Origin of the sequence: Gimesia sp., assembly GCF_048262075.1 — a bacterium.
Lineage (GTDB): Bacteria > Planctomycetota > Planctomycetia > Planctomycetales > Planctomycetaceae > Gimesia.
In genome coordinates this window covers 1-230,686 of sequence record NZ_JBLXFK010000004.1, presented here as the reverse complement: position 1 = coordinate 230,686, position 230,686 = coordinate 1, and the positions used below count along the sequence as shown (strand labels likewise).

The 230,686-nt window shown below is 47.0% G+C and carries 202 protein-coding genes, 1 tRNA gene, 1 other RNA gene and 3 pseudogenes (1 of these 207 cut by a window edge); 103 read left to right on the top strand and 104 right to left on the bottom strand.

Going from position 1 to position 230,686, the window contains the following annotated elements:
* The 6 genes from ACN0YH_RS10660 to ACN0YH_RS10635 all read left to right on the top strand — a co-directional run.
* Positions 1–439, top strand: the 3' portion of a protein-coding gene (locus ACN0YH_RS10660) for a DUF1559 domain-containing protein (protein WP_417379557.1). The gene continues 548 nt to the left of window position 1, outside the view; the window shows 439 of its 987 coding nt (coding positions 549–987); its start codon lies beyond the left edge, outside the window; the stop codon is at positions 437–439.
* Positions 440–634: 195 nt separating this feature from the next.
* A complete protein-coding gene (locus tag ACN0YH_RS10655) occupies positions 635–1,045 on the top strand; it encodes a hypothetical protein (RefSeq protein ID WP_417379556.1) in 411 nt (136 codons plus the stop codon).
* Positions 1,046–1,356: 311 nt separating this feature from the next.
* Positions 1,357–2,427, top strand: coding sequence for an Ldh family oxidoreductase (locus ACN0YH_RS10650; RefSeq protein ID WP_417379555.1), 1,071 nt, complete (start codon positions 1,357–1,359; stop codon positions 2,425–2,427).
* 44 nt (positions 2,428–2,471) lie between these two features.
* The gene (locus tag ACN0YH_RS10645) at positions 2,472–3,113 is read left to right on the top strand and encodes a thioredoxin family protein (RefSeq protein ID WP_417379554.1); all 642 of its coding nucleotides are present in this window, start codon (positions 2,472–2,474) and stop codon (positions 3,111–3,113) included.
* A gap of 34 nt (positions 3,114–3,147) precedes the next feature.
* Positions 3,148–4,068 carry a DNA-methyltransferase gene (locus ACN0YH_RS10640; RefSeq protein WP_417379553.1) on the top strand — a complete coding sequence of 307 codons (921 nt, stop codon included), beginning with the start codon at positions 3,148–3,150 and terminating at the stop codon, positions 4,066–4,068.
* A gap of 382 nt (positions 4,069–4,450) precedes the next feature.
* Entirely contained in the window at positions 4,451–6,409 is a 1,959-nt protein-coding gene (locus tag ACN0YH_RS10635; RefSeq protein ID WP_417379552.1) for a preprotein translocase subunit SecA, read from the top strand.
* Positions 6,410–6,425: 16 nt separating this feature from the next.
* Here the strand turns inward: ACN0YH_RS10635 and ACN0YH_RS10630 are convergent, their stop codons facing one another.
* The 5 genes from ACN0YH_RS10630 to ACN0YH_RS10610 all read right to left on the bottom strand — a co-directional run bounded on the left by ACN0YH_RS10630 (position 6,426) and on the right by ACN0YH_RS10610 (position 14,363).
* Positions 6,426–8,765: an efflux RND transporter permease subunit gene (locus ACN0YH_RS10630; protein WP_417379551.1), complete on the bottom strand. Its 2,340-nt coding sequence runs from the start codon at positions 8,763–8,765 to the stop codon at positions 6,426–6,428.
* A gap of 180 nt (positions 8,766–8,945) precedes the next feature.
* Complete coding sequence (locus tag ACN0YH_RS10625) at positions 8,946–9,905, bottom strand: ABC transporter permease (protein ID WP_417379550.1); 960 nt, start codon at positions 9,903–9,905, stop codon at positions 8,946–8,948.
* Entirely contained in the window at positions 9,902–11,407 is a 1,506-nt protein-coding gene (locus tag ACN0YH_RS10620) for a sugar ABC transporter ATP-binding protein (RefSeq protein ID WP_417379549.1), read from the bottom strand. Before ACN0YH_RS10620 ends, ACN0YH_RS10625 begins: the two co-directional genes overlap by 4 nt.
* Positions 11,408–11,410: 3 nt before the next feature.
* Positions 11,411–12,376, bottom strand: coding sequence for a sugar ABC transporter substrate-binding protein (locus tag ACN0YH_RS10615; RefSeq protein ID WP_417379548.1), 966 nt, complete (start codon positions 12,374–12,376; stop codon positions 11,411–11,413).
* A 148-nt stretch (positions 12,377–12,524) separates the two neighbouring features.
* Positions 12,525–14,363 (bottom strand): polysaccharide biosynthesis protein, encoded by a 1,839-nt coding sequence (locus ACN0YH_RS10610; protein WP_417379547.1) that lies wholly within the window; start codon positions 14,361–14,363, stop codon positions 12,525–12,527.
* Positions 14,364–14,831: 468 nt separating this feature from the next.
* On the opposite strand from ACN0YH_RS10610, the gene ACN0YH_RS10605 reads away from it, so the two are divergent.
* The 7 genes from ACN0YH_RS10605 to ACN0YH_RS10575 all read left to right on the top strand — a co-directional run bounded on the left by ACN0YH_RS10605 (position 14,832) and on the right by ACN0YH_RS10575 (position 22,860).
* Positions 14,832–15,437, top strand: a complete 606-nt coding sequence (locus ACN0YH_RS10605) for an anthranilate synthase component II (RefSeq protein ID WP_417379546.1) — start codon at positions 14,832–14,834, stop codon at positions 15,435–15,437.
* Between the two features lie 22 nt (positions 15,438–15,459).
* Positions 15,460–16,674, top strand: a complete 1,215-nt coding sequence (gene glp / locus ACN0YH_RS10600) for a gephyrin-like molybdotransferase Glp (protein ID WP_417379545.1) — start codon at positions 15,460–15,462, stop codon at positions 16,672–16,674.
* 246 nt (positions 16,675–16,920) lie between these two features.
* Entirely contained in the window at positions 16,921–18,813 is a 1,893-nt protein-coding gene (gene lnt / locus ACN0YH_RS10595; protein ID WP_417379544.1) for an apolipoprotein N-acyltransferase, read from the top strand.
* Between the two features lie 299 nt (positions 18,814–19,112).
* Positions 19,113–20,609 carry a DUF4339 domain-containing protein gene (locus ACN0YH_RS10590; protein ID WP_417379543.1) on the top strand — a complete coding sequence of 499 codons (1,497 nt, stop codon included), beginning with the start codon at positions 19,113–19,115 and terminating at the stop codon, positions 20,607–20,609.
* 80 nt (positions 20,610–20,689) lie between these two features.
* The gene (locus ACN0YH_RS10585; protein ID WP_417379542.1) at positions 20,690–21,094 is read left to right on the top strand and encodes a hypothetical protein; all 405 of its coding nucleotides are present in this window, start codon (positions 20,690–20,692) and stop codon (positions 21,092–21,094) included.
* Between the two features lie 254 nt (positions 21,095–21,348).
* Positions 21,349–22,428 (top strand): DUF1559 domain-containing protein, encoded by a 1,080-nt coding sequence (locus tag ACN0YH_RS10580; protein WP_417379541.1) that lies wholly within the window; start codon positions 21,349–21,351, stop codon positions 22,426–22,428.
* 114 nt (positions 22,429–22,542) lie between these two features.
* Positions 22,543–22,860 carry a hypothetical protein gene (locus ACN0YH_RS10575; RefSeq protein WP_417379540.1) on the top strand — a complete coding sequence of 106 codons (318 nt, stop codon included), beginning with the start codon at positions 22,543–22,545 and terminating at the stop codon, positions 22,858–22,860.
* Between the two features lie 15 nt (positions 22,861–22,875).
* Here ACN0YH_RS10575 and ACN0YH_RS10570 read toward each other — a convergent pair whose 3' ends face one another.
* Entirely contained in the window at positions 22,876–23,331 is a 456-nt protein-coding gene (locus ACN0YH_RS10570; protein ID WP_417379539.1) for a hypothetical protein, read from the bottom strand.
* 36 nt (positions 23,332–23,367) lie between these two features.
* A complete protein-coding gene (locus tag ACN0YH_RS10565) occupies positions 23,368–24,555 on the bottom strand; it encodes a ribonuclease D (RefSeq protein ID WP_417379538.1) in 1,188 nt (395 codons plus the stop codon).
* A 345-nt stretch (positions 24,556–24,900) separates the two neighbouring features.
* Between ACN0YH_RS10565 and ACN0YH_RS10560 the strand changes: the two genes are divergently transcribed.
* Positions 24,901–25,617 carry an OmpA/MotB family protein gene (locus ACN0YH_RS10560; protein WP_417379537.1) on the top strand — a complete coding sequence of 239 codons (717 nt, stop codon included), beginning with the start codon at positions 24,901–24,903 and terminating at the stop codon, positions 25,615–25,617.
* Positions 25,618–25,654: 37 nt separating this feature from the next.
* On the opposite strand, the gene ACN0YH_RS10555 is transcribed toward ACN0YH_RS10560, so the two are convergent.
* From ACN0YH_RS10555 to eno, 3 genes are all read right to left on the bottom strand, one after another.
* Positions 25,655–25,987, bottom strand: coding sequence for a hypothetical protein (locus ACN0YH_RS10555; RefSeq protein ID WP_417379536.1), 333 nt, complete (start codon positions 25,985–25,987; stop codon positions 25,655–25,657).
* A 346-nt stretch (positions 25,988–26,333) separates the two neighbouring features.
* A complete protein-coding gene (locus tag ACN0YH_RS10550) occupies positions 26,334–26,927 on the bottom strand; it encodes a hypothetical protein (protein ID WP_417379535.1) in 594 nt (197 codons plus the stop codon).
* 235 nt (positions 26,928–27,162) lie between these two features.
* Entirely contained in the window at positions 27,163–28,437 is a 1,275-nt protein-coding gene (eno, locus tag ACN0YH_RS10545; protein WP_417379534.1) for a phosphopyruvate hydratase, read from the bottom strand.
* Between the two features lie 481 nt (positions 28,438–28,918).
* On the opposite strand from eno, the gene ACN0YH_RS10540 reads away from it, so the two are divergent.
* From ACN0YH_RS10540 to ACN0YH_RS10510, 7 genes are all read left to right on the top strand, one after another.
* Positions 28,919–29,992 (top strand): phosphatidylserine decarboxylase, encoded by a 1,074-nt coding sequence (locus ACN0YH_RS10540; protein ID WP_417379533.1) that lies wholly within the window; start codon positions 28,919–28,921, stop codon positions 29,990–29,992.
* On the top strand, positions 29,973–30,863 hold the full coding sequence (gene pssA, locus ACN0YH_RS10535) for a CDP-diacylglycerol--serine O-phosphatidyltransferase (RefSeq protein ID WP_417379532.1): 891 nt from the start codon (positions 29,973–29,975) through the stop codon (positions 30,861–30,863). Before ACN0YH_RS10540 ends, pssA begins: the two co-directional genes overlap by 20 nt.
* Positions 30,864–30,917: 54 nt before the next feature.
* On the top strand, positions 30,918–31,535 hold the full coding sequence (locus tag ACN0YH_RS10530; RefSeq protein ID WP_417379531.1) for a riboflavin synthase: 618 nt from the start codon (positions 30,918–30,920) through the stop codon (positions 31,533–31,535).
* Positions 31,522–32,442 carry a 16S rRNA (adenine(1518)-N(6)/adenine(1519)-N(6))-dimethyltransferase RsmA gene (rsmA, locus tag ACN0YH_RS10525; RefSeq protein WP_417379530.1) on the top strand — a complete coding sequence of 307 codons (921 nt, stop codon included), beginning with the start codon at positions 31,522–31,524 and terminating at the stop codon, positions 32,440–32,442. The genes ACN0YH_RS10530 and rsmA overlap by 14 nt, the downstream gene beginning before the upstream one ends.
* A 112-nt stretch (positions 32,443–32,554) precedes the next feature.
* Positions 32,555–34,039, top strand: a complete 1,485-nt coding sequence (gene guaB, locus ACN0YH_RS10520) for an IMP dehydrogenase (RefSeq protein ID WP_417379529.1) — start codon at positions 32,555–32,557, stop codon at positions 34,037–34,039.
* Entirely contained in the window at positions 33,978–35,177 is a 1,200-nt protein-coding gene (locus tag ACN0YH_RS10515; protein WP_417379528.1) for a hypothetical protein, read from the top strand. Before guaB ends, ACN0YH_RS10515 begins: the two co-directional genes overlap by 62 nt.
* A gap of 147 nt (positions 35,178–35,324) precedes the next feature.
* Positions 35,325–35,729 carry a hypothetical protein gene (locus tag ACN0YH_RS10510; protein WP_417379527.1) on the top strand — a complete coding sequence of 135 codons (405 nt, stop codon included), beginning with the start codon at positions 35,325–35,327 and terminating at the stop codon, positions 35,727–35,729.
* A gap of 16 nt (positions 35,730–35,745) precedes the next feature.
* Here ACN0YH_RS10510 and ACN0YH_RS10505 read toward each other — a convergent pair whose 3' ends face one another.
* The 3 genes from ACN0YH_RS10505 to ACN0YH_RS10495 form a co-directional block, all read right to left on the bottom strand.
* Positions 35,746–36,867: a glycosyltransferase family 4 protein gene (locus ACN0YH_RS10505; RefSeq protein ID WP_417379526.1), complete on the bottom strand. Its 1,122-nt coding sequence runs from the start codon at positions 36,865–36,867 to the stop codon at positions 35,746–35,748.
* 3 nt (positions 36,868–36,870) lie between these two features.
* Positions 36,871–37,845, bottom strand: coding sequence for a sugar phosphate isomerase/epimerase family protein (locus tag ACN0YH_RS10500; protein ID WP_417379525.1), 975 nt, complete (start codon positions 37,843–37,845; stop codon positions 36,871–36,873).
* Between the two features lie 69 nt (positions 37,846–37,914).
* Positions 37,915–39,411: a hypothetical protein gene (locus ACN0YH_RS10495; protein WP_417379524.1), complete on the bottom strand. Its 1,497-nt coding sequence runs from the start codon at positions 39,409–39,411 to the stop codon at positions 37,915–37,917.
* 362 nt (positions 39,412–39,773) lie between these two features.
* Here ACN0YH_RS10495 and ACN0YH_RS10490 point away from each other — a divergent pair, with 362 nt between their 5' ends.
* From ACN0YH_RS10490 to ACN0YH_RS10475, 4 genes are all read left to right on the top strand, one after another.
* Complete coding sequence (locus tag ACN0YH_RS10490; protein ID WP_417379523.1) at positions 39,774–40,781, top strand: CNNM domain-containing protein; 1,008 nt, start codon at positions 39,774–39,776, stop codon at positions 40,779–40,781.
* Between the two features lie 219 nt (positions 40,782–41,000).
* A complete protein-coding gene (gene metG / locus ACN0YH_RS10485; RefSeq protein ID WP_417379522.1) occupies positions 41,001–43,046 on the top strand; it encodes a methionine--tRNA ligase in 2,046 nt (681 codons plus the stop codon).
* Positions 43,047–43,572: 526 nt separating this feature from the next.
* Positions 43,573–44,094, top strand: coding sequence for a type II secretion system protein (locus tag ACN0YH_RS10480; protein ID WP_417379521.1), 522 nt, complete (start codon positions 43,573–43,575; stop codon positions 44,092–44,094).
* A gap of 236 nt (positions 44,095–44,330) precedes the next feature.
* The gene (locus ACN0YH_RS10475; protein WP_417379520.1) at positions 44,331–45,842 is read left to right on the top strand and encodes a sulfatase-like hydrolase/transferase; all 1,512 of its coding nucleotides are present in this window, start codon (positions 44,331–44,333) and stop codon (positions 45,840–45,842) included.
* An 88-nt stretch (positions 45,843–45,930) separates the two neighbouring features.
* On the opposite strand, the gene ACN0YH_RS10470 is transcribed toward ACN0YH_RS10475, so the two are convergent.
* On the bottom strand, positions 45,931–48,465 hold the full coding sequence (locus tag ACN0YH_RS10470) for a DUF1549 and DUF1553 domain-containing protein (protein ID WP_417379519.1): 2,535 nt from the start codon (positions 48,463–48,465) through the stop codon (positions 45,931–45,933).
* Between the two features lie 493 nt (positions 48,466–48,958).
* Between ACN0YH_RS10470 and ACN0YH_RS10465 the strand changes: the two genes are divergently transcribed.
* The 4 genes from ACN0YH_RS10465 (at position 48,959) to ACN0YH_RS10450 (ending at position 55,243) form a co-directional block, all read left to right on the top strand.
* Positions 48,959–50,305 (top strand): DUF1501 domain-containing protein, encoded by a 1,347-nt coding sequence (locus ACN0YH_RS10465; RefSeq protein ID WP_417379518.1) that lies wholly within the window; start codon positions 48,959–48,961, stop codon positions 50,303–50,305.
* Between the two features lie 115 nt (positions 50,306–50,420).
* The gene (locus ACN0YH_RS10460) at positions 50,421–52,604 is read left to right on the top strand and encodes a hypothetical protein (protein ID WP_417379517.1); all 2,184 of its coding nucleotides are present in this window, start codon (positions 50,421–50,423) and stop codon (positions 52,602–52,604) included.
* 69 nt (positions 52,605–52,673) lie between these two features.
* Positions 52,674–53,897 (top strand): DUF1570 domain-containing protein, encoded by a 1,224-nt coding sequence (locus ACN0YH_RS10455; protein ID WP_417379516.1) that lies wholly within the window; start codon positions 52,674–52,676, stop codon positions 53,895–53,897.
* A 134-nt stretch (positions 53,898–54,031) separates the two neighbouring features.
* The gene (locus ACN0YH_RS10450; RefSeq protein WP_417379515.1) at positions 54,032–55,243 is read left to right on the top strand and encodes an AI-2E family transporter; all 1,212 of its coding nucleotides are present in this window, start codon (positions 54,032–54,034) and stop codon (positions 55,241–55,243) included.
* A gap of 257 nt (positions 55,244–55,500) precedes the next feature.
* Here ACN0YH_RS10450 and ACN0YH_RS10445 read toward each other — a convergent pair whose 3' ends face one another.
* The 3 genes from ACN0YH_RS10445 to ACN0YH_RS10435 all read right to left on the bottom strand — a co-directional run bounded on the left by ACN0YH_RS10445 (position 55,501) and on the right by ACN0YH_RS10435 (position 58,819).
* Positions 55,501–56,943, bottom strand: a complete 1,443-nt coding sequence (locus ACN0YH_RS10445; RefSeq protein ID WP_417379514.1) for a right-handed parallel beta-helix repeat-containing protein — start codon at positions 56,941–56,943, stop codon at positions 55,501–55,503.
* Between the two features lie 180 nt (positions 56,944–57,123).
* Positions 57,124–58,278: a ribosome small subunit-dependent GTPase A gene (gene rsgA / locus ACN0YH_RS10440; protein WP_417379513.1), complete on the bottom strand. Its 1,155-nt coding sequence runs from the start codon at positions 58,276–58,278 to the stop codon at positions 57,124–57,126.
* Between the two features lie 34 nt (positions 58,279–58,312).
* The gene (locus tag ACN0YH_RS10435) at positions 58,313–58,819 is read right to left on the bottom strand and encodes an FHA domain-containing protein (RefSeq protein WP_417379512.1); all 507 of its coding nucleotides are present in this window, start codon (positions 58,817–58,819) and stop codon (positions 58,313–58,315) included.
* A 173-nt stretch (positions 58,820–58,992) separates the two neighbouring features.
* Here ACN0YH_RS10435 and rnpB point away from each other — a divergent pair.
* The 3 genes from rnpB to ACN0YH_RS10420 all read left to right on the top strand — a co-directional run bounded on the left by rnpB (position 58,993) and on the right by ACN0YH_RS10420 (position 60,471).
* Positions 58,993–59,370, top strand: an RNA gene (rnpB, locus tag ACN0YH_RS10430) — RNase P RNA component class A.
* 291 nt (positions 59,371–59,661) lie between these two features.
* The gene (locus ACN0YH_RS10425) at positions 59,662–60,123 is read left to right on the top strand and encodes a hypothetical protein (protein WP_417379511.1); all 462 of its coding nucleotides are present in this window, start codon (positions 59,662–59,664) and stop codon (positions 60,121–60,123) included.
* A gap of 69 nt (positions 60,124–60,192) precedes the next feature.
* The gene (locus ACN0YH_RS10420; RefSeq protein ID WP_417379510.1) at positions 60,193–60,471 is read left to right on the top strand and encodes a hypothetical protein; all 279 of its coding nucleotides are present in this window, start codon (positions 60,193–60,195) and stop codon (positions 60,469–60,471) included.
* A 149-nt stretch (positions 60,472–60,620) separates the two neighbouring features.
* Here the strand turns inward: ACN0YH_RS10420 and ACN0YH_RS10415 are convergent, their stop codons facing one another.
* The 3 genes from ACN0YH_RS10415 to ACN0YH_RS10405 form a co-directional block, all read right to left on the bottom strand.
* On the bottom strand, positions 60,621–61,085 hold the full coding sequence (locus ACN0YH_RS10415) for a carboxypeptidase-like regulatory domain-containing protein (protein ID WP_417379509.1): 465 nt from the start codon (positions 61,083–61,085) through the stop codon (positions 60,621–60,623).
* A 152-nt stretch (positions 61,086–61,237) separates the two neighbouring features.
* Complete coding sequence (locus ACN0YH_RS10410) at positions 61,238–62,209, bottom strand: DUF1559 domain-containing protein (RefSeq protein ID WP_417379508.1); 972 nt, start codon at positions 62,207–62,209, stop codon at positions 61,238–61,240.
* 461 nt (positions 62,210–62,670) lie between these two features.
* Positions 62,671–62,755: transfer RNA gene (locus ACN0YH_RS10405), tRNA-Leu, on the bottom strand.
* 265 nt (positions 62,756–63,020) lie between these two features.
* Between ACN0YH_RS10405 and ACN0YH_RS10400 the strand changes: the two genes are divergently transcribed.
* Entirely contained in the window at positions 63,021–64,448 is a 1,428-nt protein-coding gene (locus tag ACN0YH_RS10400; RefSeq protein ID WP_417379507.1) for a DcaP family trimeric outer membrane transporter, read from the top strand.
* A gap of 248 nt (positions 64,449–64,696) precedes the next feature.
* Entirely contained in the window at positions 64,697–64,852 is a 156-nt protein-coding gene (locus ACN0YH_RS10395; protein WP_417379506.1) for a hypothetical protein, read from the top strand.
* Between the two features lie 645 nt (positions 64,853–65,497).
* Here the strand turns inward: ACN0YH_RS10395 and ACN0YH_RS10390 are convergent.
* The 4 genes from ACN0YH_RS10390 to ACN0YH_RS10375 all read right to left on the bottom strand — a co-directional run bounded on the left by ACN0YH_RS10390 (position 65,498) and on the right by ACN0YH_RS10375 (position 70,565).
* Positions 65,498–66,205 carry a DUF6891 domain-containing protein gene (locus tag ACN0YH_RS10390; RefSeq protein ID WP_417379505.1) on the bottom strand — a complete coding sequence of 236 codons (708 nt, stop codon included), beginning with the start codon at positions 66,203–66,205 and terminating at the stop codon, positions 65,498–65,500.
* A complete protein-coding gene (locus ACN0YH_RS10385; RefSeq protein WP_417379504.1) occupies positions 66,202–66,717 on the bottom strand; it encodes a protein-tyrosine phosphatase family protein in 516 nt (171 codons plus the stop codon). Before ACN0YH_RS10385 ends, ACN0YH_RS10390 begins: the two co-directional genes overlap by 4 nt.
* An 865-nt stretch (positions 66,718–67,582) precedes the next feature.
* A complete protein-coding gene (locus ACN0YH_RS10380; RefSeq protein ID WP_417379503.1) occupies positions 67,583–67,738 on the bottom strand; it encodes a hypothetical protein in 156 nt (51 codons plus the stop codon).
* Positions 67,739–68,663: 925 nt separating this feature from the next.
* Entirely contained in the window at positions 68,664–70,565 is a 1,902-nt protein-coding gene (locus ACN0YH_RS10375; protein WP_417379502.1) for a carbon starvation protein A, read from the bottom strand.
* A gap of 665 nt (positions 70,566–71,230) precedes the next feature.
* Between ACN0YH_RS10375 and csrA the strand changes: the two genes are divergently transcribed.
* Positions 71,231–71,461, top strand: a complete 231-nt coding sequence (gene csrA / locus ACN0YH_RS10370; protein WP_417379501.1) for a carbon storage regulator CsrA — start codon at positions 71,231–71,233, stop codon at positions 71,459–71,461.
* Positions 71,462–71,579: 118 nt separating this feature from the next.
* Here csrA and ACN0YH_RS10365 read toward each other — a convergent pair whose 3' ends face one another.
* Positions 71,580–72,293 (bottom strand): class I SAM-dependent methyltransferase, encoded by a 714-nt coding sequence (locus ACN0YH_RS10365; protein ID WP_417379500.1) that lies wholly within the window; start codon positions 72,291–72,293, stop codon positions 71,580–71,582.
* A 116-nt stretch (positions 72,294–72,409) separates the two neighbouring features.
* On the bottom strand, positions 72,410–74,950 hold the full coding sequence (locus ACN0YH_RS10360) for an ATP-dependent Clp protease ATP-binding subunit (RefSeq protein ID WP_417379499.1): 2,541 nt from the start codon (positions 74,948–74,950) through the stop codon (positions 72,410–72,412).
* A gap of 609 nt (positions 74,951–75,559) precedes the next feature.
* On the opposite strand from ACN0YH_RS10360, the gene ACN0YH_RS10355 reads away from it, so the two are divergent.
* The 3 genes from ACN0YH_RS10355 (at position 75,560) to amt (ending at position 81,495) form a co-directional block, all read left to right on the top strand.
* Positions 75,560–77,122, top strand: a complete 1,563-nt coding sequence (locus ACN0YH_RS10355; RefSeq protein ID WP_417379498.1) for a thiamine phosphate synthase — start codon at positions 75,560–75,562, stop codon at positions 77,120–77,122.
* 34 nt (positions 77,123–77,156) lie between these two features.
* Positions 77,157–78,224: a tRNA dihydrouridine synthase gene (locus tag ACN0YH_RS10350; RefSeq protein ID WP_417379497.1), complete on the top strand. Its 1,068-nt coding sequence runs from the start codon at positions 77,157–77,159 to the stop codon at positions 78,222–78,224.
* Between the two features lie 235 nt (positions 78,225–78,459).
* Entirely contained in the window at positions 78,460–81,495 is a 3,036-nt protein-coding gene (gene amt, locus ACN0YH_RS10345; RefSeq protein ID WP_417379496.1) for an ammonium transporter, read from the top strand.
* On the opposite strand, the pseudogene ACN0YH_RS10340 reads toward amt, so the two are convergent.
* Positions 81,458–82,096 (bottom strand): annotated as a pseudogene (locus ACN0YH_RS10340) (ATP-binding protein); the annotation flags it as partial. The gene amt and the pseudogene ACN0YH_RS10340 overlap by 38 nt on opposite strands.
* Before the next feature lie 67 nt (positions 82,097–82,163).
* Between ACN0YH_RS10340 and ACN0YH_RS10335 the strand changes: the two are divergent.
* The gene (locus ACN0YH_RS10335; RefSeq protein ID WP_417379495.1) at positions 82,164–84,158 is read left to right on the top strand and encodes a recombinase family protein; all 1,995 of its coding nucleotides are present in this window, start codon (positions 82,164–82,166) and stop codon (positions 84,156–84,158) included.
* 120 nt (positions 84,159–84,278) lie between these two features.
* Here ACN0YH_RS10335 and ACN0YH_RS10330 read toward each other — a convergent pair whose 3' ends face one another.
* Positions 84,279–84,713 carry a hypothetical protein gene (locus ACN0YH_RS10330; RefSeq protein ID WP_417379494.1) on the bottom strand — a complete coding sequence of 145 codons (435 nt, stop codon included), beginning with the start codon at positions 84,711–84,713 and terminating at the stop codon, positions 84,279–84,281.
* A 405-nt stretch (positions 84,714–85,118) separates the two neighbouring features.
* Between ACN0YH_RS10330 and ACN0YH_RS10325 the strand changes: the two genes are divergently transcribed.
* The 6 genes and pseudogenes from ACN0YH_RS10325 to ACN0YH_RS10300 form a co-directional block, all read left to right on the top strand.
* Positions 85,119–85,364 carry a hypothetical protein gene (locus ACN0YH_RS10325; RefSeq protein WP_417379493.1) on the top strand — a complete coding sequence of 82 codons (246 nt, stop codon included), beginning with the start codon at positions 85,119–85,121 and terminating at the stop codon, positions 85,362–85,364.
* Between the two features lie 63 nt (positions 85,365–85,427).
* On the top strand, positions 85,428–85,889 hold the full coding sequence (locus tag ACN0YH_RS10320; protein WP_291174405.1) for a hypothetical protein: 462 nt from the start codon (positions 85,428–85,430) through the stop codon (positions 85,887–85,889).
* Between the two features lie 404 nt (positions 85,890–86,293).
* Positions 86,294–87,121, top strand: coding sequence for a hypothetical protein (locus ACN0YH_RS10315; RefSeq protein WP_417379492.1), 828 nt, complete (start codon positions 86,294–86,296; stop codon positions 87,119–87,121).
* 79 nt (positions 87,122–87,200) lie between these two features.
* The gene (locus tag ACN0YH_RS10310; RefSeq protein ID WP_417379491.1) at positions 87,201–87,821 is read left to right on the top strand and encodes a hypothetical protein; all 621 of its coding nucleotides are present in this window, start codon (positions 87,201–87,203) and stop codon (positions 87,819–87,821) included.
* Positions 87,822–87,974: 153 nt separating this feature from the next.
* A complete protein-coding gene (locus ACN0YH_RS10305) occupies positions 87,975–88,610 on the top strand; it encodes a helix-turn-helix domain-containing protein (protein ID WP_417379490.1) in 636 nt (211 codons plus the stop codon).
* 50 nt (positions 88,611–88,660) lie between these two features.
* Positions 88,661–88,870: pseudogene (locus tag ACN0YH_RS10300) on the top strand (DsbA family protein); the annotation flags it as partial.
* Here the strand turns inward: ACN0YH_RS10300 and ACN0YH_RS10295 are convergent.
* The 6 genes from ACN0YH_RS10295 to ACN0YH_RS10270 form a co-directional block, all read right to left on the bottom strand.
* A complete protein-coding gene (locus ACN0YH_RS10295; RefSeq protein ID WP_417379489.1) occupies positions 88,862–90,613 on the bottom strand; it encodes a sacsin N-terminal ATP-binding-like domain-containing protein in 1,752 nt (583 codons plus the stop codon). The pseudogene ACN0YH_RS10300 and the gene ACN0YH_RS10295 sit on opposite strands and share 9 nt — an antisense overlap.
* 10 nt (positions 90,614–90,623) lie before the next feature.
* A complete protein-coding gene (locus ACN0YH_RS10290) occupies positions 90,624–93,671 on the bottom strand; it encodes a DEAD/DEAH box helicase (protein ID WP_417379488.1) in 3,048 nt (1,015 codons plus the stop codon).
* 145 nt (positions 93,672–93,816) lie between these two features.
* Complete coding sequence (locus tag ACN0YH_RS10285; protein WP_417379487.1) at positions 93,817–94,386, bottom strand: hypothetical protein; 570 nt, start codon at positions 94,384–94,386, stop codon at positions 93,817–93,819.
* A 55-nt stretch (positions 94,387–94,441) separates the two neighbouring features.
* Positions 94,442–95,278, bottom strand: a complete 837-nt coding sequence (locus tag ACN0YH_RS10280) for a hypothetical protein (protein WP_417379486.1) — start codon at positions 95,276–95,278, stop codon at positions 94,442–94,444.
* A 321-nt stretch (positions 95,279–95,599) separates the two neighbouring features.
* Positions 95,600–96,181: a YHYH domain-containing protein gene (locus ACN0YH_RS10275; protein ID WP_417379485.1), complete on the bottom strand. Its 582-nt coding sequence runs from the start codon at positions 96,179–96,181 to the stop codon at positions 95,600–95,602.
* Between the two features lie 12 nt (positions 96,182–96,193).
* Positions 96,194–96,418, bottom strand: a complete 225-nt coding sequence (locus tag ACN0YH_RS10270) for a DUF350 domain-containing protein (RefSeq protein ID WP_417379484.1) — start codon at positions 96,416–96,418, stop codon at positions 96,194–96,196.
* 293 nt (positions 96,419–96,711) lie between these two features.
* Here ACN0YH_RS10270 and ACN0YH_RS10265 point away from each other — a divergent pair, with 293 nt between their 5' ends.
* Both ACN0YH_RS10265 and ACN0YH_RS10260 read left to right on the top strand, forming a co-directional pair.
* Positions 96,712–100,089, top strand: coding sequence for an AAA domain-containing protein (locus tag ACN0YH_RS10265; protein ID WP_417379483.1), 3,378 nt, complete (start codon positions 96,712–96,714; stop codon positions 100,087–100,089).
* 339 nt (positions 100,090–100,428) lie between these two features.
* Positions 100,429–101,478, top strand: a complete 1,050-nt coding sequence (locus ACN0YH_RS10260; RefSeq protein ID WP_417379482.1) for an endonuclease/exonuclease/phosphatase family protein — start codon at positions 100,429–100,431, stop codon at positions 101,476–101,478.
* Positions 101,479–102,103: 625 nt separating this feature from the next.
* On the opposite strand, the gene ACN0YH_RS10255 is transcribed toward ACN0YH_RS10260, so the two are convergent.
* From ACN0YH_RS10255 to ACN0YH_RS10215, 9 genes are all read right to left on the bottom strand, one after another.
* Positions 102,104–103,051, bottom strand: coding sequence for a hypothetical protein (locus ACN0YH_RS10255; protein WP_417379481.1), 948 nt, complete (start codon positions 103,049–103,051; stop codon positions 102,104–102,106).
* 275 nt (positions 103,052–103,326) lie between these two features.
* Positions 103,327–103,527, bottom strand: coding sequence for a hypothetical protein (locus ACN0YH_RS10250; RefSeq protein ID WP_417379480.1), 201 nt, complete (start codon positions 103,525–103,527; stop codon positions 103,327–103,329).
* Positions 103,528–103,675: 148 nt separating this feature from the next.
* Positions 103,676–104,023 carry a hypothetical protein gene (locus ACN0YH_RS10245; protein ID WP_417379479.1) on the bottom strand — a complete coding sequence of 116 codons (348 nt, stop codon included), beginning with the start codon at positions 104,021–104,023 and terminating at the stop codon, positions 103,676–103,678.
* Entirely contained in the window at positions 104,020–104,886 is an 867-nt protein-coding gene (locus tag ACN0YH_RS10240; protein ID WP_417379478.1) for a plasmid pRiA4b ORF-3 family protein, read from the bottom strand. Before ACN0YH_RS10240 ends, ACN0YH_RS10245 begins: the two co-directional genes overlap by 4 nt.
* Positions 104,887–104,915: 29 nt before the next feature.
* Positions 104,916–105,101, bottom strand: a complete 186-nt coding sequence (locus tag ACN0YH_RS10235) for a hypothetical protein (protein WP_417379477.1) — start codon at positions 105,099–105,101, stop codon at positions 104,916–104,918.
* Positions 105,091–107,706, bottom strand: a complete 2,616-nt coding sequence (locus tag ACN0YH_RS10230; protein WP_417379476.1) for a P-loop NTPase fold protein — start codon at positions 107,704–107,706, stop codon at positions 105,091–105,093. The genes ACN0YH_RS10235 and ACN0YH_RS10230 overlap by 11 nt, the downstream gene beginning before the upstream one ends.
* Positions 107,703–107,858, bottom strand: coding sequence for a M48 family metallopeptidase (locus ACN0YH_RS10225; protein ID WP_417379750.1), 156 nt, complete (start codon positions 107,856–107,858; stop codon positions 107,703–107,705). Before ACN0YH_RS10225 ends, ACN0YH_RS10230 begins: the two co-directional genes overlap by 4 nt.
* Positions 107,859–107,887: 29 nt before the next feature.
* Positions 107,888–108,712 carry an FRG domain-containing protein gene (locus ACN0YH_RS10220; RefSeq protein WP_417379475.1) on the bottom strand — a complete coding sequence of 275 codons (825 nt, stop codon included), beginning with the start codon at positions 108,710–108,712 and terminating at the stop codon, positions 107,888–107,890.
* 353 nt (positions 108,713–109,065) lie between these two features.
* Positions 109,066–109,926 (bottom strand): FRG domain-containing protein, encoded by an 861-nt coding sequence (locus tag ACN0YH_RS10215; RefSeq protein WP_417379474.1) that lies wholly within the window; start codon positions 109,924–109,926, stop codon positions 109,066–109,068.
* Positions 109,927–110,416: 490 nt separating this feature from the next.
* Between ACN0YH_RS10215 and ACN0YH_RS10210 the strand changes: the two genes are divergently transcribed.
* From ACN0YH_RS10210 to ACN0YH_RS10190, 5 genes are all read left to right on the top strand, one after another.
* Positions 110,417–111,328 carry a nuclease-related domain-containing protein gene (locus ACN0YH_RS10210; protein ID WP_417379473.1) on the top strand — a complete coding sequence of 304 codons (912 nt, stop codon included), beginning with the start codon at positions 110,417–110,419 and terminating at the stop codon, positions 111,326–111,328.
* A gap of 126 nt (positions 111,329–111,454) precedes the next feature.
* Positions 111,455–112,624 carry a hypothetical protein gene (locus ACN0YH_RS10205; RefSeq protein ID WP_417379472.1) on the top strand — a complete coding sequence of 390 codons (1,170 nt, stop codon included), beginning with the start codon at positions 111,455–111,457 and terminating at the stop codon, positions 112,622–112,624.
* Positions 112,625–112,667: 43 nt separating this feature from the next.
* Positions 112,668–113,906, top strand: coding sequence for an HNH endonuclease (locus ACN0YH_RS10200; protein ID WP_417379471.1), 1,239 nt, complete (start codon positions 112,668–112,670; stop codon positions 113,904–113,906).
* Between the two features lie 34 nt (positions 113,907–113,940).
* Positions 113,941–114,567, top strand: coding sequence for a thermonuclease family protein (locus tag ACN0YH_RS10195; RefSeq protein WP_417379470.1), 627 nt, complete (start codon positions 113,941–113,943; stop codon positions 114,565–114,567).
* A 106-nt stretch (positions 114,568–114,673) separates the two neighbouring features.
* Positions 114,674–115,687: a hypothetical protein gene (locus ACN0YH_RS10190; protein ID WP_417379469.1), complete on the top strand. Its 1,014-nt coding sequence runs from the start codon at positions 114,674–114,676 to the stop codon at positions 115,685–115,687.
* 99 nt (positions 115,688–115,786) lie between these two features.
* On the opposite strand, the gene ACN0YH_RS10185 is transcribed toward ACN0YH_RS10190, so the two are convergent.
* The gene (locus tag ACN0YH_RS10185) at positions 115,787–116,299 is read right to left on the bottom strand and encodes a DUF6933 domain-containing protein (protein WP_417379468.1); all 513 of its coding nucleotides are present in this window, start codon (positions 116,297–116,299) and stop codon (positions 115,787–115,789) included.
* Positions 116,300–116,612: 313 nt separating this feature from the next.
* On the opposite strand from ACN0YH_RS10185, the gene ACN0YH_RS10180 reads away from it, so the two are divergent.
* The 3 genes from ACN0YH_RS10180 (at position 116,613) to ACN0YH_RS10170 (ending at position 120,595) form a co-directional block, all read left to right on the top strand.
* A complete protein-coding gene (locus ACN0YH_RS10180) occupies positions 116,613–117,221 on the top strand; it encodes a hypothetical protein (RefSeq protein WP_417379467.1) in 609 nt (202 codons plus the stop codon).
* A 482-nt stretch (positions 117,222–117,703) separates the two neighbouring features.
* Positions 117,704–118,360: a hypothetical protein gene (locus tag ACN0YH_RS10175; protein WP_417379466.1), complete on the top strand. Its 657-nt coding sequence runs from the start codon at positions 117,704–117,706 to the stop codon at positions 118,358–118,360.
* A 1,311-nt stretch (positions 118,361–119,671) separates the two neighbouring features.
* A complete protein-coding gene (locus ACN0YH_RS10170) occupies positions 119,672–120,595 on the top strand; it encodes an ArdC family protein (RefSeq protein ID WP_417379465.1) in 924 nt (307 codons plus the stop codon).
* Positions 120,596–120,687: 92 nt separating this feature from the next.
* On the opposite strand, the gene ACN0YH_RS10165 is transcribed toward ACN0YH_RS10170, so the two are convergent.
* Positions 120,688–121,488 carry a hypothetical protein gene (locus tag ACN0YH_RS10165; RefSeq protein WP_417379464.1) on the bottom strand — a complete coding sequence of 267 codons (801 nt, stop codon included), beginning with the start codon at positions 121,486–121,488 and terminating at the stop codon, positions 120,688–120,690.
* Between the two features lie 281 nt (positions 121,489–121,769).
* On the opposite strand from ACN0YH_RS10165, the gene ACN0YH_RS10160 reads away from it, so the two are divergent.
* From ACN0YH_RS10160 to ACN0YH_RS10135, 6 genes are all read left to right on the top strand, one after another.
* Entirely contained in the window at positions 121,770–122,837 is a 1,068-nt protein-coding gene (locus ACN0YH_RS10160) for a hypothetical protein (protein WP_417379463.1), read from the top strand.
* A gap of 53 nt (positions 122,838–122,890) precedes the next feature.
* The gene (locus ACN0YH_RS10155) at positions 122,891–123,289 is read left to right on the top strand and encodes a hypothetical protein (RefSeq protein ID WP_417379462.1); all 399 of its coding nucleotides are present in this window, start codon (positions 122,891–122,893) and stop codon (positions 123,287–123,289) included.
* 63 nt (positions 123,290–123,352) lie between these two features.
* Positions 123,353–123,568, top strand: a complete 216-nt coding sequence (locus ACN0YH_RS10150) for a hypothetical protein (RefSeq protein ID WP_417379461.1) — start codon at positions 123,353–123,355, stop codon at positions 123,566–123,568.
* A 50-nt stretch (positions 123,569–123,618) separates the two neighbouring features.
* Positions 123,619–123,933 carry a hypothetical protein gene (locus ACN0YH_RS10145; protein WP_417379460.1) on the top strand — a complete coding sequence of 105 codons (315 nt, stop codon included), beginning with the start codon at positions 123,619–123,621 and terminating at the stop codon, positions 123,931–123,933.
* Positions 123,934–124,003: 70 nt separating this feature from the next.
* Positions 124,004–124,438, top strand: coding sequence for a hypothetical protein (locus ACN0YH_RS10140; protein ID WP_417379459.1), 435 nt, complete (start codon positions 124,004–124,006; stop codon positions 124,436–124,438).
* Between the two features lie 442 nt (positions 124,439–124,880).
* The gene (locus tag ACN0YH_RS10135; protein WP_417379458.1) at positions 124,881–125,543 is read left to right on the top strand and encodes a recombinase family protein; all 663 of its coding nucleotides are present in this window, start codon (positions 124,881–124,883) and stop codon (positions 125,541–125,543) included.
* 318 nt (positions 125,544–125,861) lie between these two features.
* Here ACN0YH_RS10135 and ACN0YH_RS10130 read toward each other — a convergent pair whose 3' ends face one another.
* On the bottom strand, positions 125,862–126,584 hold the full coding sequence (locus ACN0YH_RS10130; protein WP_417379457.1) for a hypothetical protein: 723 nt from the start codon (positions 126,582–126,584) through the stop codon (positions 125,862–125,864).
* A 248-nt stretch (positions 126,585–126,832) separates the two neighbouring features.
* Between ACN0YH_RS10130 and ACN0YH_RS10125 the strand changes: the two genes are divergently transcribed.
* The 5 genes from ACN0YH_RS10125 to ACN0YH_RS10105 all read left to right on the top strand — a co-directional run bounded on the left by ACN0YH_RS10125 (position 126,833) and on the right by ACN0YH_RS10105 (position 130,986).
* Positions 126,833–127,000, top strand: coding sequence for an SEC-C metal-binding domain-containing protein (locus ACN0YH_RS10125; protein ID WP_145232719.1), 168 nt, complete (start codon positions 126,833–126,835; stop codon positions 126,998–127,000).
* 252 nt (positions 127,001–127,252) lie between these two features.
* Complete coding sequence (locus ACN0YH_RS10120) at positions 127,253–128,725, top strand: HEPN domain-containing protein (protein ID WP_417379456.1); 1,473 nt, start codon at positions 127,253–127,255, stop codon at positions 128,723–128,725.
* A gap of 139 nt (positions 128,726–128,864) precedes the next feature.
* Positions 128,865–129,878, top strand: a complete 1,014-nt coding sequence (locus tag ACN0YH_RS10115) for a hypothetical protein (RefSeq protein ID WP_417379455.1) — start codon at positions 128,865–128,867, stop codon at positions 129,876–129,878.
* Between the two features lie 2 nt (positions 129,879–129,880).
* Positions 129,881–130,336 carry an NADAR family protein gene (locus tag ACN0YH_RS10110; RefSeq protein ID WP_417379454.1) on the top strand — a complete coding sequence of 152 codons (456 nt, stop codon included), beginning with the start codon at positions 129,881–129,883 and terminating at the stop codon, positions 130,334–130,336.
* Positions 130,337–130,365: 29 nt separating this feature from the next.
* On the top strand, positions 130,366–130,986 hold the full coding sequence (locus tag ACN0YH_RS10105; protein WP_417379453.1) for a HEAT repeat domain-containing protein: 621 nt from the start codon (positions 130,366–130,368) through the stop codon (positions 130,984–130,986).
* A 13-nt stretch (positions 130,987–130,999) separates the two neighbouring features.
* Here ACN0YH_RS10105 and ACN0YH_RS10100 read toward each other — a convergent pair whose 3' ends face one another.
* The 5 genes and pseudogenes from ACN0YH_RS10100 to ACN0YH_RS10080 all read right to left on the bottom strand — a co-directional run.
* The gene (locus tag ACN0YH_RS10100) at positions 131,000–132,892 is read right to left on the bottom strand and encodes a GYF domain-containing protein (RefSeq protein WP_417379452.1); all 1,893 of its coding nucleotides are present in this window, start codon (positions 132,890–132,892) and stop codon (positions 131,000–131,002) included.
* Between the two features lie 446 nt (positions 132,893–133,338).
* On the bottom strand, positions 133,339–133,947 hold the full coding sequence (locus ACN0YH_RS10095) for a hypothetical protein (RefSeq protein WP_417379451.1): 609 nt from the start codon (positions 133,945–133,947) through the stop codon (positions 133,339–133,341).
* 199 nt (positions 133,948–134,146) lie between these two features.
* Positions 134,147–134,593: a hypothetical protein gene (locus ACN0YH_RS10090; RefSeq protein WP_417379450.1), complete on the bottom strand. Its 447-nt coding sequence runs from the start codon at positions 134,591–134,593 to the stop codon at positions 134,147–134,149.
* Between the two features lie 82 nt (positions 134,594–134,675).
* Positions 134,676–136,193: a hypothetical protein gene (locus tag ACN0YH_RS10085; protein WP_417379449.1), complete on the bottom strand. Its 1,518-nt coding sequence runs from the start codon at positions 136,191–136,193 to the stop codon at positions 134,676–134,678.
* Positions 136,194–136,385: 192 nt separating this feature from the next.
* A pseudogene (locus ACN0YH_RS10080) lies at positions 136,386–137,297 on the bottom strand (YifB family Mg chelatase-like AAA ATPase); the annotation flags it as partial.
* A 301-nt stretch (positions 137,298–137,598) separates the two neighbouring features.
* Here ACN0YH_RS10080 and ACN0YH_RS10075 point away from each other — a divergent pair.
* Entirely contained in the window at positions 137,599–137,697 is a 99-nt protein-coding gene (locus ACN0YH_RS10075; RefSeq protein ID WP_002645378.1) for a 50S ribosomal protein bL37, read from the top strand.
* Positions 137,698–137,783: 86 nt separating this feature from the next.
* Here the strand turns inward: ACN0YH_RS10075 and ACN0YH_RS10070 are convergent, their stop codons facing one another.
* From ACN0YH_RS10070 to ACN0YH_RS10015, 12 genes are all read right to left on the bottom strand, one after another.
* On the bottom strand, positions 137,784–138,428 hold the full coding sequence (locus ACN0YH_RS10070; protein ID WP_417379448.1) for an RNA polymerase sigma factor: 645 nt from the start codon (positions 138,426–138,428) through the stop codon (positions 137,784–137,786).
* 30 nt (positions 138,429–138,458) lie between these two features.
* Entirely contained in the window at positions 138,459–139,373 is a 915-nt protein-coding gene (locus ACN0YH_RS10065; RefSeq protein ID WP_417379447.1) for a hypothetical protein, read from the bottom strand.
* Positions 139,370–141,409, bottom strand: coding sequence for a serine/threonine protein kinase (locus ACN0YH_RS10060; RefSeq protein ID WP_417379446.1), 2,040 nt, complete (start codon positions 141,407–141,409; stop codon positions 139,370–139,372). Before ACN0YH_RS10060 ends, ACN0YH_RS10065 begins: the two co-directional genes overlap by 4 nt.
* A gap of 108 nt (positions 141,410–141,517) precedes the next feature.
* The gene (locus tag ACN0YH_RS10055; protein ID WP_417379445.1) at positions 141,518–141,742 is read right to left on the bottom strand and encodes a PLDc N-terminal domain-containing protein; all 225 of its coding nucleotides are present in this window, start codon (positions 141,740–141,742) and stop codon (positions 141,518–141,520) included.
* Between the two features lie 218 nt (positions 141,743–141,960).
* The gene (locus ACN0YH_RS10050; protein ID WP_417379444.1) at positions 141,961–142,185 is read right to left on the bottom strand and encodes a PLDc N-terminal domain-containing protein; all 225 of its coding nucleotides are present in this window, start codon (positions 142,183–142,185) and stop codon (positions 141,961–141,963) included.
* A 55-nt stretch (positions 142,186–142,240) separates the two neighbouring features.
* Positions 142,241–142,903: a hypothetical protein gene (locus ACN0YH_RS10045; protein WP_417379443.1), complete on the bottom strand. Its 663-nt coding sequence runs from the start codon at positions 142,901–142,903 to the stop codon at positions 142,241–142,243.
* Positions 142,904–143,123: 220 nt separating this feature from the next.
* Positions 143,124–143,921 carry a hypothetical protein gene (locus ACN0YH_RS10040; RefSeq protein WP_417379442.1) on the bottom strand — a complete coding sequence of 266 codons (798 nt, stop codon included), beginning with the start codon at positions 143,919–143,921 and terminating at the stop codon, positions 143,124–143,126.
* 213 nt (positions 143,922–144,134) lie between these two features.
* Entirely contained in the window at positions 144,135–145,217 is a 1,083-nt protein-coding gene (locus ACN0YH_RS10035; protein ID WP_417379441.1) for a dipeptidase, read from the bottom strand.
* Positions 145,218–145,295: 78 nt separating this feature from the next.
* Entirely contained in the window at positions 145,296–145,778 is a 483-nt protein-coding gene (locus ACN0YH_RS10030; RefSeq protein WP_417379440.1) for a DUF423 domain-containing protein, read from the bottom strand.
* A 51-nt stretch (positions 145,779–145,829) separates the two neighbouring features.
* Positions 145,830–146,411, bottom strand: coding sequence for a DJ-1/PfpI family protein (locus ACN0YH_RS10025; RefSeq protein ID WP_417379439.1), 582 nt, complete (start codon positions 146,409–146,411; stop codon positions 145,830–145,832).
* Positions 146,412–146,435: 24 nt separating this feature from the next.
* Entirely contained in the window at positions 146,436–147,314 is an 879-nt protein-coding gene (locus ACN0YH_RS10020) for a sulfite exporter TauE/SafE family protein (protein ID WP_417379438.1), read from the bottom strand.
* Positions 147,315–147,326: 12 nt separating this feature from the next.
* On the bottom strand, positions 147,327–147,473 hold the full coding sequence (locus tag ACN0YH_RS10015; RefSeq protein ID WP_187781903.1) for a hypothetical protein: 147 nt from the start codon (positions 147,471–147,473) through the stop codon (positions 147,327–147,329).
* A gap of 183 nt (positions 147,474–147,656) precedes the next feature.
* Here ACN0YH_RS10015 and dprA point away from each other — a divergent pair, with 183 nt between their 5' ends.
* Genes dprA through ACN0YH_RS09995 form a run of 4 tightly spaced genes read left to right on the top strand, consistent with a single transcriptional unit; the run spans position 147,657 to position 151,093 of the window.
* Entirely contained in the window at positions 147,657–148,787 is a 1,131-nt protein-coding gene (dprA, locus tag ACN0YH_RS10010; protein ID WP_417379437.1) for a DNA-processing protein DprA, read from the top strand.
* 41 nt (positions 148,788–148,828) lie between these two features.
* Entirely contained in the window at positions 148,829–149,506 is a 678-nt protein-coding gene (locus ACN0YH_RS10005; protein WP_417379436.1) for a class I SAM-dependent methyltransferase, read from the top strand.
* A 15-nt stretch (positions 149,507–149,521) separates the two neighbouring features.
* Positions 149,522–150,346, top strand: coding sequence for a ferritin-like domain-containing protein (locus ACN0YH_RS10000; protein WP_417379435.1), 825 nt, complete (start codon positions 149,522–149,524; stop codon positions 150,344–150,346).
* Between the two features lie 18 nt (positions 150,347–150,364).
* Complete coding sequence (locus ACN0YH_RS09995) at positions 150,365–151,093, top strand: hypothetical protein (protein WP_417379434.1); 729 nt, start codon at positions 150,365–150,367, stop codon at positions 151,091–151,093.
* A gap of 7 nt (positions 151,094–151,100) precedes the next feature.
* Here the strand turns inward: ACN0YH_RS09995 and ACN0YH_RS09990 are convergent, their stop codons facing one another.
* Entirely contained in the window at positions 151,101–152,618 is a 1,518-nt protein-coding gene (locus tag ACN0YH_RS09990; RefSeq protein WP_417379433.1) for a sulfatase, read from the bottom strand.
* A gap of 50 nt (positions 152,619–152,668) precedes the next feature.
* Positions 152,669–155,803, bottom strand: a complete 3,135-nt coding sequence (locus ACN0YH_RS09985) for a PVC-type heme-binding CxxCH protein (RefSeq protein ID WP_417379432.1) — start codon at positions 155,801–155,803, stop codon at positions 152,669–152,671.
* A 436-nt stretch (positions 155,804–156,239) separates the two neighbouring features.
* Here ACN0YH_RS09985 and ACN0YH_RS09980 point away from each other — a divergent pair, with 436 nt between their 5' ends.
* The 5 genes from ACN0YH_RS09980 (at position 156,240) to ACN0YH_RS09960 (ending at position 160,643) form a co-directional block, all read left to right on the top strand.
* Complete coding sequence (locus tag ACN0YH_RS09980) at positions 156,240–156,623, top strand: LexA family protein (RefSeq protein ID WP_417379431.1); 384 nt, start codon at positions 156,240–156,242, stop codon at positions 156,621–156,623.
* Between the two features lie 92 nt (positions 156,624–156,715).
* A complete protein-coding gene (locus ACN0YH_RS09975) occupies positions 156,716–157,396 on the top strand; it encodes a hypothetical protein (protein WP_417379430.1) in 681 nt (226 codons plus the stop codon).
* Positions 157,397–157,459: 63 nt separating this feature from the next.
* Complete coding sequence (locus ACN0YH_RS09970) at positions 157,460–158,527, top strand: hypothetical protein (protein WP_417379429.1); 1,068 nt, start codon at positions 157,460–157,462, stop codon at positions 158,525–158,527.
* A gap of 149 nt (positions 158,528–158,676) precedes the next feature.
* Entirely contained in the window at positions 158,677–160,050 is a 1,374-nt protein-coding gene (locus ACN0YH_RS09965) for a Gfo/Idh/MocA family protein (protein ID WP_417379428.1), read from the top strand.
* A 47-nt stretch (positions 160,051–160,097) separates the two neighbouring features.
* A complete protein-coding gene (locus ACN0YH_RS09960) occupies positions 160,098–160,643 on the top strand; it encodes a 2OG-Fe(II) oxygenase (RefSeq protein WP_417379427.1) in 546 nt (181 codons plus the stop codon).
* Between the two features lie 358 nt (positions 160,644–161,001).
* On the opposite strand, the gene ACN0YH_RS09955 is transcribed toward ACN0YH_RS09960, so the two are convergent.
* The 15 genes from ACN0YH_RS09955 to ACN0YH_RS09885 all read right to left on the bottom strand — a co-directional run bounded on the left by ACN0YH_RS09955 (position 161,002) and on the right by ACN0YH_RS09885 (position 174,058).
* Positions 161,002–161,643 carry a class I SAM-dependent methyltransferase gene (locus ACN0YH_RS09955; protein ID WP_417379426.1) on the bottom strand — a complete coding sequence of 214 codons (642 nt, stop codon included), beginning with the start codon at positions 161,641–161,643 and terminating at the stop codon, positions 161,002–161,004.
* Positions 161,643–162,128: a hypothetical protein gene (locus ACN0YH_RS09950; RefSeq protein WP_417379425.1), complete on the bottom strand. Its 486-nt coding sequence runs from the start codon at positions 162,126–162,128 to the stop codon at positions 161,643–161,645. The genes ACN0YH_RS09955 and ACN0YH_RS09950 overlap by 1 nt, the downstream gene beginning before the upstream one ends.
* Positions 162,125–163,156 (bottom strand): hypothetical protein, encoded by a 1,032-nt coding sequence (locus tag ACN0YH_RS09945; RefSeq protein ID WP_417379424.1) that lies wholly within the window; start codon positions 163,154–163,156, stop codon positions 162,125–162,127. The genes ACN0YH_RS09950 and ACN0YH_RS09945 overlap by 4 nt, the downstream gene beginning before the upstream one ends.
* Before the next feature lie 6 nt (positions 163,157–163,162).
* Entirely contained in the window at positions 163,163–163,531 is a 369-nt protein-coding gene (locus ACN0YH_RS09940; RefSeq protein WP_417379423.1) for a hypothetical protein, read from the bottom strand.
* A gap of 319 nt (positions 163,532–163,850) precedes the next feature.
* Entirely contained in the window at positions 163,851–164,954 is a 1,104-nt protein-coding gene (locus ACN0YH_RS09935) for a hypothetical protein (RefSeq protein WP_417379422.1), read from the bottom strand.
* A gap of 141 nt (positions 164,955–165,095) precedes the next feature.
* Positions 165,096–165,989, bottom strand: coding sequence for a phage tail tube protein (locus ACN0YH_RS09930; RefSeq protein ID WP_417379421.1), 894 nt, complete (start codon positions 165,987–165,989; stop codon positions 165,096–165,098).
* A gap of 12 nt (positions 165,990–166,001) precedes the next feature.
* Positions 166,002–166,460: a phage virion morphogenesis protein gene (locus ACN0YH_RS09925; RefSeq protein ID WP_417379420.1), complete on the bottom strand. Its 459-nt coding sequence runs from the start codon at positions 166,458–166,460 to the stop codon at positions 166,002–166,004.
* A 202-nt stretch (positions 166,461–166,662) separates the two neighbouring features.
* Positions 166,663–167,115 carry a hypothetical protein gene (locus ACN0YH_RS09920; RefSeq protein ID WP_417379419.1) on the bottom strand — a complete coding sequence of 151 codons (453 nt, stop codon included), beginning with the start codon at positions 167,113–167,115 and terminating at the stop codon, positions 166,663–166,665.
* Positions 167,112–167,453, bottom strand: coding sequence for a hypothetical protein (locus ACN0YH_RS09915; RefSeq protein WP_417379418.1), 342 nt, complete (start codon positions 167,451–167,453; stop codon positions 167,112–167,114). The genes ACN0YH_RS09920 and ACN0YH_RS09915 overlap by 4 nt, the downstream gene beginning before the upstream one ends.
* Positions 167,453–168,115 carry a phage head-tail connector protein gene (locus ACN0YH_RS09910; protein WP_417379417.1) on the bottom strand — a complete coding sequence of 221 codons (663 nt, stop codon included), beginning with the start codon at positions 168,113–168,115 and terminating at the stop codon, positions 167,453–167,455. The genes ACN0YH_RS09915 and ACN0YH_RS09910 overlap by 1 nt, the downstream gene beginning before the upstream one ends.
* A 125-nt stretch (positions 168,116–168,240) precedes the next feature.
* Positions 168,241–168,753 (bottom strand): hypothetical protein, encoded by a 513-nt coding sequence (locus ACN0YH_RS09905; protein ID WP_417379416.1) that lies wholly within the window; start codon positions 168,751–168,753, stop codon positions 168,241–168,243.
* A gap of 78 nt (positions 168,754–168,831) precedes the next feature.
* Complete coding sequence (locus ACN0YH_RS09900) at positions 168,832–170,106, bottom strand: phage major capsid protein (protein WP_417379415.1); 1,275 nt, start codon at positions 170,104–170,106, stop codon at positions 168,832–168,834.
* A 90-nt stretch (positions 170,107–170,196) separates the two neighbouring features.
* Entirely contained in the window at positions 170,197–171,516 is a 1,320-nt protein-coding gene (locus ACN0YH_RS09895; RefSeq protein WP_417379414.1) for a hypothetical protein, read from the bottom strand.
* Between the two features lie 336 nt (positions 171,517–171,852).
* Positions 171,853–172,539: a YkgJ family cysteine cluster protein gene (locus ACN0YH_RS09890; protein WP_417379413.1), complete on the bottom strand. Its 687-nt coding sequence runs from the start codon at positions 172,537–172,539 to the stop codon at positions 171,853–171,855.
* Between the two features lie 217 nt (positions 172,540–172,756).
* The gene (locus tag ACN0YH_RS09885) at positions 172,757–174,058 is read right to left on the bottom strand and encodes a PLP-dependent aminotransferase family protein (protein ID WP_417379412.1); all 1,302 of its coding nucleotides are present in this window, start codon (positions 174,056–174,058) and stop codon (positions 172,757–172,759) included.
* A 250-nt stretch (positions 174,059–174,308) separates the two neighbouring features.
* Here ACN0YH_RS09885 and ACN0YH_RS09880 point away from each other — a divergent pair, with 250 nt between their 5' ends.
* Positions 174,309–175,919: a sodium:solute symporter family transporter gene (locus tag ACN0YH_RS09880; protein ID WP_417379411.1), complete on the top strand. Its 1,611-nt coding sequence runs from the start codon at positions 174,309–174,311 to the stop codon at positions 175,917–175,919.
* Between the two features lie 36 nt (positions 175,920–175,955).
* On the opposite strand, the gene ACN0YH_RS09875 is transcribed toward ACN0YH_RS09880, so the two are convergent.
* Together ACN0YH_RS09875 and ACN0YH_RS09870 are read right to left on the bottom strand one after the other, a co-directional pair.
* Complete coding sequence (locus tag ACN0YH_RS09875) at positions 175,956–177,395, bottom strand: phage portal protein (protein ID WP_417379410.1); 1,440 nt, start codon at positions 177,393–177,395, stop codon at positions 175,956–175,958.
* Positions 177,396–177,447: 52 nt separating this feature from the next.
* Positions 177,448–179,154, bottom strand: coding sequence for a hypothetical protein (locus ACN0YH_RS09870; protein WP_417379409.1), 1,707 nt, complete (start codon positions 179,152–179,154; stop codon positions 177,448–177,450).
* A gap of 309 nt (positions 179,155–179,463) precedes the next feature.
* Here ACN0YH_RS09870 and ACN0YH_RS09865 point away from each other — a divergent pair, with 309 nt between their 5' ends.
* Positions 179,464–180,318, top strand: a complete 855-nt coding sequence (locus tag ACN0YH_RS09865) for a prolyl oligopeptidase family serine peptidase (RefSeq protein WP_417379408.1) — start codon at positions 179,464–179,466, stop codon at positions 180,316–180,318.
* Between the two features lie 20 nt (positions 180,319–180,338).
* Here the strand turns inward: ACN0YH_RS09865 and asnS are convergent, their stop codons facing one another.
* Positions 180,339–181,730 carry an asparagine--tRNA ligase gene (gene asnS, locus ACN0YH_RS09860; RefSeq protein ID WP_417379407.1) on the bottom strand — a complete coding sequence of 464 codons (1,392 nt, stop codon included), beginning with the start codon at positions 181,728–181,730 and terminating at the stop codon, positions 180,339–180,341.
* A gap of 420 nt (positions 181,731–182,150) precedes the next feature.
* Between asnS and ACN0YH_RS09855 the strand changes: the two genes are divergently transcribed.
* From ACN0YH_RS09855 to ACN0YH_RS09810, 10 genes are read left to right on the top strand one after another with little or no spacing between them, the layout of a single operon-like run.
* Positions 182,151–183,257, top strand: coding sequence for a type II secretion system F family protein (locus tag ACN0YH_RS09855; RefSeq protein ID WP_417379406.1), 1,107 nt, complete (start codon positions 182,151–182,153; stop codon positions 183,255–183,257).
* Positions 183,257–184,519, top strand: a complete 1,263-nt coding sequence (locus ACN0YH_RS09850; RefSeq protein ID WP_417379405.1) for a type II secretion system F family protein — start codon at positions 183,257–183,259, stop codon at positions 184,517–184,519. The genes ACN0YH_RS09855 and ACN0YH_RS09850 overlap by 1 nt, the downstream gene beginning before the upstream one ends.
* 22 nt (positions 184,520–184,541) lie before the next feature.
* Positions 184,542–186,065, top strand: coding sequence for a type II secretion system F family protein (locus tag ACN0YH_RS09845; protein WP_417379404.1), 1,524 nt, complete (start codon positions 184,542–184,544; stop codon positions 186,063–186,065).
* 12 nt (positions 186,066–186,077) lie between these two features.
* Positions 186,078–186,515 (top strand): hypothetical protein, encoded by a 438-nt coding sequence (locus ACN0YH_RS09840; protein WP_417379403.1) that lies wholly within the window; start codon positions 186,078–186,080, stop codon positions 186,513–186,515.
* Positions 186,512–187,093 (top strand): PulJ/GspJ family protein, encoded by a 582-nt coding sequence (locus tag ACN0YH_RS09835; RefSeq protein ID WP_417379402.1) that lies wholly within the window; start codon positions 186,512–186,514, stop codon positions 187,091–187,093. The genes ACN0YH_RS09840 and ACN0YH_RS09835 overlap by 4 nt, the downstream gene beginning before the upstream one ends.
* 14 nt (positions 187,094–187,107) lie before the next feature.
* Positions 187,108–187,566 carry a hypothetical protein gene (locus ACN0YH_RS09830; protein WP_417379401.1) on the top strand — a complete coding sequence of 153 codons (459 nt, stop codon included), beginning with the start codon at positions 187,108–187,110 and terminating at the stop codon, positions 187,564–187,566.
* Between the two features lie 42 nt (positions 187,567–187,608).
* Complete coding sequence (locus tag ACN0YH_RS09825) at positions 187,609–188,517, top strand: DUF1559 domain-containing protein (protein ID WP_417379400.1); 909 nt, start codon at positions 187,609–187,611, stop codon at positions 188,515–188,517.
* Positions 188,518–188,569: 52 nt separating this feature from the next.
* Positions 188,570–189,517 carry a DUF1559 domain-containing protein gene (locus ACN0YH_RS09820; protein WP_417379399.1) on the top strand — a complete coding sequence of 316 codons (948 nt, stop codon included), beginning with the start codon at positions 188,570–188,572 and terminating at the stop codon, positions 189,515–189,517.
* A 10-nt stretch (positions 189,518–189,527) separates the two neighbouring features.
* The gene (locus ACN0YH_RS09815; RefSeq protein ID WP_417379398.1) at positions 189,528–191,378 is read left to right on the top strand and encodes a hypothetical protein; all 1,851 of its coding nucleotides are present in this window, start codon (positions 189,528–189,530) and stop codon (positions 191,376–191,378) included.
* Positions 191,379–191,412: 34 nt separating this feature from the next.
* On the top strand, positions 191,413–192,984 hold the full coding sequence (locus ACN0YH_RS09810) for a hypothetical protein (RefSeq protein WP_417379397.1): 1,572 nt from the start codon (positions 191,413–191,415) through the stop codon (positions 192,982–192,984).
* A gap of 17 nt (positions 192,985–193,001) precedes the next feature.
* On the opposite strand, the gene ACN0YH_RS09805 is transcribed toward ACN0YH_RS09810, so the two are convergent.
* The gene (locus ACN0YH_RS09805; RefSeq protein ID WP_417379396.1) at positions 193,002–193,937 is read right to left on the bottom strand and encodes an alpha/beta hydrolase; all 936 of its coding nucleotides are present in this window, start codon (positions 193,935–193,937) and stop codon (positions 193,002–193,004) included.
* Positions 193,938–194,215: 278 nt separating this feature from the next.
* On the opposite strand from ACN0YH_RS09805, the gene ACN0YH_RS09800 reads away from it, so the two are divergent.
* Complete coding sequence (locus ACN0YH_RS09800; protein ID WP_417379395.1) at positions 194,216–195,325, top strand: protein-glutamate methylesterase/protein-glutamine glutaminase; 1,110 nt, start codon at positions 194,216–194,218, stop codon at positions 195,323–195,325.
* A 919-nt stretch (positions 195,326–196,244) separates the two neighbouring features.
* On the top strand, positions 196,245–198,401 hold the full coding sequence (locus ACN0YH_RS09795; RefSeq protein WP_417379394.1) for an ATP-binding protein: 2,157 nt from the start codon (positions 196,245–196,247) through the stop codon (positions 198,399–198,401).
* Here the strand turns inward: ACN0YH_RS09795 and ACN0YH_RS09790 are convergent, their stop codons facing one another.
* The 3 genes from ACN0YH_RS09790 to ACN0YH_RS09780 form a co-directional block, all read right to left on the bottom strand.
* Positions 198,402–199,382, bottom strand: coding sequence for an L-threonylcarbamoyladenylate synthase (locus tag ACN0YH_RS09790; RefSeq protein ID WP_417379393.1), 981 nt, complete (start codon positions 199,380–199,382; stop codon positions 198,402–198,404).
* A 196-nt stretch (positions 199,383–199,578) separates the two neighbouring features.
* Positions 199,579–201,555 (bottom strand): S41 family peptidase, encoded by a 1,977-nt coding sequence (locus ACN0YH_RS09785; RefSeq protein WP_417379392.1) that lies wholly within the window; start codon positions 201,553–201,555, stop codon positions 199,579–199,581.
* 134 nt (positions 201,556–201,689) lie between these two features.
* Positions 201,690–201,914, bottom strand: coding sequence for a carbon storage regulator (locus tag ACN0YH_RS09780; protein ID WP_417379391.1), 225 nt, complete (start codon positions 201,912–201,914; stop codon positions 201,690–201,692).
* 716 nt (positions 201,915–202,630) lie between these two features.
* Between ACN0YH_RS09780 and ACN0YH_RS09775 the strand changes: the two genes are divergently transcribed.
* The gene (locus tag ACN0YH_RS09775; protein ID WP_417379390.1) at positions 202,631–204,280 is read left to right on the top strand and encodes a hypothetical protein; all 1,650 of its coding nucleotides are present in this window, start codon (positions 202,631–202,633) and stop codon (positions 204,278–204,280) included.
* Positions 204,281–204,332: 52 nt separating this feature from the next.
* The gene (locus tag ACN0YH_RS09770; RefSeq protein WP_417379389.1) at positions 204,333–205,286 is read left to right on the top strand and encodes a hypothetical protein; all 954 of its coding nucleotides are present in this window, start codon (positions 204,333–204,335) and stop codon (positions 205,284–205,286) included.
* On the opposite strand, the gene ACN0YH_RS09765 is transcribed toward ACN0YH_RS09770, so the two are convergent.
* Positions 205,278–205,949, bottom strand: coding sequence for a class I SAM-dependent methyltransferase (locus tag ACN0YH_RS09765; RefSeq protein WP_417379388.1), 672 nt, complete (start codon positions 205,947–205,949; stop codon positions 205,278–205,280). The genes ACN0YH_RS09770 and ACN0YH_RS09765 overlap by 9 nt on opposite strands.
* Positions 205,950–207,267: 1,318 nt before the next feature.
* Here ACN0YH_RS09765 and ACN0YH_RS09760 point away from each other — a divergent pair.
* The 6 genes from ACN0YH_RS09760 to ACN0YH_RS09735 all read left to right on the top strand — a co-directional run bounded on the left by ACN0YH_RS09760 (position 207,268) and on the right by ACN0YH_RS09735 (position 213,510).
* Positions 207,268–207,684 (top strand): ExbD/TolR family protein, encoded by a 417-nt coding sequence (locus ACN0YH_RS09760; protein ID WP_417379387.1) that lies wholly within the window; start codon positions 207,268–207,270, stop codon positions 207,682–207,684.
* A 1-nt stretch (position 207,685) separates the two neighbouring features.
* Positions 207,686–209,935, top strand: a complete 2,250-nt coding sequence (locus ACN0YH_RS09755) for a prenyltransferase/squalene oxidase repeat-containing protein (protein WP_417379386.1) — start codon at positions 207,686–207,688, stop codon at positions 209,933–209,935.
* 136 nt (positions 209,936–210,071) lie between these two features.
* Positions 210,072–211,586, top strand: coding sequence for a carboxypeptidase M32 (locus ACN0YH_RS09750; RefSeq protein ID WP_417379385.1), 1,515 nt, complete (start codon positions 210,072–210,074; stop codon positions 211,584–211,586).
* A 32-nt stretch (positions 211,587–211,618) separates the two neighbouring features.
* Entirely contained in the window at positions 211,619–212,182 is a 564-nt protein-coding gene (locus ACN0YH_RS09745; RefSeq protein ID WP_417379384.1) for a TlpA family protein disulfide reductase, read from the top strand.
* Positions 212,183–212,253: 71 nt separating this feature from the next.
* Positions 212,254–213,063: an alpha/beta fold hydrolase gene (locus tag ACN0YH_RS09740; protein ID WP_417379383.1), complete on the top strand. Its 810-nt coding sequence runs from the start codon at positions 212,254–212,256 to the stop codon at positions 213,061–213,063.
* A gap of 69 nt (positions 213,064–213,132) precedes the next feature.
* A complete protein-coding gene (locus ACN0YH_RS09735) occupies positions 213,133–213,510 on the top strand; it encodes a rhodanese-like domain-containing protein (RefSeq protein ID WP_417379382.1) in 378 nt (125 codons plus the stop codon).
* A gap of 86 nt (positions 213,511–213,596) precedes the next feature.
* Here ACN0YH_RS09735 and ACN0YH_RS09730 read toward each other — a convergent pair whose 3' ends face one another.
* The 3 genes from ACN0YH_RS09730 to ACN0YH_RS09720 all read right to left on the bottom strand — a co-directional run bounded on the left by ACN0YH_RS09730 (position 213,597) and on the right by ACN0YH_RS09720 (position 215,376).
* Complete coding sequence (locus ACN0YH_RS09730) at positions 213,597–213,761, bottom strand: hypothetical protein (protein ID WP_417379381.1); 165 nt, start codon at positions 213,759–213,761, stop codon at positions 213,597–213,599.
* Positions 213,742–214,614 (bottom strand): hypothetical protein, encoded by an 873-nt coding sequence (locus tag ACN0YH_RS09725; protein WP_417379380.1) that lies wholly within the window; start codon positions 214,612–214,614, stop codon positions 213,742–213,744. Before ACN0YH_RS09725 ends, ACN0YH_RS09730 begins: the two co-directional genes overlap by 20 nt.
* A gap of 69 nt (positions 214,615–214,683) precedes the next feature.
* Positions 214,684–215,376: a hypothetical protein gene (locus ACN0YH_RS09720; protein ID WP_417379379.1), complete on the bottom strand. Its 693-nt coding sequence runs from the start codon at positions 215,374–215,376 to the stop codon at positions 214,684–214,686.
* A gap of 795 nt (positions 215,377–216,171) precedes the next feature.
* On the opposite strand from ACN0YH_RS09720, the gene ACN0YH_RS09715 reads away from it, so the two are divergent.
* From ACN0YH_RS09715 to ACN0YH_RS09705, 3 genes are all read left to right on the top strand, one after another.
* Positions 216,172–216,822, top strand: coding sequence for an STAS domain-containing protein (locus ACN0YH_RS09715; RefSeq protein WP_417379378.1), 651 nt, complete (start codon positions 216,172–216,174; stop codon positions 216,820–216,822).
* 74 nt (positions 216,823–216,896) lie between these two features.
* Complete coding sequence (locus tag ACN0YH_RS09710) at positions 216,897–218,138, top strand: GspE/PulE family protein (protein ID WP_417379377.1); 1,242 nt, start codon at positions 216,897–216,899, stop codon at positions 218,136–218,138.
* A 561-nt stretch (positions 218,139–218,699) separates the two neighbouring features.
* Complete coding sequence (locus ACN0YH_RS09705) at positions 218,700–219,389, top strand: hypothetical protein (protein ID WP_417379376.1); 690 nt, start codon at positions 218,700–218,702, stop codon at positions 219,387–219,389.
* 318 nt (positions 219,390–219,707) lie between these two features.
* Here ACN0YH_RS09705 and ACN0YH_RS09700 read toward each other — a convergent pair whose 3' ends face one another.
* Genes ACN0YH_RS09700 through ACN0YH_RS09690 form a run of 3 tightly spaced genes read right to left on the bottom strand, consistent with a single transcriptional unit; the run spans position 219,708 to position 222,662 of the window.
* Positions 219,708–220,514 (bottom strand): hypothetical protein, encoded by an 807-nt coding sequence (locus ACN0YH_RS09700; RefSeq protein WP_417379375.1) that lies wholly within the window; start codon positions 220,512–220,514, stop codon positions 219,708–219,710.
* Positions 220,515–220,543: 29 nt separating this feature from the next.
* Positions 220,544–222,019: a sulfatase-like hydrolase/transferase gene (locus ACN0YH_RS09695; RefSeq protein WP_417379374.1), complete on the bottom strand. Its 1,476-nt coding sequence runs from the start codon at positions 222,017–222,019 to the stop codon at positions 220,544–220,546.
* The gene (locus ACN0YH_RS09690; RefSeq protein WP_417379373.1) at positions 221,997–222,662 is read right to left on the bottom strand and encodes a transaldolase family protein; all 666 of its coding nucleotides are present in this window, start codon (positions 222,660–222,662) and stop codon (positions 221,997–221,999) included. Before ACN0YH_RS09690 ends, ACN0YH_RS09695 begins: the two co-directional genes overlap by 23 nt.
* A 218-nt stretch (positions 222,663–222,880) precedes the next feature.
* On the opposite strand from ACN0YH_RS09690, the gene ACN0YH_RS09685 reads away from it, so the two are divergent.
* Together ACN0YH_RS09685 and ACN0YH_RS09680 are read left to right on the top strand one after the other, a co-directional pair.
* Positions 222,881–223,729 carry a glucosamine-6-phosphate isomerase gene (locus ACN0YH_RS09685; RefSeq protein WP_417379372.1) on the top strand — a complete coding sequence of 283 codons (849 nt, stop codon included), beginning with the start codon at positions 222,881–222,883 and terminating at the stop codon, positions 223,727–223,729.
* 37 nt (positions 223,730–223,766) lie between these two features.
* On the top strand, positions 223,767–224,477 hold the full coding sequence (locus ACN0YH_RS09680; protein ID WP_417379371.1) for a PIG-L deacetylase family protein: 711 nt from the start codon (positions 223,767–223,769) through the stop codon (positions 224,475–224,477).
* Between the two features lie 5 nt (positions 224,478–224,482).
* On the opposite strand, the gene ACN0YH_RS09675 is transcribed toward ACN0YH_RS09680, so the two are convergent.
* The 10 genes from ACN0YH_RS09675 to ACN0YH_RS09630 all read right to left on the bottom strand — a co-directional run bounded on the left by ACN0YH_RS09675 (position 224,483) and on the right by ACN0YH_RS09630 (position 230,163).
* Positions 224,483–225,601, bottom strand: a complete 1,119-nt coding sequence (locus tag ACN0YH_RS09675) for an ABC transporter ATP-binding protein (RefSeq protein WP_417379370.1) — start codon at positions 225,599–225,601, stop codon at positions 224,483–224,485.
* A complete protein-coding gene (locus ACN0YH_RS09670) occupies positions 225,580–226,131 on the bottom strand; it encodes a ParB N-terminal domain-containing protein (protein ID WP_417379369.1) in 552 nt (183 codons plus the stop codon). Before ACN0YH_RS09670 ends, ACN0YH_RS09675 begins: the two co-directional genes overlap by 22 nt.
* Before the next feature lie 27 nt (positions 226,132–226,158).
* Positions 226,159–226,419, bottom strand: coding sequence for a hypothetical protein (locus ACN0YH_RS09665; RefSeq protein WP_417379368.1), 261 nt, complete (start codon positions 226,417–226,419; stop codon positions 226,159–226,161).
* A gap of 225 nt (positions 226,420–226,644) precedes the next feature.
* Entirely contained in the window at positions 226,645–227,061 is a 417-nt protein-coding gene (locus tag ACN0YH_RS09660) for a hypothetical protein (protein ID WP_417379367.1), read from the bottom strand.
* A gap of 135 nt (positions 227,062–227,196) precedes the next feature.
* Complete coding sequence (locus ACN0YH_RS09655; RefSeq protein WP_417379366.1) at positions 227,197–227,469, bottom strand: hypothetical protein; 273 nt, start codon at positions 227,467–227,469, stop codon at positions 227,197–227,199.
* Positions 227,470–227,478: 9 nt separating this feature from the next.
* Positions 227,479–228,342 carry a trypsin-like serine peptidase gene (locus ACN0YH_RS09650; protein WP_417379365.1) on the bottom strand — a complete coding sequence of 288 codons (864 nt, stop codon included), beginning with the start codon at positions 228,340–228,342 and terminating at the stop codon, positions 227,479–227,481.
* Positions 228,336–228,710, bottom strand: a complete 375-nt coding sequence (locus ACN0YH_RS09645) for a hypothetical protein (RefSeq protein WP_417379364.1) — start codon at positions 228,708–228,710, stop codon at positions 228,336–228,338. The genes ACN0YH_RS09650 and ACN0YH_RS09645 overlap by 7 nt, the downstream gene beginning before the upstream one ends.
* Positions 228,707–228,955, bottom strand: coding sequence for a hypothetical protein (locus ACN0YH_RS09640; RefSeq protein WP_417379363.1), 249 nt, complete (start codon positions 228,953–228,955; stop codon positions 228,707–228,709). The genes ACN0YH_RS09645 and ACN0YH_RS09640 overlap by 4 nt, the downstream gene beginning before the upstream one ends.
* Before the next feature lie 182 nt (positions 228,956–229,137).
* Positions 229,138–229,473 (bottom strand): hypothetical protein, encoded by a 336-nt coding sequence (locus ACN0YH_RS09635; protein ID WP_417379362.1) that lies wholly within the window; start codon positions 229,471–229,473, stop codon positions 229,138–229,140.
* 111 nt (positions 229,474–229,584) lie between these two features.
* Positions 229,585–230,163, bottom strand: a complete 579-nt coding sequence (locus tag ACN0YH_RS09630; RefSeq protein WP_417379361.1) for a response regulator — start codon at positions 230,161–230,163, stop codon at positions 229,585–229,587.
* Between the last annotated feature and the right edge of the window lie 523 nt (positions 230,164–230,686).

Sequence of the window (230,686 nt, the reverse complement as noted above, 5' to 3'; positions counted from 1 at the left end):
GTATTGCAATAATGGATTACTGGTTCCCGGCAAGAACTATCGTTTCCGCGATGTGACAGACGGCACTTCGAACACGATCATCGTTGCGGAACAATCCGGAAGTGTTTCCGGTAATGACTGGCGTACCAACTATCATGGTGGCTGGCGCGGCTGGTCTTCCTCAGGTGATGTTGTAACTCGAACCGGCGCGCATCACGTGGCAGGCGTGACTACGGTTGCTTTTTCCATCAACGCGAAATCAGGTCAGGCTGGCGGTAGTACTGTTCCCCGCTCAAACAGTGCCTACTCTGGAAATACGATTATCAATTCTTATCACACCGGCGGAATCCATACGTTACTGGCAGATGGAGGCGTCCGCTTTGTTTCCGAAAATCTTGATTTTCTGACACTGAGACAACTCTGTGTGCGTGACGATGGACAGGTCATCGGTGAGTTCTAGACTGTGTCCAGTCTTACCATAGCTTCTCTCTGGTTGACCGGAATCATCCTGCACACCAGGGACGCTATGGTGATGGGGGTTCACTTGAAGCACACCATTGATCAGCACAGGCAACATCCCTCTGCTCCCTTCACGAGTCAGAGGGTAATGATCTCTGTCCCATAACACCAGGTAACGTTGACGAAGGGTTTCAGCATGAAGGCACGTTTAAAATTTTACACTGTTCTCAGTGGATTCATTTTTTTGATCTCAGGTTGCGGGGGGGAGCCAGAAATCCCCACGGGGCAAGTCAAAGGCAAAGTAAGTTATGAAGGTGCGCCCGTCACGGAAGGTGTGATTTCTTTTTATTCCTCTGAACTGGGTGTGGGTGCTTCGGCGGACCTCTCAGAGGGTGGCCTTTACTCTATTACGGATCCACTAAAAACAGGAAAATATGCTGTCACGGTCTTGCCCCCTCCCGAAGCACCACCTCAGGATGCCATTCCGGTATCGACCAAAAAAGAATACAAAAATATCCCCCTGATATATCGCGATCCGAAAAAAAGTAACCTGGAATTCGAAATCAGTGAAGGGGAAAATTCATTTGACTTAAATATGACGAATTAAACCACCACGGCTGGTAAATATGGAACCAGACTGTGTCCAGTTTTGGTGTAGCGTCTCCAGAGCTGTCTGGCCCGAGTATATTAGATTGAGAGACGCGTTTCTTAAATGTGATGCGTTCCCGCTGATAGTTTGTAGCCCTGCACGGGATTGATATGGTCAATTCAGAGTTTGAAAAATCTCGCAGGCAAGCAGGGCCGAAGTCGAATCAGGCTGGAATTGGCGAGTGGTTATTATATGATGAAGGCATATGTTTCCTCCCGCATTCATGATGATGCACGCGGGTACTGCCCCCTACTTAAAGAGCCACTATTATGTCGTCGGATCATTTTGCACCGCCTCAGGATCGATCCCAGGAAGTTCAGATTCCCCTGGAGCCGCTCAAAGAACTGCTGGTCAAGCTGTTTGTTCGCATGGGTATGTTTGAGGTCGAAGCGGAAATCTCTGCCGACCGTTTGATTGAAGCTGATCTGCGCGGCATCCATTCACATGGCAGTCGCACGGCTGAACGCTATCTCGATTCGATGGACATGGGTGACATCGATCCCCGGGCCCAGATTCTGACTCTCAAAGAAACGCCGGCGATCGCGGTACTGGACGGCAGCAAGTCGATGGGGCACGTCGCAGCGACCCGGGCCATGGAACTGGCGATCAAAAAAGCGGGAGAAGTCGGAACGGGGACGGTCGTTGTTAAGAACAGCCATCATTTTGGCGCTGCCGCCGTGTATGTTCTGATGGCTGTGAGAGCAGGTATGATCGGCTACTGCACTACCAACACAGGAAGAGCGACTGTTGCCGCCCATGGGAGCACCGAGGGTGCCACCGCCAATAATGCGATTGCCTGGGGTGTCCCCACACGCGCAGGCGCCCCGTTTGTACTGGATATGGCATGTGCGAAAACCTCCTGGGGCAAACTGGAGACGCAGACCATGTATGGTCTGCCGGTCCCGCCCGGTTATGCCCTCGACAGCGAAGGCAAAGAAACCACCGATTCGTCTGCAGTAAAAACGCTGCTGCCCGCAGCGGGCCCGCGTGGATATGGACTGGCGATGGTCAGCTCGATTCTGACAGGCGCATTGGCTGGCGGGAAACTGCCGATCAATAAAACCAAAGCACCGGAGATCGAAGGGTCGGAACATTTCTTCTATGTGATCGACCTGAAACAGTTTGTTGAAGAAGAACATTTTCATGATGAACTCGATTCCGCCATCAAGGCCATTCATCAACTGGGTACGGTCAATGAAAACGAACCGGTCCGACTGTCGGGTGAACTCGAATGGGAGCAGACCCAGCGTTCATTAAGTGAAGGGCTGCTGGTGCACCGTGATCATGCGAACCAGTTAAAAGAACTGGCGGAACGAATTCGTTTTGATGTCCCCTGGTAATACGGTACCCCACTTAGTTTCCCGGAATATTTTTGAGGTTGATCATGATGTCTGCTTCACGACAGCTATTTTTACTGCTGGCTGTATCAGTCTGCAGTCTGTTAATAAATGAATCTCTACTTTATGCGGGGAAATACAATCCCGTTTTGGACGTAGGAGATAAAGCGCCGACCTGGGAGAAGCTGCCGGCGACGGACGGCAAATCGTACTCGAGTGCTTCTTTTCAGGACAAAGAGGTACTGGTGATCGCCTTCACCTGCAACAGCTGCCCGTATGCGGTTGATTACGAAGATCGCTTGAATCGACTGGCGCAAAAGTATTCTGCCAAAGATTCACCCGTGGCGGTGATTGCCGTGAATGTGAACCTGGTACCCGCGGACAGTCTGGAAAAAATGAAAGCGCAGGCGATAGAAAAGAAATTCGTGTTTCCGTATCTGTTTGATCAAAGCCAGAAGATCGGCCAGGCGTTCGGAGCCACACGGACCCCGGAATTTTTTGTTTTAGACAAAGCACGCAAAGTTGTGTACATGGGCGCCATGGACGATGCAACCGATGCCAGCAAAGTCACGCAGGACTACGTGTCAGAGGCGATTGCAGCCGCTTTAAACGGGAAACAGCCGGAAACAACGGAAACCATTGCGATCGGCTGTAATGTTCGTTACAAACGCATTCGCAGAAAAAACTGAATTCCGCTCTCCCCTCGTCCGCGAATGTTATCCTATGACAAAATTCAATCAGATACATATTCAGGATTGCATCACAGGTATGCTGGAACTGGAAACGGAGTCCATCGATCTGGCATTTGCTGATCCTCCGTTCAATATCGGTTACGAATACGATCAGTATGAAGACCGGCTGGAGAGTGAGCAGTATCTGGACTGGTGTAAGCTCTGGCTATCGGAAGTAGTGCGAGTGTTAAAACCGGATGGCACTTTCTGGCTGGCGATTGGGGATGAGTATGCCGCTGAGTTGAAAGTGATGATGCAGCGTGAACTGGGGCTGACCTGCCGCAGTTGGGTCATCTGGTATTATACGTTTGGTGTGAACTGCAAAAATAAATTCAGCCGTTCCCATGCGCACCTGTTTTATATGGTCAAGAACCCGAAACAGTATACCTTCAATGCCGACGATCCGGCAATTCGCATTCCTTCTGCACGACAGCTGGTGTATGGCGATAAACGCGCGAACCCCAAAGGCCGCCTGCCTGATGATACCTGGATCTTAAGGCCGCAGGACATTCCCGAGAGTTTCCAGGCAGAAGAAGATACATGGTATTTCCCCCGGATCAATGGAACATTCAAAGAGCGTCAGGGTTGGCATGGCTGCCAGATGCCCGAACAACTGCTGGGACGCATTATCCGTGCCTGTTCTCACCCCGAAGAAGTGGTACTGGATCCCTTTTCGGGGAGCGGCACAACGCTGGCGGTCGCGAAGAAACTGGAGCGACAGTTTGTGGGCTTCGAACTTTCTGAAGAATACGGAGCGCGGGCCCAACAGCGACTGGCTGAGATCAAACCCGGACAGCCTCTGGATGGCGCGGAGAATCCCCTGGTCAGTGCGCCTGCGACAAAAAACGGAAAGCGTCTGGAAGATCGCCAGCAAAAAAAAGCCGCTTCCAAACGCGCGACTCCTCGCAAATAAAACCCTGATCTGAACTGGCTGTGAGGTGAAAACCTCACCACTCGCCCCAGCGTCTCTTCTTGCAGGAGCGCGGACCTGCTGGAACCTGCAGATTCTCCCAGTCAGATGCTCATCGCGATCCTGATCCCCGCTGTCCAGCGGCATGAAAGATGCGTTTTTCTGTATTTCCGTCGAAATGAACTGAATTCGTACTTCAAGTCCCTAAATTGTTTCCTGATAACCACATTGGTTTGCGGGGAGCGTTGCAAAAAAACCACACCGGACCGGTTTTTTAGACTTCACTTCCACTGGTGGGATAAAAAGGATCGAATCAGTACTGCGATTCAGTTAAAATAAACAGATCCAATCTCTCTTTTCTATTGTCAGGATTGTAACAGTCATCGTGACAAACTTTATCTCCTCGCTGACAAATCGAATTCGTGGTTTTCTGCTGACAGGCGAAAATGAAATCCCGTCTCTCTGGTGGGACATGATCACCCAGATCCAGGGTCTGCAGGAAGAGTACCATACGCAAACCGATTCCCAACTGTTTGATGAGTGGCATTCACTGCGTTACCGGGTTCAGAGTGGAGAATCGCTGACAAATCTTCTGCCGGAAGCTTTTGCGATTGTCAGCGAACAGATGCAGCGGCATCTGGGGATCACCCCTTATCCGGTACAATACCTGGGTGCCTTCGCCATGCATGAAGGTGCCATCGCCGAGATGCAGACAGGGGAAGGTAAAACCCTGACAGCGGCGCTGGTCCTCTGCCTGAATGCGTTACCCGAAGCGGGCATCCATATTGCGACCGCCAATGATTACCTGGCAGAACGTGATGCAGCCTGGTTGAGCCCCGTGTATCACACTCTGGGGATGACCGTGGGCGTGATCACCGCAGATTCTTCAACCTCAGAGCGACGGGACGCCTATGATTGTGATATCACATATAGTACCGCGCGGGAATTCGGGTTTGATTATCTGCGCGACCTGCTGAGTAGCCCCGACCAGAAGATGTCGATCAACTCACGCCGTCAGCAGCTATTCGGTCGTCAGACCGACAAGACAGCCAGATTGATGGTCAATCCGCGCGCCCCCTATATGGTCATCATCGACGAAGCCGACAGCATTCTGATTGATGAAGCACGTACGCCTCTGATCATCGGTCAGCAGGACCTTCGAGAAGAACGTCAATTGAAAAGCGTCTGCCAATGGGGTGCTTCGCATGCAACCAGGCTGACCGAAAACGAGCATTACATCGACCATGGCCCGCAACAGGGTATGGAACTGACCGAGGCAGGCCGACGACTTGTACGTGAGATGCTGCTGGAGCAGGGTGCCCCCACTTCCCTGGATACGGGAACCGCCTACCTCGCTTCCGAACGGGCCTTACGCGTGCAAAACTACTTTCATAACGGACGTGAATATGTAGTCCGCGATGAAAAGGTGGCGATCGTTGATGAATTCACCGGTCGCATCTCGGAAGGGCGGATGTGGCAGAACGGGATACATCAGGCGATTGAAGCCAAAGAAGGCCTGGAGATCACGACCCCCACTAAAGTTGGCGCCCAAACGACTGTGCAGGAACTGTTTGCCCGCTATCCTCGGATGGCAGGGATGACGGGGACCGCTGAATCCGCAGCCAGCGAACTGAAAAAAGTCTTCTCGACTCCCGTCATCAGCATTCCCACCAATCGACCCTCCCGACGTGAACTGCATCCGGAACAGATTTTTATGACAGCGGAGGAAAAATGGAATGCCATCGTACAGGAAACCGCAGAGATGCATCACCTGGGCAGACCTGTTCTGATCGGCACACGATCGGTGAACCTGTCGAATGAACTCTCCGCTCTGCTGTTGCAGGCGGGACTGGAACATGAAGTCCTGCACGCCTTAAATCATGAAAACGAAGCAGCCATCATCAAAGAGGCAGGCCAGCCAGGCCGAATCACCGTCGCGACCAACCTGGCAGGACGCGGTACTGATATTCTGCTGGGTGAAGACGTCTCGGAGCGAGGCGGTCTACATGTGATCTGTTCTGAACTCCATGAATCGGCGCGGATTGACCGGCAGTTAACGGGCCGGGCCGCACGCCAGGGAGATCCGGGCAGTGCACGGGTTTTTGTTTCACTGGAAGATGACATTCTGAAAACCAGCCTGGACTCTGAAGCCGTTGAAGAGCTCATCGCCAAATTTCAAGGTGGCATCCATGATCGGAAAACGGTACTGCGTGCCTTTTATCAGGCACAGCAGCGGATCGAAAAACGTCATGAGCTGCAGCGAATTGAACTGGTCAAGCGAATCCAGGAACGCCGCGAGATGCTGCACAAGCTGGGACAGCATGCGAACCTGGATGCACTTTAAAGAGTGAACTCCGAGTTCACTCAGTGGAATAAGTGGTGGTTCTGATTTCCATTCCGTTAGGAAATCGCTCTCTGGCAAACTGCAGGTGTTTGACGAACGGCTGAATCAGCATTGCCGGCAGGAAGAGTAAATCTCCAATCAGAGCAGTCGTCAGCAGTGCCAGCATCATCCAGGCAAAGCGTTGTGTCGGAATGAAATCGCTGAAGGCAAACACCAGTAGGCCCAAGCCACAGATAAAGGTGGTATGAATCATCGCCCGACCACAGTGCTTCATGGCTGATCGAACCGCCTGTTCGCTGCTGTGATTCAGACCTTTTTCACGACGGAACCAGGAGAGAAAATGTAGCGTGTCGTCGATGGCAATTCCCAGTGCGACACTGGCAGTCATAACAGCCCCGATATCGAGAGGAATATCCAGCCAGCCCATAATGCCAAATACAACCACAATCGGGAACACGTTCGGCAACATGCTCAGCAAACCCGTCACGATGCTGCGCTGGACGATAATAATCATCAGCGCCACCAGCACAAACGCGGTCAGAAAGCTCCAGGTGAGGTCCTGTAAAATCAATTGTTGAACGGTGTGAATCAGTGGCATGATTCCGGTGTAGTAAGCAGTCAGTTGCACGCCCTGCGATTCATATTCCTGCAGTGCAGGCTGTAATGTTGATTTGAGTTTGGCCAGGGCAGCACCGTAATCAACTTTTCCCAATGCAGGAACGCGGGCACTGATGCGCCAGGATTCTCTTCCGCCGTTATCAGACAGATAGACGGAGCTGATCACCGCTTCACGATTCTCCTTTAACTTTTTATTGGTCACCACTTTTCGGAAGATTGATTCGAAACCGTTGTGTTCCACCGGGTTGGGGCCAAATGTGGCAGCCGACATGGTACCGGTATAGCCGTCGATGTCATCAATGGTCTGTTCAATTTCATCGATAATCCGCAGACGCTGCAGGAATGTTTTTTTACAGTCCTTATCGAATTCAATAATTACTTCGACAGGAATCAGCGGTCCCATGCGTTCTTCATTAAACTGATAATCGTTGAGTACCTGGCTTCCCGGTGGAAACAGGGAGGGTACATCGACTGAGGAGCGAATCGAAAGCAGGCCATACGCTGAGACGGCCATCAGCAGTACCAGCGAGAGAAAGACGGGGGCAGAATATTGTTCTAACAAGCGAGGAATATTTTCCAGCCAGGCCGAGATACGTGTGAAGTAGCGGGGAGAGTGACTGGTCTGTCCTTCGCGATTCATTTTCAATATTTGTTGTGGCGGCCAGAGCTGCATGGCTCCGGGGAGTAACAGTAACAGCACTCCCAGCGTGATCAGTAATCCGACGGAGGCAATCAGACCGAATAGTGCGATCGGGCTGATCTGGCTGACCATCAGGGACCCCAGGCCAATCGCCGTCGTGATCGCTGCCAGCAGGCAGGGATACCAGCCTTTGGCAAATCCGTTGCGCACTGCGGCTTCTGCTTCTGCTTTTGATTTTGCGTTGGTGGAGAATAATTCGTCGTAATAATAATTCACCAGGTGCACACCGGCAGAAATCGTGAGCACGAAGACCAGTGAAGGTGTAATAATCAGTACGGCATCCAGCGAATACCCCATGTAATAGACCATCGCCAGTACCAGTCCCTGCCCGAAGAGTCCGGCCAGCAGAATCGTACCTGTCAGCATCCAGGAGCGAATACAGAACCAGCACAGCAGCGTTGCCAGTATGGCTGATAAGGCACCAAACAGGTTGACGCTATGGATACTTGCCTGATCAATGGCGACCCCGTCCACAGGAGGTCCGGTAATATGAAATTCTTCACGGGGAAGCTGGCAGACTTCTTCCGCTACATCCAGAACATGATTAATGGATTGAGTCCGTAATTCATTACCCCGATAAGTTAAAATAATGACGGCACAACTGTCTTTGAGATTTTTCCCGACGAGCACCCCCTGCAATCGCTCCAAAGCTTCTTCGCGCGGCAGTTTAAGGGGAGCTGCCGTAAGCGAGTTCAGAGTCCCGGCGCCACTGACGATGCGGTCGAACAGCGTTTCATGCGTTTCGCCGAATTCGGTGGCGCGCGATGCGTTGATCTGCTTTTCAAATTCGATTAATCGCGGATCATCAACGGTGCAGCCGGGCCAGCTGATGAGAATCAGATCGTTACTCTCAAAATCTTTGGAGAACTGATCGTAATTTTGCCTGGATTGCATGAAGTCAGGCGCCCATTTCTCCGGGGCAATCGACATGCTTTCCACGCTTTTGTGGGCACCATAAATCAGAAATGGTGTGATGAGAACGAGTAAGACAACCGTGATGAGATAACGGCGGATATAATGCGGTTTTGAAGCGGTCATGGCGACGATCTTTGTGTAAGGGGCAAAACACGATCACAGGTACTACAGGGCAATCCCAGCCCATCCGTACACAGCAAGTCTAGCTCACGACTTTGCACTCGTCATAAAAAATGACAACCTTTTTGCAGACTTCTTCGCCTGCTTAACCCCTACAACCCACACAAAGAAATGACTCTCACATCAAACCGTCTGTCGATTGCGTCGCACATCGATATAGACGGCAATGAGAATCACTGCCCCTTTTACTATGTATTGCAGTGAGTAATGAATGCCAGCCTGATTAAGACCTTTATCAAGTATACCGATAATAACAGCGCCAATCAAGGTGCCGAATATCGTACCCCGCCCGCCGGTAAAGCTGGTACCACCTACAACGACTGCCGCGATCGCTGTCAGCTCAAACATTTCTCCTGAAGCAGGTTCTGCAGAGTACAGTTGGGAAGTGTGAATCATACCCGCGACCCCTGCCAGTACAGAACAAATCAGGTAGACCAACACCTCCACACGGACTACTGGAATGCCTGTATACAGGGCAGCTTCACGATTGCCTCCCAACGCGTAGATATGCTGGCCAAAACGCGTGCGATGCAGGAGCAGCGCCATCAGCACGAACAGCGTGAGCATGATGACCACGGGGACAGGCACTACGCCAAAAAGTCGCCCATTGCCGATCGCCAGCAGAATGGTCTGCTGATCTCCAATCGAAATTGGCAAGCCACTGTTAAAACGGAGCGCGCAACCGCGGGCAATCAGCATGGAAGCCAGGGTAATAATAAAGGGAGGCATTGCCGTTTTCGCAGCAGCAATGCCATGAAAGGTTCCAAAGAGCGCAGCCACCCCCAGCCCTGCCATCACAGAGACCAGGAGATAAAACACATTTTGCGTGTCCCCGGAAATGGCCGAGAGACAGTACACGGTTGTGGTTCCGACCAGCGCCACCATCGCACCGACGGACAGATCGATTCCGCCGATCAGGATGACCAGCGTCATGCCCAGTGCCAGGATCGTATTCACCGAGATCTGCTGTGTCAGGTCCAGCATGTTTTCCGGCGCTAAAAATGTGGGAACCCAGATGCGAAACAGCAGCAGTAAAATAATAATTGCTGCCAGCAGGGGGACCATTTGTCTGACTACCTTCACGCTTCTTCTCCTGTCAGCTTCTGCATAATCTGTGCTGCGGTGATTTTCTCTGCCGGATAAACGCCCGTCAGACGGCCCGCCTGAAACGTGCCTACCTGATGTGAAATATTCAGAACCTCATCCAGGTCAGATGAAATCAGAATCAACGCCATGCCCTGCCTGACCAGTTCGCCGATCAGGTGATACAGGTCTTCGCGGGCACCCACATCGATGCCCCGCGTGGGTTCATCGAGGATTAAGATCTTCGGCGGCTCTTCCATCCAGCGACCGACGAGTACTTTCTGTTGATTTCCTCCCGAGAGATCACGGATGGGCTGTTGGGGATCGGAGAGATGCACACCAAAGTTTTTTATCGTGCGGTCCACGATGTCATAGCGGCTCTGTTCATCAAAGCGTAAACCGTGGATCCATTTCTTTAACCAGGGGAGTGTGATATTAAACGCGACTGACTGTTCGGTGATCAATCCCTGATGTTTCCGATCTTCGGGAACCAGAACCAGGCCTTGCCTTAAAGCATCGCGGGGGCTGTGGATTGGTACTGATTTACCATCAATGGAGATGGTTCCCTTAAGAATTCGATCCACACCGAACAGGGCGCGGGCCAGTTCGGTGCGGCCTGCTCCCACCAGGCCGGAGAGCCCCAGCACCTCGCCATAGCGTAACTCGAACGAGACATCATGTACACAGGCTGAGCTGAGCCCGGTAACTTTTAATGCGATTTCACCCGGCTGATACGGGGGGCGGGGAAAATGCTCTTTGATGTCGCGGCCCACCATCCATTCGATGAGAGCCGCCGGTTCGATCTCTCCGGTTTTCGCAGTCCCGACTGTTTTGCCATCCCGCAGCACTGTGATTCGATCTGAGAGGCGCGTGATCTCTTCCATGCGATGCGAAATATAAATGATGCCAACCCCCTGTGCTTTCAGCTGGCGCAGGGTGGTGAACAGTGCCTCGACTTCCGTTTCAGACAGGGATGATGTCGGCTCGTCAAGAATTAAAACCCGCGCTTCCTGCGAGAGCGCACGGGCGATTTCCACCAGTTGCTGATGTGCCGTGCTGAGTCCCGCAACGACTGCGGTGACATCCCTGATTTCTGTGAGCCCCAGTCGCGCCAGCAGTGCTTCGGCCCGTCGATTCATTTCCCGCCGCTGCAGTAATCCAAACCGGACCGGTTCTCGGCCGAGAAAAATATTTTCTGCCACCGTAAGATTGGGGGCCAGCGAGAGTTCCTGATGAATCAGTCGGATTTTGAGTTGATCGGCGTCTGTGACCTGGCGGAGTTGAACCTGTTTTTCGCCGGACCAGATTTCGCCTGCATCAGGCTGGTAGATCCCCCCCAGAATTTTAATCAGCGTACTTTTACCGGCACCGTTTTCTCCCAGCAGGGTATGAATCTCGCCGGCCTCGACGGCAAAGCTGACATTGTCCAGAGCCGTTACATTTCCAAAGCGTCTGGTGATTCCCTGAAGTCGAAGGAGTGGCGCGGCACTGGCGACAGACATGATTTATTTAGACTCCAGATATTGCTCCGCATTTTCTCCTGTGATCAGTTCCACGCGCACCTTCACTTCTTTGTCTACCGGCTCGCCTTTGAGGTGTGCCAGCATTTTTTCTGCTGCGATCTGACCAATCTCCCGGGGAAACTGTGCCGAAGTTGAATGCAGTTTTCCTGCCTGGATTGCCTTGATCCCGGCTTGAGAACCATCAACGGTCACGATGGTCACCTGATTCAGTTTATTGGCTGAGTCGAGCGCAGAAATCACACCGAGCGCATTGGGGTCATTTATCGCGAAGACGGCATCCAGAGCGGGGTAGCGGCCAATCAGATCACGCATCACAGGGCGGGCGCCTTCCGTCGTTCCCTGGGCTTCCTGGACATCCAGAATTTTCATCTCCGGATGTTTCTCCAGTTCCGTTTTAAACCCTGCGACCCGGTCAATACAGGCTTTGTTGACCGACAGATGCAGCACGACCAGTTGGGCTTTGGGGTTCACTTTAGCAAGTGCCTGGGCCGCTAATTCACCCGCGCGAACATTATCAGAAGCCACCGTGCAGACAATCAGTTCTTCATCCGTTTTTTTGACCGGCGCATCGACGATGATGACAGGTACTTTTTTTCGACTGGCTTCGAGCAAAGATCCTTTGAGACCTTCCCAGTTGACCGGATTCACAAAAATGCCGGCTGCTCCCTGGAGAATCAGATCGGAGAGATCGTTCTTCTGTTTGAGTGAATTGAACTGTGCGTCCAGGATAACCAGGCGATCGCCGTTGGCTTCGAGTTCGTTCTTCAATCCTTCTCCCAGATCGACAAAGAACGGATTGTTCATGGTCTGGAAAGAGGCGCCGAATAATCTGCCTGTGGACGATTCAGAAGCTGCCTGGGGTGAATTGGAATCGGAACTGTCGCTGCAACCAGTTATGCAGATTGTCAGCAGAATAAGCGGGATTAGAAACCGGAGTGTGCTGTTCATAACCAACCTTCGTTTCCGTGGAATACTGAAACTTCCCCATAAAACGATCACTTCTCAATATCTTATAACTAACAAATTCAGTCGGAGATGAAAAGCGCAGGCAGCAAAACAGGTACTGAGCTCTATTCGAACAAGACGCGTCCAACTGTTATGCGGCGCGTTTGAGCGTATCCGGAGCAGGTTTGCTTGAAGAAGGCTGAAACTCCGGCAGGATGCGTTGGATCTCAGCGAGGATCAGGGGTGAAGGCTGTTCTGTGAGACGGGAGAGTCTCTCAAAAGCTTCGTGAATAAACTGTTCGCTGAAACTGACTTTTTCAGCGACCATAATTTTGGGATGGCAGGTGGGCAGATGCTTTTCGCCATCGACATGCAGTTCTTCGTAAAGTTTTTCACCTGGCCTGAGGCCGGTAAATTCGATTTCAATATCTTCGCCCAGTTTGAGTCCGGAGAGGTGTACCAGGTCGGCTGCCAGATCGGTAATACGGACCGGTTCCCCCATATCGAGGACAAATATTTCACCGCCTCGTCCCATGGCGCCTGCCTGAATCACCAGTTGCGAGGCTTCCGGTATGGTCATGAAGAACCGCTGCATGCGTTCGTCGGTAACCGTGATCGGCCCCCCATTCTGAATCTGCTGAGTGAAGATCGGTACCACACTGCCGGCGGAGCCCAGCACGTTCCCAAAGCGGACCGTGACGAAATGGCATTTTGAACGGGCAGCCAGCGATTGCACGTATAGTTCAGCAATCCGTTTGTTCGCACCCATGACATTGGTGGGGTTCACGGCTTTGTCAGAAGAGATCATCACGAAGGAACCGACTTCAAACTCCTCAGCCAGGTCTGCCAGATGTTTGGTTGCCAGGGCAATATTTTTAACCGCCTCGCCCGGATTGCTTTCCATCAGCGGAACATGTTTGTAGGCGGCAGCATGGAATAAAATATCGGGTTTATATTCCTGCATGACGGCCCGAATTCGTTTGGAGTCGTTGATATCAGCGATCACCACATCAAAACGACCGGCATATCCCAGGTTGTTTAGTTCGCGTTCCAGATAAAACTGACTGTTCTCGGAACGGTCGACCAGAATCAGTTTTCGCGGGGAAAACTGCAGGAGCTGACGACAGATTTCTGAGCCAATACTTCCTGCGCTGCCGGTCACCATCAGCACGCGTTCATCCATCCAGTTGCGAATGCTGGGCATATCAAGTTCTACCGCTTCTCTGCCCAGCAGGTCTTCAATACAGACGGGTCGCGGCTTCATTTCAACTTTGCCCGAGAGCAGTTGCTGATAGCTGGGTAAAACCTGTACTCTGATCTCTGCTGAGTTTCCGGCCTCGACCAGTTGTCGAATCGTTTTGCCGGGAAACTCATCTGCCGGCAGCAGGATATCTGAAACATCATATCTTCCCGCAAGGTCACACATTTCCTGGAGGGAACCGAGGACGGGAATATTATTGATCCGCGTACCAATACGACTGGTGTGATCATCCAGAAACCCGACGACCCGCAGGCAGGAATTTTTATTTCGCTCAATGATGCGGAGCAACGCAGCACCGGATTCGTTGGCCCCGATGATAAAGGTGGGCTTGCAGTTTTCCTGCTGCCTCAGAATTCGGCCACTATCCTGCACCATGCGAATGACGGCACAGAATCCGCAAACCACCAGGATCGTGGAGCCCCAGTCGATCAGAAACACGGAACGGGGCAGCATAAACTGAGGAAAGGCAAGATAGTCCACCATTACCAGGGCTGCGGAACTGATGGTCGCCGCCCTGGCCAGATTAAATACATCACGCGTTGTAATATAACGACTGCGAATTTTATAAACGCCTGTGCCCCAGAAGGTGAATGTTTTCAGCCCGACTGCCCAGAGGACCGTGGAACGAAACATGCGAAATCCATTTTCGCCCAGGACACCATCGGTGTTGAGCGAGCCTTCGAAGCGCAGCCAGAAAGCCAGGTAGTAGATCGCGCAAAAAATTGGCAAAAATACCACCATCCAAAAGAGCTGGCGACGCGTGACGGAGTAATTCCGCAGCCATTTCGATTTCGGTATGGAGTTCAACATTAACCCTCAAAGGATCCCTGTCTGACTGCGAATCAGCGCGGCCAGAAACAATATACACAAGAGCACATGCTTAAATGATTTAATCACATAAGGAGCGGGGTCATAACAATTTTGGCCATTTTTCGTCAACATCAAAATTCTTAAGAACAAAGCAGTTAATGGCTTGTCTAGTTTTTCAGTGGCTGGAGCCGAGACGGCAGGCTGGAATGAAACCTCTGACTCAAGTCGCTTTTCCCCAAACAGTTGATTATGATAGGCCCCGGTCAAGCCGTTTGCCTGCCTTGCGCTGGTGTCTGTCTTCGCTGTATGACTGAGAAATCAGTCCCCTGACACGGACTGGGACATGACTGCGGTAAAACTGTAAATACTTTACTGATAAGGTGTAACGTGATATTCGTTCTCGATAACTACGATTCATTTACTTATAATCTGGTACAACGGTTCGGCGAAATTGACCCCAGTCTGAAGATGGAGGTTGTTCGAAACGATCAGACGACGATCGCCGAAATCGAAGCGGCTGCCCCGGAAAAAATCATCATTTCCCCGGGGCCTTGTACTCCGGGCGAAGCCGGGCTTTCCAAGGAAATCATCGCCTATTTCGCCGGCAAAATACCAATACTGGGTGTTTGTCTGGGTCATCAGTGTATTGCGGAGGTCTTCGGAGCCCAGGTCGTTCGTGCACAACGTCTGATGCATGGAAAAGTCTCACAGGTTCATCATAACGGAACGGGTGTTTTTCAGAATCTTCCCTCTCCTTTCCAGGCAACTCGTTATCACAGTCTGATTGTTCCGGAAGAATCCTGTCCGGACGAACTGGAGATCTGTGCCTGGGTTGAGGAAGAAGGTCATCCCAAAGAAGTGATGGGGCTGAAGCACCGAGATTTTTCGATTCACGGCGTCCAGTTTCACCCCGAAAGTTTTTTGACACTGGAAGGTCTGACGTTACTGAAAAACTTCCTGCAGCTTCCGGCAGAACAACTCAGCAATACTTAAACAGGAGAGGAAGCACAAGCGTATGCTGTCAGCTCAAGACGCTTTTCAACTGATTCTGGAGACCGTGAAACCGGCGTCTCCCGAGCAGCGTTCGTTGTTCGAAGCCTGGCATTGCGTACTGGCAGAGGGAACGGTCAGTGATCTGAATATTCCCCCGTTTGACAAAGCGCTGATGGATGGATTTGCGGTAATCAGTGCCGATATTCAGAACGGAAAAGCCACGCTACTGATTCAGGAAACCATTTTTGCCGGTTCGGTTCCCACAGTTTCATTACAGTCAGGTCAGGCATCGCAGATCATGACCGGCGCTCCTCTGCCTGAGGGAGCAGATGCCGTCGTACAGATTGAGCATTGCCAGATTGCTGAAGCAGCCCGCTCAGTGAAGATTGATACGGGACCGGTTTCACCCGGTAAAAACATGCTTCCCCAATCGTCAGTGCTCAAAGAGGGTGCTCCCGTGCTCGCGACTGGTACCTTGCTAAGACCGCAGGAAATCGGGGCACTGGCTGAGACCGGCAGCCCCTCCGTCATGGTAAGACGTGCGCCTACTGTCGCGATCCTGGCGACGGGAGACGAACTTGTCGCTCCGGAAGAATGCCCACAGCCGGGACAGATCCGCAACTCCAATGAGGTGATGCTACACTCACAGATTCTGCAGGCTGATGCGACACCGCTGCCGCTGGGCATTGCCCGTGATGAACAGAACCATCTACGGTCAAAAATTCAGGAAGGCTTGAAAAGTGATTTTCTACTGCTGTCAGGAGGGGTTTCCGCGGGAGAACGGGACCTGGTTCCCGCTGAACTAGAGCAGGCAGGAGTAAAACAGATATTTCATAAAGTCAATTTGAAACCAGGTAAACCACTCTGGTTTGGGGTTTTGGAGCGGGCGGACGGGGCTCCCTGCTACATTTTTGGATTGCCCGGAAACCCTGTCAGCAGCATGGTTTGCTTCGAATTGTTTGTGAGGACGGCAATCCGTCAATTTATGGGTTTTCCTGCCCCACGCCCCCAGGTCCTGCAGGCGCGGCTCTGTGCCGATTTTCACTCCAGTGGGAATCGGCCCACTTATCAGCCGGCGCATTTGGAATGGATAGCTGGTGAAGCAGTTGTTTCTCCTTTGAAGACAATGGGTTCTGCCGATCTACATTCTACTGTTAAAGCGAATTCGGTAGCATTATTCCCGACGGGAAATCAACTTTATCAGACGGGATTGAAAGTGGACGTCTTTTTATGGTAGCTGCGACAGTTTCCTCATTGATTGATCTACTCTTAAATCGCGAATTTCATTAAAAATCACGCCCATCAGACCGATCAGGTGGGCAATTCCCGTGATTGCTCCCATTGAGGATTGATAAAACAACTTATTATGCCACGTAGTACGAACGAATAAACCGGACCGGTATCGAGGAAACAGGATGTTTTCCTGCCTGAAAGGATTTTGAAATCCTCTTTTGGCTGTCTCCGAATTCCAAGGATGGAAATCATGAACTTAACGACATCGACATTCGAAAAATCTTCCTCTGACGAATCTGTGCTGGAACCCCATCCCGTGTCTGAGCAACTCCCCTCACAACCAGAAGCGCCCAACAACCAGCAGCTGGGTGAGGACGTACAAAACATCATCAATACCGCACGGACTTCTCCGGCGGCGGCGCGGGGCGCCTTTTTTGTTTCGCTGCTGACAGCCGTTCTGATGTGGGCCAGTTTCACACCGGTCGATTTTGGTCCGCTGGGCTGGGTCTGTCTGATTCCGCTGTTACTGCTGGTGCGCATTCCGCGTAAAACGCGATTGATGTATACGGCCATTTATTCAGGCGGTCTGCTGTTTACCGTCGCAGCATTTCAGTGGATGCGACTGGGGCACCCGACGATGTATGTCGCCTGGATCGCGCTGGCGATTTATGTGGCCTGTTACTTTCCTGTGTTTGTTTTGCTGTCGCGTATTGCCGTGCATCAGTTTCGTGTTCCCCTGCCTGTGGCAGCGCCTGTGGTGTGGGTCGGACTGGAATACATCCGGGCCTATCTGCTGACGGGGTTCTCCTGGTACTACCTCGGCCATACCCAATATCGCTGGATCGAACTGATTCAGATCAGTGATCTCACCGGCGCTTATGGTGTCAGTTTTATCGTTGTGATGATGGCAGCCTGCTTTGCCAGCCTGTTACCCAACTCGCTGTTGGTCCGTCTGAAACTGTTTCCGATGAAGCTGACGGAAGAAGATCAGAAATTGAACGAGGTCGGCGGAAAGCAGATCCTGCAGACAGCCATATGTCTGGGCCTGTTTTTTGCGGTGCTCGGTTATGGTTATGTCCGCCGCTCACAGGCAGAATTTCAGGATGGCCCGCGCACCGCTTTGATTCAGGCGAATTTTCCTTCAACCGTCAAACATAACCCGAATGAATGGCAAGCGATCTACCTGAAACATCTCGAACTGATGGGCGCAGCCGTTCGTGACCAACCCGATCTGGTTGTCTGGCCGGAAACGATGTTCCGCTGGCCGTTACTGGAAAGCAATGGGAAAACGCCGGAAGAACTGGGCGAGGTCGCGCCGGAAGTTCCACTTGAGAAATGGAAAGACCCCTCCGTTCGTAAAGTCCTGGCAAACATGAGCCAGGAAGCGAATGCGGCACTGGTGATCGGGGTGGATGTCATCGCCGCCGGTGATGAAAAAATAGAGCAATACAACTCTGCGGTCTTTGTCCGTCCGGATTATGGTATCCATGGTCGTTACGATAAAATTCACCGTGTGCCGTTTGGTGAATACATGCCTTTGAAGGAAACACTGCCGTTTCTGCAGGTCTTCTCACCCTATGGTGCCTCGTTTGGAATTGAACCTGGTAAGCATGCAGCCAACTTTGAATACAAGAACTGGAACTTCGCACCGCTGATCTGTTTTGAAGATACGGTACCACACCTGGTGCGTTCTATGCTGAAACCAGTAACCGCAGAGAATGCAGCCAAGCCCATCGACTGCCTGGTGAATCTGACCAACGATGGCTGGTTTCATGGTTCGAGTGAACTGGATCAGCATCTGATTACTTCTGCGTTCCGTTGTGTGGAGAACCGGACTCCCATGGTCCGCGCCGTGAACACGGGAGTCTCCGCGATCATCGATGGTGACGGCATGATTCGCGAGCCGGATTTATTCCTCGACTGGGATAACCAGAAACGGAGCACACTGGTGAATCCGAAGACAGGACGCTGGAACAAATCGTTGAATGCCGTGATCGTCGATTCGGTTCCACTGGATCATCGCAGCAGTCTTTACACCCGGTTCGGTGACTGGTTTGCGGGCGTCTGTTGTTTCTGTGTCCTGTTTCTGTTCTTCATGACTGTACTCACCTGGAAACGAACCTCTGCTAAAGCGACTGTGTAAGCCAGAGTTTCTAATCGTATCTGCCAACTTTATGTGATCGTTCGTCTCCTGTGACTGCGACATTGGCCTCGAATCTGGCATCCGCTGCAGGTGAACCCGGCTGCTGCCTGGCCTGAATGAACCGATCCGCATGGTTCTGGCTGGTATTTGCCGGTTTTTAGAAAAATACGGTGGAAAACGATAGATAAGCGCCCTACCCTGACCGCTAAAATAAGAGGCTGGGCGCGCCGGTGAGTGTGTGCCTACCTGAATTTGAATACACCCTCTCATTTTATGCGGACGAAGATAGTTAAATCAAAATGGCACGCGACAGCTGGTACTTTAAGCGTTCAACCGAAACCGAAGGTCCCATTTCATTTGAAGAACTATTTGCCATGGCACAACAGGGCAAATTGACTCCTCAGATGGAAATCCGGAGCGGTGAAACCGGAAACTGGTTTCCTGCTGAAGATATGGGGGGCCTGTTCGATTCGTCTTCCACTGGTGGACAGCCTTCGCTGGATGATTTTTCCATTGTGGATTCCTCGTTTGGTGTCGAAGCAGATCCCGACATGCCCAATCTGGATGGTTTTTCGATTGTCGAAGAGGAAGACAAGCTCTCGAGTGAACTGGAATCCCAGCTCCCCCGGTTTGCTACGCTGGAAGCCGTGCGGAGCAAGTACCAGAAGATTCAATGGTACTGTCGCGTACTGAATCATGAACTGGGGCCGATGTCGGCTGACGACCTGATGAAGATGCTGTTTGATGGTGAGCTGGCACCCAATGATGAAGTGAAATCTTCAGCAGAGCCGGAGTGGGTGCCCGCGCGTACTGTTGTGTTTTTGAGTTCTTCCGGCAGTGATCTGGACGTCATCGATTCGGAAGAGGATTCGGTCGAAGAGCTGGTTCCGACGTCGGGTGAATCTGCTTCAGAACAGACTGCGGCAACCGAAGAAATTGTAGTTGAAGCAGAGAAACCGGCAGAGCCTCCCCGGCCGCCGATTCTGAAAGTCCGTTCCAAACAAAAGTGGTACTGCAAGCTGGGAGGCATGGGTTACGGCCCGATTGAAGCGCACAAGATCAAGATGTGGGCCGAACAGGAGCGAGTCGAACCGACCGACCTGCTGAAGCTGGGCCGCAAAGGGGAATGGTTTGAAGCCTGGCAGATTGAAGCCTTACAACTGAAGAAACCGACCCCGAAAAAAAACGAAGCGGAGGCTGCTGCAAATACCTCGCCTGCAGAGTCAGCATCGAATGCCACGGCAGCGTCTGCTACAGGTGTTGCTCCCGCCGCTGCAGCGTCTCTCTCCACGCCGTCGAGTCCCGCAGCTCCAATTGCAGCAGCAACTCCACCTGTAGCGCGACCTAAGCCGAAAATTCAAGTACAGCGATCGAATCCCCTGGAAGCGTTGGGACCTTTGATGGATCCCAAAATTTTAGGCGGGGTGGGTGGGGTCATTGCCTTAGTCGCGATTCTCTTTTTTGTCCCCCTTGGCGATTTATTTTCTCCCAGCGGGAAGGACGAGTTTGCCAAGTTCCAGGCCTTCTACCAGGAATATCAGGCATTACAGACAAAGCAGGCAGGCCCCGCCGAATACACCACCCTGAAAAACAAAACCAATACCGAACTGGGGCCGGTCATCAAAGATCTGGAAAGCACTGCCAGTTCAGACTACCCTGCCTTGCAGCAACTCCTCTGGGCAGGACGCGATTATCTCCCCAAGATGCTGGATAATCCGGGGCCGGAAACTGCTCGAGCCCAGGAGAAATTTGAAAAGTGTCTGAAGGAAGCGGAACGACTGATTAATCAGAAGTAAGGACAAAGCTTCGTGCAATTCGCGTTTGTCTCAATCGCATCAATCACTTCACTCTGAAACTTTCCCCAGTTAAGAAGTAAATGGATACCGAATCTCCCTTCCCTGTCCGTAAGAAACGATTTCCTTTCGGGATCGTGTTGTCAGTACTGGCACTGGTTACCATTTATACGCTGCTGGTGTTCACGGCGCACAATCTGGAATACAAAAAGATCAAAGCCGTTCATCAGGAATTTCTGGCACTCCAGCAACAGGGAGCCGGCGATGCCGAATGGGTGTCATTTAAGCAAAGTGTCCACACCAGAATCGATCCCGTTATCAAAAAACTGGAAGCTACGGCCAGCTCGGAATATCCGGTGCAACAGCAATTACTCTGGGCCACACGGGACTATCTATATCCCATGCTGGATAGTGCGCGTGTCAGCCGAAGTCGTGACCAGGTACGCTTCGAAAAACACTTGAGAGAGGCAGAGAACCAGATAAATTAACAATACTAATTATCCTGTTTCTCCGTTTCTTAAGAATTGCTAGAATCTGCTCCCCGCGTTGGATCAACGTTTTTCGAAATTGACTGCTGTTCACAGGTCTTAGTCGATGCTAGGATTGTACGTTGAGCGACAGTTGAACTGATTCCCGCCCGGGTCCCCCCCTGAAATTATCGTTAACTTTCCTTCCGGGTTTGGAGTCGCTCACAAAACCCGCCTTAATCCTGCAAAAATTCCTGCAAACTGGAGAGCCTGTCATGAATGCTCAGCGTCCGTCTCGTCGTCATCGGGGTTTCACCCTGATTGAACTCCTGGTTGTGATCGCCATTATCGCAATTTTAATCGCCTTGTTACTGCCTGCGGTTCAACAGGCCCGCGAAGCAGCCCGCCGTAGTGCCTGCAAAAACAACCTGAAACAACTCGGGCTGGCGATGCACAATTATTTCGAATCCCACTCTGTCTTTCCACGTGCGAACTTCGAAAAACAGCATGATTCCACTTATGGATATGGAAACTATTCGTACTTCTCGTTTTCAGCCCAGACCATGCTGCTGCCGTTCATGGATCAGGCTAACGTTTACAATCAGTTCAACTTCTCACTGGCACCCAATCAGGCCCCCAATGATACAGTCAAGCGCGCCGTCATTCCGGCTTTTCTGTGCCCCTCTGATACACGTGGTATCCAGAATGGTGGCGGTTATGGAGCTGGTCCGGGAAACAGCTACGCAGTCTGTGCCGGTCCGTCGGTTTTCTGGTTTGGTTTTGGTCCCTCAACCAACACCACCCCACAAAACATGCAGCATCAGGTCGGGATGTTCAACTATCGTAAAGCGATCCGCATCCGTGACCTGACGGACGGCAGTTCGAACGTGATTGCAGCCGGGGAACAGTTGATGGGCGATGGCAATAACGATGCTTCCCTCATCGGAGAAGGCGACACGATCCGCGGTGGTACCAAAGGAAGCACTGCGAATTCTTTCCCTAACTACAACGACGTAAAAAACTGGGGCGCCTCCTGCCTGGCGAAAAAGAATTCACCTCCGGCTTCTCCCGCGCCCCGTGGTGATACTGGTTCCAACTGGGCTTACGGGAATGGTGGCCTGACTGTATTCAATACGCTGCTCAACCCGAATTCCAAGTATCCTAACTGTGTCACCTGTTCCAGCTGTGGTACGAATGATGCCCCGGGCCTGTTTCCTGCCCGCAGCCGTCATGTGGGTGGTGTGCATGTTCTGATGGGTGACGGTGCCACTCGCTTTATCAGTGCCAACATTGATAATGCCACCTGGCAGAACCTGGGCGGAATTCAGGACGGAAACGTTCTGGGAGAATTTTAAGCGTTCAGCTTGAAGCTGAATATTTTGAGAAATGCGCAGCATGGGAGTTTCGATTCTCATGCTGTTTTTCCACCCGAGACTGATCCCCTTCCCTGATATTTGAAAGCAAGAAAGATGAAATCGCTCTTTGCGCTCCTGACTGGACTGGCATTGCTGTTACCTGTGATGACCGGCTGCTCCGGTGAATCCGCCCCTGAAGCTCCTTCTTCCGCGGCCATCATCGGTTCCTTCAAATCGAATCTGCAAGTCGTCGTTGATACCGGCGAAGGGGGCAGCGGCCTGGACGTATTGCGTTCTGACTTTGAAGAACTGCAGAAGCAGGCACCCGAGAAAGCCTCGGCTGTCGAACAGGACTATAACTCGCTGATGAAGGCCGCCAAGCCAGAAGATCGGAAAACGCTGGCAGCCAAAATCATTGCAGGATTAGAGTAACCAACCTGCGTCGCGTCAGCCCTCACGCGGAGATGCTGCTCGTTGGTTCTTCCACCAGATCATCAACCGTGGTGATTGTTTATCGCTATTGAGAATCCCTTCGACCTGGATAAACCGGTCATTCTTGATGCGATAAACAAATGACTGTGGCGCCGGCGATTTTCTGCCTTTGTTTGGGCCTTCCAGAACTTCCAGATCGTAATAGACAAAGAGGTTGGCATCGCTCATGCGCTGCAGGCGATACTTTGCCTGATGCTGATGAACGCGTCGTCCCAGTCTGTCATAAACGGTGACTTTAGAAAGATTACGGGTGAGCTCCTGCTCGACACGCAGTGGCGACCCTTTCGCATCCTGATCGTTGCGGACCCAGATGCCGGCAATGGCTTCATAATCTTCCTCGGGTGCCGGCTCCGCAGCGCTCAGCATTGTGGTCCACAGCAGTATCGCTGCCAACGCAGTTACAGACTTCATATGAAACCTCCCTGTCTTGAGTTCTGGACCTGGCTACTAACTGAGTCGTTCGAAATGCAGTGGATGATCGGATTCCAGATCAGCCACCCGCATTGAAATTTTCCCATCAAGGACATCGGTTAACAAATCGCCGCAGACTTCTGCGCGCCAACCTTCCATCAGACGCGGACGTTCGTCAGAGATTTCTTTGTAGACATGGTAGCGAACCAGGTGCCTCAAATCGGCAGAAGTCCCCACGAGCGTCTGTGAGACATTCATCTCGGCACAGCGATTCGCCAAGGCAATCCCCAGCAGTTTGCCGATAACCTGTTCGTCCTGGTTCTGGTGAGTGTTGGGGTTTTCCAGGTGTTGGGGCAGTTGATCGTTGGGCGTCTGTAGTGCTTTCGCAATCCGCTGCACCACTTCCGGAGCCAGTTTGAACATGTTCTTGCGGTTCAGGTCCCGCGTTGCAGTCAGATCCTGTGGCGTCGTTGGTTTACGGCGTGCGAGTTCGATCAACAGATCATCCCGCAGAATTCTGCGTGCCGGCTGATTCTTTTCCTGGGCCACTTCATCACGCCAGTCAAACAGTTCCCGTACAATCGCCAGTTCACGCGGTTTCAATTTATGCAAACCCGAAACGCGCCGCCAGTTTTCCCGATGGAACTCGGAATTCACCTCGTCAATCATCCGTTGGAACTCGGCTTCGGCCCAGTCGAGTCGCCCCAGGTCGATCAATTCTTTTTCCTGTATTTTCCAGATCTTGAGCACGAACTTGACATCATCCAACGCGTATTTGATCTGCTGTTGAGTGAGCGGACGTCGTCGCCAGTCGGTTCGAGTCTCTTTACTGCCTGCTTTTTCATTCAGCACACGAGCCACCAGTGCCGTATATGCGATAGGAAAACTCCGTGAACGCAGGCCTTCCGCGATCTGAAGGTCAATCAGCTTTTGGGGTTTCTTCCCGGAAAAGTGTCTACAGAAACGAACTTCTTCACGACCGCCATGCACGACGACGGTTGTGGTATCGTTCGTCATGATATCCCACCAGGGAGATAAATCATCCATTTCATAAGGGTCTACGGCGACAGATTGCCCGTTGACGGCAAACTGGAGTAGAGACAGTTCCGGCCGATAGGTGAACTCCGAAACAAATTCGGTATCGAATGCAACGATGCCCGCGTCCAGGATTTGATCACATAACGCGATAAACTCGGACTGCTGCACGATGAGGGGGCTCGACATCCTTTGACCACTTCCTTTTCTTTGACCCGAAGCTCAGAACTTCATCTGAAATGATTGCGCTGACTTGCTCGTTCCTGCTTAAACCCTAATGTTGTAGATATTTAATGTATTCGTCAATGAACTCAGGCACTTTTTGTGCGTGTGTCGATTATTGTCTGAAATCAGTCATAGGCGTTCACCCGGGTTAAAAAACCTGTTGAAGACAGCTGGTTTGGAAAAAACCGGGTAAGTTTCGTCGGCTTCTCTGTCGATTCTTTTAACAGGAGAACCTGTGGCTCAATTTCGAGCGGCAGAATCTGCCGATTGTTAATCTACTTTATAAAACCGCTCCAGGAGCAGATTGTCATGGAAGACGATGCCCCACCAGGAGTCCCGGAGTGGGTGGTGACCTACGGTGACATGATGTCACTGCTGCTTACCTTCTTCATCATGCTGGTTTCGTTGAGTGAAATCGTGAATGATGAAAAATACCGGGCCATTCTGGAATCCATTCAGTCATACACAGGGTATCGGAGTGGTCCGATCTCGCCGCCGGGAAAATATTTCCCCATGAACTCGCTTGTCGAACAGATGAGCATGCTGGGCGCCTACACAGACAGCCCCGAGCGTGGTCGTGGGGGGATTAAAACCCGTTCTCTGGAAGGCAACGACGTGCGTGTCTACCGGACTCGCGAAGGGGTGCCCGTACCAGTGGGAAAAACCCTGTATTATAACCAGATCGACATCGAGCTGGATCCCAAACGCCGGGAAAAACTGGATCTAATGATTCCAGAGCTGGCAGGGAAACCCAATAAAATCGAACTCCGCTCGCACACCTCTGATCAACCACTGCCAGCCGACTCGCCTATTCATGACAAACTGATTCTGACTTACCAGCGAGGACGGGCCGTGATGCTCTATCTGATTCAGAAAGGGATCGAGCCGAAACGGATTCGCATCACCTCCGCGGCTGACTATGAGCCGCCTTTGCAGACGGGGGATGAAAAGTCAGAGCAGATGGATCGCCTGGATGTGTTACTACTGGATGCCTTCGTGAACGACTATGTCGGCCCCAGAAAGTAACAGATCATGCCAGGCTTTGTTTGCTGTTATTAATTCTTTACTCTGCCAGTAGATCTTCGACCAGATGTTGATGGCGACGGTCAGTCACATCATGCATTTTGATAATATGCGGTGCAGAAATTTCGACGTGGGCTTCATCCAGACGTCTGTTGACAGCGGGAGCCAGGGGTACGAACATCGATGAAACACGGACTTTCATACTGTTCTCTTCTGATTCAGACATTTCCTGATCCTTTATGTTCATTTCCTCTAATACGACAGGATTCCAAGTTTCTTTCCGCTGATCGGCTGAGACATAGTGGGTTCGTGCCCAGCTTCTCAATCTCAACTCTTTAGCCAGAGAAATCGTACTATCCAACTCCTTGCTCATACCGCGATATCCTCATTGATGAATCTTCAAAAGCACGTCTCACATTTCACAATCGCGTCTCGTTTCGAACAGCCTCGATCCCGACGAACCTGAAGACGCGGCAGTAAACCTGGACCCAGGTTTAAAGGTGACTATTAACTCAAATCGTCTGGAAGATTACATCAGCCAAAATGATTTTGTTTTCGGCTATGGGCTTTGAGTGAGATTCCTCAGTGCAGCTAGCTATTGCAGAAACAACCCTAAAAACAAGGTTGTTGAGAAGAATAGTCAGGATCACAATTAAGAGACCACGCGGCACAACCAGACAAACCGCCACAACCAACACTGACACTCAAAACCAGCACAATCAGTACTCTCTGTCTTTCAGGTCTTCTTCGCTGATCCGATATCTTGAAAACAGTCCTGAAAACAGATTTCGTGTCGTTCTGGTTACTGTTTCCAACTGAGGCGTCTGGGACTCGTGCAGAAAGGTGAACGCTAACACGATGATCACCGCCGCCGTCAACAGGATTGAAGACCGCACTTTCTGATTTTCACTGAGCACACCCAGCATGGGGATATACCAGGCGCGACTGGTCACCGAAGCTTTCTGGTTGGGATTCCACTGGGGAACATCCAGTGCATGATCCGGCTCAACGGCGATGCGTTCTTCCCCGGGACCGGTGGCATCAAAGTCGACGCGGGCAACTTCGGAACGGAATTCCGGATCGTTCTCCAGCGAATGCGCGATCTCTTTGAGGTATTCCACCTGATTTTCCAGCGAAACCAGCTGCACCTGGTTGGTCAGATACTCATTGCGCAAATTCAGATAGGACAGATAACGGGGTGCCAGAACCACCGCCGCAAACAGACTGGCTGCGATGAATAACAGGATCCAGAATGTGAGCGAGATCATCCAGCCGATTCTGGATTCTTCATTCTGATTCTGATTGACTGACACAATAAGCACGCCCGATTTCTACAGGGGAAAACAGCAGGCAAACAACACCGGCATTCTCTTTAATTAAAATCGACCACGGCAGGCAGGCTTCTTCATCCACTGTGAAACAGTAAGGGTTATCCACCTTGTTACCAATCTGACGATTGGCGAACCGGGCTTAAAAATATGGGCGTAAAAAAACTCCCCTCTGAACTGAATCAGAGAGGAGTTTTACATGATCTGAACCTGGCAGCGATCAGGAAATTGTGCCACCAAAGGTTGCTTCTGTTCCGAGAATTTCTTCAATTCTCAGCAGTTGATTGTATTTGCAGATCCGGTCGGTTCGGCTGGCGGAACCGGTTTTGATCTGACCTGTACACAACGCGACAGCGAGGTCGGCGATGGTGGTGTCTTCAGTTTCACCGGAACGATGGCTCATTACGGCGGTATAACCGTTGCGGCCGGCCAGTTGAACGGCTTCGATGGTTTCAGAGAGCGTACCAATCTGGTTGACTTTCACCAGGATGCTGTTGGCAATGCCTTCATCGATCCCACGCTGCAGACGTTTGGGGTTGGTTACAAACAGGTCGTCACCCACCAGTTGCACTTTATCACCGACGCGGTCGGTCAGCAGTTTCCAGCCTTCCCAGTCATCTTCAGCCAGACCGTCTTCGATCGAGCAGATCGGGTATTTATCAACCCAGGCAGCCAGGAAGTCAACCATGCCGGCGGAATCGAACTCACGGCCTTCTACGGTGTAGATACCAGTTTCGGAGTTGAAGAATTCGGTCGAAGCGGCATCCAATGCGATCTTAACCTGATCACCGGCTTTGTAGCCTGCTTTTTCAATCGCCGTCAGGATGACATCGATGGCGTCTTCACTGTTGGGCAGATCAGGAGCAAAACCCCCTTCATCACCGACGGCAGTACTCAGACCTTTGGAAGAGAGCACTTTTTTCAGTGAATGGAAAATTTCGGTACCGCAACGCAGTGAATCACTGAAGTTGTCAAAGCCCAGAGGCATGACCATGAATTCCTGCAGGTCGATGCCGTTACTGGCGTGCTCACCACCGTTGATGATGTTCATCATCGGTGCGGGCAGACGGTTAGCACCAACACCACCCAGGTAACGGAAGAGAGGCAGATCAGCAGTAGCAGCGGCTGCATGGGCGGCTGCCAGCGAGCAGGCCAGGATCGCATTCGCGCCCAGGCGTGATTTGTTTTCTGTGCCATCCAGGTCCAGCATGACGCGGTCGATGAGCAGCTGATCGCTGACATCCAGGTCGACCAGGACATCCGCAATTTCTGTATTCACGTTTTCGACGGCCTGCAGTACCCCTTTGCCCAGAAAACGATCTTTTTTATCTGCATCACGCAGTTCACAGGCTTCATGTATCCCTGTGCTGGCACCACTGGGTACAGCGGCGCGTCCGACAGTTCCGTCTTCCAGTTCGATATCCACTTCCACAGTGGGATTCCCGCGGCTGTCAAGAATTTCACGGGCATGAACGGAACTAATGGCAATACTCATCGTTTGTGTTTCCTCAATTACTTCTATGAAATGAACTCGAGCAGTTGATTGTGTAATACATCAGCACTGTTCGATACAAAGGCTCTCAAAGAAGCATCTTTTTAGCAGAAACAGGGGTTAAGCTCAAATGACTGGGTTTAGATTGTATGAATCTTTCAGGGACCCGGAATGTTACCTTACCAGAAGATCCAGAGAGGGCCTCCCCTGGTAACGAATGCAGGTGAAACGACGAAACCCCTTGAATGGAATAGCTTTCCGACTGAAGTACATTCCTGAACGAGCTGTCAGACTGAACCATTTTTTTGGATTCGGGGATTTGTGAACAAAGATTACAGATTATTCACTGTGAGGTGGAATCCCGAATCTCGTCAGGCACTCTGATTCTTGTTAGACTGTTCTATTCCGGTCTCAGGCTGAAATGCGGTCTGTTACCTTTATTTAAAATGCCTTTCTAACCTGCCTTGCTTGAAACCGTTTTCCGATGAGTTCAACTTCACAACACAATCATCCAGAGACTTCTGGCACGTCCTATCCCCTCTTGAACGTGGAAGCCATGGATCCTCAATTGACCACGATTCAACCGGGTGGCGGAATCATTATCAATCTGGAGATGCTCTGGGGGCGTTGGCGGCGGTTCTGGCTGAAAACATTTCGGCGAGGCTACGTGCAGAAGATGCAGAGCAAGCGCCAGGGTGACTTCAACCCCTGTCCGCATGAGGTACTCGATCCGCGTGATCTGAAGTACCATGAAAATCAAGGCGGGTATTACTGGGAAACAGAAGACGATCCGTTTGCCTATCGCAGTCGTCTCCCTTTCGCGCGGGAAGGCCTGGCGGAACTGATCGTGCTCTCTACGCTGTTCTTCGGCGGTGCGGCTTTGACTGCAGGGCTGCTGCTGGCCAATCAGGCGTCGGGAGTCATCGCGATCTTCGGCTGGCTGGTGGCGTTTGTGCTGTTGCTGCTCGGCCTGGAAATCGTCTGGTTCTTTCGTAATCCGAACCGGAAGATTCCAGCAGGTGCAGGGGTAATTGTTTCACCGGCTGACGGGACATTTGATACGATCGAAGAAATCGAACATCATGAATACATTGGCGGCCCGGCGATTGAAATAGGCATCTTCCTGTCAATCTTCAATGTGCACATCAACCGCATGCCGGTCGCGGGTAAGATAATCAAACTCGCTTACAAGCCGGGCAAATGCCTGAACGCGCTGCGACCTGAATCAACGCGTGAGAATGAACGTCTGGAAGTCTACCTGCAGATGCCGGCACCAACGAACCGTCCCATGCTGGTACAGCAGATTACCGGTGCCATTGCCCGACGCATTGTCTGTCGGATCAAGCCGGGAGATGAACTAACCAGGGGACAGCAGTTCGGAATGATTAAGCTGGGCTCTCGGACGGTGATCGTCTTTCCTAAGGAGCCGGGCCTGGAAATCCTGACAAAACCGGGTGACAAGCTACAGGCGGGATCGACGATTCTGGCAAAATACACGGGTGCTGCAGAGCAAGTGAGTACAACGGGGGAGGCATCCAATGATGACAAAGAAGCGTAAACTGATCGCCGTGCTGCCGACACTGCTGACACTGGGAAATGCAGCCTGCGGATTTGGTGCCATCACCTATGCGGCCAAAGTCGGTCCGGAATACCTGGGACAGACTGTGAACGGTGGTGGCTTGACCCGCATGCTGGGTTCTTCTCCCGGCCTGTATAATTCTTTTGAAAACCAGCATCTGTTTATCGCCGCGTTACTCATCTTTATCGCGATGCTGTTTGATGCGCTGGACGGAAGCGCCGCCCGCTGGGCTAACCAGACCAGTGAATTTGGGGCTCAGCTCGACAGCCTGTGTGACGCGATCAGCTTTGGAGTCGCGCCGGCATTTCTGATGCTGCAGATGGTTCAGTTTCGCACGAATTACCATCCCCGCTTATTATGGGTGATCGCCCTGCTGTTTGCCGTCTGCACGATCCTGAGACTGGCCCGCTTCAATGTGGAAACAGAAGAGGATGATTCGCACGAAGGTTTCAGCGGCCTCCCTTCTCCCGCCGCGGCCGGAGTTGTGGCTTCCTTTCTGATTGCCATGCGGGGAGTCTATAAACTGGCAGAGACGGAAAATGATTCGCTGGCAAAATCGATCGCGGACTGGCTGATTCCCGCGGTTGCATGGTCGCTCCCCTGGATTACACTGGCGGTCGCGGCGTTGATGGTCTCGCGGATACATTATTCGCATGTCTTTAATCAGCTGTTCAGGGGTCAGCGCAGTCGGCGGCATGTGTTGCAGCTGGTATTTTCGATCGCGTTGGTCTTTCTGGTTCAGGAGCTGGCCATCCCGGTTCTGTTCTGTTATTTCGCGTTTTCATCTCCAATTCGTGCTTTTTGGGAAGAAGTTGTCTCTGGACGACTATACAAATCGAAACAAATTTGAGAAACTGGGACGTTTAACTCCCCCTTTAATCGAACCTTGAAAGTACTGTCGCCGATGTTTACGGGACTGGTCGAGGGTCGAGGTACCGTTCATCTTCTGGAGAAGGACGGCTCCGCCATCGATTTAACGCTTGCGATTCCGGAATGGATTACGAATGATGCCCACCTGGGAGACAGTGTGGCCATCAACGGATGCTGCCTGACGGTTGTAGAAATCGAAGCCGGCTTCCTGAAATTTCAGGCAGGTGCAGAGACCCTTGCCAAAACCAACCTGGGTCTGCTGACTCCGGGCGATGAGGTCAATCTGGAACGTCCCCTGGCAGCCAACGGCAGACTGGGCGGGCATTTTGTCCAGGGACACGTAGATGGCATCGCTACGATCAAATCGATCGATAGAGATGGGGAGTGGATCACAATGTGGTTCGAGGTACCGGAAGCATTAGCACTGCAGATGGTCGCCAAGGGGTCGGTCACGATCGACGGGATCAGCCTGACGATTGTGGAGAGCCAGCCGACGGCATTCAGTATCGCTTTGATACCGCATACGCTGGAAGTGACCACCCTGGGCCAGAAACAGGTTGGCAGCGTTGTGAATATCGAAACGGACATCCTCGGGAAGTATGTACAGAAACTGATTCCCATTACATCAGATGGTTTCAATGAAAGAAGATGAAAGGCAGACTCGATCTTATTTAATGCAGCTCTTCGAGCGGCATGGCTTTAACCCGCGCTCTGATCTGGGCCAGAACTTTCTGATCGATCTGAATATCATCGAATACGTCGTTGAACACGGCCATATCCAGTCGAATGATATTGTGCTCGAAGTGGGTACCGGCACCGGGGGTATGACCACCTTCATGGCGCAACAGGCAGCGCATGTGATCACGGTGGAATATGATCGCAACATGCATACGCTGGCCCAGGAAGCGACTCAGAAATACGACAACATCACGCTGCTGAACTGTGATGCGTTAAAAAATAAAAACCACATGTCCCCCATCGTGCTCGATGAGATCGCCGCACAACTTGCAGCGCACCCTGGCAGTCATCTCAAGCTGGTGGCGAATCTGCCTTACAATGTAGCGACGCCGATCATCTCGAATATCGTCGCCTCCGATCTGCCCTGGAATCGCATGGTCGTAACGATTCAGTACGAACTCGGTTTGAAGATGACCTGCAAGCCAGGGTCGTCCAATTACGGTGCCCTGTCGGTCTGGTTGCAGTCACAGTGTTTTGTGAAGCTGCTGAAGAAACTGGGGCCCACGGTTTTCTGGCCGCGCCCCGGAGTCGATTCGGCTATCGTCCAGCTCACACCCAACCCGCCACTCAAACAGAAAATTGTGGACCGGGTCTTCTTTCAGGACTTTCTCCGCAGAGTTTTTCAGCATCGCCGTAAACTGATGCGGAGCACCCTGGTGGGAATGTACAGCAAACAGCTCCCCAAAGCGGACGTAGACAAGATATTATTGTCACATGGGATTGATAAAGAAAAAGTACGAGCCGAAGAACTGAATATTCCGGAATTGATCGAACTGGCCAATTCATTTCAGGAGCAGATCGCACAGCAGGCAAACCAGTAATAAAATTGCCTGCCTCCCAGGCAGTGTCTAAAATGCGTTCATCAAAATCAATTTAAAATAAATCACACATAAACAGCAAAAACATTCAAGCGTCGTGTTAAGGAGAGGAACAATGGAAGATCGCATTACCTGTCAGGGAATTACATTTGATGACGTCTTACTGCAACCTGCATACAGTGAAGTAATGCCATCGGAAGTCAGTGTTGCCAGCCAGCTTACCAGAAATATTCCTCTGAATGTCCCCATCATCAGCAGTCCCATGGATACGGTGACCGAAAGTGACATGGCGATCGGGATGGCCCAGGAAGGGGGAGTCGGCATCATTCACAAGAATATGCCCGCCGATCAGCAGGCGATGCTCGTCGATGTGGTGAAGCGAAGTGAACATGGGGTCATTGTCGATCCTGTCACGCTACCGCCAGAAGCCACGGTCGCCGAAGCTGCCGAAATCATGAAGCGCAGGAATATTGGCGGTGTCCCCGTCACGAAAGCTGGGAAACTTGTAGGAATTTTAACGAGTAGGGACTTACGATTTTTAGACACGCCTGACAAGTGTATTTCCGAGGTTATGACGAAAGATAAGCTTGTAACGGCTAAAGAAGATACAACGCTTGAAGCGGCTCAGCGGATATTATTGGAAAATAAGGTCGAGAAACTTCTGCTGGTTGACGAAAATTATCAACTGAAGGGGCTTATCACAATTAAAGACATCGACAAGACGATGCAGTTCCCTCTGGCCTCTAAAGATTCACGAGGTCGGCTGCGAGTGGGAGCTGCCGTTGGTGTCCATGATTATGAACGAGCCGCTTTACTGATTGAAAAAGGGGTTGATCTCCTGGTTGTTGACAGTGCACATGGCCATTCAGGCAATGTGATACAGACCGTGAGAGAAATTAAAAACCGATGGGACATTGATGTGGTTGCCGGTAATGTGGCGACAGAACAGGGTGCCCGTGATCTGGCAGATGCCGGTGCAGACGCCGTTAAGGTCGGCATTGGTCCTGGTTCAATCTGTACGACCCGAATTATTTCCGGTGTCGGTGTACCGCAGTTAACGGCCATTTCCAATGCTGCCAAAGCATTGAAAGGGACGGGAATTCCGGTCATCGCAGACGGAGGCATTCGTTACAGTGGAGATATTGCCAAGGCACTGGCAGCAGGTGCTCATACGGTAATGTTAGGAGGTTTGCTCGCAGGTCTGGATGAGAGTCCAGGCGAATTGATTCTTTACCAGGGACGCAGTTTCAAGCGTTATCGCGGTATGGGGTCGATGGGAGCGATGGTTAAAGGTAGTAGCGAACGCTACCGTCAAAGTTCAGTTAATCAAGATGGAAAGGACACTGCTAAAAAACTCGTTCCGGAAGGAGTAGAAGGTCGTGTGCCCTATAAAGGCCCACTGCAGAATCTGCTCTATCAGCTTGTAGGAGGACTACGGGCCGGCATGGGTTACCTGGGTGTCCAATCTATCGCGGAAATGCGTACCGAGGCTCGATTCATCCAGGTCTCAGCAGCAACGGTCAGGGAGAACCATCCGCATGATATTGCAGTTACTCAAGAAGCACCAAATTACACAGCCGAACATTCGCCTATGGAATAGTCACCGCCTGCGGTGGCTGTTGACCGTGGCGATCGCGCTGGGATCATGCCCCTACTCATTTGCCGGTGAGCCTGCGACATCCACCGATCCGTTCCTTTCCCAGTCCAGCACAACAGTACAAACCTGGGAAGAACTCAAAAGTCGCTCTCCCGAACAACGCTGGGAATCGCTGGCGAAAGAAAACAAACGCGAGCTGAAAAAGCAGGAACGCAAAGAACGGCGGGAGCAGCGCAAGACGAACAGAGGCAACGATGGGCTGGAACTGGTTCCCGAGTTCCGCCAGATTCCCGATGACATGCCCGAAACACCGGCCGCTACAGCAACCAGCGGAACCGGTTTCAGCACACCGGTGAGTCCGCCCGTCGCGCCTGGAGTCGAGCCTTATAAAACGATCGGCCTGGAACAGAATCCCTCTGTCCCAACATCGACGGCAAAAAATCTGGAATTCAACGGACCGGCTCCCGTCAGCCAGCCTCAACAGACTGTACCGGTCTTCCCGGATACGGTGACCGCTGGTACGGCTTACATCAACACTCAAAAGTCTTATGAACCCGCTGATCCGGTGCCTGGCCTTGATCCCAATTCTCCGGATTTTCTGGAAGACGAAACGCCACATATGTTAAAGAAAATTGCCGGAATCAGTCCGTTCTTCAACTATGAACCTGATCCGGAAATCGCCAAAAATGAGCCCTGTCGCAACCTGTGCCCACGTCCGGACGGCAAACCCTGCAAAACATCGGATGAACAGGGAGAACACATCCTGGCTTGTCCCCGTGAATACCAATTGAGCCACGAACCATACTCAGGTCGTAACTTCAAAGAAAGTATTTATACCTGGGAAGCCTCAGACATCCATTATAATCCGCTCTATTTTGAGGATCCCAAGCTGGAACGCTATGGTTACTCACGACGGGACCTGGTGCAACCATTTGTTTCCATCGGTCGGTTCACCGGTCAGTTGCTCGCGTTGCCTTACCAGATGAGCATTGACCCGGTGAAGAAAGACGTCTATCCCCTGGGATATTATCGTCCGGGTGAGCCTCACATTCCGAAACGCATCAATGGAATCCCCTGGAACACCAAAGCAGCAGTTACTGAAGGACTTACAGCAACGGGCCTGATCTTCCTGCTCCCTTGATAATTCTGATCGGAATCATTCTGCAGCGGTGGTTGCTGAACGACGATCAATTCGATACTCTCTAAACACACCTTGGTCGATCAGATCAGGGTGTGTTTTTGTTATTTCCCCCTGATCCTGAGCTTTAATAGAGTGAACTTCAGCACCATGTCTCGCGATTCTGTCAACAATGTATCTTCTGCTTCCCGCGAATTAGCCAACGATATTATTCAACGTGTGGCAAAGTTAGTCAGTGAAGCGGAAGCAGAAACCAAACCGCTGGAACTGGACCCCTATCGCGGTCAACTGTTTGAACTGTTCGTCATGGCGGACGCCGCTGGCTTTGTTTCTGAAGAAGCCGAGATTGATCTGACTGCTGACAATCTCTGTCGGGAACTGGCCAGTCACTGGGGTCTGGCATCCGCCACCCAGAATGCTGTAGAATCCCAGGCCAAACTGCCTCCCGAACAGCTCAGCAAAATGCGAATCCTCTGGTCAGTACTGCGACTCTGGATGGAATGGGATTACGCCTGGAAGCGCTGGGAAGAGTTCCATCCCAATGACCGCTCCTGAAATCGGTCTCTCAAGCTCAACCGATCAATTGCTGCCAGAACGCGATCAAACGTTCGCCCGCCTGTTCGCTGGTGAACTGCTCCAATGCCCGCAGCCGCGCGGCCTGTGTCAGAGTCTGACTCAAATCAGAATCGTTCCCCATCCGAGAGATCGCGCCTGCTAACAAATCGGCATTACCGGGAGGGACCAGCAAAGCAGAGACTTCATGCGTCACGATTTCTTTGGTTCCGCCGACGTCGGTCGCCACGATGGGCAAGCCACTGGCAATCGCTTCCAGCAGCACCCGCCCCAGTGGTTCCTGTTTCGCAGGATGCACGAGCAGGTCGGCTTCATTCATGAGCCAGTGGATCTCCTCACGATAACCGAGTCGATGCAGGCGATTGTTCAAACCAGGCCGCTCAAAAGCAACGTTGAGTGCCTGATCAAATTCAATACTTTCCTGCTTCTGTGAGTGACGTTCTCCCACCAGGAGAAAATGCGTTCGCTGATCTCCCTGCTCCGCCAGCTTCAACGCCGCTTCCGCCAACACATCCTGTCCTTTTCGCAAACCAATTTGGCCGATTGTCAGACAGAGTTGTGTCTCCGGATCCAGTCCCAGTTCCTGCTTCAAAGCTCCGGTCGCCGGTCGTGGCTGAAAGTGTTCTACATCGACGCCGTTATAGCAGACAGTCACCCGTGTGGGATCAAGGCCTCTACCGATGTGAAACTCACGTGTCGCCGCTGAGACAGCCGCCAGTCGCTGGTTCTGGTTCAGGTCGTGGATCGCCGCGCGACTGAGCTTGATGATATCCCGCAGATGCCCCGAACAGGGGACCGGAATCTGATCGGCAAGCGCCCCTGTCAACCGCGACATTGAAAGACTGTTCGCATGCAGCAGATCAAAGTCACCAGACGTAATGACAGGAATGATCTGTGCTGCAATGGCTTCCCGCGACAGTCGCTGCCTGTGATTATCGTGAAACAAAACAGGATGACACACGATGCCGATCTGTTCCAGCGCCGACTGCAACAGGCTTTCCGGGGGACAGCAGGCGGTGAAGTGGAATGTTTTCCCATGCAGGCGTGAGAGTACGGCCAGCATTGAATGTTCGCCGCCATTCAACGAGCCGAACTCAAACAGAAGGGCAATGCGTTTCACAAATCAGTCCGCTTTGACCGGTTGATCGAGTTTGGCCTGCAGCACGGCTGCTTTTGTCTTCTGCAGTCCGGTCCTTGCGACTTCTAGTGGATCCTGCTGCCAGTAATCGCGGTTGAACAGTTCCAGTGATAACGTTCCCCGGAATCCAGCCTGGTAAATCATGCGGAAGATGTCGGTCAACGGTGCGACGCCATCACCGGGATAGACTCGATGTGAATCGTTAATGGTGTCACGCGGTGGATCGGCGGGGTAGTCATTCACATGAAAGACCTGGATAGCAGAGCCACTGAGCAGACCGAGCCCCGCAAAATCGGAGCCCCCTTTGTAAATATGATAGACGTCAGGCAGCAGACATGCCTGGGGATGCCCGCTTTCAATGGCGACGAACATCGACTCTCCCAGTCGCGAAAGCGAACTGGAGAAGCCCCAGACTTCGACCTGCGGAATCACATCCATCTGGTCACCCAGTTCCAATAGTGCGCGATATCGTTTTGCGGCTTCGAACAGATTTAAATCGGTCTGTTTTGTCGCGCCGGTCGGAGGGGCCGCAATGCGGATGCCTCCGATCTGGCGAAGTGTGTCCATATCCCGCTTCGCGACTTCCAGTCCCTGTTTTCGCGTGGCTTCGTCGTCGACGATCCACTGGGCAAAACCGATCGCGCTTTCTACCGTCAGGCCGGCATCGTCGATGCGTTTCTTGAGGTCTGACAGCGAGCCGCCGGCTTTCACATATTCGTCGATGTCGCGTAACCAGGGTTCAATCGAATCGTAGCCGGCCCGGGAGGTCAGGTCGATCTGTTCGACAATACCCAGTTTCTGACCACGAATGGTGCTGGTATTGAAGCAGTACCCAAATGGTTCCGCAGCAGTACGCGTGCGATTCGTGCCCGCTGTAGCAGTTGTGGGTGCAGCGATGCCTGCTGCCAGGAGACCGCCGGCGGCGGCCAGCATTTCGCGTCGATTGAGATTGGTTTGCATTCGGGTATTTCCGGTGGGATATTTAAGAGGTTGGTACCCCATTAAAGCTACCGGAAGCGCAGACCATTTTCAACCTGTTCCCATGCCTCGGTCGAAAGCTTCCAGATCCCGCTGGAACAGACTGAGCACTTTCTGCAGTGTTTCCCGGTTGATTTTCCAGTTGGGATTATCCACGGTATAGCGATTACAGTGATCTACAATCAACCGATACAGAAATTTGAATAAGTGTCGCGGGACTCTCAACTGGGCGAACTGACCAATCAGTTCCTGTTCGGAGATCGAATCATCAAACAGGTCTTTAATGGACAGATTCTTACCTGGCTCTGTCGCACAGGCCCGCACGCGATCGCAGGCGACGTCGTATAATGACTCGCCGGTCCAGTCCAGTGACGTCACCAGGTTCTGCTTATCCAGTCGCGAACGTTCGTAGAATTCTTTTTCTTCGCGCTGCAGATAGTAGACGACATCAGAAGGCAGCAGCAGCTTGAAAGCAACGCCCGGATGTTTGAGCAGTTTGTTATCGAACATCGGCCAGAGCAGATCGCGCATGCGTTCCGCCGAGCCATTGACCAGATGCGGTTCATCGACCCGGTCGACCAGGATCACGATATTCGTGAATCCCATTTTATTGAGGATGGTCTGAAATTTGGTGAGTAGTTCGTACCGGTCATCGCTACGGTCCCGATAAGGAATCGGCTGTCCGGCAAGCTCCCGTCGTTCAATACGCGAAAGAATTTTCCGCAGCGCGTTAGGCAGATGATCGAAGACGCGTACTTCGCGCGTCACGCGCCAGGCTTTCCAGAGCAGTGTTGTCTGTCGCCACAACCAGGGTGCCCAGCCGGCAAACATGATCAGCCAGATCCACCACTTACTGAAGTCTTTCCAGTTACCCAGATAGAAAACGAGGCCGACTGTCACGGTGGTGACGAGAAAACCCAGGGTCCGTTCCCATTCGGTTTTCCAGTAGGAGAATTTCAATTTTCTCCGCAGTCGATTCCAGCGTTGTACGGCTGGCATATCGAGGCTGTTATCATAGAAGGCCGCCAGCAGGAGCAGGTCGCGTTTTTCCAGGTGTGTCAGATTCGCAATCTGCGTTTTGGAAACGGATTTGGTATTGTTATCAGCAGATTCGTTCGGCTCGATCATCTGGCCAATCAACTGTGTGACGCCGAGCGATAGAATCGCATCCATGTGGTCCCATAACCGCCAGTGCGAGAGCAGACGCTCGGGGCGACGATTACGTCCTGAATAGCGTTCGCGGAAGCAGTCCAGGAAGGGATTGAAGTCATCGTACTCAATTACCAGCACGCGATTCTCGGGATGGTTGGCATTATGTATCTGCAGTTGCTCAATCATCTGCATGCGGATAGCCGTCTTGCCCGCCCCTTTTTCGCCAAATACGACCGATGTAGACGGGTTGGTCGGATTGGAAAATATTTTGTCCCAGACCGGATGATGCGTTCCGTTGAGACAGAATTCCTTGAAGACGTGGTCGCTTTGCGCGTCTTCCTGCCCGAAAGGATTCTCTTTAATTCCGTGATGTTCCAGAAACTGCTGAACTTTCATAGATTTCTACTTACTTAAACAGAACCAGGTTAAATCTTTACTTGGTAGCGACTTAGGGCAGAATCACGCTAAACACCTGACTTCAAAGCAAGGCCAGAAGCGGCGCGACAGGCATTCTGGCGGAGTGCCTGTCAAAATGAGAAGTCTAGGCAACCGTGTTGTTACTAAAACATAGGTCATCATTCGCAAAAATGGTAGTCCCTAGATTCTGTGAGTGGGAAAATAGTAACTGATTTTCAGGAGGGTTCGGCTGGCACCTCTTGCAAGTTGCGCGTTGATGCAAGAGAATTCAAGCCAGTCGGAGAGCGCCTCCGTCGGAAAAGCATTCTTAATTCTATTCCTGCTGAAGGTTGTACTCTACGTTGAACTGGCTTCCTCTTCTTGGTGCAGTGGCTTTATTTGCCATTGGCTTGCGTCTGTCGGCCCTGTTCAGTGGATCAGAAACCGGCTTCTATCGCGTCAGCTTTCTGCGATTGAATATCGACGCGAACGACGGAGATCCCATCGCCAAGCGACTCTGCTGGTATGCACAAAACCCGAGCTATTTTGTCGCAACCACTTTGATCGGAAATAACCTGGCCAATGACCTGACGACCATCGCCATTTCGATTGGCATCGCAGAGGTTTTTCAGCAGTCGGGAGGCTCTGCGGAAATCGTCACAACGATTCTCTTCACGCCGATCATCTTTATCTTTGGTGAGATGGTACCCAAAAATCTATACTACCGGTCGCCTTCAATGTTACTGAAACGCTACAGTCGCTGGTTCGATTTCTTTTATCGCGCGTTCTGGGTGATCAGCACCCCCCTGGTTTCGATTACACGTTACCTGGAACGTTTTTCGCCTGATCGTAATAAGCCGGCCCAGCTGGTATTGGGACGTCAGCGACTGGTGAAGGTACTGGAGGAAGGTCATCTGGAAGGCCTGTTGAGTAATTCACAGAAACAGCTGGTACGCGGCATGTTCAATACCGCTGCCCAGTCGGTGAAGAAAGTGTTGATCCCACAGAATGAAATCACCGGCGTGACCCGTACAACAGACGCAGCGGATATTATTCAATTAGCACAACGGAACCAGCTTTCATTTATTCCAATTCGCGCCCGCGGTAATTCGAGTGAGTGGACCTCCTATATCAAGCTGGTCGATCTGATAACTTCACCCGCACCGATTATTCCAGCCGTGTATAACATGCCACGCCTGCAGTCCGATTTCAGTATGCTGGAATCGCTCTATATATTGAGAAACTCCTCGTCAGCTTATGGGGCGATTTTCGAAAATGACAAGCAGCTGGGAATCGTGAGTCAACTGGACCTGGTGAAAGCCCTGTGTTCTTCGAACGGACCTCTGATGATGACCCGCGAGGCGCTGTAATCGGCTGATTTCCACTGTTTTTCGGCTCGATTGCGGGATCAGGCTGTGGTGCGTACAATCAACGCCCGTTGAAATACCAAAACTCAAACGTTCACGAAATTCGTCTTTGTGCGCACACACAGGCAAGCGATGCGAGAGAACCCCGCCGCGTTTTCCGTGTCTGAATAGAAGTATATTTATTAATCTGCCTGATCAGAAATCACCTTTTTCGGAAATATTATGACTCAACGTCGCATCCTGGTCACCGCGGCTCTGCCTTATGCCAACGGTGATATTCACATCGGCCATCTCGTGGAATACATCCAGACTGACATCTGGGTGCGGTTCCAGAAACTGCGCGGCCATGCCTGCCGCTTCTTCTGTGCTGACGATACGCATGGGACAGCGATTATGATCCGCGCTCGCCAGGAAGGCCGATCGGAAGAAGCGCTGATCGCTGACGTCCAGCAGAAACACATTACCGACTTCGCCGGTTTCAACATCGAATTCGATAATTACGGCAGCACCAACAGCGAGCAGAATCGCAAGCTGTGTCATGAAATCTGGGAAGCATTACGTACCGCCGACCTGGTTGTTGAGAAAGAAGTGACCCAGCTGTTCGACGTGCAGGAAAATACATTTTTGGCAGATCGCTTTGTCAAAGGGACCTGTCCCAAATGTAAAGCCCCTGATCAGTACGGCGACAACTGCGATAAATGCGGCAGCACCTACACGCCCGCTGACCTGACTGACCCCATCAGTACGCTGTCGAATACTACGCCTGAACTCCGTACCGCCAGCCATCTGTTTGTCCGCATTGAAGATCTGCACGGCTTCCTCGATGAATGGACACAGTCGGGCGAACATCTACAGTCCGAAGTGGCCAACTATCTGAAAGGACACTTTCTAGGCGACCCGCTGCGTGACTGGGATATCTCCCGACCCGCGCCTTACTTCGGATTTGAAATTCCGGACAGCCCCGGTAATTACTGGTACGTCTGGTTTGACGCCCCCATCGGTTACATCGCTTCCACACTCGAATGGTGTGAAAAGCACGGGGAAGACTTCGACCAGTGGTGGAAGAATCCCGAAACCGAAGTGCATCACTTCATCGGCAAAGACATCACCTATTTTCATACCCTGTTCTGGCCCGCCATGCTGAAAACAGCGGGTTTCAATCTGCCTGAGAAGGTTCACATTCACGGTTTCCTGACCGTGGATGGCGAAAAAATGTCCAAATCGAAAGGGACCTTCGTCAAAGCGTCGACGTATCTGAACCACCTTGACCCGGCCTGCCTGCGTTACTATTACGCGTCCAAGCTCGGATCGAGACTGGACGACCTGGATCTGAACCTGGACGAATTCATTCAGAAAGTGAATTCCGACCTGGTCGGTAAAGTGGTCAACCTGGCCAGTCGCTCGGCGAAGTTTGTCGCAACGACGGGTTTGTCTGCTACTTATCCAGAGGACGGCGGTCTGTTCGCGCATGCCGCCAGCCGCAGTGATACGATTGCCGCCGCTTATGAGGTCTGTGATTACAACGGGGCGATGCGAGAAATTCTCACACTGGCGGATCGGGCCAATAAGTATGTTGAAGATCAGAAACCGTGGGAACTCCGCAAGGATGAAAGCCGGCAGGCGGAGCTGCAGAACATCTGTACGATCTCGCTCAATCTGTTTCGGCAGATTGTGATCTATCTGACCCCGGTTCTGCCCAAACTCTCGGAGCAGACCGGCGCACTGTTGAATGATCCGATTGTGAACTGGGATCAGGCTCAAACGCCGCTGGCGGGAACAGCCGTCAATAAATTCCAGCATATGTTTAAACGAATAGAAGAAAAACAGGTACAAGCCATGACTGAAGAAGCAAAAGAAGAAGCCGAAGCTGCGGAAAGTGAAGCAGCAGCCTCACAATGGAACGACAGCGGAGAGGCCCTCGAGCAGGAGCCGATGTCGGAAGAATGCACGATTGATGATTTCGTCAAAGTCGATCTGCGCGTCGCCCGAATTGTGGAAGCGAACTCGGTTCCCGAAGCCAATAAGCTGCTGCAGCTGACTTTAAGCCTGGGAGGCGATGAACGCCGCAATGTTTTTGCGGGCATCAAGAGTGCGTATAACCCGGAAGACCTGGTCGGTCGGCTGGTGATCTGCTGTGCGAATCTCAAGCCCCGCAAAATGCGGTTTGGCACGAGTGAAGGCATGGTGCTGGCCTCCGGACCGGGCGGGAAAGACGTCTTTCTGCTCTCTCCCGATGAAGGGGCAGTGCCCGGTCAACGCGTACATTAATATTGAATACACATCTTGATCATTTCAAATCAGCCACCAGGAAAAACCCTGGTGGCTTTTTGCATTGATTCAGTCACTTTCTGAAGGGAACCTGACCCCTGCAACCAGTGCATTACTCAAAACTGATTCCACCAGTCTGATTCAGGGACACAACGCTTCGACGTAATTGATTGAAATGATCCACTCTTGACCAGTGATTTCACTGCATTTTGGACAAGGTTTTGCCCGCAAATCAACACAATCACTGCAACCCTCACAACACACGCGGCCAGCCGTTTATTCTTCTGAAATTCAATTGACTCCCTTGATAAAAAACATAAGTTTTGGGTGGCCACTCAGTCGGTGTCCCCTCTGATCGGGCCAATGACAGAGGATCTGATACGTAAGTATTTTTTATTCCAGCACACATCTGATCCTGTAACAAACCGAGGTTACCAGTTCCCTAAGCGAACTCAATCCGGAACACCTCGAATCATTTAAAACAACACGAAGTGTATCGCACATTCGTAAATCTCGGAGTAGGACAATGATTAAAGCAACTCAACAGCAGAAACGACGGGCTGGCTTTACACTCGTCGAAGTAATGATTGTGGTCGTGATTCTTGGTATTCTGGCTGCAACCGTTTTGCCACAGTTTATTTCAACAAACGACGATGCCAAAGAATCGGTACTCGTTCAGGACCTGCAGACTCTGCGAAGCCAGATTCAGGTCTACAAGTTCCAGCATGATGGAAAACACCCTGCACACGGTTCAACCGATACGGATGATTTCCGCGATGCACTGTTGCTTTCCAGCGATAAAGATGGAACCACCGGTGCCGTCGGAACAAAACCACTCGGTCCCTACCTGATTGGCAGTGTACCTCCCAACCCATTCACTGGTGGTCGTGGTATCATGATCGTCACCGATGTTGCTGGTACGACTCCTGATGAAGCAGCCAAAGATGGTACTGAAATTGTTGGCTGGATTTATAATCCTGCTACAGGTGAAATCAAAGGTAACAATGCCGGGACTGCCGCAGACGGCAGAAAACTGGACACTCTATAATCTTCCGCCTCAGCCTGGCCTGAAAACCTGGCTGAGCGTTTGAATTGAAATAGGTAAACCTGATTCAGCCCCTTGCATGAGCTTTGTGCAAGGGGCTGTTTTTATGTAATTGCGACTCTAGTATTGCTTTTCTGATGTCATTGCTTTTAAGTATTAAATAAGAGCAAATTCCAACCGCTGTTATGCCGTAACTCAGATTAGGGTGGCAGATGACAGATTCAGAAAGGCAAACAACCATGCGAAGCTTCCCTCTCGCGCTGGGTTTACTGACCAGCCTCGTCTTCATGAACGGGTTCGCAGCAGCGGCTCAGACGACAGCCTTAACGACAGCCGAGCGACCGAATATCCTGGTCGTCCTCTGCGATGACCTGGGGTATGGCGACCTGGCCTGTTACGGTCACACCGTGATTAAAAGTCCGAATATCGACCGCTTTGCGAAACAGGGACTGAAACTGAGCAGTTGCTATGCAGCACATCCCAACTGTTCTCCTTCGCGAACCGGACTGATGACCGGCCGCACGCCGTTCCGCGTAGGCGTTTATAACTGGATCCCGATGCTCTCGCCCATGCATGTCCTCAAACAGGAAATCACCATTGCGACTTTACTGCGCCAGTCCGGCTACGCGACCTGTCACGTCGGCAAATGGCATCTTAATGGCATGTTCAATATGGTTGGACAGCCACAGCCTTCCGATCACGGATTCGATCACTGGTTCTCCACGCAGAATAACGCATTACCAACTCATGAGAACCCGTTTAACTTTGTGCGAAATGCCAAGCCAGTGGGACCATTGCAAGGTTACGCGTCACAACTGGTGGCCGATGAAGCAGAGCAGTGGCTGACAGAATTGCGCGACAAAGAAAAACCGTTCTTCATGTTTGTCTGTTTTCATGAACCCCACGAGCCGATCGCCAGTGCCGAACGTTTTCGTAAACTCTATTCTGCGCCCGAAGGTTCCACCCTGCCTGCACATCACGGTAATGTTACGCAGATGGACGACGCCTTTGGTCGCATCCTGAAAACACTGGATGACCAGAACCTGCGAGACAATACCCTGATCATCTTCACCAGCGACAACGGGCCAGCCATCACCCGGCGTCATCCGCACGGTTCTTCCGGGCCCTTGCGCGATAAAAAAGGGGCGACCTATGAAGGCGGGATCCGCGTTCCTGGAATTGTGCAATGGCCCGATCATGTCCAACCGGGAACCACCAGCGATGTTCCCGTGTGTGGCGTGGATATCCTGCCGACACTGTGCGCCGTTGCGGACATCCCGGCCCCTGCAGATCGCGTGCTGGATGGCATGAATATTTTACCACTGCTGGAAGGCAAAACGATCCAGCGGGAAAAGCCGCTGTACTGGCAGTTCAACCGGGCCAAAAATGATGCGAAGGTCGCGATCCGCGCGGGCGAGTGGAAGCTGCTGGCGAAGTTAAATGTCCCCAGCCCCAAGCCATCGGGAGGAATCACGGAGGAAGAAATTGACGCGGTCAAAACTGCGAAGCTGACAGGATTTGAACTGTACCACATTCAGAGTGATATCGCGGAGACCACCGATCGCGCGGAAAGCGAACCGGAAATACTTGCAAAGATGAAACAGCAGATGCAGGCGATTTTTAATGACGTCCAGGCCGAAGCGCCGCGCTGGCCCGCGTGGGAATTCGCCCGCTACGAAGGGAAAATCCTCTCGGAGTACTATCGTAAACAGAAAGAAGCCGAGAAAAATAAAAAGCAGAAACAGCCTTAAATCCGACAGATGCAGCTTTGATACCAGATAAAAAAACAGCCCGTTTCCATGTACTGGAGACGGGCTGTGTCTATTTCAGAGATCTGTTTTAATGGTTAAACAGAAATTCGCGGCTATTGCTGATCGCCCACATCACATCCTGATAACCTTCGCGTTTGTCTTTGGACGCCTTCACGATCTGATCGCAGTTCGCCAGTTCCTGTTTGGTTGGATAGCGACTGAAGGCGGCCAGGTACATTTCGGTAAAGACTTCATGATCGGGCTTCTTGGCTTTTAACAGCGATTCGATCCGTCCGTTCTTCGTTGCCAGTTTGGTATTAATTAACTGGCCGTTAGCCACCTGCAGCACCTGCGCCAGGTTCGGTTGACTGGCGCGTTCGCATTCACAGGTAATCACACGTTTGGGACGCCCCAGCGTATCCAGGAAGTAGGAGCTGTAATTCGGGTCCGGCAATTCAATCGCCCGGGTTCCCTGGGGAACGCCGCGGAAGCGTTCCTGCGCACCGGTCAGGTCATCCAGCGCATCCAGCATGACTTCCGCCGGCAGTCGCTTCACATTGTAGTGAGTATAAAAACGGGTGTTCGCCACATTTTCAGGAAGAGGCTCGGAAGAGAGCTGATACGTGCGGGAATTCATAATCACCCGCATCAGTTCTCTGAGGTTATAGCCTGAATCAACAAAATGGTCGGCCAAAGCATTGAGCAGTTCCGGGTTCGAAGCCGGGTTGGTTTCCCGCATATCATCAATGGGTTCAATAAAACCAGATCCCATATAGTAAGACCAGAAGCGGTTGACCATGTTTTTGGAGAACAGGCGATTTTCAGGGGAAGTAATCCAGCGTGCCAGGGGACGTCTGAAATCTCGATAGGAGGTACTATCAATGGGCTCGCCCATCAACGGAGTCGGCTGCATCGTCTTCTTGGTACGTGGATGACGAATCGATCCGCTGCTTTTCACTTTGACAACGGTATCCGCTCCCAGGGCACCGAAATCGACACTGCCTTTATTACCGACCCGCGTGAAGAAAGCAGCCAGGCTGTAATAATCTTTCTGGCTGTAGACTTCGAAGGGATGGTGATGGCACTTGGCACACTGCAGGCGGACTCCCAGGAAAATCTGAGACGTTGCTTCTGCCAGGTCTTCCGGTTTGGACGCGATTTTGAAATAGTTGGCCGGCCCGTTCTCGTAGATTGATCCCTGTGCTGTGATAATTTCATTGACGAATTCGTTGACCGGTTTATTTTCCCGCAGAGACTGGCGAATCCAGTTGGAGAAAGCCCACATCCCGCCATCACCTACTTTATTGCGGTTATTCCGCAGCAGGTCGCCCCACTTCATGCCCCAGTAGGCACTCCAGGGTTCCACATAGACATCCCGGTCCGAATCGCCGGTCAGGCCGAGCAATTCATCAATCAGCTGACTGCGTTTATCGGGGGCTTTTGAAGCCAGAAACGCTTTGACTTTTTCCGGTTGAGGTAGCGTTCCAATGGTATCAATAAAGGCGCGGCGGATGAAAACTTCGTCGCTGCACAGAGGCGAGGGTTCCAGCCCCAGTTCGTTGAATCGTTTTTTGACGTGTTCGTCGATGAAGTTGTGCGGCTTGAATTCCGCCAGATCAACTTCGTTTTTATAGGGTGAAATGACGGTCGAGATCTTTGCCTGTCCCATATAGCGAACCATGACAGCGGTCTGGCCGGCTCCCACGATTTCCACTTTTCCCCGCGGCGTGACGGTCGCGATATTTTCAATCAGGCTGTCATACTGCGCCCGTGCGGTAACATCCTGTTTCGAACCATCACTGTATTCAGCGACGACACGCAGCTGCTGAATATCTCCCTGCTGGTAGCGGCGCGATATGGGGGTCAACTGCATGCCAACCACCTTGGGTTCTTTGGCGTCAATCTCGGTGACCGCTTCTGAAATCCAGGTTTCCATAATGCGGTATTCGTAAGAGTCTTTAGCGAACCGACGTCCCCCGCCATGCGCAATGGCCATGGAGGCCTTCTGCAGAATCAGGCTGTTTTCAGGCTGTAAAATGGAGACACGACGCTGTCGGTCATCGCGGGCCATTTCCGGGTAATCCTGCTCGGGGGCATAACCAAACAGCGAGAGCTTAAAGCCCCCTTTGCCGAACTGGCTGGCATGACAACCTCCCAGGCTGCAGCCTCCCTTGTTCAACACGGGAACCACGTCTTTGACGAAGCTGGCATTCTTGCCATTCGCGCGGGGTTTAATCTCCACACTGATTTCTGACTTGTGCCCGGCGTGAGCGACTTGAATTTTCCCCTTACCCCATGCCAGCGGACGCACGAGTCCTTCCGCGTTGACTTCCAGCAGATCGGGAGTGAGGCTGGTAAAGGTTGACAGATGTGTCAGATCGCCGACGATCTTGCCGTTCTCTTCTACGGGAACCTGGATCTGAAAATAATCCAGCAACCCGTTGAGCACAATCTGTTGCGGCGTCACCTGCAGTTTTGCCTCTGCGGCACCAGAGACATTCTGCACCAGAACTGAAGCGACCAACAATGTGAGAATCAGGATTCGATGTGACATCAGATTTCTTTTCACCAGGGGTTTGCAGTCGAACATGAGATCAACTTTCTTGAGCGGGTCGTATTTCATCAGAGCCGATTCTTCAGGTAGTGAACCATACTCAGAGAACAAAACACGTCGTCGCAGAAAAACCTGTAACAGGCTAAGGATGGCAGGTTGAATGTGGTATCAGGTGGGAAGTTAATGGCTTAACATAAAACGCCATTTATACTTAAATATACTAATAAAATAACACGAAAGCAAAAAAAACTCTCTGTTTTCATTATTTTTTTCAAGCTGATGAGGGCCAGACCGATCGTATACTTAATTTTACTACTGTACTGAAAAGTGGTCTGCTCGCTTTATTTTACCGCTATAATTTGAAGCGATCAAGGAATGATTTTTTTGAATGGCGAATTCCATCTCATTAATTTCCCTTCGGAAAGCCGATTTAATGTTTGCCTACCTTACATAAACGGTTACAATTATGACAGTTACTTAATAAATCAACAACCCTGACAAAACATCCCTCCCTCATCAATTCCTGTAGCGACAGGACCCTGCCACACTAAAGGAGTTTCCAATGCTGAAACTATTCCCGCAAAAAGTTTCGAACTGCGAAACCGGAAGCCGACGACAATTTCTCCTGGAAGTTGGTGCGCTCAGTGCGTTTGGAATTACTCTGGATTCCCTGCTGCGTGGCCAGGCTCATGCTTCTGAAAGCGAGTCTGCAGCGCTGACAGACCCTTCCAATGATACGAACTGTATTCTGATCTGGACACGTGGCGGTACCAGCCATCACGACACGTTCGATCCCAAGCCAAACGCCTCAGCTGACGTGCGTGGCGACTTTTCCGCCATCAGCACCGCCCTGCCCGGTTATCAGTTTTCTGATCAACTGCCGCTGTTCGCCAAACATGCGAATGAATTTTCCATCATGCGGAACCTGAACCCGCAGAACGGCTCGCACTCGACTGCGGACGCCTTCATGCTTTCAGGTCATAAATTTAATCCTTCGGTGACTTACCCCTGCTATGGCGCGGTGGTTGCCAAGACCAAAGGCTTCAAAACCAACATTCCGCCGCACATTCAGATTGGTAATCATGTCGACCGTCGCTTTAATGGCGGCCTGGGTGGTTATCTGGGACTGCAGTACAATCCGTTTGAAATCCCCGGCGATCCGAACGCGAAAAACTTTACCGTGCGTGATATCTCTCCGCCCTCCGGGATCACCATTGATCGCATGAAACGCCGTCAACAGGCGCTGCACGCGATTGATACACTGCAGCGTCAGGCTGAAACCAATCAGAACGCGTTTGAAGCATCCGACGCACATTATCAGAATGCGTTCAGCATGATTACCTCTGCTGATACACAGAAAGCATTCGACCTGAGTCAGGAATCAGACAAGACACGTGACGATTACGGTCGTCATTACCTGGGACAAAGCTGTCTATTGGCCCGCCGTCTGATTGAATCGGGATCACGTTTTGTGACCGTCAGCAGTGGGGGCTGGGATACCCATACCAATAACTTCAAATCTCTGCGTCGTTCACTGCCTCCGTTTGACCGGGCTTTGACCTCACTGGTTCTGGACCTCAAGCAGCGGGGCATGCTGAACAACACCCTGGTCGTCTGGCTGACCGACTTTGGCCGAACCCCGGTCATCAACTCGGCCGCTGGTCGTGACCACTGGTCGACTGCATCTACCATGATGATGATCGGTGCAGGTACTCCCGCTGGTCAGATCATCGGTGCGACCGATGAAACCGGTTCGCGTCCGGTGGGTAAAGAATATTACCCCGCCGATGTTGCTGCTTCGATTTACACCAAACTGGGGGTCAACCTGGATCACTACTTTGTTTCCCCCGAAGATGGTCGCCCCCTGGTTGTCTGCGAAGGACAACCGATTCCGGAGTTGATGGGTTAATTCCCTGAGGCTTCACTCACCCGAAAACCAACAGTGACGGCCCCTGGGAACGTATGAGTCCAAGGGGCTTCTCTGTTGATCAGGAACACTTATTGATTCTAATCAGGACTGTTCGATGCGCTGCATACTTTACTCACTGCTGACCATAAGCCTGTTCGTTATCACCCCCGCGCGACTCCAGGCCGCCGATGATAAGAAGACGCCGCCACCTGTGAAAATCGGTTTTCGCCAGCTGGTGACCTTCAAACCCGCAGCCGTCCAGCAGGGTGACAAGCGCAAGATTCAACTGCACTCCAGTTACACACTGGATCATACCCACTCCGTCTTTTTTGATCAGCCTGGTATCAAAATGACCTTTACCGAGCCGAAGGCCAAAGCGGCGCCGCGGCGTGGTCGCGGGTCGGTGGGAACCCCTTTCGCTTTTGATATCGAAGTTCCGAAAGATCAAGCCGCTCGGATTTACGAATGCCGCGTCGCTACCGATCAGGCTGTCTCCAGTGTCACGCATCTGCTGGTCACACCCTACCCGGTCATCGAAGAAGAGGAAAAGAAAGACAACAACACGTTTGATACAGCGCAGGAAATCACAGTTCCCTCTACCGTCTGTGGTATCGTTGAAAAGTCGGAAGACATGGACTGCTTTAAATTCAAAGGCAAAAAAGGGCAGGAAATCACCCTGGAAGTTTATGCCCAGCGCGTGACGGAAGCCATTCACACCATGCAGACTTCCAATGTGTACCTGATGGATTCCATCCTGACATTGTATGGTCCACAGAAACAGATCATTGCCCAGAACGATAACTTCATTAAATCCGATTCCCTGATTTCCTTCAAACTGCCCGCCGATGGTGAGTATGTTTTCGAAATCCGTGATACCCGCTATGTGGGAACCGGAAAATATGCCTACTGCGTGGAAGTCAGCGACGGTCCTTACGTGACACATACCATGCCCCTGGCGGTTCAGAAGGGAAAAGAGGCTGAAGTCACACTCAATGGTTATGCATTACAAGGCCATGCCAAAGCCAGTTTCTCTGCGAAAGAGGACCGGGAAACAGGCTGGGCTAAACGAACTTTTGAAACCCCCGCCGGCAAGACGAATGCCGTCTGGACGCTGATCAGTGAGCATCCCCAGGTGGTGACCGCTGACACGAATACCTCGATGAAAACCGCTTTTCCGCTGACGTTCCCCATGGGAGTCAGTGGCCAGATCACGGAAGCAGAGCAGACACAGTTCTTCTCCTTCAAAGCGAAAAAAGGACAATACTATTCCTTCCAGTTGATGTCGAATCGTATCGACCTGCCGCTGGACTGCGTGATGGAAGTTCTCGACTCCAAAGGCAAAGCAAACCGGGTCTTTGTGAACGGCGGTGCGAATGTCGAGGCCGACGATGGTCTGCAGATGAAAGACGTCGACTTTCACTTTCTGGCGCCTGCCGACGGCGAATACTTCGTCACACTCCGCGATCTACACGACCGGGGCGGCGATCGTTTTACCTATCATCTGACGGCTGAACTGAGTGGCCCTGATTTTCAAGTCGGTGGCGAATTCTATTATGCACAAATTGCACCGGGGACAAACATGATGTGGTTCGCCCGCGTCAAACGTCTGAACGGATTTAATGGCCCGATTGAAATGAATATCGAAGGCTTGCCTGAAGGGGTCACTTTTGAACCGGTTACGCTGCCAGCAGGCGTCAATGACTGTGGACTGATTCTGAAAGCAGCGAAAGATGCGCCTATCAACGCTTCTCTGGTATCGATTTCGGGCAAAGCCAAAGTAAAGGGACCTGATGGGAAAGAGCAGGAAATCGTCCGGGAAGGTCGCATCACCTGTGAAATTCAGTCACGGGGTGGCGGACAGGCACGCTGGCCGATCAACACATCGATTGTGGGAGTCACAAAGCCGCTGGATATCCTGGAAGTAACCGCGACTCCCAGTGAAATCGTATTGAAGCCCGGCGAATCTGCCGAGATCAAAGTAAAGGTTAAACGCAGCGAAGCTTACAAAGATCCCATCGTATTGGCGACCGCTTTCGAATATTTCAGATCCAAATTCGGTCAGCAGCTGCCGCCCGGCGTCACACTTTCCAAGAAGAGCAAAACCCGGCTGGCTGGCGAGACCCTGGAAGGGACTTTGATCATCGAAGCTTCCAAAAAGGCAACGCCCGTCAAACGTTTCCCCTTCGCCGCGATGGCACGCGTGGGAATCACCTTTTCGATTACCACCAATTACGCATCGAATGTGATCTATCTGACAATCACCGATGAAGAAGCCAAAGACAAGCTGGCAAAAAAATAGGGATCGACTTCAACTCCGCTCTCCTCTATGCTGGAAATAGTGTTTTCCTTCCTGTGCAGAAAGACCGATATGGCCTGGAGAGACTTGAAATTTGCACTTTCACTGCTGAGCGTGAGATCTTTCCTGCGCACCGCTGTCTTCTGCATGAGCTTGTTCTGCCTTTCTGATGGTGGTCTGGTTTGGGCCCAGGGTCTAACGAAGACAGAAAAAACGGCGCCGCCGCTGTTTGAGTTCACGTTTACTGACGATCAGAAACGGGAGCAGACAATCGAAGCGGCCCAGATTCTGCAAGCCCAGGATGGGGGCGTGGTGATGCTGACCCGCGACGGCCGACTGTTGACGGCAACTCCCGCGCAACTGAAAAGTAAACGCTCTCTGGACCGCGAGTTCACTCCCCTGGATGCGAGTGAACTCGAAAAGCAGCTTAAAGCCGAATTCGGCGATGATTTCACCGTCACACAGACAAAACATTTCACGATCTGCAGCCAGGCGGGCAAACGCTATACGCAGTGGTGCGGCTATCTGTTCGAACGCCTCTACATGGTCCTGCACAACTACTGGGATGATAAAGCACATCCACTGCATGATCCGGAAGTCCCGTTGATCGCGGTCATCTTCAAGGATCGCGCAAACTTCGAACAGTACGCGAGCCAGATTCTGGGTGACGGTGCCTCCGCCACTCATGGCTTCTATTCGATTCAATCGAACCGGATGGTGCTCTACGACCTGACGGCGGTTCCGAATGAACGCCCCGCTTACACCGACGCCGACATTCTGTTCAAACTGCGAAAGTCGCCGTTCAATGTGGCGACCGTCATCCATGAATGTACACACCAGATCGCGTTTAATGTGGGGCTGCATACCCGCTTCGCCGACAATCCGCTCTGGCTGACCGAAGGCATGGCGACTTATTTTGAAACTCCCGACCTGAAAAGTAAGACCGGCTGGCGGACCGTGGGTAAACCCAACCCCTGGCGACTGAGACAGTTTCAGGATTACGCGCGTTCCCGCAGAACGGCTGACTCGCTGCAGACCCTGATCTCCTCGGACCAGCGGTTTCAGAATGCCGAGTCCCTGCTCGACACTTATGCGGAAGCGTGGGCCTTCTCTTACTTCCTGATCAAGACCAAACGTCGGCTGTATGAAGAGTATCTGCATCTGATCGGGGCCCGCCAGCCCTTAATCTGGTCGACTCCCGCAGAACGACTGAAAGACTTTCAGTCTGTCTTCGGTGAAGATCTGAACCAGCTCGATCAGCAATTTCTCAGATACATGCGACAAATCAGCCGTTAACGGCATTTTTCTCTTTGCAGTTTCTCTGTTTCCCAGTATCGTGCGCATACGCCGTTTGAAGTCAGCGACATTTTCAGGGACGCCGACCGAACGTCATGCACAGAAAAAATACCAATCCGCAAAGGACATCTTTCATGTCAACTCCCCTGCAACCCTCGGATGAGCAAGCCAAGGTCATCACAGGCTGCCTGTTGCTGCTGTCCATCATTGCACTGGCAGGCGTCTTTTACATAACGCAGGCGGTTCTCATCCCGTTCGTAATTGCCATTTTCATCGCAACGATCGTCACGCCCATGGTCGACCTGCTGGTCCTGAAATGGAAACTGCCTCAAATCATCGCGATTTCCCTGACCCTGCTGCTGGTGTTATCATTCGGTTTTTTATTATGCCTGACCCTGATTTATTCGACACAGCAGGTGATCTACAAAGCGGAAAACCAATATAGCGAAAAGTTCGGCATCTTCATCAACTCTGCCTTTGAAGCCGCCAAAGAAGCCGATGATCCGCCTGAACCCCAACCAGCAAAAGACAAAGAGGAACCACAGTCTGAAGACATTGATCAGAAAGAGACCGCTCTGGAAGTACCTCCTGTCGTTAACGCTGATGCCTCTGAACCGCTGACTGCCGAAAAACCGGAGACTGGCTGGTTCCAGAAAATGGGCATTGATCTGGATACGCTCAAAAAAGCGACCATTGACTATATGCGAGACTCATTAAAATCGATCGCTGTCAGCACCATGCAGTCGGCGCTCAACTTCACTACCACTTCCTTTTTCGTGGCGATTTTTGTGATCTTTCTGCTGGCCGGTCGAAACCCGAATGCGGTCGTCAAAAATGTGATCTACTTTGAAATCGAACAGAAAATTCGCAGCTATATTTCCACGAAACTCGTGCTGTCACTGATTACAGCCATCCTTGTCGGGGTCACTTTGAAACTGTTTGGACTGGAACTCGCTCTGGTATTTGCCATCCTGACTTTTTTGCTGAACTTCATTCCGTCTGTCGGTTCGGTAATCGCGACGCTGTTGCCGCTTCCGGTTGCCTTTGCGCAGTTCTCTGACAGCCCGTGGACGATTGCCGGTGTGATTCTGATTCCCGGCGCAATTCAAATGACCATCGGCAACGGTATCGAACCAAAACTGATGGGCGAAGGTCTGCAACTGCATCCGGTGACTGTCCTGCTGGCCCTTTCGTTCTGGACCCTGCTCTGGGGACCCATCGGTGCGATTCTGGCAGTGCCGATCACCGCTGGGATTCGCATTGTGCTGATGCGGTTTGAATCGGGAAAGACCGCGGGCAACCTGCTGGCCGGAATTTTGCCCGGTGAATCAACGACGGTGGCGTGAGGAAGGTGAGTTTTTCTCACTTGATTTTCTACCACGAAAAACACGAAACTACACGAAAGAAAAAAATGGGTAAGCCCAAATGTAATTCGGGCCGAGCGCAGCGCGCAGGAGGTGGCAGCTGCCGCATACCATTACAGAGCCGGGTTTCCCATACTATCTCGGCACGGCCGGACGAGCCGGTCCGTGGCACACGGGAACCTTCTATTATCATTCATGTGCCCCTCGGATCAGTTGTCCGTGGCCGTCCAGGCAGCCGCTCAATACACGGTCATGGTATTAGAGACTTCCGTTCCCGGGCCGACATCGATACTGCCTGATACCAGGTTATCGGTGATCTGAATTTCCTGGCCACCGGTAACACGGATTGCGAAGTTATTCTCGCCTTCAGTAATCAGGCAGTCGGAGATACGGGACTGCTTGACGTTCGACAGCAGGATGCCGCCGTTCTGACACCGGCGGATTGAACAGTTCGTGATGTTCATTCGCGCGCAGTTTTCCAGGATCAGGCCGGCAGGAACGCCCCGGGTCGCCAAAATATTCAGCGCGTTGAGCGTGCAATCGGTGCAGTCCTTGAAGACGTTCGCGTCTTTGGTTTTCGCCCGGTAATCAGGGTTGCGGTCGAGCAGATTGGAGCCGAGCACAATGTGAGACGAATCTTCCACGAGCAGATTATGCTCATACGCCTGCCAGAGTGTATTGCCGGTAATCGTGATGCCCCGCGCATGTTTGAGGTGAATATTGACGGCGACATCACTCATCGAATTGTCGGCGATTGCAAAGTTACCGACTTTGCGGGGATCTTCGGGACCGTTTCCGATAAACCGCACGTTCGCGGAATCGGGTGCGTTATTCGTGTGCTGAATGGTACAACCAAAGATCGCTCCTTCACGGAGTGAGCCTTTCGAGATATCAAACAGAATATTGGCCGTGGGCTCTGTTTCCTCTCCCATGTTACCTTCAATGTCACAGTTGCCGATCTGAATGTTGCGGATTTCACTCTCACGAACCACGATGCCGCCCTGCTTGTTGTAGCTGATATGCGAGTCGGAAATGTTGACCTGGTGCAGGTTCAACTTTTCCAGATAAATGCCGACCCCTTCATTTTCATACAGATGACAATTATCAATAGAGACATTGCGGTTGCGTTCATAAAGATGAATTCCGTGCAGAGCCTTGCGTACCACCAGACGTGTGATGTTGATCTGCATGGTCTTCGAGGCCGCCACGCCGATGGCTTCAGGATGTTTGCCGACAATTTCGATGCCATCGATCATCGGGGTCCGCTCCTGATCCCAGACAACGGGCTGGACGGTTTTGGGACTCGCGGTTCCGTTGTGAGTACCGATAAAATGAAACGCGGGGCCGGCTCCTTCCATCAGAATCGTCGCTGTGCCATCACCGGAAATGGAAGTCGGTCCGACTTTCGTCAAATCGATGACCACTGGTTTGGTGAAGCGATACTGACCGCGTGGAAATCGTAGTGAGCCGACCGAAGCGTCGACCAACTTCTGGATCGCGGCTGAATCATCGGTTTTGCCGTCCCCTTTGACACCTAATTCCAACACGGTTTTGCCGGCATTCTCTCGGGAAGACTCGGGCTGTGAAGTCGTCTGGGACAAAGAGGCTGCAGGAGGAATCAGGTACAGGCCCATCAGCACCACGGCCATCACACAAACGGGAACGAGAGTTCTGGATTTCATTGGAACGGCTTTCCATCGGGAGAAGTTCAGGCAGGAATTCGCAGACGCTGTAATCAGCGCAATACTTAACGTTGCTTAAAAAGCATCTCTGAGTCTAAGCAAGACGGGGAGGAGGATCAACGGCTGGAGGAGGATTTTTATGACGGACACCGCATGCTGCACCTGTCGCAGCTACCGTGACTATTGATGATACACGGGCCGCGGTTCATCGCCGGCGATGATTTTGAGGTAGCTCTGATAGCGCTGACGGGAGATAAAATCGTGGGCGACAGCCCGTTTCACGCCACAGTCGGCTTCATGCGTGTGTGAGCAATCCGGAAAGCGGCACTGGGTCACAAAGGGGATAAAGTCGCGGAAGAAGCCTTCGACCTCTTCCGGGATCACATCCCACAACTCCAGTTGACGAATCCCGGGGGTGTCGACTACCCAGCCACCAGTGGAAATTTCGAGCAGTACGGCGAAGCGGGTGGTGTGCCGCCCCTTGCGATTTTCCTGGCTGATCTCCGCCGTCTCCAGTAAGAGCCGCTCATCAATCTGGTTGAGCAGAGACGATTTGCCGACACCACTCTGGCCGGAAAAAACACTCTGTTTTCCTTTAAGCAGGGACCGCAGCCGCGGAATGCCGGTTCCCTCGGTGACGCTGGTTAACACGATGTCATATCCCATCTGGGCATACACGCCAATCAAGGGCTGAAAGGCGACCGGGTCGACCAGGTCGATTTTATTGATACAAATGATGGAGTGGATGTTGCCTTTTTCGGAACTGATCAGGAAGCGGTCGATTAATGAGGGTTTGAGGGGTGGATCGTCGGCAGAGACCACAATCACCGCCTGATCGATATTGCTGACGAGGATATGCTCGCGGCGTTTACTGCCACGCGAGAGATAGGAGCGACGGGGCTCAACGCGTTCAATGACCGCCTGATGTTCATCCCCTTCGGGTCGAATCAGTACATGATCGCCGGCGACGACGGCATTACGGTCATCGCGGGACATGGTTCTTACCAGTCGCCTGGTGGTGCATTCATAACAACTGCCATCTTCCACCTGCACGACCGAGTTCAAGCCCTGCGAGCGGATCACGCGGCCTGGAATGCAATTTTGCTCGTCAATGTCGATGACGATCTCGGTGCCATCCTCGGTTTCGTGCTCGACCCCCATGACGGTGCGATGGCGGGTGAGATCGCCTTTCCCCGTGAGTCGCTCGGAGGCATCCCTGTACTGTGAATCGACCTGCTCGTCTATCTGGTGGCTGGCGAGTTTATTCTTCCGGACCTTTTTCTGACGGTTCTTTTTGAACGCAACCCGGATTTTTTTTCCTTTTTTCTTAGCCACTACAGTTCTGGTTCCATCGGCTTCTGATCAAAATTCATGTCGAATCGTCCTGCTCATCATCCTGATCGATAAGAAATTTCAACCCGAGTTCATCGTCGGTCATTTGAGACTCGTCTTCCGGCAGCTCGATCTTAGCAGGTTTCTTTGCCGGCGGTGCCATCGGACGCTCCGGACGTTTTTCCCGTTTGACAAGCCCCGCTTTTTCCATCAGGCTCAATTCGAACGGGTTTTCCTCTTCTGGCGGCGGTTCATCGGACTGGGGGGTGTAGTTGATTTCGAAATCGTGTTTGGCAATCGAGAGCTTATCTCCCGGCAGCAGCCACTTCATATCGCAGCGGTCACCGTTGACTTTGATTCCGTTGCGGCTGTTCATATCGCGGACGCGCCAGTACCCGTTGAGGAATTCCAGCTGACAATGATGCGAAGAAATATTGGGAAACTGCAGCGTAATATCACATTTACTGCGGCGACCAATCAATAAGACTTCAGACAGCAGCGGAATCGGATCGCCACCTCCACACGGGTTAAGTTCACCTAACATTCTGACTTCCTGGTGCCTCTGCTACGTATTGTTTACCAAAAGATCATGAAGTGCCCGCATGACTTTAATCTATACTGCTGGTCACACATTATAAAGGCTTTCTCTTGAGAAAAGTCAGATTTTGGGGATAGTTCAGGGGGACGACTTACTCTATACTGGATGATTCAATAGCGGGAGTCGGCTGAGTGGTCGCTGCGGGTTCTTTGGAATTCGTGGAGGAAAGTCCGGGCTCCACAGGGCACGGTGGTGGGTAACGCCCACCGTCCGCGAGGACAGGGAAAGTGCAACAGAAAGCAAACCGCCTGGCTGGTACGCCGGCCAGGTAAGGGTGAAACGGTGCGGTAAGAGCGCACCAGCAGGCCGGGTGACCGGTCTGGCTAGGTAAACCCCACCGGGTGCAAGACCAAGCAGGGAGCAGTTCTGGTTCGCCAGGACACGGATCGGCCCGATCCGTTATGACTTCCGGGTCGGTCGCGCGAGGCAGCAGGCAACTGCTGTCCCAGATAAATGGCCACTCTCGACATAACCCGGCTTACAGGCTTACTCCCGCTTATTGATTTTCCCCGCAAAGCCCATCCATAATATCACTTCGACAACATTCCCGGCAGCAATATGTAGTCATATTGATTGTAATAAATTCTACAATATTGCATTTATGACAACACGCCAGATCATTACCACGACACTTCAGTATTTTTTATGTCTTTATATATCATTGACTTAGAGACATTCCGCATTTTTATGGCATGGTAGCTGCATTAGTACTCTTTCATCAACAACAAGTTAACCACTTGAAAACAAGTAAGCCACTATTAAAAAACTCAGAACCATTAAGGGAGATAATGATGAAAAACTTCACACTCGCAATTGCAGCTATGGCAGCCGTTACTTTGGTCAGCAGCACTTCATTTGCTGCTACTCCGTTCTGCGGCACCAGCAGCTACTACAATTCGAAGTATGACACACCGACCACTTATAAATCACGCTATGATTCACGGTACAATTCCACAGCGAGCCGGAACTGGAATAACAATTCCTACTCAAGCTACAACCGCAGCTACCTGAATACCCGACCGTTGTTCACACCGTATAATCCTGCTGTGAACCGTTACAACAGCGCCTACACCGGCCTGTTCAACACATACCGTCCTGTGTCGAACTACACTTCGTCTTATTACAACAACAAGTACAGTAATTACAAAAACGATTCCAGGTACAACAATGATCGTCACGATCGCTTTGACCATAATCGACATGACCACGATCGATACGATCGCAAAGACAACTGGCGTCACAATCGCTAAGTCGACATGAAAAAGGTAAACCATCCCTCTCTGGTCGGGTGCTGCCCGGCCAGGGGTTTTTAATAAATCATGCATGCAAAACGGACCCGCGCCATTCTGGTTGCGGGTCCGTTTCTGTTTAACGCCTTGCAATTCGAGATTGAGATGGCAGCGCGAGAAAAGCACCCCACTACATCCGCCAATCCCATCAGTATGGCAGCGTGGAAACCGACAGTGTTTCGCGCGGGTAATAGTGAATCGTTCCGTTTTCCGTTCCCACGAATAAATCGATTACGCCACGACCAAAGTCAACCGGCGCGGGAGACGGCTTCTACTTTTTTCAGATCCAGTGAATCAAATCTGGCATGATACAACTGGCGACGCGTAATATTGCCGCGCCAGAAACCGGCACCATCGTAGGGAATGTAACTGGCCGCGTGATGATCGCCCGAAATGATCCTGTCGTCTGTTCTTTCCTTCGGAATTCCCAGGTTGTCTGCAGGCGACCCGGAAACTGGTTATTTCGATTTCAGCTCAAAATCAATAGTTTCTTCACCAGCTTTGACCTCTGCAATATTTCTGGGGCCAGATTGCGTGACGATGGTATAAACATCGGGAATCATCTGTTTCGCTTCCACGTCCGCTGCAGTTTTTCCTTCAGGAATCGGAGAACCATCGGGCATCGCCCATTTCGAAAAGGTCACATCATATTTTCCCGGTTCCACACCCGGCTGATCTGACTTGTGAGTGAGCGTATATTTTCCGCTACTGTCAGTTACGCCTATTCCTCCGATCGCCTGAGTACCTGCTTGGGGAGTGTAAATCACAGTCACTTTTTCCAGAGGTTTTCCGTCCATCGTCACTGTTCCGGAGACTTTCGTCAGTTCCGGAACGACATAATCATCGCCTCCTCCGCACCCCACACAGAGCAGGGTGGCAAAACAGACTGCCACAAGTTTGAAACGTATTATCGTAATTTGCACAGAGGTGTCCTTCTAAAGAAGCGGTGGGAAATATTCTTCCTGCAGCGGAGAATGTCAAATGGAAAATACTGCAGACATGCCTGATTGCATTCTGCAGTATTTTCAGGAGTTCAGGCTGGTTTCGTTATAGGATATTATCTACCTGGTCAGACTTAGAATTCACCAAGTACCTGACCGTCAGCCATGTATGCCAGATTCTTGCGTGTGGTGGTGTCGAGGTTTTCACTGATGAATCGTACTGCACCGTCGCCCATCAGCACATGCATTCCACCCACATGGGTACTTCCAGGCGATCCCCACTCTCCCAATCGACCAAAAATCGGGGTCCGGGCATAAGGAGTCGCGTCCCAACCGCAACACTTCCAGTTGTTAATGTAGACGTTCGGCGGTGTATCTAATTCGATACCCAGTCCGACATGCTGTGCGGTGGCCCAGGAATTGGTCACACCATCCACGACTTCCAATGTCGTCTCTGAGACTGCAACAGTGTTGCTCGTTCCATCCTTGATATCGCGGATACGACAGGCAGAATTCGTTCCAAACATGGTTCTGGTGGTTCTATTATAAGATACCCAGTCAGGACAACTGTTGCCTGCGTTGACGACAAAGTCGTAACAGGTACGTGCCGTGTTAGCAACACCTGATCCATAAGTTGTATTAGCACCAGAGTAAACTCTTTGCCCGTCATCAGAGGGGCACATAAGGGGCTGCAGAATTGTAGTGGTCAACGCGGCATTTCCACTTGCAATAGCCCCCCCTCCGGCCAGAGTTCCGCTTCCCTCATTCCGTTCTCCCGTTGCTGCACTGAAATTGAACTTATTATACAATGCCGTCTGTTCCAGATAGGGCAGCAGATACAACCAGCCTCTGTGGTTCGTGACATTTGTGAATGCACATTGACCAGGGTTCGATGTGGAATAAGGCATAACCGAAAATGTCTCATTATAGTTGTGTAGTGCCAGGCCAATCTGCTTCAGATTATTTTTACATGTACTGCGGCGGGCTGCTTCGCGCGCCTGTTGGACTGCGGGCAGGAGCAGGGCAATCAGAATCGCGATGATGGCAATCACAACCAACAACTCAATCAGGGTGAACCCCTTGCGACGTAAGATGGATGAACTCACAGAAATCTCCTCTGGAATCTTAACAAGAAATGAATAAAGCAAATAATGCGAACATGATTCGACTGCCGGTATCTGAGCCCTGACCAGCAAATGAAGAATCAAAAGAGGCGAGTGTCTCATGATTGAGCAATCTGTGTGCCATCAAAGTGACACAGCAAACTCGGTAAACCGAGTCTTCGCGTATTCTCTGTTTCTCAATCACTTTAGAGCAACTGCCGGGATACCAGAATCCAGTGGAAGTAGAACCGGGGTGCATGCGATACAAGAAGACCTAGCCGTATTGCCATTTAATTGAGCAGCAGGCACAGAATCCACTTTTGATGCCACATAAACGACGGGTCCCAGCAGGTTCCAATTTTGAACCCCTATGACTGATCAATTTGATTCTGGACAAATATGCTGCTGTCAGCGCATGAAAAAAGGACTCCGAGCTGGTTTGCCCGGAGTCCTTTTTTATTCAATGCCCAAGAGAGGATTCGAACCTCCACATCCATTACAGATACTAGAACCTGAATCTAGCGCGTCTGCCAATTCCGCCACTTGGGCCTGAGTAATTCTCGTATCCCGCTTTAAGACAATAACTTACGTCGACTCCACTGAATCGAAATCAGGGTCTGTCACGGGGAAGCAGGTATAGTAAAGACTTTCCGCCCTTTTTTCCAGTCATAGATACGCGAAATTTCTCATATCGTGGCTGAGGAATTTTGACCTGTTAAATCCTTTAAACTGAGGTTTTTCGTATCAACGGGGTCTGTTAGACTTCGCATCCCTCTCTTATCTCTCATCTGAATCCTTTTCGCCGAATAATCCCATGCGGTCGAATCCAGGACTTTTTACGTTCCTAATCGTCATATTGACACCCGTCTGGGTGTGGTCACAGGATCACCCACACCCAGCCCTTGAGTCAACTGCTGCGCGCGTCATCCTACGCGATCCACAGGAAACAAAGTCCCCCCTTGGCTCTCGTCAACCAGAAACAAGGGCAGACAAGCACTACCCCACCTTTGATGAGAATACAGGCTCGTTTGTCCCTCCCGAACCTGGAGCGGCGTCCGTCGATTCAGTCGTTCAGCCACTTCCGGAATACTCAGAACTGGCGAACGACGATGAAGCACGCTTCGGCGGCCAGTTTTCTACCGACTCAAGCCAATTTGACATCGGGCTGAACCTCTACTCGGCCCCGCCATTTAAGGGCGGACTGATTGTGTTCGGCCCGAATGTTGCCTTGAAGATTGGTGGTTTCGTGAAAGCCGATTTCATTTATGATTTTAATCCGATTGACTCGACGGATTCTTTTGTGACCACCAGCATTCCCGTCGACGCTCCTCCGCGTACCAATTCACGATTTCACGCTCGTCAATCGCGGCTGAGTTTTGACACGCGCTGGTTATCGGATGACAGGTTGGTTCGAATTTATGTGGAAGGTGACTTCTTCAGTGAAGATGATCAGTTTCGACTCCGACAAGCTTTCGGCGAAGTCGGGCCTCTGCTGGTTGGACGCACCTGGACCACATTCACTGACGTTGCGGCGGCGCCCGCCACACTCGATTTTGAAGGGTCCGTATCTAACGTCAATCGACGACAGGCGCAGGCCCGCTGGACGCAAATCATCTTTCACGAGGACCTGAAGCTGGCACTCGCCGTTGAGGACACACAATTTATCATCGATGCCCCCACTGGCATTACAGGAGAAGCGCGCAATCCGTCACCCGACTTCGTAGGGCACTTACGACTGGACCGGGAACGAGCTCAAATTCAAGTCGCCAGCCTGTTTCGTATTGCCGGTTTTCAGCCAACGGGACAACCCGTGATTACGAAATCTGCCTGGGGCCTGAACTTCACCGGAGTTTTCCTCGTCACAGAGACGACCAAGGTTTATTCTCAAATCCTGTTTGGCGAAGGCATCGGCAGCTATCGTGATCTTCCGGATGCGGCGCCGACCGCAGTCGACCAGGGCGGATTACTGCCAATGTTTGGCTGGATGGTTGGCGCGACTCATAACTGGAATGAATCTCTCAGTTCCAACTTTACCTATGCACAAAACGATCTCGGTACCACCGCATTTCAAAACCCCAACGACGTTGACCAGACAACCTATCTGTCTGCCAATATAATCTGGAGTCCGCTGGAACGCGTTAAGGTAGGTGTGGAGTATCTGTATGGCACGCGAAAGAACGTCAACGGCGCCATGGGAGACGCACATCGACTCCAGGCATCTTTCATCTTCGACCTGCCTTGACGCTTGCACCGCGTTGGCTGTCATACCTCACGCGTCTTACAGCCAGAGTGCATCGCGTTTAACCATAGCGTCCCCCAATCTAATATACTCGATCCAAATGGCTCTCGAGACGCTATAGTAAAACGGGACACAGTCTAATACAGAATCGGGTTTCCCATACGAGCTCGGCACGGCCGGACGAGCCGGTCCGTGGCACACGGTAACCTGCATAGAAAATTCAATGTGCCCACCAGATCGGGTAGCCCCGGATGCAATCCGGGGTTGTCAAAGACAACAGGAAACTGTCAGAGCAATCACCCAACCAGGTTTCCGGTCACCCACCTGCCTGCCGTAGTGGCGGTACCCACGTGTCCGCCCGCCTGGCGATTATCGAACCAGTATCACACAGCATCGGAATCCAGTGATACACGCTATCGGGAATTTTCTACCACGAAAAACACGAAATGACACGAAAACAAGACAGAGGGTGAGCCTGGATGCAATCCGGGCCGAGCGCAGCGAGCAGGAGGTCGCAGCTGCCGCATACCATTACAGAATCGGGTTTCCCATACGAGCTCGGCACGGCCGGACGAGCCGGTCCGTGGCACACGGTAACCTGCATAGAAAATTCAATGTGCCCTGATAGATCAGACGCCCGTGTGCCACCGCTCGGCTTGACCGACGGTGCTGATGCAACACCAGAGAAAGACTCCCCATCACTCAAAAAGAAGATCGGGTAGCCCCGGATGTAATCCGGGGTTGTCGCAGACAACAGGAAACTGTCAGTGTAATTGTACAATGAAGTTTCAGGTCAGCCACCTGTCATGCAACAGGGGCGGTACACACCAGTTTCACCCGGCAATGCAAACCAATGAAACGCTCGAACGGAATTTTCTACCACGAAAAACACGAAATGACACGAAAACAAGACAGTGGGTGAGCCCGGATGCAATCCGGGCCGAGCGCAGCTGGCACGTACTAGAGCGCATCACATTTAACCATAGCGTCCCTCAATCAATTATACTCAATCCAAATGGCTCTTGAGACGCTACAGTAAAACGGAACACAGTCTAGCGTCGTTGCCAGACCATGCCGGGCACGCGGAGTCGATCGTTGAATGTGCCCTCCCATTCGACTTCCAGTCCGACACGTTCCAGTTCTTCCCGCACGATATTTCCGATCTCGACACCTTTTGTCTCTTCGTCCTGAGGATCAACGGGACCAAAGGCCAGATAAAGGGGGAGACCGCCGACCGCGCGTTCCAGATCCTGATTATGGTAGAAGCAGTAACCGATCACTGTGTCCGGCTGGGGGTGTTCTTCCAGGTAGACCTGAAAGATCTCATACCCGTCGGTTTGTGTATTGCCGGCATTCTGGATAGTGATCAGCCCCCGCTTTTCCATACGTTCAAATGCCTGGTCCAGACGATCACAGTCAGTCACGGTCGGCCAGTTTTCCTGTTCCCCGCGGTGGGCCGCCAGCCGAGCGTCAATGGCGGCCGAGACCTGGGTTTCATCGAGGTCGCCGGGGGCATACATCTCTTCACAAAAAACCCGCATCAGATCTGTCTTGTCATAGAAACCGGAGCGAACAAGCCAGTCCATCTCTTTGTGTACTTCCGCATCCAGAGACATCTGAGCATCCTTTTGTTTGTGAACCGGTGCAGTCAGCAGACGTTTTTTCTCAGTCAGTGGCGGCGTGACGTCCGTCTGATTTTGTGAAGAATCACAACCGGACTGCACCAGGCAGACGATGAGCAGCAGATTCAATAGTTTCATGATTGCTTTTTTTTTCCGGTCATCTGTTTTTCGTGCTTGAGGATCCAGTTGTACTGCTCGGGAGTATCTGGCACGGGAACCCGTCTCTGCTTTGAGATCAGTTCAAATGCCTCTGGTGTCGTCAAGCCATGCTGTAGTAATATTCCCGCCGCCGTGATTCCGGCCCGCCCAATGCCCGCGCGGCAATGCACGACCGTATGACTGCCCGCCAGAATACCGTCATACAGTGTCTGCGTGAAGTTCGCAAACTCTTCGACCGACGCAGGCAGGCAACGGTCTGCGACGGGAAAGGATGTGAATAACATGCCGTGTTTTTTTGCCAACTGCGGTTCGTCCTCCAGACCGACTTCGATGGATTCCTCGTGTTCCAGCAGTGAGACGATATGCGAAATCCCCAGCCGTGCGATCCCGGCGAATTCATCGTCGATCCATTCTCCGGGAACCGGTCGGGCCATCACGGAGAGCGAGCCCGCGCCGATCGTCTGGATGGGATAAATTGTGGGCTGGAACATGTTTCTGACTTTCAAACTAATCGATTACGGTCCGGATTACATCCGGTGCGATATGCTCTTCATTCAAATTTCACAGGCAGTGTTACCCATGTGTCCGAACGTGGGTTAACAGAGTGACCGATCTGGCGAACGGAAATCGATTGCTTAATCAAGGAGGGTAGCACCGAATGAAATTCGGGGGGCCCCTTTATTTTGCATGAGCTGTACTGAGTTAGACGTGGTTTCTGCAGATCGGGAGACAACCGGAGCGTTAGCTTAATGGCACTTACTTTAAAGTAAGTGCCATTAAGCTAACGCTCTGCGGCTAATTGAGTTCGTTCGACGGATAATAACACTACCCACTTTCACTTTCGTGCCTTTTCGTGGTAGAAAATTGCAATTCGAACGTTTCATCGGTTTCCCTTGCGGGGTGAAACTGGTGTGTACTTCGTCAGGCGGGCGGACACGTGGGTACCGCCACTACGGCAGGCAGGTGGGCGACCGGAATCCTGGTTGGGTGATTGCCCTGACAGTTTCCTGTTGTCTGCGACAACCCCGGATTCCATCCGGGGCTACCCGAACTCCTTTTAGAGTAATGGGGAGTCTTTCTCTGATGTTGCATCAGCACCGTCGGTCAAGCCGAGCGGTGGCACACGGGCGTCTGATCTGGTGGGCACATTGATATTTCTATGCAGGTTACCGTGTGCCACGGACCGGCTCGTACGGCCGTGCCGAAATAGTATGGGAAGCCCGGCTCTGTAATGGTATGCGGCAGCTGCAACCTCCTGCTCGCTGCGCTCGGCCCGGATTGCATCCGGGATCACCCGCTGACTTGCTTTCGTGTCATTTTGTGTTTTTCGTGGTAGAAATTTCCCGTTCGAACGTTTCAGCGGTTTCCATTGCGGGGTGAAACTGGTGTGTACTTCGTCAGGCGGGCGGACATAGGGGTACCGCCACTACGGCAGGCAGGTGGGTGACCGGAAACCTGGTTGGATGATTGCTCTGACAGTTTCCTGTTGTCTGCGACAACCCCGGATTGCATCCGGGGGCACCCTTTCTTTTGCATGAGCTGTACTGAGTTAGACGTGGTTTCTGCAAATCGGGAGACAACCGGAGCTAATTGGGAACCAGCCTACGGCGAATGGCACAGGCACCTTTCTATTCATTTTTTTTAGCATTCAGTGGTTCGGGATTTTCATCTGTGGGGCATGGGAGACGATCTTTATAATTTGATGTGAAACAGGTAGTGATGCTGTTTACGTAATCACTGTCGGACGAGCCGACACTGGCACACGCATGTCTGATTTTGCAGGACACATTGCAATTAATAAAGAGGTTTCCGTGTGCCGCGCCCCGGCCGTGCCGTATCGGTGTGGAAAGCCTGTTTCTGGATAGTTTGTGGTAGCTGCGACATCCTGCGCACCCTGCTTTGCTGGTGTGGGGTGGTTGACTGAGCACTGTCGAGCCAGCCGACAGATGGTACCCGTCGTAACAGAGGATGTTGAGTTATGTTCGTTGTTGTGGTGTTCAATCTATTATTCAATCCGGGATGTCTGGTGTCAGTGATTCCGTTCCATGGTGAAATATTTTCTGTAGAGGCGCGGGGGTGTCAAGAGGGATGGGAGGAAAAGATGTGGCGATATGTTTTGATACCGGGCCGATCTGGTGCGACGCCGGGGCGGTTTCAAGACGAAGCTCTGCGAAGTGCGGCGACCCGCAGGCATACATCAAGAACCGGTGGTGATCTGAGAACTGCTTATCTGGAAAAAAGGGGCTTCAATGCGGTGCACACAACGCACAAGTGTCGCGTGTTTCAGTGCACTGTAAACTGGGCACGCGCGCGACACAATTCAACGTTTATCGCTGTTGACGCGACGGAGTCAAGTTCAATTTGTGTCGTTGTGCAAGATAAAAGCCCGGCTGCTGTTACGCAAGCAGCCGGGCTTTGGGAATTGATTCAGGCGAAATTAATTCGAACCACCGGCGGAAGCAGTGGCAGTCTGTCGCGTGGGAGGCAATTCGGGCAGTTGCTGTTCGAGATGTCCCCTGGATTTCGACCAGACGAGCAGACCTTCGACCATCATCCAGATCTGGAGTGCAATCACAACCAGGCCGAACAGGAACAGATACCATTCATCGGCACTGTAGGCCCAGCCCGAACTGCTGTTGAACATGTTCCAGAGCATGGCCCAGGCGGGCATGATCAGCATGACAATCATGGGCACAAGAGCAAAGATGATGGGTTTATTCCGGCGACGGAGATAGAACACAATGACCATAAACGCGAGGCCGGCCAGCAGTTGGTTGGTGGCGCCAAAGAGAGGCCAGAGAATCAGGCCGCCACTCCCGGGGCCAGAGGTAGCATCTTTCGGCAGCATGGCAACCAGGCCTCCAAGGAAGACAGCCAGACCGGTGGCCGCATATTTATTGGTGAGGGGTTTAATGTGAACCGTGGCTGCCAGTTCCTGAATGACGTAACGTTGCAGACGCGTGGCGGTATCCAGTGTGGTGGCGGCAAAACTGGCGACGAGGACGGCGATGATACTGATGCCCAGTTTCATCGGTATTCCGATGGTTCCCAGAAAGTTCGCACCGCCCAGAATGAATGCACCGATTTTGTCTTTCAGCTTAAATGCAGCCCAGCCATCTTCGGCTTTGGCGTTATAGCGGGTTTCCCAGGCAGCGACTCCAGTGAGCTGGGTTCCCGTAGCTGCATCGATGGTCGGCTGATAGGTATAAGCGGCCCCTTCACCGACGCGAGAGAAATCTCCCATCCCGACGCCGGCACAACAGGCGAGAATCACAATGACCGCCAGGCCTCCTTCGAGGAGCATGGCACCGTAGCCGACGTATTGGGCGTCGAGTTCAGATTCGACCTGCTTGCTGCTGGTACCGCTGCTGACGAGACAGTGGAACCCACTACAGGCTCCGCAGGCAATGGTGATGAACAGGAATGGCCAGATAGGGGGTGCATCGGCGGGGATATTCTTGGCGACCGCGGGAGCACTGCCAACCAGATCTGCCTGGCCTGTGGCGCCGGCAACGATGGCACCGATGAGCAGCAGTCCCAGAGCGAGTACCAACTGGTGACTGTTAATGAAGTCGCGGGGTTGCAGCAGCAGCCAGACCGGGAGCACCGAGGCGATGGCACAATAGGCGAGCAGCACAAAGGTCCAGAGAATGACGACATTGGGAAATGGACCGGTGAGTTTAAGGTCAGGAAATATGGCCGAGATATCAACGGGCCAGTAATAGGCGCCCAGATAAACCGAGGCATAGACAATCGCCAACGCGACCAGCGAGGGGACGAGCAGTTCTGCGTTCTGTTTATAAACCATCAGGCCAATAACGATGGCGATGGGCATGGTGATCCAGACGGGGATGACTGTTTCGGGATAGAGGGCAAAAATGATGGCAATGACCAGTCCGAAAATTGCCAGAACGACCGTCAAAGCCAGCAGCAGAATCAGCAGAAACAGGATACGGGTTCGCGGCGCAATCAAACGACCGGCGACTTCGCCAACGGTTTGTCCGCGGTTGCGCAACGAAACGACCAGCGCGCCGAAATCGTGAACGGCGCCGATGAAAATCGAACCAACCAAGACCCACACAAGCGCGGGCAGCCAACCCCAGAAGACGGCAATCGCAGGACCAACAATCGGGCCGGTTCCGGCGATACTGGTGAAGTGATGGCCGAAGATGACTTCTTTTTTGGTGGGAACAAAATCGATATCGTCCCGCAGTTGTTTACTGGGAACTTCCGCGTCTCCGTCGACGTTAAAGATTTTCTGGGACAGCCACTTCCCATAAGTGTGGTAGGCAATGATGTAGCCTACAAAAGCTCCTGCAGCGATCAACAATGTGGCCATTCGTGTTTTACTCCAGCATTTCTCGAAAAATCAGCTGTACTGATAGACGGTTTCAAGGCTCCGAACCGGTTTGAAGTCGATGCGGACGTGAATTTTGGGTCCGATTTTGCACTGAAGATGGACTTCCTGAAAGCAGAAAGTGTTAAATCAGAGCGCTTAGTACAGATTATCCAACTGCCTCTGGAATCGCAAATCAGTCAGTCCTGCCGGCAGCCAGACCACACTCATAAGCACATACTTTCATATACATTCAAATACCATTTCATGCGACCACCGGCGTCAGAATCGGCACAATCGGCAAACCTGGCGAATCCGGCAAAGCGACACCCATCTTTCGATAACAACGTTATTTATCCCATCTTAGCAGAGATTATCTGTAAGAGTGCGCCGATGTAGTTAGTACCCACGAGGAGCTCAGTAAATGAAGCAGGGATGTGGGTCATTGCCGGTAAGAGAATCATGCTTGAAAACGCAGCCGGTCTCTGGTCAGCCTGAGGAATCGGAGCTGTCCGGGATGGAATTCTTGAACCCGGCCTGATTTGTCTTATTTACATACGAAAATACAACGGGTGACAAACTTTAATTCAAATCAATAAGAGGTTTGTCGCCTCTTCAGATATCACCTCATTGGCCCAGAACTAAGATCTACGGAAGGAGTATTCACGATGCTTGTATTGTCGAGACAACGCGACGAGAGCATCATCATCGGTGACAATATTGTCATTACAATTGTCGATATCCGGGGTGATAAAGTACGGTTAGGAATTCAGGCACCAACAGAAATTCCAGTGCACCGTCAAGAAGTATACGATGCGATTCAACGAGAGAACGCGATGAAAGAATCGGAACCGCATCGTCCAGCAGCGAAGTCGCCATCAAAAAATGCCAGCGAATGATTTCTTTGCCTGAGAGTCATTCCACTGTTGGGGATAGCAGTGATTGGTGAAAGTACAATTAAAGAGTAATTGAATGAGTCGCGAAGGGAGGTCGGCACGATGTCGGCCTCCCTTTGTTTTATGCGCGGGTCAAGATACTGCTGTCAGAGATTGAAACCGTCCAGTGGCGATCGGATGTGACTTGGGCCGCGGATACAGGCCAGTTGCAGCTGTGAAGTAATGTTCTGACTTCATCCAGTGTCAGGGCGGCGTGCAGGGAATCGTGGAACATCTGACGCTGATGCGGATTCGCGTCCGTCGCATACAGCGTAACGAGTCGATCCAGTGCGGCAGGCGAATCGGGCCGCAGCAAATCCCTCAGGAAGAGAAAGCCTCCCGGCTTCAGAACGCGTTTGATTTCAGTAAAGACTGACTGTGGTTCAGGAATGTGGTGGATGAGACTGTTGGAGATCACGCCAGCAAAACTTTGATTTTCACAGGGAAGCTGCTTGGCATCAGTGTGTTCCAGGAGAATCGATTCGGTCAATCCCGCGCCCTGAATATTCAGCTGTGCCACCTTGAGCATTTCCGCGGCGAGATCGGTGGCGATGATCTGTAGTTGTGAAACACGCTGACAGATCTCGATAGGAATGAGTGCGGTTCCGGTTCCCAGGTCTAGAATTCGAAGCGGCTGCGTGTAACCAGCGCTGACCTGTTGCTGCTGGCTGGCAGTGATGAAGGGGAGTACAGACTCTGTGAACTGTTGATTGACCTCGCTGTGATCCATGGCGTCATAGTCAATGGCTTCTTCGCGAGTGTCCATCACTTCGGGTTCGAGTTGTCGTGGAATCATCGTGTATGCCTGCAGTCAAATTGATCGATTTCAACTGTGACGATAAAAAGAAAGAGCCCTCACTCAATGAGAGAGAGGGCTCTTTTCAATTTTCCATCATGAATGGCAGACGTTGATTACTCCCCTTCGGAAGAACCGCCGTCACCTTCCACAGAGCCGACGGTTGCCAGCTCTTCAGTTTCTGCTTCGTAAGAACCATCGAATTCGAGCTGTTTCTTATCGCCGACTTCGGTGACCTTGACGAGCACTTTATTCTTACCTTCAAAGGCACCACGTAGCAGTTCTTCTGCCAGCGGGTCTTCGATGTAGCGTTCGACAGAACGACGCAGCGGACGTGCACCGTAGTCGAGTTCGCCACCCTCGGAACCTTTGTCGATGATAAATTCGCGTGTTTCGTCGGTCAGTTCGAGGATGACCCCCTGTTCTTTCAGACGGCTGCGGACTTTGCCCAGTTCGATATCCACGATCTGCTTGAGTTCTTCGCGGGTCAGTTTACGGAACACAACGACTTCGTCGAGACGTCCCAGGAACTCCGGTTTGAACTCTTTCTGCAGGTCGTGCATCAGGTTTCGTTTCATGGCATCGTAGCTGGTGTCATCGTCGGCTTTACGGAACCCGAAGGCATCACCGTGAGCCATTCCCTGAGCACCGGCGTTGGTGGTCATGATCAGCACGACGTTTTTGAAGTCGACCTTGCGACCGAAACTGTCGGTCAGGTGGCCTTCTTCCATAATCTGCAGCAGCATGTTGAAGACATCAGGGTGAGCTTTTTCGATTTCGTCCAGCAGCACAACGGCGTAAGGACGACGACGAATTTTCTCGGTCAGCTGACCGCCTTCTTCAAAGCCGACATATCCCGGAGGAGCACCGATCAGACGACTGACGTTGTGTTTCTCCATGTATTCACTCATGTCGATCTGAATCAGAGCAGTTTCATCACCGAACATGAATTCCGCCAGAGTTTTGGCCAGCAGGGTTTTACCGACACCGGTGGGACCGGAGAACAGGAAGGCCCCCATCGGACGCTTGGGATCTTTCAATCCACTGCGGCTGCGACGGACGGCTTTGGAAACCTGTTTGATGGCTTCGTCCTGGCTGATGACCCGCTGATGCAGTTCATCTTCCATATTCAGCAGACGGACGGTGTCTTCGCTGGAGAGACGGGTCAGAGGTACGCCGGTAATTTTGGCGACGACTTCTGCTACCACTTCCGCATCGACCACGCCGTCGACTTCTTTGGATTTTTCACGCCATTCCTGCGTCAACGATTCTTTGCGTTTCTTCAGTTTATCAGCCTGATCCCTCAGGTTGGCAGCCAGTTCAAAGTCCTGGTTGGCAACCGCTTCTTCCTTGGACTGATTCAGACGTTCTGATTCTTCTTCCAGTTCTTTGAGATCGGGAGGACGCACCATGGATTTGAGACGGATGCGAGCACCTGCTTCGTCGATGACATCGATGGCTTTGTCTGGGAGACAACGACCTGTAATGTACCGGGAAGAGAGTTCGACCGCTTTTTCGAGGGCATCGTCGGTGATTTGCACTTTGTGATGCTCTTCGTAACGTTCACGCAGACCACGCAGAATTTCGACTGTCTGTGAGTCGGTCGGTGGTTCGACCATCACGTTCTGGAATCGTCTTTCCAGGGCGCTGTCTTTTTCAATGTATTTACGATATTCGTCGAGGGTGGTTGCACCGATACACTGCAGTTCGCCACGACTCAGAGCTGGCTTTAAGACGTTGGATGCATCGATGGCACCTTCCGCACCGCCGGCCCCGACGAGGGTATGCAATTCGTCGATGAACAGAATCGTGTTTTTGGCACGACGCACTTCGTTCATGACGGCTTTGATTCGTTCTTCGAACTGACCACGATATTTCGTGCCAGCGACCATCATCGCGAGGTCGAGAACCACGATGCGACGATCACGGAGCAGATCAGGAACTTCGCCGTTGACGACCATCTGGGCAAAGCCTTCGACGATCGCCGTTTTCCCAACGCCGGCTTCCCCTAAGAGAACCGGATTGTTTTTCTGACGACGACAGAGAATCTGAATGACGCGTTCGATTTCTTTGGAACGGCCGATAACCGGATCCAGTTTTTTCTGCTTGGCGAGTTCAGTCAGATCGCGACCAAAACTATCCAACGCTGGTGTTTTGCTTTTTCCGGCTTTCTGGCTGCCTGTTCCGGGAGTCCGTTCGCCAGCTTCGCCACCTTCCAGGCCATGCCCCAGAAGATTGAGAACTTCTTCGCGCACTTCTTCGAGTTTCAGCCCCAGATTCATCAGAACCTGAGCGGCAACGCCATCCTGCTCACGGAGCAGCCCCAGCAGCAGATGCTCTGTACCCACATAGTTGTGGTTCAGGTTCCGTGCTTCTTCCATGGCGTATTCGATGACTTTTTTCGCACGCGGCGTTTGAGGAAGCTTGCCCATCGTGACCATGTCCGGTCCGGACTGCACAATTTTTTCGACTTCCAGACGGATTTTTCTCAGATCCACGTCCAGATTTTTCAGCACATTGGCTGCGACACCTGAACCTTCTTTGACTAATCCCAGAAGGATATGTTCGGTCCCGATATATTCGTGATTAAACCGCTGAGCCTCCTGATTGGCCAGCTGCATCACCTTTCGAGCTCGATCTGTAAACCGCTCGTACATAACTTGTTTCTCCTATGGCCCGTACATCCCGGGCTCTTATGGATGAACACTGTGAATCTGAGCTGAAACCAACGGTCTCAATTCCAGACCCACTTCTCCCAACCTGTTTATGAAATTTGAATTGTCGTTTATATTGTCTGCTGATAATTTAAAAATGTCGAAACCGCATGTGTACACTTAGTTACGGCATTCTCAATTGATTCGCTACCGCACTTTGAAAAAGAAAGGTTCCTTGGAATAATACGTTACTCACCAAAAAACGTCGAGGAATTTCCCAAAACTACTGTAAGAACAACTGAGGAAGTGACTGAAACACCACAACTTACTAAAATATTATACCCATTTTAACAACTGGAATTTCACTGGCCTGTACTAAATCGGGACAGGGAGTTTGATTCATAGTGGAAAACAGCAAAAATCACCACCCTGCCAAAGCCTTAAAATCGACACAACCCACAAAGCCAGCATTTTCAATTCTAGTCCCCAACCCCTAATGTAGCAAGATAAGCCTTTGATCGGTTACCCTAATTAAAAGAAGACTGGAGCGTCACCAGTCGGTAACATTCAATTATTTCCGGCTTCAACCAGTCCAGAAACATAACCATTCCCATGCATCATTTACTGACAGCCGGAGCACAACGGGCCTTGATTCAGGCAGAACGGATTACCGACAGTTCGGCTGAAGGGGAACCGACACTTGCCCCTCTGCTGGCTGCGCTGGCTTTGGAAGAATCGCGGGCCGCGGAAATCATGCTGGCGTATCAGATTGACCTGGCCCTGATCCTGCAGGAATTCCAGTTACCGCTGCCTCAGACCCCAACTGCCTCCCCCCCTGATTCACCAGATCAACCACTGGAATTGTCTCAGGCACTGCAACAATACCCTGCTTTTAGAGAGGTGTTAAATCACGCGATGCAGCAGGCGAGCCGCGCAGACGTCCCCACCGAAATCGGGAGTGAGCATCTGTTGTGGGGCCTGCTGGCATCAGCGGGAAAAGAATCTGAGTGGCTCCACAGGGAAGCAGGTCTTTCTGTAGAAAAGCTGGATGACTCGATCAATGTCGTTTTTCGACAGACAACAGAACCAATCAATGTCGATTTTGCGCTGCGAACGGTCGCAGCCACAGCCAGCGATCAGACAAATACACTGCGAACCATCGATGCCGCCACCAATCGCCTGCGGGAAGGTTTACGGGTCATCGAAGATTTTCTCCGCTTTTCGCTGGATGATGCCCATTTAATGAGTCTGCTGAAAACAACGCGTCATCAGCTGACAGACGCCCTCAGGTTTATCGGCCCCGACACACTGATTTCCAGTCGAGATACATTAAATGACGTCGGCACTTCAGTCAGCACGACATCCGAATTCGATCGTTCTTCGCTGGAACATCTGCTGCAGGCCAATCTGAAACGAGTTCAGGAAGCAGCACGAACCCTGGAAGAATTCAGCAAGCTGATATCGCCAGAAGCGGCTGCCATTTTTAAACAGATGCGCTATGCCAGTTACACCCTGGAAAAAACCATCTTGACCTGCATCGCCAGCCAACGCAGACTGGAAAACAGCCGACTCTATCTGCTGGTATCGGAAAGCCTGTGCCATCATGGCGCTGGCCAGGCGGTTCGAGAATCACTGGCTGCGGGTGTGGACCTCGTACAGATTCGTGAAAAATCGATGACGGACCGCAAGTTGCTGGAACATGGAAAACGTGTGCGGGGCTGGACCCGCGAAGCTAATGCGATGCTGATTATGAACGACCGTCCGGATCTGGCGATCGCCATTGATGCTGATGGCGTGCACGTCGGACAGGACGAACTGCCCGTGCGTGAAGTCCGGCAGATTGTAGGGCCTCGCCGACTGATTGGAGTCTCGACACATAATATTGAACAGGCGCGTCAGGCGGTACTGGATGGCGCAGACTATATTGGGGTCGGCCCCACGTTTCCCACTTCTACCAAGAAATTTTCCGAACATGAATACGCGGGGCTGGATTTCGTCAGACAGGTCGCCGCCGAAATCACGTTGCCCTGGTTTGCTATCGGAGGCATCCAGGCCGATAATCTGCAACAGGTACTGAAAGCAGGCGCAACTCGAGTCGCCGTGAGCAGTGTCATTTGCAGCCATGCTCATCCGGGACAGATCACCCGGGAATTACTGGGACAGTTCTCGAACTGAACTTACTGGATCAATAGAAAACCCAACACGCTCTATGACCGTTAATACTTTACAACCTGTTTTTCTGGGCCCCTACCAACTGGAGTCTCCCCTGTATCAGGCAGCGTTAAGCGGATACAGCGATTATCCAATGCGCGTCATCGCCGCCAGGCTCGGCGCTGCTTACACACTTTGTGAAGTAATGATCGATCGCATGATCATGCAGTCCAAACAGGGAAAGCAGCATTCGATGATGTACTGCCACCAGGATGAATTTCCCGTGGGTGGTCAGTTGATGGGATCGGAGCCGGAAGAATTTGGACCGGCTGCCCGGAGACTGGTGGAAGCGGGTTTCCATGTGATTGACATTAACTTCGGGTGCCCGGTCAAAAAAGTGATGAGTCGCTGTCGAGGCGGATATCATTTAAGTCAGCCAGAAGTGGCGCTGGATATTATTTCCCGTGTGCGGGATAGCGTGCCTGCAGAGATACCGGTCACATTGAAAATGCGAAGAGGCATCGATGACAGCAGTGAGTCAGAAGACAATTTCTTTGAGATCTTCGATGGCGCTTATGCACGGGGGCTGACTGCCATTACCGTACATGGGCGTACCGTGCATCAGAAGTATGTTGGCCCGAGTAACTGGGAGTTTCTGAAACGGGTCAAACAACATGCGGGTGAGAAAACCGTGATCGGGAGTGGAGACCTGTTTTCGCCGCAATCCTGTCTGGACATGTTGCGGGTGACTGGGGTGGATGGTGTTTCGATTGCGCGCGGTGCGATTGGAAACCCATGGATCTTTCAACAGACAGCCGACCTGCTGCAGGGCAAATCGATTTCCCCTCCCGATGTCAGGGAGCAGCGTGAAGTCATCGGCGCTCATTTTGAATTGGCGCGTGAATTTTTCGGTGAGAAAAAAGTCTGCAACACGATGCGGAAGTTCGGCATTTTCTATTCGGAACTGCATCCGCAACCCGCTGAGGTCAAGAAAGCCTTTATCGCAGTCAAAACAACAGCAGACTGGTTAAATGTACTGCATCACTGGTATGCGGAAAATGCGCCGGGTCGCTTCCCGCCGGTCGAAAAACCCAATCCACTCTCTCTGGAAACTCCGACCGTTTAACCGGACTGCAGGAAACCCCAAGATCCAATCATAACGACTACGCCGATTATCCCGCCTCTCTGACTTTATAAATCCATCAATCTTCTGCTCATTCGAGATTAGAGGGGTTTCACTCATATTTTTTTTGACTACTGCTTTTCACAACCTAGAGTTGAAGAGTGTAAGTTTCAAAAAATCAACCAGCCAGTCTTTGCGTTTCATGGCTGGATAGCGATCCTGACAGGCCCCTCTTCTCATGTCGCATGAGTTAACCACAAATACAATCTGGGTACTGACCTGTACCAGCCTGGTCTTTCTGATGCAGGCTGGCTTCTGTTGCCTGGAATCCGGCCTGTCTCGATCTAAAAACAGCATTAATGTGGCTACCAAAAACATCGTTGATTTCTTCATCGGTGTCTTTATTTTCTGGCTGTTTGGCTTTGGCTTAATGTTCGGGCAGTCTTATGGCGGCTGGTTTGGTACAACTCAGTTTGCATTTGAAGACACAAGTAATGCGCACTGGCCAACCGTCGTGTTTCTGTTTCAACTGGTGTTCTGCAGTACGGCGATGACTATTTCTTCGGGTGCGGTCGCTGAACGGATGCGGTTTCGCGCCTACCTGCTGCTGGCAGTCGGAATTGGTGCTGTCGCTTATCCCCTGTTTGGTCACTGGGCGTGGGCCCGGGATGCTGCAGGGGCTCCTGCGGGCTGGCTGGGGAAACTCGGTTTTCTCGACTTTGCCGGTTCCAGTGTTGTGCACTCTGTTGGTGCCTGGTCTGCCCTGGCCGCGGTTCTGATTCTAGGTCCACGTACAGGTCGTTTCACTGATAATAAAAACGAGCATCGTTTCTCATCCAGTAACCTGCCCATGGCGGCTTTGGGATTTTTAATTCTCTGGTTCGGCTGGTTCGGCTTTAACGGGGGCAGCACACTCGCCTTGAATGGGGAGGTGCCCTCGATCATTTTAAATACCATCCTCGCCGGCATCTCGGGCGGTATGTGCGCATTAGCCTGGGAATTGATTGTCTCAAAACAAATTTCTGTTGAAAAAATCTTTAATGGCTCACTGGCGGGTCTCGTTGCCATTACAGCCTCCTGCAATGCCGTCAATTACCCCAGCGCCATTCTGATTGGCTTTATCGCCGGTATCGTGATGCTGGCCTCGCTTTGGATTCTGGAAGAGCGCTTCAAAATCGACGATGTGGTTGGAGCGATTCCCGTACACGGTTTTGCCGGCGCGTGGGGAACACTCGCCGTCGCATTATTCGCTGACACAAGCCTGTTCCAAAGCGGCGTTTCGCGCACCTCTCAATTTGGAATTCAGGCTTTGGGAGTGGGAGCCTGTTTTATCTGGAGCTTTGGCAGCATCTGGATCTTGATGAAGCTGGTGAATTGTTGCATGCCAATCCGTGTTAGTCTATCGGATGAAAAAATCGGACTGAATGTTGCTGAACATGGGGCTTCTACGGAATTGCACAGTCTGCTGGAAACCATGATTTCCCATGAAAAGGGAAATAACCAGTCACGTGCAGATGTCGACGATTTCACAGAAGCAGGAATCGTCGGCTATCAATACAACCGGGTACTGGACGCACAGGAAATTCTTCTATCCGATGTCAAGGACCGTGAAGTTCGTTACCGATCAATCATGGATAATGTCATGGATGCGATTATCACGATTAATCTTGAGGGAAAAATTGAGGAATTCAATCGGGGAGCCGAATACCTGTTTGGCTACTATAACCATGAAGTGATCGGACAGAGCATTGATCTCCTGATTCCTCCCCTGCATCAGAAAATTCAACATGAGTATTCGAGTGGCGAGTTGAATCCGCAACTGGTACGCGCCATCGGTTCGCGTCAGGAAATTGTTGCACAGCGCAACGACAGGTCTACCTTTCCCGCTGAACTGGCTGTCAGTTCTGTCATCCTGGCAGATCGGGAAATTTTCACCGGCATTATTCAGGATATCAGTGAGCGCAAAGATTACGAACGATCCTTAAATGAAGCACGCAAGCGGGCCGAAGCAGCCAGTGAAGCAAAAAGTGAATTCCTGGCCAATATGAGCCACGAAATCCGCACCCCGATGACGGCGATTCTGGGATTCACGGATATCCTGCTGAATAATCTGAAAAAACAGGAAGATATCGAATCTGCTAATATCGTAAAACGGAACGGGGAATACCTGATCGGCGTCATCAACGATATACTTGATCTGTCTAAAATCGAAGCGCGCAAAGTCGAACTGGAACAGGTACGCGTCAATACCATTGAATTGATTCGCGACATCGCTGCTTTAATGCAGATTAAAGCCGATTTGAAAGGACTTGAATTAGTTGTCTCTTTTGAAAATCCGATTCCCGAAACGATCATGACCGATCCAACCCGGTTGAGACAGATTCTGATCAATCTTCTGGGAAATGCCATTAAGTTTACTGAAACCGGTTACGTTGAACTGCGAACCAGAACCATCAATCTGGAAGAGAAATATGCCAAGCTCCAGTTTGATGTGATTGATACCGGGATCGGAATTTCCGAAACGGCGCTCGCACAGATCTATCACCCATTCACTCAGGCAGATAACTCGACAACCCGAAAATATGGTGGTACAGGACTGGGACTGGCAATTTCCAAACGTCTCGTGGAAATGCTGGGAGGGCGAATTCATGTCGCCAGTTCGATCGGATCGGGAAGCACTTTCACCATCTCCGTCAACACGGGATCACTGGAGGGAGTGCCTCTCCAGCAGGTAGATGAAATTTCCATCAAGAATACTGCGACGGAATGCAACCAGGAAATATCGGACAGCATTAACAAAACGATTTCGGCCAGCCGCGTACTGGTCGTTGAAGATGGATTGGACAATCAACGACTGATTTCGTTTCTGTTGAAAAAGGAGGGGATGCACGTCGACCTGGCAGATAACGGGCAGCTGGGTTACGAAAAAACCATGGCTGCAGTTCAATCGGGAGAACCGTATGATTTTGTTCTGATGGACATGCAGATGCCTGTAATGGATGGCTATACTGCCACCAGCAAATTGAGAAAAGCAGGTTATACCAGACCCATTATCGCCTTGACTGCTCACGCGATGAAAAATGATATGGATAAATGCCTGAGTGCCGGCTGCGATGCCTATGCCACCAAGCCGGTTGACAAAAAGAAGCTACTGGAAACCATCGCCCGCCTCTCTGTCCCTGTAGAATCTACCGGACCGACTTCGGAAGCGGAAGAACCTGGCAGTGAAACCGACGTCAGGACCAGAACTGTCGATCGAGCGTGCGATAATTGATGGCTTCGCTGATGTGCGCTGCAGTGATCTGGTCGGAATGATCCAGGTCGGCAATGGTGCGACTGATACGTAATATTTTGTCATGTGCCCGGGCAGACAGTCCCATTTCTTCCATCGCCGATTTCAAGAGCCCTTCCGCGTCCGCTGCCAGCTGGGTGTGTTTTCTCAACTGTCGTGGCGTCATGCGACCATTATGTGAGGTCGGTTCATTCGTAAACCGCCGTGCCTGAATTTCGCGGGCCTCCAGTACCTGTTCGCGCATCGTCGCGCTGTTGGTTCCGGCAGTCTGATTGGAAAGTTCGCGGAAGGGCACCGGGGGCACTTCAATATGAATATCAATCCGATCCAGCAGGGGCCCACTGATCTTGGACAGATAACGTTCAATCTGCATCGGATTACACGAACACTTCCGCCGGGGATCAGACAGGTAGCCGCAGGGACAGGGATTCATCGCGGAAATCAACATCACATTTGCCGGGAAAGTTACACTGCCAATCGCCCGCGAGATCGTCACTTCTCCCCCTTCTAATGGCTGTCGCAAGACTTCCAGAGTCCGCCGATTGAATTCAGGCAGCTCATCCAGAAACAGTAACCCGTTGTATCTCTAACATATATTGATAGAATTTATTTAATTCACTCTATCATATCAGTATTTTCAGGAGTCAAACATGGCTTTGGTTTATTCATATTTGAGATTCTCATCTAAAAAGCAAGAGCTAGGCGATAGTAAAAGAAGACAACTTGAACTTGGCCGAGAATGGATTGCTCGAAACAAGCACACAGAAAGCAACCTAAAATTGCATGACTTGGGAGTCTCTGCATTTCGAGGCAAAAACAAGCACACTGGAGCATTGAAAATATTTATTGATATGTGTCAGTCTGGAGAAATTGATTCGAGTTCAATTCTACTCGTTGAAAATCTCGACAGACTTTCAAGAGAAGGCGCAGATGAAGCTTTTGTAATGTTTAAACAAATTCTTTCAACTGGCGTTAATATCGCCGTACTGAAACCAGATGAAAGACTATACACGAAAGAATCAATCAAAGATTTCTTTTCGCTCCTCATGCCCCTGATGTATTTCCATATTGCTTATATCGAATCAAAAAACAAAAGCGACAGATTGAAATCCGTTTGGAACAACAAACGGGACAAAAGGAAAACTTTCAATAGGCGGCGACCCGCTTGGCTAGACTACGAAGATGACAAAGGATTCATTCTCAATGAAGGTGCAAAAGCGATTCAATTCATTTTTGAAGAAACTGCGAACGGGCAAGGGCAAAAACAAATTTTGAAATCCTTACAAAACCAATTTGTTCCGATTGGAACATCTGGGAGTTGGAACGCAAGTTATATTGCCAAAGTCTTAAATGACTCTGCAACCTATGGTGAGTTACAACCAATGGAATTTGACCACGAGCAAGGCAAGAAAGTTCTAGTAGGGGAACCTATTGAGGATTACTATCCTGCTGCAATCTCGCAAGATTTATGGTACATGGCACAAAATGAAAAACGAAAACGAAAACCAAACATTTCAAAGCATGACCCCTATGTCAATATTTTTAAGGGATTGGTATTCAATGCTAATGATCGTCATCCAATGCACATGATTCGCAGCAGGACCAAAACAGATTTTCAACGCCGGTTAGTTTCTTATGGACATATCAGAAAACTAGAGAATACTGATTCTGTTTCTGTTGATTTATCTGAACTGAATCGAATGTTCTTGAATATCTTGCTTGAAATCCAATCCTCTGACATTTCACCGAATCAATCAAAAACACAAAAGGAAGTATCTCAATGTGAGTCATCATTGCTCGACATCGTAAAACGAATGAAAGAAATTGAAACCGCAATGACTGACATCAGTGGTGTCCCAGTCAAAACTTTGGTTGCGAGTTTGAATAAACTGGAAGAACAGAAGAAAGAGTATAAGCAAAGACTTTCAGAACTAATATCAGAGCAACAAGATCATGCAGATGATATGCTAAACATTGCAATATTTTTGTCAGAAAGCCCAAATGAAAATGACTTAAGACAGAAACTCAACAGTAAGATGGTTGATGTCATAGATAAGATTTGGATCAAACCTGAAAAACATTTCGGGAAAGTCTATGCTCTTGTACAAGTCTTTTATGCCAACAATACTAGGATGAGTGAATTCGTCATCGGCAGAGGTGTTGCCGATACTTCGATTAAAGGTACAACGGCAGTTCATTACAATTTTAATATTCCAAACGCACCAAAATTAACCACTATTGATTTACGTGATGCGAATAATTGTAAGAGATATTTGCTAACTGAATTGGCAAAATGTTGTAATGAAATTAAACCCTATGTCCTGCCTGATAAAATTCCGACCACATTAAATGAAGCTATCGAAGTTTGGCTAAATATTCAGCAAGCAGAACAGAAAAAAGACAGTTACAGAATGATTCCACCACAGATCAAAAGATTTCAGGAATTTACCGCAAAAAACAAACTCACTAGAAAGAGTCATTTTAAGGATGGAATTCAAAAGAAGTGGCAAAAACATCTGACTGACAAAGTCATAAAAGGAGAATTCAGCAATGGGAGCGCACGCAATGCTTACAATCGAGCAAGGCAGTTTCTCAAGTGGTGGAGAGTAAATATTGAGTTTCCTACCTGTGGTTTTCTGATGTAAATGGCCTCTTTAAAGGGCTTCATTTCTGGAGAATCAATTGCTTGTCGCATCAGTCATCAAAAATGGAATTGAATTTACTCATGTTTTTTAATTCGATTCCATTCGTTTTTTATAATTGACCTACAAACAGCAACGGTTTCTTCTCTTAGTCATTGCCTCTAGTAACTCTTCGACATCACACAATACATTGAGGTCTGTGATTGTCTGGCCAATGTGTGATAACCATAATTCTTGCGATTCATTGCGATGGATTATCCACTCATCATAATAGTATCGGTCAAGATATTGCTCCAATTGCTGTTTGGTATATCTTGCCCTGCTCAATTGATGATGTGTATATCTGATTGTCAATTCAGTATCAGTCACCTCATATTTGAGCATCTGATACATTCTGTCGTGATGATAAATATATGTGTCAGATGCATCCATATTCCATTGCATTACATCAGCATCAATCAGCCGCAATTCCTCTTGTTCCTCATTTGCTTTTTTGGCTGCCAATTCTGCTGGCGAGAGTTGCGAGTTGGCTATTTCATCTTGCAAATAATCAATCAATTCTTATTGTGCTGGTGTTAAATTTTCCATATCCATAATTTTATTCCTTTAATTTTTCGCTGCACTAACCAATTGAAAAAACAGGGGCTTGAACAAATTGTTCAAGCCCCTTTTGCAAGGTCAGTCCTTTGTTTTACATTCCTTTACTTTTCATTCGTTTCAATCCACACACCACTTCAATCTGAAGTGGTGGAAACCTCACAAACTATTATTCTGCTGATTTTGGAGATGAGAACGAGCCGCTTTATGTATTGCGACCCGAGTATCAACAAAATACTCAAGAAGAAACACGAATTGAGAATGACGCATCTGAAAATAACAGGTGGGTCTACTTCTCTCGAACACTGGCAAAGGCTCTGTTATGCAATTTGCCAAATTCAAAACATACAAAAGGAGAGCGGACTAATGGCAGTAGACAACGAAGAAACAATAGAAGCCGAATTACAGAGACTCAATTTTCGAGTAATGAATATGACTTATGACGTGTACGTGTGTGAAAAATTCGAGTATGGCTCAATTATTCCAGACCAGAAACAGTATGAACGGTTTATGGAACTCTACGAAGAAGACTTGTATTACGCCGAAAGTCGATCAGATGTTTTTGAGTATGTCACGGAATTATTAGAACACGAAATTGGGCATGAGTATTGAATCATGCAAAATATTCATTAGAAGAAAAGACCAATAATCAAAATCGAAAAAAGGAGTTCAGGAATGTCAGAAGAAACAATATTTACAGAAGAAGAACTTACAGAAGCGTTAGAGAATTACACAAATCCTAATCATCCTGAGTTTGATCCAGCATTTGACGAGGAAATTAGGGCGACTAGACCGGACTGGTTTTCGGCAGATAAAGAATTTGTAGAAAACTGGTGTGACACAATCGCACATGTCATTGAAATGGTTAATGAAAGAATTAACTGCCCTGACGAGACATTGCCCGATGTCATCAAATCACACATTGATGCCGCAAATTTGGGTTGTGGGATTTCTTATATTGAAAGCGACAACCCAAACAGGGCAGAACAATCCTTGTTCTTAACTGGCATGGCTCACAAATTTGTAGACGAGGCTGTAAAAGATGAGGTTTGTTTACGTCATCAATTGCCCGATGAATTTAGAACGAGTATTACAAAATCTATATTGAGGTATGTTGAAGAATGTGAGGTGGTGTGATGAAGGAATACTGTGTCCTGTATAAATTGGATCGAGCAATTGAGACTGAGAAATATGCCGGTTTTTGGACACAAAGTTTTTAACCTGAAAACTGCCATTAGAATTAGCAAGCTGAAGAATAACTGGCAGACCTTTTTTGTGTCCATAATTTGTTGCAAGAAACTGATGTTGCAAATAAAATAATCTTTGATAAAACTTACGCCACAAAGCTACTGAAAAAATTACGAGACACTGATAACTTACAGAACAGCTACATCCTCTTTACTGGACGCTCCGCTATGAGCGTCAGCTTGCCTTATTCGGAAGCAAGGCGAGCCGCCTGCCAGCCCCATATACTGTGCTGGCATGATCCCCAAAATCACAACTGCGTGGGATGCTGCGCAGTTTCATACAAGGATGTAGTCATGCTAATGAAAAACAAGGCGGAAGAGGCCGCACAACAAATCCTCCAAGCGTTTGCAGAACCGAATGATCTCCCCAAGCCAATTGCAAGAGTATTTATCAATCGAAAGGATGGTTCGCCATGCCGAAAGTGGACGTGGCGAAACCAGTTAATCGTTGCGATCAATGGGTGTTCTGATGCTCGAGGATTTCGCCAGTGGGAAAAGGTTGGCAGACAAGTAAAGAAAGGTGAGAAGTCCTTTCGCATCCTGTCTCCATTGGCAAGAACTATCGTCGAAGAAGAGTCCGAGAAAAAGCGAGTTGCTGTTTATGGCTTCAGAGGAACGCCTGTGTTTGGCATCGAGCAAACTGAGGGCGACCCACTCCCAGTAAGCAGTGACAGTATTCAGAAATGGCTTCACAACCTTCCACTCCGAGAAGTTGCCACTGAATGGGAGTTGTCAGTCGAGGCGTTCAATGGGGAAGGAACACGCTATCTCGGACAATATCGGCACGGAAAAGGAATCGCTCTTTGTGTCGAGGATCTTTCGACGTGGTGCCATGAACTCGTCCATGCAGCAGATGACCGAAATGGAACATTGAAGGGAAACAAGATCAACCAAGAGGTAGTTGCTGAACTTGGTGGCGCTGTGCTGCTCACGCTGTTGGGATACGAACACGATGCAGACCTTGGCGGATGCTGGCAGTACATCCAACGATACGCCGGGACTGACAATGAGAAAGCTTTGAAGAAGTGCGGTGAACTGTTGGATCGAACTTGCGAAGCTGTAGGTCTCATTTTGGACACAGCCGAATCTCTGGGAGCCGACATACAGACGGTTACTGTGTAACTGCATCTTGCAGGGACGTAGGTAAAGTGCGCTGTGGCCCGACTATACAATTTTTGGATCGAACTCAAAAGGAATCAAAATGGACAAAAAAGAAAAATGCCCTGATTGCGGAACGGCTTTGGGCGAGCCGCATAAAAACGATTGTGACATCCAACGCTGTTCCATATGCGGTAGTCAAAAAATCTCGTGTAATTGCACTGACCGTGACCCACTGGCTTCGGTTTGGACTGGAGAGTGGCCAAAAAGAGTTACTCAAATAGATCTACAACTCACTGGAGATCCGAGTGAAACGACTCGTGGATCGGATGATGATCAGGAACTATCACCGGATGAACAAGATTTCTTGAGAGAGCTTGAGCAATGTGTAGGGGATGACGACCAACCACAGCGACACGTGACGATCAAACAGCGGTTGCTGAGATATGTCGCTGAGAATCTTAACGAGGTGGCAACTCACACGGCTTCAGATGCCCTAAGCGACATGCTTTACGACGCCCATGAGGAAATGGCGGTCGATTTGTTGGAGCCGATCTTCGAGAGGTCTGATTTCTGGACTCAGCGTATCGCTGCTGAATTACTGGGGCTGTCCACTGACGTTGAGTATGACTGTGAAAAATTAGTCAGGGAGTTCGAGCATCGAGAGCGCATCGATGATAAATTGAGGGACGAGCGAGTCGATTGGCTACGAGAGGGATTATAGTTTTCAATTCGGAACTGGAAGGGATAGATTACCCAGAGGCAATCTTCTTGATTTAATGAGTAGATACGAACTAATTCATTTAACAAGGAGACTGTCACGTCCAATGATTTAGAAAGTGCTTTCCGTTGCCTACTAAAATTTGTAGTACATGAAGTGGTCAGCGAATTGCAAAGTATAGAACGTCCAATAGATCATAAGATTTCAGAGTATATTTCTGATAACGATGACCGCTTATTGTTGCGTTCAAATGAAGTAGCGAAACGACTATCAATTTCAGAGCGACACCTCCGTAGAATGACCATGGAAGGTGGGCTGCCATGTATACGAATTGGTCAATCAGTTCGCTACAGAGTCGAGACTGTTCAGGACTGGTTACGGAAGGCTGAATCTACTGAAGGACCAAAACAGCAGGTTTCCTTAAAAAAGAAAAACATAAAAACCAAGCAACCAAAGATCCCCCAAAAGTCACAACAAAAGAAAGTGAAAAAACAGAGAGTTACAAAACCCAAAAACTCAGCGACAGTTTCTAAACAGAAGAAAGTGCCAGCGAAGAAGAGTAGTCCCAAGAGATCCAAGCTTGATCCAGAACAGGAGCGACCGAATCCGTTCAGGTTACTCCTAAAAGAAATTGGCGTTGATCGGGATACACTAGGCCCAGTGACTTTTGAAGAATTGATGAAGATTGCTGAAGTTGATATCCCAATCTTTCATGGCTGGATGTACTTGGGGCAGGGCATGCCTGAAGAAGCATTGGAGAAGTTACGGAAACATTTTACAAAGACAGTTTGAGCCAGTTAAGATAAACCAAATCGATTTGTATAGAACACAAGTGAGACCAAATGAAATTGTCAGTCGATGTGATTTCAGATGTAGTTTGCCCGTGGTGCTATATCGGCAAACGGAGACTTGAGATGGCGATTGCTGCTGCCGAAGTGCAAGTCAGCGTGCGATGGCACCCGTTTCAATTGAACCCAACGATGCCAAAGGAAGGGATTAGTCGAAAGGAATATCGGACCCGAAAGTTTGGAAGCTGGGAACGGTCACGGGAGCTGGATGCCAAAGTCATCACTGTTGGTGAAGCTGAAGGAATTCACTTCGCCTTTGACATCTGCTTCGGAACTCTTTATTACTTTGGGGTCAATAACTTCGAAATGAGAACTGAATTGATCTCCGACGGATAAATAGATTCTCTTAGTATCGATAAGCATATGTCTCTTTGATTTAATTCGAATGATAGGAAAAGATTCTGCCGCAGTTCTTGCTGCATGATGCCTAGAGTAATCATTTAAACTGGAATATAAGTCACATATCCATTCATCTGATTTGCTTTCCAACCACTTCTTTTCAGAACCAGTATCTGTCCGTGCTGCCATTTTTAGATCAATGAAATCCCATTCATATATGTCTAAAGATTTTAAAAAGTTAGCTGCCCTAGAATTATTCTGGCTAGGTCTTTCTACCCATCTCAAATACTCATAATCAGAAAGAAAAGCCAACTCATTATCTCCGATTCTGGATGTTATAGCATCAGGCCCTATACATAATCTTGATGCTCTTTTAAAATCTCCGCTCATTATTGGTACAAGCGGCCAATTATTGAATTCATGAATTAGTCGCTTTCTAATCGGATCATAAAAAGGTGATAGGTCATCATTACGTAAAGGGAGGTTCCCCAAAAAATCTGGTGTAAGAAGTCCCAAATCTCGGATATCTGTCATTGATTTTGCGAGTAAATCAGCAAGGTGGTCTCTTAAATCTTTATTTACTTTACATTCACGAACACTGTCCCTTGCAACCGTTGAAGCGAATGGTGCATTTATATGGAAACGAAGTCGTGATATCTCTTTTATGGCCGGGAAATAGATAGATACATTTCCATTTTCAAGGGGTGTAATTTCCCATATTGAATTTGAGATCTGAGTAGATGAATTCTTCTTATCTTTTGAATGTTTCTTTTTTCTTTCCAGATTGAAAGCTATCGAGATATCGCATTCCTTTAGCCTGTTGTCTTTATCTGGGTCAGCGATTTCAACCTTTTCAGTAAAACGCAGCCAGTTGGTTTTTGTTATCAGGTGTTTATTATTATGAGTAACTGATGTTCCAAGATCTGGATCATGGGGACGTTTTGACTGTATTTCGATTATTGGATCTGAGTCACTCTTTCTATGCAACGAACCTTTACTTCCATCTGGTAATACGAACTCGATCTCACTTATATGCTTAAGAAACAACAGAGTTATATCGGGTAATTCAAGCAACCCCCGTCTGATTTCTTCGACAGCTAGATTTGGTTTTTTATTAGGATGGTCAAAGGGAAAAACAAACTGTGTCTTCTCTCCTACATTGATTCTTTTCACATTCGTAGTATCAGGAACAACTAAATCATGAATACAAAAATGATGATCCCCTGAATGTATCTCTGGAGTATTCGTGTATGCAAATACAGCTTTGAATCCGACTCCGAATTTCCCGATCGCAGTTGGATCATCTTTCTTTGTACTCGTTCCGATGCTCGTAATTGATTTGATATCTTTAAACGTAAATCTACGTTTTCCATCGTGTTCAACAACTAACTGGTCTGATTGCAATTTAAAACTAACATTACTAGCTTCTACGTCTTCCGCATTTTGCAATAATTCATAAATGAAATGAGCATTCTCAGGATACAGTTCTGTAAGTAGATTATTAATGCCTTCGCTAAATTCATTTTCTTCATTGACATCGACCCATCGTTGCCTTTTTCCTGAAAGCTCTCTCAGCAGGTTTTGAATTTCACCTGAATCTGTTGACATAACACTCACCTTATCTTATTTGTATCGTTCCCACTAAAACCCGCTCATACCTGATATCAGGATTCTCAACACTGCTGCTTAATTCAGCGGACCTTTCTTCATATTCCCGATTAGCCCGCATAATTTCGGCTTCTCTCATTCGTTGAATTTTCTTTTCAGTTGCAGACCGCAGGCGATCATTAAGCATCGCAATGCGACCTTCATGACTGGCTTTCAGGCTCTGTCGTTTAAATTCTGCCAACTTGTTAACTTTCCCTCGATGTAAATCAAGGGCAGCTTTCCAACTGTTATAGTGAAGTGACTCAAGAGTAGTCAGGTCCATTTCTGAAATACCAGAATCAGAGTCTGTAGCAATCTGCATTAATTCAAAGAAATGGCTGGAGATGCTTTCATTACTTGAAATGACTATAAGCTCCTGATCATGCCGTAAGCCAATGAAATCCCACTGATAAATAGCAAAAGGGTAGACTCCTTCTGTAAACCTATCATCTGTAACAGAAAGATGAATTTCAGGGGCCGTATGTGTATCTAATGAAAAGGCTGCCTGACGTGTCAGTGGATGTACCGGACTCAATAACTGAACCGAACGGTCTTCATTGGCTGTTTCTCCATCAAACGTTATTGTTAAATGTGGCTCATTGCCTTTCAGCCATTTTTCCCAGTTCCGTTGTTGAATATCATTTTTACTGGAAAGGACACGAGCGTCCTGTAGCAATTTCTTGCGTACATTTATACGCAATGTTTTGATTTCCGTTTTTCCAAGAATAGCCGCAGACTCGTTCACCGACTCCAAATATGTACTGAGCATATTCTGTATTGCATCCGGCTCCAGCCAATAACTAGTAGCATGATCAACATCCGCTTTGAATCGATCTTTTAAGGGTACTGAAATCCCGAAGAACTCATGCTGTTTTTCTTCCAGCTTCTCTTCTTCGAGAAGCTGGCGTATTTCATTGTCTTCCAGTTGTCGCAGACGCTCCTGTCGTTCAGTAGGAGTCAGTTCTGATTTAACAGCAATCTCATTTAACTCTTTTGTGATTTTTCCGAGTATGTCTTCGCTGGCACCCACAGCCTGCTCAAAAATTCCAATACGCATCAAACAACGTTCATAAATATCAGCATCAACAGTCCCCGGCGTGATCATATTGTAAACGCTGACAAACTGGCTTTTTTGTCCGTTGCGATCAATTCGACCAATTCGCTGTTCAATCCGCATCGGATTCCACGGTAAGTCATAATTGATAATGCAATCGCAGAACTGGTAGTCCAGACCTTCACAGCCAACTTCGGAAAATAACACAACATCGAGAGCTTCTGGATCATCTTTAGCTCGCTCGAAACGGTGACGAACTGTTGTGCGTTCTTCATCAGGAACATTACCATGAACTAGACCGACTCGAATCCCGGCACTTAACAGTCCTTCTTTGAGGTAATGCAAAGTGTGTCGAAACGAGCTAAATATCATGACTCTGTGGTTGGGATATATCTGGGTATCATGCTTTTGGTTTACAAGTTGAATCACCTTTTCAAGTTTGGGGTCTTTCTTGTCCAGATTATTCGCCATGGTAATAACTGATTGGATTTTTTCAGCGATAGAATTCAAATCACATGATTCGATCCCAAATTCTTCAATGTCTACTTCTGAGAGTTCCTCTTCACTGATATGTCGTGACAGAATGTCTTTGATATACGGTGCAAGCCCATACAAGCAACTGGCTGCCTGACGGCGAATCGTGGATATCATGAAGTTGACACTTCTGGAGCCGTGCAAATCTGCAAGAATTTCTGACTGTACTTTCAAAAGAGCATCATGCAAAGTGTTTTGAGAATCAGTAAAAGGGACTTCTACTGTGTGGGATTGTCGTATCGTAAATTCACCAATATCACGTCGGCGAGTACGATTGATAATCCCTGAAAACGAATGCAGGTTTTCAAGTTGATCGATAATTTTGATCCTTTCCTGTTCCGAGATATCAGGAGAGGATAGCTTATCGATGATTTCATCCACTTCGGGGTTGTTGGTGAGCATTGAAGCCCCCCAAGAGGTCGACTGTGCCTTTTTCAGGCTTTCCAACGCCTTGGATTTCCATTTAACAGAGGCACTACGGGCATATCTCACCGCTTCATTGATCATGGGATTCGGCTCTGACATGTGATCGAAACTATCACGATCAATCACTACATCTGGTCTCAATAGATTTAACAGTGAAAAGAGGTCACTATTGCTAAGCTGGAGGGGAGTGGCGGTCAAAAATATGACAGCTTCTGCATTATCACAGAAATATTTAACAGCCTCGTGACCATAAGTATTGGGGTTCGAGATCCGGTGGGCTTCGTCCACAATAACAAGGTCAAAATGAGGTGCTGGATCAAGATCTAGCAGGCATGGCTTTTTTGAATTTCGGTCTTTCCTAGTTCCAGTGATAATTTCTTCATTTAGTATTGAATAGGGAATGATTCCAAACTGGTGTCTTTCTGGCCATTCGCCATCAAGATCGCATTCGGAAATGCAGTGACGAAGCATTTTCCCGTCGAAATGTTCGAAGTTCTGATCGAACCGCTTCATTTCTGTCTGCCACTTCTTTTCAGAAATGAGTGGGCGGGGACAGATGATTAATACTGAGTCGATTTCCTGTCGGGCCTGTAGTTCCCGTAAGATCAAACCTGCTTCTATGGTCTTTCCAACACCAACACCATCTGCGATCAGCAGGCGGGGGCGGTCAGCTCGGAGAAATCGGAGCACGGGGCGGTATTGATACGGAACAAAATCAATCCGGGCAGCATTTAATGAATAGAGCGTTGATGTGCTTGGGTGATTGATTAAGCGGGCAGTAAGAAGTGCCTGACATTCTGTTGCTGACAGAATCTGCTTGATTTGACTGGGTTCGTCATCAGCAATTAGTTGTGAAGCGAAATAGCTGGAAGCTTTTCCATCAATAAGAACAGTATATTGATATTCCGGGTCTGACTCTTTTACTTCTACAACAGCACCGATTTTATCTGGCTGAGATTTCAGGCGAACGATTTGTCCCAGATTGTATAGTTGTGAGTCCGGCATTTATAACATTTCATGACATCGATGATAAAAACACTTACTTCTTTAATGATGTGGATTTATATGAATCCGCAAATCTTAGAACCTCTCGTTCTTGGGCCATATGATGCTTTCTTGGCAGGGGCTCATTCATCCAAGAACAGGAATTTCAATATTGCAGGAAATCTGATAATCCCTCGACGGTCCCATTTCTTCCGACTAAAGCAAAGGTGATTTTGGATGTTTTTATTAATGGACGTTCACTACATTGATCGGAGAGTCTGCGAAACTTCTCCGATAGTGGAACGGCGACCATTAGGCAATCATCTGGACCTACCTCTTCTATGGTCATTAATTGCCCGATTGCTTCCCGCATGAGAGGATATTCAGGACTTCCTTTTTTGGGAATCAGCGGTCCTTTTTTTGACTCAGCACGAATTCTTCGAGTCCCGATTGTTGCAACTACATCCCCAACGCCAGATTGAGCTGAAACCACCAGTGTTTTATCTGAATTTCTATATTGTCCTTGCCACTGGTTCTTCCCTTTCTGTTTTTCCATCTCCCAACCATTTGTTTCGAGAAAAATAGAAATGGGAAATATATCTTCTCCATGGACTCTGATTTGGGCACCATCAATTGCAACCAAAGCATTGCCATTTGATTTTGGATGATCGAGTAAATAAAAAGCGAGCCGTAGGCTTACTTCTGCTTCTGGCATTCTATCTTCGGGTAATTTCATGAGCTGTTTAATACTATTATGCCCGTCTGATAACCCGTAAGGACAACACTCTTATTTACTTAATGAGTGACTTAGACCATGGTCCTTTTGCACGCCATTCTTTTTTCATATCATCACATAGCATCTTTAAGGATATGGGATTGAGAGTATTACCTTGGAAATTGGCTTTAGTGTTTTCCAATTTCTCAATATCATTCAAATGACTTTTGGGATTATTATTACCCTGATATTTAACTGGTGTTCTCCACACTACGATTCCATTATTATTTTTCGTTTTATAGTTGTCCTTAAGATCGTTTAAATCAATAATTACTGTACGTAGAGGGCTGTCATAAGCGGGGATGACAAATTTATTCAAATAATCAACTCCCATACGTCTCCAATCATGAATACAGTAAAACACATTTAGAACAAGATAAACTTTGTGCATTTTTAGTTTGTCATCAGTTAGACCAATCAACGACTTCAAGTGTCTGATATCATTATTCTTTTCACTTCTCCACGTCCAATTTGCATCGCACCATTTTTTTGAAACGGTTTTATGCATAAATCTATAACGAAAATCAGTGTCATATGGACCAACAGAAATATCATAGCCTGCTTGACTATGGCTTTCAGAATGTAAACTGGGTATCTCGAAAACTCTACTGAATTCTACGTTTGCTTTCATAGCAAACACAGACTGAAAAAGATAATGTGCAAAAGAAGCCACCCACTGTCCCTCATAACTCGAACATAATTTACAAACTTGTTTTTTTATATCTATTGTTCGAGGGTAATCCGTTTTGTTTTTTAAATCATGCTCTTCAGAAAGTTTGAAAATAGCATCTTTAATCAGAGGTGATGTAAACGCACGGGTTCTTTTTTTAGGGATAGTATTTTGGGGGGGCATGATAGTTGGTCCTCTTGATGACTTATCTTCTCGATTCGTACTGTGACATGTTTTATGGACTTAAAACACAATTAATGTAATGATTGTATGTAGCGTCACAAACTCATCCCCGTACTATTTACTCGCAGCCACTGCTTCCGTTTCAGATAATCTGGCAGAACCTTTATCCACTCCATTCCAGAATGCTTCTGTGTGGTGGCATGAATTAGATGAGCCAATTTATGACCCATGATGCATTTTAAGTGAAACTGAGTATCCCTTCTGTGCTATAGGATTCTCAATTATGGTGGAGTTCTAATATCTGCTTAATTGATGTGACACCTACTTCTTCAACGTCCCCAATATTTCCTTCGCCTCATTGGCAGCTCTTGTATTTGGGTGATCATTGATTAATTCCTGAATTCTCTTCTCAGCAGAGGAAGTCATTTTCTTTTCCATCAACCATTTGACTAAACCTAAAGCCTCTTGTGCTTTTTTCTCTTCTTCAATCTGCTCTTGAGCTTCTTGTTCTTGCGATGCTTGATGATCGATCTCTAAAAGTTTCTTTGCTTTATTACCGGACTTCGTTTCACCATAGTTACTCACTGTTTCTCTCAGGAGCGAAAGTGCCCTGTCGAGTTTTTCTTTCGCCAATTTTTCAGGATCAGGCTGAACAATTTCCATTTTTTTAACAGGTGCTGATATCGATCTTGGTAATGTCCGAGCGGTCGAAGGGAAGGTAGTTCTTGGTTGAGTTCTAACTAAGCTCAGTGATGATGGAGAACTCCCTCCGTTGTGGTAATGATAATCACCAGTTCGTCGATTCATATGCCCGCCCTTAGAATCAGTCCGACCAGAATGAGCGAAAGAAAAATTCACTGGAACGATTACACAAATCAAAATCCATGAAACATAATTCTTCATTTCGTTTCTCCTCTATGGGTGAATTGCTGATGAAACCACAATGCCCAGTGAAATGATCATTGAAGCAAGAATGATCGCAATCGGAATGTTTCCCTGTTTCACCAATTCCCACTCATCCACATCTTTCGTAGAGAGATCAAACATTTTAATGGCGATGATGATTCCCAGTCCCATTGAAACTGAACCAACCAAAGCCCAGCCGAACGTGATCAAATAAGCCATCCAGATACCACTCATATTTCGCCCCTTAAAAGATTTTTATGCCACATGTTTACTCAAAGACGAATACAGCAAAATTGCGATCAAGACCATAAAACTTCCCACATCAAAATCAATAAGGGTTCTGGAATTGAATTCGAATAGAAGTAACTGGCTGTAACGCCAGTAATTTTGATTTAAATAGAGTCAATATAATTGTGCCAAATGGATTGAATGTATACTATCGAGTATTGCATTAAAATACACTAAAATGATCGAAATGTTCACATTAAATAGAATTATTCAGCGGGATCTATAGAAAATGACTTCAAATGGATTATGAATTCGGTGACGACTTTGACGATCCTGAATCGATGGAACTTACCGATTTTGAGCCAGCAAGATTCAGTTCAGTTCTGGGATTACCATCTGTAGATGCCTCGATTCTGGATGATGCAAGCTATGCTGTCAGGCAGGAGTTCAGAAAAGAAAGAGAATTGCGTAGACTCTATTGCAAAGAGATCAGCGTCCTATCCGAACAGGGACGGGGAACTATTTACGCTATTCTCTTGGAAAGTTCGGTTGAGTCCGATTGGACTTGGGAGGGGGCTTTTGCATTTCGTCCCCAATCACTCGTTGACAATGAAGATTCCCCTGACTGCTACCATGAGAATATCGCTCACGAAAACGAAGTTCTGTGGTCCGGCGAAATCGTAGAAGTCGATGAGCAGAATAACTGTCTATTCATCACGCTGGAAGATCCTGAGCATCATCCACAAGCAGGAGCTTTCTTTGTTCGACCTTTCGAATTTCTGTCAGTTCTTGATGCAGTCTATAACGAACCGGCATTTGAAGAAATCAGAACTGAGTTACCAGCCAGATTAGAAGCAACTAAGGGTAATATTCATCCACAGATTGCAGAAACATGTTCAGAAGGACTTCCACACTTAAACAACTTATGGAACCACTCTTGGAGCATTCTGTGGGGACCACCGGGGACAGGAAAGACATACACCACTGGATTGCAAATCGCATCAATATTGGATGATCAAACAGAACGTATTCTTGTTGTTTCGACGACCAACAGAGCAACTGATGCAGTTGCTCTCTCGATTGGTAATGCAATAAGAACACTTGATTCATCTTTCTTGGAGAATGGAGAGATACTGCGAATTGGTAAAGGTGCCTCGGCCCAGAGGTTCAAAGCAAATGATCTGGTAGAGATACTTGAAGGCACTGAGTCAGAGTTGCTTTCAAAAATTGAAAGACTGACACAAGATCTTAATTCAACTGAATCCTCAGATGACAAAGCATTCGCCAGAAAGCAAATATCAGAACTGCGGTCGAAAACGAACGATCAGAGTAAACTCATTTTTTTCGATCCTGATGTGAGAGTCATTATTTCAACTGCTTTTAAAGCAATGAGTTTCCTGAACGATTCCACGATCAAGAAATTGATTGAAAATGGTGACGCACCATTCACTACAATTTTCATTGATGAAGCTGGGTTAATTTCCCGTACTGCGGTTGCTGCATTATCATTACTCGCAGCAAAACGAGTTGTTTTAGTCGGTGATTCGAAGCAACTAGCTCCGATCAGTCGTATAACTCGAATTCTGACAACTCGGCAACAGACATGGTTGGCCAGCAGTGGCCTGAGTCATCTGGATGAGATTGAAGAAACTCCACCAGCAGTTCATGTCCTTTCAGAACAGCGCAGGATGCATCCAGACGTATGCAAAATCGTTTCGAATTATCAGTACGATGGATTTCTGAAAACAGCAACGGAGACAATAGACCGGGAATCGTCATTAGCAACATTTATTTCAGATTACTCCAGAGCAATCTGGTACGTTCTTGATGAAGAAGACTCAGAACTTGTATCAATTCGTGCAAAGAGAGGTCCGGGCAACAAAAGCTGGATGAGATCCATCACTCCTGACATCTTGCAGAAGTTGTTCTCAGTATCTTCTGTCAGAGAATCTAAAGGATTGTTTATTTCTCCATTTAAGGCACAGGCTCAAACCATTTCGAAACTGTTTTCACAATGGGATCTTCCGAACTGGGAAGCATCAACAGTTCATAGCCAACAGGGTTCAGAAGCCGATATCGTAATATTCGATACAGTGAATGCCAGTAGTTATAGTTGGCCATTTGAAGAATGGAAACGGCTTACGAATGTTGCTCTGAGCCGAGCCAGAGAAGCTATCATCGTTCTGGCTAGCCGTAGTGAAATGGAAGAACCTTATCTGAAATCACTTACTGCGGAATTGACTCCAAGTGTACTGGTTCAGGAAGGTGCTGCTTTTCGCTGGCAAAAGGTCGATCTTAAAGCGGGCAATACTCATAATTCTGATCATGGTCCATCAAAACAAAAAGTGCAGGGGACCGATAATTCGCTTGGGGGGCAAATAGCTAATCGACAGTTGATGAAACCGATTCTTTCCGAGGAGCAACAACGGCTCACAAACTTAAAACTGGATGGAAAGCCTCGTCTTGTACGTGGAGTGGCTGGAAGCGGAAAGTCCATTGTTCTTTGCAACTGGCTTGCTAAAACAGTGAAGCGAATGATCGACACGAAGGATTTCCATGTATGGGCTGTCTATGCAAATCGTTCTTTGCATAAACTTCTGCGGGAGTCAGTGGAATCAGCGTGGAGATCTATGTCAGCAGGTGAGTTATTTGATGAAGGTGACTTTCCGTGGGAGTCGGTCTCTCTATTACATATTAAAGATGTTCTCACAGAAATTCTCCCAATTGCATCACTGACCATGAATCGATTCGAATTTGATTATGATCGTGCGGCGGAAGAGTTTCTGAATTGTCACGATCAATCAGAAATGCTCCCACGCTGTTCAGCCTTGTTTATCGACGAGGCTCAGGACATGGGACCTTCCACTTTGAAGCTTCTGCTTTCCCTTGTCGAACAAACTGATTTGGAAGATCCCAATAGTCGTTCTGCTCACATCTTCTACGATAACGCACAGAACATTTACGGTCGCAAAACACCGAAATGGACAGAGTTCGGTCTGGATATGCGTGGTCGCTCCACGATCATGCGTGAGAGTTTCCGCTCAACGACGCCAGTAACAGAACTTGCTATAAACATTCTCAATCAACTCACGCCAAAGGACAAAAGACAGGACCAGCAGGAATTGATCGAAATGGGCTTGGTTGAACGAACTCAAAATGGACCTGAAGAATGGCTGAAAGTCAGTTACAATCAGATCGGTGGTCCCAATCCAATCTTTCATTCGTTCGATGATAGACAGGCTGAATTGAGCGCCATTTTCAAGCACCTAAAACACTTAATCACAGTAGAGAAGATCTCACCATGTGATATCTGCCTGATTTATAATTCAAATTCTGCCGTCCAGCTTCTTGAATCTAAATTAGGACCACTATTGTCTAAGATCAATGTGGAATTATCAGTTCAGACAAACCGAGCTTTTGAAAGGCGACCTAATACGCTGATCGTGACAACTTCACATTCATATAAGGGGTATGAATCGGAAGTAGTCTTGATTCCGTGTGTGGATCAGTATGTGACTGGAGATGGACAAATTCTTTCCAACAATTTGTATGTGGCAATGACTCGTGCCAGATCTTTGCTGGCGATCTATGGAGTTAAAGGTAGATCAAGTGATTTGGTCAGTGTAATTGAATCCTGTGTTGAGATTCAAAGTGCCACGCCAAAAAATGAGACCTAGTTCGACGTCAGGATGAATTAAATGACTTCAGTTTAGTTGGCAACACGATTTAGTCTACTTCAATAACTCACTCAGTATTTGTTCATTCAACGTTGCGAATTCAGATATTATCAACATGCTGTGAGAAGAATATTTAACGAACATCGTGAGTAAGTCTGGAGTTTCTTAGAATTATCAGTCAGCAACTATTATTCTGTGATTAGCTTGAATCTCACTTGAAATCGAAGTCTTTTGATATAAGGAAATAGTTTTATAAGTAGTGTGTGGTTTTAATATTGATTTACCTATGGTAGGGTACATGAAGTTGCACTCCACCTCATTCTCTTAAAGGAATTTGACATGGCTGCTCGAAAACAATTGTCTTTTGCCACATGCAATCTCTTCAATATTAATGAGCCGGGTCTTCCAATGTATCGGAATAAGGAAGGATGGTCACAAAAGCAGTATGAGGCAAAAATTGAGTGGCTTGGCAATGCGATAAAAACTATTGATGCCGATGTATGGGGGTTTCAAGAACTCTGGCATCGGAAATCTCTGACAAACGTATTCAAGAAGGCTAAGCTCTCTTCAAAGTACAATCTTTTAGCACCGACCTCACACAAAGGAGGCAAGATTATTTGTGCTGGTGCCGTTCGCAAAGAGATGCTAGTTGGTGATCCAGAATGGATTGTAGATTTTCCTGATGAGTTTATTTTGACCGATAGTGGGGACGATCCGCAGTCTCCAGATATCGCAGTATCGCTAAAGAGTTTTTCGAGACCAGTTTTGCATTTTAGAATCAAGCCTCATGACAATAGTGGAGTCATTTCAGTCTATGTCGCACATTTGAAATCAAAAATGCCAGCACAGGTATTTAACGAAGATTGGTTCAACAGTAATAAAACATTCTACAAGAGACATACCGAAGGAATCGGTGCGGCTCTTTCTACGATTCGTAGAACAGCCGAAGCGGCAGCATTGCGTATGATTCTTACTGAAAAGATGAAGGGAAACAACGACCCTATAGTTGTCATTGGTGATTTAAATGATAACAAGAAGAGTAATACGCTAAACATCATTACTGGTCAACCAAATTACCTGTTAAGCGGGTTGTCTTTGGGAGGAAGTGATGTAGATCTTTATTCAACAGGAACACTACAGGAATATCGTAGCGAAAGAGATGTATATTACACACACGTGCATCAGAATAGTCGAGAATCGCTCGATCACATCTTGGTTTCACAAGAGTTCTATGACAACTCCAAGAAGCGAGTATGGGCATTCAAAGGCTCAGAGATCATGAATGACCATCTCAACGATGAGGATCATAAGGACAATGGTACGACGGACCATGGAATTGTGAAGGCGACGTTTGAATTTCGGCCTGCGAAGAAATTGATTACTCAGTAATTGGCATTAAGAAAATGCAGAACTACCTGACGAATACAAATAAATGAATGGAGCAAACGTGAGGCACCTTAAAGTCTGAAAGCCCCAGCGGCTAAATCACGATTGATCAGCAGGATGCATATACTCTGCTTGCCTTCGGATGCCGCTATCACCAGACCGACTGAAAAGAAATCTTGGTTATTAAACAGCAGGGTTACTACTTTGAGAAGTTCATCTTATTAAGGCATTTGTCATCCCATTTCTGATAGAACAGAAAATAGTTTGAATTGTTGCTGGTAATTAATTCTAAAAATAGATGAGGAGATTGCTTGATCTTGTGTTGATATGCATATGTTGAGTGTTCCAATATATTGGTCCGTTCATCCAGTAGGAGAGCGAATATCTGAGATTACTCGATTGTCATCAACACGTACTTCAACATTTCTATCCGGCCATCGATTGGCGATAACTCTTAGTATTTTCTGGAGAATATCAACACTATGAGCCGTTGTAAGATCAACGACGTATTCAGTTCCATCATCATCAAATGATGTAAAGCGAAATTCTCTTGGTGGAGTCGCCGTAGATGCTCTATGGAGAACTAGTTTATATCCAATGCAATTGACCCACGTGATACCTTGGTTACTCAAAATGATGACCTTCCATCCATAAATTGTAGAGCACGTATATCTTGCAGTCCATCAATTACTTCCTGCTGGAATGAATCAACAGATGATGCTTCTGGTGGGAATAAATCTGAGTATATTCGTACTGGTAGTCCCTTAAGATCATGTATATCAAATCCACTCTGTTTGCGGTTCCAAGTTGCTTGGAATTGCTTCACGAGTTCTCCATCTTTGGGAGAATTTATAGCCATTTTTGTGTAACGGAAACGAACCGTTCGCCCATCTCGTAATTTTACAACCATAGTACCATCACTCGCTGGTACTTCAGCATCCAAAGTAATCATTGCAACTACTTGGTGGTCTTCTTGGTCTGAATCTCCTTCGAGGGGGAGCACTCCAAGTGTTTCCACACCCAAAATTATTCTTTCATAAGCAGCAACAGGGGCTGTCTCTTCTCCAAGCAGCATATTCCCATCCATTACAAGTGACATAAACACTGGTGCAGATTCTTCAGGAATCCAATAGTATTGACCACAGTAATACCTACATAAATATGAATGATCTGGCTTTTCATCTGAAACGTTCAAAAGTCCTTGTGTGGAAGCAAAGGCTATATAATTCTTATAAACATCATTACGATCAGTAATGGGATTGGACTTAAATGCTAAATATTCCTTCCTTTCACCAGCTACATCAATGTTGAAGACTCGCTGAATAATACTAGCAGACTGGTATCCAAATCCCCCACCCCCACCATATGCGTCAGTACCCTGAAACTGAAAATCACGGTAATCCATGAGTACAAAAGGTCGATGTGTTCTAGCTCTTACAAGATTATCCATTGCCTGATCAATGTATAAATCATTTACTTGATCTCGAAGGTTGGCTTCTTTTCTAATCAGTGAAGTCGCCTGACACCCTACGAGAAGAAGCATAAAACCTACTATTGTTACACGGAAAGAGTTCATATCAGACCTACCACGAAGAAATAGAAATACAGTCTATTTTCAGATTATCGGCCATATTTAGCAATTTTTGTAATTAATGTTCATCATAATCATTATAAACCAGAAATACTATACATTTCATTGGGCATTGGGCACATTGCGCTAACTAGAGAAATGTTTATAGAGTAGCTTAATAACTTGTGCTTCCATCCTTCTTTGCCTGAACCTTGCAGCCTCGGTCGCCTTTCCTGCTTGGTTTTTTCTCTCTCGAATCTGACCAGAATAGACGTTTTCCGTCATGCGCCTCCGTCTGACGATTGTATCTCTTTCAACTGAGACTCGATGTCGGCAAGCCGCCCTGAAATCTGCTGAAGGTACGCAATGATAATTGCGTGTGTAAATTGTGCGTCGATTCCCACTGGCGATTCAGGGAGACTGATATGATTGATGATGTCGGCGTAATCATCCTTGGTTTTCGATATTGGGTCCGCTTTCATTCTGTAATTCCTTTATTGAATTGGGATAAGCGTCGAAGTGAACGCATTGTGGTAGAAGTAGAAAAGCATGGGAAATACGCCAAATTACTATCTCGTCCATTATGCGCATTTGTCTGCATGAAGTGCCTTCTGTAAGAATGAATTATCGCTATTTCGTGTTGTTTACTTTGTTTGCCGCAAACCCAGATTCGTCACCTTGATGGAAAAAGATCATACCATCAATGGTCTCACCATTGATAACTGCCCAGCCTCTTCCTGATGTGGGCGTCATTTCGTCCATACCTTCAAATGTGAACTCGGCTGCTGGTTGGTCATCTCGTTCTGTGTCACACCAATCGATATCGCAGCGGACATAACCAAACTGGAATTCACCGAGACCGTCCTTCCTGAAATCTAAGTAGCCGGGGACTTCCTCATCCACGAAGTCCTGATCCCACTCCGTCATCGATGTGATCCGCCAACGGCCAATGAACTGTGGCTTCTTCTTTGCCATCATATCTGCCTCCAATCTGGTAGCCCTCGCCGCATCACTTTCGTTGTTTTTTCCGAATCGAACTCTTCTGGGTCGAAGTTGCCAGCCCACTCCACGAAATCATCATGTTGCTCGTGCTTCGGATCAGCTAGAGCTTCAAGGAACTCAAGATAACCCCAAATACCGCCGACGTCTTCTGGTGGGCAGTTCATCTCACCTTCAACGCAAAGTGGATATCTACCGCCTTTCTCCGCACGGAGACATCCCTCGAATAGAACCTCATGTCCCCAGCCGTCACCAAAGTCGTACTTATATAGGAAATGGAATCGCTTTCCGTCCTTTGGAATAATATCACTTATCTTGATGACAGTGGAATCGACACACTCAAAATCCTCGAACCCATCGTCCAGTAGTTCGGGATCACCGTAGCGTTCCCCATCGATCTCGAACTGATGAAGATGAGAGTTGGTCCAGCCCATCGCTGTCTGGATTCGTTCATGGAACTTGTCCAACGTGGAGTCCTTGACCTGAATTCGTCGCCAGATTTGCGGCTGAGATTCGAGCAGCGTGATCTTAAACTGGTACAGCCGCTCCGAAGCTGGAATTGAGCCAATGCCATTGGAGTTGTCGAGGGCCTTGGTGACGGCATCCACAATATGTCGTAGAGAGTTTCGCTTCATACCGTTATCGGCGTGGGAGCGTGCGACTTCGGCCTTCTGCTGGATCGACTCAAGTTCTTTGGTGGTGAAAGAGATCGTGCGAGAATTATTTTCGTTGAGCTTCAAACGGTCGGTGAGGTTCGGTAGCATGTCGGCAATGACTTTGCGCTGGGCGGCAGTCAGGAGGACGTTGAAGGTCTCAATCACTTTGCTCATTTCTACTAACACATAAAGTTATCCTTGCGGAGACGAACCGGTCATCCACCGCCTTCTGCTGGAATCGAGTCCCATTTGGCGAATGCATCGAAGAGCGAAAAATATGGCACCTTGACGAGCGGAATGTTGAGCGACGACGACAGCTTGAGAAGCTCCTTCGCCTGCGGATCGGAGTGGATGAACTCGTCGCAGACTGAACGGGCGAATTGAACGGAGTTAATCGGCATCTGCTTCACCCTCTTGTTCGTCTGGTAAAGTTCCTCCGGCAAGGTGCTGACGAGCCGCTCCTACGACATTTGTGACAAGTGGCCGGTCTGCTTCGGGTAGTTCATCGACCATGGACTCAAGTATGTCGATGACTTCACCCGCATGTTCACCGAAAAACTGATCCAGAACTTCGGTGTCAACGGTCATGCGCTCACGCCCGGACACACGAGCACCGAGCAGAACACCACAATTCGCCGCTGCTAGAACATTGCCTTGTCTCAGCCCGTCGAGAATGTAATCGCCAAGCCAGCACCATGACTGCACGTCTGCAAGAATCCTGCCGCTGTCATTGCCCGGATCGAAGACCAATTGGTACAGAGTTGCCGACGCATTCGTGTTCAATCTGGCAGCGAGAGTTTCGCCATCTGTCACTTGTGCTTTTACTATGTCCAACAGATGTTGACGAACGGGTCTACCGTCATCGAGTCTCAGGATTGAATACTGCCCCGGATTGCCATAGTAGTGCCACAGCCCATTGACCATCTCGATACTGCTCGAGGCGGCTTCTGAGATTCGATCTTGCAACCAATCCCGGCTCTCTGGCTGGTTGGAAACTCGCCGATTGGCGAATCGCCATGTGTGGACAAATCCCTGCGAGTCGTGGCAAGCCAACGAGCCTTGTTCCGTCAGTATTCGCCGGATGACCTGCTCGCAGAGCAGCAGGATTTCGTTCCGCCGATTTGCAAAGACTCCACCGGCAAGGTTCTCCCAGATATCGGCGTATCGGGGCAACGTGGTCAACTTTGTCACCAACTCAGTCGCTATGCCCGGTGAATCCAGCCAAGCAAGAATGTCACGGATGACCTCCTGATCTCTTACATCATCCCCATCGATTGCTTCGTTGATGGCACGAATCCAATACCGCTCTTCAGAGACATGTTGTTGACCACTCTGGGAATGTCCATGCCGGGAATTGTCTACAAGCCAGTATTCCGTTGCTGGTAAGATGAACACCATCACTTGAAGTGCGGCTGCTGGGTACCATTCCACATTTTCAGTCGTGCGATTCCAGTCGTCGAGAATTGACTGTCGAATCCCGTCCAGTCTTTCCTGTCCGAATGCAGGTTGTTGACTTGGGGGCGAGTGCAAGCGATCCCAACGACGCATGAGAAACTGAAACCCTTCCGGGGCACCAAACCGCAAGATGTTGACGGCAAGCAGGTGATTGAAATCAATCTCACCGTGTAACGTCCTCCATGCCAAAAAAGTGCGACCTAGAGCATGTCTCAGAGAGCGAGGAGTGTTGAGTAAAGAGGCAACCGCCTGCGGCAAAGAAAACTCCTCGTAATCCCACATCAGCATTCCACTCAATGGATTCCACTCGTAGTTTCGATTTGGGTCACTTAGTCCCACATGAGGGTAAAATGTGTCGTCGAGACATCGCTGACTAACTCGATCAATCAAGCCGGATGAATGGTGTGGCTGGATTGTTCTCAGGAACTCGATGTGGTCACAGAGCTTGGCGTAATCGATGCGTTGCGACGACGAAAGACCTCCGGTGAGTACAAAGCTGAAATTGGAATGCTCCTTCAGTCGTTCAAGGAACGCCAGAACCTCTTGAATTTCAAAATTGCGAGTTTCGTTTCGATCCAAATCCTCAACAATAAAAATCAGTCGCCCATCAATGCTGCCCAACAGATCGGAAAGACGAGAGAATTGATCCATCGGTTCAAGGCTATTCAGAACCAGATTTGAGATCGTCTCTACCCAATCTCCTCCTGCGGAGAAAGTCTGTCGATACGAATCTGGCAGTGAATCAACTTGAAAGGTATCGATTGTTTCAGTGACTTTCGCAACTGCCGAGTTCAGCATGTCATGAATAGCAGACGCCGATGTTTCGAAGCCCCAGCAGCTATGGTGACACACAAAGTATTTGCGACCATCAACCTCACGTCGTTTCAGGCGATCCTTCACCCAGCTTACGATGCTTGTCTTACCTGCTCCGTAGGGACCCACAATCCCAACGGATCGAGTACCTTCCGAGACGAGGATGCTTACACGATGAGCCACAGATTGGTTTCCGAGGAAGTCATACCTAGCTGGTTCATCAGATTTGAGCCAAGGCTCGATTTCTTCCCAAGGGGCGTTTTCAATGTCCTGTAGAGTTACACACTCGGTTGACTCATCTTGCTTTGCTTTAGATTTCCGAAACCTGTGATAAGCCTCCGCCCACAAACCCGAATACCAGCCGACGACCAAGATTGAACCGAGTCCGTAGCCTAGCCATTCCCAAACAGTGGCACGGTAGCCATCGGCGTCGAAGCCGCCAAAAATATCGACAACTGCCACCACGATCCACGCCAGCAGAGCAGCAAGCCATGCTGGAGGATACGTCCTACAGTGTTCGAGATGCCCAATCTGTGGTGATAAAAGCTTGAATAAAACTCCGGTAAATGTAACGCTCAATGAGAACGTGGCGATGATCCTCACCCAATTATTTAACCCGTTGAAATACTCGTGAAGGGCTTTCGGCTGAACTCGAATCAGCGGTAAGAGGATTCCCGCTGCAAGAACGGTCAAGGCAAATATGAGAATTGCGTGATGCCAATGGGTTTTTGTTTTCACCTGACTGCTCCCTCTACCACACAAGCATTCAACCGTTCTCGTCTCTTTTCCCAGTCCGGCATGAGCTTTCTCAACAATCGGTAAAATCTTGGACTGTGATTATATTCTTGTAGATGGCAGAGTTCGTGTACGATTACATACTCGATGAACATTTTAGGAGCGATAATGAGTTCAGGGCTATTTATATTATTGCTTCGACTGGTGCTCCAGCCAGTTCCCATGATTTCATGATGTCTTGACATAGATAGGCCATTTCCGGGAAAAACATAATATCTGAAATACCAGTCAGCTGAATTTCCTCCCGTATTTTTATGATGTGTTTCTTAGGAATCACAATTTTTGCTAAGCGTGGTTTTTCTTCTGATGCTAACATCACTTCGAGCGGTTTATTTATTTTCCCATGCATTGTGAAAACACCTCGCTGAGCAGTTAAACGGCGATTATTATGATGAGGCATTAAAGCAATTGGTTTCTTCGGAAATCGATCTTTTTTAAAAAGTTGTTTTGAGAAATACCTAGCAATTTTTCGACGATCATATCGAAACACTTCATTTTTACCTTTAGACCACTGATTTAAATACCACGGGTCGAGCATCCATACCACTGCATCTGCATTGGGCTTACCACCTTTTCCCTGCCAATCACCTACGGCAAAATATAAGCCAACCAATGATGACTCCGACCAGTCAAGGAGTCTGGTCGGAAGGCCGTAATGTTGCATCAGAAAACTCCACTCCCAGAGGGATTGTGGTTGCCGTCCTTCCAGTAATGGAACAGCCCGTCGCTGGAATTCATCTTGAAGATCGTCTTCATCAATACCTTTCGCTCTTTTTCCGAGACGATACCAACCGGGTAGTAGAGTGTGATTCACGCTACTGAGTCCTCTGAACCATGGATCGATGAACTTTTTCTTCGTCTCCCACGATTCACGGATTTTCATTGAATGCGATAAATAATCTGAAAGCGACTTAGCAATAAGAGTAGTAAAAGCTGTTTTTTTACTCATCACAGTGGGCCCATATTAGAACTTTTCATACTTGTTTTACTGGTTTGCATCGCTGACATGGTGCTAACTTCCCACCAATTCCTTTTGATGCCCATTCATTGAGCTCATCGACATCATTGGAACATATTTTGAGATAGTCTTTCGTTGTCCAATTTGATCGCTTTGGAGAAGAAATATCGCTACAGGATGATCGATGTAGAATAAGATATTTTGGAGATGGTGGGTTCAGGGCATTTACTACAAATCCATTCGGATTCTCATAGATCCATCGCAGGTAGTGTTCGTCATCGTTGATAATGATGATCATTTAATAGCTCTTCCAGATATTTCTCTTCAATATCTACTAACTAAATTCAACTAGTTCGTCCAAGCCGTAGTCTTGCAGGACGTGGACGACCTAAATGATGAGAATATCCTTTTAGTGATGTCGCCATGTTACAAAATTGCGAAGCCCCAAATAGATCTGGAAATGCAGTTAGATGGTTGATATTCATTCTGGACAATGAGCGAAGGCAAACATCACGTTCTAAGTTTGGTATCCGTAATTTCAAAAGCACAGGCACCTCCCATGCTTCATCATGATATTTTCTTACCCAAGTTTCTAAATCAATATGCAATGGGCAGCGTGAAAATAACCCTCCCTGATTCACTAAACGTGGATTTTCTTGAGAAAGCGGAGAAAAGAAATACACAAATTCAGCTTCATTGTTTCCTTTACTTCTGAACTGTTTACATCTTTGTTCCACCATCTCTTTTGCAATAGCATAAATTACCCGATATTCAGTTTGAGGTTCTCCATTTTCTACAAAAGCAAAAAATGCAGCGAGAAAAGGAGAATTCGTCCAATCAAGAAGCGGTGTAGCCAGACCATAATGCTGTCCCAACGCCCACAGGTAGTCCCCGACCATTTCCTGAGACTGCTCTCTACTACGCCCTCGAATGGCATATTGAAAATCAAAATAATGTCGTTCTGCTAAATCATTTAATTTTTCTGATGGAAGGGAAGCAAGGTGAGGCTGTGCTTTAATGAGTCTTGAAAGAGTAGGCTCCAACAACCAGTTATCACACCGATGTCCACGAAAAACGTACTCAGAGTCGTGAATGAATTGCGTATTTATATATTCTTGAAATTGCATCCAAGAACCAAAAGTAACTGTTCGGATACCATTTTCCGTATTTTCTTTCTGCCATTCTCGATCAACTTCATTAGACATTTACCAAGTCCTCAATTTGCTACATCGCTCCGACACCAACATATTTATCCTATGATCGACTGTGCAATCCAGAAAGAAATCCCAGTATAAAATCTCTGGCAGAATACTAATCCGCTACTATTTTTCAGCGACATTCTTAGATTTCATATCCAACCCCCAATTATAAACTAGTACGTTCGAACTGATCAGACAGCCGTTTCAGGAACAGCATCCCGAAAATGAATTATTTATACTCTGAGGCATCCATTTTTCCCCGGAGAATGTCGCAGGCAGCGAAGACCATATGCTCCAGCCGTGCTAACGTCAGTTTTTGCTTAGACATAAGTGGTTGGTCTTTGGTGATATATTTTTAAATAATGCGGACACACTTATTTCCCAGAGTACCAAAACATGGAGATTTGTTCAATAATTGGATCTGCGTCTTTTTAGACGGTTTGAAATGGGATTTTCTTAGATCTGAGCAACGATAAACAGTAAAGCGGCATAAGAAATGTTGTCATTTTTATATTCAACCTTTATTCCCATACTTCTGATGTTTTGCGGTATAGGCGTGATGGTCGCTGTTGCCTACGTATGGAAGCGAAAACAAGACCGGAAGCACCGACAATCACCGCTGACACAGGATTTGATGCGTCCCCCCGGATACTCACTTCAACAGAAAGTAAATGAACTCAATGATGAGGTCTCGTTTTCTTTTATTCTTATGCTTTTAATCCCTTTCTTGCTCTACTCACTTCATGTAAGTCAATCCTATTTTGGTGATGTTCCAGAATCACTTCCCCGCACGATTATCATGCTCATCGTAAGTCTGGTGGCTATTGCCTTTCTGGGATATCGACTCACAAAGGTTTTAACAGAAAGAAAGAATAATGCCCTTGGTTTACAGGGCGAGATGTTTACTGGTGAAGAACTCAATCAGTTGATGCTTTGTGGCTGTCGAGTTTTCCATGACATTCAATTTGATTATGGAAATATCGATCATGTAGTGGTCAGCCCCAGCGGAGTTTATTCAATCAACACAAAAATGCGAGGTAAACCAAAAGTTGGTGAAGGTAAAGCTGATTTAATTATTGATCATCAAAAGAATTCTCTATGCTTTCCTGACTATGAACATCCTATTCCTACAAAGCAACTTGAAACAGAATCTCATTGGCTTTCCCAACATCTAACATCGTCAGTTGGTAGTCAGATTGAGGTGCAATCTATTCTTGCTCTTCCCGGTTGGTATATCAAACAACGGATTGGACGGGGATCTGTATATGTTATCAATCCAAAGAATCCCAAGAAGTTCTTTGTAGGTAATCGTGTCATATTAGATCCAACCAAAATTCAACAGATCGCACACCAGCTAGAACAATTATGTAGAAATGTTGAACCAGTTTTTCGTGAAAAGAAAAGATGATATTTGCTTCCCTTACCGCTTGAGTAAGAGAACAGACTTAATAAAACGGATAGTTCCAGCGGCTAAATTCGAATTCATACTGAAATTCCAGAGATTGATTTGATTAGCAGAAGGTTTAGACAAATAATGACTGCCCAGTTTTATTTTTATGGAACATTTAATGAGGGAAGAGACACTCTTCCATCGAGAAATTTCAGCTTCGTGATAGAAGAAGATCAGGAAGTAGACGTCCCTTCTTTTTTGGTTTGGTTTTTTCGGGATACAGAAAACGAAGCATTACTTTGCAAGATCAGTCGGACAACAAAGCCTGCCGATATCGGGATGACCATCCATCTCTATGATGTAAGAAATATACACCTCGTAAGTCATGGAATATTCAATTCTGTCTATCCAGAATCAAAAGATCTTCTAGACATGTCTGGTAAAGACAAAGTCTCCGACATGCTCTTAATGCGTCAATTAATAGTAGTACCAGACTCAAAGATAGAACTTGTTAAGAATGCAATACTTTACAGCAATAAAAACACAATTGATGAATCATATTTTTCTTTCAAGGGACCTCCCGCCAACTCAGAACTCCAAGTTCAATCCTCAGATGCTCTCCAGACTGCATTAAAATTATTTGGTTTGAATCCTCAAGATGTCCCAGAATTAAGAGAGCACCAGATTCTAGATTTTGACATAGAAAATATATTCCACAGAGGTGAAAAGATCCTCAATACACCAGATGGAAAACACCTTTTCGAACATAATGGACGTCAACTTTATCTACATAAGGTTGACCGAACCAAAATCGAAGAGTGTCTGGGGGTAGACTTCATTTATAATTTTCTCGATGACAGACGGCTAGTTTTCGTTCAGTACAAATGTCAGAAACCGAAAGGAAAATATTATCCAAGCAGTGATGCGAGTCATGATTCTGAAATTGAACGAATGAAATCAATTCCCGGTTTAGACTCTTGTCCTAATTTACAACTAGCTGATGATTGCTCTGCGAGGCTCTGTAGATGTCCTGTTTTCATAAAACTATGCAAGAGAGAAATCTCAAAACTCCACTCAGTTCCATTGGGGGTTTATTACCCTCTCTGTATTTGGAGATATATGGTCTCAAATCAGAAGGGGCTTTCCGTCAATAATGCCCCTCATTTCAATAACAAACAATTTCAAGAATTAGTAAAAACTGGGTTGATTGGATCAACAAAATCACAATCAGTTGACATCAACAATCACCTTGTCAATATTTCGAACGATAATCGATTAAAATTGATCTTCGATGAGAAAAGCATAGCTAATTGATTCGACAATCATTTTTACTTCTCAATAAATGAAAACATCTCATATGCGTTACTTCATCTTGACGTGGCATCCTCACAAATGGGAATGGAAAGATATTCATTCCTGTGTCCAGAGCACAAAAAACAATAATCCAGTCGATGAACAATGGAGTTTTGGTAATCGAAAAGATGCCGATTTAGGGGATCGTGTTTTTCTGTATCGCCAGAAAGACAACAGGGGAATAATTGCTTCTGGCATAATCACGTCCGATGGTGTCTATCTTGATAAACACTTTTCAGCCCCGACGAAGGAAGGCAATTGTGTTGATTGTCGATTTGAAAATATCGTCATGCCAAATGATGTGCTTAGCGTTGATGATTTGAAAGTGATCAAGACTGATGTTCCGTGGGACCGACTACAGGCATCTGGCGTTGAAATCCCAACAGATCAAGGACACTTAGTTGAAAATCTTTGGCAAGCACATCTCAGAAATATAGGAATGAAAAGCGACGAGGCACAAATAGACTTCTCTCAGTTGATTAGAGGTTATAGATATGACAGGAATCAACTTGCTGCATTATGGGGATACGAAGACTTCCATGCTATAGGACGAGGGATTGTCACTCCGGCAAATGAAAAGACAATCATCCTCTTTGTGTCAGAAAAGCACCAGCCAACTTCAACACAGTACGACAATCGCTTTGATGGTGAGCTTCTATGGATGGACGGTGAAGAAAAGCATGGCAATGACCTTCGACTGATGAATACTCTTCATGAAGATGAAGTGCATCTTTTTTATCGGTCTGAAAAAAAGTCACTTTTCACTTATCATGGACAAGTCTTTCTTGTTGAAAGCGAAATAAAAACAACTAGTCCCAGCCGGTTTCTTTTTTCGGTTTCTAATAAGCTCCCAGTTCAGATAGACCAGATAATAGATGAATATAATCCTGAAATTTTCGAAGGCGAAAAGGAAGGGCTGAGGAAGCTACGGTTACACGTTACCTATGAAAGAAGTAAGAGAAATCGTGACGCCGCCATCAAAATTCACGACCCTGTTTGTAAAGCTTGTGATTTTAATTTTGATACATTCTATGGCCAAGAATTAGCTCAATCATACATTGAAATTCATCACACTACTTCAATCACAGAACTAAATGGAAAGCAAATTGATCCAAACATAGACTTAGTTCCTCTGTGTGCGAACTGCCACAGAATGGCTCATCGCAGCAAAGGGAAGATATTGACTGTAGAAGAGATACAGGAACAAATTAAAAAACAAAAGACTGCTTCGGGTAATATTTAAAGCTCCATCGATCCACGATATAAGAAAGAATTACATGCGTTACCTCACAGCCATCGTGACTCTGCTCATCGTTGGGATTGTCCTTGCAGCCCCACCAAAGGTTGTTGACACTCTCACTGGAAAAGTGATCGGTGTTACGGATGGGGACACCATCAAGGTACTGGTCAACCGCCAGACTGTCAAAGTGCGGCTGGAGGGCATTGACGCCCCCGAATCGAGCCAGAGCTTTGGGACAAAATCCAAGCAGGCATTATCTAAGATGGTCTTCGGGAAAACCGTAACCATAAAGAAGACAGGGGAGGACCGATATGGTCGCACCCTTGGAATCATTATGGTGAGAGATGTAGACGCCAATGCTAAAATGATTGAGGATGGATGGGCATGGCACTACAAAAAATATAATGACGAAGAACGACTGGCTAAATTAGAGACATCAGCACGTATGGCGAAACGTGGTTTATGGGCTGATGCCAATCCACTGCCTCCGTGGGAATATAGAGCCAGAAAAAGAAGTCCAAACAATACGCCAGCAACAATGTTTTGGCTGAATACATCTTCCAATGTGAGGCACAACGAGAACTGCGAATATTTTAAGAATACGAAACGTGGTCGGACTTGTGGGCCGAACGATGGAAAAGCATGTGGTAGGTGTGGAGGGTGATGACTATTACTGAAAATAGCATATCGACAAAGCGGTGTTCAAAGTCCAGAATTGAGCATAAGCTTCTTTGTTCGGAGCATCTCCTATTTCATCAGAAGGTCATTCGATGAAGAATTTCTCCTCAATGAACAATCACTGTGTTTTCAACGCTTTCATTTTTCTTCTGTTGTGTAGCGGATGCAGACACATCAATGAACCCGCTACCAATACGAAACCTTCTATCAACTCGGAAAAGAAGGAAATCGAAGCGATCAAGGCACTCGGAGGAATAATTCATCGTGATGACACGGGCAATGGCATTGAAGTCGATTTTTCTTTCAGCACCATAAGTGATGCAGGACTTGTGCATCTTCAAAAGCTGACCAATCTAACGACATTGAATCTTGAAAACACCAAAGTCAGTGACGCAGGACTTGTCCATCTTAAAGGGCTGACCAGTCTGACCACATTGAACCTTGAGTTCGCCCGAATCACTGATACAGGACTTGTCCATCTTGAAGGGCTGACCAGTCTGACCACATTAGATCTTTCAGATACCAAAGTCAGTGACACAGGTCTTGTCCATCTTAAAGGGCTGGCCAATCTGACATCATTGGACCTTTACAGCACCAAAGTCAGTGATGCAGGACTTGTGTATCTTGCAGAGCTAACCAACCTGACGAACTTGGACATTGCACTCACTGGAGCCAGCGATGTAGGACTGGTGTATCTCAAAGGGCTGACCAAGCTGACGAGATTGAACCTATTATACACCAACATCAGTGACACAGGACTTATACATCTGAAAGGGATGACCAAACTGACGACATTGGATCTTGCACTCACCAAAGTCAGTGATGTAGGACTTGTGCATCTCAAAGAACTGACCAATCTGACGGTATTGAACCTTTTACGCACCGACATCAGTGACGCAGGACTAATACATCTCAAAGGGCTGAGCAAACTGACAGCATTGGACCTTTCATACACCAACGTCACAGATGCAGGACTTGAGCATCTCAAAGGGCTGACCAATTTAATGGAAGTATGGTTGCAAGGAACTAAAGTCACAAAAGAGGGAGTGATGAAATTGAAGGCAGCAATACCCGATTGCAAGATTGAACACAAGATTGAATATTAGAAATGTATGTAAGCTGTTTCAAAACTGTGAAGCAGAGGCCAAACCATTCTGTGAGATCATCCGCTTCATCAACTTCTCTCACGCCCAAATCAGCTATTTCTATTTTCTCGATTCCACCATCCTCTTAAATGCATCTTCTGGTCTGCCATATCCATCTGACTTTTTCTCAGCAATTGCTGATAGTAAAAAGTCATTCAGTTTAAAGCCCACTTCATGTGGTGGCATTTGATCTTCAACCAGCAAGATCTGAGCACATTCCACCAGTTGATTCATCGAGCTTGTCACAGATCGGTTCAAGGATTTCGAAAATTGAACTGTTTCAATTTCTGGAGCGATAAATTTCCTGAACGCCCATTGATTGGCATCGTCGGCTGTGAAATCTCTAATACAGTTCAAAGCACCTTCGACAAAGTATTTTTGATTTGTGATTCCCTTTGCCGGCATCACGCACGAGTACAGTGATTTTGTATTACTCAGTAAAATGTACTGACGACGATTTGCTGGAAAAATGTGGCACGACCAGTCTGCGAATGGATTCTGATGTAAGGGAAGGGCTTCTAATGTTCCAGTTTTGATTTTCTGATTGAGCTTTTGGGAGAGGCGGAAGATCATCGGAGTTCTTTTAATATTTATTTGTTTGCAATTACATTCAAACCAGTATAATAAACCAGCCGTCTGGAGCAGGCACACAGACTGCTGTTTTTCTACTATATTTATCCTCTTGGGTTAATCCCTAATAATGCTCAAACTCTCTCACTGTGCCTCCATCTTCTTATGCCTGCACTTTGCAGCCCCCTTTGCATTCTGTGATGATTCCAACCTCATCTCCGAACTCCGTAAACTCCCCGAAGTCCATTCTGTCACATCCACACCAATCAAAACCAAACCCAAACAGATCATCATTCATCTGCTGAACTGGCACTATTTGTCCAAGGAAGATTATGCCGCTGATCTATCAGATAGTAAATTATCAGAATCTGAAATCGATAAGCGGTATTTTGAATTTCTGAATGATGTGGAAGCGATCCAGAAAGAACAGAGACAGATCGTGAGATATTTGATTAAGAAACACAAAGTTCGATCTGTTTATATGGAAGGGCTCACTGAAAAGAACCTGAGTGCATTCAACAGCTTCATCAAAACGCTTAGGGAATTTGAAGTGCCAGAAGGTGATGGTGCTTTGGATCTATTCTTTAAAGAGCAGTACAGGCGGGACTGTTTACAGATGGGAGCAGCCGCTCAGTTGTTGATATCAAATGAATTGAAAACTGTTGTGCCTCTTGAAAACGCAGAAGCTTTTGAAGCGGCTAATCCAATTGGAAAAGATGGCAAGATTCAATTTGATGAAAAGGCAGAAGAGAAACGTGAAGATGAGATGATCAAGATCTTAATGAAGAGGAATGGGCTCAAAGTAATTGTATTGGGAGGTGGGCATGATTTAAAGAATAATCTGGAGCGGATGAAGTTGGGTTCGGTTTTGTATGTTCGAGTGAGTGGAAAGCAGTATGAGAGGGTTGTGAAGGATGAAAAGTAAGTATGTCTCAATTCACTTCATCGGCACATCGCTTTCAGCGAATAATGTCACCCTTTCCTCGAAAGCAAATTGACAATCCAGATGAAACGATTCGCCCCTTGCATATCGACATGAATACTTATAGGTAGAGTATCGTATTCTCTCGGTATCAGCTTTACTTCAAAATCATTCAGCCTCATGGCCTAAATCTCGCATTTCACAGGCCCTCAAGGAATCATGCCAAATAATGAAAGTTGACTTTGATATGGAAGAGATCGGTGATTACGGCAAATTGTAAATTTCAGCGATAATATTTTATGAGAAACTTAACAAAATAAACTTGAAACCCGATATGCTCATGCATACACTGTCTGATGTTTGCCACCGGCAATACTATTTTCAGCACAGGAAGTAGTATAGTCATCACATAAATACTTGAATTAAAGAAATGCTATATATTGAGTGTATAGAGAAAAATATTAACAGGAAAGGTTACTACAATTATGGGAATTACAGTTTTAATTTGTGGTGGAGAACCACCTGATGATGAGCATCTGGACCCAACACCCAACCCTCCTGAACCGCCGCCCTTTCAGTGTCACACTTTTGCACAGTTTCGTGACCACGGACCTAAGCTGCTAGGCCTCATGAATGAATACCTACTTGATATCAACTGTGAAGCCGCTGTAAATTCACCAAGCCAAGACACCCTCGCTCTGTGTCTTGGTGAAGCTTTTTCTGCATCACATGCAAACCTCGTACACGCCTATCATAGTAATAATACAACTCTTGTCCCACACGAGTGTTTTGCGTTAAGTGCCTTGTCTGCAATGTGGAACTACGCAGTTTCATTTCAGGTACGGGGGTCACAGTTCTCTCTTGTGACTAGTGAAATATCTGAAAGTGATATAAGGCAGAAACTTGATGAATACCTCGGTACTTTTCCACCACCCAAAGAGCAATGGCAGGACATATATGTGACACTTGCCTGCAATTGTTACACGAAAATAATCGGTGAGCTAAAATATTGTACCAAAAATGGAAACGAAGTGACTGTCTTCCATCACCTCAATGTCTTATTAGATATTCTGTGTGAAATGGTCAGAATACACATGTTTCGACGACCTCAACTTACAGCATCGCAAGTGTTTCAAAAGTGAAGCATTCGGCTCTTCTTAGTTCACCATCTGTTTCGGGAGAATTTCAACCTGAGTATTCTCGTCGATAATCTAGTAGCTTTCCAAGAGAGAGAATGATCGGATTGAGTTGAGGTCTAACTGTTACCGTAATAAGGCTTCGCTTCCCTATCACAGTTTAAAAATATACAAGATGGTGAGCGATGATATAGCCAGACGTTGGTGCCACCATGTTCAGAGAGGGGGATGATAGGGAGATCTCCGTGTAGAGTACACCAGTTACACTTAATTGGAATGTATCGAGTGGTACTGTATATGTTACTTCTATGCCAGATAAGCCCGTGACTGCGGCTTTCAAATCATGGTAGACGCAACCGTCCGCCTCTGGGACAATGGAATATAGGCGTATGGCTGGGGAGATTCAGGTCAAGAACCAGAACGATTTGGGGCGTTAAGGTTGAATTTCAATATATAATGATTAAGTTCATCTATGATAGAGCAGGTTTCAGTTTCACACCTGTTCTGTCACGAACTGAATAAATAGCATAGCCGTTTTGTCTTTCATTTTCCGCACATGTTCTGATTCCCTGATCTCATTGAAATTTGAGACTCCAATACATCGGACATCCATCATATCTCATTCTAACCTTATAATTATAGTTTTTTATCTGCGAACGCTTTTGCCTGAATCAGTCTCATAAAACCCATGCCAGCCTCCATCTCAACTCTCACTGAGAGCCCCCTCTACGACACAGAATTCTGGCTGACACCCACAAAGCAAGCAGTCAACACAACCTCTATCAGGAAACGGCCAGTGTCAAACAATCAACAAATCCGCACGGAAATTACAAATCAAATCATTAACGCTCTTGAGAGTGGATTGCTCCCACCGTGGCGAAGACCGTGAAAATCAGCAGGGGGCGTAGGATTGCTTAAGAATGTAGTCTCAAACAATCTTTACGAAAGTGTAAAGAAATAAATTACCACTCCAGTATGAGCCCACTCCATTACAACGTGAAACTTGAGACTCACCACGCCGCCTTCACCTGCGCCGTACCGTAAGACACTACAAATATAGCCATATTCTCTCCACATTCCATCGCCTCAAAGCCCCATTTCAGTCCCAAATCGGTTCAAATTCTCATTTGAGCGTTTGCGACAAGCGGCCTCTTTCTCGATTCTCATGCGATTCCCGAGTTGCTCGCCACGGCAGTAATAGGACACCGGCAAGACTAGATTTGCTGCCGCCATAGCACCGCAAAATAAGACCACATCCTCGGCATAAAGGACACCGGTAACAACGTCGTTCCCAATCCCATCACAAAGGACGACGCAATGCCAAGCCAAACAGAACTTCGCCAGCAGATTACAAACGAGATTATCAAATCTTTACAGCAAGGGATCGCACCTTGGAAACAGCCATGGTCTTCTGACCCATGCTGCGGCAGACCGACAAATGCTGTCACAAAGAAACCCTACAACGGCATCAATGTGTTGCTTCTCGGAATGCACAATAGAGATCATATGAGTCACGGTAAATTCTTCGCTACATACAAGCAGTGGCAGTCCATTGGCGGACAAGTGATGGCACGACCATCGGGTGTTCCCAAGGGAAAATGGGGTGCGAAAGTCGTTCTCTACAAGCCGATTTCAAAAACGAAGACCAATCGTAAGGGCGAAGAGGTCGAAGACAATTATTGCGTCATGCGGCAATTCACCGTTTTCAACATCAATCAGGTTGAAGGCGATCATCTGGATCACCTGCGAGTCGGTTTTTGCGACAATACTGATCCTGAAGTGTCGTTTCGAGAAGCTGATGAACTAATCTCTAACACTGGTGCAGGCATCATGCACGGCGGGAACAAAGCCTTCTATGATCCAGCAATCGATGTGATCCAGATGCCGCACAAACACCAGTTTGACGGTCCTGCATATTATGAAACTCTATTCCATGAATTGTGCCATTGGACAGAGCATCCTGACCGACTCGATTGGGATCGCAGTAAAGAAGGAAACTCTTATGCGATGGGCGAACTAATCGCTGAAATGTCGTCATGCTTTGTTTGTTCTGAATTGGGCATTCCGTTGACTGAAGGGTTGGACAATCACGCTGCATATCTTGGGCACTGGCTCATGGCTCTGGAGAGCGATCCGAGCTTCATCTTCCGTGCGAGCACACAAGCGTCGAAGGTTACTGATTACCTCTTGTCCTTCAGTCCAACGCACGCCGAAGAGTATGAACCACTAATCGTGGTGTGACTTGCTAAGCGGGGAAGTAGATGAAGTTGCCTCCTCGCTTTCGCTCCATAGGAAACTGATCAGCCCCATGAAAAATCATGGGGCTGATCAGTTTATAGTATACCGCCATCAATGGCATCAGCAACCTTTCTCAACGTCTTTGGAATTGAAATCCAGCATTTTCTAATGGTATCAATTCTTATTTTTGACATTGCATCTCGCCAATAAAACCCGATACAAAATCCGATAACTGACTCTGGTACAACCTTGGTTGGAAACAAATCGTTAAGAAATGTGCCAACGAACGCACCACCGACAATATCGGAAATTGCACGTCGAACAAAATTATTCTTGTAGTATCGGCGGGAATAAAAAAAGAGAAATCGGCTTAATCCACCGAGTGCGCCTGCAAGATTTTGCAGAAGTGATGTAAAGTGTTGTTCCCATTGCGGGAAGAGAGACGGCGTTACGTTTAGAAGAATTGTAAATGCGAGGAATAGGAGCAATAGGGATATAGGCGGCTCCCCGTCATCGTCATCACCTCCTTCAGAACTTTTATCGCCTCCACCACCGTTGTCACCTTCTTCTCCAGAGCCTTCTCCGCTAACGCCTACATCTCCGGTTTCTATGCAGTCCGAAGATTCGGATACTTCAGTTCGATTCTGCACGGGGTGATAGTCCTTCGGAGTATTCTGTTTTTGATCCCATGATTCAATGTGGGTTGGACCGCCTCCAAGCCAAATCGAGACAACGCATTTATTTCTAGTAGCCTTTTCCGACTCGACTGCACTTGATCTTACTCGTGGCAAGTCCGGTAGTGTTAAACCTTTTGCGTTATCACAGTCTTGTGCAAAGGCTTGACCAATCGGGCTATCATAACCACGGTGCCCTCTGTTCGTATTCAAACTCAGCATAATATCGTCTCCTTAGCGAGCGGGTTTTATCGATAATACAAAGCGTCTGATCAACCTTTCTAAAACAAGGAAATGTGAAACATAATCTCCCATTTTGGGCATACATATCACAGTTTGTCAATATGTTATATTCTCTACGTAAAAAACTTCCCCCCAATTACGAGTTATGACGGGGGTTTGTCGTTTTGCGATTTACTCTTCTGCTCGTGCCTTGGCTTTCTCTAGCGCTCCTTTTTCCCAAGTATTTCAACGTCCTTTCTCTCCATCAACTGGCGTTCGCTATGGCAATTGCTGATTACTTCGCTGAAATCCTAGCCGAAAATGATGTGTACTCGCACATAGCGGTGTATAGGACACCGGCAAGAGAACTGACAAGACACAATCAACTTCGCAACGGAGAATTTGAAATGAACATGCCGAATGACAACAACGACCAGATTCCATTTTTCCAAAATCCCACGTTTGAAAAACCTATAACCGCTCTTGAAGAGCGACAACAACTTTTGGCGCATCATGTGCGGCTTGTGGCTCGCAAACACAATCATGCTCTCTTCGTTTTTGGTGCCCAAGGTGGACTTGGGAAAAGCCGGACGATTCTCCAAATTTTGGACCAAGAGAATATCGAACCAGTTTTAATAAATAGCCATGTGACGCCGTTAGCATTTTACTCAATTCTTTTTCGCTATCGGAGTGAAGAAGTCATCTTCATGGATGACGTAGATTCAGCTTTTTCCTCCATGGCCCACTTAGGACTGTTGCGAAGTGCGCTTTGGGGATCACCACGAGTCGTAACATACGGTTCGAGCCAGTTGCCGAGCGACCTTCCCTCTTCTTTTGAAACAACAGCAAGATTCATTTTCGCCGCCAACGTCATTCCGAAAAAAAATGATGCTTTCAAGGCAGTCCTCTCCAGATGTGACATTTTTGAGCTTTCTGCGACAAATGAAGAAGTGGTTGATTTGATGAGATCAGTTTCGAAAAAGGGATTCCAACATCTAACCCCCGAAGATTGTGGCATGGTGATCGATTACATCGCCGAGAATGCGGATGACCGGCAACTTTCGATGAGATTACTGGGACCGTCGCTTCGCAAGCTGCTTTATGCACGTGGCGAAGGTATCGACTGGAAGCCAATGATCAAAAGTCAGTTGCAGACTCTTGGACGAAAGAACGAATCGACGAAGCGTCTCGATAGCAAAACTAAGGATTTACGGATCTTGCAAAACGCAATTCAGAAACATCCCGGCAGCGTGCAAGAGCAGGAGAAGGCATGGAGGCAAGCAACGAGCAAATCGAGAGCCAGTTTCTATCGTTGTCTCCAGCGTCTCCGTGCTGAACAAGGAGAGTAGGACACCGGTAAGTGAGTTGTAACAACAATCCAACTCACAACGGAGTCCAAACAATGAGCGAGGTAAAATCATGTGCGGTTTTCAACGGTCACGAACTCAAAGACATTCCAGTAATCAATCCGGGCAACTGGTTTGGCAAGACTTGGCTTGTCGAAATCGGGGGATCTTATTGGCCACTGTTTCTGATCGTCGAAGCAGACACCGTACAGGACGCCATAGACGAACTCGCAGGCAACGAAAAATACGGTCACAACATTACTGTCTCTGATGATGGTCTGGCCGACTACGACGCCGAGTCCTGCAACTACGGGCCGTCAGGTCAGGTGATCGACCTCGACCATCTGATGATCCACGGGGCTGAAGGAACAGATTCTCCGTTCCCATGCCGGTATTTCGGTGCAGGTCTACCCAAAGACGGTGTGAAACCGACCAAGTTCTGTCACCGGGATTAAGCTAACAGGACACCGGCAAGCCCACCATCAAACAACCAATCACTCAATCACAGGAGCAACAGGATGGACGACTATCTCGATCAATTCATGGAAGATCATTTGAACGGAAACTATGGCGATATCCTTGATGAACTGGCGGCTGATGAATTCGGAGATGAGTTCTCGGAGCTTCCCGAGTTCGACGAACCATGGGATGAAATGTTGGCGCAACAAGAACTCGAAGACTTCGAGCAATGTGATGAATACTTCGGGTTCTACGATAACGATGAGGATTGGTAGGACACCGGAAATCTCGGCAAATCAAACACATTCACCAAGAGGGAAAACACATGATCAATCATAACAGCAAAGCGACCAGTCCAAAATTTAAGCTAGGACAAGTAGTCGCCACGCCGGGAGCCATGGAAGCTCTCGAAGCGAGTAGTCAGTCACCAAATGAGTTTCTTAAACGTCATTTACAGCTTGAGCAGGGCGATCTTTGTGACGAAGACCACGAACTCAATGGCGAAGCTTTAAAAGACGGGAGCCGGATTCTGTCGTCTTTCAAGACAACAAACGGTGTCAAGCTGTGGATTATCACAGAAGCCGAAGACGGTAACGGTCATCGATCCGCAACCACTTTACTCCTACCGGAAGAATATTGACGATTGCCTCAATTTGGGACACCGGCAATTCCTATGTCAAAATCAACAACATTCTTCACAGGAGAAAAACATGGGATGGCTATTCAGAAATGGCAACACTCGAAAGGGATTGATTGCAGAACGAACCGAAGGTTGGGAACGAATCAACCCTGACGGTCTTGTCATCACAAGCACGTGCCTTGCTCACTGTTACCGGGGCGGTAGTTTTTCGGGTGTACTTTGGAGTGTTTGGGAACGCACTTTCATCAAAGATGACGCCGATTCCAGTCCCAAACAACGCTGGATTCAGTGCGACTTATTGCGACATCAAAACGGCAACGGTTGGGGTTACAAGGACATAGAGGAGTCCATGGGACCGTACTACTTCTCCTGTCCCAAAATATATATGGAGATGGTTCCCATCGAACAGTACGGCGGCAATGTCAGTTGGCGTGAGCAGGTTCTCCTGCACCATCAGCGATCCACAGAGAAACGTCTTGCTCGTCGTGCTGCTAAATGTCAATGAGCAGCAAGTAGGACACCGGCAATACGATTGTGGAAACAACAACTCAATCAATTAAAGGAACGAAAATGTCTGATCCAACTGAAATGATACGAAGAGTTCAAGCTGAAACGATCAACGCAAATCCGGGAAGTCGAGAATACTTGGAATCAAAGCACGGAAGAGTTTACGACACATCCGAACTCCAAGCTGAGTTCACGGTGATTGGTTTTCTCGCACCATATGTAATTGTCCAAAAATCCGATGGTGTGAAGGGGTCGTTGTTGTTTCAGAACTCGCCGAGGCTGTACCACAGTTTCTCCCCGGAATAGGTCCGTGGGTGGTGAGGCTCTCAAGGATGGGAGTCTCACCTTTCGGACACCGGAAATAACATCAAGCCAAAGAGGACCAACACAGAGGCAATGTGACAAAAAGGGTTCTCTCGAATTCCCTGCTTTGAAACCTCATGTTTCAGGCGTTTTCAGCCTTACCAAAACAACGACAAAATGACTCTAACCTTTTTGTCATCCTCAATGAGACCAAAGGACTTCCCATGATCGCTGCATATTGCCGAGTGTCCACGGCTCGTCAGAAAGCCGACAGTCAAGTCTCCGAGATTAGCAAATGGCTCAAGGCCAATGGCTACGATGAAAGCCAAGTCACATGGTACATTGATAAGGAATCGGGCAAGACTCTTCATCGTCCCGAGTTCGAACGGCTGCAAGCCGACATCTTTTCGGGTAAGGTCAAGACTGTCATCGTATGGAAGTTGGACCGTTTGTCACGTCGCTTGAAAGATGGTGTGAACTTGCTCGCCGATTGGTGCGAACGTGGCTTGAAGATTGTTGTCATCACTCAAATGATCGAACTCAACGGAGCAGTGGGTCGGATGATTGCCGCCGTGATGCTGGGTCTCGCAGAAATTGAACTCGAATACCGCCAGCAAAGACAGATGGCTGGAGTTGAGGTGGCGAAGGAGAGAGGGATTTACAAGGGGAGGAAACTGGGAACAACCAAAGCCAAGCCTGCTCGTGCCCAAGTGCTGCGAGATCAAGGACTCAAGATTGGTGAGATCGCAAATGCTCTCGGGACGAGTACAAGGACTGTGCAGAGGTACTTGAGAATGTGAAACCTATTTCGATCCGATGTTGCAAAAAATGAATTCGAGAAACTCGGATTCGAAAAGTGGGGAGATTCGACCGGGGTATCTGCCCCACGGCCACTACGTCACCACCCTCATTTATTGCAATTGAAGAGTTTTGATCTTTGTCTGCGCACGCTTAAAAACTGGCGCAAATTGAATCTCGAAAAAATCGCCGCCGCAAAAATATGGCTGGTATGATTGCGCCGTTCTCGGCTAATCAAATTAGATTTTGACCTGCCGATGAAGGGAGAATACAGTGACTTTGTGCGGAGACGAGTGATAAGCAACAGGAAATGAACTCTTTCATTGACATTGATCAATTATGCTCGCTTTCTCAATTCCATCAGGATTCCATTTTATTCGAATCTTTATATCACGACACAACTTTTCGTATCCTTCGGTAGATTCGAATGCATCGAGTTCTTCCTCGGTCATTTCATCAAGGCGTTTTCCGTCACTAATTCGAACTTCAGTATTATATTCAAACATAAATGAGCCATCAGGGAGAAAACCATGTACTTCCCAAACAGGCCAACGCTTAATTTCTCGATATGGAAATTCCATCGGATTGCTGAAATCAAAAAGAATCAATTCATAAGGGCCTGCCCAGATGCAACCATCGACGAATATGTATTTACCATCATTTGAAGGGTAGTGAGCAGCCCAACAAAATCCAAACCCATCTTCAGTGTTGTCTACACGTTTACCAGTATCTAATTCAATTATTGTTTGTCCCTGATAATCTTCTCCGCACACAAGATAATCATGTCCTGTGGGATGATCTTCACACCAAGAGAAAGGAAATCGACCATAGTTGCGTTTCACATCCGCAATGAGGCTGTCTGTCTGGATATTCTTTATGATACCTTGCGAATATTTCCATGAGTTCGGGCCATTGTCGTGAGTAATAATTTCCAATGAGTATTTTCTACTCGGAGATTCATTGAATTCCGTTTTTTCAACTTGGTTTGCTTGTGAAAAATTTTTCTCAATCTCTTTTCGCCTCTCCAAATACCAAGCCTGCATTTAATGAAAACTCCTCAATTATTGATTCTTTTTGATTTCACTCCGACATGGCATTTTTGTTTTCCCTGAATATGCAATCCTGATGATCGCTCACTGGGTTCGATTTGTCCAGATTAAATGAAATATCGAATACTCTAACGAACCCTGTAGATATCTGGGTGTCCTTTACGTCATGTTTGTCCCAAACCCGAAAGGAAGGTGCGCCATGCAAAATCGAGACTTTAACGAACAACCATTTTTTCGAGACGATGAGTAAACGTCGTCGAGGGTTCCCATCTGAAACGCAAGTGAAGCGGGGTGTCCGCATCGTTCACGGCGACAAGCTGTTGGAAGAAAAGCTCGGTCGTAATGATCTATGCCCATGTGGTTCTGGCAAGCGATTCAAAAAGTGCTGCCTCAAGTCAGGCCGCTTTTGACGACGTGACCCGAGACCACTTCTTTTAGAGACTGAATTTCCAAACCCACTCGATACATTCCATATCGAGTGGGTTTGCTGTACTCTGAACTAATGATTCAGGGATGATTTATCAACGCTGCTTACCATTTCAACTACACACAAACCGAGTCGCCGGCCTGCATCGGTATTCCGTGTGGTTTCTACCCATAGGTTCAGAGGATGAAAATGGCTGTTCGCCGACACAGATGGGAGTTTTTACGGGGGATAACGCATGACCAAAAAAAGTTACTTACAGACCGAACACTTTACAACTAAAGGCCACTGGTGGTTGCCAAACACCAACAAGAAGGTTGCAGGTGAGCTTTCCTACACAGAAGGGGATCTGACCCTTTCGCTCTACGGTGGATTGAGTGAAGCCACAGTCGAGTCGCCATTCAGTGCTAAGCCGGACGAGTTGGAGTATTCACTGATTCATGGGGAATTAGAAGACAACACGGCCATTACAGTGCTGAAACCGTTCTACACAAAGTGGAAGCCTGACATTACAACTCTTGCTGTTCGACCGGGATCAAAAGTTGAGCTTCGCTCATCTCAACTGGGTTGTGGAGCAATCGTTGAAGGAGCCCATCTCTGTTCCAGCGATGAGACCTTTTCGAAATGCCGAGTAGAAATACCTTGTCTGGATATCTGGCTTGGAGTCTCTCCATTTAATATAGACATGAAAGACTTACCTCGAAGCATAAGTCTTGACTATTCAATTCCTGAAGATGAACAGTATAAAATCGAAAGCTCAGATTGCCGAGTGAGCTTTACTCATGCTGTAACGCCTCCCGGCTTACCGTTAGGTTCATCTCCAGTAATTTCACACCACACATACCTTGAGATTGATCTGTTGCAACCACAAACATTCTATCAAATACTGAGCCGCTCGTCCGATGTCGTAGACTTATTGTCTGTTGTTTACGGTGGACCTCTTATGCCAAGTCGAACGATGCTTTATCGCCCATCTTACGATGAGCCACTTTCCGTCTTTTATCCTCGGCATGAAGTTGAGTCCAAGAGCTATGATACACACGATTTCCTCATTCGATACATCGAGATCAAAGATAGCTTCCCCACAGTGCTTCGCAATTGGATGAATTCGACTGATAATATCAAGCGTGCAAGCCGAATGCTAATTTCGAGCGAACGGCGTCCCTCGAATTTTATAGAGTTTCGGTTTCTTCCATTAGTTCAAGCCGTTGAGGTACTGTCCAATGAGGCCGCACACGTGACAGTGATTGAAGAGGAAGAATTCAAAATAATTCGAGAAAATATGCTGGAATCAGTGAAAAATGAGATTTCAAAAGAACTCACGAACTCTATCAAAAACAGCTTGCAGTGGGCTAACGGTCGCAGCTTGAGAGATAAGCTGCGGAGCTTTCTCGGGGAACTACAAGATGACACATGGCAACTATTTGCGGTCGATAAGGAAATGTTTTTAGCCGGGGTCGTGAAGACCCGGAACCACTACACCCATTATTCAACGAAAGCAAGGGGACGAATTCTTCAGGGAAGAGAACTTCACTGGGGAATTCAGAAATTGGCTCTAATGATCCGAATTCTACTCTTAGTTCGTGCAGGTGTTCCTGAAAAGGTATTACAGTCGGCAATTCGAGAGCACTTTCGGTTGAAGCAGGAACGCAGCGTTTGGGCTGGCATCAGTGAGGATGGATCAGAATACGTTGGATACGAGCAACAATAAAAATCGGCTACGACTTCGTCCAATAAAAGATTTATTTTCCAATGTATATCAAAATCCAAAACTCATCTTCTCGGACGGCACTCAAGTTGTGTATGTCATCGGTCAGTATGGTAGGACGTTGCATTCTCGGAGGGTTTAGATGAATAAAATGATTAAAGACTTGTGTTTAATTGAAGAATTGGAATCATCTCACAAGTTGATTATTGCAGGATTAGGTGATCTTCAAGATATAGATATGGAGAACGATTTCTACCATTTGCCACACCAGTTGCTTGCCAGTGGTTTAGAGCGGTTAATGAAGTGTTTTATTTGCTTAGTGTATGAAGCTCGGAAAGGTAGTTATCCATCTTTCAAATTCCTTGTAGACCTCGGTCACGATCTATCATCTCTGAATCACAAGATTTATACAGAATTCTACAATACTCATAATATCCAACTACTTGAAGAAGATTTGGCATACTTAAAGGGAGATTCCAGCTTACATCAAATAATTCATATACTCTCTGAATTTGGAAAAAAAGCACGCTACTACAATCTTGATGTTATCACCGGAAATGAAAAACTTCCCATCAACCCTACGGACGAATGGGAAGAATTAGAAGCGAGCATTGAGGATAAGACTCCGTACCTTGATGAAGACGACATGCAATTACTTTACCGAGATTATTACCCTCGTGTTCATAGCAAAATCATCAGCAAGCTAGAACGGTTCCTTCGAGCAATTGCAATGCAATTCACGCTTGGCAATCACGGTGCCAAATTGCAGCGATTCTCTATGACTTACTCATCTTTCAGAAACCTGAAAGATGAAGACTTTGGCAACACGGACTACAGACGCTCTGTCAAAATATTAAAACAAGATCAAAAGAATTGGACTCGACGTTCATCTGAAGAATTAAAAGCCAGCAACTGGCCGAAGAAACGAATTATGAAAGCCGATTTTCCGGGAGAATGGCCGTTTCGATCCGAAGAAGTGACCCTTGAATGTCGTAATTCTCTGATTTGTATCATTAACATTGAGGGTTTTGATTTTGCACTAAACGGAATGGCAGCGGGGCATCTAAACCTGCCTGACCCTCATGGTGCAGGAATAGCAATTTTTGGAAAATCAGTGGGGCCATTTATCGACATGGCTCTTGAGCTTGGAAAGTAAGAATGTCCGACAACAATACCATCAACTTTTACAGCGTTGGAGACGAGTACGGCGAGTTTTCGAACTTTGCCCCGTTTCCGGTACGAATAGACGGCAAGAAGTGGCCCTCGTCCGAGCATTACTTTCAAGCTCAAAAGTTCGTTGGTGATGAACACCTCGAAGCAATTCGCAAGGCGAAATCACCTATGATCGCCGCTCGCATGGGCCGGAGTCGAAAACGACCTTTGAGAAAAGACTGGGAGTCGGTCAAAATTTCGATTATGCGAAAAGCGGTACTTGCAAAATTTAAACAATGCGAAGACTTGTGTGAGATGCTCATTTCGACTGGCGATGCGAAAATCGTAGAACATACATCAAACGATTCCTACTGGGGAGATGGTGGCAACGGAAGTGGCAAAAACATGCTTGGGCAAATCCTGATGCAAGTACGAGAACAGCTTCGGGACGAGCGTGGATAAATTTGCAGCATGGAAGAGTAGATATTATCATGGATAACAACCACAACATAATCGAATTACTCCGCACGTTTGCCCATCGGACTGATCCCGACCGGGTATTCGACGCCGAGCAAGCACTTCAACCCTTCGGAGATGAGATAGTCCCCGCTCTCATTGAAGCTCTCAATGATCCCGATTTCGAAATTCGCATCCTCGCTCTCAAAATACTCGAACATTTCGACGGCGATACCGAGCCCGCTTTACCCGCCATGATCGAGGCACTAACAGATTCCGACCGCAATGTAAGAATGTGTGCCCTTGAACCTGTGGCGTCATTCGGCGAAAAGGCGAAAAAGGCTGTGCAAATTCTGGAGAAATGGATCGGTAGCGATGACGAGTTCAGTCATGTGTCGGCAACGGGGCATATACTGATGATCGACCCGACCAGATCCGAAGAACTTGTGCCGGTGTTGCTCAAGTCTCTGGAGAGCGACGACTTTGGCATCCGATGCCAATCGGCATGGCTGTTGGGGCAACTCGGAAAGATCGCCAAAGAAGCTGTTCCTTCATTGAGGCGACTGCTAAACGATGAAAATTCGTTTGTTCGGAGTGTTGCAGCCGATGGACTTCGGGATGTTACGGACAACGACATAACTCATGTGGCGATTTGAAACTAAACGAGTTTCAGTGAATTATTTTGCAATTGGGAAGTGCTCGTTTCAGCTTCTGGATGCCCGCTTCGGATATGGACGTGTTATTGATCTGGAGTACCGTCAATTTCTTCATCTCTGTCAAGTGTTCAACTCCACTGTCCCCGATGCCTTTGTTTCCATTGATACGAAGCCCCTTGATTTTTTTGAGTCCCGTGAGATGGCGTAAGCCATCACTTGTAATTCGTGTGCGCCCAATGGCCAGATAAGACAGATTCGAGGGCTTGGCAAGAGCTTTGAGTCCGTCATCCGTCAGGTTCGTCTTGTATAGGTTCAATGATTGCAAGGACTGAAGTGTTCCAATGGCAGCGAGATGGGATTCGGTAATTGAAACCCCCGTCAGGTCCAGATTGATAATTTCGCCTTTGGCGTTTACTTTTTCTGACTTTACAATTTTCCGAAGCGATTCGAGGTCCACGAGTGGTTTGGGAGTGGTTGGCTGTGTTGATGTTGTGGTACTGTCTCTGTCCAATGAAATCTTGATTGGACAGCCGCCTAAGTGATGCGGTGTTCCCGGCCATTTAGGAGTGTAACCGTAAAGGAGTAGCCCCGTGAGTGTCTTTCCAGAAACACGGGACACCACGAGAGTCGGATGAATCTTGCATTCTTGCGTGTTGATGACAAATGCGAAGACTCGCTCGATCTGAACGGGCTTGGTCCAATCGACGCCGTCTTTTGATGTCGTAAGGTAGAGTCCACTCTGGGTCGCCTTCATAGGGCGGGATTGAATATCTGATTGCACTCCCATTCCGAAGACCATGACATAACGATTCCACTGTTTAACAAATTGCACGTGTGGGGTGTAAGTGTCAGCTTGCATTCCCGCTGAGATAACAGGTGTGTCGTGACCTCCCAGCCCCGGCTCGGAGAAACTATTTTTGTAGAACTTTATCCAAGATCCGGGGAGCCCTGCCTTCTCAATGGGACTGCGGGCCACACAAATTTGTACTCCTCGTTTCAGTCTATTGCTCCATTCAGTGTAGTAGCAGAGTAAATGTTCCTCTGCCCCATCGATGCACACAGTGGGCTCACCAACACCTTGTGCATTCCATGCTTCCGGTGGGCCTCCCTCTGTCTCCCAGCCACGAAGAACTTTGGGCTTGTCGGCTGTGATGCACGGGCCCCGCTTACTGAAACCTCTGCTATTCTCCGACACTTCCCCCACGCAAACAGCCCCATAGAATCCCTGAACGCCATTGACTTTGACTTTACCAATACCTTCCTTGTCCTCGGCATGATAGAATCCGACAACCCTGTTCCGTTTTTGATTGTGGAAAATACCGCCAATACCTGCGTAGTGATTGTCAGGAGAACCTGCTGGTCCCGGCGAAAGAACTTTGCCAACCGGGATGGCAGTTGTGAAGCTCGTTCCCGACCAAACATAAGTGGAGTCGCCGCAGACCATGGTGAAGGTTAAAGGGCTATCTTTTAGCACGCAAATCGCTTCATCTGGAAAGTATGACACACCACCACGACCCGGTGGAATTATCACTTGGTTGCGACCAGTTGATACAGACACCTCTGATGGGCGTGGCCATTTTTGAAACACGTCTTGAGCCGTTATGTTTCCTCGCAGCGACAACACGATCAAGGCCGTTAGGAATACGAGAGGCAATGTGCTCTTTCGGTTTCCGCAAAGAGCAGGGGCCGTATTCGTTGAACCGGGGACCGGTGGTGGCTTTGGCAAATCTGGCTTTGTAGGGAACAATCCCTTTACAATACTCGCAGGCTTCCAATCGTCTTTACCTTCTGTCCAGACAAGATCGGTCGGTTGAATCTCGCCAGAAACAGCAAGTTGTTTCAACTGCTTGGAAGTGATTGGACCTTGCCTTTCACCCTCTTTCGTGTAGTACCATTCTTGCGCCATTGTGCTCTCCCAAATTTTGTGCGTTGGACGGTTTTTGCCGTCTTTCCGGTGTCCTGTACCACGATCAGCAGCGCACAAAAAAAGAGAGCACCGAACCGAGGTCGCTCTCCACACGCCCGCCAAGGCGCACAATCGAACAACACAAAGCCGGTGCTCCCATTTCAAGGAACATCCGTCCGAGTGCTGCTTCGATTGTTCAAGAGTCTTTTGACTCAGGTTGGCGATTTGTGGAGAAGCAGTATCTGACGTTACACGTCATTAAATTGTCAGTTTGGCCATTACAGGCCGTTAAATAATTCTCCTTTAGTTTTCTTTTAATAGCTTCGGCAGACTGTCGAAGCATCCGTGTATCAATATACAGTGAGGAGCCAGCGCCATCCACAGTTATTGAAAGAAAATATGGGATGGTATTGGTTTTTGAGTCAATTAGAGTTTACAGTTTCGAGTCAATTTCCCCAACGTTCGTAGTAGGCTGATTCGTCTCCGTCCTCTCCGTAGTTGCAATTCCAACACACGCCGAAATTGGTTTGTTGCCTTGCGCCACAAACAGGACATTGAAACCGCCAATCAGGAGGCGGCACAAACCCTGTGTACTCGGGTTCCTCAAATCCACCATCCTTGATCAGATCAGTATCATGATTGTAAATAGTTGTGTCCCAGTAGGGATGCCACCCTGCTTTGCGTAAGGAGTGGTAGTTCGGGTCCGCATAGGGGTAAATTAAATGATGAGCGATTGTATGAGCGACCCATTGCCAAAATAAAATGAACCAGAGCGTGGCGTGGCTAATCATGTACCAGAAAAACCAACCAGCCCCAAATAGCAGCAGGAATGACCATACAACACAGTAGGTCAACGCCATGTTTCTCATGATGACAGAGATTGCTGACCGAGGTGCCCGCCCACTGTCTTTCCAAGACAGAATGAGGTAGGCGACCACAGATATGATCAGGAGCGTGGAGAAGCTCATCTCCTCGTGCATCGGTCCCATGTGAATTTCATGGAAGAAGTACGCCACCCACAGCGGGGAGATGAGGAACAGTCTGGCAACCAGCATTTTGATCTCCTTTAATGAGGATTTTTGCTGGTTTTGCCGGTGTCCTTTCATGCTCAAATGAGGATGGTCGTGATGGACGCACAATCAATATTCGTGACGTTAAACGAAAAAAATATTGGAAATGTAAAGGTATGTAATACATTTACCATGGCGTGCTTAGCGAGTTTGTTTATGGGCAACCTTATGAAACAGAAATGTTTTAAGGAAACGCAAGTAATTCGAATGAATCACCAAAAGTTTTTCCTCCAGCAGCTTTCAATTGATCTATTGATAACTCATCATTGCTTGTGAGGTGGACACTACCACTAACAGCTACTTTATATCCTGCACCAATAGTTGGTTTCATATCACTTGGAATTATTTCAGTAATTTTAATATGATCAATAATCGCTAACTCATTCTGTAAATCAGAATTGGCTTTTTCAATTACATCATCAATATTATTCTTATCTAAAGATTCGACTGTAGCCTTAAACTCAACTGAAGTTTGCTTTTCTGGTATTGACTGTGGAAACCATCCACATTTTTTACAAATTTGCTTTCCCTCTTGATGGGAATACTGACTACCTTGTCCCATTTGAAAAAATTGTTTCCCATGATCAAAATCAAAACTTCTACCACCACATTCAGGACATTGATATTGCATTCTTGATTTATCCTCATTTTATTGAAGTCAAAAACTAAATTCATACTATTTCTTCAAGAATTACAACAAGGACAGACTCTAACTATGGCATTCGCAGGACACTGAAATCACCAAATGACTTAGATTCACCATTTCGGAGTGTCTGTACCACTGCTTTAACGTCAATAACAGTACCGAATTCGTCTTTAATAAAGCTATTTAACTCGGTGATTGTGGTCGGGAATCCAATTGAATCGCTCGTCTTTATCCCCCAAATCAAACCGTAAAATTTATCGGCAGGAATATTTGAAACAGTTTTGGAATTAGATTTTTCTACTTTGCCTGTTAGATCAGATCCAACAGTTTTTTGCACGCTGATCGGAGGGCTTGGTTGGAAGTTATTATCGAGCAATTGAACTTCGACTACGCCTTTACCTGTTCCAGAGATACCGGTTTTTCGTGTTTTAACTTCTATCTCGAATGTGTAACTATTGAGTTCAGAAATAACCTTTACGTTTCCAATTACCCTAGTGCTTCCTTCTGTCTTCTCCTTTGTGTATATCACGGGCTCACGTCGAATATTATTTGTAGCTGGTGCGTCAGTCGTTTGGCGTGGTTTTGGCTTCTGAGGTGGCTCAGAGGTCCTTGAAGAAACCTGCTTTTCAGTAGGAGATACGTCAAGCGTTTGACTTGGATTTGGCTCCTCTGGAGAGGATGATTTAGACTTGATCGAGTGAACCTGTTTGTTAATAGATGATAGATCATTTGGGACAACTTGAGGAGTAAAAAAAAACGTGACAATGCCAAGCGCAAGCCCACCTCCTGCCCGAATGATCGAACCGGAAAATGAAAGATCGACATGAAGAAAACCGGGGATAACGCCTCCCATCACTCCCATTGCAAAGCTTAGTATGATTCGAAGTAATGCAAAATTTCTAGCTGGAATCTCATCCTGCTGAAGTGCAGCATATAATACAGCTAGTAAGACTACGGCTGCTAATGTAGCAACGGTGACTTTTTCCCAAAGTTCAGGGATATAATGAGCAACTAGATTGTCACCTGCATCTGGATTGTCACCCGATAGTGAACCATTGGCTATTTCGCTCGTTTGGTCAATTTTTTTTTCGGCTTCAGTTTCCAATGTTGCTTTATTCAATTCCCCACAAAGCCTTTCCAAGTTTCGATTTCCTTTGCGTGTCATTTTCCAACGAAGATCAGTCGTTTCTTCTCCGATGTCCCAGTAAAATGCCAATCGATTCTCAAAAACCTTGAAGCGGGTTGCAGGAGGCGAGGTATAACCAATTTCCCGAATTATGTAGTCAGTCGGTAGAATCAAGATCAGAATGACACTTCCACGATGTGCTGTATCACGCCAAGCAAACTCGTTGTCTCCGAGTTGGTCCAGACTTGCTGGTACAATTTGATGATCTACATCGCCGGGGGATGCTTTTACAAATGCCACATCATCACCTATTGAAACAAAGCCACGCCGTTTTTTAGTGTCATTCCAGCTTAGGACTACTTCATGAGAATCACTAGGAACACTGAATCTCTCAACTTGGCAAACAAACTTCCCACCGTCTTCGGAGATGTTCAAGACTTCGACTGAGCTCGACCGCATAGTAATTTCCCTGCTTCCGATAATTCTGTCGGGGGTAATGTTTTTCATCTATAGATTAGGTAATTCAAATAACTATAGTGGACCATGTTAGCGTTCTAATTTTTCTGCTTCCACAACATTCTCTTTACTTTCTAAATTTGTTAAATTCTGCTGAATAATTTTAAATTCGTACTACTACTGCTAGACATATAACAGGAACCCATTATGCGCCAGGCTGATTTCTCCGGGTGCAGGCGTCGACCCGCCTCCCACCAGTCCTGCCTCACTAATGGTATGATGAGGCGTACGAAACTGGCGGAGCATCACCAGCGACTGATCACTGGGCAGCCGTCCCATTGCACTGTAGATGCGTGTTGTCTCCAGACTCTCTTCCTGGGACAGTCGAGGCAGTATCGTACTGATCCGCGAAGCCAGCAGGGTCTTTCCCGTTCCTGGAGACCCAATCATCAGCAGATGATGCATGCCGGCTGCTGCAACCGTGATCGCCCGCTTCGCGTATTCCTGTCCTTTGACATCACTGTAGTCAATATCGTATTTGCCATGTTCTTCCAGCGCATTTTCCCAGCAGAATTCAACCGCTTCGATTGGCAGATTGCCAGTATAAAAACCGACGGCCTCCGCCAGCGTCCCGACTGCGAAGACGTCCAGACCATCCACGACGGCTGCTTCTGCTGCGTTCTGAACGGGAACCAGCAAACCCTGTTTGCCCTGCTCACGCGCTGACAGCGCCATCGAGAGAGCCCCGCGGACCGGACGTATCGTGCCATCCAATGCCAGTTCGCCTACTGCCGCGTAATCCTGAAAGCGATCTGAAACCAGCTGCCCACTGGCAGTCAGCAGGCCCAAGGCAATGGGGAGATCAAACGAGGCGGCGTCTTTGGGTAGGTCAGCGGGAGAAAGATTGATGACGATGCGATCAATGGGGCGATTGTAGCCACTGTTGACCAGAGCCCGCTCAATCCGATGCGTGCTCTCTTTGACGGCTGCTTCAGCCAGTCCCACCAGAATCGTCTTCGGCATTGCCCCTGGAGAGATATCGACTTCCACTTCCACAGGCTTGGCATCGATGCCAAACAGCGAGTAGGTATATAGCTTGGCCAGCATGATGATCTTCTTCAGTTAAACTGACGTTGTATTTGTCCAGTATCCGGTTGATCTCATCCATGCTACTCAGAAACAGAACAACAGTCCACATGCCTGAGGCCTCACAATTTGATTTTGAGCCTAAAATTCTTAACTAAAGCCGAAGAAATCCACTCGAGAACGGTGTTTTTTGATTGAATGGCTTTTTTTCATCAAAGGGTTCGACTAGAATACCCGACCCGATACCGATATATTCTGCAGACCCCATCAGTCAACGTGTGGTCTCGATGAGCAATATCTGAAGACCATAAAGGATAAAGTCATGGCTAAAACACAGCGAAAACTGAAAAAAGCAAATCACGGTCGCCGTCCTGCCAGTGCCAAAGCACGCAAGGCAAAACGCAAGCACATCAAGTTCTAATTTGATGTCGCAGCTGACCTGAGAAGATTAAAACCTCGTCCTGTGATGATCAGGCGAGGTTTTTTGCTGCGCGATTTCGTTTTGGCTTAATTCAGTCCCAGCCCGGCAAGATCTGTATCATGAATCTGGGCCGTTTTAATGGCGTCTTTTAATTTGCCAACCACGAAGTGCTTATGGTTCGCGACCGCCTGTTCTGTAATCTGCAGTTGCAGCGCGACTTCCTTATTTGCTTTCCCTGAAACAAACAGCTGTTCGATACATTGCAGCCGCTCGAACTCGCCATTCTTAAGCCAGGAATCTATCAGCGCCTGTAAACTCACGCAGATGATCTGCTCTTCTTTGGATTTGCGTTCTTTGCTGCGTGCCAGGCTGGAAGCCACCCGCGCGCGGCCCGCTGGTTCACGATGATTTTCCCGCGCGCCATTTTCATCCGGAAACAGCGGTATTGTTGGTCGCCGCCCCTGCTTGCGCAGCAAATCAGTCAGTTTATGCGAAGCAATGGCAAACAGAAATGATTCCAAGGGGGTCCCAGGATCATAATTGGGCAGGCTGATCAGAAAGCCCAGAAATGTTTCCTGGACGACATCTTCGCTGCTCGATGAATTGCGCAGGCGGCTGTTAACAAATGCCAGCAGCCGACCTTCATATCTGGCAATCAGTTCGGACCAGGCTTCCGCATCACCGGCTTTGATTTGTGAGACCAGTAGCTGGTCGGCTTCGTCGATCGGCATAAGTCCATCACAGACTGATTAGAAGAAAAATTAGTGAGACGACTGGATTGTAGCCTGATCCGACCTGGTTCTCAAATAAACGGCGGATCCTACACACATCAATGTGATCAGACCAAAAACCCCTCCCACCCAGAGACTACGTTCATTCCCAATGTTCTGCTTCCAGCGGGCGAGTAACTGATGTCTCACGGCAGGTGTATTATCAATTTCCACATACGCCCGGAACATATCCTGCTTGAATGGCTCTCCTGATTTCAACACATCACCAAAATCATGTTCTACCGTCTGGAAGTAAGGGCGGCGGTAGGCGGTCTGCCGAAACAGGTCCGGGTTCAGTTCCCACACATAGCTTTTCAACCAGGGCTCTCGCATCATCAGATTGGTCTGCATCTGTTGCCTTGCTTTCGTTAAAGCATCTTCGAGTGCTTCCTCGCGGGTCGCAAACAGCCCGGACTGAAATACCGGTCGGCTGCTATTTATCAAATTATTTTCCTCTAGCACCGCTGATTTGACTCCCGCGACCACCCAGTCCGGTAATTCAGCAACCTTCTGTTGTGAGGGAGTGTTCTCAACGGTTTTTTGAAGCTCAAAGGGCTTGAGAGCCACCAGGGGTTGATTCCAGTTAATTCGCTCCTCCCCCGCAGCCGGAGGGATCTCGGCTTGAATGCCTTTCATTTTCGGCTTAAGACGGACACGATATTCAACGTCCTGCGGCGAGACTGCAGCCGCTTGCTGGGCAACTTCAGTCGCAGGCATTACCTCAACTCGGTTGTAAGAGAGACCAATAAATAACAGAAAAAGAAATCCCATTCCCATCAGACCCGCGAGGACGAACAGCCGCGAACCGTTCTGCTTGGAAAGATAAAGGACCACAACTGCTGCCACAATAATGATGGTTGGGACCACGACTGCCAAAATCAGCATTTCAAGTATTCCGATCATCATAGTGCGCCCCCTTTCGTTTCAATAAAGCGTAGTTCCGGTGGAATCCAGCTCGCAGAGAGCTGCACAACACTGGAAATAATGGCTGCCCAGCACAAAGCCGGCACCATCGGAAACGCCCAGATGGCTGTAATGATATAGGCGGTAAAGACTGTGATCAGCACAGATAAGACTCGGAATTTTCGCGGACGAAATGAATCGGCGTGCCACCACCAGCGACGGAAACAGAACAGAATACCGAAGAAGATGATATAGCTGAACAGGCTGGGTTGGCCATTCACCAGTACCAGTGAATTCGGGCCGACGGCATCGAACAGTGGTCTCAATCCCAGGTAATCCTCGCGTGCCGAACCAATGGTGGTCATCAGGACTTCTGTCTGTAACAGATAGATGATCGCTCCGACAACAGCTCCGGTCGTCAGCCAGATGATACGGCGTGTGCTCTGATCATAGGTTTTACCTTCGGTCAGCTTCGCGACAGCGATAACACTCCAGGCAGCGACGAGTGTGCCGCAGATTAACAGACAGAACGGCGCGTAATTGTTTCCACTCATCACCCCCCGGGACATATCGCCCATTGCTCCCTGAAAAAAAGAACCATCGGTAAAACAGACCAGTCCCACGACGATCACCAGCGTACAGAACGCTGCTTTGATCATTGAGACCGAGAGATTGTAGAGCCGCGTCCGGTGCGAAATCGCGCGGGGAGTGCGCGGTGTTAATACACGGGAATAATACGGTTTCTGTCGTTGCTGGTTATGTGTCTGCTGGCGGTGTGCTTCTGCTTTCTTTCGTTCTTCTTCTTTTTTTATGATTCGCGTCTTATCCAGATGGGATTCACGATATTGATCATAGTTCTGCGTCTCGTGCGTCTTCTGATTTTTATCCCATAAATTGCTGATCGGCGGCGGCCCCTTCACAATCGCTGCAATTCCTTTGGTAAAAAACAGTCGCCCGAACGCACCCGCCATGACAACGCCTCCACAGAAAAGCATTATGAGAGGGAGACCAAGAATAAATTGTTTAAAACCGGCCCCCTGGCTGGCCATCGTGGCTCCCATCAGTCCGATGAGAAGAAAGAGAAACAGAATCAGCATCGGTGTCAGCGTCAGCAGAGAGTTCACTTCCCGTTTGACATGGGTAGTGTCTTCGTGGCTGGAATCAACAGTCGAATCATCATAGATACCTGCAGGCGTAGCCGGGTGTGAATCAAATGAATCTTCTGGGATTTCGATTGAAGAATTCCGCTGGAAGATCGCGCGCTCAAATTCCTGTTTGAATGTTTTGATGTCGCCGATTCGCTTTTGAGGATCTTTTTCCAGAGCACGTCCCATGACCGCCTGCAAATGTACTGGTAAACGACTCAGGTCCGGCTTTTCTGACAGATGCTTCATCAGAATTTCCGCCGTGGATTCTCCATCGAAGGGAACCACACCGGTGATCATTTCATAAACCATCACACCCACAGCATACACGTCGACTTCTTTGCCATAGCGGCCGCGTGCGACTTCGGGCGCCATATAATAGACGGTGCCTACACTTTGAGTATTGGCACTTCGCCGACTGTGAGTAATGAATTTGGATAAACCAACGTCACCAATTTTGATCGTCTCCCCATCGCGGAAAACATTGGACGGTTTCAAATCCCGATGCACCAGTCCGCGACTATGCAGGTAAGACAGTCCTTCCGAAATGCCCGACAGCCAGTAGCGGACCTGCTCCATCGGCATCCCCTGAGGATACTGATGAAGCGCCTTATCCAGGCCCTGACCGGAAACAAATTCCATAACCACCCAGTGGTCGCCGTCCCGGTCTGTTTTGACATCGAAAATGGTCACCAGGTTGGGATGCTTCAGATTCAGGCACTGCGTCACACCGCGCAACTCAATATCCATATTCTGCTGCAGCAGCTTCAAGGCGACCTCTTTGCCCGAGTCACTCAGTGCATAGTACACCTCACCAAATCCGCCCCGGTCGATGGCGCGCTTGATCGTAAATCCTTCTAAAGGTTTCGATTCTGGTGCAAAGGTGAATTTCATGTTCCATTCCATCCGTTAAACAACATGGCAGTTGTACGGTTTACGATTCAACTCTCAACTATTTAAATAACGTTCTTAAAGTGTCCGTGGATCATTTTTTTCCTGAGATTACTGACCGGTCTGTTTAATCCGTTCCGGTCGACGAATGATATAGTAAAGCAGTGCCCCTATCCCGTTTAATAAGACAATGACTAACACCCAGATAATTTTTTCATTACCGGTTGATGGTTCATATTTCACACAGTCAATCAGCATCCAGATCCAGAGTACAAATAACAGCAGACTCAGAGCCATTGAAATTAAAAAAAACAGTAAACCTAAAATCGACATCATAATTCCAATTTCCATCATGGCACGTATTCATTTGCGCGAGTAAAAAACCCTGTTCGAATAAAGCGACAATATCCCAGCAAAAACTAAGCTCTGGACCAGTCACCAGCGAATCCGGGGTTAAAACGGATCTCCTGGAAACGGGCTCTTCATTTGTATTACTCTTTCTTTTCCATCAATATCGCCTCTGAGGAACGTCAGGCTAAGCATTACTTGTAAATCTAATGACCAAATTCTTCGATCCGCTGGGGACGACGGACGAAGTAATAGAGCAAAGACCCTAGAATCCCGAGAAACACCATCAAGAGTACCCAGATTACTTTATCATTTCCTGTCGATGGTTCGTTTTGCAGACAATCGACAAGCATCCAGATCCACATCACCAACTGCAAGACAAAGAGCGCAATGATCCCGATAATCAGCAGTCCGAATATCATTGAATCCATGAATTTAACTTTCTTATAACACAAACCGGTTAGCGCGAGTAATACCCCAAATCGTTTAGCTGACAACCTCCCACCTGAAACGTATTTCAGGACCAGTCACCAGCGAACCCGGGGTTAAAACGGTTCCCTGTGAAACAGACATCCCATTTACGTCAATTGCCAGCCGGGATCGACACATGACCTGATTTCCCTGTCGATACAGCACCACAGTTCCCGGCCAGTGAGGGCAGACGACATGATTTTCACTGCTCGCTCCCAGCAGACAGGTTTCCGCCATCAGTACGACGCCATCCAGTCGCTGTTGTGGCTGATGATGGCTTGTGAACTCGAGACAGGCGGAAGCACTCAACGCGGTCGGCTGTCGAAAAGTGAGCACTGCATCGGTATTCAGTCTAAGCGCCGCCTGATCACTGAGCAAGACCCGATCATTCACCGCCCGCTGATTATAAAAAACGGGAGCTAAAGCTTCCAGGAAATAGTTCTCTCCGGAACGGGAGATCGACGCATGGTGCCGAGACAGATTGGCCAGTAATGCTAAATCAGCCCATTGAGAACTCAGGCTGCTCGCCATACCGGTTTCCCCTGGACCACCAATTCTCAGTGTCTCGGGTAAGTAGACCAGATACGTGCCGACTCCATCAATCCACAGCAGATAGCTCACACCAGCGGTAGATTTCGCTGACTGATCCTGTCTGGATGATGAAGTAAAGAAGCCCAAGGTAAGTCTCCTGAATCAGGAAGTGAGAGGCACAAGCTGCTAAACGATACACTCTTAATTTTAACGAATAAGATCCGTAAGTGGTTGCTTAGAATCTGTTTTTGCCAGGGATCTCTTAATTTTAATCTGGAGAAGAAACTGGCAAGGGGCAGGCGGCTCTACTCGAATACAAGAACCACCTGCCACCACTCGCGCCAATTTGTTTATCTTTCAGTCGTTTTTACTGAACAGCAACACGATCGCCTGATTTGGTTTTGAAGTATTCATCCATCTGTCTGACAACATCCCGCTTTTCTTCCACTTTGGTATCGACGGGAATCAGTCCTGTGAATTTTCCTTCTGCATCCAGCATCTTTTCTTTGACATCCAGTTGCTTGTTCAAGTCCTTAATCAGACTCTTGGCTCGTGTCAGCTGCGAATTATCAATCTCCAGATTACTGACTGTTTCTGCTGCCTGGACCGATTTCAGACGTGCTTCCAGTTGCTCGATCTGTACTTCCATGTCCATCTTGGCAGACAACATGTTTTCCAGCTTCTCACGATTGGCATCCAGAGCCTTCTGACGTGCCTTCAGAATCTGTTCGTTTCGCTTCAAGGTATCAGTCGCAACTTTATACCGATCGAAACGCTGTGACAGATCACTGCGGATATCGTCTTTACTATAGGTTCGACTTGCATACACAAATTCGGTCTCGTTTGACTCCAGATCTGTTCGCAGTGTGAACATCGCATCTTTCTGCTGTTTCATGGCAAGTTCTGTTTCATGAATCTCACCCTGCAGAGTTTCGACATCTACCTGCTGCTCTGCAATCACATGCATGCAACGACGAATGTCCGGCACCAGATCCTCCACCATTTTACGTGCCCGGTCGACTTCAAAATCAACGGGAACTTCCGACTTGACCGCCTGTCTGACAGAATTGCCGGCAGTTTTCACATAACTCACCACATCGCGGCCAAAGACGAAGGTTCCCAGCGTGGCCAGCACTGCAGCACCTATCACAAATTTCTTACACATGAATATCATTGTCCAGACTCCCTCATTACAACAACAATTGTTCGATTCGGAACAGTAGGCCAAACCGATCGGCCACGTCACAGGGAGTTATTCGCAGCACACTCCTGGTTCTTGAAAGTTTTTCAAAAAGATTGCCTGAAAAACAAAAAACGCTGTATCCCATTGATAAACAACAGGATACAGCGTGAATAGTTCTATTGATTTCTGAAAATCTCAGCCCTGTGGCAAAGCCTTCAGGAAGAAATCCACAAAGTTCTGTGACATGATGCCTTTGATGTCTTCTGAACTGTATCCCCGTTTTTCCAGAATCCCGGCGAACATTCCCAGATCGGCGATCGTATCCAGATCGTGGGGGGTCTGTTCTTTTCCGAAACCGCCGTCCAGGTCCGTTCCCAGGCCGCAATGCTTTGCATTTCCTGCCAACTGGCAGATGTGATCGGTATGATTGGCAATATCTTCCACTGAAGTGGTTTTGGGATCAGAAACCCCAATCGTCCAGCCCGGTTTGATCATCCAGTTATCAAAGGCACAACCGATTACGGCACCGCGTTCGATCAACGCTTTGATCTGCTCATCCGTCAGTTGACGGTCGGCATTCACCAGAGACCGGCAGTTGTGGTGGCTGGCAAGCACGGGTCCCTGGAAGATTTCCAGCGACTCCCAGAATGACTGATCGGCAAGGTGTGTCACATCCAGCAACATACCCACCCGATCCATCTCTTTCAGCAGCGCAGGCCCCTGCTCTTTGAGCCCCCCTTCACTGCCTGTTCCAAAACAGTAGGGACCGGGACCATAATGAGCGGGTCCTAAGATTCGCAGGCCTGCGTCAAACCAGTCACCAATCTGTTCGGGAGACAGAATTGGCGGTGCCCCCTCCATACTCAGGATGAAACCAATGGGAATCGTACTTCCTTCCGCGCGGGCGGCTGTTTCATTGGCTTCCCATTCAGCGACATGACTGGCAAGAGTGCTGCTGTCGGGAATCTCTCTTAAGACGCCTTTCGCCACCATCGCCCGGTAATAAGCCAGCTGCCCCATGGCCACACCATAGGCGGCTTCTCTCGATTGGTAATGCGTCAACGCCGCATCTTTTCGATGCAGTCGTGGCAGCAGTGTGGAGATCGTCATCCCCACACCCCCTTGACGCAGGGCATGCCAGGAAACCGTCGCTTCGCCGGGAATAATATTTTCAAACTGACGTTCAAACTTGCGAATGTCGCTGACGGGTAATTCCAAGTCCCGGTTCCATTCACAGGCATTCCAGGCCATATCAAGGTGTGCATCAAAAATCAGCATAGGTTTCTCATTCTGAAAAGAAGGTGGGAATGATCGTAGTCGATCATTTTATATTATGATGGTCCTGCAAATCAGGTATCAGGTGGAGGCAGGAGTTTCGGGACCTGTCACATCGATTGAATTTCCGCCACAGGAACAGATTCCAGCAGCAAAAGAAAACCAGCCGACAATGAACAGCGTTCCCCCGATCGGGGCAATGGCTCCCCAGAAAGTCTGACCACTGAGTGTTAAAACGTAAAGACTTCCAGAGAAAAAAATGATCCCCAGCAGAAAACACCAGCCGGCGAGATTCAACAGTTTTTTCTTCTGCGAAGTCAACCCGGCAAATCCGACCAACAGCAAAGCAATAGAGTGGTACATCTGGTACTGCGCGCCGGTCTTGAAATCGTTCAGATATTTCTGCGCCGTCGGCACTTCCACGCCAGTCACTTTTTTTACCTGCCCGGCATATTCCTCAGCAAAATAGCCATCAAGGAAATGTGCGGCAAAGGCTCCGAAAATCACCGCCAGTCCGCCCAGCGCTGCACCAATGGTCGACCAGTTAATAGAACAACACGACATCCACGTCTCTCCCCGATTAAAAGTGATACCGATACTTCAGTGTCACGAATATTACAACTCGATTTTGGTTCCCAGCACTCCCAGAAACGCCGCCAGCCACTGCGGATGAGCCGGCCAGGCAGGTGCGGAAACCAGGTTTCCATCCACGTGGACGCCATCAATGGGCGTTTCCACAAACGTGCCTCCGGCGAGAGTCACCTCGGGCGCACACGCCGGGTAAGCCGTACAGCTTTTGTCTTTCAATGCACCAGCGGCAGCCAACAGTTGAAGCCCATGACAGATAGCAGCGATCGGCTTGCCTGCGGTCGCAAACTGCCGTGTGATTTCGAGCACGCGTTCATTCAGGCGAATGTATTCCGGCGCCCGTCCGCCGGGAATCAGCAAAGCTGTATAATCGTCTGCATTCACATCAGCAAAGGTGGCATTCAACGTAAAATTGTGTCCCCGTTTTTCAGAATAAGTCTGATCGCCTTCAAAATCGTGAATTGATGTGCGGATGATCTCACCCGATTTTTTATCGGGGCAGACCACATCGACTTGGTATCCCACCATCGTTAAAGCCTGAAACGGGACCATGATTTCATAGTCCTCTACATAGTCACCCGTTAAAAACAGGATGGATTTTTTTACCATTCTCTCATCTCCACTTACGATGTTTTATCCTGCCAGCAGAAACACCAGCCGCGACCCAATCATAAGAGCCACAGAGAGTAATAACCAGCCAAACTGCCGTCTCAACTGCAGCCCTTTGAGCCGTGCATTCAAATCCGACCCCAGCCGGGCTCCCACCGTTCCCCCGAGCAGGAGTGCGATTACTATCATGATACTGATATTGCCATGCCAGGCGTGAGCGATCGTTGACTGGAATGCCACGATCCAGACGATCACCAGACTGCAGGTGATCGCTCGATGGGTCGGAATCCCCAGACCGAAAATCAGTACGGGAAATAACAGGATGCCTCCACTGATCCCTAATAAACCGGAGACCAGTCCCAGCGCCAGACCAAACCAGGCGATGACCGGAATCGAAAGGGGGCCCTCCACTAAACTTGGAAATCGGGCCACAGGCGGAACCTGAAAACGATCCATAAACAGCGTGCCGCTCAATTCAGAATCATCGCGACGGGCGCTCCGCAGTGAGAGCACCCCCAGTCCGGTCAACATCAGAAAATATGCAATCAATACCACCAGATCCGCAACAATGATATTCCTGCCATTGAGTTGAACCGAAGCAGACGATTTCGCGTGTTCCAGAATCCCTGTTCCGGCAATGACACCTAATAACAATCCCCCGGTAATCACCAGAGGAAAAGCCAGATCTCGAACTTTGATCTTCCGTGCCAGCAGCGAAGTCGTCGCAGGCCCCAATACCTGGCAGGCACTGGCTCCCACAGCCAGTTCCATGGGAATTCCCAGCACAATATTCAGAATAGGAACCAGCAGAAATCCTCCCCCCACTCCGAACATTCCCGCCAGGAAGCCAATCAGGCCTCCCGCAGTGGAAATCAGAAAAAAGTCGATCCATCCAAAACCCATAACGCCGCCGCCTCAGATCTGATAATCAGGGAAAATGTAATCGTCGTCTGAGTTGTTGTTCGAGCGATCCTGCCATTGATTGAAGATCCAGTTCACAATCACGCCCCATAAAACGGGAATGATGATGCAGGCAATGATAAAGAAGATCTTGTCCAGCATTTACTTGACCTTATCGGAGTTCAGAATGGTGTGCTTCGTGTTTAGAGGCTGCAGGCGGCTGCTGTCAAGTGTGAACAGTCGCTTCCCCGGAAATGAGAGCTGATCTTAGTTGTTTTTTCATCACTTTTCTGAGAGCATGTACGTTCGTGAATCACCACAGCCATTCCTCAAGGTTCAGCAATTATGGGCGAGTCAATAGAGGCCTCGGATCTGCCATTACTTGAAATGATTCAGTTAAATCTGATTCGGGGAGTCGGCCCGCGAATTCGTCGAACGTTATTGGACCAGTTTGGCAGCCCGGCTCAAATTTTGAATGCCCCCCGCCAGGAATTACTGAACGTCCCGGGTATAGGCACAAAACTGGCCGACGCCATCATCTATCGCGAAGCAAAATCAACGGCGGAAGACGAACTCCGGCGCTGTCGCGAATCCGGTTACCAGATCTTATTTGAAGAGTCTGCCGAGTATCCCTCACTCCTGCGAGAAATGCCCGATCCCCCTTCGTTACTCTACTGTAAAGGGAGCCTGCTGCCGGAAGACGAACTGGCGGTCGCGATTGTCGGCTCACGCAAATGCACCCACTACGGATTACAGCAGGCAGAAAAGATTGCCGCTGCGCTGGCACGCGCCGGGATTACTATTGTCAGTGGTCTCGCCCGTGGAATCGATCAGGCAGCTCACACTGGCGCACTCAAAGCGGGGGGACGAACCATCGCCGTCATGGCGACCGGCTTGGCTCATATTTACCCTCCCGAGCACAGGGAGCTTTCGGAACAAATCGCCGGTCAGGGAGCCATTGTCACCGAGTTCCCCCTGGATCAGGCGCCTGTCGCCGGCCTGTTTCCTCAGCGTAATCGTATTATCAGCGGATTTTCCATGGGCGTGGTCCTCATCGAAGCGGGTCGCAAAAGTGGAGCGTTACACACTGCACGACACGCTTATGAACAGGGGCGCGAAGTCTTCGCAGTCCCCGGTCGCATTGATCATCCCGCCAGTTTCGGTTGTCACGATTTAATTCGCGATGGCGCCATGCTTGTCCGGGATGTGGATGATATCCTGGAAGGACTGGGCCCGGCGAAGACACCGGTGATGACAGCGCAGAACCGGGAAGTCCATACGCCACGCGAGCTCTCGTTAAGTGAATTTGAACGTGATATTCTGAATCTGGTCACGCTGGAGCCACAGCATCTCAACGAAATCGTTCAGTCGAGTCACCTCGATTCCTCGCGGATTCTTTCCACACTGACGATTCTGGAAATGCGCAAAGTGGTCAAACGCCTGCCTGGAGGTTACCTGGTTCGTGCCATGGGATGATTACGATTCCCAATCCAAGTAAAAATGATTAACATCTCGGTATGAATTCTCCATCCGAAGCAAGCGCCGCTGGCCAGGCCGTCTATTCTAAACGTATTTTATCAATCTACGATCTCTGGGTCCTGGGCATTTCCAACTCACTGATCTGGAAATGTCGTACCCGAAATATTCTGAACTGGATGAACCAGGGCCTGACCGCCAATCATCTGGATGTGGGGGTCGGCACTGGTTACTATCTGGATCATTGCACATTTCCAGATTCGAACGTCAGACTGGGCCTGCTCGACCTGAATCCGAACAGCCTCGCCACCGCCGCCAGTCGAGCCGGCAGATATACTCCAGAAACTTATCAGGCAGATATCCTGCAATCTCTGCCCGAGCAGCCACAAAGATTCGATTCGGTCAGCCTGAACTATCTGTTACATTGCCTGCCTGGCGATCTGACTTCGAAGTCGACTCTATTCGATCATCTTAATCAGTGGTTGAACCCGGGAGCGATTATCTCGGGATCGACTATTCTGGCAATAGGTGTTCCTCGCAGCCTGTCCGCCCGCAAATTAATGAACTTCTACAATGAGAAAAAGATCTTCACTAACGGCAGAGACAGTCGAGAGGAGTTACAATCTCAACTCCAGAGTCGCTATACTGACGTGGAACTGAAAGTGACTGGCTGTGTGGCCCTCTTTCGTGCCCGCTACACTCCTTCAACAACAAATTGACTAGCATTGATCAGCATGGAAATTCGCGAGTTTGCAGAACGGGTTCTCCTCAGTGATTCACTGGAAGCGAAATTGAAACCCGCCCCTCCGATTTTAACAGACAACCACCCGGGAAAACCGCTGCGCGTCAAAGAACCGATGCGTCCGGCGAATCTGCAGTTCGCTGCCCCTCGTACCGCGCCCGCTATGCCGAAACCAGTTGCATTGGTGGAGCAGGAAAAGCGGGCGCTCGCGCATCACATCATGGCGAACCACGAACTGCAGGCATTGGAAGTGATGGCCTATATTCTGTGCGCCTTTCCCGATGCACCAGCGGAATTCCGCCAGGGCATGTGCGCCATCATGGCGGACGAACAACGGCACACCCGTATGCATAAAGAACGAGCCTCCATCCTGGGACTGGAATTTGGCGATCTGCCTGTGAACTGTTATATCTGGAAGAAGGCCCTCAGCTACGAAAGCCTGCTTGATTACCTGGCCGGCCTGCCTTTGACTTTTGAAGGACGCAACCTGGATCACACTGGCGAATTCGAGCAATACTTTCTGGATGCCGGCGATCAGCGGAGTGCCGCTTTGATGAAGGTCGTCTATCGCGATGAAATCCAACACGTTGCCTTTGGTTTGCACTGGTTGCGTCAGTTAAAGCCCGAGCATCTCTCAGACTGGGAAGCTTACGAACAGCACCTGCACTGGCCGATTCGCGCTGCCCTCTCTGTAGGAGATACGTTCAACCGCGAAGCTCGCAGGGAGACTGGTATGACAGATGAATTCATTGACCGACTCTACCAAGCTGCTCACTCCGATGAGCCCCCTAATCAGAAACCAAAAAATCTCGATTGAAGTGGCAGGAAACCAATCATGTTTCAACAAGATCGAGCCCGCTGGAACAAGGTGATCTTCGTCGACTGGCATGGAGTACTCTCACACGATCCCTTCTGGATATCCATCCTTCAGAATGAACAACATCCACTCCACTCATCGCTCTCGAAAGCTGCTAAAAAACTCTTTGAGAAAAATGATGATCTCGTTCGAGACTGGATGCGGGGAGACATCACAGCCAGCCAGATCGTAGATGGACTGCAGATTGAACTGGAGCCAGAATTCCCACGTGATTATCTGACACGTAAATCAGTCGACGACTGCCAACTGATGCGGGTTAACATTCAATTACCTCCGCTGTTACAGGCAGCACAACAGACAGGTACAGCCATCGTCCTGGCGACCGACAACATGGACTGTTTTCATGATGCGATTTTAAAGGCCAGACAGACGTCGACGCGATTGAGAGCGACAAAAACCACAACATTCAGTACAACAGCCAGATTGTTCGATGATGTACTCTGCTCCAGCACACAACGCATGTTAAAACGCGAAGATCCCCAACGCTTTTTCGCAAACTGGCTTTCGTCTCATGCGCTTGATTTCAGCGATGCCCTGTTGCTGGATGACCTGGAAGTCAACTGTAGTGCGTTTCGTGCTACTGGTGGGACAGCGATGCAAATCACGCTAGAGTCACTTGAAAATAATGCGGACAAAATCTTCGCAGAAATTGATTTCCGGCTGCGTATAAATAACAAACGATTTTAATGGAGAGCTACCTGACTGTTTTTTTCTTGCCCCGTTTTTTTCGTTTGGTTTCCAGACTGGGATGTTTTGGACCGCCGCCCAGGTAAGGATGCTTTTCCAGTTCATCCCCCTGCCCCAACTCGCGGGGATCGTGGGTGGCCACCAACTGCTGTTGCAGTTCTTTTGCCAGTTTCGCTTTGATCATCTGGTACATCGGGTCGGCAGCGACATTCTGTAACTGATCGGGATCGTTTCGTAGATCATATAGTTCTTCCGCCGGTAATTTTCCGAATGCAAGATTATACAGTCGACGATGATTCGCATCCTTATCTTTATTCTCCACCATATAGGTCTTGGTCGGGCCATTGTCACAGTCGCCATACCAGGTGCCGGGAATAGCCGCGTGCTGATAATCGGGTGTGCCCGCCGGCCAGCGGTCGGGGCGGTAATTGTGAATGTAAAGAAAATCATCCGTACGAATCGCCCGACAGGGATAGCCCCCCATATCGGGTGCTTCCTGTGAAGGGACATGCCGTTCCTTACCGAAGATAATTTCGTCTCTGTTGTCAGCGATTCGGCCTGATTGGGAATCCGTCAGGACATTCATCAGACTGCGGCCGGTCACATCCATCGGGATTTTCACCCCTGCTGCTTCATAATACGTAGGTGCCAGATCAATCAGGCTGACAAAATCGGTGACCGAGCGGCCGGGCTTTATTTTTTCGGGCCAGCGAGCCGCGAGAGGCACACGTGTCCCCGTATCATATAGACAACTTTTCCCACGCGGGAACGGCATGCCATGATCGCCGGTCATGAATACGATGGTGTTATCGAGTTCGCCTTTTTCTTCGAGTGACTTCAGCGCATCGCCCACCAGTTTATCAAACCGTTGAACTTCAAAGTAGTAGTCGGCAACATCACTGCGGACAACCGGTGCATCCGGAAAGCAGGCCGGCAGTTTGATCTGGGAGAGATCCATTCCACTTTTCACCCCGGTCCCCGCTTCATAAGGACGATGTGGATCACTGCTGCCCAGCCAGAAGCAGAAAGGTTCTCCCTGTTTCTGATGCTGCAGAAAATCCTGAAAACTCTTAAAGCGTTTTCCCGCCAGTTCGCGACCGGCAGTCTCCGTGCGCCCTGGGCCCCAGGCTTTTCCGGTATAACCGACCTGGTAACCGTGTGCTTTGAGTATTTCCGGATACGTTTCGAGCTGATCAGGAAAAATGCAGTGCAGGTTCGCGCCCGCTTCGAGCTGCCAGTGATATTTACCGGTCAGAATCGCTCCTCGCGAAGGAGTGCAGGAAGGTGATGAAACATAGGCATTCTGAAACAACACACCTTCGCGTGCCAGTCGATCAAAGGTAGGCGTTTTCACGACCGGATCGCCATAGGCGCCCGCATGTGGCCAACCCCAGTCATCAGCGATGGCGAACAGAATATTCGGTCGTTTCTGCTGTTCGGCGGCGTGTATATTTGAGACTACACACTGGAAAACAAGGAACACAGAGAGGGAGAGACAACGAACTACTAAAGAACCATTAAACATAGCGCACCTTTAACGGCTGGAATCAGAGGAATCAGGAGATTGATTCTACTTTACTTGCGGTTTTGCAGGTACGCAAGTAAATCCCGGATTTCCTGTTGTGTCAGACGCTGCTCGAGGCCTTTCGGCATGATGGAGGTTGGCGATTCTTTCATTATTTCAATCTCATCGCGGGCAATCCGTACTTCAGAGAGATCCGCGGTCCTGAGATAGACAGTATCCGTCGATTCGCGACTGATGACTCCCGTATAAATACGTCCGGCATCGGTCACCACCAGATAGGAACGGTAACCACGCGCGAAGCTGGCACTGGGTAAAGCGATCGCTTCGAGCAGATCCGTCCCGGTACGAATGGCACCGATTTTTGTCAGATCGGGCCCCACTTTGCCTCCAGTACTCTCTACCGCATGACAGCCTGAACAGGCCGCTTTCTTACCAAAGAATATTTTGCGGCCTTCTTCCAGACGCCCTTCTGTAAGAAGTGGCTTAAGTGACTCCAGATGTGCTTTCTGTTGCGCCAGATCAACCCCCAGTTTTTTTAACAGCGGTGTAGCTGCCTGCTGGACCGATTCGGGATACTTTTGCAACAGGCTCGCCAGCTCGTCTGCCGACAAGTTTGTTGCCGCGGATGAACCATTCAGTCCGGTAATCAATGCCTGCCCCACCCCTTCATCCACACTTTTCGCATAAGCTCTCAACAGGACCGGTAGAGCCAGTGGCCCTGGTGAATCCAGTTGCTTAGACAACTGGATCAACTGTTCGGCGGAATGAGGTAAACCCGATAATGCTCTCGCTGCCGCCAGTCGATCCAGAGGTGGATACTCTTCATTCATGCGAGACATGAGAAAATCGAACGTACCCTGATCGATACTTTTTAAATGAGATCCGACAGCAGATAATGATTCAATTCGTAGTGAGGCAGGCTGTTTCACACCCAGCGCTAATGACGTTAACTGTTCATTGAGATCAGGCAGATCATGTGATTGAGCAATCCGGACGACGAGAATCTGTAACTCCGGATCGTCTGTCTTCAAAACCTGCTCCAGAGCAGAACGCCAGGCGACAGGAAACTCTTTCAACGCAGAACGCTGAATGACTTCCAGCAGAATCGCCTTGGCAGGCTCTGATGTTTCATCACTCGTCAGTGACTGAGCAATCAGTGATTGCACTTCGGGATCAGCAGACTGCGCGACCAGAAAACCCCGCAGTACAGCAGCCCGCTCCGGACTCAGCTCCGCTTCGCTCAACCAGGTTTTCAACAGCGTCAAAGTTTCGCCGGCCCACCCCTCATGTTCTCCGATTATCGTCAGAGCCTCTTTCTGCAGAGCCGGATCATCGGTGTCCAGCAGGGGGGTTACCAGTTCCCGGGTCAGATTACCCGAGTTCATCTGGTCCAGAGCAATCAACGCCGCGCGGCGGACAGCCGGACTGGAATCATTTAAACCTCTGAGAACCAGATCGCGGTTGTCAATCCGAATCAAAGCATAGATGAGGGCATGCTCCAATGTTCGATCTGGAGAACCGGACTTGATTACATTAAAAAGAGCATCAATAACCGGCTGCAACTGCTCATTCGATACAGTTTCACGTCGGCCCGCTTCACAGATGCGCCCCAAGGCCGTTGCAGCAGTTCGCTGCACAGCGGGATGATTCTGTTTCAATAATTGAGTTAATTCATTAACGGATTGAGAAGATCGGAGCGTCCCCAGCGCTTTCGCCGCCGTCATTTGCACACTCTCGGAAGAATTCAAACCACCTTGAATTGCTGCTGCTGCTTTGTCTGTTCCGATTCGCGATAATGTCCAGACCGCATTACGTTTACTGGTGTCATTATAAAAGGAACCACGGGGTGAATCGATGACTTTCGCAAGTTGGGGCACAGCCAGATCACCAACCCCGGCCAGCTCTTCAATCGCCTTCTGTTGCACAAACGGACGGGTATCATTCAGCAACTGCAGCTTGCGATTAGGTGACAATGATTTCCAGTCCAGCGCTAATCCATATGGATCCTTGAGCTCGGGTGTGCCTGTCTTCCGGATACGATAGATGGCACCATGAATGTCTGGTTTTGAAATTTGAGACTGCGGACAGCCAATACGGAACCAGCCACCAGTGTTAATGACTAATAGACTGCCATCAGCGTCTTCGATGATATCAGTGGGATGGAAGTCGGGATCATCTGATACCAGAAAGTCTTCTTCTTTGGTTTCAAACGTGGCTCCGTTGCGTACCAGTTGGGAACGAATGACTTTGTGTGTATTAAAAATCGTCGTAAATATATTGCCCTGATATTCCGGTCCAAACTGGGAACCGCGATAACGTAACATCCCGGAAACGGCGACGTGACCAAAGCGGGTGATCGGCCCCAGCAGATCTCCCGTGCGTTTGAATTCAGCGACACAATCCTCAAAGTGAGGATACACGCCTCCCTCCATCCAGTGCACCAGACAGTCCACGCGAGGTCGTGTCATCAGAATGTTGACCGAACCGATCATTTCTCCTTCGGGGGTGAAGTCGATCTCGACCGGATTGTCCATCCCACCTCCACAGTGCACTTGGATATCGGAGCCATCAGGATTACAGGAAAAGATCCGGGCAGCCAGACCTTTACTCGTCACTTTTCCATTTTTGTCTTTGAATTCATGACCATGCCTGCCATCACACCAGTAGAGCCGTCCTTCCGGACCACGAAAACATCCGTGGATGCTGGCAGCGTTACCGGAGAAGCCAAACGAATCGACGATGATTTTCCGTTCATCCGCCACCCCATCATCATCATGATCCGTCAGCTTCCAGATATTGGGAGGGCTGGCGACATAAAGGGATCCCTCGTGCCAGAGCGCCCCCATCGGCAGAGTTAATTTATCTGCAAAGACCGTACTCTGATCAAAGCGTCCGTCGCCATCCTGGTCGACGAGCATTCGAATCGTACTTTTAGGTTCTTTAATCAATTGCGGGGCGCGTGTGTTTTCTCCCGAACTCTCAGCAATGAACAACCGCCCGCGATTATCAAATCCTGCCATCATCGGATATCTGGTTAGCTCGCTGCTGGTGACCCGTTCGATGCTGAATCCGTCTGGGACGCGGGGCAGATCTTCCGCTGTGATTTTTTCTAATGGGAAATTCCCAACAAGAAACACGACAACAACAACGTTTAAGATCGATTTGTAATTCGATAGAAGTTTCACAGCAGACACCTTTATCAGGCAGGAAATAAGTCAATGGATGACGGTACCCGGGTAAGCTTGCAACGAGGACCTGACATTGTAAACAAAGTAAATAATGTACACAAACAGGATTCTGAAGAATTCATGAGATTCTCAGCTATACAACACCCAGAGTGGTCGTGTGCAAATTTGATTGTGTGAAATGAACTGCATTTGCGAGTGGATTTCTCATGTCCTGGTTTCACTGTAGGTTCGCACGCTGAAAAAACAAAAAAACACATCTTATTCCGGCAGCTTCGGGCGGCAGACTTCGCAAAATAACTGTTTTCGTCGCGAACTGGCGGTATACATCGTTTGGCTGTTTTGATGCCTGCAGTGATTAAAACAGACTGCTTTTTTCCCGCTATAATTCCCACGTAACGCACAGCACTTCACCAGTACACAAGGGAATCAACAAATGCAGACCACAGACAATTCGATGCGAAAAAAGTTGACGGAAAAACAACAGGACATCTACTCGTTTATTAAACAGGAAATCACCCAGCAACGCCTTTCTCCCACAGTGCGGGAGATTGCAGAACAGTTTGGGATTCGATCATCAAATGGTGTGATGTGTCATTTACGCGCCCTGGAACGTAAAGGCTGGATCAAACGTGATCACTATCTCTCACGTGGAATTACCCTGATCGCAGAACCTGTCACACACATGATTACACTCACTCCGGGTGAAGCCGGTTGTCTTGGGGAGATCTATGTCGGATGTGTCGGCGTGAAAGACCGGAGTGTCACACTGGAACTGATTGCCCCCGACACGATGGGAGAGATTCGGAAAGACCTCTGAGTGTTCTGGCATCATGGAAAAATGCTTCGAATAAAATCCTGACTCAATACATGGCTGGCAATAATAATTTCATACCTGGAGGGTTTACGCGTATGGATCTGAATCCGGAATCAAACAAAAATGCCGAACTTTTACCATTTAATGGAAGATCAAAAACGGGAATGGATAACGCAGAGACTGTAGCAGAATTTCCAGAAGCATTAAAAAACAGTTACACCAATCTGCTGACGATCGAAGATGAATACGACGGTCTGACATCCGCAGAATCTTCAAGAGATGTACATCAATGCAATGAACTTTTGGTGAAACAGGAACAGCAGGTTCAACAGCTGGTTCGCAAATTGAATCAGGAAGAGTCGAAGCTGGAACGCTTGAAAGGCGATCTGGAAGAAGCAGAGGTCTGTCAGGCGATGGCACAATCTTATGAAGCGGCTATCGCAGGCTGGCGTGAAATGATCCAGGTTTTTGAATTCTGGCATCAGTCTAATATTCATAGTCAACAGGCATTTTCATTGGCGGAGCAGACATGGGAAGACCTGAAACATGTGGAACAACAGGCTGTAACCGAACTGGAAAACAAGACCACCTGGGAAGTGATTCATACTCCCTATGGTTCAACAACCATTCCGAAGCAGGAAGGCCTGCTGCCAGATGAAATCTCAATTGAGATTCTAGGCGATTATCTGCCCGTCACAATACTGACGGAAGCAGCACGCCTCGCTTTAACTCAGTGTCAGCAGGGGACAGCCACTTATGCAGTGAGCTGTCTCTGACCTTCTCGAACTGACACATTCTAAACTAATTCACTATGTAATTATTACAGGGAAAGTACGTCCATGGAAAACCAGTTTACAGAAACCAATTTTAATGAAATCACCTGTCGCACTATCTGCGGTCAACTTACTGAATGGGGGATTGATTTCTCTCAATCACGTGTGGCACAGCTCGCGCCTGCTCAAATTGAATCGCTCCAATCCTGGATTAATGCCGGCGTAGAAGCAGACGAAGCATATCAGGCTGAGTTTGCATCGCTCCCAGATTTCATGGAGCGTGAATTGCTGGAAATGAAAGGGGAACTGGCATCCGGCTCCCGAGAAATAATTATCGAACAGGCAATCAATGCCTGTGAAGCGGAAGTGCCAATCACTGACAACCCTTATCTGTTTGATACCACAGGCTGGCATTTATGGCGTCAAGCCTACTGCTGCTGGTATCACTGTGAGCCGATGAATTTCCTGGAGGCAGAGACCGTGCAGGACCCCAGTAGTGTAAATGAAGTAACCAACCAGGCAATAACACAGCAGCTGTCAGAATTGATTACTCAATTCAATGAAGCAGACGATTCACTGAAACAGCTGCGGCTCAAACTCAAACAGACTAAACAGGAACGACATTCCAGCCGTAAACAACTGATGAAGTTTCTCAATCAGAATTGTCGTATGATGCAGGCAGCAGTAACGATCACAAAACCTGAGGCGCAAGCCCGGCACAATCCCAAATCAGAGCCAAGCGCAACCATCAACATCATTCGCATTCCCGTTACCGGTCCGGAAACAAATCGGATCGAAGTTTATCTGCAACAGACAATTGAAGGAACATGGCGAGCCGGGCACTTCTGGTCTGTAGAAAGCAGTTCACTAGCAGGTCAGATTTCACGCGGCAGCAGGCAACCTGAACAACGCCAAACGACCTTTCCCACAGATCAGGCTGCGTTAATCAATGAAACACTGGTTCTCAGCAGAAAGCTCAGTCATGACTCAAAGATTCGATCACAAATTATCGACTACCTGAATCTTCTGGAGGAATATCCAGGACAACTGGATCTATGTAGTGACTGTCATCAGCACTGCCTCAGTGAAGAGTTGGACCATTCAGGAAATTGTCCCCAATGTTCAACTGACTGATCTACCTTGGACCACTCTTAATCACAGTAGAATTCATTCGAGATTTTCATTTTGTCTTGCCTTGCCCACTGAATCTTGCCATAGTTTAAGATAGTTTAAAAAATGAACCCCGGAATTCAGGCCATTCTATTCAGAGGTGGAGGCATCCTGTGCAAGATCAACCCGAAAATGCAGACCAGATTCATTCTTCTATAAGCCGCAGACGATTTCTGGCAACTTCTGCATCGGCGGCCGCCGCAATTGGCTTTGGGGCACCCGCCATCGTACGGGGAACGAATCTGAATGAAAAACTGAATATCGCCATTATAGGCTCGGGAGGACGAGGCGGCAGTAATCTCCGATCGGTCTCATCTGAAAATATTACGGTTCTATGCGATGTGAATGAACAGAATCTGTTTCGCGCCGCACAGAGCCATCCCAAAGCAAAACAGTTCAAGGATTTTCGCGAAGTCTACGATCACCCGGCCCAGTTCGACGCCGTCGTTGTCAGCACTTGCGAACACACGCACGCCTTCGCCACTCTTCCCGCACTGCAGCTGAAAAAACATGTATACTGTGAAAAGCCACTGACTCACAGTGTCTGGGAAGCCCGCGTCATTCGGGAAGCGGCTCGGAAGGCGAATGTTGCCACGCAAATGGGTACCCAGATTCATGCGGGAGATAACTACCGCAGGGTCGTTGAACTGATTCAGTCCGGCGCCATCGGCCCCGTTCAGGAAGCCCACGTGTGGGTGTCACGGGCCTGGGGCTGGCATCCTTCCGAAGAAGCGGCCCGCGCAGCAAAAAATCTTGTTTACTCGGAAAAAAGGCCAAGCCATTCGGATGAGATTCCGAAAGGACTGGACTGGGATCTCTGGTTAGGACCGGCTCCAGAACGTCCCTTCAATAATATTTATTTCCCGGGTCCCAAATGGTATCGCTGGTGGGATTTTGGTAATGGCACCATGTCGGACCTGGGCAGCCACTGGATCGATCTGCCATTCTGGGCATTGAAGCTGGATTACCCACTCACAATTGAAGCGGAAGGACCGCCGATCCAGAAAGAAATCGCACCGGCATCAATGCAGGCCGTTTATGAATACGGTCAACGAGGCGACATGCCCCCCGTAAAAGTGGGCTGGTACCAGGGGACGAACAAACCCCAACTCTGGGAAGAAGGCAAAATCCCACAATGGGCAAACGGCGTTTTATTCGTCGGTGAGAAAGGCATGCTGTTGTCAGATTACAGTAAGCATGTCTTATTACCAGAAAAAGAATTCGCTGATTTCAAACCCCCGGAACCATACATTCCGAAATCTCTGGGTCACCATGCGGAATGGATTCATGCCTGTAAAACGGGCGCCCCGACAACCTGCAATTTCGAGTATGCAGGATTACTGACCGAAGCGAATCACCTGGGCAATGTCGCTTATCGAACAGGTAAAAAATTGCACTGGGACACTCAGGCCATGAAGGCAACGAACGCTCCGGAATCCGATCAATATATCCGCCGTGAGTATCGTAAAGGCTGGGAACTAAGTTAGGCCTCTCAATGCACGGAATCGTTAACTGGCTGGATCCTCAGATTTTAATGATTGATCAGTTTCTCACTCCCGAAGAATGTGAAAGCTACATTAACTACAGCGAATATCTTGGCTATGAACTGGCTGATGTAGATTTCTACGGAGTTCGCAAGCAGTCGAATCAAATTCGGACAAACGAACGCGCAGACATCGAATCTCAGGAACTCGCAGATAAACTCTGGAATGAACTCCGAAATTACCCTCTTCCTTCATCAGAGCTGGGAAACCCCGCAGGACTGAGTCCCTATATCAGATTTTATAGATATCAGGGAAAACAAAGATTTAACTTTCATAAAGATGGAATTAAAAAATATTCGAACTACGAATCGCAATTCACAGTATTAATTTACTTGAATTCAATCAAGCAGGGTGGCGAAACAATTTTTCGCAAAAATGAGATCAAAGTCCAACCTCAATCAGGACGCTGCTTACTGTTTGCACATGACCTATGGCATTCTGGTCTAGCTGTAACTGATGAGGAAATTAAATATGTCATGCGAAGTGATCTATTTTATTTACAAAATAAATCATTTGACGCTGAATCAGAAAATTGAACATATAATCAATTCATTACAAACCTTATTTGATTAAGACCATCTCCCGAAACGGCTACTCCTGCTCACTGACATTAAATTTCTATCTCGTACTAATGGATACCCGGTAGATATGATCCCTTCTTCCTATTGCTTCCCAGACTGCTGCTAGTTGATTTGGATCAGGATCGAAAGGCACATCCTCAATCAGATCACTTTATACTCCCGCAATCAATGTTAGAGTTAGATCTTCATTTAATTTTGGGATGCGCTAGATCTCAGAAACAGGAGATTGTAGTAATGAGTTTGTAACTTCTCGATAACACAATTGATTAATTATAAAATCAATGTCATCTCAACTAATTGAACTCCTTCTATATTACTTTTTAGTAGTAATGACCAGATTACCTTTCACTTCTGCTGCCTGATCATCGCTGGTGAGATCCACCCCGGTCCAGTTCGATTTGTGAACAATCTCCCCGTGTGGTTCAAACAGCTGAACGTAATCTGAGAGTCGGTTATTGTAGGCATCTTTATCCAGATTATTCCCCGAGAAGTCAGAACAGATCTGCAAAACGAACAGCCCACCCGGTTTGATGTATTGAAAGAACTCTGCGGTCGCTTCCCGCACATCGACTCCCGTGGCAGGGCAAAGCCGGTCTAATTCCCGGTGATACCAGCTCATTCCCCGGCAATAGATCAGGTCGAAATAATCCTGGTCAAAGTAGTGCCCCAGAGCTGACGCACTGTCTCTGATGAATATGGCCTTGGAACCCCTCTCAATTGCCCCCACAACGCCCTGCAGGGATGGCTCGACGCCGAAGACCCGTAAACCGAAACTCGACAGCAGGGAAGCATGTAGGCCCTTTCCGCAGCCCAGATCCAGTACCTTACTCCCGAGCGTCAATCCGAACCGGGTGACGATGTGTTTTTCCAGCCAGGCCCGCTCTGTCATGGGATCATAGATGAAGTCACCAGCGGCGTATTTTTTGTTGTAAAAATCAGTGTTCTGCTTTTCCATTATTCACACTCAAACATGGTTATGAGCCGGCGACAGCTGGAGTCTGTGACGATTTCCAACTTGACCGGTTCTCGTTTCATAAGGTCTAAAAACTTCCTGATGTCAATCGGGTCCTGATGATGACCGGGGCATGAACCCGCAGCCCACATATACGGCACGCTGATGATGGCAATCTTGCAGCTATTGACTATCTTTTCGACAAAGCCTCTCAGGTAGTCTGTCTTGAAATGCTCGATTACCTGCAGGCAGGTGATCACATCGGCTTCCCGATCCAGCTTCATCCAGTCGCCTTCGATGCATTCCACGCCATGCAGGAAAGGGAACTCCCGGTTGTTGATTGCCGTTCGCCTGTGAAATTTCCCCCAGGTCACCACCGGGGTATCAGCGCAACCCACATCGATGATTGACCTGTGATCGAGCTGCTCCAGCCACTCCCTGACCACGCTGTAATAGTTCAGATCTTTTCTGCCATCCCAGTAGGTCATGAGTCCTCTTCCCGATTCAAAAAGTAATCGCGGATATCCTGATGCAGCCCCGGCTTGTAAGAGGCCCATTCCCACGCCCCGTTTTCTCCGATCTTGATATCAGAGATACAGAAATTGTGATTCCGCAGGATCTGCAGCCGATCCCCGTACTGGCGTCTTTCGCGGGTTCCGTGATACAGGTGGTACGTCGCCCCTGGAACGCAGCCAATACGCCCTTCAATTAACGGGTACTGCTTCGCTTTCCATGCATCAAAGTCCGCCGCAGGACGCTTCAGAGATGAATACTGTTTCTCCACCCACTTGCGTTCTTTGACGAATGCGGCAACGGCGTGACAATCACCGCCGCCAATGATGTCTTTATCGTAGATGCCCCAGGGAATCGCCTCACGTTTGGCTGCCCAGGCGAATCCCGGTGTTCCGAATGTTTCCCCATTCAGACCATGATTCCAATTGTAGGCCCAGCTGTTCGTCTGGTTCATAACCTTTCGATCGGGCCCGAGAAAGTCCACTCGCTCATACAGCTGCACTATCGGGTACGATTCCAGCAGTTTTTTTGTATCTTCAAACCAGTTGGGGTTCTGGAAGAGAGCATCGGCATCGATCCAAGCGACCGCATCCACTTCAGGTGGAAGCGACTGGATTCCGATATTGAGCAAACGCTCCTTCTGCCACATAAACGATTTTGTGAGATCACCAACGATTTTGTGCTGTGCCTCGAATTCAAACCGTCCGTCAAAAGACAGCTCCACCATCGTGACCGGTACGCCAATTCTATCCAGGTACTCGTAAGCATTGCGCACAGGCAGTTTGTATCCACAGGGATTGAAATGACAAGACACTACTGCCAGATTTTTGACGGGAGCGTAGCGTGCAGCAGGCTTCACGGGTTCTGCGTTCCCCCAGCCCTCACAGGTCGCGCGTGACTTAACCAGTCGCCGGATTTCATCGCCGTGTTTTCGGCAGAGAAAATTGCGTTTAAATTTACAGCCGTCACAGAGTTGCTGTTTTGCTTCGGTGGTCAGTGTCATGACTTCTCAGTTTATGTCAACGTGTTTTAGATCGATGTACGCAGGCAACTGCAACTCCGCGACTGCAGCAATATCATTTCCGTATTCCGGGTAATAGACCGGGTTCCCTTCAGGAGTTGTCGGGTCGGTTATATCGTCCAGGTAGCTGAAAAAATTAGAGGGATTGTCAACAATGTTGAACCCGACAGAGGTGCGGTTAAATCTTGTGTCCTCATCTATAAAACAGCGATTAACTGAAGATTTATAGACAGCACCGAAAAGGAAAAGGACTGTCCCATCATTACCGAATACGTCTCTCAGTGTTTCGTGATAACCCAGAACCTTGACTGAGAAAAGAACACGCCATCCCTCCCCGTAATAATGAGCAATATTCATCGCCCATGCCGAGTCACCCGGACCGCCTTGCCCATCCCACGTGCCAGATGAGGAATTGATGAGAGCTGCATTAAAATCAGCAATCGCTGCTGCTGACGTTGTTACGCTGCTGCTTGGATTCTCAGAAAGTCCGGAAAAACAGGGCTTATACCCTTCCGCGTTCGCAACAAACTCGGGCGGACGGGCTGAGAAGATTGTTTGCTCCCCCTTGACTAAACCTGAAATGCACCCTTAATCAGAGTACAGCGGATGATAACATCTGCTGAAGTGAAATGATTGGTTGGTGTCAAAAAGGGTTTTGAGGAATTCAGTCACGAGTTTACTCAAAGAGCTTTCCACCTGAATTTTTAAAGCTCTTCATTACTAGTTCCATTCTTGATCTGACCTCGGAGGGAATTTCTAATTCGTGGTAAAACTTAGTACCTGAATATCTGATTGTGACTGTTTTCGAGGTAGCAATATCCAAGATCATCTTTTCCTGTGATTTCGAAACTTCTTTATCGTAAGTTTCCCAGTACCTCTCATTTTCATATCGCTTAGTGTCAGACGTTTCACTTTTTTCGAATCCAACCAGCTTTGTTAACCCGCCCTGAGACTTACGATACTCCCCTGTACGGGCAGAGCCAATCCAAGCCTTTTCCAGCAATCGAACCTGATCCTCAAGAAGTGGTTTACCTGCTTTTATATGATCAATTATATCTTTCACTTTGGCTTGTTCTGCAATCAGAAGCGCATCTATCCTGCTGTTAATGTCTTTCACTTCATTTGGTGGCAAGTCAATTAACTCATATGTGTTTTCATCTGTTTTAACTGTATATTTTCTTGTAAACAGATCTTCGGAATCTAACCTTCCGATACACAGATATAGAAACTCTGGTTTATCGTCAACCACAGCTATATTCAAATTAATATCTCCTGAACCATAATTCTCAGGAGATTCTCTATGCCTCCTGGTCGAATACCAGTGATCCTTGTATTTAACCGGGTTCGACCCCACAATAGATCGTTCGATGTGTTCCTCTTCACTCAACGCTTCTATCGTTATCGCCAGACGCTCCCACTTATCTCTCCCTCTCCGAATGACTCCCAACTCCAGCTTGTCTTTATATGTTACAGATTTCAAGATCTCATCTGCTTCATCTGGAGTCCGAAGCAGCTTTCCGTTAATAATTCGGATCAGGTCGTTATTCTCAAGCCCCGCGATATCAGCGCGAGACCCTTTCTGGACACCTCCGGCTATTACGGCATTCCCCGTCCTGGGGGGAAAGATGGGGATCTCTTCCCCTGATTCTTTAAGGTGCTTCTTGTAGTCCTGAACTGTTACTGTTCGGAATCCTATCGAGTAAGTCATCCGAGGAAAGTCAGCAATCAGAAAAGATGTCATTACGAAGAACGTAATTAAAAATGCAAATAGTCGTTTCATGTTGACCCTCATATCTAAACCAAGCACCATAAAACACATGCGTCCACTGTACCAATATTGTATCGTTATATGCAAACAATAAAAAAAGACAGCCGCGTCTGGCTGCCTTTGTACTGCAATAAGACTAGTCGTAAAATGAACTTACGTACCTGCTGCGTTTGTTATCACCAGGCTGGCTGTGCTGCCGGCCTTGCGCACCATACCTTCCAGCGGAAGCCTGGTGACCTGTGCTTTCGTGGTCCCCGGGGTACGAGTCGGGTACTGGATGGCCCCTAAGGTGAACGTCAAAGTATCGTCGGTTTCTGCATTTGTGAGTACCAGAGAACCGCCTGCCCCTGCAAGATCCTGCTTAATCAGATCAAGGTTCGCCGTAGACCACGGGTGATTTGTCCCCAGAGTGATAATGCGATCGAGTAACGGGATATCTACACGTGTCAGCGAGTTCTCAAACCGCTCTGTATCGAGCTGATTCTCGATGACCAGACTGAACTCATTGAATTCACGCTCTTCCGACAGCAGAGTGAGAACGCCATCTTCGAAGCGATACGGGCTTTCGGTTGGTGTGGCCAATGCAGGAAAGGATCCAGCAGCACCTTCGGTTTCAGTTTCTGCTTCAATATCGAGATCCACCATCACCATCTGCCCGGATGAACCGTTGAAGGTCGCTCTGGCAATCCGGCAACCAGAGTATGTGTAAACTTTTTCGTCGCGGTCGATCATCATGACGAATTCAGGAATGGTATCCGCAAGTGCAAATTCGTCAGAACTCTCCGTTGCCCCCAGAATCAATGGTAGCAGTGTGTCCAATGCCAGCTTGCTTGCAGGCACACGAATCGAGCCCGAGCAACGTTTCTGCCCCAACCTCGTACGTTCAGAGATATGTTCCGTTGTGCCAGTCGTTCCGCCAGTTTCATCTATCGTCTGTGATTCAACGAGCGACTCAGCGCCGACTATTTCAATGGGAATTGAACTGGTGTCAAACGGCAATGCACTATCGATCGCCACGCGGGTGAATGTTCCGATTCCTAATGTCATAAGTCTACCCTTTTAAATCGCGTCAATAATTGTAATTAAGTGACCAGACAGCATTTTAACCGCCTTGTCCAATGATTCGTCCGGAAAGCCGAGAAATGGCCGGGCCGGGATGGATCCGTCTTTTCTTCCGTCTTGGTGAACGCTGGCGTAGTAAATACTGGTCCCAAATGTTGTGGAGTCTTCTGTGACAATTTCTATATGGCCTTGACCATCTGAAACTACGCTTCGCATCAGATCTCCAAAGTCAATCAACGGTCTCGTCCCGGGGTTGTGCCCTGGAGGTCGTGGGTTCTTTAATGGTGCCCACGGCACCCCGTCGGGTGAATGACTGTTTAAGAATCCCTGTGCCAGATCCCCGGCAAGCTCATCATTCCACTCACTGAGGACCTTCGATGCTTGTGGGGATTCTAATCTGCGGACAATACCGGAGAGAAATCCACCGAGCTCTTTAGCTGTGATGGTTTTAGACATCTTGTAACATCCTTTACCTTAATTAGTTTAAATCCAGGCATGTCTCGAACCTCTTTGTCTGAAAAAGTCTGACGCCCGGTACTGATCTGGTCAGCATACATCTTGACTGCATCTGTTTCCTTATTAGTCTTGAACCTTAATCCACCATATATATTAGTAGAAATTTTTAAAAACTCTGCGTCTTTGACTTCGATTTCATGTGTCATGTTCTTGACTCCCAACTAATAAACCACAGGGTCATCCCTGCATGATATTCCCCTGCCTCAAACCAACTCGGATCGACAACCGCGCCAGGGGCGACATAACTGTTAACTACCGTTGACACTCCAGACAAACGAGGGGTGCGAAAATTTTTGACAATACTCTCATACCAGTTGAGATACTTCTCTCTATTTAAAGTCTGATTCTGTTGATCTGTGTCGACGATGAACACCCCTACCTGGTATTCGATCTGGTCTCTTAAATTTGTTCCCTTAGCGGGGTTGAGTTTTGGTGCTCCAGGAGCAATTAGAATTGCAGGAAAATCTGAACTCTGGAAGTTCCGTGTTGAAGGTACTTTCTGAATGATGATCGAGTCGTCGACTATGTCGGATAAATCAAGACTTTCAATCTGAGTTTTTACGGTTGTCAGAATGTCTTCCAGAATCGCTGTCATTTTTGCCTCCGGCAAATACATCGCCAATGAGTGCGGAGTCTCAACCGCGATACTGACATGACCATCCAGACCACACTGCTCGAATCGGTGATCGTGTCGCCTGTTTCGATCTCAGCTCCGGCCAGTAAGACATTGGGAATATTCCAGACAATGCCTTCATGAGCCGAGGTTACCAGACCCTTAGCTATATCATCCCGAGAGATGTCTCGCATCCAGGCATGAGAAACGGACGTCGTTGCGGTAGTATCGTTATTCACGCCCCGCTTTATTGTCACTGTCACCGCTTCGGTACCAGGCATTTTCAGATATAGATAGTCCAGTTGTTGAGTCGTTACCATCAGATCACCACTTTCTTGTAACGAGCCAGCGAGCTTCTTACAGAGTCCAGCATTCTAGATTCATCTTCGGCACCTGAAAGTGTATAGGAGTAATCTTCGATCGATTCGGAATTTAAACGTCCCGCCATTTCTTTCGATTGAAGCATGGAAGTTACCAACTTATTGGCTGCAAACTGAATATCTGCGGGAACAGCCTCCCATCCTGCTGTGTAGACCACTTTTATATTCCCCATCCCTAACCCAGAAGAATTCACTAATTGTCCGCTGAGGCGCGAATAAGGCCGCGGCCATACTTTGCCGATCCGGTACAGGATCCCGCTTTTGCTGACTTCTGTAGCGGTGGCGTCGTTCTTGCGGAGCACATAATCCGTACCCTCGACCAGCAATGTAGAGGTGGGGAAAGCGTCCGTGCCGTCCCCATAATAGCCGTCACGGTCTTCGTTGACCGATGTAATGGATCGAACCGGGGTTTGGTTTAAGATAATCACCTGGTCGCCAGAGCCGCTGTAGTACTCTGTGTAAGTCGCCTGTTCGATCTCCCGTCCCAAATACCCTTTGATGATCGCATCGGCCTGGAGGATCAGTAAATCGATCACCTCATCCATTGATGCATCACTGATTCCAAGAAGCGTCTTAAGAACGGCTTTTGTAGTAAGTGACATTGGAAATCATAACTCCGAATAAATATTTGAAATCAATCATCAGCACTGGCTGATTGAGTTTAATTGCTATTTATTGAAACTCTTTCCGTAAACCATTAACTGTCAAAGATGTAGTATTTTAATGACTATGCAATGGAAGACTGTTGAATTTCATTGACATAGCCCGCCCCTTGTAGAATGTAAATTCCAGCGCCAAGTTGCGCATTGGATCCTACGTCAGCTACATTAAATGAAACAAAAGTGAAGCCATTATCTGAATCCAGGTCATTGGACATTACTTCAATAGCGATCAATGCCTGATTCTCCGCCCCATCAATAGAATCCGTATCAAAACTGGATGCCGCCGAATTCTCAACGAGTGTAAACTGACCAGTGGCATCAATATCCGTAGCACCGACTTTATGTCGAACCCGCCTGAAATTAAGAGATTTGGATGAACCAGAAGTTGCAGCAGTGTGCTGTTGTGCTGAGATCACCGGATCGTCTCCTGCAGTACCAATCGATGCGAGTAAAACAAAGAGGCAACGATCGTAATTCTGAAGATTGACCCTGTCTCCTGTATTCACATCCGCCGACAAGTCGACAGGCATGAAAGCAGGAATGATATCGTGACTTTCTAAAAATTCTTTGTTGAACATTATTTGAGTTCCTTATTGATTCTGATTGCATTAAGAAAGATCTGCAGAGAAAAGTTACTGCTCTCTGCCATTGCAAAATTACGCACGAGTCGCCAGTGTGACAAAACTTGACTGAGTGGCAGTTCCCTTATAGGGAGTTAATGGCTGAGTCTCCCAAGGCTTTCCATCAATTCGCATAATAAATCGCAGTGCCAGTTGATCCGTTAGAAACTCAACATGCATCGACTCAGCCTGCTCAATACCACCTTTACTGATTGTGATATAGTCATCCAGACTGGCCAGGAGGATATCTCCCTCAGTTCCCAGTGTTTCGTTGAACTCTGTTGGAATCACAGGACGTCCCATCAAAGTTGCATAAGAAGCTCCAGAAAGACCGGTTGGGGGCATATAGACCAACTGTCCGCCTGCAGTCGAAACTCCCAGACTCATCTGGTGTAGTTGAGGTTCTGTATCCTGATTAATAAACCAGGCGGAATTCATCCGTGAAGATGCTTTCATGCGGCTCCACATCTGCAATATATTTTCTGCCAAAATAGTATTTGCAGCCTGACCAGATTCTTTCGGAACTGTCACTCTTACAGAAGATTGCATCACTCCCAGTGGTTTTCCGACACCATTTCCATTGAAAATGGATTCGCCTAACATAAATTCCATTTCCTCAGTCACTTTTTTATTTACATAAGACTCGAGAGCCATTCCATTATCGTTAATTAACTCTTCCGTCAGGTAAACTAACACTGCCAACTTGTTAAGCTTCAATGTCGTTTCACCCAGTTTCGGTGTGGAACCAGTTAACGGGTCACCTTCACCAACCCAATAAGCTCGTAATCCACCTGAACGAGTGCCGTCCACTCGGCTTGTTTCTGAATCTGTCGGGAATGTCATATTATTCCCTGCTACACGGTAATGATCTGTGCGGCTGAAAATATCGTTCGCATAAATTCGTGTCAGAATTTCCTGATGGAACTCTGGTAAAACAGCAATACCGCCATCGGCGCCTACAATTTCAGACATTCCCTGGATTGATTTGCACATTCCCCAGGATTTTTTAGTTTTGGTAATCACTTCACTACGGTCTTTAAATCCGCAGCGGATAAAATCACCAAACGATTGGAATTCTGAAAATGGCTTGTATCCATTGGGAAATGATCGTCTGCGCGAGGATGAATACGTTTTCTGATAAGCCTGATGGTCAGCTTGAGCATTCTCCTGCTCCCAATATCCTGCCAGACGCCCCTCTTCATCCCGGTGGATCCCGCTCATATCAGGACCATTCAACTGATCGACGCTCTTAGTGAGATTTTCAATGTTTGATGAGAGAGACTTTACTTTTTCTTCGAGTGTTTCAGACATAGAATGCCCTTTCTGCTAATAAATTTTCGGATTAAGTGTTTCACATCGGTTCAAAGATCTGATTTCCAATTGATGCCATTTGCGGCCACATCAGGTTTGAGGTAGCAGATTGGACAGTTTCTGCTGTAATTCGCGAACTACTCGCGAGAGTTCTTCTACATTCTCCAACAGTCGACTCTCATCACTGTATAAATTCTGTTGAGACAACAGGTTTGCTTGTTTAAATATGTCTGTAATTTGTTGGCATTGGAGGTCTGAAAACTCCTGAATCTGCGAAGCTGATTCAGGAGTTTTTTTCAAACCGGTTTGGTTCAATCGGTAAGCAATCTCACTCACTCTTGGAGAATTGACTAATTGAAAAATTGAACCTGATTTATCATACCTGTCCCACGCCTCTGAGTTTTTATCCTTAAGATTTAGCTGGGAATAATTTTCTGCAAACGTCTTGTCCAATTTCTCCTGTTCACTCTCTAATGTCAGGAACAGCTTTTCCAAAAAGGACCTTATGCACTCATTTTCTAGTACTGTTGAAGTAGTTCTCAGCTGTTTTTTCAGATCTAAGAAACAGCTTGAAATCGATTTTAAAATCTGAGCCCCTAGAGGCACGGACATTTCCAAATCGTAATCGTTCTCTGGATTTAAAGCTGATCGCTTATGCTCATCGTATACAGGCACCTTAGTTGGAGCTTGCATTTCATCACTTTCAGACTCCCTCTCTACTGAATGGTCAGTACCTGTGGATGTCCAACCAGGGATTTGATGTTTCTTCTGAGGGAGCACTGTTGTCAGTGATTTTTTTAGAGGCTCAACTATTTTGTGTCCTTCAATTGTTCCTCGATCAAGGGTTCTTGCAATGGCATCTGGATTGACTCCTAACGCGCCCCAGGACCATTCAATTAATTCCCATTGCTCCAAGACTATTCCGATACCAGAATTTGCTGTTTTCCTGGTCGATGTTTTAATTGGCAGGGCACGAACTGAGGTTGCTCTGACTAATCCCTCAGAGATCAGATGAAATATTTGTAGCGACTCCAGAGATTTCGAAGTGAAGTAAGATGTCGCAGTAATTTTTTCCTGGTCTACTTCGATTGCCAGACGACCATCCGGATGCTGACATTTTGCGATCGGTCTTGTGATTTCACCTAATCCATGTTCCCAGAGAACAACTGGATTATTTCGGAAATTCTCAAGCTGTACCCCGGCAGGTTTAATAACATCACCTTCGCGGTCCTCTCGAGGTGTGTTAATGATTGCCCGTGCAGACATCAGCCTTTCATCGATCATTGGCTGTGCCTGGCTTGCCAGCGATAGCTCTGAAGCTTTACCAGCAATCTTGCAGAGAGATCCAAATTTCTGCTGCCGATTTTTGAGAAGAGACTCTAAAGAATTTGTAATCTGGTTGGAATTCACTGTTTGCCCCGTTGAGAAACATATCATGTTTGCGACAGGGCAGTGTTTTAAGATTCGGCATACAGGGGTCAAGACACGAAAAAAACAATTTTGTCTTTTTGATTTACAATGAACTGCTCAATTTTCAGTAAGAAATTTGACCTCTGACGAATCAGTTCAATCATATGTGTTCGGAGACTCTGTTTTCTGCTCTACCGGAATAATAATTCTCAATTTGAATAAGAATAGACTATTCTGAGTTACGGGTTACACCGCTAGTATCCGGAGCAGAATTTATAAGAGATCTAAAGCATGAGTGACTGAGTTAGTAGTTATCTCAGTTAATGCATTCATGAACTATGCTGCTTTAGACAGCGGTTCGGCATCATCAGATGACTGATCCTGAATTGGATTGCCGACTTGACCAGAAGAAATGCGGTTTGAATAAATGATATTGATAAACTCCGGGAAAGAGTTCCATGGACCAGGATTCTGGTTCCATACAGCCGCGATTTTCTGGAAAAATGTCATTTCATATTTTGCGACAACCAAACTCTGAATCGTTTCGTTCGGTTCTAAATCTGCAGGAGTCCATTGACGAGGGCAGAGGTCATATGCAGGTTCACCATCCCTGCCATTTGAGGGAATCTCATATAAAATTGCCAGTTCACTATCATCATTCAGCTTTGCAGGAAAACTGCGGCAGGTATGCGGTCGCGAATGATAAATACTGCATCGCCCTAAACCTTTTGGATGGTCTTCATCAGGCAAACACTCCATGAGAAACCGACACTTTGTTGTACCCGGAAATGAAACACTTGGGATATGCTTCAAACAAATGACAAAGGGTACATCATGTGCATCTTCAAAAAAGAAATGGGGGGCTAAATTTCGAGAAATCAATCCCTCTGAGTCTTCCCATCGGCATGCAAAGTCCCAGAAATTTTTATTCTGGTAATGAGTAAATTGATGAATATCTGCACCAGAGATTGGAACTGCAAAAGAGCGACAACATCCGGAATGGCAGGAATCACAAATACCCATTTGACTACTTATTCTGAGAAGAACCCCGTGAGATGATGAGATATGGTTTGAAACTATTAGCCGAGATGCGTTTCACATCGGAACAACTCTATCACGAATCAAACGATAAAACCCTGCCTGCCTTATCGTCACAATCGACAAAGTCGCTTGAACACATTCCAAAATTCACCAAATACACCTGCCGAGACCTATGTATTCACAAAACCCGTAAGCCCTTTTATATGAATGATTTGACCGCATTTGCCAGTCTCTTCATTCCTTCCTGGATTCCTTGAGTATTCTGCACACCAAAAGTGAGCCGCATATGATTTTTTTGTATGGCAGGTTGTTCATCGCAACCAAGATCGTGATCGTATGCATAGCACAGTTCACCTGGTACATACATGACTTTATCACCATGGATCGCTTTCTGAAAAAGCGAACTTTCAAATCCTGTCTCTATCGATTCCGGTAAAGTCATCCAGACATAAAGGCCACCTCCTGGATGAATCCAATTCACATTCTTCAGTTTTGAGAAATGTGTCTCAGCAGCATCCAGCATACAATCTCGTTTTTCACGATATACGGATCTCAAATATTCCACGTGGTCATAATATAAATTTTCACGAAGTGCATTTGCTAAGATATGCTGACTCATATTAGTAGAGCCAAAATCATCATTGCCTTTTTTATCTGAAATTGCCGCACAGACTTGTTCCGATGCTACTCCAAACCCAACTCTCAACCCAGGAGCAAAGCTCTTTGAAAACGTTTGCGTAAGAATAACAGTTTCACCCGTCTGGTCAAAACTTCTGATGCTAGGCAGTACCGGCCCATCATAACAGAGCTCTCGATATGCCAGATCTTCTAAAATATGAATTCGATGTCGCGTTGACCATTTCTGAGCAACTTCTATCACTTTTTTTCGCCGCTCAATCGAAAGTGATATTCCTGATGGATTCTCATAATCACTGACAAGATAGATCAATTTCACTCTATTTAACTGGCCTTGAACTTCCAGCCTTTCCAGTGTGGTGTCAAGAGAATCCATCTTCATCCCAGATTCATCTGTATCAACAGATATAATGCGTGCTCCTAATCCCTGTAATACACCCAGAAAAACGAAATATGTCGGAGCTGCAACCAGACAAATATCACCCGGATCAAGCAGCACTTCACCTAACAATGACAGGTATTGCTGCGAACCAGTTGTGACAATGAAATTATCTACTGTCATCCCCATTTCTTCAGCTGATTTCTGCTCCAGATTGGTTAGATGAGTCAGGAGCATTTTTCTAAGTGATAATGAACCTGCAGTTGTTCCGTATTGAAGCGATTCCCTGGCAGATCTGGGATTTGAAAACAGAGACTCAAATGCACTTTGAGTAATTGAAACAGGCAGACTGTCCTGATCGACTAATCCAGCCGCCAGAGAAAGCACTCCCGGATTTTCCACTCCCTGCTGCATCAGATAACTGATCGGTAAATCGTGGCTCCAGGCTCTTTTCTTGCTAAACTGAATTTTATTTGAATCAGCCATTTTATTGTTCAACTTGCTTTAACAGAATTACAGGATGTCCGGCAATGGTCAAATAACCAGACGGATTGTTATCTAAATAGCATAATTGAGGTTAGTAGGTTTTACTACGAACTTAGATCAAACAGAATTGAAATCGGGAGTCTCTATCAGCATACTGGATAGAAATTCCGATATTTCTATTTCTCAACGTCAAAGACTTGTCTCCAGTTGCAGCTCCGGAATCTAAATCAACTCAGTAGGAAACAGAGTTTTGAAATCATTATTTTTCATTTTGCCCCTGTTGATATTTTGTTTTCTTGAGAGCCCTATCTTTGCAGCTGAGTCGCTCCCCGAACCTCTGGCGGTCAATACCGGACTACATCCGCTCGACTGGGTGATCATCGCCATTTATGCAATTTCAACGATTTTTTTGGGCTGGTACTTCAGTCGAGGACAGGAGGATACGTCAGAATACTTTGTTGGAAGCGGGCAGATGAATCCCATATTAATTGGTGTCTCGTTATTTGCCACTTTGCTCAGCACAATCACTTATCTCTCGACACCTGGTGAAATCCTGGGAAAAGGTCCAGTATATCTGATTAAAGATCTCGCGATGCCTTTTATCTTCCTCATCGTTGGATTTGTAATGATCCCGGTTTATATGAGACAGCGAGTCACGAGTGCCTATGAACTACTGGAAGAAAAACTGGGACTGGGTATTCGTCTCCTTGGAGCGATTATGTTTGTCTGCTTGCGACTGATCTGGATGTCGTTGCTGGTCTATCTGACAGCCAAAGCGATAACAACCATGCTCAATGTTGGCGAAGAATGGATCCCCTATATCGTTTTGGGCACAGGCTTGGTTGCAATCATCTACACTTCGCTGGGTGGTTTGCGTGCAGTTGTGATAACAGATTTAATTCAGACAATTTTATTGTTTGGAGGCGCGTTACTGGTCATTGCTACAATCACATATCATCTGGGGGGGTTTGGCTGGTTCCCAACACAATGGGATCAAAACTGGGATACTCAACCTTTTTTCAGCTTCGATCCGGCAACACGTGTAACCTATGTTGGAACGTTTCTTTCAATTCTGGTCTGGTATGTCGCGACTTCATGTGGTGACCAGGTTTCTGTACAACGTTTTATGTCTACAAAAGATGCGAGGGCAGCCAGAAAGTCCCTGGCAGTTCAATTAAGTGTTTCTGTTATAGTTTCACTGACATTAGCCATGGTTGGCTTTGCTTTATTGGGATACTTCAAAGAATTTCCAAATGAAATCCCTGCGGGAATTGACCTTAAAAAAGATGCCGACAAATTCTTTCCGCACTATATAGCACATCATCTTCCTGTTGGAATTTCTGGATGTGTTGTATCAGCCATGTTTGCTGCCGCCATGTCCAGCATTGATTCCGGAGTTAACTCGATCACAGCAGTTGTCATGACAGACTTTCTAGATCGGTTTGACAAATCTCCGCAGACACCAAAGGGCCATGTTTTTACAGCACGGCTGCTGGCATTTGGTATTGGTACCATCGTGGTTTTATCCAGCTCTGTAATGGGAAGTATCCCGGGAAATATAACAGCCGTAACAAACAAAACAGCGAATTTGTTGACTACACCAATCTTTTGCCTGTTTTTCTTCGCTCTGTTCATTCCCTATTCCAAGCCGGCAGGAGTACTTGTTGGGGCGATTCTGGGAACGACTACTGCAATCTTAATTGCATTCTCTGGACCGATCTTTATGGGTCCCAACGAACCCGACCCGATCAGCTTTCAATGGATAGCTCCCGCTGCGGTTATAGTAAATATTGCCAGCGGTTGTCTTGTCAGTTATCTGATTGCTAGTTTTCAAAGCAGAAATAATCTCACCAGTAGCTAAGGCATTGATTGCCTTGTATTTTGAATCTTCACTCTTTCAGAAAATATTAACAGGCTTCAAGTTATTCTTTGAAACTCTGCCTTTCTGCAGGCTGGGAGCTCCTGCATCATCATCAAGCTTGTCAGTTTTTTCTGTTTGCTGAAATTTTGAATCACCCTGGTTGATCAGTTGTTCGCCACCCTGCTCTGGCCCCAGAGGAGGCAGCCCCCTGATCGCTCTCAGTTCATCGACTTTAATAATTTTGGCGCGGATATCTGTTGCCAGTCGTTTTTCAAGTAGGTCCGGGTCATCGATATGGGTTGCTTCTATTTCTACTGTCAGATTTTTTCCAAATTGTGGAGCCAGATGCTCGGTATCATCTTCTGCCAACAAGTCCAGTATTGGCTGAACCGTGAGACAGATAAACTGTTTCAGACTTGCATAAAAAGCCGCATAACTCCCCCCATCCGAGATACCGGCAGCAATTCCCGGAACGCCATGCAAAGCAAGAATCGCATCCCTGAACTGAATGAAGGAAGAATTGTAATCCATTTCTCGAGGAGTTGCAGTTAGTGAAACGACCTGTTCACCCGTGGTAAATATGGCCTTCCCTGTATTTTCTGTTCCTCCATACTTCTGTTCAAACATCGCAGCCGCTGCTTCGAGTTCTTCTCTGGTCGGATTCATGTCTTTGCCACATGTAACGACAATCGAAGGATCTGCCCCATTATTCATTTGAGCCCAGCGAGCAGAATCGATCTGATTGGCTGAATCTAACCACCTTGCTCCTGCACTCACAGGAGATTGCCCATCATCTTTATACACCGGGTGAGGCCAACGTGATATTTGGAGTTGAGAAATTGGGATCACATTTCCTACGACTTGATGAAACATATTCGTTTCTGTAAATGAATTACCATTTGACTCACTGAAATATCTGAGAGAGGGTGCCTGGATTTTATATCCTCCCTCCGGAAATTTATGACTTGGGGGTACTGGGGTAGCAATTGCAGTTGGAATAACATATCTCTGCACCGTTTTACCGAATTGATTAGGCACGTTCCAGACAATACTGGTCCCTGTCAACTGAAGCTGTAAGACACGTTCATAGCGAAACGAAGCACCAGATTGAGTCGGGTTGGGAAGCTTTAATATTTTACAAATCGGGTGTTCGTTTGAGAGAGGATCTGAAGCGCCAAATTCACCCGCATACAAACTTTTGAACTGAGAATATCCGCTTTTATTTCGAACTTTTTCTTTGATCCTTTTCTGTTTAGAACCATTTTTTGAATCATCATAGACCATAACTGATGCTTGCATTGCCTGCAGACAAATAGCCCTGATCGCAACAAAAGTCCATCCAGAATATTGATCGGATTCCCTTTTATGATCACTACTCCAGGAACCCGGCTGCCCCGCTCCCAGCACCGCACGCAGGGCAACTGCAAATCGATTTGATTTAAAACGCGTTGTAAATTGTTTCAATGGATTCCACATTAGAGTCTTTCCCAAATTCAGAGAATTGTTTGATGAGTGGTCATTTGGATCTTCAGACGACCATCAACTGACGACGACGCTGATTTCTCAATGCACACAGACAGTAGACGACAGCATCTGCTCGATCGGGTGATCTCCCTAGAATTTCATGAAGCGTTTTCCCGCTGAAGCTCTCATCTGAACCCCGTCGCCCTTTGGGTGTGATGTAGAATTTTTCGCCATCATGGCCGGCGTATATTTTTTCAGGTGCAACAAGTTCAGCTTTTAACCTTTGGTTATCGGGCAGAGCAAATGGCATCATGCGAAAATCCCCCGCAGGGTCAAGCCTTCTTGCTGTCTCACCATAAAGCTCAGCCCGCTTATTGGCATATTTTTTTGAGTCTACATTACTATTAGCGTTGCCGTGAATTTCAATGACATGCACATTTCTTTTTTTCAATGGGTCTCCCACCGCATTTCCATATCCGCCTCCCCAATCAATGGCAATCGGAATTACTCCCTTTTTCAAATCGATCCCGTAGGAGATTGCCGTTTCCAATACCCAGCACATCGTCTGCTGGGTATCAGAAAATTGACACTCGTGAACTGCCCGAATCCCATATCGCCCTCCCACTGCTAATACTGAAGTATCACCATATCGTGACGCTGCTACATCCAATCCGAAACCCTCTACTGGCAAAATTTGCTCTAACAGTTTTGATGCAAATATATGAGGTTTTTCCTGGGCTCTTAGATATAAGCGATTCCATCGAGACCAGAATTGAACTGGCTTAATCAACCAGTCTGGTAAAATAACCTGTTTATCAGGATCCTGATCGGGGAATTTTCCCAAGGCGTATACATTACGTATTAGAGGATCAGCATCATTCAGTAGTGCCATAAATTCGTCGTAACAGGTTTGCCCGGGAATTTGAGGTTGAACTCGTTCGAAATCATCTGCTGCAATGGGGCTTCCATGTGTGTAATAAGTGTCCGCAATTTTGATCCCACCAATCGGCGCAACAGGTTGCTCAAGACACTTTTCTTTCACATTTGTGCATTCCCAGCCACTGACAGTGATACAGCGAGTTTTCCCATATTGATCTATAATTGTCTGAGTTCTATCAGGATCCACAGTTGGAAAAGAATCTCTAAACGTACCGGAGAGGGTCGATGGATTAGATAGCGCAAGGAATTTTTTGGCCTGCGTGTTTGCCAGTTTATATTTATTTTCCAGATTGGGGGCGGTTGCTTCATCAAACCAGAACAGCACATGTGGTGAATGTGCACCACGAAACCCTTCAATATGTTGCGGGTTCGCCAGTGAAATAGAATGCTGATTGGTATCAAATACACCTGAAGTCAAAAGCTTTCCCGGTGGTTTGAACCGCATTTTTCGCCACCATTTATCGACCTCACCAAATGCAATTTTTTGAGCTGTTCTCACAGTATCTCGGGTAATAATGATTTTTGCATCATTCCAGATATGAAAGTAGGCACAACAGGCAATTCCTGCTGCGGCCCCCTTTCCACAACCGGTATTCCCTTTTACAAATACTCGGCGAATCGTGAGGTCAAATAAGGATTCAAGAATATCCCACTGCCAGTCATCAAGAACTGCATCAGGCCATTGTAATTCGACATAAGGTCGGATCTGTCCAGATCGAGCTTGACGAATTACTGTTTCGATTTCTGAATCATCTTGCTGTAGTCCATGAAAACGTTGAACTCGTTCAAGCTCAATCAGTATTTCCACCGGAATGGATTCCAGATCATTCACGTTTGAATTGCTAGATCGCAAAAGTAAATACTTCGTAGATCATTCCTCATTTTCAGGATTTAAGGGAGCCTTTCATGAACTACAAAGACTTCCGATTCAATCTCAGCCAGTTTCAATTAAATTTGAAACCATATCCTTGCTATTGTCACAGTATGGTCAAGATAATCTATGGATAAGATTTTGACTCCAAGTGAACACTCAACTCTTATTCGCTACTGCTGAGCTGAAACCTGCTTTGCTCTAAGATTGTATTTCAAAACAACTCTTGCATGATGTCATTTGCAAGAAAACAAATTCTGGAGAGATTTTATGAAAACTATTATAGCTTGTATATTACTGGTTCTGATTCTGCTCCCCCGATACACGGCTGGTGCTGATGAAAAAGTTAAAATCATTCCCGATGTTGTTTATGGCCATAAATTTGGATTGGCACTGACATTTGATGTTTTCCAACCACAGAAGCCCAATGGGGCTGGTGTATTATTTATGGTAAGTGGTGGCTGGTACTCAAATTGGACGGAACCACAAAACATGCTGGGTTGGTTTAATCCACTATTGGATGAGGGATTCACCGTATTCTGTGTCAGACATGGCAGCAGCCCGAAGTTTAAAATCCCGGAAGTCGTGGAAGACGTTCGTCGGAGTGTCCGTTTTATTCGACATCACGCACAGGAATATGGGGTTAATCCGAACCAACTCGGCGTCTGGGGAGGTAGCGCGGGCGGACATCTGTCTTTAATGCTCGGTACGACATCTGATCAAGGCGATCCTAATGCAAAAGACCCTGTTTTAAACAACAGTGATCGGGTAGCTGCCGTCGCCGCTTATTATCCACCGACAGATATACGAGAATTTGTGAATGAAAATTCAACCTATTATCATCGGTTCCCAGCACTGCAGTTTGAAGCGGATCTGGCGGATGATTTTTCGCCTTTACTTCACGTTACTCCAGATGATGCACCAACACTGTTAATACATGGAGACCAAGATAAACTGGTCCCCATTATTCATAGTAGTAATATCATGAATCAATTCGAGGAACAAAAAGTTCCAGCAGAACTAATCGTGATAAAGGATGCCGCGCACGGCTTTAAGGGAAAAGACCAAAACCGTGCAAGTCAAGCTGTCGTTAATTGGTTTAAGAAGTATTTATTAAACCCTTAATATTTTGACATTTGAATATCCTAAAACTCTGCATTTTTAGGAGTTCTTGGAAATGGTATGCAATCTCTGATGTTAGTCATTGATGTAAGTAACTGAATAAGTCGCTCGAAACCCAATCCGAAGCCTGAATGTGGTACCGTTCCATATTTTCGCAAATCGGTGTACCACCAGTATTCTTCTGGGTCCAAGCCACCTTCTTTCATTCGGTCTATCAGGATATCGTAACGTTCTTCCCGCTGACTACCGCCGATAATTTCTCCGACTCCTGGCACAAGTACGTCCATAGCGCAAACTGTTTTGCCATCATCATTGCAGCGCATATAAAATGGTTTAATTGATCTGGGATAGTTATATACAATTACTGGCTGCTTAAAATGTTCTTCTGTCAGAAACCGCTCATGCTCAGACTGCATATCACTGCCCCATTTAATGGGAAAATCAAATTCTTTTCCACTGGATTTCACAATCTCAATCGCTTCTGTATAAGAGATGCGAATAAAATCATTTTCAGTAATAGTTCGCAAGGTCTCGAGAGTTGTTTTGTCGATCCTTTGATTGAAGAATTCCATATCCTCTGCACAATTCTCCAGCACATCACCGATAACAGTTCTTACAAAACTCTCTGCAAGCACCATATTATCCTGCAGATCGTAGAATGGCATTTCAGGCTCAATCATCCAGAACTCTGCCAAATGTCGAGTCGTATTTGAATTCTCTGCCCGAAAAGTGGGGCCAAATGTGTAACATTCACCGATGGATGTGGCAAATATTTCAGCTTCCAATTGTCCGGAAACAGTCAGAGATGCCGGCTTTCCAAAAAAGTCCTGCGAAAAATCGATCTTTGTCTGGGCTTGAGCCAGTCGATCTAAATTGAGAGTAGTCACCTGGAACATCTCACCTGCACCTTCACAATCACTGGTAGTAATGATAGGGGTTTGGATATAGACGAAACCCCTCGACTGAAAGAAACGATGGATGGCAGTTGCTGCTTCATTCCTGACTCTTGTAATCGCACCAAAAGTATTAGTGCGGGGACGCAAATGAGCAATTTCTCTCAAAAACTCAAAACTATGTCGTTTTTTCTGCAGGGGGTATGTTTCAGCATCAGCAGTGCCATAGAGATAGAATGACTCTGTATGTAATTCAATTCTCTGATTTTTTCCGGGTGACTCCATCACCTTACCTGTTACCGAAAGACTACTGCCAGTGGTGACATCTTTTATCAGTTTTTCGTAGTCTGGAACATTTTGATCAATCACGATCTGCAGATTGGCCATGCAACTGCCATCATTCAATTCAACAAAAGAAAATCCACTTTTGGAATCTCGACGCGTACGAACCCAGCCACAAACTTTAATCGTTTCTCCTGGTTTAGAAGTATGCAGCGCCGACTTTATTTTTGTTCGAATCATTGAAGAGACACTTTCCAGAATTGAAATTAAATCGTTAAAAACATTCTTACGCCAGGAGTTTAATGATATTTAATACTCAGTCTACTCTATGCCTTCCTTTTTAATTTGCATTCAGGATTCTGTAAACTGTAATCCTGAAGAGATCGTGGCAAGGAATTTGGAATTGCAACTTACTGATGGATCATTTGCTTCCATCGGCTCTGAGACTATCGTACGACGGGATGAATCTTTTGAACAAAAATTGCTCCAGCGAGTATCTAGTAAGGTGAATCGGAAATCGGTGATTCCTTTATCAACTTATATATAGCCCGGTTTTCTTGTTTGGATGATTTTGAAAATGATAGATGGCAAAAGACTAACCGACGGAGTAAAATGAACGCCTGACCACAACACAACCCAAAAGTTAAGAATCCAACCCGTATGTTGAAGTCTGATAACACAAAATTACAGAAAATTTCGATCAAAAGTCTGGTGGATTTAAACGACGAGTTGATCGCGATGATTCAGGCAGGCATACCACTTGACCAAGGTCTGCGAAATGCAGCCAGGCACCTAAGCAGAGATTCAAAACAATTTACCGAACAACTGGCGCTCAAAATTGAGGGTGGTTCTTCACTCGAAGAAGCCATCCAATCAGGTTCATGGGAACTACCCCCTTCTTATATATCCTTGCTGAAATCCGGCATAAGAATGGGAAAACTACCAGAAGCTTTGTCTGCTTACACCAGTTTTACCAGATCGAGGATAGAACTCCGTCAGGAAATTGGTATGGCCCTGTTATACCCCGGCATTGTTCTGGTAATGGCTTTTTTACTTTCACTATTTGCCTGCTTTATCATCTTTCCGGAACTACTTGTTATACAACAGATGTTCGATCTGCCTAATACCCCGTTAATGGATTTAGTATCAAAGTTTTTTGGTTTCTACCAGAGCTGGTTTCTCATTGTACCTTTAATATTGTTAATTTTGATCATCAGCTGGAAAGTGAACCGGTTCTCTTTCCTCAGTACAAGAGAACAAAATAATTCTTTATTCGGGAGTGTTATTTCAATCATTGCCTATGGTTGGATACCAGGGTATCAGAAATTGATACTAGAAATGAATTTTTCGACCTTTACCAAAATGATCAGCATCCTGCTTTCATACCGAGTTCCTCTTCATGATTCACTGATATTTGCCGCTGAATCTACCGGAAATTCAAAACTGATAGCTGAATCACAAATACTTTCTAAAAAACTGAAAAGTGGGACTTCATTACCAGATGTAATACGAGACAGTAATTTTTATCCGTCCTTTATAAAAAAGATGTTGATGAAGGACGCTCATCAAAATCATCTTGTCAGAATTTTTTCTGAAATCTCACGCGTATATCAAACGCGAGTTAATAATCGTATAGATTGGGCGAAACGAATTATTCCAGTCTCTTTACTCGTTTTTGTTGCTGGTGGAATCACAGCCAGTTACGCCATTATCGTGTTCCTGCCTTTTATCGAGTTATTAAAAATGCTAGGGAGTCCCACACTATAATGAATCGCTATTCATATACCTGCCAAGACAAAGAGGGACAGAAACTACAAGGGGTAATTGATGCAGAGAGTGATGAGTCCGCACGGATTAAATTGATGGAACAAGGTTTAAAAATCCTGCAAGTAGACCTCCTACTACCAGAAAACAATGTCGTTGGCGAGAAAGCAGAACCTTTGGAAATTGAGGACTTTTCTGGTGAGCAACTTTCTGACTTTGGAAAGGCTGTCTGGAATGAAGATTCAGAGTTTGTCAACATTTTGCCTAAAGTTTCTCAACCGAAAATTGATGGAATTCCTCTCTCTGCCTGCCTGCTGACACTGGCTGAGGAGACAAGTTCCAGACAGTTATCCCGTATCTTCCAAAATATAGCCAATGATCTGGAGCAGGGCATCACTCCTGAAGATAGTTTTAATAAACACTTGAATTCAGTGCCACATCATCTGGAATCACTAATTCTTGCGGGAGCACAAACAAAACACCTGGAATCAATTATCGAAGATTATATCGAAAGCCAACGGTACCTCACGCAATCCCGACACAAAATACAAATCTCCCTATTCTATTCTGGAGTTCTAATTACTGTTTCTTTTCTTCTGTTTTATTTTTTGATGGTTACTGTAGTTGCAAACTTTAAATCAATTTTTGAAGGTTTTGGAACCGAATTACCCGGTCTGTCCGTTCTGGCTTTTCATATCTCAGATGTACTGTCAGAGTATGGTCTTCAGATACTGGGCTGGTTTCTGCTGATTTCTATAGTATTCTGGTTCAGTTTTGATTTATTCAAATTGCAGTCTATTCGCAGACGGCTGATTAATAAGATTCCCATTTTTGGCGGTATTCTCAGCAACACATCAAATGCTCAGTTTTGTCGCATGCTGGCAACAATGACAGAAGCAAAAATAAATCTGCCCGATGCCATCGAACTGTCTGCAAAAATAACAAAAGACCCAAATCTGATCGCGGGTTGTCATTTATTGAAAAGTAGAACGAAAGAAGGCTTGAGTCTCTCAGAAGCCTCCTCAGAAAGTTCTCATTTTTCAAAAAACTTTGTGCATATTTTTCGATGGCAAGATCGTCCGGATATATTCATCGATTCTTTACGCGCCAGCAGCAACATTTTCCAGGCCAAGGCAAATATGAAAACTGGATCACTGGTTTTTGCGCTACAGCCAATCATATTAGCCGGAATCTTAATTATTGTGATATTCCCGATAGGCGCGATCTACTTGCCTCTCTTCAAACTTCTTAATTTTCTCTCATAATTACTAGAAAGATAAATCGTTAGTGGAATCGCTCGGTCTCATTTTCTGTCTGGCATATTTTGCTTATTTTCCGATTGCAGGAATTTCCTCGATTCTGCTTGCTCGGAGAATAAATGACTTTGGCCATCAGGGCGTTAACCCTCTCATCAGAGTCTGCTGGATACTCTTTTCACTTTTCATGATGTTCTGCGGGGTTGGGTTGGTTTGTATCAGCATTCTTGTCGTGCTTTTCAATCAGCAGTCTTCCCTGGGCGCTCTTTTTTTAATTTTGCCCAGCCTGATTCTCTACTTTGTTTCTATCTATCAGGAATATCAGTGCTTTCGTGCAGCATCCACTCTGAATCAGGGAGATGACTACCATTTGCCAGAGCCTCTGCAAATGAAGATTCAATCCATCCGCATTTTGGGATGGATTTTATTAGGGCTCCCGTTATTGGTCTTCTTGCCAATATTTGTATCCTTTTTACCATTATTATTAGCATGCATACTGCTAAGTTCGATCTTCAATATCTTTTCGCTCAATAATCGGGCTAATGAATCCGAATTACTCTGGCTTTTAACAGTGTGTGTTGAAAAAAACATACCCCTGGGACCTGAAGTTGATGCCTATGCAGAAACGCGACCACGAAAGTATAGAGCGAAACTCGAATTACTCAGCAGTAGGCTCTATTCAGGTGTTTCCCTTTCAACCGCCCTGTCGGAGACACCAGGTCTTGTCCCTCAATCTGCAATTGTATCGATTCGCATCGGAGAAGAGAGTAATGCCTTGAGCTTAGCACTCCGGGATGCCGCGGTACGGACCTCGAAATTCTTAAAGAACGAATCGGGAGACTCCAGCGGTACTTATCTCGTTGTTTATGTAACAGTAGTCGGAACAATCTTATTCACGATTGCTGGATTTATTATGTTCTGGATCATCCCGAAGTTCAAAAAGATATTCCTGGATTTCGATACAGCTCTTCCGCCAATGACCCTATCCGTGATAAATCTTAGTGAGTTTATCATTGCCAATTTTTTCCTGTTCTTACCAATTTTTTCAGTGCCATTCACGTTACTTATTCTGATTCATATTGGGAATTATTACGGTTGGTCTAATTTACGAGTTCCGTTCTTTACAACCTGGTTTCCACGTTTAAATACACCTGACTGCCTGAGACAGATTGCTCAATCGATTTCAGCACAGCAACAACCTCAGCTCGCTCTAAACTCAGCTTCCCGATATCATCTATGGGCAGATGTCAGGATGCGATCTGAATTTGTACAGACCAGTGTCATTCAAGGTGAAAACCTCTGGACATCTTTGCAGAATGCTAAATTCATATCCAGTTCTGAAGCGGCACTCTGTGACACGGCTGAGCGTGTTGGTAACCTTCCGGAAGTGTTAAGAGCACTGGCATTCTCGATAGAGCAACGTAGAACTCGAAAACTGAAAGTGCTCGCAGATCTCTTAAAACCAGTTATTGTCTGCAGTCTGGGAGTAGTCGTGGGACTCTTTGTAATTGCATTGTTTGTCCCCATGATCCAATTAATTTTTGACCTCAGTTGAAAAGCTGGCTCAATGATCTCAAAACATCATAATAATTCGAAGTGGGAAAAGCGTGCAGGCTTTACCATCTTTGAAGCTTTCATATCACTGATTCTAGTCAGTACCGCTGTTTCCATCGCAGTCCCTACATTACGTGTAGTAAATCTTCAAAGAAAGTCCATCAATGATCAATTTCTGGCAACCACAACACTAGCCAATCTGGCAGAACGATTGAATGCTTCAGAAACGTGGAACAGTCTTACCCCAGAAAAACTGGATTTGTACGAAGAACAGATAACCAAAAGTCTTTCATTAAAAGATCCAATACTCACCATCGACTTGATAGAAAGCCCAAATTCATTTGCCATGAAGCAAGTTCGTATAAGGTTATCATGGCAAAACCCATATGGTGAATTGGTGGATCCCCTATTACTTTCGCTCTGGTTTTATCAGATGGAGAGTATGAAATGAAAATACTAAGAAGTAAACATTGCATAAATCAGCTTACAAGATCGATACCTCATGGCGTTTCCCTGATCGAAATGCTGTTAATGATTTCGCTGATCTCAGTAATTTTTGCTGTTGGAGTAACAATGCTGGCATTTCTGATGCGTGCAGAACTACAAGGGACTGCCCGAATCCAGAAATCATTTAACCTGCAGAGATTGTCGAATCAATTTCGTGAAGACGTCGCAGTTGCCAGAAAAGCTTCAATATCAACAGAAGATAATTCTGAAATACTAAAGCTGAATCTTGATGCCGGTAGTAACATCGTTTACTCAGCAGGTGAAAACAGAAATGGGAGATTCATTATCCGTGAAAAAACGTTTTCTGATCAGTCAATCTCAAGAAACGAATATCAGATTACAGAATTGCGGCTTCAATTTAATATTGAAAATCTTAAACAGCGGCAGATTGCTTCTCTTAAAATAATAATTCCACCCGATGAATCATCTGAAAATGATACGATAAAATTACCATTCAGAAATTTTGATTTTGAGGCCGTGGTCAACCAGAAGCACTCATTCGCTATGCGAGTCGAGCAATAAGCTTGAGGTAAAATATGAAATCAATTAATCAAAACTCTGTATTCTCCCAGAATTCTAAATCAAAGTTTCCACTCCGAAAGGGTGCCGTAGTCATCATCCCGTTAGTTTGTCTTATTCTCACATTGGCTATCATTGGTGAATTATTAAAGCAGACTTCAATTGAACTCAATCAATTAAAAAAATCACAACAGCATTTACAGGCGACCTGGCTTGCTGAGGCTGCGGCACAACGCACAATCAGAAAACTCAATGAAAATATGACTTATTCAGGAGAAACCTGGTTAATATCACCTCAAGAAATAGGAGGCACTTTTTCTGGAGAGGTGGTCATCGAGATTGATAGAGATTCAGAACAAGATCATAGCACCATTCTGATTCGAACTAAAGCAAGCTATCCTGCCAAGGCAGTCGAACGAGTTCGCGTTATTCGTGAATGGCCTGTCCAGTTTTCAAATACAGCAATTGAGAATTAATTCTCCTTCTCACATAAGAGAAACTGAAATGAAGGAACCGTTATGAAACATTGTTTATCACCTAATGTTGATTGTGACCAGAGAAAACGCTGGGGGTTTACCCTGATCGAATTACTGGTAGTAATCGCAATTATTGCCATTTTAATCGCCCTGCTGCTACCGGCGGTTCAGCAGGCACGGGAAGCAGCGCGCAGATCATCCTGTAAAAACAAGCTGTTACAACTCAATGTAGCATTACAAAATTATGAGATGGCTCATAATGTCCTTCCTCCAGGTTCAATTAACCCCACTGGTCCGATCATAAATCAACCGAAGGGGTATCATGTCAGCTGGATTTTACAGATTTTACCTTATCTGGATGAACGAACTGCCTTTAATAAATTTGACTTTAATAAAAGTGTATATGACCCTGTTAACAAAGTAGTCGCCAGTTATCGTATTGCAACATTGCATTGCCCGTCCAACCCGAATCAGGGACACTGTTATGCAGGAGTTCAAAATGATGTTGAAGCACCGATTGGTGTCGAAAACAATGGAGTCTTTTTTCTTAACAGCAGTGTCAGATTCGATAATATTCTGGATGGTTGCTCCAAAACTTTGTTCGTCGGCGAATTTATAGAAGGGAATCAACTAGGATGGGTTTCAGGCACTCGGTCGACTCTCAGAAATGCCGGCAACTTCATTAACTCAGATGATGGAAAAATATTCACAGGACGGGCTGAATTTGAAGAACGCTTCGCTCCAGAAGATGAAACCATCCTTTCTAACAGTTCGAAGACCAATGATGATCCTAAGAACTCCTTTGTAGGTGGTTTTTCGAGCTATCACACAGGTGGTGGACATTTTGGAATTGGTGATGGATCAGTTCGATTTCTGAGTGAGAATATAAACCAGTCTGTCTATGAAGCCCTGGCAAATCGACACGATGGTCAACTCCTCTCAGAGTTTTAGAGCATTACAACGGCACCTGTATTACATTTCTTCCGAAATGAGTAGTTGTAACATGAAATCATTTATTGATAATGCGAAACAACAATCTGGATTTGTCATGATAGAATTACTCACAGTGATTCTGGTCATCGCGGTACTGATTGCACTTTTGTTGCCGGCAGTGCAGCAGGCCCGGGAAGCAGCGCGGGCAACGACCTGCAAAAATAATCTTCAGCAAATCGGTCTGGCCCTGCAAAATTATCAGATGGCACATCGGGTACTCCCATCTGGATCTGTTAACTCAACTGGCCCAATTCTGAATCAGCCAGTTGGATATCATGTAGGATGGTTGATTCAAATATTGCCACAATTAGACGAGAAAACAGCATTCATTAATTATGACTTTCAATACGGTGTTTACGATCTCCAAAATCGCCAAATAGTCAACCATTTCATACCTGGATTTTATTGTCCATCCAATCCAAATGACACCTTCAATTATACAGGCTGTCAGAATGATTCAGAATCACCAATAGATATCAACAATAATGGTATTTTGTTTTTAAACAGCAGTATTCGAGAAGAAGATTTAAAAGATGGTCGCTCACATACGATTTTTATTGGTGAGGCCAGTGACGGCGGTTTTTTAAGCTGGACGTCTGGAACATCTTCAACACTCAGGAATATGGGAAGTAATATTAATTCCAGTACGTCTGCACCGAATCGTATTAGTATAAGATCCAACTATGGTGGTAGAGGTCGTTATTCCTTTGAAGAGAATCACGATTTGGATGGCATGGGTGGATATGAAATAGAATCTTTTTCAGAAGCCTCAGATGAATTTACCACGGAAGATCAATTATCTCTACTGAAGGTAGGGGGATTTTCAAGCTACCATTCTGAAGGCGCCCATTTTTGTCTTGGAGATGGGTCTGTAAAATATATCAGTCAGTTGACCGACACTACAATTCTCAAAAACCTTGCCAACCGACACGACTCGAATCTGCTCGGAGAATATTAGAATTTAAATAATGAATTCCGCTAATTCATACCTGAAATGCTTAATCGGGCTATTGATTTTCGTTGTCGTTAACGAGCAGGTGGCCGAAGCACTTGAAATTCATGAGATACGGTGGGGATTTAATGATCGTCCGACTGGATATCACATTAATCCAGTGACAGTGTTGGTAGAAAATCCTGATCCCGAACCGTTTGAAGGTGAAATTGAATTTCACCAGGAAACATTTCGTGGACAACAGATTGATATTGCCCTTTCAGCAACCACTTATATAGCACCATTTGAAAAAAAATGGATTCAGTATTATCCCTACTTTACTGACTTTAATGGCAACTGGCGAGTAAGCTGGCACCAGGCAGACATACAGCATTCTCAAACTTTCCTTGCCCCTCTACCTGTGCCTGATAAATCGCTTATTCAACTGGTTACTCCGGGTAGCTTGAGCCATGTGATTCCAAGTGTAAAACAGTTTCCGGAGGATCTCTATCCTCCCGTTACAGGTGCTACAGATACATTGCAGGAAGTGATCTTAGATCACATTCCCAAGTGGGAAAAAACAAGACGCGAAGCATTTATGGAATGGATTTACTCCGGGGGAATTTTGCACCTGTTTAATAATTCAAATGGTGATCCACTATTATTTCCTGAAGCATATGATCCCATAAAACGAGATGCTTCTCCTATATATTATGGAAATGGAGTCATCTATTTCCATCAACATAAGTTGAGTGATCTTTCACCGGCAGTGTTACGACAAACCATAAACACAAACAAGCATTATTCAGTCACTCCGAAAAACAGGATGCAGAATAATTATCAAGCATCAGAGACGGATGTCGCATACTCTGCTTCTACATACGGGAATGCATTTGAACAGAACTTTGATGAAGAATTGCTGGCAACCTTAACAGAACTCAGTAAGCCAAAACAAATTTGGTATCTAATATTTCTGCTTTCATTTATTTATTTAATAATTGTCGGACCAGTTTATTATCTGATCACTAAATACTGCAAACATAATCGTACTTTTTATTTGGTCTATGGTTTGAGTACGCTTCTGTTTTGTTTCATATTCCTAATTGTTGGACGATATAGTACGAATCAGACTTCTCAAATTCATTCTCTGATTGTTGCTGAGAGCCTCCCGAATCATAAAACAAATATTTCTGAATGGTCCAGCCTGGGAATTGTATCTGGTGGAAGTTTTAAAATCAGCCATTCCGGCGAATCACATATTTATTCAACGTGTCAGCCCTATTTCAAAGTGAATGGATTTGCCACCAGTGGAACTAATGGACAAATACAGGTTGATATTCCCCCGAATTCTTTTCGAACCTTTTTCCATCGTGCTAGAATTTCAAATTCGTTTCTTGAAACAAATTTAGTCTCATTTCTTGCTAATGAGTCCGGACTGGAAACACTCTCGCTAGTTATCGGTAAAGAATTTCCCAGCCAGATTGAACAGGCTCAGTTTGTATTTGGTTCAAAAATCTATGAACTACAAATGGAAAATCATCAATTGATCTATCGGGGGAAATCCCGAAGGCTTTTCCCTGTACTAACAAAAAACCCACTACTCGATTCAAGATATATCAGACCAAGGGGTTTATTGCCTTTTGTCAGATCAACAGATAAAAAACAAGATTTTGATTTTGAACGGTTTTATCCACTACTTGTGCAGAAGGCACTAAATGTTTCATCAGATCAGATAAATCAGGATATCAGTTGGCCGGATCATCAAGGAAAACTACTCGTATTTGCTAAGATCCCAGACTCATTATTTCCTGAGACACCGTACATCTTCAAGAAAGAGGGTCTGATTTTATATTCACTTGATATTCCATTGTCTGAACATGGCGGCTAAGTACGCTTAATTTACTTGAGGAAACAGGTGAGGCTTGAAAGGTACATTCATTTTTGCCAGCTTTGCACTGAAGAAAGATACGAAAGAGAAAAAGACACACCTGCTTCGTTTTGCCTGTATTGGAATCGTGTTTTGTATTCTCTTTTCTTCCTGGTTAACCAGTTCACGTGTTGGTTCACCTGGTCTGGATTTTTTCTCTAAAATTATCTGGCTCAACTTCTGGCTGGTAACATTGGCTGGAATTGGATTCTTCTCCACGGCAATCACGGAAGAAAAAGAAGAAGAAACGCTGCCTCTCTTAAAGCTGGCCGGCATCAATACTCTTGCACTACTAGCTGGAAAATCCAGTGTGAGAGCATTACGAGTGATTTTGCTTTTAATGGGACAACTACCTTTTTTACTGCTTTCAGTTTCATTAGGAGGAATCACTCCACTACAAATATATGCCACACTGACTGCTATGATTGGTTATATAATTCTGATTTCCAACTTTGCCTTACTCTGTTCTGTCTATGCTAAAAGGTCTGGCGAAGCGATTGCCCTCGTACTTAGTGCACTTTTTTTCTACTTCTTGTTTCCAACTCTTCAATATCATCTCACTATCAATCTTCAAGCACGTGGATACCTCATTTCAACCGATTCATTTTCCATGAGTAGCAGGTATCTATATGAAATCAGTCAAGAACATTCTGTGATTGAACAAATCAAGCACATTCTGACAACAGGATTTTCAGGATCTATTCTGAGCACGCAAGTCATCAGTAATGTTTCACTCGGTATTTTGTTCTTTATTACTGCCTGGTTCGCGTTTGATTTTTGTACTGACAGAACAACTATCAACGAGTCCAGAAGTAGAAAAAAACAAGCGATCAAACGCTTTATGAATTCCCGGCCCGGAACAAATCCATTTGTCTGGAAAGAGTACCTGTTCTCAGGTGGTGGAATGAAAGCAAGTCTACTGAAGCTGGTTCTGTATCCAGCTTTGATTACCATCGTGGTAGGTGGAGGAATATTATTCGATCAATATACCACTTCTAAATCAATTCGGACCTTCACATGGAAGGAATTGGTAAGTGCCTCTCTCTTGTTGCTGTTCATAAGCTTTGTTGTGGAGTGCACAATCTATACTTCACGGATCTTTCGAGAAGAGCGCACTCAAAAAATGATTCCGCTCCTGTCTATTTTGCCAAGTTCACTGTTTCGGATTGCCTATGAGAAAGTGGGTGGAATCTTACTTTCCCTGACACCGGTTAGCCTCACTATCATCCTGGTAATATTAATCGTGCCTGAAAGTATCACTTATCTTACCAGCTCTGGATTGTACTCACTGGTTCCTCTGGTGATCATCCAATTCTGTGTTTTTCTACATCTATTAACATACTATTCTCTAGTGGTGCGTTGGGGAGCACTGGCATTTGCGATTGGCACATTTATCCTAGTGGAATCTTGCGCGACCCCCCTTTTACATGTTTTCTATTTAATGTTCCAAGATACTGTCGGAGAAGCTGGTATTCTGCTGCCTGCATTTTATTTGAGCCTGATTTGCTGCTTCATTCTGCAAATCCTGATAGCGGGGCGCATCCATCAAATTGCTGCAGAAGAATAATATGCTTCACTATAATTTTACATGCGAGAATATCTCTGTTTCATTTTTTGCCCTGCAGCTTGCACCGCCTCAAAAGCACGCTCATATAAATCGGATCGCCTGAAAAAACCATGGATCATGTCTTCATAATTTAAATGTTCCACATGCACGGCAGATTTTCGCAACATTTCAACATACTGAACCGCCTCACTATAAAGTGGGTCATATCCAGCGGTAATTACGAGAGCGTCTGGCATCCCTTCCAGATCTTTACAGCGGAGTGGCGAAGCATAGATTTCCCTACCCGCAGATTCGTCAGGCAGATACTGATCCCAAAACCATTCCATCGCTCGTTTTGTAAGAAAGTAATCAGTTCCAAAACTCTGGTATGATTCTGTATCAAACTGGTAATTTGTGACAGGGTAAACCAGTAACTGAAAAACCAGGCTCAAATATTTCGACTGTCTTGCTTTTAGAGCAACTGCAGTGGCAAGATTCCCACCGGCACTATCACCGCCTACTGCTATTTGATTGCGATCAATGCCTAGCTCTTTTGCATGTACTGAAATCCATTCAGTGGCTGAATAAGCATCCTCAAATGGAACCGGGTAGGTGAACTCCGGAGCCATACGATAATCCACAGAAATCACTTTACAGCCTGCGATGCCGGCTAAATCCTGACATAAGCCATCATAGGCGTCTAATGTACCCATCACCCAGCCTCCACCATGAAAATAAACAAGAACAGGAAATTCTCCCCTTCTTATTACTTCAGGTGGTGTATAGATTCGAATTGGTAGCGCCGTATCATTTACTGGAATTAATCGATCCTCAATGCTACTGGCTGGAATATGTGGATCCGGCGAGGGAGTGAGCGTACTACGAATGAATTCCGGAGTCATTTCTTCGAAAGAAGGTAAGGCTAATTTTGAAACTTCTTCCAGGTATTGGGCTACTTGAGGATGAACCGGCATGGGTATTCCTATACTGAAGTATGCTGACTGAGCAAACCAGCGAACATTAAAATACAGATTGAAAGATCTCTTCCCGACAATCGGATTATAGCGAAGAAAGCAGTTGTTCCAGCACCTGTCACCAAATAGTTTTAAAAAAATGAATGACAATTTCTCGAGCGTGAATTATCTGACCTATCCTATAAAGAGGGATATGGCTGAAACAAGAATAAGCAATTCTACGGTCCCTCTAATAAGCACCAAACCTATTTGAGTTTGTTAAACGCAAGGAAGTTACCATGTCATCTGACCCAATACGCGTTCTCATAGTCGACGATTCAGCTGTAATCAGGGGGTTGATTTCCAGAGCACTTGAACAAGATCCTGAGATTATCGTTGCCGGTACGGCAATGAATGGTGAATGCGCCTTAAGTTGGATGAAGTCTCATCCAGTTGACGTCGTAATTTTGGATGTTGAAATGCCTGTGATGGATGGATTGACGGCATTAAAGGAAATTCAAAAACGATTTACTAACATCCCCGTCATAATGGCGAGTGGCCTAACCTCTAAGGGTGCAGAAACGACTGTTAAAGCGCTTTCTCTTGGTGCTGTCGGATGTGTAGCAAAGCCACAAACTGCCAGTGCCGCGGAAAGCATTCGTGTGCTCTCCCAAGAACTGGTCATGATGATTAAAGGTGTTGGTTCAAAGAGCACAGCACTCAAAAAAACCATATCCGACACTGAAAATAATGTAACGACTCAGAATAAAACAAAGAATCATGAAACAAAGACAAAGACTTTATTCAGTAAAAATATCAAATTCTATAAACAACCGGAAGTCCTTGTTATAGGAACCAGCACTGGTGGTCCTAAAGCACTAGCAGAACTATTACCAAAGATTCCCATCGACTTACCTATCCCGATTCTCATTGTACAACATATGCCCCCAGGATTTACAGAAATCCTGGCCGCACACATTCAAAAAGACAGCGGTCGAACAACCGTCGAAGCCAAACACAATGAACCACTAGAGCCCCTTAAAACGTATGTAGCCCCCGGTGGCAGTCATCTTCTTATTGGCGAAAGAGATGGACAAAAAGTTACACTAATAAATCAAGACCCACCCGAACATTTCTGTAGACCTTCTGTAAATCCACTATTCAGGTCGGCTGCAGAACATTTTGGAAATGCCACACTGGCTGTCATGCTCACTGGTATGGGAGAGGATGGAATCGAAGGCAGTTTCGATATTGCGCGCTCTGGTGGCACGATTATTGCGCAGGACGAAGCATCAAGCGTGGTCTGGGGAATGCCCGCTGCCGTCGTTGGTTCTGGACTGGCCGATAAAGTTCTGCCACTCAACGAAATAGCAACTGAAATCAGATCTCATTGCCTTGTGCGCGCCTGAATATAAATTGCATATTTTGTCAGCTTGTCTTCTGCGAGTTCCACAACCAAAACATCGTCATAATCGTCAACTCCGTACTGATCCGAGAATCATTGACAATCGATTTAAAAGTCGATTTTCTATTTCTTGTGGGGATTACCTCAAGAACAGTACGATAACTTATACTGACCTGATAACAACTTTATCTAGTGAAGTGCTAGCTGGAATTTATCAGATACACGACTAAGTTACCTCTCAAGAGCAAGCAACTTTGAATCTATCTGGTTGAAATTGAGGCCGATACGATCTGTTTCCTGTATTTTTATTTTGCCGAATAATTTGTCTGGATTCTGATCACAACAGTATTTCAATTAGAAAACCAGATTTTTGTTGACCGCCAGTATCGTTCACCCCCCTCTGAACGGTGCTGGCGTTTTTTTTCATTGAGAACTCGTCTGCAAATCAATCCCCCTATCTACATCTGATTCAATTCCTGGCTGTTACGATCACTTCAATCTGCAAGTATCATATTTTCCCAAATCATATTCCATATTTTCGTGATGATTTAGATATCTTAAATCATCACGTTTTTTTTTAGCATAAAGTTTTAAGGAGGTTTTTGCCTCTACCTGGTATGCAGAAGACTTTTCTGCAGACAATTTGTCTGATTGAAAATAATCCTGCTTCACTTCTAATTCTGAATCCAAGTCTAGTAATTCATATCTCCAGTAAATTAATGAAAACCTCTACGCCATTTTCCATAGTCGATTCCAAATTGCGAAAATGGTCGATCGCAGATCGTCTCAAATTTGCATTTGGTCTGCTTGTACTGATTCAGGTTGTCAGTGGAATGGTAACCTGGTTCCAGATTTCACTCATAAACCAGGACATATCCCAACTCGTAAATGTAGATGAACCTCTCGAAGAATCCGTTCTCGAAATGGAGATCAAAGCCGGAGAAATCGCCCGCTCAGTTTTAGATTACGTTCGTGACAGAAACCAGAAACATCTCCTAAAACTGACAAATTCTCAAGTTGGATTTACAGATAATTATTTGCGTTATCAGAGACTGGCAAGATCGAATGATGAACTTCTATTAAGAAAAAAGATCGCGTCGCTCTACGAAAAATATAATCAGAGGGCCTCGCAAGTTATTGATCTCACCGATAGACGTGATGCTGCTCTAAATGTTTTTATAAACCAAGTCAGCATTATCAATCAGTTGATAGACCGCGAGCGACTGAAGTCAAATGACGATCAGTCTGATGTTGGAATCAAAAAAGCGGAAGCGACTTATAATATGGAAAAGTACCTGAATATCGCTTTCGGCTTAATCGAAGAATATATAGTAAATCGGAATCAAACATTACTTTCACGTATATTTGACGCGGAAGAGAAATTTAAAAAGTTTGAAGGTCAATATCTGGATATTATTTCGAATCGTGGAGAGCTTAAGAGGTTAAAGATTATTGAGAATAAATTCACAGAGGCAACTGCTTACGGAAATCAATTAGTCAAGATCACTGATGAAATCGATCAATTATTAAGTACTTTCGAACAGAATCTGGACTCGATTGATGCTTTACTACAGAATCAGGCTCACCCACTGATACATTTTAAAACTGTGAAAACGACTCATCATGCGGATTCATCAATCCAGTCAGCGAAGCTGGTAATCGGAATATTAACATGTTTGGGGACATTTTTTGGCCTGTTATTTGTCTGGATGATCTCGCGTGGGATTGTCTCTCCAATTCTGGAACTCTCAAAGAGTGCAGAACTTATTGCATCAGGTAATGTGGCCCACCGTATCTCTATTGATTCACAAGACGAAATTGGCAAGCTCGCCGAAGCTTTTAATCGCATGGTTGAAGATCTGGTCATTGCACAACAGGATGCTGAAAAAGCAAGTCATATTAAAAGTTCGTTTCTGGCAAACATGAGTCATGAAATACGAACACCAATGACAGCGATTCTGGGTTTTGCGGAAATTATGAGACAGCGCAATATTGACCCAGAGATGAATCGACATATTGATACAATTCAGAAAAACGGTGGGTACCTACTGGAATTGATCAACGATATTCTGGACGTATCCAAAATCGAAGCGGATAAACTGGAAGTAGAAGCCATTCATTGCTCACTGATTGAGTTGCTGGACGATGTAAAAACGTTAATGGAAATTCGAGCAATCGACCGAGGACTTGACCTCTCCGTCAAGATTGATGGACCTGTTCCCCGATGGATTCAGAGCGACCCTGTCAGACTTCGTCAAATTCTGATAAACCTGTTGAGCAATGCAATCAAGTTTACCAGACAAGGTCGGGTACAACTGATTGTCGCAGCATCATCGATTGATCCGAATGAGCCCGTGATCCAATTTGATGTGATTGATTCCGGAATTGGAATGACAAGTGATCAAATCTCGCGTCTATTTCAGCCTTTTGTGCAGGCAGATTCCTCAACTACACGGCAATATGGAGGGACAGGACTGGGCCTGACAATCTGCAAGCGTCTGACCCATATTCTAGGTGGAGAAATATCAGTTAAAAGTGAATATGGTCACGGAACCACTTTCTCAGTGACTGTCAAAACGGGTAGTTGCCAGGAGCAGGAGCTTGTCGACCAAACTACATTTGATACTGAATGCAAAAATACATTTCTTCAAACCACTGAATCTAACTTCACGGAGATGAATTATAACATTCTGCTGGCTGAAGACGGAATCGATAATCAAAAACTGATCCGTTACCTGTTAGAAAAAACTGGCAATACTGTCACAATAGCCGAAAATGGCTTGATTGCTTTCAAAAAAGCACTAGAAGCTTTGGATGCGAACTCACCATACGACGCGATACTGATGGACATGCAGATGCCAGAACTGGATGGATATGCAGCCACGAAACAACTCCGATCACAGGGTTATTTATATCCTGTTATTGCCTTGACCGCTCATACCATGAGTGGTGCCCGTGAAGAGTGTCTGGCAGCAGGCTGTGACAGTTACGCTACAAAACCAATTCAAAAAGATCAATTCTTTGCAACAATTAACCAGTGTATTTTGAGATATCGGAAACAGGAGACCACAAGCTTCTAATTAAGATGCTGCCGCTCTTTCGAGACGATTATTGATTGTTCTTCCCAATCCCAACTCCGGTAGCCTTAAGGCAACTATCTGATCAATTCCAGACACATCTAATTTTCTGAGTGCTGCAAAGAAATTTGCAGCAGCCATATTCAGGTCTCCCGTAGGAGATAATATTTGTTGAGCTGCAAACTCGTAATTTCTGAATTCTGTTTGCTCAAGGGGGTAAAGACTCAAGACCCCAAGTGAGCCTGATGCAGGCAGTTGTTCCAGATGATCAACGATGATCAGTCGAGTACTTGGAGCATAATGCTTTGGCAACATTCCCGGACTGACTGGTGAACTTGATTCGGCATAATCTTCTATTTCTGCCAGCCGAATCTCACCGATACAAGCTTGAATCTCTTCGAGTGAAATTCCCCCAGGCCTGAGTAGAACAGGCACCTCCCCCGTGCACTGAATGACTGTGGATTCTACCCCAACGGTACAAGGTCCACCTTCCAGAATTAGTTTAATTTCGTCGCCGAGCTGCTCAGCGACATCGACAGCTCGGGTTGGGCTGAGACGTCCAAACTTATTTGCACTTGGTGCCGCAATTGGCAGTTGGGTTAATTCCAGTAACTTTCTGGCAACCGGGTGAGCAGGAATACGTAGGGCAACTGAATCCAGTCCGGACGTCACCAGATCGGGAACAACTTTTTTTTTCGGCAACACCAATGTCAATGGGCCTGGCCAGAATGTAGATGCCAGTTTTTCAGCAGTTGATGATAATCCAGTAGTGAGTTCATCCAGCTGTCCAGTGCCCGCAATGTGTACGATTAACGGATCAAAGTGCGGCCTTTGTTTGACAGCAAATATTTGTGCAACGGCTTCCGGATTCAGTGCATTGGCTCCAAGCCCATATACGGTTTCTGTAGCAAAAGCTACCAACTCTCCATCTTGAATCAGGTTGACAGCTGCCTGGATATCTCGCGAAATTTCACACTTCATCATAAAAACTCAAATTTCAGTTACTTAAACCATCGATTTTGAAGGTCTGGTTATTGATAAAAAATACTCTCGCATCTGACTAAGCTCGATACCCGGGCCAACCGGAAAAGCAATCTGCTTTGTATCGAATCCAGTAAAATACGAGAGCTTTTATTTTATCAGGATCAAGATAATACTTGATTCTCCAGAGACCTCAAAATTAGCCTGAAAACTGAAATTGTGCTGGTCGGCCCTGCGGTCTGCCAGACATATTATTTACCAGTTCACCTGGTTTTTGACTTAAAATAGCGCTGACACCAGCCTTCAGGTCCCGGTCAATGGGTCCTATTTCTTCCAGCTCACGTTCGCTCATACTAACGGTTATGTCCGGATTTACTCCAACGCCCGCCATTTCACGACCCGTTGGAGAATAAAACTTGGCTGTGGTTAACCAGAAAGTACCGGCAACAGACTGCAATGGAAAATGAGTCTGTACGGTGCCCTTACCGTAAGTTTTTCTACCAACAACCAACCCTCGTCGATTTTCCTGAATAGCAGCAGCAAATATTTCACTGGCACTTGCACTGTCACCATCAACTAAAACGACAAGTGGCATTTTCCAGGTTTGATCATGTGTAGCTGATTCAATCGTATTATCACTCTGATTCCGTCCCCGTGTTGAAACGATTTTGCCTGACGGAATAAATCGATTTGAAATCGAAATGGCTTCTGTCAGTAGCCCACCAGGATTTCCTCTCAGATCGAATACCAGAGATTTCATTCCCTGTTGATGTAGACTCCATAAAGCTCGATCTAACTCCTGAACGGCACTCTCTCCGAATTTTTCAAGCCGAATAAGTCCTATCTTCTGTTGTGCATCAACCATTTTGACTTCACTGATATTGGTAATTCGAATTGGCTGGCGATTCAGGTTCACTCTGGCGTTTCTATCCCCTCTTCGAACATCAATAGCAACCGAGGAACCTACTGGACCGGTAATCAGATTAGCTACATCGTCCAGAGAAAGACCTGATAGATTTCTCTGATCGACCCCGACGATCACATCGCCTCTTTGCAGTCCCGCTTTTTGTGCTGCTCCTCCATTCAACGTTCTTAGAATAACAGCTCCCTCTTGATGAGTCTTCAACTGAACCCCCACACCTACAACACTATTACCCCCTGCATCCACGCGGGGACCTGAGGAACTTGGTGTAAATTCAAAACGGGAGTGTTTATCAAGAGCTTCCAGAGAACCATATGCAAATTCATAAATCACACACGTTGCCTGCATTCTCAATAGACTTCCTGCGATGTCAGCAGCCTGACGCATTACAGTTACTGAGTCCTGTGCATTTTGAGCAGGATTCTGATTCATCAGCTGCTGCCATCTTTGTTGTGCCATACGAATTTGTTCTGGTGATGCTGCCACTCGATTGGCATTTATGAAATTCTGGTTTTCCACGGCATAAATCAGATTTTGAAGTGATTTTCTGGTTCTAACATCGTAAGAAGGCGGCTGGACATGACGTGAATCGATCATACGGTTCACTTCCAGGTAAAACGAATAAGCTCTTTGAGGATCCAGATTCTGTAAGGTTCCCACTACTGAGTCGCTGGAATATCGTTGTGATATTTTATTTCTCAGTTCCTGGTTTGGGTCAACAGGATATTGTCTGGGGAATTCTGTTTCGTATCGATCTCTGTCATATTGCGGCATACTCCTCTGTTGCAGTTCTCGAATCAGCTCGCGTAATTTTTGACTATCGATATTGCTATCAATATTCTCTCGGCTTTGACGTCTCTGACTGGCATCAAATCGATCTCTGGAGAAAGAGTTGTTTTGCTTTCCAGGACGTCCATAAATTTGAGGTTCTTCTGACAACAACTGCTTCAGTTTGTGTTCATATTCATCGAATCGACTTTCATCTGATACAGGGCGAAATCTTTGATGACGGCGACCGTTTGTATGAGAAGGTGCAAGTGAATCCTGACCATAATTAAAATGGTCACGTTCAAATGAATGGCCAGATTCATTTTGATTGAACTGATTCTGATATGGGTCATATTCTGCAGCGTGAGATAGTGTAGTGCATCCTGACAGAAAAACAGCTGTCAGTAGAATCACCATACTCCACACAAATAGTCGCGCAGAATTGATGGTTTCAGTTTGTGTATAATTAAATTGTGATCGGTTCATGATCCCCTCCGAAATCAACCGCAATGCGGTTATTAAGTCCGGCCTATCAACTTCCTCTATGATGGCTTAACGGATTTTTTAATAGATATATATAACGGCTCACATAATATGCCCCGTTCCACAATTTCAATTTGCTATGCACATTGCGCATTTAAGCCCTGTTTACTTTGAACTGAGCCGACAGACTCTACGGGCTCTGTTTGCTTCTCAGTTTCCAGTAGCTCACCTCGGATCACTCGAATATCACCGGGAGCATCAACACCTATTTTGATAGCTCCTTTACCTGTCTTTAAAATCTTGATTACGATATTGTCACCAATTTGAATCACTTCATCTCGTTTTCGAGTTAATACTAACATTTCAAACTCTCCTGTTATTGTTGATCATCAATATCCATCTCATAAAAGAATCATAGTGATGTCACACGATTATTGTTTAAGTGGCTGTTTAGAAACTATAGCATTCAGCGTGCCAAACAATTTCCACATACCAAACGACCACCTTATCTCTATAATATTATTACACTTATAGTTTTCTATCTATTTAAGCCAATGATACGAACCCAAGCGTAAGAGTGTAACATTGACAACATACAGCTAAACGTCCCCATAATTACAATGGATCAAACCATTCATCGTCCATTTTATGATTACACTAAATTTGGATTCACTCGCGAAATAACCTAAAAATACACCCCACCCAGAAACCTTCACGCCAATCCCCCTAAAGCCCCACATGAAGTTTTATACTGTCGACTACAGTCTCCATTTGAGTCAGGAATCTGAGACCATCAAGAGTAAGGGGGGATTACATCTGAGCATGGTCTTGACGTAATTTCCAAAACCAGTAAACTTCGCCGCCTGATATGCTGGAACAGAGCGATTGGAGTCTCTTTTTTCTAAAGGGCATCTTCCCCGGTAACTTCTGGCACATTTTGTCAAATGTCCATTTTTTGACAGGGCCCATTGTTTCGAGCTTCATTTCATGCTCGGTCTTTACACAACATCGACTAAGTGATCGTCAAGGAAGGCACTTGTTGGTCAAGCCGTAGAATTCACGAGAAAGGATTGTGTGAATGTATTCCCGCTTCCGCCACGCTGTTAGTAATCACAAGATTCGGAAGGACTTTAAGTCCTTTGGTCCCCAGATTATCGTTATTCTTCTAGTATCCGGACTCACGCTAACCTGCTTAAATCAAACCGCCCAGGCACAATCTCCCAATGATGGAAACAGTAAATTAGTCAATGATTTACTTCGCTTGTTAGAGAAATCTGAGCTAGCGACTCGTGATCGGGAATACAAACCTTCTGGTTTAGATCTCCCTCCCACTCCGCAACTGAATGCATCTCGGATCAATATCAATGAGGTTCGCCAGACTCTGGAAGAATTCTCCAAAGACAGCTCCGCGCTTGCTCTCAGCCTGAATCGAGTGATGTATCAGGTTCCCGGAGTCAGAGAGTACATTGCAGATGTCCTCAAAGTAAGAGCTCGTGCTTCAATCCTTGCAGATCGAGTACGTCGAAACAGTGATTTAAATCAAATCGCTGCTGAATATGGTGAGATTGATCAACTCTGGAGAGTTGTCTCTCTTCAATTGGAAAATGTACGCGGACTGGACCGGGAATCTCAGAGCCTGATTGCAAGAATGAATCTGTCAGACCGTAAGCTGGGAGATTTACTTCAGACGGGCCCTCAACTGAAACGAACAGAACTTTTAACTCAAACCTCGGCACTATCAAATGCCCTTGGAATTCTTGTAGAAGATATTGAGATTGAACTTTCGCGTGAACCTCAGAAATTTGAGCTGGTTAGAGCCGGCCAAGAAGTAGAGCAACGCATGATTCAGGTTTCCAACTTGATTATCGATCGCCAAAGCTATGATGCAATCAAACGCGAATACCTGGCTTTTCGTGATTCCTGGAATTCGTTTGCAACCCGTCTGCGTCCCTATCACAATCGGATTTTAAGTCGTGGAATTCAACGAGTCGTTCAACAAGACCGCTCCATTCAAGAATTGCTGTGGTTACCTCAAGATGGAGCGAATATGCAGGAAATCGCTCACTTGACAGAAGCGCTCAAACGTGATGTTGATGAATTTTATCGCAGAGCGACTCTGCGGTTGTTAATCAGCCTGCCACCAGCAAATTATATTGCGACTTCCGACGAATTTTATGGAACCGTCGAAAACCTGATTGATACGGTCAACCATAATGAATCCACGAACAACCTGATTACCTCTTTCTCTTATATTGAACAATCATGGAAAGACTTCTCAGCCATGTTCCACACGGTTGAAAGCCCGGCTGCTCTTCAACTGCTGGACAAGGTTGATAATTCAATCAATGCGTTGCGGGTTTCCCTGCGAATCGAACAGCCTTCTGAAAGTATTGATCTGGCGAAGCTCGTTGTTTCCCTGGAAACTCAGAGTACTCAGCTCTCTGTGATTGCAGAGCAGTGGCTGTCAACGGAGTCTCCTTCTTTCAGACAATCTACTCAGAATTCCATTCGTGACTTCTCTAACACAGCCCATGAACTACATCGGCTCATTCTGATGCGGCCAACACCGACAGCGCTGGTCCGAACAAAAAGTTCAGAATTATTTGAAAGCTGGTTCCAGGTTCACGACAAAATTTCGCGATGCGAAACTCGTGAAAAATACCAACTCCAGGAAACAGCAGTTCGTATTACACAGATGCTGATGGATCTGCGTTACGCAACGAAGTAACAACTAATCAACCGCTTACTTACAAGGCCCTTCTTTCTGGAGGGCCTTGTGCATGCGCAGAGCTTTACAGTTCATAAAAGATCATTATGATTATATTCTATTTTGTGGATCGGACTCTCACCTCTCAGAACAATCTCATGCGAGAGAACTCTATTTTAGTATGAATGTCACAAATTCTTCTGGAGATTCGTCCTTCAATGATCACCAATCAAATTCCACCAATCAGAATGAATCCGATTGGATAGAATATCTCTTCGCTTATTTTGAATCATTGCAGCGCTTAATTCGCATTCCGATAATGTGTCCTCAGTTAGATCGCCAACACATTATCAGGAAACGAAGCACACTGTTTCTTCCAACCGCTGGTATCACTTTAGCAATTCTGCTTACGGGTCTGTTAATCATCGTCCAGTTTTTTTGGCCATTATACATAGCCATTCTCATAGTGGGCTCTCTGGAATTGCTTTGCCTGCGCACATTCACTCCTGAGGCAATCCCACAAAGTCGCGACTTAATTCTCCCTACATCTTCAGCAGGATCATCCAGCAATATTTTTGTTCTGAGCATTATATTAACACTGCTGAGGATGGGACTTCTTTATCATCTACTTGCTGACTCTGCCACACTCCTGGAACCCTGCATCTTGATTATGATCTCCATCACATTGGGAGTATGGTTTATTCCCTTCTCTATCTGCTTTGTGGAAGCACATGATGAATCAGCTAGATGGGCAAACCCAAAAACTCCATTAACAACACAACAGCTAGGTTATGCCAGTTTAATTTTAATTCCACTGCTTCTTACAGGAACCTGGTTTTCTCCAGGACGTTTTGCACCAGGTTTGTTTGCAGCCGCACTATTAATGTACTGGATCATTCGAAAGTTAGAAGACTATCATATTGTAATTTCCGATGTTCACATAGAAGGCATCTCTTCACTATTTCAGATCATCTTTCTACTGATATGCACCATAGACTTCTCATTTCTAAAAGTACTATCAGAATAATTCAGAATCACTGACCACTTTATTTTTTCGTTGCCTTAATTCAGCACGCATCAATCCGTTATCAAATTCCGTGGACCCTTTAATCTGAAAACCATTTCGATCAAGCAGTGTTGAAGGATCTGTTAAACTCATTGTTTCAATACCAGCAGCTAATTTGAAGAATAGATACATTGTTTTCACCCACACGATTGCGCGACACCGCTGAAATCGATTTCCAGAAACCTGAAAATCTGCATATAACCAATGAGCATCTTGAGTACAGGAAGAGGCAATCTTTGAAACCACCTTGTCCAGGGTTGTTTCATTGAAAACGTCCAAAAAGAAATTAGTTACTATCAAATCATAATTTTGATCTGGCATTCCATCGAGAGATAAATCTAGATGGTAATATTCGATTCTCGCCAACCCTGGAAAATCGTGCGATTGTATTTTTTTTTGAGCAAGATTTAACATCTGCGTACTAGAATCAATGTAATGAATTTCTTCACAATTACAGTGACAGAGAAATTGAATCAGAAAGTTTCCATTACCTTCTCCAATCAGAGCAGCTTTTTTGATCGCAGGTAGCTCGGAGAGAAACGCAGTTCTACAGAGCTGCATCTGATCCCGGAAAACAATTTTTTCCAATCGCCCAAACCAGGGGGCAATTCGATTAAAATTCATATCCGGAAGCTCAGAAAAATACACGGTGTGAGTAATGCACAGTCTGCTAATACTGGTTTAAGCCGAAAATTTATCGAACTCTGATCAAGTATCAATAAAATCAAACTGCTTGAGAGCATCGATAATTCAAACGTTGGTAGAGGATTCATCGGGATCACGCAACCAAAGATGATTATCTGGAATATGAGGAAGCCAGCCAGCAAATAAGGAACTTGAAATATTTGATCGGGATGCCTTGTAAAGAAAGAGACCTCCCCTGCCTGTCGGTCAGATTGATATTCCCAGCGGGATATACAAAGACAGTTCAGTGTGCATAAAGCAAGAAAGCCAAAAAATGTCCATAGAAACTCATAATTCCAGGTAGGGTTTTGTGTCCATATAAAGAAGTGAGTTGCAATTGAAAAAAAAATGCCTACCAGAAGTTCTCTGGGGAACATCCCCCTGGCAATTCTGGGGAAATAAAAACAGCTCAGGAAGTAAATTGACAGGACAATAAGTAAGCTGAAACCCCAATTCAGTTCTCTTATCGTCAGTGAATAGAATAAGCAGATCGTCGAAAAAAATGCCTGTAACACCCAACAGACCAGTAATGGACGAAAATATTTCAATGTAAAATGATGCCGCGGTGTTTCCATTGCAACGGCTGGCATACGCAAACAATCCAGTAAACGGTCTCCCAAATAGGCTAACCAGGTTACACTAAATAAGATAAAATAATGCTTTAATTCAACTTTAGTAGAATACAATACTGAAAAATACCCTAGCCAGGCGATTCCTACGCATGGTGCATCCAGGCTTAGCGAATTGATGAGTAAAAGTGATTTACCTGGAAATTGACTGATTTGACTGAAACTGAGAGAGACTGCCTCTGAATAAGATGGCCTCTCGGCAGAAACATTTTCGATCGTCCTGTGTATGAATTTACTTAACATCTGACAAGAAAATAACTTCTGATTATATTGACCGACATGTGACTTCTGGAGCACCTCAAAACTTATTAACCGCGCGCTACTTAATATTCGTAATAATGCTATTAAAGTCGACGGGTAACCGTTTCCATAGTGATAAAAGGTACTAAACCTGAGTAGAAGCTGGAATATTATCAGATGTTGAAACAGAATCGAATCTTGGAATAGAGTATAATCAGATCTTTCAGAGCGAATGCTGAAGAGAGTATTCCCTTAATTCCTCGGTGTTTCAACTATATAGAAAATCGGTCCGAACTAACTTCGTGACACGATCCCATACTCAAATTCCGGAAAGCTTTTATTCGTGGAATTGTGGTGAGGTATATGAATTCAATTTCAGGAAATTACGAATGCCCTTAAAAACGGGAACCGTCGAAGAGCCAAAGCTCGATTTGACCCCAATGATAGATATCGTTTTCTTACTGATCATTTTCTTCATGGTTGGTACGCAGTTTACAGAGATGGAGCGCCAGTACGACATTAAGCTTCCTACAGTTACTGATGCAAAACCCTTAACAAATCTGCCCGATGACATCATTGTAAATGTTCAACAGAATGGTGATATTTCGATTAACGGTGAGAAGAAAAGTCTGGTAGAACTGGAATCTCTCCTGAAAACTTCGATACAAAATTTCCCGGGACAATCTGTAGTAATCCGGGGAGACTCGACAGGACCTTATCAAAATGTGATGAATATCCTGGAGATTTGCCATCGGGTCAAAATTCGTTCTGTCTCTTTGGCAAATCGATTAAGTGACGATTCATAACATGAACAATCGCATTCATAATTTGATCGAAAAAATCCTGGCAGGTCGAGATATTACCTTCGATCAGATTCTATGGGGATTTTTAATATTAGCAGCGGTGTTCGCATCAATTCATCTGCTTTCGATGCTGGTCACGCGTTGGGGTGATCGAAATGCCTCATCAAAAGCGCTGTTGTTCTCAATCATCGTTCATTTGTCTTTATCACTCGGAGTTGTATCGTTCTGGCCGGATCAGGCACCAAAATCCGTGGCTAAAACAGAGGCCGTACAGGAAAAAAATGAAATCACACTAAATCTTGCAGAGAGCACAGAAACGATAAAAAATAAGCAGTCAGGCAATTCACCTGTCTGGGAAAAACTGACACCCCCTCAAAAACAGGAATTATCCCGCGTCGATTTGAGCCGGCCCGAGTTTACTCCCCTGTCTGCTCCACCAGAGAAAAAACAACCTCCGGAAATATCAGAAATGCCGATGCCGGATGTTGTTTCGAAGTCTGACTTATCGGTTACTCCATCGAAAGTGAATATTGAAAGCGTCAGTCAGAAACGCATACAGTCTCAGGCACCTCTGGAAATTACAGATACAACCGCTGAATCACGATCAGAAGTCTCGGTACCATCGACATCGAATACTCGAAGTAAAATGATCCGTAGTGGTCAGTTCAATCAGCAACTGGAACGTCAATCAACTCCAGGAGCCGTTGATCGCATACAGCCTTCTTTTAGTGCCCAGAAAAAGACATTGGCTCTAGATGCGCAAACGGATCCTCAGTCAGTTTTAGAACGAAATGCAACTGATTCGATGCTCTCGAAGAGATCCGGTCCTGCACCATCAAATCTGAAAATGGATACTACAGGGGTGGAAGCCACAGAACCCAGTGAAACAAGCTCAAACGTCGCACCGACAGAACCTCGTTTTGCCAGAAGAAAGTCGCGCACTATGCGATCCGTATCTGATGGGACGATTCAACGTTCTGCACCTCAAACACCATCGGGAAAAGCTAATCCTGATTCTGATCGATTACTTGCGGAACGAAGCACTCTACCACTCACCCTGAGTCGTAAAGGGCCACAACCCGATGCCCTGCGCCCTAACTTTGATGCTGTTTCCAATCGAACCAAGGCCAATATCCCAGCAACTTACAGATTGCGAAATTTATCAAAGAGAAAAGAAATCGCTCAGAAATTTGGGGGTACGGAAGAATCGGAACGTGCGGTTGAATCGAGTTTGAAGTGGTTGGCGAATCATCAGGAACGGGCGGGATATTGGGATGCCAATCGGTTTGGCGCTGGTAAAGTCAAAATTGATGAACAGGGAATCGATCGGCGCAATGCAGGAGTGCAGGCAGATGCAGGTCTGACAGCTCTCTCAATACTAGCATTTCTAGGTGCAGGTTATACACAGGAAGAAGGCCTGTATGCAGAGAACTTAAATCGCGCGATTCAGTGGATGATCAAACAACAGAATTCCGATGGTTTTCTGGGTGGAAAAGCAACTCATTATGCCCGCATGTACTCACATGCAATGGCGACTTATGCGCTAGCAGAGGCCTATGGCCTACAGAACGATCCAAAATCAAATCCGCAGTTGCGAGAAAGTGTCGCCCGGGCCGTCGCTTATATTGTTGAGAATCAAAACCCATATGATGGTGGCTGGCGTTATGTCAAAGGTCAGAAAAGTGATATGAGTATGTTTGGCTGGCAACTGATGGCTTTGAAGAGTGCTGAAATTGCCGGTATTCCTATTCCCTCTAATACCAAACAACTGATGGTTAAATTTCTCAAAGATCGCAGCATGGGTAAAAATGATGGCTTAGCCACCTATCGGCTGGTTGAGCCCGCTACACCCCCAACTCCCGCGATGACAGCAGAATCCCTGTTCTGCAAACAAATGTTGGGAATTCGCCGCGATAATCCTTCGTGTCGTGAAGCCGTGCAGTTTATTTCTGATCGGCCACCGCGTCGTTCGGAACACAATCTTTACTACTGGTACTATGGAACGCTGGCTATGTATCAATATGGTGGAAATCCATGGCGGGAATGGAATGAAGACTTGAGAGAACTCTTGATTTCAGAACAAAATACTCAAGGCGAAAATGCGGGAAGCTGGGACCCCCGCCCACCTTGGGGACCATATGGTGGACGACTCTACTCAACGACCTTGAGTACACTTTGTCTGGAAGTTTACTATCGGTTTTTACCGCTCTACCAGATGGGAGGGCGTTACGATGATGAAGGCACTCCAAACTGATCTGTAGCAAAAACCGACTGGTTGAAAAATAGACCAGTGTCTCTATGCCAAGTTCAAGAGCTGGCACCCACATGAGAAATACCTATATTAATTGAATTACCGAACCGAAACACTTCTCAGCAGAACATATTAATCAATGAATACTTCTACAAAAGCATATGAACAACTTCTTATCAGACTCAAACAAGCCTCTTTGCTGGCATCCTGCTCAGCGGTACTGGAGTGGGATGAGCAGACCTGCCTGCCCCCCGAAGGTGCTGAACATCGCGCCAATCAACTTGCCTTAATGGCTGGACTGGTCCATGAGCAGGCGACCAACACTGAAATTGGAGATCTCCTGGAAGAACTGGAATCAAATTCTGCATGGGATGAAGATTCGTACGAACAGGCAAATATCAGAGAATCGCGCCATGAATATGACCGCATGACAAAACTTCCTCGTCGCCTGGTAGAAGAGCTTTCCAGGGTTGGAACGCTCTCCCACCATGCCTGGGTTTCAGCACGGAAACTAAACAAGTTCGACGACTTCTTACCCTGGTTGGAACAGATGATTGATCTGAAGCGTGAGCAGGCATCAGCAATCGGATTTGAAGGAAATCAGGCATATGATGCCTTACTTGACGAATACGAACCAGGTGTGACTTCTGAGTTGATTGAGCAGGCATTTCTCCCCTTACGGAACGAACTTGTCAAACTGGTTGCAGAGATCCAGAATTCCGGAGTGAAACCTGATATCTCAATTCTGACCAGGAGCTATCCTATAGATAAACAACGTGAGTTTAGTCTCGATGCTGCAGAAAAAATTGGGTTTAATTTTAAAGCTGGACGACTGGATATTGCGGCACATCCCTTTTGTAGTGGTATTGGCCCTGGAGATTGTCGACTGACAACTCGGTATGACGAACATCACTTTCCCGGTGCCTTTTTCGGAACACTACATGAAGCGGGGCATGGAATTTATGAGCAAGGTCTGCGAAAGGAATTTTTTGGTACCCCAGCCGGAAACTCAACATCATTGGGAATTCACGAATCACAGTCGCGGATGTGGGAAAATCTGGTCGGACGGAGCCGAGCATTCTGGAACTCATTCTATCAACCTGCACAGAAAATGTTTCCTGGAGCATTATCAGATATTGCCCTCGAAGATTTTTATCGCGCGATCAATGATGTCCGCCCCTCATTTATACGTGTCGAAGCAGATGAAGTCACTTACAACCTGCATATCATGTTACGTTTTGAATTAGAAAAATCTCTGATTTCGGGCGATTTAAAACCGGCTGATTTAGAGTCTGCCTGGAATGAAAAGTTCAAGGAATACTTTGATATTACTCCAGATTCTCCCGCACATGGATGCTTGCAGGATGTCCACTGGAGTGCTGGCTTGATAGGTTATTTTCCTACTTACGCTTTGGGAAACATGTATGCAGCTCACTTCTATCAGGCGGCAAATAAGGAACTGGGTGACCTGAACCAGTTGATTGAGGCTGGCGATTTTTCGACTCTCAAAAACTGGTTGAACCAAAATATCCATAAACACGGCAAGCGGTATCGTGCCAATCGACTTGTCGAAGTTGTCACAGGAGAAACACTTTCACATTTGCCCTTAATGACTCAACTTAAACAGAAATATAGTGAACTCTATAATCTGTAATCGATAAAACCATTGTGCTGGAAAATAACTTGATGACTAATCAGAGTATGAAAAAAGATTTCGTGATCGCACTGGTGCTGGTCCTGGCTGGAATGATTCTATTCACCGCCTGGTTAGGTTACGGATTGACCGGAAACCAGCGAACCTCACAAAATCTATCATTGTTAAACGTAGGAGAAACCGCTCCTCCTTTGAATGCAGAGGGTTGGGTTAACGGCAATCCGCATCAGGATAACTTTCTTGATGGAAAAGTCATTGTAGTCGATGCATGGGCAACCTGGTGTGGCCCATGTCGCATGGCAGCACCACATATGGTTGAGGTCTATGAAAAATTCAAGGATGATCAGGTGGCTTTTATCGGCCTTACTTCTGATAACGAAGAGCTTCTTCCCGAGATTAAAGAATGGTTATCTGCTACAGGAATTACCTGGCCTAATGGATATGGAGCCTATGATTCTCTGACCGCTTTTAAGGCAGAGTTCATTCCCCAAGTGTGGGTGATCGGCACGGATGGAAAAATTGCCTGGAATGAAGATTCGAGATCAGCCGAGTCTCTCGAGGAGGGAATACAACGGGCTTTGAATCAGATTAATTAATCTAAAAGTGGCTTCTTCATTCAATTATGCTTGCCAATGATTCTGGAATGATGAAACCGAAAGACAGGAACATGAATCAGAAACTGGTGGAGCAAAAAGTAAATGGAATTCGTATGCGGGCACTGATCGCTGGATCTGGGCCTCCCCTGCTCCTGGTGCATGGATTTCCTCTGAGCCACCAGATGTGGCTTCCACAAATTGAGTATTTTCAATCTCGTTTTACGGTAATTGCTCCCGACCTTCGTGGATTTGGTAATTCAGACATTTCTACCGGTATTGTAACCATGGAACAACATGCTCGGGATCTGGATATGCTTTTGCAGGTCTTAAATATAGAAGATCCTGTTTCCTATTGCGGGCTCTCCATGGGAGGCTATATTGCCTGGGAATTCTGGAAACATTTTACTGATCGATTACGCACCTTGATTCTATGTGATACTAAAGCGGAAGCCGATTCCGAAGAAGGTATCACTCAACGCCTGAAGATGGCTGATCTGGTTCTCAGGCATGGCCCTGAAGTGATTTCAACAGCTATGATTCCGAACCTGATCAGTGAATCCAGTCTACAAAAGCAGTCACATATTTCTGAGTACCTTATTTCTATGATCGAAGCGACAAACAACGAGGGAATTGCCGCCAGCCAAAAAGGCATGGCAGCACGTTCCGATTTTTCGAATCAGATCAAAAACATTCGTATTCCGACTTTGTTCATCGTGGGGAGTGAGGATCTCTTAACTCCCCCTGAGGTAATGAAACAGATGTGTTCTCAAGTGCCAGATTCAAAATATTTTGAAGTGAGTGAAGTCGGCCACATGGCCCCCATGGAGGCTCCCGATGCAGTGAATCAGGCGATGGATGACTTTCTTTCCGACAGTCTATAAACCTGAAATCATCTTGTTGAGAGTCTATTATAATTTCTGATAATCACCAGACGCGCAAAAGGAACTGATATGGCAAAAAACCATTCACCTCGTTTTCTGGATATTGTGAATTCTGCCAAGTCACGAGTACCTGAATGCACGGTACAGGATGTAAAATCACGCCGCGATAAAGGAGAAAAATTCATTTTGATTGATGTCCGGGAAGACCATGAATTTAGTAAAGGTAGAATCCCTGGCGCGGTTCATTTAGGTAAGGGAATTATTGAACGAGATATTGAACAACTGGTTCCAGATACATCCACACTTTTAATTCTCTACTGCGGTGGCGGGTTTCGCTCAGCATTAGCAGCCGATAATTTGCAAACCATGGGTTACACCAATGTGATCTCAATGGATGGCGGATTCAGTGGTTGGAAATCTGCTGACTATGAAATTGAATCTCAATAACCCAAAATCATCAGTACCCCAAAAAAACAGAGCACTGTATCTGAAACTGATACAGTGCTCTGTTCGATTTAGTAAAGAGGTGATGATTAACCACCCAGTTCCCAGTTGTAGGTCTGAAGTTCCAGTACCAGAAAGATAATTCCTGCAAGTAATGCAGAAAGTGAGACAACTAACAGGCCTACATAGATATTGGGACCAGCCGCATCACCGGTACTGGCTTTTCCTTTGGATTTAGAGTTTCGAGTTGACATGGTCACCTTTCTCAATCACACCATTTTTAGCGGCGTCTATTACAGTCCCGACAGCTTTATCAGGATCGACATATACCAGTTCAATCTTACCCAGATACTTGGGCCGATTCCCGTTCGCTTCATTTCCGAAACGATAGACGAACAGTTGATGCCCTTTGCTGAGGCCATCATCACTACCCAGGGAAACTTCGACAAACCGGGTACCATTTCGTCTATCTTTCTTAGTGTTGATGATCAGCCCTTCAACAGCCGGAGGCGGAGACTGCATCCCGGCGATTGCAGGGTCTTTTGGATCAACCCCCAGGTTGGTTACAATCTTGTTTAAGTAGTTCAGTTCATCAACAACTTTTGCATGTTTAGTAACCAGGTTTTTCTCACGAATTGATTGTGTAAAAATTGTATCCTCAAGACTTTTAATTTTTCCACGTAATTCATTCACGGTATCATGAAGCGTTTTATTCACTACCCGTTGACGACCTGATTCCTGTCGCCGAAACATTGCTTCTTCGCCTGTTGTTTCTGCTTGAGCAACAGAAGTATCACGTTCCGCTTTTACAGTATCAAGCTCGGTTTGCTTGGTTTTAACCTGTGCACGTAATCCTTCATTTTCAGCTTTCGCCGTTTCTGCTTCACTCTGAGCTTTATTAAGCTCTTTAGTCATCTCAGTCTTTTCATTGCTGAACTCTGACTCTAATTCGTTCATGCTTTTCTGCAGACTGGCTACATTGTCTTTGAGCTTAAGGCTCTCATTGCGCCAATTGTTTTGAGCTGTAAATACAGCCCCTGCAAATCCCATAAAACAGATACTGAGTACAACTTGAACGACGACCAGTACTTTGCCGACAAACGACATCTAATCGCTCCTGATATTTATTTTAATGACGAGTTTATATTTTAATTCTGAGAGCAGAAACTGAGTATTTTACTTTTGAGAAAGTTCTTTTTTTTCTTCGACATTATTTTCAGGAGCCATCACGACTTTCTCCAACGACACTTTCTGTCTCTGTAGCCGCTGTATTTTTCCCTGAATTCGATCTATATAATCACGCAGAGTTTTCTGTTGTTGGTTCGCTAGAAATCTTTCATTTCGAATCTCATCAATCTGATCTCGCAACCGAAATACATCAGCTCTGCGTTCGGAAGCTTCCTGATTCACTTCTAGAGTCTGTTGGCCAATTTTAATACCTTCATTCGCAAGCTGGTTGACCTGCTGATCAACTTGAACCATCTTCTGTTTCAATTCGGCTGCTTTATCTTTCATCGCAGTTCGATCGACTTGATTGATCAATTCCCAGTTTTTGATTGTCTTCTTGAGGGGTTCGATTGTTTTCGTGACCTTGTCCAGCTTTTCATTCTGTTGTTGCAGCTTATGTTTCTGCGCGGCCACGATGACTTTTGCCAAAACAGGAGAAGTCGAAAGTTGCTCACCTCCCCTTCTGGTTTTCACAGACCAGGTCGGATTCTCACCAGTCTGGTGTTCAAATACATAATCAGTCAAGGCGTCCTTTTCTTTGGACCAGTTGGGGCCTCCAACAGCACTGACTGCGGCAAATCCCATAAATGCGATACTGGCAAAAAGAACCAGTACTAACAGGATTTTACTTAAAAGGGTCATTGATACATTCCTGTGTCATACTAAAAGACTCTGAACTACTCTTAGTTTCTCTATATTTATTATGCGTTATCTTTTAAGCTTAAGCTATTCACTTTATTCCTATAGCGGAATAAGAATAGAAACAATTGAGTCATTTCAGGGAACATTCAGTGCAGTATGCCTGATTTACGTGAGTCAAAAATCAGATAATTGATACGCGCTGAAGAGATTGTTTTCAGACGAAATGATTGATTAAATACTACAGGTAACCTGAGCGTAAAAACAACCTATTTTGTGAAATCGGTTATTTCCTAATTATAAATACGCCCAAAAAGCATAGTCAAACTGAATTTAAGCTAACTGTCTGGTATTTAACTGTTTGACCTTTCTAACATGGCCTGCAGACATAATCGCTACCTTTAGAAAACTTGACATAACAGCAACTTCCAGTGAAATATTCAGCCTCACTATCTGGGAGGGGCTCAATTGGTGGTTTCGATGCTGATATAAAGATAAACAGCCCCTATCAAAATGAACTATTGAACACACTTCTAACTCGTGACTATAAAGATGACTATTTGATTTTATTAACAAGTGATGAAGCGAACTCGTTTCATCTAAAATACTTAGTAAATCCTGCACTTTGGTCCAAATTTAGATAGGTAAATTCTAGCCGCATTGGTATTTTGAATTAGATGCGATGATTATTGCCGAATGCATATAGTACGACCTAACCAGTACTCGCTGAAAAGACTTTAATCTAATGCTGGGCCTTCAGATACACTTTGTATCGAGAATAGTTGGAGATTGGTTTATATGACTACCCGGGAAGTCCCCTATCATATCACAAACGTTAACGGGCATCTCAAAGTCCAGTTACTGCCTGGATTAAATGATTCAGCCTGGAACGAGCTGGAAACACTGGGCGATTCTCTATTGCAGGTCTTGAAAGAGGAGAAAAATCCCACAGTCATCATTGACTTATCAAAGTTGAGCTATATCAGCAGTTCTCTGGTTGCTGTCGTAATTCAAGTCTGGAAGCTGGTTGATGAACAGGGTGGGAAAACCGCCATTCTCAATCAAAATGAAATGGTTGAAGAAGTTCTCAATATCTCCGGATTGAAAAAAGTCTGGTGTATCGTTCCAACTGAAGAGGAAGCCATTAAGCACTTAAGTCAAGCCATGAAACAGGAACGGATCGACCGCAGACGGACGTTCTCTATGCCTATTCTCCTAGGCATTGTGGCCGTCCTTTCTGCTGTGACCTGTTTCGCATTATATGTGAGTGACTCACTCAATCTTGATCCTAAGGTGGCGTTAGTGGCTACCATTTCTTTTTCAGTTGCAGGTGTTCTTCTGGGAGCAACTGCGCTAACTGATCGCAGAAAAAATTTGCGGATATTGGGTGTGGTCGTACTTATCTGCAGCCTCATTGTAGGTGGACTGGGTTTATTCAAATTGATTTGAACCCGGAATTGTCACAACAGAGACTCATCAGACATCATATTGAATACTATATGTCAGACAGAAAGAGTTGAGCCATGTCAGATTCATCAGCAAAATCCGAAAATAAAAAAGAAGGACGCCAGCAGGCACTTCAGGCAGAATTGAGAGAACTGGTTGATGTTGTAGGTCCGGGTCCCCTTGTTGATTTATTAATGGAAAGAGCATTCCAGTTACAGGCAACGGACATTCACCTGGACCCTCTGGATGATGGATTACGTCTCCGACTACGTGTCGATGGTATGCTTCATGACATCATTCAGTTACCCAAAGAGGCAGCTGCTTCAGTGATTTCCCGGCTAAAATTAGCTGCAAATATGGATATCACTGAGCGGCGACTGGCACAAGATGGTCACATCAATAACCAGACACTACAGAACCGCCGTGATATACGTGTGGGATCTGGCCCTACTATTCACGGCGAACGACTAGTACTGCGACTAATGCCTGATCATAAACGCTTTACCCATTTCAGTGAACTGGGCCTTAGCGAACGACAGACAAACGAGATCACTAAATATTGCCAGGCTCCCTATGGGATGATTCTGAGTGTCGGCCCGGTTGGCTCGGGTAAAAGTACCACTATTTACAGCTGTCTGGACCATCTCAATCAACCTGAGATGAGTCTGGCAACCATTGAAGATCCTGTGGAACGTCGAATTGAAGGTGTGAACCAGATCCAGATCGACCCAAAAATCGGTTTCAGTTTCGCTGAAGCATTACGAGGCGTGCTTCGCCAGGACCCCAATGTGATTATGGTGGGAGAAATTCGTGATTCTGAAACAGCGCATATCGCTGTGAGAGCAGGGCTGACGGGTATTCGTGTGCTTTCCACTTTGCATTCTAATGATGCAGTCGCTGCCATAGATGTCTTCCGAGAGTTTGGCATCCCTTCCATGTTTATCACTGACAGTCTGCAGGGGATTATTTCACAACGCCTGGTGAGATGCATCTGTGAAAAATGCCGAACTCCCTATCAACCTGACTCCGGTGCCTGTGAATACCTGGGAGTTAATGCTGATCAACTGTCTGATTCAAAAATTGCCAAGGGTACTGGCTGTGAACATTGTTTCCAAACTGGTTACCTGGGCCGAACTGGGATATTTGAAACACTGGGAATCCGGGGAGAGTTAAGAGATGCTATTCTCCGCGGAATGACACAATCGGAGATCCTCAAACTGGCTTCCGAGCAAGGCATGACCACCATGGAAGGATCCGGGAAAGCCAAAGTGCTCGATGGAATTACTACTGTTCAGGAATTACATCGCGTTCTTGTTTAATCAGACCAATTGATCAAATACGATCATTCAAAAAGCTTTCATGTTCAGACAGCAGTGAGCACCAATCTGTACACCATGTATCACAGAATTGGTAAAACCATACCTCATCAGTGAACCTGATGTTCTCCAGAAAAAAACATTCTATTCTGGTAGATCTGTTATATAATTATACGTTATTGAACGTTATGGGTTATCACCCTGTGTAACCTTTTGGGCCATCCTCATCCACTTGATTTTAAGAGGAAGGATTGCCTCATGAATTTGAACCAAAGAGAGCCGACTGGTATCAATGGCACAGGTGATGCCACCCTCGGCTGTTCCCAGTCAGCGACGATTTCCATGTCGAACCAATCCAGGTCCGCTACTCGTTTCAGTGTGGACTCATCATCAACCCAGGCCCCTGCATTAAAGGAACGCCCGGTCTCCAGCCAGTCTGAGCAATATCCAGACAATGATGAAACGACTTTCTCACTGAAACAGAAAATCATAATCTGGTTAGCTAGCTTCACAGCAACGGGTTACCTGATTTCCTTACTTTTTCATTCCACAGTGTTGACCCTGATGGCCATTACCATTGTAGGAGGAATGAAGGGAGATGATGATATCTCAACTCTTGCCAGTCTTGAGGAAGATCAAAACTTTTCCTTAAATGGTCCTCTGGATACCCGCATCAAAGACGCCGGTGGCAAAACAACAGAATTTAACATCATGCAACCAGTTAAAACTATGACGGGTGAGAATGAAAATACTGTCGAAGAAATTCAGGATGATTTTTCTCCTCATATTGGTAAAGGGACAGGTGATTCTGAAGGGGATGGTTCCGGTGACGGAGGAGGAGATTTTAAATTAAAGCCGATGGGAAATGCAGTGACTGTTGGCAGCTTTACGGCTTGGACTGTTCCCAAAGATCCAGATTTAAATGAAGACTATCTGATCATCATCCAGGTTAAACTTCCTGCCAGCTATAAATCAACACGATATCGCGCCTCTGATCTCTCTGGACTCGTGCTGGGAACTGATGACCACCGCCAGGCGATCCCTTGGGACTCTCGATGGTTGAACTCCACCTTTACCCCCAATACTGCAGGCGAAATTCGACCGGTGAACAAGGGGGATTATCTACCTCTTAAAAATCGTGTCGCACAATTAATTGTTAAAGTTCCAGGATCAAAAATCCCTGCAACACGCGATACGATCAAAATCAAGTCCAGAGTTCTAAAAGAAAATCAGACTCTGGAAATTGTATTCTGAATTCCGGGCACTACGCCAGTCAATCTGTGGTTTGACCCTTTACGTTCGAAATCCAACCTCTCTGATAGATTTCTCCAAAGCTGGCCCAGTGAGCGGGAGGAAGCATTAAATTTCCTGAACAACAAGGGCAGGGCAGATCGGGTTGTTCAGGAAAAGAAGGTTTCTGTGTGAGATCTGTTGATTTCCAGACTGCGTCACACTCATCACAGAGAATCAGAACGTGTTTTTCATTGCTGCAAATACGTATTCCGAGTGCGCCCTGATCGCAGAAAGAGCAAATCCCTACGTAGTACATGAACTGAACCTTGTTTTAAAACTTTATAAGGGAAATGCTGTAATTAGATTGGGTCCATCCAGGACGATCCGTATCTTGTAGGCCTTCGGCTTTCCTTGTTGATTACCAACACGACCTCCCACATAGCCCACCGGACGCCTCATATCGACAGTGTAAACGACACGTGTCCCCTCTCTTTTTATGTCGACATTCTTACCTCCAGCAAGTGCTTTGAGATATGCCTCATCAATCAAAGCCAGTACATTTTTTCTCACGCCAGCACCAGCAAATACACCATGCTTGCCCGGACGATCTGGCTGATCTTCTGCATGCTTCATCACATGCAATAAACGATGTTTTTCCTGACTCCCAGGGCCATATTTGAGCCCAGCAGCAGACTCCCAGACTTTATTCCCTAAATCACGAAGTTGTCCCAGTTCCGGCTTAGATTTCAACTCCTTTTCATTCCCAGCGGGTGGCGGTCGGCTGGATTTAGCAGGTGTCTGTTTTGAGCTCAGTCCAGGCATTTCTGGCTCAATGGTTTTACTCGTCGCATTCGAAGATGGGACGTGTTCTTTTATAAGCTGGCTGTCAGATGTTTTGTCGAACGACTGATCTATTTCCTGTGTCGGCCCCTGCTTCAAGACGGAAGAAGCTTTTAATCCTGTTTTTTTTTCGAAATCCTGGTTGATACGCTGCTTATGTGCCTGGACAGACTCCTTGCTGATACTGTCGGGAGGCGTCTGCTGATTTTGCCTGACAGAATAGATCACCAAAGCAAAAACGATGATCAACACGACACGTATGGCTCGTGATTGAAAACCCCGTTGTTTCTTTTCTGAGAGACTCATATTGGAACCATTTCCTGTAAACGTCAGTTTTATTCAGACAGTGACTTCTGGTACTGATTATAAATCTCCCTGAGGTGATCTACTTTTTCTGGATACCGGGCAGCAAGATTGTTTTTTTCACCAATATCCTTCGAAAGATTTACCAGAAATATCTGATCGTCTTTCCCCAATGGTACCAATTGGCTAGTGTCACGTGGATTCCCCAATAACTTCCATTCACCTTCGCGTATCGCCCAACTTTTACCGATCTGCCAGTAAAAGTTGTCATGCGGACTCTTTGCATCTGCAGAATCAATGACTGCCTTTAAATTTTTGCCATCCAGTTGATGTGCTGGCAGTGGTGCGCCAGTTAAAGCCGAAATGGTTGGCAGCCAGTCACATCCAGTTGCCAGTTGATGGCGCACTTCTCCTTCAGCAATGGTACCCGGCCAGGAGATCATGGCCGGCACGCGAATTCCTCCTTCAAAGAGGCTGAATTTTGCTCCCCGATAAGGGCCAGCACTGCCTCCACCTCCAAACGTTCGTTCTTCCTGAGAGTGTCCGTGATCGGACTGGAAAATAATAATCGTCTTTTTTCGAAGCTGGCATTTGTCGAGTGTTGTTAGCACTTCACCAATACAGTCATCCATGGTTGAAACAAATGCCGCATATTTATCACGCGGTGACGACAGGTGAGCATACGCTTTTCTCCATTTTTCTTTTCCCTGTAATGGATAGTGAGGAACATTGATGGCCCAATACAAAAAAAATGGTTTATCGCTGGCCTGACGGATAAATTTCTGGCACTGTTCTACCATCAGGTCAGGAAAAAATGCACCATCATGCCAGACCTCCTTACCGTTTTCCCACAAGTCATGGCGATTCGGACCGTTCCAGTAGAAGAAGTGCGAGTAGTTGTCGATACAGCCGCCCATATGCCCGAAAGAAGTCTCGAATCCTTGTCCATTGGGCATCGTTTCTGGTGTATAACCCAAATGCCATTTTCCGACATGAGCTGTTTGATATCCTGCTTGTTGCATCATCTCTGCAATCGTGACTTGCTCAGCAGGCATACCACTCTTACCGTGATGTGAAGATACATTTCCAGGAACTCCGGCTCTTGCAGGAAACCTGCCTGTAAGCATGCCCGCCCGAGAAGGGGAGCAGACTGGTGCTGATGCATAAAACTGTGTGAAACGAATTCCATGCCGAGCAATTGAATCCATATGAGGCGTCTGCAGATCATTAGCGCCATAGCAGTTCAAGTCAACCGATCCCTGGTCATCAGTGAAAATGATAACTACATTCGGTTTCTCCGTTTTGATTGCGCCAGACGCCATATGGGAGAACTCTACAAACTGGCAAATGAAGAGACATAATCCAAGGTAGAGGAATCGCGTTGGAACTGCAAAATAGTATTTCCCCGTAAGCTCATTCATGCTACATCCCGAGTTTCTATCAATAGGTATTTTGACGTTTTGTACTCTAAATTTAGGGTCTTCCCTATTGGTCGGATGGCGTTGCATCCCAGGCATCCTGAAACACTTTTTCTCCATGAACGGTGTAAGGGTTCTGCATGCTCTCCTGATATACCGTCAGACCGGCAGTTACACAGTGAGCACCTGCAAGTGCGACATCTGCGATCTGGCAACTGTTCCGAATGGCAGCTGCGATAATTTGCGAATCATACTCGTGACATTCCAGCATTTCAGCAACGTCATGAATAAACGTCGTGGTCGAATCGCCGAATGTTTCCTTCCAGCCGATGAACGGACTGATAAAACAAGCACCTGCACGCGCAGCGTGCCAGGCTTGAGAAACAGAAAATATCAATGTCGCGTTAGTCCTGATGCCCAATTGAGTCAACTCTCGGATAGCTTTAAATCCACTTTCGCTGGCGCCGACTTTTACGACAAAATTTGGAGACATTTTCGACAGCTTTGTTCCCTGCTCTACAATCTGCTCCCAGTCAGTAATATGTGGATCGACTTCAACGCTGACTGGCTTATCTGTTCCAGCAAACAGTTCTGCGATTTCCTCGATCACTCTAAAAAATGGCTTACCTGAATTTTTAATATGTTTGGGGTTCGTAGTCAGGCCATCCAGGTCCCAATATTCAAGGCTATGTTTGATCTCATCTATAATAGCACTATCCAGAAACAACTTCATTGTGTATTCCTTTAGTCAGGATAAAATGGCTTAAATTTTAATGTATGGTGCCTGAAGGAACTCGAGAGTAGGATTCCGTGAGCGTGTGTTGGTATTATAAATTCTACTGTATTCAGTATTCTATATCTTCGTTTTTAAATATGGCAGGTAATGAACCAGTCATCATTGCTGAAAGAACCAGAATTAATACTCTTCTTTAACAAATCGCAGAAAATATTATGACTACTCACTTTCCAGATTATCTTAAGATTAGTCGAAATGAATTGGCGACGGGAACTTCTGTCAAGCTCTCTGTTGTTAAAGATATGCCGGATATTGCACAGCATATGGCAAAAACCATGCTGCAAATTATTGACTCTGCAGAAGTGAAGGGAAAACCGGCAACACTCATAGTACCAGTGGGCCCCGTCGATCAATATCCCATCCTGGCTGAACTACTGAATCAGAAACATTATTCGATTAAGGATGTGATGCTGATTAACATGGACGAATATTTGACAGATGATGACCAATGGATCGATCTCACACATCCTCTCAGTTTTCGTGGTTATATGAATCGAAAGTTTTATGATCTGCTGAACCCCGACTTGGCCCCCTTGCCTGAAAATCGAATCTGCCCAGATCCTCATGATGTTGGAGCCATTCAAAAAAAGATCGATCAGAGGGGAGGTGTAGATGCTTGCTTTGGTGGAATCGGAATCAATGGGCATATCGCGTTCAATGAACCTCCAGACGGAGATCAATCAGTCAGCGCAGAAGATTTTGCACAGTTGCCTACTCGGAATCTTGATTTAACCCGTGAGACCCGTACCATCAATTCTGTTACTGTGGGAGGCGAAATATCGATCATTCCCTGGCGGGCTGTGACGATTGGTATGAAAGAAATTTTGTCCGCAGCAGAACAACATTTTTATTGCAATCGGATCTGGCAAAGTTCTGTTGTCCGCAGAGTCTTGCACGGCCCTGTGACCAGTGCCTGCCCTGCATCGTTGCTGCGCACACACCCCGCTGTCTCTCTAACCGTTACAGAATATGTAGCAGACCCTCCTGATATCTGCCTTCGCTGAATTGAACTGGAAATAATCTTCTGAGAGTAAAATATCGATGAAACTGAATTTCGGACAGGAACGAATCTTTGCTGTGGTTGCTCATCCGGATGATGCCGAATTGTTGTGTGCTGGCACACTGGCACGTGCACATCAGGAAGGTGCCATGATTGGAATCTGTGTGCTCTGTCAGGGAGATAAAGGACAGCCAGACCCTCCACTGGAAAATCTGGCAGAGGTGAGACAGCAGGAAATGCAGTCTGCAGTCAAAGTAATTGATGCGGAGTTGTTTTTTGGAGAACAACCGGACGGTGGCCTGTTTGATAATCTTGAATTACGCAGAATGCTGACCGAGTTCATGCGACAGTTTTCACCCACACTCGTGTTATGTCATTCGCAAGCAGACTATCATGCGGATCATCGGGCAGCCTCGGTGATCACAGAAGCGGCCACCTGGTTTAGTGCTTCAGCTGGTAATAAAACAAATTCACCTGCCTTGGCAAAACCACCTGTACTGTGGTGGATGGATACGGTCAACATGACTTCATTTGATCCTCATTTTTATATTGATGTTAGTGATTATGTGGAAACGAAAATTTCCATGTTAAAATGTCATCAGAGCCAGTTGCAGCGTGGGAAAGATTCCAGTTTCTCCCCTCTACAAGAACTGATGGTTCAGCAATACAGTACTCGTGGCGCGCAATCTGGAGTAAAAGCTGCTGAAGCTTTTCAAACACATTCAGCCTGGAAACGCTGCGCAGCCTGGTGAGGATATCAAATCAAACCAAAATCCCGGGCTTCCTTCTCGCGTCTGGGGCCACAATAAAGAAATCCTGCAGTCATTCTCCCATGACTGGATGTGATGCGGCGTTTTCTGTTTAATTCCAATCCCTTCTGCCGAGAGACACCAGAAGGCTTACGCGTCATCCTCCAATGCTTTGATTTTGCTCGATGCTGAATCATGGCCGGATGGCCTGTTACACTGGTATATCTTTTCCTGCAGGAATAAAGAGAGGCTACGTATTCGCTTAGTGCGTTTCCGATTCCGACTCCCTGGAAATCGGGAAGGCATACGGTACGATGTTCACGAAAGGAAGGGGAGTGCCTGTGCGGAAAATGAATGACCGCAGTAAACGCTGCCGGCTGACCTTCGACTAATGCCACAAAACAATTTGCTGATTTCTGTATGGTAGAATCTAGATAGTGATGCTTGCGGAACAATTTCCAAGCATCTCGATGCACGTTAATAATTTCGAGTGTAACAGGAGGTCGCGATTGCCTTTCAGACCTCCATTGAAATTCATTGGTCGCAGGCAAATAGATCCAGTCTGGATCTAACCATTCGATAATGTCAAAATGGCAACTGACGGCAACAAACTGCTGTCCCCGTTTTCTAACAGTTTTGGCAATGGCACAACTTCCAATTCTTGCAACAGTCCGATCAATGACAGAAGTAAATTCATCTACGACAACTAACCCGGGTAGTTCAGCTATTGCTCTCGCCATAGACACTCGAAACTGCTCCCCATTGGACAGGGCATGAAAGGGCCTTAACCAGCCGGGAGGAGAAGAAAACCCAACCGAAGAGAGTAGAGTCGTGATCTCTTTTATCCCCATCTCTACCGGAAAGGAATCCATAATACTTTTCTGCTGATACCAGTTAAAATCTCTGACCATTTCATTTTTGAAGCATTCACTGGCGATGGATGTTTTTCCACAACCTGACGGACCGACGATCAGACCTACATGCCACTCACTTTTTTCGATCGGCATATCGACCGTCCATTGTTGTCTGCTGGTCTTTTCAGACGTTAGACCAAACATACCTTCCAGCTGAATGACTCGCGGACTGCGAATGATCCGCGTTTTCTTTACGAAATCCAGGCGCGGCACGTGATCCCCTCTTTTTTGAATCGCTTTAATAAAGCAACCTGCTCAGGCTCATTTTGACAGTCAATCAGTATTTTGTAAGAATCAACCAGCAATTGAGTCTCGTCTTCAGCCCCATACATCTGCTGTAATTCCAGATTATTAAGCTTAATGGAATCAAAAAGCTTCTGTACTGCTTCAGATTCGGTCGAAATGGATCCGATCAGACGCTCCAGGGCAAGCTGATCGGTTCTGGCCATGGAAGTGACGACATCAAATGTTGCTAGAATTTTGTCAGCTTCTTTTTTAGTGACGTTCAAAATCAGGCAGGGAACTTTTTCATCTTCTGCTATATCAGCCCGTAAATGCCCGTCAATCAGTTCGTAAGTTCCATTCTTACAGTCACGTACCAGACATGCGGAAGCAAATCCGACTTCTTTTAGTATGGCACGTAATGCCGATTCCTGTGATTCTGTATGTTCACGCCAGTTCCTGGTATTTCTTTTTAACAGAGATGCCTTGATGCGCCTGAAACTGCTGATTCGATCTTTCAATTAATTCCTCCCCGCTGATTATGAATGCTACAAACAGTCCAGACATCGATTTGTTCCATTTCGCTGCCGAATCTGGTCTTTATGAAAATCGCCTTTAAACACAGGTCCGCCACACCTGGCACATGTTGAAATAGGCTCATGTTTTTCCAATACAGAACTTACAAACAAATCCGGAAATTCTGCTTCCACCATTTTTGCCGCTAGAACATGTGTCTGTGCTTCGCGATCCAGCCGTTTAACAGGATGTTGTCTGTCTTCCCCTGACACATAAACAATAAATTGAGGCATCTGTTTCTCCTTTTAGACTGTGTCCAGTTTTACTGTAGCGTCTCCAGCGGCATTGGAACCAAGTATAATAGAATACGAGTCGCTATGTTTTAATGTGATGCGATCTAGAATTCAGGTTGTAAGAACGATCACATCAATCCACATTTTGTATTCTAAAAGATGATGCCAGTTTTTCTTGGGGTGCATTCATGCAGCAGTGAGCGTAGTGAACCTGGGATGTGCCGCTTATGGTTCCAGAGTGACTTCGTACTCCGTGTTCGTATCTGTCTCAATTGCTGACGCTGGATAATTCGCAAGCGCATCTGCAATTAGATACCCACCAATCGGCACTCCCACACCCATTGTTATCAACCCTGCTCCCATCGCCAGCTTTGCCAGTGAGCCGACTATGCTACCCTGTTGCTGTGATGGCAGGTACTGGTGTATCACGCTGTTATCGTCTCCAATGTGCATTTCTTCGCCCTCTGGACGATTATTGTCTGTGACCTCTTTTCCATAGAGTTTTTCGCGGGTGGACAGTATGTGGGAATTCACGTTATTGAACCTCACTGCCGCTTGTCTCAGCCCCTCCGCTCTCTCCCCCGTTTTGACCTTCCACAGTGTCTCCGCTATTTTCTCTTTCCAGTTCAGATCCTCCGCCATCGTCTTTACTCCATGATTGAACAAGCTCGCCGAACGTCCCGGATCGGAACGCCCGGTCAAGCTCGTTGTTTTCTTCGATCAGCTTGTTGTGGAATTCAACACTCTGTCTGATCAGTTCTTCCAATGGGTCAGTCATCAGGTTGCCTGAGCGGGTCCACCGGGAGTGGTTTTTGCAGCGACTTCACGAATACCAACGGCTTCGTCCAGGGTCACCATGCGTTTGTTTTCCAGGTAGTCATAATCAACCACCTTCTGAACGGTCACGAAGTTATTCTGCGCGACAGTTCCGGTCTGCATCAGTTGCGTCAGCATATGATTGGCAACGTTATCGGATAAATCCACAGCCATCTCCTTTTCTCCTTCTCCCTCAATGGGAATTTCAACATCAATAATTCCGCCGTCTGGCATAACGCAGCCTCACTTCTTAACGGCCTTAAAACGTAGCTTGATAGGATCACCAAGCGGATACTTCTGCTCTGTAATCACCTTCCCGTCTGCATCGATAATCTGGACAGGAATTTTAGTCTTTGATAGCTGGTCAAGCTGCGATTTCAGCTTGGTCACCTCAACCTGCAGCGCAGATACCAGGGCGCCGTTTCTGTCCACGTCGGGTACAATTGGTGCTGTTGGCACCGGCCTAACAGCAACCGGACTACAAAAACATTTTGGTAACCTACCGTAAATCTTACGTATCACAGGAACTACAGACTTTACATCTGTGAAATATGTTGAGCCGCTTGCATTTCCAGTGGCGTCGACTGAGTTGATAATTCCGACCACCTCACCCTTTGACAGAACAGGTCCGCCTGAATCACCGTAGTCGACCTTTTTGACAAGACATTTGCTGCTTCCCTTGTAGAAAACTGTCGACCGAATGGCACCCAGGTTGTACATCCCCTTTGAGTAACCGTAGGCAATTACCTTAGAGCCGCTTTCTGGTAACCACTCAGCAACCTCGAAGCTCTTCTGAGCCGGTATTCTCCTGGTCTCGATAATTGCATAATCATATTCGCCTGCATACTTCGAATAGGCAACACGGCCAGGCCACCATTTTCCACCATAGCCGACGCTGAAGCTCTGGGTATTATTCACCACATGAGCGGCTGTTAAATAGATCGATTTGTCATCGATATTCCCGATATAGGCACATGTTCCGATACCGGTGATTTGTCGACAGCGGTTCTGGTGACATTGCTTCTCAACAGTCCTGACTGCCAACGCCTGAGCCTGGACAATTGAAGTTATCATCAGCACAAATAGAGTTGTGAGTGTTTTTACCATTGGATATATCTACTCCAAAATAATAAAAAATAGTGCCAGGGGTTATTGGGCACTTTCCCCTCTGCCCAATTGAATGCCACCACCCCAAACAACCGTACGCGACGGTAGTAAACGTTTGCCATGAACTTTCCCAGATCACAGCGCCTCAAATTCCGATACAGTTGACCGTCCGCCAACTCCCGATCCTTCCTACAACCACCGCGCTGATAGGCATAATCATGCCAGTGGCAAGCAGGTCTGATATCAACGCCTCCCCATTGGTCTGGTGAGTAACTGCAACCGTTGGAGACGAAGTACTCAGGTGGTTCTGGTCCTTCCATTTGTTTTACCAGCGCTTCTGGAAAATCAGCCGTCTTGAGTTCGATCATGGCCTGTCTCCAAATACACGGTCTTCAATGCGGCTGATCCGCCTCTCATGTGAGTTTACCATTTCGATTAACAGTTCTTTATTTGAATCCAGTTTTTCATCAATCTCGATCAGTTGGTGGCTGTGTTCGATCAATGTTTTTGCAGTCCAGGTGATCGCGCCTACGCCACCAGCAACGATCGGCGAAAAGATGCACGCAATTACCCACGCAGGAATGAAAATTCCTTTTCGATTTGACTCAGCCATGATGATCCCATGAATGCTCAACCCCAGAATTGTCAGAAGGTGTGATTTTCAGGAAAGGCGCGATTGACACAACTGGAATACACATAAAAAAAACACCTGTCGTTGCTCAGAACGACAGGTGTTAAAAATGCAGCGGAAACTCAATTCCGTATCAATTTACATTCAGAGGTCAATACTTTGAATCAGTCCAGTGGGAATTCGCTGATGGAAAGTTGTCTGTTTTTGACTTCCAGCAGTCTTTTCCAGCCCCTGGTGACCAGAGATTCTCGTTCTTTGACTTCTTCGGGATCAAGCTCCCGTTTATCGAAAGGGCCTTCAACAAAAACTGGCTCGAAGTCCTTGTCTACAATGAACTGAGCCAAAACGGGATTGCAGGAAATGTGGTGCTCGGGTTGGGCCTGTAATTCCTCCACATAAACTTCACCAATGATGTAGCGTAGATACAGTCCACTAACTTCGATGTGTTCTACTTCCTCACCACATATCACACAGAGATAACCCTGATCACATTTAGCCATAATATTTCCGGGTTGCGTTGAACTGGATATAGAAATTGAATCTGTTACTGATGAGAACCGTTTATCAACCGGTGTATCATAAACTGGCAGTGAAGTTGAGGTGAGGTATGATCAGGATGTTTTCAGATATTTCTTTAAGTTGGCAATTTCCTCCAGCAGGATTTTAAGAAACTCCGAAGCCGCCTCTTTATTATCTGCTTCTACAATTTCTTTTACTGACTGCCTGACTTTTTGAGTCGGCGAATAAAGGTCCAGAACTGTTTCACTATCAGTGGAATGAATCACATTCAGTGACATATCATTTAGTTCTTGCTTTAATTCATTCTGATCGAGTGGCTTAAACATGATTTTAGAAAAACCGAGTTCGTTCGCCAGCTTGATTCTCTGGAGATTTTTATCCTGTGGGTTTTTATCAGGTCTGACGGCTGTCATTAAAATGAACTGCGGAGGCGCTACTGCACCACTGTCTGAGTATCGCTCTACCTGCTGTGCCCGTTGAAACAAATCTACGCCGTCCATACCGCTCATGATCAGATCGGTCAGGACCACATGAATTTCATTATCGGTCTGCAGTAATTTGATTGCTTCATAACCAGAAGAAGCTGTAATTGCAGTGAAGCCCATTTTTTCGACGAGTCGCGCATAATAATGACATGAGTATCCAATATCGTCGACAATTAAAACTTTCATAGGCAAACCCAAGGACTAAAGAGTTGTGTACAGTTTCCTCTCTCAATAGCATGGGCGTTTTGATCAGAGGTCTGCTTTCAACATCTTTGTATTATTTACTGTTTATAAATAAACAGTATTTAAATTCGGCACTTTAAGGTTTTTAACTGCATAAGATTTAAAGATTTATCCCTCAATGGATTAGTCATCACCTTTCTATCTTCGACTTGTTTTCTAGATCTTAAAAACATTGCACTTAACTGAAATCATAAATAAATCGTTTACTGCTGTAATTATAGATTGATTCTAAATCGCACACCTGAGTCTGAATCATATAAGACATTAAAGTCCACTCTCTTACTTTTTTTTACTCCAAACAGAAGGAAACTCAATGAATACGCTCGATTCAGAATGCACGAATGTACCACATACTTTATTGCTATAACAACCTAGCGAAAAAGTACAACTGCGATGGCCCAAGACTGGCGGACTCCCGAAAAGTGAATTATGCGGCCAGTTGTTGAGCGTATATTCTCTCGAACTG

Coding starts and splice junctions, on each gene's coding strand:
- ACN0YH_RS10655 (WP_417379556.1), top strand. CDS start 635: ATGAAGGCACGTTTAAAATTTTACACTGTTCTCAGTGGATTCATTTTT.
- ACN0YH_RS10650 (WP_417379555.1), top strand. CDS start 1,357: ATGTCGTCGGATCATTTTGCACCGCCTCAGGATCGATCCCAGGAAGTT.
- ACN0YH_RS10645 (WP_417379554.1), top strand. CDS start 2,472: ATGATGTCTGCTTCACGACAGCTATTTTTACTGCTGGCTGTATCAGTC.
- ACN0YH_RS10640 (WP_417379553.1), top strand. CDS start 3,148: ATGACAAAATTCAATCAGATACATATTCAGGATTGCATCACAGGTATG.
- ACN0YH_RS10630 (WP_417379551.1), bottom strand. CDS start 8,765: ATGACCGCTTCAAAACCGCATTATATCCGCCGTTATCTCATCACGGTT.
- ACN0YH_RS10620 (WP_417379549.1), bottom strand. CDS start 11,407: ATGTCTGTCGCCAGTGCCGCGCCACTCCTTCGACTTCAGGGAATCACC.
- ACN0YH_RS10615 (WP_417379548.1), bottom strand. CDS start 12,376: ATGAACAGCACACTCCGGTTTCTAATCCCGCTTATTCTGCTGACAATC.
- glp (WP_417379545.1), top strand. CDS start 15,460: ATGCTGTCAGCTCAAGACGCTTTTCAACTGATTCTGGAGACCGTGAAA.
- lnt (WP_417379544.1), top strand. CDS start 16,921: ATGAACTTAACGACATCGACATTCGAAAAATCTTCCTCTGACGAATCT.
- ACN0YH_RS10590 (WP_417379543.1), top strand. CDS start 19,113: ATGGCACGCGACAGCTGGTACTTTAAGCGTTCAACCGAAACCGAAGGT.
- ACN0YH_RS10585 (WP_417379542.1), top strand. CDS start 20,690: ATGGATACCGAATCTCCCTTCCCTGTCCGTAAGAAACGATTTCCTTTC.
- ACN0YH_RS10580 (WP_417379541.1), top strand. CDS start 21,349: ATGAATGCTCAGCGTCCGTCTCGTCGTCATCGGGGTTTCACCCTGATT.
- ACN0YH_RS10575 (WP_417379540.1), top strand. CDS start 22,543: ATGAAATCGCTCTTTGCGCTCCTGACTGGACTGGCATTGCTGTTACCT.
- ACN0YH_RS10570 (WP_417379539.1), bottom strand. CDS start 23,331: ATGAAGTCTGTAACTGCGTTGGCAGCGATACTGCTGTGGACCACAATG.
- ACN0YH_RS10565 (WP_417379538.1), bottom strand. CDS start 24,555: ATGTCGAGCCCCCTCATCGTGCAGCAGTCCGAGTTTATCGCGTTATGT.
- ACN0YH_RS10560 (WP_417379537.1), top strand. CDS start 24,901: ATGGAAGACGATGCCCCACCAGGAGTCCCGGAGTGGGTGGTGACCTAC.
- ACN0YH_RS10555 (WP_417379536.1), bottom strand. CDS start 25,987: ATGAGCAAGGAGTTGGATAGTACGATTTCTCTGGCTAAAGAGTTGAGA.
- eno (WP_417379534.1), bottom strand. CDS start 28,437: ATGAGTATTGCCATTAGTTCCGTTCATGCCCGTGAAATTCTTGACAGC.
- ACN0YH_RS10540 (WP_417379533.1), top strand. CDS start 28,919: ATGAGTTCAACTTCACAACACAATCATCCAGAGACTTCTGGCACGTCC.
- pssA (WP_417379532.1), top strand. CDS start 29,973: ATGATGACAAAGAAGCGTAAACTGATCGCCGTGCTGCCGACACTGCTG.
- ACN0YH_RS10530 (WP_417379531.1), top strand. CDS start 30,918: ATGTTTACGGGACTGGTCGAGGGTCGAGGTACCGTTCATCTTCTGGAG.
- rsmA (WP_417379530.1), top strand. CDS start 31,522: ATGAAAGAAGATGAAAGGCAGACTCGATCTTATTTAATGCAGCTCTTC.
- guaB (WP_417379529.1), top strand. CDS start 32,555: ATGGAAGATCGCATTACCTGTCAGGGAATTACATTTGATGACGTCTTA.
- ACN0YH_RS10515 (WP_417379528.1), top strand. CDS start 33,978: ATGATATTGCAGTTACTCAAGAAGCACCAAATTACACAGCCGAACATT.
- ACN0YH_RS10510 (WP_417379527.1), top strand. CDS start 35,325: ATGTCTCGCGATTCTGTCAACAATGTATCTTCTGCTTCCCGCGAATTA.
- ACN0YH_RS10500 (WP_417379525.1), bottom strand. CDS start 37,845: ATGCAAACCAATCTCAATCGACGCGAAATGCTGGCCGCCGCCGGCGGT.
- ACN0YH_RS10495 (WP_417379524.1), bottom strand. CDS start 39,411: ATGAAAGTTCAGCAGTTTCTGGAACATCACGGAATTAAAGAGAATCCT.
- metG (WP_417379522.1), top strand. CDS start 41,001: ATGACTCAACGTCGCATCCTGGTCACCGCGGCTCTGCCTTATGCCAAC.
- ACN0YH_RS10480 (WP_417379521.1), top strand. CDS start 43,573: ATGATTAAAGCAACTCAACAGCAGAAACGACGGGCTGGCTTTACACTC.
- ACN0YH_RS10475 (WP_417379520.1), top strand. CDS start 44,331: ATGCGAAGCTTCCCTCTCGCGCTGGGTTTACTGACCAGCCTCGTCTTC.
- ACN0YH_RS10470 (WP_417379519.1), bottom strand. CDS start 48,465: ATGAAATACGACCCGCTCAAGAAAGTTGATCTCATGTTCGACTGCAAA.
- ACN0YH_RS10465 (WP_417379518.1), top strand. CDS start 48,959: ATGCTGAAACTATTCCCGCAAAAAGTTTCGAACTGCGAAACCGGAAGC.
- ACN0YH_RS10460 (WP_417379517.1), top strand. CDS start 50,421: ATGCGCTGCATACTTTACTCACTGCTGACCATAAGCCTGTTCGTTATC.
- ACN0YH_RS10455 (WP_417379516.1), top strand. CDS start 52,674: ATGGCCTGGAGAGACTTGAAATTTGCACTTTCACTGCTGAGCGTGAGA.
- ACN0YH_RS10450 (WP_417379515.1), top strand. CDS start 54,032: ATGTCAACTCCCCTGCAACCCTCGGATGAGCAAGCCAAGGTCATCACA.
- ACN0YH_RS10445 (WP_417379514.1), bottom strand. CDS start 56,943: ATGAAATCCAGAACTCTCGTTCCCGTTTGTGTGATGGCCGTGGTGCTG.
- ACN0YH_RS10435 (WP_417379512.1), bottom strand. CDS start 58,819: ATGTTAGGTGAACTTAACCCGTGTGGAGGTGGCGATCCGATTCCGCTG.
- ACN0YH_RS10425 (WP_417379511.1), top strand. CDS start 59,662: ATGATGAAAAACTTCACACTCGCAATTGCAGCTATGGCAGCCGTTACT.
- ACN0YH_RS10420 (WP_417379510.1), top strand. CDS start 60,193: ATGCATGCAAAACGGACCCGCGCCATTCTGGTTGCGGGTCCGTTTCTG.
- ACN0YH_RS10400 (WP_417379507.1), top strand. CDS start 63,021: ATGCGGTCGAATCCAGGACTTTTTACGTTCCTAATCGTCATATTGACA.
- ACN0YH_RS10395 (WP_417379506.1), top strand. CDS start 64,697: ATGCAATCCGGGGTTGTCAAAGACAACAGGAAACTGTCAGAGCAATCA.
- ACN0YH_RS10390 (WP_417379505.1), bottom strand. CDS start 66,205: ATGAAACTATTGAATCTGCTGCTCATCGTCTGCCTGGTGCAGTCCGGT.
- ACN0YH_RS10385 (WP_417379504.1), bottom strand. CDS start 66,717: ATGTTCCAGCCCACAATTTATCCCATCCAGACGATCGGCGCGGGCTCG.
- ACN0YH_RS10380 (WP_417379503.1), bottom strand. CDS start 67,738: ATGCAATCCGGGGTTGTCGCAGACAACAGGAAACTGTCAGAGCAATCA.
- ACN0YH_RS10375 (WP_417379502.1), bottom strand. CDS start 70,565: ATGGCCACATTGTTGATCGCTGCAGGAGCTTTTGTAGGCTACATCATT.
- csrA (WP_417379501.1), top strand. CDS start 71,231: ATGCTTGTATTGTCGAGACAACGCGACGAGAGCATCATCATCGGTGAC.
- ACN0YH_RS10365 (WP_417379500.1), bottom strand. CDS start 72,293: ATGATTCCACGACAACTCGAACCCGAAGTGATGGACACTCGCGAAGAA.
- ACN0YH_RS10360 (WP_417379499.1), bottom strand. CDS start 74,950: ATGTACGAGCGGTTTACAGATCGAGCTCGAAAGGTGATGCAGCTGGCC.
- ACN0YH_RS10355 (WP_417379498.1), top strand. CDS start 75,560: ATGCATCATTTACTGACAGCCGGAGCACAACGGGCCTTGATTCAGGCA.
- ACN0YH_RS10350 (WP_417379497.1), top strand. CDS start 77,157: ATGACCGTTAATACTTTACAACCTGTTTTTCTGGGCCCCTACCAACTG.
- amt (WP_417379496.1), top strand. CDS start 78,460: ATGTCGCATGAGTTAACCACAAATACAATCTGGGTACTGACCTGTACC.
- ACN0YH_RS10335 (WP_417379495.1), top strand. CDS start 82,164: ATGGCTTTGGTTTATTCATATTTGAGATTCTCATCTAAAAAGCAAGAG.
- ACN0YH_RS10325 (WP_417379493.1), top strand. CDS start 85,119: ATGGCAGTAGACAACGAAGAAACAATAGAAGCCGAATTACAGAGACTC.
- ACN0YH_RS10320 (WP_291174405.1), top strand. CDS start 85,428: ATGTCAGAAGAAACAATATTTACAGAAGAAGAACTTACAGAAGCGTTA.
- ACN0YH_RS10315 (WP_417379492.1), top strand. CDS start 86,294: ATGCTAATGAAAAACAAGGCGGAAGAGGCCGCACAACAAATCCTCCAA.
- ACN0YH_RS10310 (WP_417379491.1), top strand. CDS start 87,201: ATGGACAAAAAAGAAAAATGCCCTGATTGCGGAACGGCTTTGGGCGAG.
- ACN0YH_RS10295 (WP_417379489.1), bottom strand. CDS start 90,613: ATGTCAACAGATTCAGGTGAAATTCAAAACCTGCTGAGAGAGCTTTCA.
- ACN0YH_RS10290 (WP_417379488.1), bottom strand. CDS start 93,671: ATGCCGGACTCACAACTATACAATCTGGGACAAATCGTTCGCCTGAAA.
- ACN0YH_RS10285 (WP_417379487.1), bottom strand. CDS start 94,386: ATGAAATTACCCGAAGATAGAATGCCAGAAGCAGAAGTAAGCCTACGG.
- ACN0YH_RS10280 (WP_417379486.1), bottom strand. CDS start 95,278: ATGCCCCCCCAAAATACTATCCCTAAAAAAAGAACCCGTGCGTTTACA.
- ACN0YH_RS10275 (WP_417379485.1), bottom strand. CDS start 96,181: ATGAAGAATTATGTTTCATGGATTTTGATTTGTGTAATCGTTCCAGTG.
- ACN0YH_RS10270 (WP_417379484.1), bottom strand. CDS start 96,418: ATGAGTGGTATCTGGATGGCTTATTTGATCACGTTCGGCTGGGCTTTG.
- ACN0YH_RS10265 (WP_417379483.1), top strand. CDS start 96,712: ATGGATTATGAATTCGGTGACGACTTTGACGATCCTGAATCGATGGAA.
- ACN0YH_RS10260 (WP_417379482.1), top strand. CDS start 100,429: ATGGCTGCTCGAAAACAATTGTCTTTTGCCACATGCAATCTCTTCAAT.
- ACN0YH_RS10255 (WP_417379481.1), bottom strand. CDS start 103,051: ATGAACTCTTTCCGTGTAACAATAGTAGGTTTTATGCTTCTTCTCGTA.
- ACN0YH_RS10250 (WP_417379480.1), bottom strand. CDS start 103,527: ATGAAAGCGGACCCAATATCGAAAACCAAGGATGATTACGCCGACATC.
- ACN0YH_RS10245 (WP_417379479.1), bottom strand. CDS start 104,023: ATGATGGCAAAGAAGAAGCCACAGTTCATTGGCCGTTGGCGGATCACA.
- ACN0YH_RS10235 (WP_417379477.1), bottom strand. CDS start 105,101: ATGCCGATTAACTCCGTTCAATTCGCCCGTTCAGTCTGCGACGAGTTC.
- ACN0YH_RS10225 (WP_417379750.1), bottom strand. CDS start 107,858: ATGTTCATCGAGTATGTAATCGTACACGAACTCTGCCATCTACAAGAA.
- ACN0YH_RS10220 (WP_417379475.1), bottom strand. CDS start 108,712: ATGAGTAAAAAAACAGCTTTTACTACTCTTATTGCTAAGTCGCTTTCA.
- ACN0YH_RS10215 (WP_417379474.1), bottom strand. CDS start 109,926: ATGTCTAATGAAGTTGATCGAGAATGGCAGAAAGAAAATACGGAAAAT.
- ACN0YH_RS10210 (WP_417379473.1), top strand. CDS start 110,417: ATGTTGTCATTTTTATATTCAACCTTTATTCCCATACTTCTGATGTTT.
- ACN0YH_RS10205 (WP_417379472.1), top strand. CDS start 111,455: ATGACTGCCCAGTTTTATTTTTATGGAACATTTAATGAGGGAAGAGAC.
- ACN0YH_RS10200 (WP_417379471.1), top strand. CDS start 112,668: ATGCGTTACTTCATCTTGACGTGGCATCCTCACAAATGGGAATGGAAA.
- ACN0YH_RS10195 (WP_417379470.1), top strand. CDS start 113,941: ATGCGTTACCTCACAGCCATCGTGACTCTGCTCATCGTTGGGATTGTC.
- ACN0YH_RS10190 (WP_417379469.1), top strand. CDS start 114,674: ATGAAGAATTTCTCCTCAATGAACAATCACTGTGTTTTCAACGCTTTC.
- ACN0YH_RS10185 (WP_417379468.1), bottom strand. CDS start 116,299: ATGATCTTCCGCCTCTCCCAAAAGCTCAATCAGAAAATCAAAACTGGA.
- ACN0YH_RS10175 (WP_417379466.1), top strand. CDS start 117,704: ATGGGAATTACAGTTTTAATTTGTGGTGGAGAACCACCTGATGATGAG.
- ACN0YH_RS10170 (WP_417379465.1), top strand. CDS start 119,672: ATGCCAAGCCAAACAGAACTTCGCCAGCAGATTACAAACGAGATTATC.
- ACN0YH_RS10165 (WP_417379464.1), bottom strand. CDS start 121,488: ATGCTGAGTTTGAATACGAACAGAGGGCACCGTGGTTATGATAGCCCG.
- ACN0YH_RS10160 (WP_417379463.1), top strand. CDS start 121,770: ATGGCAATTGCTGATTACTTCGCTGAAATCCTAGCCGAAAATGATGTG.
- ACN0YH_RS10155 (WP_417379462.1), top strand. CDS start 122,891: ATGAGCGAGGTAAAATCATGTGCGGTTTTCAACGGTCACGAACTCAAA.
- ACN0YH_RS10150 (WP_417379461.1), top strand. CDS start 123,353: ATGGACGACTATCTCGATCAATTCATGGAAGATCATTTGAACGGAAAC.
- ACN0YH_RS10145 (WP_417379460.1), top strand. CDS start 123,619: ATGATCAATCATAACAGCAAAGCGACCAGTCCAAAATTTAAGCTAGGA.
- ACN0YH_RS10140 (WP_417379459.1), top strand. CDS start 124,004: ATGGGATGGCTATTCAGAAATGGCAACACTCGAAAGGGATTGATTGCA.
- ACN0YH_RS10135 (WP_417379458.1), top strand. CDS start 124,881: ATGTTTCAGGCGTTTTCAGCCTTACCAAAACAACGACAAAATGACTCT.
- ACN0YH_RS10130 (WP_417379457.1), bottom strand. CDS start 126,584: ATGCAGGCTTGGTATTTGGAGAGGCGAAAAGAGATTGAGAAAAATTTT.
- ACN0YH_RS10125 (WP_145232719.1), top strand. CDS start 126,833: ATGAGTAAACGTCGTCGAGGGTTCCCATCTGAAACGCAAGTGAAGCGG.
- ACN0YH_RS10120 (WP_417379456.1), top strand. CDS start 127,253: ATGACCAAAAAAAGTTACTTACAGACCGAACACTTTACAACTAAAGGC.
- ACN0YH_RS10115 (WP_417379455.1), top strand. CDS start 128,865: ATGAATAAAATGATTAAAGACTTGTGTTTAATTGAAGAATTGGAATCA.
- ACN0YH_RS10110 (WP_417379454.1), top strand. CDS start 129,881: ATGTCCGACAACAATACCATCAACTTTTACAGCGTTGGAGACGAGTAC.
- ACN0YH_RS10105 (WP_417379453.1), top strand. CDS start 130,366: ATGGATAACAACCACAACATAATCGAATTACTCCGCACGTTTGCCCAT.
- ACN0YH_RS10100 (WP_417379452.1), bottom strand. CDS start 132,892: ATGGCGCAAGAATGGTACTACACGAAAGAGGGTGAAAGGCAAGGTCCA.
- ACN0YH_RS10095 (WP_417379451.1), bottom strand. CDS start 133,947: ATGCTGGTTGCCAGACTGTTCCTCATCTCCCCGCTGTGGGTGGCGTAC.
- ACN0YH_RS10090 (WP_417379450.1), bottom strand. CDS start 134,593: ATGCAATATCAATGTCCTGAATGTGGTGGTAGAAGTTTTGATTTTGAT.
- ACN0YH_RS10085 (WP_417379449.1), bottom strand. CDS start 136,193: ATGCGGTCGAGCTCAGTCGAAGTCTTGAACATCTCCGAAGACGGTGGG.
- ACN0YH_RS10075 (WP_002645378.1), top strand. CDS start 137,599: ATGGCTAAAACACAGCGAAAACTGAAAAAAGCAAATCACGGTCGCCGT.
- ACN0YH_RS10070 (WP_417379448.1), bottom strand. CDS start 138,428: ATGCCGATCGACGAAGCCGACCAGCTACTGGTCTCACAAATCAAAGCC.
- ACN0YH_RS10065 (WP_417379447.1), bottom strand. CDS start 139,373: ATGATGATCGGAATACTTGAAATGCTGATTTTGGCAGTCGTGGTCCCA.
- ACN0YH_RS10060 (WP_417379446.1), bottom strand. CDS start 141,409: ATGAAATTCACCTTTGCACCAGAATCGAAACCTTTAGAAGGATTTACG.
- ACN0YH_RS10055 (WP_417379445.1), bottom strand. CDS start 141,742: ATGATGTCGATTTTAGGTTTACTGTTTTTTTTAATTTCAATGGCTCTG.
- ACN0YH_RS10050 (WP_417379444.1), bottom strand. CDS start 142,185: ATGGATTCAATGATATTCGGACTGCTGATTATCGGGATCATTGCGCTC.
- ACN0YH_RS10040 (WP_417379442.1), bottom strand. CDS start 143,921: ATGTGTAAGAAATTTGTGATAGGTGCTGCAGTGCTGGCCACGCTGGGA.
- ACN0YH_RS10035 (WP_417379441.1), bottom strand. CDS start 145,217: ATGCTGATTTTTGATGCACACCTTGATATGGCCTGGAATGCCTGTGAA.
- ACN0YH_RS10030 (WP_417379440.1), bottom strand. CDS start 145,778: ATGTCGTGTTGTTCTATTAACTGGTCGACCATTGGTGCAGCGCTGGGC.
- ACN0YH_RS10025 (WP_417379439.1), bottom strand. CDS start 146,411: ATGGTAAAAAAATCCATCCTGTTTTTAACGGGTGACTATGTAGAGGAC.
- ACN0YH_RS10020 (WP_417379438.1), bottom strand. CDS start 147,314: ATGGGTTTTGGATGGATCGACTTTTTTCTGATTTCCACTGCGGGAGGC.
- ACN0YH_RS10015 (WP_187781903.1), bottom strand. CDS start 147,473: ATGCTGGACAAGATCTTCTTTATCATTGCCTGCATCATCATTCCCGTT.
- dprA (WP_417379437.1), top strand. CDS start 147,657: ATGGGCGAGTCAATAGAGGCCTCGGATCTGCCATTACTTGAAATGATT.
- ACN0YH_RS10005 (WP_417379436.1), top strand. CDS start 148,829: ATGAATTCTCCATCCGAAGCAAGCGCCGCTGGCCAGGCCGTCTATTCT.
- ACN0YH_RS10000 (WP_417379435.1), top strand. CDS start 149,522: ATGGAAATTCGCGAGTTTGCAGAACGGGTTCTCCTCAGTGATTCACTG.
- ACN0YH_RS09995 (WP_417379434.1), top strand. CDS start 150,365: ATGTTTCAACAAGATCGAGCCCGCTGGAACAAGGTGATCTTCGTCGAC.
- ACN0YH_RS09990 (WP_417379433.1), bottom strand. CDS start 152,618: ATGTTTAATGGTTCTTTAGTAGTTCGTTGTCTCTCCCTCTCTGTGTTC.
- ACN0YH_RS09980 (WP_417379431.1), top strand. CDS start 156,240: ATGCAGACCACAGACAATTCGATGCGAAAAAAGTTGACGGAAAAACAA.
- ACN0YH_RS09975 (WP_417379430.1), top strand. CDS start 156,716: ATGGATCTGAATCCGGAATCAAACAAAAATGCCGAACTTTTACCATTT.
- ACN0YH_RS09970 (WP_417379429.1), top strand. CDS start 157,460: ATGGAAAACCAGTTTACAGAAACCAATTTTAATGAAATCACCTGTCGC.
- ACN0YH_RS09960 (WP_417379427.1), top strand. CDS start 160,098: ATGATTGATCAGTTTCTCACTCCCGAAGAATGTGAAAGCTACATTAAC.
- ACN0YH_RS09955 (WP_417379426.1), bottom strand. CDS start 161,643: ATGGAAAAGCAGAACACTGATTTTTACAACAAAAAATACGCCGCTGGT.
- ACN0YH_RS09950 (WP_417379425.1), bottom strand. CDS start 162,128: ATGACCTACTGGGATGGCAGAAAAGATCTGAACTATTACAGCGTGGTC.
- ACN0YH_RS09945 (WP_417379424.1), bottom strand. CDS start 163,156: ATGACACTGACCACCGAAGCAAAACAGCAACTCTGTGACGGCTGTAAA.
- ACN0YH_RS09940 (WP_417379423.1), bottom strand. CDS start 163,531: ATGAATATTGCTCATTATTACGGGGAGGGATGGCGTGTTCTTTTCTCA.
- ACN0YH_RS09935 (WP_417379422.1), bottom strand. CDS start 164,954: ATGAAACGACTATTTGCATTTTTAATTACGTTCTTCGTAATGACATCT.
- ACN0YH_RS09930 (WP_417379421.1), bottom strand. CDS start 165,989: ATGACATTAGGAATCGGAACATTCACCCGCGTGGCGATCGATAGTGCA.
- ACN0YH_RS09925 (WP_417379420.1), bottom strand. CDS start 166,460: ATGTCTAAAACCATCACAGCTAAAGAGCTCGGTGGATTTCTCTCCGGT.
- ACN0YH_RS09920 (WP_417379419.1), bottom strand. CDS start 167,115: ATGACAGCGATTCTGGAAGACATTCTGACAACCGTAAAAACTCAGATT.
- ACN0YH_RS09915 (WP_417379418.1), bottom strand. CDS start 167,453: ATGGTAACGACTCAACAACTGGACTATCTATATCTGAAAATGCCTGGT.
- ACN0YH_RS09910 (WP_417379417.1), bottom strand. CDS start 168,115: ATGTCACTTACTACAAAAGCCGTTCTTAAGACGCTTCTTGGAATCAGT.
- ACN0YH_RS09905 (WP_417379416.1), bottom strand. CDS start 168,753: ATGTTCAACAAAGAATTTTTAGAAAGTCACGATATCATTCCTGCTTTC.
- ACN0YH_RS09900 (WP_417379415.1), bottom strand. CDS start 170,106: ATGTCTGAAACACTCGAAGAAAAAGTAAAGTCTCTCTCATCAAACATT.
- ACN0YH_RS09890 (WP_417379413.1), bottom strand. CDS start 172,539: ATGGGTATTTGTGATTCCTGCCATTCCGGATGTTGTCGCTCTTTTGCA.
- ACN0YH_RS09885 (WP_417379412.1), bottom strand. CDS start 174,058: ATGGCTGATTCAAATAAAATTCAGTTTAGCAAGAAAAGAGCCTGGAGC.
- ACN0YH_RS09875 (WP_417379410.1), bottom strand. CDS start 177,395: ATGTGGAATCCATTGAAACAATTTACAACGCGTTTTAAATCAAATCGA.
- ACN0YH_RS09865 (WP_417379408.1), top strand. CDS start 179,464: ATGAAAACTATTATAGCTTGTATATTACTGGTTCTGATTCTGCTCCCC.
- asnS (WP_417379407.1), bottom strand. CDS start 181,730: ATGATTCGAACAAAAATAAAGTCGGCGCTGCATACTTCTAAACCAGGA.
- ACN0YH_RS09855 (WP_417379406.1), top strand. CDS start 182,151: ATGTTGAAGTCTGATAACACAAAATTACAGAAAATTTCGATCAAAAGT.
- ACN0YH_RS09850 (WP_417379405.1), top strand. CDS start 183,257: ATGAATCGCTATTCATATACCTGCCAAGACAAAGAGGGACAGAAACTA.
- ACN0YH_RS09840 (WP_417379403.1), top strand. CDS start 186,078: ATGATCTCAAAACATCATAATAATTCGAAGTGGGAAAAGCGTGCAGGC.
- ACN0YH_RS09835 (WP_417379402.1), top strand. CDS start 186,512: ATGAAAATACTAAGAAGTAAACATTGCATAAATCAGCTTACAAGATCG.
- ACN0YH_RS09830 (WP_417379401.1), top strand. CDS start 187,108: ATGAAATCAATTAATCAAAACTCTGTATTCTCCCAGAATTCTAAATCA.
- ACN0YH_RS09825 (WP_417379400.1), top strand. CDS start 187,609: ATGAAACATTGTTTATCACCTAATGTTGATTGTGACCAGAGAAAACGC.
- ACN0YH_RS09820 (WP_417379399.1), top strand. CDS start 188,570: ATGAAATCATTTATTGATAATGCGAAACAACAATCTGGATTTGTCATG.
- ACN0YH_RS09815 (WP_417379398.1), top strand. CDS start 189,528: ATGAATTCCGCTAATTCATACCTGAAATGCTTAATCGGGCTATTGATT.
- ACN0YH_RS09805 (WP_417379396.1), bottom strand. CDS start 193,937: ATGCCGGTTCATCCTCAAGTAGCCCAATACCTGGAAGAAGTTTCAAAA.
- ACN0YH_RS09800 (WP_417379395.1), top strand. CDS start 194,216: ATGTCATCTGACCCAATACGCGTTCTCATAGTCGACGATTCAGCTGTA.
- ACN0YH_RS09795 (WP_417379394.1), top strand. CDS start 196,245: ATGGAGATCAAAGCCGGAGAAATCGCCCGCTCAGTTTTAGATTACGTT.
- ACN0YH_RS09790 (WP_417379393.1), bottom strand. CDS start 199,382: ATGATGAAGTGTGAAATTTCGCGAGATATCCAGGCAGCTGTCAACCTG.
- ACN0YH_RS09785 (WP_417379392.1), bottom strand. CDS start 201,555: ATGAACCGATCACAATTTAATTATACACAAACTGAAACCATCAATTCT.
- ACN0YH_RS09780 (WP_417379391.1), bottom strand. CDS start 201,914: ATGTTAGTATTAACTCGAAAACGAGATGAAGTGATTCAAATTGGTGAC.
- ACN0YH_RS09775 (WP_417379390.1), top strand. CDS start 202,631: ATGTATTCCCGCTTCCGCCACGCTGTTAGTAATCACAAGATTCGGAAG.
- ACN0YH_RS09770 (WP_417379389.1), top strand. CDS start 204,333: ATGCGCAGAGCTTTACAGTTCATAAAAGATCATTATGATTATATTCTA.
- ACN0YH_RS09765 (WP_417379388.1), bottom strand. CDS start 205,949: ATGAATTTTAATCGAATTGCCCCCTGGTTTGGGCGATTGGAAAAAATT.
- ACN0YH_RS09760 (WP_417379387.1), top strand. CDS start 207,268: ATGCCCTTAAAAACGGGAACCGTCGAAGAGCCAAAGCTCGATTTGACC.
- ACN0YH_RS09755 (WP_417379386.1), top strand. CDS start 207,686: ATGAACAATCGCATTCATAATTTGATCGAAAAAATCCTGGCAGGTCGA.
- ACN0YH_RS09750 (WP_417379385.1), top strand. CDS start 210,072: ATGAATACTTCTACAAAAGCATATGAACAACTTCTTATCAGACTCAAA.
- ACN0YH_RS09745 (WP_417379384.1), top strand. CDS start 211,619: ATGACTAATCAGAGTATGAAAAAAGATTTCGTGATCGCACTGGTGCTG.
- ACN0YH_RS09740 (WP_417379383.1), top strand. CDS start 212,254: ATGAATCAGAAACTGGTGGAGCAAAAAGTAAATGGAATTCGTATGCGG.
- ACN0YH_RS09735 (WP_417379382.1), top strand. CDS start 213,133: ATGGCAAAAAACCATTCACCTCGTTTTCTGGATATTGTGAATTCTGCC.
- ACN0YH_RS09730 (WP_417379381.1), bottom strand. CDS start 213,761: ATGTCAACTCGAAACTCTAAATCCAAAGGAAAAGCCAGTACCGGTGAT.
- ACN0YH_RS09725 (WP_417379380.1), bottom strand. CDS start 214,614: ATGTCGTTTGTCGGCAAAGTACTGGTCGTCGTTCAAGTTGTACTCAGT.
- ACN0YH_RS09720 (WP_417379379.1), bottom strand. CDS start 215,376: ATGACCCTTTTAAGTAAAATCCTGTTAGTACTGGTTCTTTTTGCCAGT.
- ACN0YH_RS09715 (WP_417379378.1), top strand. CDS start 216,172: ATGACTACCCGGGAAGTCCCCTATCATATCACAAACGTTAACGGGCAT.
- ACN0YH_RS09710 (WP_417379377.1), top strand. CDS start 216,897: ATGTCAGATTCATCAGCAAAATCCGAAAATAAAAAAGAAGGACGCCAG.
- ACN0YH_RS09705 (WP_417379376.1), top strand. CDS start 218,700: ATGGCCATTACCATTGTAGGAGGAATGAAGGGAGATGATGATATCTCA.
- ACN0YH_RS09700 (WP_417379375.1), bottom strand. CDS start 220,514: ATGAGTCTCTCAGAAAAGAAACAACGGGGTTTTCAATCACGAGCCATA.
- ACN0YH_RS09695 (WP_417379374.1), bottom strand. CDS start 222,019: ATGCAACGCCATCCGACCAATAGGGAAGACCCTAAATTTAGAGTACAA.
- ACN0YH_RS09690 (WP_417379373.1), bottom strand. CDS start 222,662: ATGAAGTTGTTTCTGGATAGTGCTATTATAGATGAGATCAAACATAGC.
- ACN0YH_RS09685 (WP_417379372.1), top strand. CDS start 222,881: ATGACTACTCACTTTCCAGATTATCTTAAGATTAGTCGAAATGAATTG.
- ACN0YH_RS09680 (WP_417379371.1), top strand. CDS start 223,767: ATGAAACTGAATTTCGGACAGGAACGAATCTTTGCTGTGGTTGCTCAT.
- ACN0YH_RS09665 (WP_417379368.1), bottom strand. CDS start 226,419: ATGCCTCAATTTATTGTTTATGTGTCAGGGGAAGACAGACAACATCCT.
- ACN0YH_RS09660 (WP_417379367.1), bottom strand. CDS start 227,061: ATGGCGGAGGATCTGAACTGGAAAGAGAAAATAGCGGAGACACTGTGG.
- ACN0YH_RS09655 (WP_417379366.1), bottom strand. CDS start 227,469: ATGCCAGACGGCGGAATTATTGATGTTGAAATTCCCATTGAGGGAGAA.
- ACN0YH_RS09650 (WP_417379365.1), bottom strand. CDS start 228,342: ATGGTAAAAACACTCACAACTCTATTTGTGCTGATGATAACTTCAATT.
- ACN0YH_RS09645 (WP_417379364.1), bottom strand. CDS start 228,710: ATGATCGAACTCAAGACGGCTGATTTTCCAGAAGCGCTGGTAAAACAA.
- ACN0YH_RS09640 (WP_417379363.1), bottom strand. CDS start 228,955: ATGGCTGAGTCAAATCGAAAAGGAATTTTCATTCCTGCGTGGGTAATT.
- ACN0YH_RS09635 (WP_417379362.1), bottom strand. CDS start 229,473: ATGGCTAAATGTGATCAGGGTTATCTCTGTGTGATATGTGGTGAGGAA.
- ACN0YH_RS09630 (WP_417379361.1), bottom strand. CDS start 230,163: ATGAAAGTTTTAATTGTCGACGATATTGGATACTCATGTCATTATTAT.